Below are 229831 nucleotides of genomic sequence, written 5' to 3'. Positions count from 1 at the left end.
CATCATGCGCGAGTCCTCGGGCAACCCGCTGGCCATCAACAACTGGGACTCCAACGCCGCGGCCGGAACCCCGTCCAAGGGTCTGCTCCAGGTCATCCAGCCGACGTTCCTGGCCTACCACGTGCCCGGCACGGCGATGGACAGCTACGACCCCGTCGCCAACATCACCGCCGCGTGCAACTACGCCGCGGACCGGTACGGCTCGATCGACAACGTGAACGGTCCCTACTGAGCCGCTGCCCACTGAGCCAGGGCCTGACACAGCACGGCCCAACAGCGCCGAGGCGCCGGTCCCACCTGACGGGGGACCGGCGCCTCGGCGCTTTCGCGAACCTCAGAGTTTCTCGAGGGGATTCGCCAGGGGTTTCTCGAGTGACCGCCGGCGTCGGGCGGAGCCCCGCACGGGCCCCCTCGCCGCGGTCGCCGCGGAGTGCAGGGCCCGCAGTGCCAGCAGGAGCACTCCTATGTCGTCGAGATAGACCGGGTCGGGAAGCAGGTCGACCGGGCTGACGGCGTAGACGAGCGAGCCCCAGAAGAGCGCCTTGTCCTTGAGCGGCACCCCGGCCTCGCGCAGTACGGCGCGCGCCTTCACCACCCTGACCGCGAGCACCACGGTCACCACCAGCATGGCCAGAACCGCAGTCGCTGCGACGATCAGAGTGACCGTCAGTTCGGTACTCATCGTGCGGTCTCCTCGGAGTGGAGGTCGGTCCGTCTCTCCCCGTGTTCCCTCCACAGAGGTGTCCAAGGGCATACGGAGCCAGTTGTCCCTCGAACCGGTGACCCCCACCTCTCAGGAGCCTTGATCTCCTGCGCGACCTCAGTCTCAGGTCCCCGATACCACGACCCCACCCCATCGGGTTCGCCGACCGACGTCGGCGGTCCGTCAGAAACCGAAGGTCACCGCGACGGCAGCACATCATGGGTGCGGACGTACGGTGGGGGGATGAACGCAGACCCGCTGCCGCCGATCGTGGTGGTTCTCCCGGACGGACAGGAGGTCCGCGGTCTGGTGCACTCCCGGCTCCAGACCTCACGCGGATGGATGTACCAGGTCGGTGTGCCCATGTGGCAGACGACGGCCGAGGAGTGGGTGGAACCGGCCGAGTTGGTGCTGTGGGTGCCCGCCGAATACGTCCGGCCGATGCAGGGTGTCCCGTACGAGGACATCCCCACCCAGCAGGTGGAACCTGTGCCCGCACCCGCACCCGCAACTGCCGCTGCGGTTGCGCCCGCTGCCGCGGCACCCGCACCCGAGCCGGACGATGTGCTCGTCCCCGCGGCAACCCCCGCCGTGGAGGCGGGTGAGTCGCGACGGGCCTGGCGCATCGAGCGGTTGCCGCGGGAGCGCGGCCGCCCCGGCTGGAACGTGGTGCACGTGCACGACTGCGAGGACGCGGACGACGGCGATGTACTCGACCTCGACCAGACCCTGATGGTGCTCCGGCGCCCGGGCACCAGGGCGTGCGCGAAATGCGGCGCCGCCGAAACACTCACCCCGTTGCAGTGAGACCGGCACAGTGACCGAGGCGCGTCGAAACTGCCCGAAGTCTTCGAACATCATGTCTCGTTGTGAGTGTGAGCAGCGTCGATACCTGCCCGGACGTTCAGTGGAGCGTTGTTTGTAGGTAGCATCCCGCACCACAACTGGTATGCGAGGAAAGTGAGCTGTCATGCCGGAGCACAACCCCAACCACCTCCAGTCCCACTACGCCCAGCAGGTTGCCGCCGACCTGGAGAGCAACGCCTCCGAGCAGGAGCGCATCAGGTCCGAGGCGGCAGCGTTGCAGGCACAGTTGGAGACATTGCAGAAGGACCACGAACTGCTGGTGAGCATGCAGGCCGCCCTGGGCGGCACACCGGCGAAGAGCACCAAGGCGACCAAGGACGCCAAGCCGGCGAAGACCGCCACGGCCGCCAAGGGCGCGACCGTCCCGAAGGCGCGCCGTGCGAGCGGATCCGCAACCACCGCCGCCGCAACCACCGCCAAGGGCAAGAGCAAGGCCGCCAAGAAGCCGGCTGCGACCACCACAGCGCCCAAGACCACCACCGCGCCCAAGGCCACCTCCACGCCCCTGCGGGAGCTCGCGGTCGGCATCCTGGGACGGCGCCAGGAGCCCTGGTCCGCGGCCGAGGTCACCCAGGAGCTGGCACGGCTCCACCCCGACCGCCCGCTGACCGTGCAGTTGGTGCGCAACGCCCTCGAAGCGTCCGTCGCCAAGAACCAGAGCGAGCGCTCCAAGCAGCAGAACTCGGTGTACTACACGGCTGTCGACAAGAAGGCCGCCGCGGACGAGCCGGCGGTTGCGGCGAGCACGCCGGACGCCTGACACCGGCTGCGCGACACCCCTCGGACACTCCCCGGGCGGGTCCGAAGGACACACCCCCTCCCGGGGGTCAGGAGACTTCCTTGATGACGGCGTTTCCCGCGGCCGCGGCTCGCGCGTAGAAGCCACGCACGATGTCCACGCCGGCGGCCAGGGAACCGTCCTCGACGACGCTCTCCGTCCGAAGGGTGCCGTCAGGCTGCCGGATGTCCGTGCTGAACGAGTAGAAGGTGGCCTTCTCCAGGAGATCGCCACGACAGGCGATCAGCGTCGGGGCATCGAGGCCCCGAAGGAAGGAGTGGACGGCTCTCACCTGGTCCGGCATGAGCAACAACGGGTTGTAGAGCCGCCCTTGGTTGCCTCCACGCTCCGCGAGGACGAGTCCGCCCATCACCACGTCACGGGCGGGCGCCGGTGCCGAGGTGAGCAGCTCACCGTCCTCGTCGAAGCTCTCGGCGCCGGTGAGCAGTACATGGAGGGCGTCCCAGTTGCGGCGGACCTCGCTGGTCTCCTCGATCACCCTCGGGTAGGCCGTCCCGTCCTCGTCGTCCTCGAACACGACGTCGTTCCAGGCGAGCCGCAGCCTCTCCCGTCCGGCCGACGGGCCCTCCGGGTGCTCCAGGAGCTCTTCGATCTGCGCTGCGTCGTGCCGTGTGAGCGTCAGCCATAGGGACATCCCGCCACCCTACGGAGTGCGGCCCGCCCGCACGATCACCGGCCGTCGGTGTTCTGTGCGGCGGCGAGCTCGCGCACCGTTGCCATGTCGCTGAACGGCACCAACTGCTCGCCGACGATCTGGTACGGCTCGCTGCCCTTGCCCGCGACGAGAACGATGTCGTGCGGTCCGGCGGCGGCGAGAGCGATGTCGATGGCCTGACGGCGGTCCGCGCATCGTTTGAACCGGCCGTCCGCGGCCAGCAGACCGGGAGTGATCTGGTCGAGGATGGCCTCGGGATCCTCGTTGCGCGGGTTGTCGGAGGTGAGGACGACCAGATCGGAGAGTTCCCCGGCGATCTCGCCCATCTGTGCGCGCTTGGTGGTGTCCCTGTCGCCGCCGCAGCCGAAGACGGTGATGACGTCTCCTTCGGCGAACTCCCGGATGGCGGTGAGGACTTTCTCGAGCGAGTCGGGGGAGTGTGCGTAGTCCACGATCACGGCGGTGCCGGACGGGGTCTGGTACCGCTCGAAGCGGCCGGGGACCGGTGGCATCAGGCCGAGCGCGGCGATGAGCCCTGGCAGGTCGTGCCCCAACAGGTGGCAGGCCGCGACGGTGGCCAGTGCGTTCGACACCGAGAACCGACCCGGTACCGGAACGGCCGCCGGGTAGTGGCGTCCGGCGTGATGCAGGGTGAAGCGTGTGCCGAACGCGTCCATGCTGAGATCGCTCGCCCGGTAATCGGCCTCGCTGTCGATGGCGTAGGTCGTCACCGCATCCGGCATCATCGCGCTGATGCCCGCGCCCACCGGGTCGCCCGCGTTCACCACGGCGCGCCGGCACAGCCCCTGGAACAGGCGCAGTTTGGCGTCCCGGTAGTTCTCCATCGTGCCGTGGTCGTCCAGGTGGTCCTGGGTGAGGTTGGTGAAGATGCCGACGTCGATGAAGGCGTTGTCGACGCGGTGGTTCAGCAGGCCCATCGAGGTGGCCTCCAGGACGACCGTGCTCACCGAGCGGTCGCGCATATGGCCCAGCAGGTACTGGAAGTCGGGGGACTCCGGGGTGGTGAGGACGGATCTGGGCATGGGGATCAGCTCGTCGCCGATCCGGCTGCCGGCGGTTCCGATGACACCCACCCGGGCCTCTTCGGAGATCCGCAGCACGGACTCGACCATGTACGACACCGAGGTCTTCCCGTTGGTGCCGGTCACGGCGATCATGTCCATCTGCCGTCCGGGCTCGCCGTAGAACCGGGAGGTGACGACCGCGGCGGCCGTGCGCGCGTCAGGGACCCGCACCACGCACACGGCGGCTCCCGCCCGCGCCGTCGGCGGGAGCGCGGGGGAGGAGGCGTCGACGAGTACGGCGACGGCGCCGCGCGCCAGGGCTGGGACGACGGCCTCGGGACCGCCCTCGCGATGACCGGGAACCGCGATGAACAGGGATCCGGGAGACACGCGATCGGCGTCGAAGCACGTTCCGGCGGTGATCACCGTGTCGGGATCGCCCGCGAGGACCTCGTGCTCGTGCCCGGCCAGCAGTTCGCTCAACTTCACAGGGATCCTCTCGGAGGTGCGGACAGTCCGGGGTGTGCCGTCGCCGACTGGGGCGACGGCACGTCGAACGGCCGCGGGAGTGGTGCAGGGGAGTGCGCGGTGGAGAGGTGCGGGCCGCGGAGGCGGGACCGTCACCGGTCGAGCGGGGAGCACGAGGGCAGGCGCCCGTTCCGCGCCCCACAGGGGTCGGGCCGCAGGCGGGGGCCGGTGCCCGGACGAAGCCCGGTCAGGACATGGCTAGCCGTGGCCGTGCAGCGCGCGGCAATGGATCCGCGGCGCGAAGGGGCGCATCGCGGACGGGGCCCTTCGCAGGCACTCCCTCATCGCGTCTGTGCAACCCATGGGGGGAGTGTACGTGGCACAGAGCACACCGGAATCCACTCGGCGGCGTCCTGGCAGCGGACCGCGGTCACACCTCGGTGGTCACACGCGGGTGGTCACACGCCGGCAGTCACACCTCGGCGGTCACACGCGGGCAGTCACACCTCGGTGGTCGCACGTGGTCGATCACACGCAGGCGGTCTCATACCCGGCGCCGTTCCCCGGCGCATGCATCGCGAGCAGAGCCCGATGCCGCCGGCGGGCCCTGCTCTCACCCTGATGTCACCGTCCTACCGCGAAGACACTCCCTCGGCCATCGCCAGCAGTTCCTGGAGCCGCAAGCCGCGCGCCGCGTTCAAGGGGTGATCGGTACCCGAGCGGACAGCGGCCGCGAACTCGCGGCGCAGCACCGGCCAGCACTCGTCGTGGTCCATGTCCGCCGTGTCGTAGACGAGTTCGTCGCCCGGCCCGAACAACTCGATCCGCGTCCGGGCGCGTTCCAGCTTCACCGAACCGGACAGCGATGCCTGGCTGACGGCTCCGTCGGCGTGCTCACAGGTCAGCTCGATCCAGCGGCGGGGGTCACCGCTGCTGCGGATCGAGGTGATGGGGCCGACGGCGACGTCGAGCAGGTCGAGCAGATGCGGACCGAGGTCGAGCAGGGCGCCGTGTTCGAGGCGCCAGGAGGTGGCGAAGTCCCCGCCGAGGAACGCGCCGTGGAGGTAGCAGGACCGCGCTCCGCTCACCGTCAGGCCTGCCGCGCGGGCGAGGAAGTCCCGGGTGCGGGGGTGGTAGCGCTTGGTCAGGACGAGCTGGGTCACGACCCGGTGTTCGGCGACGGCGTCGGCGACCCTGCGGGCGGATGCGAGGTCCGGGCCGAGCGGCTTCTCCAGCAGCATCGGCCGGCCCGCCTTCGCGGCCCGTACGGCGAGTTCCGCCTGCACCGCCGGGGGGACGGCGAAGGCGACCGCCTCACACTGCTCCAGCAGTTCGTCGAAGGACGCGGCGACCTTGGCGCCGTAAGGAGCCGCCGTCTCCTGGGCCGCCTCCGGGCGCCGTGCCCAGACCGCTGTCAGTGTCGTCTCGGGTCCGGCGGCGAGCATCCGGGCATGCATCGCCCTGGCCCAGGGCCCGGCGCCGACCAGTCCGACCCGCACGGGAGCCGGGAGGGAGTCGTCCGAAGGTGAGGCGTGCTGCACGGGTGCTCCTGGGAGGAAAGCGCGAAAAGCGTGGGGGAGGTGGTCAGGAGGGCGAGCCGGTCGCTGCCTGGAGGCGCGCGTCGGCCAGTTCGGGGGCGTACAGGTGCTCCACCACCATCGCGGCCGCTCCGCTGAGGGCCGCGTATTCGCCGAGCCGGGAGGTGACCACGTTGAGGTGGGCGGTGGTGCGGGGCATGGCCCGCTGGTAGAGGAGTTCCCTGACGCCGGTGAGGAACGGGGTGCTGGCCAGGTCCCCGGCGAGTACGAGGACGCCCGGGTTGAGGAGGGTCACAACGGTCACCAGCACCTCACCGACGCGTTGCCCCGCCTCACGCGCCAGCCGTACGGCATCGGGCTGCCCGGCGGCGAGATGGGTGCGCACGTCGGACCCGGAGGAGGTGGGGACACCCGCCGCGGCCAGTTGCCCGGCGATGGCCCGGCCGCTGGCCACGGCGGCGAGGCAGCCGTAGGACCCGCACATGCACAGCGCGTCGGAGCGGTCGTGCAGCCGGATGTGGCCGATGTCGCCCGCGCCGCCGTCGATGCCCCGGTAGGGCTCACCGCCGACGACGACTCCGGCACCGATACCGGTGGAGACCTTGACGAGGACGAACGCCGAGCAGTCCGGGTAGTGGTGGCGCTGTTCGGCGTACGCCATGAGGTTGGCGTCGTTGTCGACGAGGACCGGGACGGGTGCCGCCGCCGAATTCACCTGCCGGGCGTACGCCTCCTGCATCCGTGACCGGATCGGGTACTCGTCCCACCCCGGCATGATCGGGGGCTGTACGACCCGCCCGGTGTCCCAGTCGACCGGACCGGGTACCGACAGCCCGATCCCGCACACCGCACTCGCCTCGACGGCAGCCCGGGCGAGCAGGTCAGGGAACCAGGAGGCGACGGTGTCCAGGACCAGATCGGGGCCGTCGGCGATGAGCAGTTGCGCGGTGTGCTCGGCCAGGATCCGCCCCGAGAGGTCGATGACGGCGGCCCGCCCGTGCCGGGTCTCCAGGTCGACGGCGAGCACCACGGCGTGCGTGGAGTCGAACTCCAGCCGTACCGAGGGGCGTCCGCCGGTCGATGTCCCTGTGGTGTTCGACAGCCAGCCCGCGTCGAAGAGCTGGTCGAGGCGGTGGCCCACGGTGGAACGGGAGAGCCCCGTGGCGAGTTGGAGCTCGCCCCGTGTGGTGGCCTGTCCGCTGCGGATCAGTTGCAGCAGATGGCCTGCACTCGCCTGGTTCGCCGGCATGGTTCTCGACTCCTAGCTCTTGTCCGCGCCGCTGGTCAGACCCTCGGTCAGCAAACGTTCCGCGGCGAAGAACAACAGCACCACGGGAATGGTCAACACGACGGAGCCTGCCATGAGGACGGTCTTCGGGACCTCGATTCCGTTGGCGAGCTGCTGAAGACCGAGGGAAACCGTCCAGGCGTCGGGGTCCGCGGCCAGGAAGAGGAGCGCGAAGAGGAACTCGTTCCACGCGATCATGAAGACATACAGCCCGGTCGCCATCAGCGACGGCAGCGCCAGCGGAAGGATCACCTTGCGCAGTGCCTGGAAGCGGGTGCAGCCGTCGAGCGCCGCAGCCTCCTCGATGCTGTACGGGATGGTGACGAAGTAGTTCTTCATCATGTAGATCGACACGGGCACCGTCTGGGCGATGTAGACGATGGCGAGGCCCAGCAGGCTCCCGGACAGCCCGACCTTGGCGAACATCACGAAGAGCGGTACGGCCAGCAGGGTCGCCGGGAAGAGGTAGACGGCGAGGAAGATCGCGCCGACCTGCCTGCTGCCGAAGAACTTCAGCCGGCTGATCGCATAGGCGCCGGGCACGGCGGCGGCGAGGGTGAGCAGCACCGTTCCGAGGGAGACCGCCGCCGAGTTCCCGAGCAGGCGCAGGAACCCCTGGCCACCCTCCGAGGTCGGCCGCAGCACCGCGCGGTAGGTGTCGAGTGTGAAGTCCGTCGCCGACACCCACAGGGAGCCGGGGTCCAGCAGCAGTGCGTCGATCGGCTTCACCGACAGCAGGAGCATGTAGTAGAAGGGCACGATGGTGATGACGGCCAGGAAGGCGATGGTCACCCACCGCAGCACTCCGAACAGTCTCTCCTCGAACTGGGTACGGGTCATGACCCCTCCTCCTGGACCCTCTTGGCGAAGAACATGAAGTAGATGCCGAGCAGGACGACCAGCACGCCGGCCAGGATCAGGGCCTGTGCGGCGGCCGCGCCGACGTCGTAGCGGGCGGTGAGAAAGTCGTAGACACGCACGGCCACGACATCGGTGCCGGAGCCGCCGCCGGTGAGCAGGTAGACGTCGTCGAACTTGTTGAACGTCATGATGAAGCGCAGGACGCACAGCAGTGCCATGACGGGCATCAGCTGCGGCAGCAGTATGTGGCGGAACCGCTGTGTCGGGGTGGCGCCGTCCACCCGGGCGGCTTCCTCGAGGCTCTCCGGGACGGCTTGCAGCCTGGCCAGGAGGAACAGGAAGGCGAAGGGGAAGTACCGCCATATCTCGAAGACGATGACGGTCAGCAGCGCGAGGGGGATGTCGAAGTGCGCGCCGAGGACGTTCACCTCGTACGAGCGGGTGGACAGGAACGCGATCGGGTCGTCCCAGCCGAGGAGCTTCGAGCCCCACTCGTTGACGATGCCGTACTGCGGGCTGAGCGCCACCTCCCAGGCGAAGGCGACGGCGACGACGGGTGCGACGTACGGCAGCAGCATCGAGCCGCGCAGCACGCCTCGGCCGCGGAAGGGCTTGCGCAGGGCCAGCGCCGCGATCAGGCCGAGCAGGACGGATCCGGCGGTGGCTCCCACGGTGTAGATCAGTGTGGTGCTGAGGCTGGACCAGAATCCGGTGGAGCCGAAGACCTTGCTGAAGTTGTCCAGGGACCAGTTCCCGAACAGGCTCATGCCCTGGATGTCGACGAGCCTGGCGTTCTGGAAGGCCAGCAGGACGGTCCACAGGATCGGGATGATGACGACGACCAGGACGACCAGGAAGGTCGGGGTGACGAAGGCCAGTCCGGCCCGGTTCTGGCGTTGTCCGGAGGTCAGATGGCGGCGCTTCGGTGCGCCGGGTGGTGCAGTGGTCATGGCAATCCTCGACGGGGCGGCAGGGGCCGCGGTTACTGGAGGGACTTCTGCAGGGCGGAGACTTCCTCGTCCGCCTCGCGGGCGGCCTCGCCCGGCGAGATCTGGCCGCTCGTCATGGCGCCGAGCGCCTTGGGAACGGGCAGTTCGCCGTTGGTGGCGCCGACCAGGGCGCCCTGGCCCTCGGTGATGCCCCAGCGCTTCATGTTGCCGACGCCCTGGGTCAGTTGGTCCAGCAGCGCCGCGGAGTACACCTCGTTCATGGGCTTGCGGGTGTCGACGCCGACCTCGCTGTCACGCCAGGCGCGCTCGTAGCGGTCCGGGTCGTCGGCGGTGCCCGGGCGGACGGGGATCTTGCCCTCGGGCGCCATGCCGATCCAGTCCTCGTAGCCGCTGTTCATCATGTACTCGACGAACTTCTTGGACGCCGCTGTCTCCGCGGTCCGGGTGACCGCCCAGGACGTGACCTCGCCGAACTGGGCGGGCTCGGCGCCGTCGGGCCCCTTGAGCGCCGTGACGATGCCGCTGTTGCCGGAAAGGAAGTCCTTGTCCTTCTTGCACGCGGAGCAGCTGGGCAGTGCGTCGTTGCGCAGTCCCGCCAGCTCGTCGAGCAGGAAGGAGGACCAGACGATCATCGATGAGGTGCCCGAGAAGTAGCTGGCCCGGGTGGAGTCGACGGACTGGGTGCCGGGGGCTCCGTAGGTGCGGCCGAGCTTGTCGTACAGATCGAAGGAGGTCTTGCAGGCCGGTGAGTCGAGCCGCACCTCTCCCTGCTCGTCGACGAGACGGCAGCCGTTGGCGAGGGCGAGGTTCTCGAAGCTCTGCTGGGTGAAGACATCGCCCGGGTCGGTGGCGACCGAGATGCCGTCACGGCCCTTGGTGTCGAGTCCCTTGGCGGCCTGGAGCAGCTTCGCGTACGTGTCGGGGACCGGCAGTCCGGCCTGGGCGAGCAGGTCCTTGCGGTAGACGAGGAGCTGCAGCCAGGCGTCGGAGGGGACGGCCAGTTGCGTGCTGCCCTCCGAGGTGAGCCGCAGGGCGTTCGCGTTGAACGTCTTCGTGCCGAGGCTGTCGACGATCTCGCGGCTGACCTGCGTGTTCAGCAGTTTGTTGCTGTACATCTGCCAGACCTGGCCCATGGGGACCGCGCCGATGACATCGGGCAGCTTGCCGGCGGCGGCCGCCGACATGATCAGCTGGGGCAGCTGGCCCTCGTCCACACCGACGAGGTCGACCTTGATGCCGGTCTGCTTCTCGAACCGGTCGATGATCTTGTTGGTCGCCGCCATCCGCGGAGGAAGGTTCTCCTGGGACCACACGGTGATCCTGTTGTCCGGCCGGGCCGCGCCGCCGGGGTCGGCGCAGCCGGCCAGGCCGCCGAGGCCCACGATCGCGGCCAGGCCCGCCGCCGTCGCCTTTGACCGACGGATCCACTTGAGCATGTGATGTCCTCACCGTGCTTATGTCGAGTTCGAAAGCATCTCAGCATCACTTTTGCGTGTTGACAAGACATAAGCCTGGGATATCTTCGACCTAAGTGGAGAGTCCAACCCCCTCGGAGCCCCTCGTGGAACGTGTTGTCCAGTTCACCGGCCCCCGCCAGGTCGACGTCGCCGAGCACGCCAGTGCCGCGCTGCCGCCCGGCCATCTACGGGTCCGCACCCGCTACTCCGGCATCTCGGCCGGCACCGAACTCACGGCCTACCGGGGCACGAACCCCTACCTCACCCGCACCTGGGACCCCGAGGCGCGCCTCTTCCGCGACGGCGCGGCCGGGATCGAATACCCCGTCGCGGGCTGGGGCTACTCCGAGGTCGGCGAGGTCACCGAGGTCTCGCCCGAGCTCGTCGGCACTCCCGGCATGCCCGTCGCCGGTGACCTGGTCTGGGGCATCTGGGGCCACCGCAGCGAAGGCATCGTCCCCGCCGAGCGCATGCGCGGCCACACCCTGCCCGACGGGCTGGACCCCCTGGCCGGCGCGTTCGCCCGCGTCGGTGCCATCGCCTACAACGCGGTCCTCTCCAGCGACATCCACCTCGGCGAGGACGTCGCCGTCTTCGGCCAGGGCGTCATCGGACTGCTCGCCACCCGCCTCGCGCATCTGAACGGCGCACGCGTCACCGCGGTCGACGCGCTCGACAGCCGGCTCGCCACCGCCAAGGAGTACGGAGCGGTCCACACGCTCAACGCCCGTACCGACGCCGTCGCCGAGCGCATCCGCGAAGCCACCGGCGGCCGCGGCGCCGACACCGCGATCGAGATCAGTGGCGTCTACCCCGCCCTCCACGAGGCCCTGCGGTCCGTCGCCGTCGACGGCCGTGTCGTCGCCTCCGGCTTCTACCAGGGAGACGGTGCGGGACTGAGGCTCGGCGACGAGTTCCACCACAACCGCGTCCAGCTGATCTGCTCCCAGATCGGCGGCGTACCACCGCAGTTGTCCGCCCGCTGGAGCGTCGAGCGCCTGCAGCAGACCTTCCTCGCCCTGGTCGCCTCCGGGCAGGTCGACGTCCGGTCCCTCGTCAGCCATGTCGTGCCCGTCGAGGAAGCCGCCGACGCCTATCACCTGCTCGACGAGCGACCCGCCGAAGCGCTCCAGGTCGTCCTGGCATTCTGAAAGGCCATCCACCCATGCTCAAGACCGCTTGCCAGGAACAACTGCTGCCCGGCGACACCCTCCAGGAGAAGTGGGACGTCGCCCAGGCCGCGGGCTACGACGCGATCGAACTGCGCGGCAAGGGGGACCGCCACTTCGAGGGCCGGCTCCCCGAACTGCGCGCCGCCCTCAAGGACGGCGTCGTGATGCCCACGGTGTGCGTCGACATGCTGCACTTCTTCGGGGCGTTCGACGCGGACCTTCGCCGCGACGCGATCGACCAGATGAAGTCCCAGCTGTCCGTCATCGGCGAACTGGGCGGCACGGGAGCCCAGACGCCCGCCTCGTACGGCATGTTCTCCCGCCGGCTGCCCCCCTTCGAACCGCCCCGCGGCGAGGACGAGGAGCGCACCGTCCTGCTCGAAGGCCTCACCGAACTGGGCGAGCACGCCCGGCGCGAGGGCGTGAGCCTCTACCTCGAACCCCTCAACCGGTACGAGGACCACATGGTCAACCGCCTCGAGCAGGCCGTGGAACTGATCCGCACCGTCGGCCTGGACTCGGTGAAGATCGGCATCGACAGCTACCACATGAACATCGAGGAGGCGGACCCCGCCGCCTCGATCCTCGCGGCCGCGCCGTACATCGGACACGCCCAGGTCAGCGACTCCAACCGGTTCCAGCCCGGCGCCGGACACCTCGACTGGCCGGCCTGGCTCTCCGCGCTGCACGCCATCGGCTACGGCGGGTACCTCGCCGCCGAATGCCGTCTCACCGGCGACCCGGTCGCCGCGGTCCGTTCCATTCCCGGCTTCCTGCGCAGGTCGGGAGCATGACGATCACCCTCCCCGACGCCCCGAGCGCCGTCCGCGACCACCGAAGCGTGGAGAGGGCGGCCGCCCGGGTGCTGCTGACCAACTGGACCGGCGCGTCCACCGTGCCGTCCCACACCCTCTATCCGCACCAGTGGAGCTGGGACTCCGCCTTCATCGCCATCGGGCTGCGCCACCTCTCACCGCGCCGCGCACAGCGCGAACTGGAGACCCTGCTCGGCGGCCAGTGGGCCGACGGACGCATTCCCCACATCGTGTTCAACCCGGCGGTGCCGCTCGACGCCTACTTCCCGAGCCCCGACTTCTGGCAGTCGACCTCCGCGGGCAGGGCAGCGGGTGCACCGGCCGGCATCGAGACCTCCGGGATCGTCCAGCCGCCCGTCCACGCACTCGCGGCCGCGCTCGTCCATGAGAGCGATCCCGAGACCTCCCGGCGGCGCGGCTTCCTCGAACGGCTCTACCCACGGCTCGTCGCCTGGCACCACTACCTCACCCGCCACCGGGACTTCGGCGGCCGGGGACTGGCTGCCGTCCTGCACCCGTGGGAGCCGGGCATGGACAACAGCCCCTGCTGGGACGAGCCCCTGGCCCGCGTCGAGCCCGCCCCCGCCGCCTCGTTCCGCCGCGCCGACCTCACCCACGGCGACGCCGCCGACCGGCCCACCGACCTGGACTACGGACGCTATGTCCGCCTGGCCGGCGACTACCGCGACCACGGATACCGCGACGCCGGCACCGAGCACTCCTTCGTCGTCGAGGACCCCGGGTTCAACGCCCTGCTGATCCTGTCCGAGTACGCGCTCGCCGACATCGCCCAGGCCCTGGGACACGACGCCGAGTCCCACCGGGCCCAGGCCCGCCGTCTGACGGACGCCCTGGTGGACCGGTTGTGGGACGACGACGCCGGCCTCTTCCTCTGCCACGACGTACGAGCCGGGCGGGCCATCGAGGAGAAGAGCGTCACGGGCCTCCTGCCGCTCGCCGTTCCCGGCCTCCCCGACGGCATCGCCCGGACCCTGCTGCGTACCGCGGCCGGTGAGCACTTCGGACTGGGCTCGACCACCGCCCTCACCCCCAGCTACGACCTGCGCGGCCACTCCTTCGATCCCTCGCGTTACTGGCGCGGGCCCGCCTGGTTCAACATCAACTGGGTGCTGGAACGCGGACTCCGTCACTACGGCACAGCGGACTGTGCCGACACCCTGCGGCAGTCCGTCCTCGCGGCCGGTGCGGAGTCCGGCTTCGCCGAGTACGTCGACCCGTACACCGGCCAGGCGCGGGGGACCACCGACTTCAGCTGGACCGCCGCCGTCGTCCTCGACCTGCTGGCCGACGTCCATCGCGGGGGAGGGACACGATGACGGCACCTCAGCTGCTCGTGCACGCCGGCACGTTCGCCGCACTCAGCGGCGGCGGGGACATCTCCGGCACCCGCGGCACCTCACCCGACGGACTGTTCGTCCGCGACGCCCGCCATCTCAGCCACTGGCGCCTCACGGTGGACGGCACCGAGCCGACCGTCCTCGTGCCGGCGTACGGTGACGGGGGAGCCGCCGCCGTGCTCACCGCGGCCGCGACCCGCGACGAACCGTCGCCGTGGACACTGCACCGCCGACAGGCCCTGTTCCACGGCCGGCTGACCGAGAACCTGCGGCTCGGCAACAACACCGCACGCGAGATCACGGTCATCGTCGCCATCGATGCCGACGCGGACTTCGCCGACCAGTTCGAACTGCGCAGCGACCGCCGGATCTACGACAAGGCCGGCGCCCACATCACCGTTTCGGACTCGGTGGACGGCACCCGCTTCGCCTACCACCGCGAGGAGTGGCAGGCGGACACCACGGTCACCGCCGACCCGGAGCCCGCGGTGACCCCGGCATCCCGGGGAACGCTCAGAACCCTTGCCTGGCGCGTCCGGCTCTCCCCGCACGGCACTGCGGAGATCACCGTCAGGGTCACCGCCCTTGCGGGTGGAGCCGACCCGAGCCCCGTCGGGCCGCCCGACGTCCGCTCGGTCCTGGCGCTGATCCGGCGCGAGAGGGACGACTTCACCGACGAGCCCCCGCTTCCGGTACGGGACGTCTCCGACGAGCTCGTCCGTGCCTGCGAGCAGGGCCTGCGCGACCTCGCCCGGCTGCGCGTCCCAGCCGTCGGACCGGACGGCGAGGACCTGCTGGTACCCGGCGCCGGCGTGCCGTGGTTCCTCACCCTCTTCGGCCGCGACTCGCTGCTGACCTCGCACTTCGCGCTGCCCTACCGGCCGGAGCTCGCGGAGGCCACCCTGGGCGCCCTCGCGGCCACCCAGGCGACCGCATACGACCCGGCACGCATCGCCCAGCCAGGGAAGATCGTGCACGAGATCCGCCACGGCGAACTGGCCCACTTCCGTCAGGTGCCCTACGGCCGCTACTACGGATCGGTCGACAGCACCCCCCTGTTCCTCACCCTGCTCGGCGCCCACGCCGAACAGACCGGCGACCCCTCCCTCGCCCGACGGCTCGAGTCCCACGCCCGCGCCGCCATCGGCTGGATGTTCGCCGACGGCGGCCTCGACGAGCGCGGCTACCTCACCTACGAGGCCGACACCCACGGTCTGCTCAACCAGAACTGGAAGGACTCCGAGGGAGCGGTCTGCTTCACCGACGGCACCCAGGCGACGGGCAGCATCGCCGTGGCCGAGGCGCAGGGCTACGCCTACGACGCACTGCGCCGATCGGCACAGCTCGCCCGTACCGTCTGGGACGACCCCGCGTGGGCGGACGAGCTCGACGCCCACGCCAAAGCCCTGCGCGAGCGCTTCCACACCGACTTCTGGATGCCGGAGCAGCACTTCTACGCCCTCGCCCTCGACGGCGCGGGACGCCAGGTCGACGCGCTCGCCTCGGACGCCGGCCATCTGCTGTGGTCCGGCATCCTCGACGACGTCCACGCACAAGCCGTAGGCCGACGGCTGCTGGAGCCCGACTTCTTCACCGGCTGGGGCATCCGTACGCTCGCCGCGGGCCAGGCCCCCCACCACCCGCTGTCGTACCACCGCGGCAGCATCTGGCCGCACGACAACGCCGTGATCACCCTCGGCCTGGCCCGCCACGGCCTGCACGCCGAGGCCGCCACCCTGACCGCCGCGCTCGTCGAGGCCGCGGCCCGCCACGGCGACCGACTGCCGGAAGTGATCGCCGGCAACACCCGGCAGGAGGACGAGGGACCCGTCCCCTACCCCCATGCGTGCTCCCCCCAGGCGTGGGCGGCGGCGACCCCCCTCGCCCTGCTCACGGCGGCGGGAGCACGGGCGGAAACCTGACCTTCCGCCCCGCGTCTGCCGGAGCCCCACCGGGCTCCGGCAGACGTGTTTCCCACGCCGCCAAAGGGGCGAACGTCCCACGATTTCTCCGCCGAACGGGCAGAGATCACCGCATCCGAACCCGGTCTCCCGACCGAAGAGTGGATGTCCGGTGACAACTCCCCGTTGAACAAAGGCGGCGTGCATGCTCGGTACGCAGGTGATGCAGAACGGCACGGGCATCCTCACCGGCCGCCCGCAGACCGGCACCCCACCGACAGCAGGCCCGCACGTCGACCGGGACGTCACCGCCGCCGTCGAGCAGGTCCTCGGCCGGTACGTACGCGAGCGGGTGCACGAGGCTTCCCGCGTCGACGCACGGTTCGCCGCCGATGTCGCCGAGCAGCTCGCCCAGTTCGTCATACGCGGTGGCAAACGGCTGCGGGCGGGCTTCCTGTGGTGGGGCCTGCGGGCCGCCGGAGGCACCACCGACGGCGAGGAGGCGGACGCGGCACTACGGCTCGGAGCCGCCATCGAACTGATCCAGGGCTGCGCCCTCGTCCATGACGACGTCATGGACGAGTCACCCGTGCGCCGTGGAGCACCCGCCGTGCACGCCGCCTTCGCCCAGGCCCACACCACGCAGGGAATGCGCGGATCGAGCGCCGCCTTCGGGACCGCTGCCGCGATCCTCGCCGGAGACCTGGCGCTGTCCTGGGCCGACGATCTGATGACCTCCACCGCGCTGATGTCCCCTCAGGGCGCGCGCGTCCACCGGGAGTGGCAGGCGATGCGCACGGAGCTCGTCGCCGGCCAGTACCTCGACATGCACGCCCAGGCCACTGGATCCTCCTCGGTGGTGGAAGCCGTACGCATCGCGGGCCTCAAGAGCGCGCTGTACACGGTCGAGCGTCCGCTGGCGCTCGGCGCCGCCCTGGCAGGGGCCGACGAACGCACCACCGACGCGCTGCGGTCCGCCGGCCGCTGCGCGGGCATCGCCTTCCAGCTCCGCGACGACCTCGTCGGCGCCTTCGGTGACCCCACGAGCTCCGGCAAACCCTCGGGCGACGACCTGCGCGAGGGCAAGGCCACCTACCTCCGCGCCGTGGCCGTGCATCTGGCCGCCGCCGGCGGCTGCCAGGACGTCACCGACGCGCTGAAACCCGTGGACGAGGGGCGCTCACTCACCGACGACGAGGTGGACCGGCTGCGGCAGGCCATCGAATCGACCGGCGCCCCCGCCGTCGTCGAGGAGAAGATCGACCGCCTCGTGGAGCTGAGTGTCCGCCACCTCGAGTCCCTGGACAGCGAGGCGTACATCGTCGGCGAACTCACCCGCCTCGTGTGCAGGGCCGCGGGCGTACAGCCGAACCGGACCGGAGAGCGGCCATGAAGACCGTACCCGGGCCCACGGACCATGTGGTTGTCGTCGGAGCCGGTCTGGCGGGGCTGGCGGCGTCGCTGCATCTGCTCGGCGCGGGCCGCAACGTGACCGTGGTGGAACGGGCGCCCGAGCCGGGCGGCCGGGCGGGACGGGCCGACATGGGCGGCTATGCGATCGACACCGGCCCGACCGTGCTCACCATGCCGCACCTCGCCGACGAAGCCTTCGCCGCCGTGGGGGACTCGCTCGCCCGCCGGGTCGAGCTGATCGAGCTGCACCCCGCCTACCGGGCGCAGTTCGCCGACGGCTCCGCGCTCGACGTGCACACCGGCGCCGAGGCGATGGAGGAAGAGATCCGCCGCTTCGCCGGGCCCGTCGAGGCAGAGGGTTACCGGCGGCTGCGGACCTGGCTCCAGGCCCTCTACCGGGCCCAGATGCGCCGCTTCATCGACACCAACTTCGACTCGCCCCTGCAACTGCTCCACCCCGACCTGGCCCGGCTCGCCGCACTGGGCGGCTTCGGTCGGCTGGACGCCCGGATCGGCCGCTTCATCTCCGACCCGCGCCTGCGCCGGGTGTTCTCCTTCCAGGCCCTGTACGCGGGCGTACCACCGGCCCGCGCCCTCGCCGCGTACGCCGTGATCGCCTACATGGACACCGTGGCGGGTGTCTACTTCCCCCGAGGCGGGATGCACGCACTGCCGCGTGCCATGGCCGACAGCGCCCGCGACGCGGGGGCGGAGTTCCGGTACGGCACCGAGGTGACCGCCCTGCACAGGTTCGGCGGGCGCATCCGCACCGTCGAGCTCTCCACCGGCGAACAGCTCGCCTGCGACGCCGTCGTCCTCACCCCCGACCTGCCCGTCACCTACCGGCTGCTCGGCCGCGAGCCACAGCGGGCCGTGCCCCTCCGGCACTCGCCCTCCGCCGTCGTCCTGCACGCCGGCACCGACCGCACCTGGTCCCAACTGGGCCACCACACCCTGTCGTTCGGCGGCGCGTGGGAGCGCACCTTCGACGAGATCACCCGCACCGGCCGTCTGATGTCGGACCCCTCCCTGCTGATCACCCGGCCGACGGCACACGATCCGCTGCTCGCCCCCGAGGGAAAACACCTGCACTACGTGCTCGCTCCCTGCCCCAACACCCGGACGGGACCGGGCGTCCGGGAATGGCACGACCTCGCCCCCCGCTACCGCGACAGCCTGGTCGCCGAGCTGGAGCGGCGCGGACTGCACGGATTCGGCGAATCGATCGAACACGAACGCCTGGTCACCCCGGTCGACTGGACCGAGCAGGGGCACGCGGCCGGAACGCCCTTCTCCGCGGCCCACACCTTCGCCCAGACCGGCCCGTTCCGGCCGCGGAACCTCGTCCGCGGCATCGACAACGCCGTGCTCGCCGGCTGTGGCACCACACCGGGCGTCGGCGTCCCCACCGTCCTCATCTCCGGCAAGCTGGCCGCCGCCCGCATCACCGGACAGGGCCGCCCGCCGCGGCGAGCCACCCACATCTCCCCGCACATGTCCGACGTCCCCCTGCCCAGCCGGTGAAAGGCACAGCCGATGACCGCACGTGAACTCGACGCGGCAGGCATCACCGACGCCCGCCTGCGCTCCGCCTACACCCGGTGCCGCCACCTCAACGCCCGGCACGGCAAGACCTACTTCCTGGCCACCCGGCTCCTTCCGGTGGACCGGCGCAGTGCCGTGCACGCGCTGTACGGCTTCGCCCGCTGGGCCGACGACATCGTCGACGACCTCGCCGCAGAGCTCACGCCCGAGGAGCGCGACCGCGCCCTCACCCGTCTCGACCGGCAGCTGGACGAAGGGCTGAGAGACGGTCGCAGCGACGAGCCGGTGGTGCAGGCGGTGGCGGACACCGCTCGCCGCTACGCCATTGATCCCGTGCTCTTCCACGACTTCATGGCATCCATGCGCAGTGACCTCCATGTCACCCGCTACCCCACCTACGCCGACCTCCGCACCTATATGCACGGCTCGGCGGCCGTGATCGGTCTGCAGATGCTGCCCGTCCTCGGGACCGTCGTACCGCGCGCGGAGGCCGAGCCGCACGCGGCCGCCCTCGGCGTCGCCTTCCAGCTCACCAACTTCCTGCGGGACGTGGGGGAGGACCTGGACCGCGGCCGGGTGTATCTCCCCGAGGATCTGCTCGCCGCGCACGGCGTGGACCGCCAACTCCTTCGGTGGAGCCGCGACTGTGGGGCCACGGATCCGCGGATCAGGGCGGCGTTCGAGGAGGCCGCACAGCTCACCCGCGGCGTCTACCGGGAAGCGGAACCGGGACTCGACATGCTGGACCGGCGGGTACGCCCCTGTATGCGCACGGCCTTCACGCTGTACGGCGGAATCCTCGACGCGATCGCCGAGGACGACTACCGCGTGCTGCACGGCCGCTCCGTGGTGCCCCGCAGGCGCCGGGCGGCCGTGGCACTGACCGCCCTCGCCGGGATCGCCGGCGCCCGGGCCCGCGCGCGGGTCACCCGGACACCCGCGGGTGTGCGGCCCCGCGCCGCCGCCCCTGTCACGGCGTCGGGCCCCGGCACGGACGCCGGACGAGAGGTGCGTCCCCGGTGAAGGACCACACCGGCCGGCGGCGCCGGTCCCTTCCGCTGCGGATGCGGCCCCGCGTCTCGTGGGCGAAACAACAGCCGACCTGGCAGGCGGCCCGCCCCGCGCTGATCGCGGGCGCACTCAAACGCGCCGCGGCGCGGCCCTCCGGCAACTGGTACGTCATCGGTGCTTCGCGCGACATCGGCTCCGGCCCCCGGCCGTTCGGACGGACCGTGGGCGGCGTGGAGATCGTCGCGTGGCGCACCGAGACCGGCGAACTCAGGGCGGGCCCGGGCGCCTGCCCGCACCTCGGTGCTCCGCTGCGCGACAGCCGGGTCGTCTGCGGCACGGTGGTCTGCCACTGGCACGGTCTGTCCCTGGACGGGGGCCCGTTCGCCGGCTGGGAGCCGTTTCCGGCGCACGACGACGGAGTGCTGGCCTGGGTCCGCCTCGACGCGCTCGGCGGGGAGACGCCGCTCGACCGGCCCGTCGTACCGCGGCGGCCGGAACGGGGGGCCGTGGACGCGGTGTTCACCACGGTGGGGCGCTGCGAGCCCGAGGACATCGTCGCCAACAGGCTCGACCCCTGGCACGGCTCGTGGTTCCACCCGTACTCGTTCGTCGATCTGATGGTGGTGAGCGTCCCGGAAGGGCCGCAGGGCGACGACGAGGCGGACACGGACGATGGCTTCGTCGTCGATGTGTCCTTCAAGGTGGCCGGACGCCTGGTGGTGCCGGTGCGGGCCGCGTTCACCGCGCCCGAACCCCGGACCGTGGTCATGCACATCACCGGCGGCGAGGGAGTCGGGTCCGTCGTCGAGACGCACGCCACCCCGCTGGGGACCGACGGCCGCGGCGTACCCCGGACGGCCGTGGTCGAGGCCGTCGTCGCCACCTCGGACCGTCCCGGATTCGTCGGCGCACGCGCTGTAGCTCCCGCACTGCGGCCGCTGATGCGCTGGGCTGCCGGGCGGTTGTGGCGTGACGATCTCGCCTACGCGGAGCGGCGCCGGCAGTTGCGCAGCTCCGGCCGCTTCCCCGGCTGACCCTGCGATGCAGGACTCACAACAGCCCCGCGGACTCCTGGCCGCCGGCGGTTCGCGGCGGTCAGGAGAACGGGTCAGGAACGGCTCAGGGACGCCAGCGTCCGCAAGGCCCGGGACCGGCCCTCGCGCGGCACCGTCCACAGCGGATGACCCCGTACGCCCCACCGCCTCAACAGGGCGTTGGCCGCGAGGAAGCCGGTGGTGGCTGCCCGTTCCATCAGGGCCACCGGCAGATCCGTACGCACGATGTCTCCCGCCATCACCAGGGAGGGATGGGGTGTACGCACGGCCGGGCGTGTGAGATACCCGCCGACCGGGAACATCGGACAGTCCGCCCGCCACTCGTGGCGGGCGTCGACGAGCTCGGCCTCGCGCGTCTCCGGGTAGACCTCGTACAGCTGACGGAGCAACCGCTCCTGCATCCGCAGCCGGTCCGTCCCCTCGTCGACGGCGTATCCGTGCAACTCCACCACGCTGCCGCCGGTGCGACCGGCCCAGCGGGCGGCTTCGCCCTCCCAGCGGTCGAGCACACTCACGTTGTCGAGCCCGTCGAAGCCGCTGGTGCCCAGGAACCCCGCCCGGTCCGCGGCGACGGGCCGGTCGAGCCAGAGGCGCGAGACGACGAAGGGCGGGGCGCTGCGCAGCCGTTCGACGTTCTCCCGCCAGGCGGTGTCGCACAGGTGCGGCGATTCGGAGACGACTGTCCGCAGACCGCGCACGTCCAGCGCGAGGACGACCGCGTCGTACCGTTCGATGGGCCCGTCGGTGTCGAGGAGGAAGGTGTCGTCGGTGTCCGGTCGCAGCGACCGCACGGCCGTGCCCGTCCGCACCTCGGCCCCGAGACCCCCGAGATAGCGCTCCAGAGGGTTCCACAGCGCCTGCGGGAACGGTTCCCGGGGGACGTCGAAGAGCAGCCCCTCCGCGGAACCGAGGAAGTAGATGTGGAACATCACCAGCAGCTCGGCGGCGGAGAGTTCGCGCGGATCGGCGAAGAAGCTCCGGGAGAAGACCTCGAACGCAAGATGGCGCGCGGCCTCGGGGAACCGGATGGAGCCGAGGAAGTCCGATGCGCTGACCTCGTCGTAGCGCTCATAGACGTCCGGAACCCGCACATCCAGCAGGGGCAGGGCCGCGACCGGGTCCATGCCGGCCAGATCCCGCCAGCCGAAGGTCGGACTCAGGGCGACGAAACCCAGTGCGCTCCACGGCGGGGTGCGTGGGACCCGGGCGAAGCTGTCGGTGGTTCCGCTGCGGTGGCGCAGCGGGTAGTCCGGCAGGGGTGAGAGTTCCGAGAGACCGGGGTCCGCACGGCGCAACAGTCCGCGCAGGTTGTAGTACTGACGGAAGAACGCATGGAAGCCGCGGCTCATCGTCGCCGTGGACCCGTCGGCCAGTTCCACCGGCCAGCCGGCGAGCCGTCCGCCCAGAACGGCCTCCCGCTCGAACAGCGTCACCCGCACCCCGCGCTCGGCGAGAGCCGTCGCCGCCGCGAGGCCCGCGATGCCACCCCCGACCACCGCCGTGCGCGGTGCGTCCGTCGCACATCGCTCCCGTCCCTGGGCGGGCATGAGGACGTGCGCCCTGCGGTCCCTGCCCCGGCGGGCGGGACGGACGTCCGCCGCGCTCACGACGTGGACCGCCGCTCACCCGATGCGCCGCGCCGGGCGAGGAACGTCTGGAGGATCCCGGTCTGCCAGCCCGGCATCGGGAGAGCCCGCGCCTCGTGGAAGCCCCCGCGGACCAGCCGGTCGACGAACTGCGGTGCCCGGTCGAAGGCGAGCACGCTCCGCCACAGATAGCGGTAGAGATCGCGGTCGCCCATGAGGGTTCCCGCGGGAACGATGACGCCGCGGCACACCGCCGTCCACAGGGCGTGGTGCACCGGCGAGCCGCTGAGGCTGTATTCGTGCACGGCCAGTCGTCCGCCCGGCCTCAGCAGTGCGTGCACCCGGTCCAGTACGGCGTCCGGGCGTGCCACATTGCGGAAGAGATAGGCGGCGAAGACGGCGTCGAACGGCCCCTGGACTCCCGCACGCGCGACCTCTTCCACCGGTGCGTGCACCCATCGCACGTGCCCGGCCCACGACTTCGCGGCGGCTCGTTCCAGCATCCCCGCGGAGGCGTCGATGGCCGTGATCTCGGCCCCCGGCGCCACCCGCAGGAGCGCCGCGGTCGATGCGCCCGTGCCGCAGCCGATGTCGAGCACGCGCAGGCCCTCGCCGCCGTCGGGCAGGCGGAGACGGCGTGCGGAGCGCCTCAGGTCGGCGTGGTAGCCCGGGTTCATCGAGACGAGTCGGTCGTAGCCGGCCGCGGCATGGTCGAAGGCCCGGGTGAGATCCCGGTCCCGCAGAAGGGTCATCAGCTGCTCATTTCACGGGGGAGGAGGGTCATCGGGGAGAAGCGCGGGCCGCCGGGGGAGGAACGGCAGCTCCAGCGCGGTGCGCAGCATGGGCCACATGGGTACGGCGAAGCCGATCCGGAGATCCTCGAAGAGGCCGGTGCGGCCGTCGAGGAAGCGCAGCAGCCGTTCGGGTGGGGTGCGGCGAAAGAGCGTGGAGAAGAACTGCGACCCGTCGAGACGACCGGTGTCGAGCGCTCGGAGCATCACCGCGTCCATGGCCATCGCCCTGCGGGACCACGGGGCGGGCACGGCGTCTCCCCGCCCCGCGCGCAGCGCGGCCGCGATGCCCCGTGTCTGCCGCCGTGAAGCCGAGAAGGTGTATCCGGTCGCCGGCCGGGTGGCGCCTGAGGCGGCTCCGATACGGAAGACACCTGCCCCGGCCTGCCGGGGGAAGCGGGCGTCGGTCATCGGGATCACCCCCTGTTCGGCATCCCTGATCTCCAGCTCGCCGAGCTTCAGCACGTCGGCCGTGTAGTGCCGCAGAGCCCGGTCGTACGACTCACGCGACAGCGGGGCGCGCGAGAACCGGGTGTACTCCACCAGGGCGTCGCGGGGGCCGAGGGGCAGCACATAGCCGAAGGCGAGCCCATGGGGTGGCTGGGGCACGCGGAAGTCCATCAGGTCGGCGACCTCGGGATCGAACACCGGCTGCCGGGTCCGCACGAACCAGCCGCGGAAGTGCTGGAGCAGGGTGGTGCGCGCCGGCGGCAGCGAGGGCAGAGGCCGGGAGTCGTAGACGATGCGGCCGCGCACGTGCGCGGGCCGTCCGTCGGCGGTGGTGCACCGGACCTCGGAGCCGTCCGCGGTGGCACGTACCTCGTGTGCGGTGGCCCGCAGCAGACGGACGTGCTCCAGGCCGGAGAGCCGTGTGTGCACGAGACGTTCGAAGCCGGCGGACCGGATCATCTTGTAGCGCAGGGGGCCGAGGTCGCCGTCGAACACGTGTCCGTCGGATCCGTGTACGCGCAGGCGGCGCCACGACGCGGTCACCGCGTCGTCGAACTCACCGGCCGCCTCCTCCCAGAAGCACCACGTGCGCTCGGCGGGGCGCAGCCGGCCTTCGGGTGCCTCCACGAGCGCGACGGACAACCGGTCCGAGCCGCCTGAAAGGCAGCCCGCGTCGTCCGAGGCCGCGAGGGCGTGGGCCAGCGACAGGCCCGAGGCGCCACCACCGATGATCACGACATCGGCGTCCGTCTCCCGCACGCTCAAGCCCGCTCCTTCACTGCCCTCTCCTGCACGAATCGCCGCACAACCGCCCGGCGGTGTCGGCCTCCGGGACCATCAGAGCAACCGCGGCGCCGAATTCCACACGACACCCCGCATGGGGGCTTCCGCGCATGAGAGGGATTCCCGTGGGGAGGTGCTCTTGGATGCACCCGTTCGGATGGGGGCTCCTCCACGGGCGGCGACAGCGCAGCAGGCCGCCGAAGCATGAGCCTCGTACGGCAGTGCCGGAGCGGCTCCGGACAGCTGCCCGGTCGAGTGGGCCGCGTATCAGGCCGTGGGCACCTTGATGACTCCGAGGGGCGCGGAAGTGGGCTGCGGGGAGCCGCCGGCCGGCTCGACGGTGATCGCCACAGCCGTCGCCCCGGCCACCGGCCCGTCGAGAAGCACCAGTTGCTGACCCTCGGTACCGCCGATCAGCCCGGCCGACCTCGTGGCTCCCGTCCCGGCGAACCATGCCTCGTACACCTTGCTCGCGGGCAGCTCGGCCAGACCCGCCACGATCAGAGCCGCGCGGTCCTTGCTGGGGGCGTACGCGACCGTTCCCGTGGACCCGTCGTCCCATTCCCGTGTCTGGAGCCTGACGTCGGGTGCGGCGAGCACATCCGCCACGCCCGCTTCCCGCTGCTCGGTCCGGCTGACCGACGCTCTGGCGTCCTCGGCCTCCTGGTACTGCCACAGGGCGATCCCGCCGCCTGCCACAGCGAGTGCCAGGCACGCCGCGAGAACGAGCCGGGACACCTGCACGGTCCGCCTGACGCGCAACGTCGGGGGGAGCAGTCCCTCCTGACGGGTGTCCGCCACCCGGCGCATGACCCGGTCGCGCATCTCGGCCGGAGGGGTGACGGTCAGCGCCGACCCGAGGCGCGCCGCCGTCGCCTTCAGTTCGGCGACTTCCTCCCGGCACGCCTCGCAGGCCGCCACATGGGCCTCGAATGCCGCGCGCTCGTCGGGGGAAAGCGCGTGCAGGACGTAGGCGCCGGAAGCCATGTGCAGATCGGCGCCGGTCATCTCGACACCCCGAGGCAGTCCCTGAGGCGGATCAGCCCGTCGCGAAGGCGTGTCTTGACGGTGCCCAGCGGGAGGGACAGCGCTTCCGCCACTTCCTTGTGCGTCAGGCCCTGGTAGTAGGCGAGTGTCACCGCCTGTCGTTGCATGTCCGTGAGCAGGCGTACGCACCTGCGGACCTGCTGCCATTCCAGCTGTGTCTCGACACGCTCGGTCACCTCGTCGAACGGCCGGGTCCGCTCCAGCAGCGCAGCCTTCTGCTCGCGCTCGTTCCTGGCCTCGGCGGACCGGATCCGGTCCACCGCCCGGTGATGGGCGAGTGTCATGATCCATGTCTTTGCGCTGCCCTCCTCGGGCCGGAAGCGAGCCGCCGTGGCCCACACTTCGACCAGTACGTCCTGGGCCACTTCCTCGGACTGCGCCGTGTCGCGCAGGATGCGGCGCACCAGCCCCAGGACGGGGCCACTGGCCGCGTCGTACACGCCCGTGAAGGCGTCCTCGTCGCCCTGCGCGGTCCTGAGCAGCAGTTTGTCCAGGTCGTCCTCGCTGTGCGGAGGTCCGATCTCGGGTCCATGACTGACGGAAGGCACCAGGATCCCTCGCTGCCGGGTCAGGGGCACTGCGCGCGCGTGACGGGTGGTCGCGCACGTGCGGAGCCACTTATCCATCTCAACATCGCTCGGCGCCCGCCGCACGTCACGCCCGGCCCGGTCACGCGGCCACGGGCCGGCAGGCCTCCCCGCACCGGGCCTTTCGCGCCGACCCGGCCCGAAAAGTACATTGGTGCTGTCCTCGGCGGACCCCGCCGGGGGCGGACGCGGCCAGGGAGCAGGACATGAACAGTGTCGACGCACTGGTGGATGCCTTCGGACGGGTCCAGGAGGCGGTGCACGGAGCGGTGGACGGTCTGTCCGCCGAGCAGCTCAACGCACGGATCGACCAGGATGCGAACTCCATCGCCTGGCTGGTGTGGCACCTGACACGCGTTCAGGACGATCATGTCGCCGACGCCGCCGACCTCGAACAGGTGTGGCACACCGGATGGGCGGACCGGTTCGAGCTGCCCTTCGGCCCGGGCGCGACGGGGTACGGCCACAGCAGCAAGCAGGTGGCGGCCGTCCGCGTGGACTCTCCCGACCTGCTGCTCGGGTACCACGATGCCGTCGTCGAGCAGACGCTGCGTTACGTCAAGGGACTCGACGACGAGGCGCTCGACCGCGTGGTGGACGAGGCCTGGAGTCCGCCGGTCACGCTGGGGGTCCGCCTGGTCAGCGTCATCGCCGACGACCTCCAGCACGCAGGCCAGGCCGCTTTCGTACGGGGCGTGGTCCGACGGCGGTGAGCCGCGCAGGCCCGGCACCGGGCCCGCCCGTCCGGCATGGCCGCCGTCGCCCCGGACACACGGTCAGGGACATCGGCGGCGACGGAGGGGCGTAGACCGTGTTCGAAGGATTCACACTGGCGCACCGCGAGGGAGAGGGCGTTCGTCTGCGAGTGCGCCACGGCGGCGACGGCCCGGCCGTCCTGCTGCTGCACGGCCACCCCCGGACGCACGCCACATGGCACCGGGTCGCGCCGATGCTGGCAGCGGCGGGCCATACGGTCGTCTGCCCGGACCTGCGGGGCTACGGCGGGTCCTCGAAACCGGTCACGGACCCGGAGCATCTGCCGTACGCGAAGCGGGCCATGGCGAGCGACTGTCTGAAACTGATGCGCTCGCTCGGTCACGAACAGTTCGCTGTTGTCGGTCACGACCGCGGGGCCTACGTCGCCACCCGCCTCGCGCTGGACCACCCCGAGGCGGTCCGTTCGCTGACCGTGCTGGACGCCGTCCCGATCGGGGAGGCACTGAACCGCTGTGACGCCCGCTTCGCGGCGAGCTGGTGGCACTGGTTCTTCCTCGGACAGACCGACAAGCCGGCCGAACGGATCATCAACGCCGATCCCGACGCCTGGTACCGGGCCGATCCGCAGACTATGGGGGCGGAGGCCTACGAGGACTACCGGCGGGCGATCCACGACCCGGCCACGGTGCACGCCATGTGCGAGGACTACCGCGCGGGCCTGGGCGTGGACCGGCGCCACGACGAGGAGGACCGGCGCGCGGGCCGCCGCATCCGCTGCCCGCTCCAGGTCCTCTGGGCCACGGGCGACGACATGGTCGATCTGTACGGCGATGTGCTCTCCGTGTGGCAGGACTGGGCGGGTGCCGGGCTGGAGGGTGCCCCCCTCACGTCCGGCCATCACATCGCCGAGGAGGCGCCCGGTGAACTCGTGGCCGCCTTGCGGGACTTCTGGAACGGCGGACGCCCCGAGTTCCGCCAGGGCGGCAAGCGGTAGGGCCCAGCGGTCGGAGCCGGTCGGGCACAGCGATCGGGGCAGGGTTCCGCACCGGATCCGGTGCGGAACCCTGCCCCGATCGCGGGCCGTGGGCCCGGTGTTGCCGGTCAGTGCCGGCCGGAGCCTCCGGTCGTCTTGCGCCACCCGAAGGGACCCGGCAGGTTCATGGACGTCGTACGACGACCGGTGCTGCTGCGGGTGTGGCGCGGGCCGTTCTTGCCGCCCGTGGTGATCGACCAGGACTTGCGGTTGATGTTCAGCGTCACGCCCGGCAGGATCCTGAAACTCTTGCGGAAGGTGAGCGGCATGGTGCCTCCTCGGTTCGGAAGGCCGGTTGCCTTGTGGCTGCGACCAGTTGGCCATCGTGTTGCCCGCGAAGGGAATTCCATGTCCTGAGGTTTTCTGCTCCTGCCGTGCGCGCCCGCGGCACGGCGGTCCGGGCGGCCACTACGCTCCGCGGCATGTCCTTGGAGTGGGAGCAGCTGGTGGTGGACGCCGTCGACCCGGTCGCACTGGGTAACTGGTGGGCCGGTGCGCTCGGATGGGTCGTGCTCAACGACGCTCACGACGAGTTCGAGATCCGCCCGGCGCCGGACCGTCTGCCCGGACTGATCTTCGAGCCCGTGCGGGAATTGAAGGCGGGGAAGAACCGGCTGCATCTCGACTTCCGGCCGGACGACCAGGACGCCGAGGTCGCGCGACTGCTGGCGCTCGGGGCGCGCCATGCCGACGTCGGCCAGGGAGACGTGCCCTGGGTCGTCATGGCGGACCCCGAGGGCAACGAGTTCTGCGTCCTCGCCCCGCGTCGCACTCCATGACCGCGCCTTCCGGCAGGGGCAGGCGGCGCCAGGGGGCATCCTCCGGCCGACGGGCCGCGGGCGCTTCGTCGCCGCCCGGCGCTCTCCCCACACGACTTACCCACGGAAACACCTTTCCCTGCTGATCCGCCTGCATCACTATGGGCTCTTGTTTCCTGCAGGTAACACCGACGCGTTTCTCCGTGACTGCGGACCAGTCGGTGGTGCGTACTGAACGAGGAGTCAACAGGGTGCCAGAGCTCCACCAGGTCGGTCCCGACCCCGCCGACCACATGCCGGCCTACGCCGCCCTGTCGGACGCGGAGCTGACCGAACGCATACGCGCCGGCGCCCCGCCCGCCTTTCCGGCCACCCAGGAACTCAAGCGCCGCCACCTTCCGGCCGTGCTCGCCTACGCCCGGCTCTGCGGGCGCGACCAGGTCGCCGGCAACCAACTGGCCGTCCAGGCCTTCGACCTCGCGGCCCAGGAGGCGATCCGAGGCATCGAGCCACGCGGGAACTGGCGTCACCACCTGCTGATGCTTGTTCAGCGAGTGGGCCGGACCTGGGCCGAGGGCAACCGCCGCGACCGGCTCGAACCCGACTTCGCCGCATGGGCCGACGAGTCCGCCGATCGCGCCGAGTGGAGTCTGCCGGAGTCCCAGCGACTCCCGTTCGAGATGTCGTCCGCGATGCTCGCCGGCTTCTACGGGCTGCCCGAGCTGACGCGGGGCATCCTCTGGTACACCGTGGTCGACCGCGAACCGGACGACACCGCAGCGACCTACCTCGGCGTCCGGCCCGACATCGTGTCCGAGCAGCGGACCAAGGCACAGGACGCCATGCGCCAGGCCTACATCAAGGCCTACCTGGCACGGGCCGACGACAAGAGGTGCGCCGGCTTCCAGCGCATCATCGAGGCCTCGGTGCGGCCGGGGGACCGGCGGCGCAGCGACGACCTGACGAACCACCTGGCCGAATGCACCGGTTGCACCCGGCTGATGGCGAACCTCGCCCGTATGACCGCCAACCCCCGCGGTGTGTTCGCCGAAGGACTGCTCCAGTGGGGCGGGGCGGCGTACGCGGCTCGCCGCCCTGTGCGGGCGCTGCTCGACGCCGTGCCCGCCCAGCCGGAGCGGTCGCCGGCGGCGAGCCACCGGTCGGCGCCCGCCGCCTCGGAACCCCGGAAGGGCGCTCGGCTGCCAACCCGGCCCGTCGTTCTCGCCGCCGTGGCGGTGGCGGCCGCCGTGATCGCCGGCACCGTGCTGGCGACCACCTCGGGGGACACCTCGGGACCTGTGGCGAGCGACCGCCCGACACAGCCGCCGCAGCCTGCCTGGCCCCCCGCGTCGGCGTCCGCGCCCGCACCGTCTCCGTCACCGAGCCCCACCCGGGAGGCGTCGAAGCCGCCCACACCCCGGCCGACGCCCACGGCGTCCGCTCCCAAGCCCCCGGCGCCCCCGCCCTCCAAGGCGGTTCCGCCTCCGCCTGCGCCGATCGTGCCGGGCGGTGGCTACACCCGGGTCGTCAACGCCGGTTCGGGGCTCTGCCTGGACATCGAGGACGGCGTGATGGAGAACCGGACCGATGTCATCACGGCCCGCTGCAACGGCGCCGAGACCCAGCAGTGGAGTCTGGAACCGGGTGGCCTGCTGCGCAGCAACGCCGACCCCGACTTCTGTCTGGACTCACGCGGCGACACCGACCGCGGCGTGGGCATCTGGTCCTGTTCGTCCGCCGACGGCAAGAACGGCAGGAACCTCCGGTTCACCGTCGACGCGTCCGGAGCCGTACGGCCCTACATCGCCCTGGACTTCGCGCTCGAACCGTCGGGCGGGTCGGAGGGCAGTTCACTCGGCTTCGACCCGGCGGACGGGGACAGCGACCAGCGCTGGACCGCCGGTACCTGACTCGTCGCCGGTGCAGCCGGCGCCGAACCGGGTCAGGGCACGACGTCGCGATCTGCCGACGACCGTGACCGGAGTCGGTGGACCGGCCGCGTCAGGACGCCCCCTCGCTCGTTGAACGAGGTGGCGGACAGCATCCTCGGCGTGAGCACCCGGCATGCGCTGTTGCTGTCGGAAATGAGGCAGCATGACTGACCAGGCGTTGTCGGTGTTCGGCCGGATCAGGCAACGGCTCACCGGGGCCGTCCCGGGGCCGCGACGCCCGCGTGGCCGGCTGGTGTTCACCGCCGACTTCTCGTCGACGGACCAGTGGGTCGCGGGCCGCTCCTGGGCCTATCCGAACGGCGGCCCCACCAACCCCGGAGACCACAAACTCGACCACCTGGTGTCCGACCCCGCCTACTCCCGCCGCGGCGTGTTCCGTGCGACGCCGGGCCCCGACGGGACGTGGTACGCGGGACTGCTCACCACCGAGGGCAGCCGGGACGACTTCATGGTGCGTACGGGCGATGTGCTCGAAGCCCGGGTACGCCTGCCCCGCGAGGTGGGGGCGTGGCCCGCGATCTGGACCTGGTGGGAGGGCGGCAACGAGATCGATGCCTTCGAGTACCACCCCGACAACCCCGACCTGCTGGAACTCTCCAACCACATGAGCGGCGCGGGCCATTACCACCGGGATCCCGCCATCCGTCCCGGCGCATGGGTGAACCTCCGCGTCGAACTCGGCGCCCGGTCCGTCGTCTGGTGGGTGAACGGCGTCCGGGCCTTCACCGACGACGCCGGCCTCGACAGTGACTGGCGCGCGCACCTCATCGTGAACCTCTCCGTCGCCGACGGCACCTACCACCCCGCGCCGGAACCCGGCCGGACGTCCCTGTCGTACGAGGTGCGGCGGCTGCGCGTCCACCGCCCCTGAAGCCCCCGGGCACGGCCACCATGCGGGCCCGGCCACGCGGGCCCGGCCCGCACCGAGTACCGACAGCCCCGTCGCGCCTGCGGACTCAGCTGTTCCGCAGGCTGCGGCGATAGGACGCGAGCGCCGTCAGGACGAAGATCAACGGCAGGCCGACACCCATGACCGCCCATGGGCTCAGCACGGATTCCAGCCCTTCCGGCAGGTCGGCGAAGAGGGGCACCAGCATGATGACGACGAGCGGGAGGAATCCCAGCATGGCCCACGACATACCGGACAGGAGCGCGGCCTGCCGGGCGTTGCGGCGGTCGATGCGTACGGCGGCCTGCGGGTCGGGTGCCCAGTCGTCCCCGCGCAGTTCCGTCCAGATGTCCAGCAGCAGCGCCATCTCCCGCTCCATGGACACGTGCTGGTCGTCGACGTAGGGCAGTTGGAGTTTCCTGCCGTCCCGTCCGTAGACGAAGGTGATGTAGTTCGGAGCGGCGCTCTGCATGGCCGCGGCAGGGTTGAGTTCCGCGCGGATGTCCTGGATGTCCTCCCAGGCCACCCTGCGGCGCCGGAAGAATCCCCGGACCCCGATGGCCTTGATGTCGGCTGTCGTGGCACTGCGCCGGGAGCCGTACACCAGCCAGCCGAACAGGGCCACGACGGCCAGCGAGACGACGGTCCTGATGCCCGTCGGTATCTCCTCGATCGTCAGCAGGGGCAGCAGCGCCGCCGGTGTCGCGAGCAGGATCATGGTGATCAACAAGCGCAGACGTCCGGAGCTCATCCGGTATTCGAGCGGCAGTCTCTCGTAGCTCACGCCCTACCCCCGCAGTCGCATTCGTGCCGCATTGGGACTGGCAGTGTAGGGATGCAGGACCGGCGCGGCCAGAGCGTCAACGAGCAGGCGAGGCAGGTGAGTTGGGAGTGGCTGCCGATTCCCGCGGCGGCCGGAGGGCCGGTCGCGCGGGCGGCTTCATCGCCCATCGGATGGCCGAGGTGAGGGCGTGTCCGGCGGGCCGGACGAAGGCCGTCTCGATGTTGGGCAGATGGGGAAGTCCCAGCAGCTCGCGCGCCCACGGGGGAAGGGTGGAGACCGCGTTGGCGGCCAGGACGGCGTACGGACCGCGGGCGACCCACGGCAGGGGCGGGTGCCGCAGGACGAACCGCGCCGCTTCGCGGGCCTCCCGGGTCGCGCGGAGCTCCGGCCGGGACGCGGCCAGTTGTTCGGCGAGACCGGCACGGTCCAGCGGCGGGTCGGGAATGCCGAGGGCGCGGGCCACGCGTGCGGTGTCGGCCACGTAGGCGTCGCACCCCGCTCCGTCCAGGGGCCGTCGCCCGTACCGCTGATGGGCACGCAGGAAACTGTCGACCTCGGCGACGTGCACCCAGGCGAGCAGATGCGGATCGGCGGCGTGGTACGGCTCACCGGCGGCCGTCGTCCCCGTCACGCGGCTGTGCACCGCCCGTACGCGGTCGACAGCGCTCTGGGCGTCGTCGGCCGTGCCGTAGGTCGTCACCGCGAGGAAGGTGCTGGTGCGCTGGAGTCGGCCCCAGGGATCGCCGCGGTAGCCGGAGTGGGCTGCCACCGCGGCCATGGCCAGCGGATGCAGGGACTGGAGCAACAGCGCCCTGAGTCCGCCGATGAACATCGACGCGTCGCCGTGGACGATCCGGATGGGCCGCTCCGGACCGAACCAGCGGGGTCCCGGCGCGCCGTGGATACGCGCACGGTTGTCGGGACCCGCGGGGCCTGCGACGCGGGTGAACAGGCTGCTGCCCAGGCGCTCGCGCAGGCCGGAGACCCGGGGCACGGGGATGTTCACCCCTCAAGTATCCACCCGGACAGCCGGACGCCCGGATCCGCGCGATCCGGTCCGTCCGTGGGGGCGCCGGCCGCAGAAGGATGACATGACTGCAACCGCCCAGGGGTATGGCTGTTCTCGGCTCCCCCGAAGGAGCTGAGGCGGTCCGTGACCCGGTCCGCCTCGGGCATGGACACAGAAGGACACACACCAGTATGGCCAGTGGCACAGTGAAGTGGTTCAACTCCGAGAAGGGCTTCGGCTTCATCTCCCAGGAGGGCGGTGGACCGGACGTCTTCGCGCACTACTCCGAGATCCAGGGGAACGGCTACCGCGAACTGACCGAGGGCGAGCAGGTCACCTTCGACATCGGGCAGGGCCAGAAGGGTCCGCAGGCGCAGAACATCGTCCGGGGCTGAGCGGCACCTCTCGCCGCGGGGCTGCATCCGTACGGTTCGCAGCCCCGCATCCCGTCCCCCCGCCTGTATCCCGTCGACCCCGCATCCCGTCGGTCCGGGCGCCGCGGTGGCCCGACGAGGTGGCGGCCGAAGACTTGCGGGCGTCACGGGCGTCGGAAGGATGGGGTGTGCAAGACCGCCGAGGCTGGGCAGCCGACGATAAGACCTGCCGGGCGGAGAAAGGACGGGCATCGTGGCACGATCGCGGATTCTTGTGGTGGGGGCCGGCTTCGCCGGTGTCGAGTGCGTACGTCGGCTGGAACGCAAGCTCTCCCCGGCGGACGTCGAGATCTCCCTGGTCACGCCGTTCTCCTACCAGCTCTACCTTCCGCTGCTGCCCCAGGTGGCCGCGGGTGTGCTGACGCCCCAGTCCGTCGCCGTCTCTCTGCGCCGCAGCGCCAAGCACCGGACGCCGATCATCCCGGGCGGCGCCGTCGGTGTGGACACCAAGGCGAAGGTCTGCGTGATCCGCAAGATCACGGACGAGATCGTGAATCAGCCGTACGACCACATCGTGCTGGCTCCCGGCAGCATCACCCGGACGTTCGACATCCCCGGACTCGTGGAACACGGGCGCGGGATGAAGACGCTCGCCGAAGCCGCCTACATCCGTGACCATGTGATCGCCCAGCTCGACCTGGCCGATGCCAGCCACGACGAGGCGGAGCGCGCCTCCCGGCTCCAGTTCGTCGTCGTCGGCGGCGGATACGCCGGCACCGAGACGGCCGCGTGCCTTCAGCGGCTCACCGAGAACGCCGTGAAACGGTATCCGCGTCTGAACCCGGAACAGATCAAGTGGCACCTGATCGACATCGCCCCCAAGCTGATGCCCGAACTCGGCGACAAGCTCGGCCTCGCGGCGCTGGAGATCCTGCGCAAGCGCGGCATCGAGGTGTCGCTCGGGGTGTCGGTCGCCGACGTCGGTCCGGAGAAGGTGACGCTCACCGACGGACGCGTGCTGCCGTGCCGCACGCTCATCTGGACGGCCGGGGTCGCCGCCAGCCCGCTCGTCGGCACCCTGGACGCGGAGACCGCCCGGGGACGGCTCGTGGTGCGCCCCGACATGACCGTCCCGAACGCCGACGGCGTCTTCGCGCTCGGCGACGCCGCCGCGGTGCCGGACCTCGCCAAGGGCGACGACGCGGTCTGCCCGCCCACCGCCCAACACGCCCTGCGGCAGGGCCGCAAGGTCGCCGACAACCTCATCGCCCAGCTCCAGGGCCGGCCTCTGGAGCCCTACGTCCACAAGGACCTGGGCCTCGTCGTGGACCTCGGCGGCAAGGACGCCGTCTCGAAGCCGTTCGGCATCGAGCTGCGGGGACTGCCCGCGCAGATCGTGGCGCGCGGCTATCACTGGTCGGCCCTGAGGACGCAGGTAGCCAAGACCCGGGTGATGACCAACTGGCTCCTCAACGCCGTCGCCGGCGACGACTTCGTCCGTACCGGCTTCCAGATGCGCAGCCCGTCCACCCTGCGGGACTTCGAGCACACGGACGCCTATCTGACGCCCGAGCAGGTGCGGGAGCACACGGCCTCGCTGCGCGCGCGAGCCTGAGACGAGCGGGGTCAGGGCCTGACCGCGGGCCGGACGGCCGGTCCCGCGGCGGTCCGGCCCGCGGCCGTGCGCGCGCAGCCTCAGGTGACCAACTGCCCGATGCCCAGCATGTTCCCCTCGCTGTCGCGGAACCACGCGCCCCGTTCGCCGCGGGCCCCCTTGCTCGGGTAGTTCCCCTCGATGTCGGCGATGGCGCCCCGCGTGCGCAGCCCCGGCAGGTCGACCTCCTCGAACACCACGCCGCGCCGCTGCAGTTCGGCGACGACGGACTCGATGTCGTCGACCTCCCAGCCCATCTGGGTGAAGGTCCCCGGCGACCCGCCGGCGGAGAGGAACAGGGCGAAATCCACGCCCCCGCACCGGTACAGCAGGCCGCCCGGACGCTCGTCGACCGGCTCCAGGCCGAGCTTCTGCGCGTAGAACAGCCGCGCTCGGTCCAGATCCTGGGCGGGCAGCCGGGTGGCCACGCGCGAGCGGCCCAGCATGCTCGTGTCGTCTGCGTTCATGTCTCCACTGTGCACGCCGAGCAGGCCCGGCGCCGGGATGAGCGAGGGCAACGCGGGTACCCGGTCGTCATGGATACGAGGATGCACACGAGCAGGCAGGACGTTCCCGGCACCTGGGCGCTGATGACCGCGGTCGCTGTCGCCACGATCATCACGGCACTCCTCATCGTGATCATCTAGGGCCTGTCGTCGGATCGGGCCCTGAGGACGCGCCCGGCCATTCCTCCGTCCGCACGCGCCGCTCGACGTCTGCGCAGACCGGCAGGGACGGCCGGCGGCGCACGGGCCTGCCGACCCGACGTGCCTCACCGGATGACGCCAGAACTTCGGGCTCCCGGCCATGAGGAAAACTGTCGTGGCGACGGTAGACATGCTCTTGGTCGAGGACTACAGTCTCCCCTGAGACCACAAAGTGAGTGAGGCGCGGCAGACACGAACTGCCGCGCAGCAAGACTCATGCAGGAGTGGCACGGCAGTGGAGTGATGGGGCCGGACGCAGGAGTGGGTCCCATGGCTGACTGCCGGACCAGGTGGCCCGAGGGGCCATGCAGTACCCCAGTACCGAAGAAGGATCAGAAAGAGGCAAGGAGGCAGACGCCATCAGGATCCCCCGGGCGGACTTCGAAGCGCCCGGGTACCGCAGGCCCCGGATTGGAAGGTGGTCCCCGGTCACGCATATGCGATCCCCGCAGGCCCGTCCTGAAGGACTGGTACGCGGAAACAGAGAGCCGGTGCTGTAACAGACCGGCAGATGGTGTTGAAAACCCCTCGGGGCCTGGGTGCCACTCGGTACCCGGGCCCCTCGACGCGTTCCGATGGATGAGGTGTCAGTGACCGCAGAAAACATTCCCAGCACGCACGACCGTCTCGACGACGATGACTATCCCGCGTACACCATGGGCCGAGCCGCCGAAATGATCGGGACGACTCCCGCCTTCCTCCGGGCCATCGGTGAGGCCCGTCTCATCACGCCCCTGCGTTCCGAGGGCGGCCACCGGCGGTACTCCCGCTACCAGTTGCGTATTGCCGCGCGGGCGCGCGAGCTCGTGGACCAGGGGACGCCGGTCGAGGCAGCCTGCCGCATCATCATCCTCGAGGATCAGCTCGAAGAAGCCATGCGTATCAACGAAGAACTGCGCCGCCCCGCTGCCGGATCCCATCCGAAGGCCGACGCCTGACCGGTGGCCTGCCGCTGTTCCGTTGTGCCGGGGAGCAGGCGCGCCTTCGCGCGCCTGACCCGTCGGCCGTCGGCCGACGAGGCAGGCCCGGACCGGTCAGCCGTCCCGTCCGCGGCCACTGTCACCAGGACGCTTCCGGGACCGCCGGGACCGGTGGCGGTAGGCGAGTACGACGAGCACGATCACGCCGGCGAGCAGCAGAAACTTCACTTGTGTCGTCTCCCGGTTCGTGTCGCTGTCAGAACGGCATCTTGCGACGCGCGCGACGGCCGGCGGAGCCGCTCTTTCCGACAGCCCGCGAGCTGCTGTGGAACGGCTTGCTGAAGAGCCGCCCGAGCGGACCGGGAGCCTTGCCGCCCGCGCGTGCCCCCATACCGAGCGAACGCTGCGTACCGCGCTCGGGGTGCCGTGAGAGGCGCGGCAGGAGGAAGGCGAGTACGGCGAGTACGACGCACAGGGCGATGACGCCTGCGATGATCATGACGGATTCCTTTCGAAGGTGCGGTGTCTGCCGCGTGCCCGTCATGCATGCATCTACGCCCGTCGGCGTGTGTGGGGTCTGTCGCCCTGGCCTGCGGACTTGCGTCCGTCTCCGCCGCGTGGCCCTCGGATGACTTCCGCACCGGCCCATGCCGGAATCCCGTGATCGGTGCGGTGTGCCCTCGGTCCGCCCCTGTGCCCGGACACCGCCGGGCACAGGGGTGCTGTCAGTTGTCCGAGTAGCTGAAGTCCCCGACCGTCCAGGCACTGACGTCCTTGATGGCGATGCGGTACATGCCACCGGTTTCCGGAATTCCGAGCGTGCCCTGAAGGATCCGGGCGACGTGGAAGTGCAGATGCGTCGGCGGCTGCCCCTCCTCGCGACGGTGGGCGGCGACGTCGGTCTTCATGAAGATGCTGGAGAACGGCCCCAGCCGGTCCGAGTCCTTGAGGACCTCGGCGACTCGCTGCCTCCACACGGATTCAGGAGCCAGGCGACCGGTGATGACAGCGCCGTGCACGACCACGGTCAGGGACATCTGATTGGTTTGCTCCGACTCCACCATCGCGGCGACATCGACGAGCAGATCATCAGGCTTCGACATGGGCAGCGATTCTACTGTGCGGGAGTGCCGAGAAGCGCTGAGGCGTTCTCGACCGGAGTCAGCGCGACGGCCGGCTCTTCAACGGGGACGGCGCGGCAGGTGAAGCCCAGGCGGACCAGGGCCCGGGTCACTTCGGCGGCGGTGAAGTCGCGGCGGTCCTGCCGGGTGATGACTTCACCGACCTGCTTGACGGGGTAGTGCCGTCGGCCGATGATCACGGACTCTCCCGTGATGGGTTCGGGCTTGATGCCCTTCATCGCGTCCTGGACTTCGTTCTTGAAGAGGTCGAACGGGAAACGGGCGATGACGCAGCGCATGATGCCTCACAGGTCGAGGGGAAGGCAGGGCCGGGGTGCGGTCCGCGGGATGGAGTACACGGTACGGGCGATGGCCGGTGGCCGGGTGCGACTGTGCACCGGCAGGCGCCGTGGAGACGGTGACTTCGCGTGAAGCCGCGTCGACGGAGCCTGCCGGTACGGGTGGTTCATGAACCGGACAGGTCCTCGTGAACCGGAGTCGTGTCCCTGGGGCGTGTCCGCAAAGACACTGCCTAGGCGGCCGCGCCGCGGACCGGCCGCTGCGAACTGCCGGACGCCGTCCGGGAAGTGCTGCCCGCACGGCGTGCCTGGGCGGGCCGGCTGCGCCTGCCGCGCGAGGAGGAGGACGCACCGCGCTTGGCACGCTCCGCCGCCGGTGCGGCGATGGTGACCGGGACACCCGACGGGGCCTGCGCGCCGGTGATACGGCTCAGCTCGGCCTCACCGGAGCGGACCTGCGCGGTCTGCGGGGTGATGCCGGCGTCCGCCATCAGCCGCATCATGTCGCGCCGTTGGTTGGGCAGAACCAGCGTGACGACACTGCCGGACTCACCCGCTCGGGCGGTGCGCCCACCGCGGTGGAGGTAGTCCTTGTGGTCACTCGGCGGGTCCACGTTGACGACCAGGTCGAGATTGTCGACGTGGATGCCGCGCGCCGCCACGTTCGTGGCGACGAGCACCGTGACGTGCCCCTCCTTGAACTGGGCGAGGGTGCGCGTGCGTTGCGGCTGGGACTTGCCGCCGTGCAGGGCCGCCGCCCGGACACCGCTGTTCAGTAGATGCTTCGTGAGCCCGTCCACGGCGTGCTTGGTGTCCAGGAACATGATCACCCGGCCGTCGCGCGCGGCGATCTCGGTGGTCGTCGCGTACTTGTCGGTGACGTGGACGTGCAGCACGTGGTGCTCCATCGTCGTCACCGCGCCCGCCGAGGGGTCGACCGAATGGACGACCGGGTCGTGCAGGTAGCGGCGCACCAGACGGTCCACATTGCGGTCCAGGGTGGCCGAGAACAGCATCCGCTGGCCCTCGGGGCGCACCTGGTCGAGCAGTGCGGTGACCTGCGGCATGAAGCCCATGTCGGCCATCTGGTCCGCCTCGTCGAGAACGGTGATGCCGACCCGCTCCAGCGAGCAGTCGCCGCGGTCGATCAGGTCCTTGAGACGTCCGGGGGTCGCGACGACCACCTCGGCACCGCCGCGCAGCGCGCCGGCCTGACGGCCGATCGACATCCCGCCGACCACGGTCGCCAGCCGCAGCTTCAGCGACCGGGCGTAGGGGGTGAGTGCGTCGGTGACCTGCTGGGCGAGTTCCCGCGTGGGAACGAGGACCAGAGCCAGCGGCCGGCGCGGCTCGGCGCGCTGACCTTCGGTACGGGCCAGCAGGGCCAGGCCGAAGGCCAGCGTCTTACCGGAGCCGGTGCGCCCGCGGCCCAGTACGTCGCGTCCGGCAAGGGAGTTGGGCAGGGTGGCGGCCTGGATCGGGAACGGCACGCTCATGCCTTCCGCGGTCAGCGCGGCCATCAGGGGAGCCGGCATGTCCAGGTCGGAGAAGGCCGCGGCCGGGGGCAGCGCCGGGGTGATGGTCACCGGGAGAGCGAACTCGCCCTGGAGTGCGGCCGGTCGGCGTCCGTAGCCGCCGGAGCGGTTGGGGGCGCCGGAGCGGTTGGGAGCACCCGAGCGGCCGCCGGGCTGGGAGCGGTAGCCGCCCCTGCCGGAGCCGCCGCTGGTGCGGGAGTAGCGGTCGTTCGTGCGAGTCGTGCGGTTCATGAAGAACCTTCCTCGATGCGGTACGTATCGAGGAATTCCGGCAGCGGCATGCCGCACGGAGATTCGCAGGAACGGACCGGAAAAAGATGGAGCGAAACAGGGGGAATACGGCTGCCTCGTCTGTCTGCGGGAGGCGAGAATTCGCCTGAAGGCAGGGAAAGTGCGGGCTGAACGGACCCGGTCGGGCCTTATCGCCATGGAGGGGCGCGTTCACCCGTTGCGGGCTGCCGGGGGCCGGATCGGCCCCGCATGGCGCCCGCGTGCAGATGCTGCGAAAAGCAACGAGCTGGGGCCCGCACCCCAAGGTGCGGGCCCCAGCTGCGTCGTACGTGTCAGCGTCAGGCGGGAACGATGTTCTCGGCCTGCGGGCCCTTCTGGCCCTGCGTGACGTCGAAGTTCACCTTCTGGCCTTCCTGAAGCTCACGGAAGCCCTGGGTGGCGATGTTCGAGTAGTGGGCGAAGACGTCAGCGCCGCCACCGTCCTGCTCGATGAAACCGAAACCCTTTTCCGCGTTGAACCACTTCACGGTGCCACTGGCCATGTCATATCTCCTTCGGGGCGTTGCCCAGAGGGCCGCACTGTGCGGACCTCGAGTCGCCGTGATGATTGCCCCGTTCCGGAGGACCGGAAATGCAAAAGTGCTCTCGCCGGTTCAGAAAACCGCTGAGGGCACTTGAAGTCTTTGGGAACCACAACTGCAACTGAGATCAACATTAGCACGGTGGCGCCGACGGTGCTCGTGACGTTGCTTGTCGCCGGGAAATGGCGGCCAAAATTATTGCGGCCGTGGAGGCTAATTCTCCAGTTGCCGTAGGAGAAATATTTCCAGGGCCTGGACAGGCGCCGGCCGGCCGGGGGCGTGGGCTCGCTCCTCGGAGCCCCGGTACGGCCCGGCCCGCGGCGAAGACCACCCGAAGTGCCGAACATACGGCGATGGCGGCAGGGGACACGTGAGGGGTGAGTGACGAACGGAACGACGGCCCCGACGCGGCGCACCGGCGCCCGATGGGCGTGAGTGACAAGACGGTCGAGGCGCTGGGTGCCTTGTCCAAGGCCCTGGAGACCACGGAGCGGGCGCGCGGGCATCTGTACGGATTCCATCAGCTGACCGGCTCGGCGGACCTGCAGCTCGACGACGCCGTCCGTCTCCTGCGCGAAGCCGGCCACGATCGCCTGGCCGACCTCGTCGAGCGGGAGATCCTGGGCCGCAACGTCATCCCCGGCCAGTGGACCTTCCAGATCGTGGAGGCCTACAACGAGACCTACTACCGGCCGTTCCAGGACGTCGAGCGTCAGGTGTGCGATCAGCTCGCCGAGGGCCGTGACCATCTGTACGAGGCCGAGATGAAGGAGGCCCGCCGGACCCGGCGGCACCCTGATCACACGGCGCTGCCGCCCGGTGTCTGACGGGAGCCGGGCCGAACGGGAATCAGCGCGGGCGCCGGGGGAGGAGGTCCGGGCGGGCGCTTGAAGGGCAGCTCGGGCGGCGCAGGGCCGGGCCCCCGTCGAGGCGCCCGACGGGGGCCGGTCCCCGACGAGGCTCAGCCCCGGACGAGACGGCGTACGTTCTCGATGTCACCGCAGTCCGACGCCAGCCGGTCGGCCCTCGCCTTCAGGAACGCCCTGCCGAGTTCGGTGCGGCGCTCGTCGGCCACGTTCTCCCGGGCGTCGTTCAGCAGCGTGCGCTCCTCCTCGTCGAGGTGGTGCGCGACGGCCTCGGACAGCTCCTCCAGCTTCTCGTCCCACTCCTCGCCGCCCGTGTCCTCGACCTCCATCAGGTGCAGCAGCGCCTCATGGCCCTCGTCGTGCTCCTCCGAGCCGTGCTCGACCTCGTCGTTGTCGATGTCCTTGTACCGCTTCAGTGCCGGGTAGACCTCGGACTCCTCCGCCTCGGCATGCGCGACGAGGAGTGCGGAGAACTCCCGCAGCGCCTTCGCGCGGTCCTCGTCGACACTGCGCATCCGGCGGAACAGGTCCTCCATGCTCCGGTGGTCCTCGAGGATCAGTTCCACCACGTCGTCAGAAGCCATGACGGCCACTCCTCTCCTGCGCGCCGTCGGCCCGGACTCGTGGCCGGGCCCGGCGCCACCATCGATGTGCCGACCGTGTTCCCCGCGACGGGACTGGCACTCCGGGTGATCGGGCCGACCATCCGTTCGGCGAGGGCTCCGGCTCCGGCTCCGGCTCCGGCGTCAGGCCTCGTGGCCCGCCATGACGCGTACGGTCCGCAGCCGGGTGTCGGCGGCGTCGGGCACGTTCATGCCCGCGTCGATGCCGGTGCGCAGGTAGCGCAGCACGGGCCGGGTGAGCCGCTCGCCCGGCAGTACAGCAGGGATGCCCGGCGGGTACGGCGTGAGCATCTCCGCCGCCACCCGGCCCTCCGCCGCGTCGAGGGCGACGTCCTCGGTGCGGGCGAAGAAGGCATCACGGGGCAGACGCGCCTGCTCCATGCGCAGCTCACCGGGCTCGGGAACGGCCACGCGGGGCGCGGGCCGCAACGCCGGTGCGTGCCGGACGAGATCGGCCAGTGCGTCCAGCAGGGACCGGGCGGTGGACTCGTCGTCCGCGTGGGTGAGCTGGGCACTGATGCGGCGGTGATCGACCACGTGCATGTCCAGGTGGTGGTGCTCACGAAGCCAGTCGGCGGCCCGGTATCCGGTGGTGTCCAATGCCTGGAGGTCGATGACCACCGGCAGGGGATCGAACTCGACGGCCAGGCCGGGGCCGCAGAAGTCACGCTCGTCGTTGACGTGGAGTCCGTCGATGCGCTCGATCGCCCCCCGGACCTCCGCGGTGAGGTCCAGCGCCTTCGACAGCAGAGCCGTGCCGTGCAGGGCCATCTGGCGCCGCCAGCCGTCGATGCCCGCGTAGAGCAGCACCGACGGGCTCGTGGTGCCCAGCAGATCGGCCCGGGAAGCGAGGTCGGCCGGATCGATCAGGTCGCCCTGAAGATGGAACACCGAACCCTGTTCCAGCCCGCTGCCCATCTTGTGGATGCTGGTGACGCAGATGTCCGCGCCGGCGTCCATCGCCCACGACGGCAGGTCGTGGTGGAAGGGAAGATGCGCTCCCCACGCCTCGTCGACGACGAGCGGCCGGGACCTGCGGTGACACACCTCCGCGATGGCGCGCAGGTCGCCCGCGGCGCCGTACGGCGTGGGGCTGGTGACCAGGGCTCCGCGGGCATCGGGATGCTCCTGGAACGCCTTCTCGAAGGCCTCCGCGGACGGGGGATGGGCGAGGTGCCGCACCGGGTCCCACTGGGGCTCCACCCAGACGGGCTCGATACCGCACAGGATCAGGCCGGAGACGACGGACTTGTGGGCGTCGCGTCCGACGAGGAGCTTCTCGTGCGGCGAGGCGACCGTCAGCATGGCGGCCTTCACGGAGAGGGAGCTGCCGCAGGTGGAGAAGAACGTGTGGTCCGCGTGCACGGCGTCGGCCATCAGCCACTCGGCCCGCTGGAGGACGGAGCCCCGCATCCGCCGGTCGTCCAGGCCGCCGCTGGCCAGCACGTCGCCGAAGAAGACCGCGTCGCCCAGGACGCGGCGCACCTCGGGGTCCGCGCCGCGGGCCTGCTTGTGACCGGGTGGCGTGAACGCCAGCTCATCGGTCTCGTGGTACCTCGCCAGTGCTTCCAGGACCGGTGCCTGCCGGTGATCTACAGCCATACCTCGACCTGTTCCCGCAGCGGCAACGAGCACGCGCACGACCCCTGCATGATCATGACGGAAGTGGAACCATGGGCACCATGACCACCACGGAGCGCCTGGGTAACCGTGCCGTCATCGTGATCGACATGATCAACACCTACGATCACCGCGATGCCGATCTGCTCATCCCGTCCGCCGAGCAGGCGGTCCCCGCGGTGGTGCGACTGATCGAACGCGCCCGGGAGCACAAGGTCCCGGTCATCTACGTCAACGACAACTTCGGGCAGTGGCGCTCCCACCACGGCGAGCTCCTCGAAACGGCTCTGTCGGGCCCCCACGCGGACCTGGTCGAACCACTGAAACCCGATGCCGAGTCGCTGTTCGTCGTCAAAGCACGTCACTCGATCTTCTTCGAGACTCCGCTGTCCTACCTGCTCGGTCAGCTCGGCGTCGACCACATCGTCCTGTGCGGTCAGGTCACCGAGCAGTGCGTGCTGTACTCGGCCCTGGACGCCCACATCCGGCATCTGCGGGTGACGGTGCCGGACGACGCCGTCGCGCACATCCATGCCGATCTGGCCGAAGCGGCGCTGCGGATGATGGACCGCAATATGAACGTGGAGATCTGCGGTACGGACAGCATCGAGTTCTGAGGGGGCGTGGGCGCCTCAGCCGACGACGAGCGACTCGCCCTCGGGGCAGGCGCCGGGGAGTTGGCGGCGGGCCGCGATGAGCGCGGCCGTCACATCGCGGGTGCCGGTGGACACGCACAGGGTGTAGGCGATGTCGTCCATCCGCTGCCGGACCCGGGCGCTGCCGGTCTCGGCGTGCAGCTTCCTCAGCGTTTCGTACCGGTCGATCAGGTTCTTCAGAACCGCAGGGTGAGCCATCAGCACGGCAGGTCTCCTTGTCCGCCACAAACGCCCAATTGCCCCTGATAGTGGACCGGCTGCCCGATACCTGCATCTCCATGCCCCGTACACCTATGGGGGTGCGGCGGTCTGGGTGGATTCCCTTGGGCTCGGTGGCCCGGAACGTCAGGGCGAGCCGGGCACGAGCGGCACCCGGACCTTGATCCTCTTGCCGAAAGGTTCCCGCTGCACCTGAAAGCCCTCGGACAGCGCCATGACGATCTCGAGGCCGTGCTGCCCGACACGGGTGGGCTCGGGGCCTCGCACGAGCGGCAGTGCGGGGCTGGAGTCCGACACGGTGATCTCCAGTATCCGTCCGGCGAACTCCAGGCTCAGCGAGGACGGGCCGGGCGCGTACTTGCAGGCGTTGGTGATCAGCTCGCTGACGACCAGCTGGACGGCGCCGACGGCGTCACGCGCGACGGCGATGCCGTGCCGGACCTGGAGCCGGGTCAGGAAGTGAGCCGCGAAGTGCCGGGCTGCTGCGATGGAGCCCGGTGCGCCGTCGTACGCGGCGCCGGCCCAGGCGGCGGGTTTGTGGGCGACGGCGTCCGTCGCGCTGCCATCGGCCCCCGTATCCATCATTCACGGCCCCTGTGTCCCACACCATGTCCCACAACATTCACGCCACACATACCTGTGGCGGCCTCTACCCGCCTTCCACTGTCGCACTCCCCGCAGGGCTGTGAGATCTGGTTGCGCAATCCCGTGAGCCCGCCGGGCCGCGTGGCCGCGGTGCCCGCTAGCGCGTGGTGGCCTCGTCCACCGACGGCCGGAGATGGAGGACCCCGTCGGCGCCGGTCAGGTCGAGAAGGCGCTCCAGTTGCGGGCCCGGGGCCGCGATGCGCAGGTCGGTGGCCTGGTGGATGCGCAGGAGCAGGTTGAGGAAGGTGGAGTCGGCGAAGGTGATGCCGGAGGCGTCCAGGACGACCGTGGCGTGCGTTTCGGCTGCCTGGGTGAGGGCTTTCGTGAGCGGCGGGAGATTGTTGAGATCGACCTCGCCCCGGGCGGCGACGACCCAGACGTCGCCGACGGCGTACTGCTTGGCGAGGGGTCCCGTGGAGGCCCATCTGTTGCCGGACGGCAACTCTTCACTTGTCATGGCGCCCATCGAAGCGAATATGCCAGTCGATCCGCAAGGACATGAGGGGACGAGATCACCGAATGACAGAACACGACGGAAGGAAGCCCGTTCCGGCCGGCCCCCGGTCTCCTACCCATCGCAGTTGAGTACGCGTACTCATCAAGGGCACCTCGTTCACGGACAGACTGACCGGACCGACGAGAAAGGCTCTTGAGGATGCAGAAGTACCGACGACTCCGTTACTCCTCCCTTGCCGCGGCGGGGGTGGCCGCGGCCTTCCTGGTCAGCGGCTGCACGATGGAGGACGCCATCTGCAGCAACGGCGAGTACCCGGTCAAGGCCGTCGGGGGCACCACCGGCAGCGCCTGCGTCCCCGACGACGAGGAACCGCCCAAGGGATACGTCCGCTACCCGAAGGGCAAGGTCCCCGAGCACGTCGACGACAAGTGGGACAAGTACTGGAGCACGGTCGTCGTCGACGAGAACGGGAACGTCACCAAGGACTGACGGCGCCCCCGCCGCTTCAGCTGACCGGCTGCGCCTCGGCCGCGCCGGGGCGGTCGAACTGGGTCCGGTACAGCTGCTCGTAGCGGCCGCCCTCAGCCAGCAGCTCGCTGTGGGTGCCCCGTTCGACGACCCTGCCCTCCTCGACGACGAGGATCAGATCGGCCGCCCGTACGGTGGAGAGCCGGTGGGCGATCACGACGGCGGTACGCCCCTCCAGCGCCTCCGCCAGCGCTTCCTGGACGGCTGCTTCCGAGGTGGAGTCGAGATGCGCGGTCGCCTCGTCGAGGATGACGACCCGCTGACGGGCCAGCAGGAGCCGGGCGATCGTGAGCCGTTGACGTTCTCCGCCGGAGAGGCGGTAGCCACGCTCGCCCACGACGGTGTCCAGACCGTCGGGCAGTGAGGCCACGAGTCCGTCGAGACGCGAACGCCGCAGCGCGTCCCAGATGTCGTCCTCGGTGGCGTCCGGCCGGGCGAGCAGCAGGTTGGCCCGGACGGACTCGTGGAAGAGGTGGCCGTCCTGGGTGACCATGCCGATCGTGTCGCGGATCGAGTCCGCGGTCAGGTCGCGCACATCGACGCCGTTCAGCCGCACCGAGCCCGCGTCCGCGTCGTAGAGCCTCGGCAGGAGCTGAGCGATCGTCGACTTGCCCGCGCCGGACGAGCCGACCAGCGCAATCATTCGTCCGGGCTCCGCACGGAACGAGATGTCGTGCAGCACCTCCGTGCCACCGCGGGAGTCGAGCGTGGCCACCTCTTCGAGCGAGGCGAGGGAGACCTTGTCCGCGGAGGGGTAGCCGAAGCGCACGCCGTCGAACTCCACCGACACGGGCCCGTCCGGTACGCGGCGGGCGTCCGGCTTCTCGGCGATCAGCGGTTTCAGATCGAGGACCTCGAAGACCCGCTCGAAGCTGACCAGGGCGCTCATCACCTCCACCCGGGCGCCGGCCAGTGCGGTCAGCGGGGCGTAGAGGCGGGTGAGGAGCAGTGCGAGGGCGACCACGGCGCCCGGCTCCAGGGTGCCGCGGAGCGCGTAGTAGCCGCCGAGGCCGTAGACCAGGGCGAGCGCCAGGGCGGACACCAGGGTGAGTGCGGTGATGAAGACGGACTGGGACATGGCGGTACGGATGCCGATGTCCCGCACCCGGCGGGCGCGGGCGGCGAACTCGGCCGACTCGTCGGCGGGCCGGCCGAACAGCTTGACCAGCGTCGCGCCGGGGGCGGAGAAACGCTCGGTCATCTGGGTCCCCATGGCGGCGTTGTGCTGCGCGGCCTCACGCTGGAGCCGGGCCATCCGGGCACCCATACGGCGGGCGGGGACGACGAACACCGGCAGCAGAACGAGCGCGAGGAGGGTGATCTGCCAGGAGATGCTCACCATCACGGCGAGGGTGAGCAACAGGGTCACGAGGTTGGAGACCACACCGGAAAGCGTGTTGCTGAACGCCCGCTGCGCCCCGATGACGTCGTTGTTGAGTCTGCTGACGAGTGCGCCGGTGCGGGTCCGGGTGAAGAACGCGACCGGCATCCGCTGGACGTGGTCGAAGACCGCCGTACGGAGATCGAGGATCAGGCCTTCGCCGAGCGTGGCCGACAGACGGCGGGTGAGCAGACCGAGTCCCGCCTCCGCGACCGCGATGACGGCGATGAGCAGCGCGAGGCGGGTCACCGTGCCCGAGTCACGGCCCTTGACGATCGCGTCCACGACCCGCCCCGCGAGCACCGGCGTGGCGACGGCGAGCAGGGCGGTGATCACGCTCAGCAGCAGGAACCGGTAGAGCTCGCCGCGATGGGGCCGGGCGAATGCGCCGATGCGGCGCAGGGTGGCCCGGGAGAAGGGCCTCCTGTCCTCCTGGGCGTTCATCGCGCTGTGCAGCGATGTCCACGCGGTGACTTCCATGTCCATGGGTGGTGCCTCCGGAGAGTGTGGGCCGGCGCTCGGATCCCGTCGGCCGGCATGGCCCGGGGCGCACAGACAAAGCTAGAACCTCAACCAAACTTGAGGTCAACTGCATCGAGAGTCGGGTGCTCGGGCCGCGGTCGGGGTGCGGTGGAACGCGTCGGGTGCACGGTGGCCACCGTAGGGGTCGGCGCGACACCTCGTGGTGCGTTCCGGCCCGGCCGCCGCCGACCGCGTCGGGTGCCCGGGGGAGGGCTACAGTCGTGAAGAGGGCGACCGCGATCTCCCTCATGACGAGTCACTCCGAGGAGCACACGATGCCGGATGACATTCTTCAGACGATCGACGCCCTAGTCGCGGAGGAGCACCAGCTCCGCTCCCAGGCGCCCGGCTCGGGTCTGGACGCCGCCGAGCGGGCCAGGCTGGAGCAGCTGGAACAGCGCCTCGATCAGTGCTGGGACCTGCTCCGCCAGCGCCGTGCGCGCGTCGAGGCGGGCGAGGACCCGGCGGACGCCCAGGCCCGCCCGATCGACGAGGTCGAGTCGTACCAGCAGTAGCGAGGACATGGCGAGCCGGCCCGGCGGCAGTGGGTCCCGGACTGCATCTGCTCCCACGTGCCGCACGCGGGAGCAGATGCGATCGCCTACTGCGCGGGGCGGATTCGATACGTCGTGCCCGTCTCCGCCGTGAAGGCCGTGACACCGGACTCCGGACGTGTGACCGGCACCTGTACGCCCGTGGACGTCGTCACCGTCACGGCGCGCGCTGTACGCAGTCGCGCGGGCCCGCTCGTCCGCGCATGCAGCACCGCCTCGGTCAGTACGCCGCCCGCCCAGGTCACATCGGCCTCGAAGCCGCCGCGCGCCAACAGTCCCCGGACACTGCCGTTCGGCAGGCCGGGCGGCAGCGCGGGCAGCAGATGCAGCTCGTCGTGCTGGCTCTGCACGAGCCATTCCGTGATCCCGGCCGTGGCACCGAAGTTGCCGTCGATCTGGAACGGCGGATGGAGATCGAACAGGTTGGGTGCCGTCCGCTCGGGTGTGAGCAGGTCGGACAGCAACTGGTGGGAACGCTCGCCCTCCTGGAGTCGTGCCCAGAAGTTGATCTTCCAGGCGAGCGACCAGCCGGTGCCCGCGTCCCCGCGCTGCACCAGGGTCGTCCGGGCGGCGGCGAACAGGTCGGGCGTACGGGTGCGGCTGATCTGGTTGCTCGGATGCAGCCCGTACAGATGGGAGATGTGCCGGTGCTGCCGCTCGGGGGCGCCGTCGTCCCAGTCCTGCTGCCACTCCTGGAGCTGTCCCTGTGCGCCGATCCTCATCGTGGCGAGCCGGGCCCGCGCCGACCGGACCCGGGTGCGGAAGTCGGCGTCGACACCGAGGACTTCGGCGGCACCGGTGACGGCGTCGAACAGGTCGCGCAGAATCTGGTTGTCCATCGTCGGCCCGGCGCACAGCGATCCGCCGGCTCCGCTGTGGTGTGCGTTCTCGGGTGACACGGACGGGCAGGTGACCAGCGCGCCCGTCGTCGGATCGGTGACCAGCGCGCCCAGGAAGAACTGCGCCGCGCCTTTGAGTACGGGGTAACGACGCCCCAGCGCTGCCGCGTCGCGGGTGTAGCGGTAGTGCTCCCAGATCGCGAGGGACATCCAGGCGCCGCCGGTCGGCCACATGCCCCAGAAGGCACCGTCCACCGGAGCCGTGCCACGCCAGGCATCGGTGTTGTGGTGGGTGACCCAGCCGTCCACGCCGTAGTGCGTCCGCGCGGTGGACCGCCCGGCCACGGCCAGCTCGTCGAGCATCGCGAAGACGGGGTCCCAGCACTCCAGGAGGTTGGCCGGACCCGCGGGCCAGTAGTTCATCTCGGTGTTGATGTTGATCGTGTACTTGGATCCCCAGGGCGGACCGACCAGGTTGTTCCACAAGCCCTGCAGATTGGCGGGCTGAGTGCCGGGCCGGGAGCACGCGATCAGCAGGTAGCGGCCGAACTGGAAGTGGAGCTCGACCAGTTGGGGATCATCTCCGGCGGCGAAGCGGGCGACGCGCTCGTCCGTGGGCAGGTTCGCCGCCTCACTCGTCCCCACGTCCAGCGAGGTGCGGCGGAACAGGGTGCGGTGATCCTCGACGTGCCGGGTCCGCAGCTCCGCGTACGGGCGGTTCGCCGCCGCGTTCAGACGGGACGCGGCGACGGCCGCGGCGTCACCGCCGGCGTTCTCCCACGAGACGTACGACGTTCCCACCGACACGAGGACCGTGGCGGCGTTCGCTCCGCGTACCGTGACCGTTCCGCCGACGCTGGACGCGGTCCCGCCCTCGGCCAGAACCCGTACGAGGGCGCGGAACCGCACCGTGCCGCTCACTCCGCCCGCGTCGTCACCCGTCCCGTCCAGCGCGGCGGTCAGCGGGTCCGGAGAGGACAGGGCGAAGCGCATGGGGCTCTCGAAACCCGCCGTGAAGGTCAGCGAGCCGGGGCGTGAGGCGGTCAGCCGGACGGCGATCACCTGGTCGGGGTGGCTGGCGAATGCCTCACGGGTCCAGGTGACACCGTCACGGACGTACGAGGTCGTGGTGACCGCCGAGTCCAGGTCCAGCGCGCGGCGGTAGCCGGACACGATCCCTGCCACCGGCAGCCCCAACCGCAGGCTGCCGACCGTCTGGTAGTGCAACTGGCTGCCGGGCAGGCCGAGGAAGTCGGAGTTGACGAGCCGTTCGGCCTCCGCCCAGTTGCCGTCGAAGACCAGCTGTTTGATGCGGGGGAGCGCGGCGAACGCCTTGGGATTGTCGTACTCGTGCGGGCCTCCGGCCCAGACGGTGTCGTCGCTCAGCTGAAGTTCTTCGTTGTCGGTGCCGCCGTACACCATGGCGCCCAGTCGGCCGTTGCCGATCGGCAACGCTTGCAGCCACTCGGTGGCCGGGGTGGGGTACCAGAGCGTCAACGGCCGTGCGTATGGGGCCGGTTGCGGGGTGAGAGGTGCTGACTGCGCGGAGGCGCTCTGTTCCGTGAGGCCCGTCGCGGCGACGCCCGCGGTGGCGGAGGCGGTGAGGGCCATGAACGTTCTGCGTCCGATGTCGGAGGTCACTACGGCTCCAGAAGTGGGGGTGTGGAGAGCCGTCGATGGCAGGTCGCGTCGCTGATTGCCCGGGCGTGTTGTTCGCTCGGGGGAGGGGCACGAGCATCCCCAGAAGGGGGAACGGCCCACCGGCTTCGGCTCGGGCGCGCGCCGTCGCGCCCACGGACACGGGACGGGAGAAGGGCGCGCGGGCCCCGGGAACTCATGTCCCGTACATGCCATGGACGGTACCGGCGGGCCGGGGATTTGCACAGTGGGCTGACAAATCCCGGGGCGGGTGGCGTTGTCCTCTACGCGGGGTCGGGTCGGCGCGTGTCTCAGGGCGCCTTACTGCCCTGTCGGCCTGCCGACGGGTGCTTCCGGGCGTAGTGCCGGCGTGCGCGGTCCCTGTTCCCGCAGTCGCCGGAGCTGCACCAGCGGCGTGTGCCCGCGCGGCTGCGGTCCAGGAAGAACCAGCCGCAGCCGGGGCCCGCGCAGCGGTGGATGCGGTGCAGATCGTCGCTTGCCAGTAGTTGTTCGGCTTGCAGGGCCAGCGTGCCCCGGAGTGTGGCGAGGCCGGGCGGGGCGGGTTGCCAGCGCAGTGGAAGGGTGGGGGGCAGCGCGGCCTTGGCTCTGGCCTCGACCAGGGCGCGGCGTACGGAATCCCATGCGGGCTGTGGCAGCGGCCGGTCATCGACGAGGGCGTCGAGGACGGCCCACAGGGCCTCGCGCAGCTCGACCAGGGCGAGCCGCGCCGGCTCGTCCGCGTCCCGCCCGGAGGCCGCTCCGGACCGGAGCGCTCCGGCCGCGACACCCCAACGGGCCCAGGCGTCCGCACTGTTCACACGATCCGCTCGGCGTGCCTCGTCGTGGCGCCAGGAGACCGTGTTGACGAAATCGAGCACCGGGTGTCCGCCGATCATGGCGACGTCGGCAGTGGCCGCAGGATCTTCCTCACTCACAGGACCAGCCTACCTCTCTAACGGCCGTAGGTGCCTTATGGGTGTTAGTCTGAAGGTATGATCGCTGCACGGTTCAGGGAAGGCATGGCCGTCGGATCAGGGCTCGCCATGGCGGCGTTCGCGCTCGCCGTGAGCTTCGGCGCCCTGTCGCAGACCCAGGACTGGGGCACGGTCGCCCCGATCGTGTGCTCGGTGATCGTCTTCTCCGGCTCGGCGCAGTTCGCCCTGCTCGCGACGCTGGGTGCGGGCGGCGGAGTCGTGACGGCCGTTGCCGCCGCGGCCCTCATCAACAGCAGGTTCCTGCCCATGGGCATCGCCGTGGCCGGTGATCTGCGGGGCGGGCCGGTGCGCCGATCGCTGGAGGGCCAGACCGTGGTCGACGGTTCCTGGGTCGCCGCGCACCGCGGCGGCGGCCGATTCGACCGTGACCTGCTCCTCGGCGCGACCGCGGTCCAGTGGCCGGCGTGGATCGGCGGAACCGTGGTGGGTGTCGTACTGGCGCCGGACGCGGATCTCCTCCACACGCTCGGTCTGGACGTGCTCACCCCGGCGTTCTTCGTCGCGCTCCTGCTCGACGAGGTGCGCAAGGAGCGAGCGAACCGTGCCGCGGCCGTGCTCGGGGCCGTCGTCGCCGGTGTTCTGGTGATCTTCCTGCCGACAGGACCCGCCTTGATCGGGTCGGCGTCGGCCGCTCTGATCGCCCTGTTCGTACCGCGGAAGCAGTCGGGGAGCGGGGCCGGCACACCGGCCGAGGCTGAGCCTGAGGATGTCGCGGAAGCCGAGGCCGAGACAGGGTCCGCCGAGACGGACTCGGCCGAGACGGAGGACGCAGCGCGATGACCATGACCACCCTCTGGATCGCCATAGCCGCGACAGCCCTGGTGAGCTTCGCCTTCAAGGCCGTCGGCCCCGTCGTCCTGGGTGGCCGGGAGCTGCCCGACCGTGCGCGGTCCGTCATCGCGCTGCTCGCGCCCGCATTGCTGGCGGGCTTCGTTCTGGTGGAGACGGTCGGCCCCGGCTGGCGCGACCTGGATCTCACGCTGCTCGCGGGTCTCGGGGTCGCGCTCGGGCTGCGACTGCTGCGCGTGCCGCTCGTCGCCTCACTGCTCGCAGCGGTCGTGGTGACGGCACTGCTCAGGCTGTGGGTCTGAGCCGCTGCCGCTGTTGTTCGGCGGAGACGGCTCGCGGTCGCCGACATCGCCGGGCTTCTGCAACAGTCGTTCGCGCCACGGCTGTTGCACAGCAAGGGCGCACGCGACGCCCGGTCGAGAGAGATGGTGTCACGGCCGTACCGGCCCGGGGGGCAGGGGGCGCTACGCCCCCTGCCCTGGACCTGTGCCGGGCGAAGGTCAGAGCGTCCCGGACTCGGTGATGGCGATGCTCGCGGAGGTCCGCCCGTTCTGCGAACCGAGGCCCTCGATCTTCGTCACGAGGTCCTGGCCCGAGGTGACCTCGCCGAACACGACGTGCTTGCCGTCCAGCCACGGGGTGGGGATCGTCGTGATGAAGAACTGCGAGCCGTTGCTGTTCGGACCCGAGTTCGCCATCGACAGCAGGAACGGCCTGTCGTGCTTGAGCTGGAAGTTCTCGTCCTCGAACTTCGCGCCGTAGATGCTGCGGCCGCCCGTGCCGTTGCCCGCGGTGAAGTCGCCACCCTGGAGCATGAACTGAGGAATGACCCGGTGGAAGGGTGCGCCCTTGTAGCCGTAGCCGTGCTCACCGGTGGCGAGCGCGCGGAAGTTCTCCGCGGTCCTGGGCACCACGTCGTCGAACAGATCGAACTCGATCCGGCCGGCGGGTGCGTCATTGATGCTGATGTCGAAGTACACCTTGATCGTCATAGTCCTCATCCTGACATCTCGACCGCGCCGGTCGACAATTCATCGACACAGGGTGGCGCGGCGGCTGCGGTGTGTGCCCGGCCGGGCGCCGATCCAGCCTACGCGCGGGCTCGCGCCCCCGCGCGTAGGCTGAAAAGTATGGACCCACGACAGCACAGCATCGGTTCGGGGTTCGGAGCACTCAGCACCACGGATGACGTCCTGGCCGGCATCGACCTCACCGGGAAACTGGCCGTCGTGACCGGCGGCTATTCGGGAATCGGTCTGGAGACCGTGCGTGCCCTGACCGGCGCCGGCGCCCATGCGGTGGTACCCGCACGACGTGTCGCCCGCGCGGAGGAGGCGCTCGAGGGAATCGCCGGCGTGGAAGTGGGCGAACTGGACCTCGCCGACCAGGAGAGCGTACGGACGTACGCCGAGCGCTTCATCGCCACCGGCCGCAGCATCGACCTGATGATCAACAACGCCGGAATCATGGCGGCCCCCGAGGCGCGTGTCGGCCCCGGCTGGGAGTCCCAGTTCGCGACCAACCACCTGGGCCACTTCGCCCTGGTCAACCGACTGTGGCCGGCCATCGCGCAGGGCGGCGGTCGCGTGGTCTCGGTGTCCTCCAGGGGCCACCAGTTCTCCGGAATCCGCTGGGACGACATCCCGTTCGAGCGGGGCTACGACAAGTGGCAGGCGTACGGGCAGGCGAAGACGGCCAACGTGCTGTTCGCCGTGCAGCTCGACGCCCTGGGCCAGGGTTCCGGAGTGCGGGCGTTCTCCGTGCATCCGGGCGGCATCTTGACCTCCCTCGTCCGCCACATCCCGCGGGAGGAGATGATCGCCGCCGGCTGGGTGGACACCGAGGGCAACGTCACGATGGAGGGCCTCAAGACCCCGACGCAGGGCGCCGCGACGCAGGTGTGGGCGGCGACGTCTGCGCAACTGGACGGGATGGGCGGCCTCTACTGCGAGGACTGCGATGTCGCCGAACCGGCCGCGGACGACGCCGTGATGACCAGTGGGGTCAAGGCGTATGCGACCGATCCCGAGGAAGCGGCGCGGCTGTGGGTGCTGTCGGCCGAACTCACGGGCGTCGATGCGTTCGCGGCCACCGCCTGACACGGTCGACCCCGACGAATGGCGCCCGCCCGGCACGGCCGAGCCCGACGAACAGAGAGAGCCCTCAGCCGTCGGCGTCGCTGACGCGTACGAGGAACGAGTCGGTGTCGAGGTCCATCACACGGTGGCGGCGACGCCCCGCTGCTGTTGCTCGGCGGCGAACTCCTCGGCGTCCCACGACCCGCGGGGAGACCCGGCGGGGAAGATTTCGAGAACTGTCTCGCTCATGACGTGTCCCTCCGCCATCCGACTGCGTTCGCATCCCGTTCCCTTCGCTTGTTGCCTGTCGTCGGACATCCATGCCACCGGCCGCACCCGGCAACGACCGAGGCCCCGACCCGGTGGTGCCGGGGCCCGTCCTGCGGACCCTGGCTCCTCGGATCGGGGCCTGGAGGCCCTGCTCCCGGCCTGCCCTATCCGGCGGCGTCGAGGTGGGCGAAGACGACCACGTTCTCCGTGTAGTCCTTGACCTTGTGGTCGTAGTCGCCGCCGCAGGTGATCAGCCGCAACTGGGCGTCCGGAGCGTCGGCGTAGACACGGTCGTTGGGGAAGTTGGCCTTGCTGAAGCTCTCCACCGAGTCGACAAGGAAGTACGCGGTGGTGCCGTCCTTGCGCTTGATGTCGATCTTCGTGCCCGGAAGCACCGTACTGAGCTGCGCGAACACGGCGGGGCCCGTCTTGGTGTCCACATGACCGGCGACGATCGCCGTCCCGCGCGCCCCGGGGGCGACGCCGTCCTTGAACCAGCCGACCAGATTGTCGTCGGCGGCAGGGGGAGCGTCGAGCTGGCCGGACTTCCCGATGGCCAGCCCGGTGAAGGGCGCGTCGACGCCGATCGCGGGGATCGACAGCCGCGTCGGCGCGGACGGTGGCATCGCCGGCTTCTCTTCCGCAGCGGCGTCCTGTTCGGGAGCCTGTGCGACCACGGGCGGGACGGCACTTGTCGTGCCCTGTGTCATGCCCTGGGCGGTGGTCTGCGCCGAGGTGTCGAAGGAGCCGGTGATCAGGACCAGGCCGAGCCCGATCGCGGCAGCCGGCCACATCAGCCGGCGGACGACGCTGCGTGACGCGCGATCGGACCAGGACGAACCCTCAACCGGGGACAACTGACCGGCCATGACGGAGCGCCTTTCCTTGTGCGGCGGACGTTCTGAACGCTGATACGAAGACGAGCGGGTGATGCGGGAGACGGTGGTACGAGAGAGGTGACGGTGAAACGGGATACGGCGCTGCCGTGACCGCCTTTCCAGCCGGCCACGGCAGCGCAGTACTTCATGTGCGAGTCATACCATCAGGCGGCGTTGGCGCCGATCGAGCCACGGCGACGCAGCATGTACGCGCCGGCACCGAGACCACCGAGGAGCAGGACCGTGCCCGCGGCCGCGGCACTGCCGGAGACCGCGAGGCCGCCACCGCCGGTGTGCACGCCACCCTGCGGCTTGTCGTGCTTCCACGACTTGTCCTCGTCGCTCTTGCTGTAGCCGCTGTCCTTGTCCTCGTCCTTGTCCTTGTCCTTCTCCCAGTCGTCGTTCGACACCGTGGCGAGTGCGCCGCCGCCGGTGTGGACGCCGCCCTTCGGCTTGTCGTGCTTGCCGGAGTCGTCGTCGTCGTGCTTGGAGGAGGAGTCGTAGTCCTTGTCCTTGTCCTTGTCCTTCTCCTCGTCCTTGTTCTTGTCCTTGTCCTTCTCCCAGTCGTCGTTCGACACCGTGGCGAGTGCGCCGCCGCCGGTGTGGACGCCGCCCTTCGGCTTGTCGTGCTTGCCGGAGTCGTCGTCGTGCTTGGAGGAGGAGTCGTAGTCCTTGTCCTTGTCCTTGTCCTTCTCCTCGTCCTTGTTCTTGTCCTTGTCCTTCTCCCAGTCGTCGTTCGACACCGTGGCGAGTGCGCCGCCGCCGGTGTGGACGCCGCCCTTCGGCTTGTCGTGCTTGCCGGAGTCCTCGTCGTCGTGCTTGGACGAGTCGTCGTGGTGGTCGCTGCTCGAGGAGGAGCCCTTGTCCTTCTCCCAGTCGTCGCCGAACGTCATGGCGTACGCGGACGGCGCCGAGATCGAGAGGGCCGCTGTGACAGCGGCCGAGGCGAGCAGAATGCGGGCAGAGCGCATGAGAGGGTCCTTCCGCCGCAACTACGTAGGCTGACACAGCGTCCGCTCAGGGGTCCGCAGTAGCGACATGATCTACCGTCAGACGAATGCGGCATTCCCACCACTGGAGAGGTCGGTTCGGGAGCCGCTTCTTGACCCCTTCGAGTGGAGTGGGCCGGATCTTCACCCGGTGGGCGGCACGCCACGCCGAGGGCATGTTTCGCCGTTCGTGACGTCCTACGGGGCGCTGCCCCCATTTCGGTGCCCTTCAGCGGCGAGCTCCCGCCCCGAACCCCGTCCTCAGTCGCGCAGCAGGCGCCGCGCCGTGAGGGCCAGCGTGAACTCGACGACATCGGCAGGGCGGGTGAGGGACCGTCCGGTGAGCTGCTCGCAGCGGCGGAGCCGGTTGAGCACGGTGTTGCGGTGGCAGTAGAGCCGGGCGCCCGCCCGCTGGGCCGACCCCTCGCAGTCGAGCCAGACGGCGAGTGTGTCCAGCAGCAGGTCGCGGTCGGACGGGTCGAGCCGCAGCAGGGGACCGAGGACACGGTCGGCGAGCGCCGTGCCGAGCGCCGGGCTCGAGACGACCAGAGCCGCCGGCAGATGTTCGTCGAGCAGTACGGTGCCGCCGCTCGCGGGACAGGCGCGCAACGCGGTCTGAGCGAGACGGCGGGCGTCACCAACGGCGGCCAGGCCGTCGACGGCCGAACTGATACCGATGCGGGCGCCGGGCGGGCCGGTCATGTCCTCTGCCAGCCGTGCGAGACCGTCGTCGCCGATGAGCACGATCCCGTGCTCGGCGTCCGCGCCGGTGTGCCACACCATCCGCGTGCCAGGAGCCCGGGCCGCCGGCCGCGCCCCCGCGTAGGCGGCGCTCTGCCCGCCGTCGATCAGGACGACCGCGTATCTGCCGTCCTCCGGGAGACCGAGGGCGTCGGCCACCTCCGGCAGGTCGCCGATGCGGGTGGTGCCGTCGAGCAGCGCCGCCGTCATCACCCGCAAGCGGTTCTCACGCCGCCAGGTCAGCCGGCGCTCCACCTGCCGGTAGGCCTCGGCGACCAGGGCGCAGTGTTCATCGACGAAGTTCCAGACGTCGGCCGCCACATGCACGAGCAGCCGGACGTCGTCGGGACAGTGACGGGTCGTCTCGTCGACGAGTCCCTGCCAGACCATGCCGCCGCCGAGCCGGAAGGCGTGCAGCAACGCGTCCAGGGGCAGGCCCTGTTCTGCACGGGCCGCGCCGATCTTCCGGGAGCAGCGGTGGGCCGCTTCCCGGTTCTCCCGCGGGTCGAGCAGTGAATGGACACTGTGCCGCAGCGACCGGTGGGTCTCCTGCCACACGTCGGCGGCGTCCGCCTCGATCGCCGCCCGGTAGGCGGGCTCCTGCTCCCGCAGCGCGGCCAGCAACTGGTCGGTGAGTTCCGGCAGGCCGTCCAGCAGCACCCGGGCGGCGCGGTGGAGCACGTCGCGTGCCTCCTTGTCGACCTGCGATCGGACCCGGACCGTGCCTCGCGCGGCCGCGGTCGGAACTGCCGTGGGTACCTGGATCCGGGTTCGTACGATGTGCTGCATCGCGGCCCTCCGCCAAGGTCGACTCCGCCCGGTACACGCAGCGGAACCGCTCCGCGGCCGGGACGTTCGTTGAGTCCGAAGAATGGCATACCGTCCGGTCGGTCCCTAGGGGTCCGGACGATTCTTTTCCGCCTGGTCCACGAGCCGGGACAGCTCGACACGGGATCGGACCCCCAGGAGAGCGAAGACATTGCGCAGATGGTGGTCCACCGTGCGCGGGCTGAGCGAGAGCTGGAGGGCCACCTCACGGTTGGTCGCGCCGTCCGCGACACACCGGGCGATCCGCAGCTGCTGCGGTGTCAGACACGCCAGGGGGCCGGGCCGCTGTTCCCGCGCCCCCGCGCCGCCGGTCGCCCGCAGCTCCGCCCGCGTCTGCTCGGCCCAGACCAGGGCACCGGACCGTTCGAAGGCGAACAGCGCGTCCCTGAGCCGGCCCCTGGCCTCCCGCAGCCGTCGCCGTCGCCGCAGCCACTTCCCGTACAGCAGCAGGGTGCGGGCGCGTTCGAAGTCGCCGCCCGCCAGTTCGTGCCGGACCAGGGCGTGCTCGTACAGAGCCTCGGTCTCCTGCGCCGAAGCCAGCAGGGCGCGGCAGCGCGAGAGTTGGGCGGGTGCCTGCGGATCCGCTCCCTGGGCCGCCCACACGGCGAACTCCTCGACCGCCGTGGCGGTGTCCTCCGGCTCTCCGGCGAGCACGGCGGCCTCGACGTAGCAGGGCACCGCGAGCATGCGTACGGCGAAATGACCGCGCCGGTGGCCCGGCCGCACCAGCGGACCCAGCCGGGCGGCCGCGTCGGCGGCCCTGCCGCGTCCCAGGTCGGCTCGCGCGCGAGCCCATTCGGCGAGCGTGGCGGCCTGAGCGAGTCCGTGCGGGCCGGCGATGGCCAGGGCAGCTTCGGCATGTGCGGTGACCGCTTCGCCGGCCCCCTCGACCGATGCGGCCAGGGCCAGGATGGCGTGGTGATGGGCGACGGAGTTGCGCCGGCCGGTGCGGTGGGCGGCGCGCAGCCCCTCCTCGGCATGGGCCCGCGCGCGGGCGTGCCGCCCGGCACGCAGCTCGGCGTAGGCAAGATGTTCGAGGATCTGCGGCACCAGAGGCACGAGGTTGCGTGCCCGCGCCGCCGCCAGAGCGCGGGCGTTGACATGGCACGCCGCGGCGATGTTGCCGAGGACGAGGGCCGCGACACCGGCCCGTACGAGTCGGGCCGGGTCGTGATCGGTGGCGGCCCGGTCGAGTACGCGCCGCAGAGGCCGACGCGCTTCGTCGAGCCGTGCGCCGAGCGCGTGCAGCATGCCCGCGCGGTAGTCGTGGAACAGGTCGCCGTCGCCCCCGGGCCTTGCCGCCCCGTCGCCGGGCGGCCAGGCTGCCGGCGTGCGGAACTCCGTCGGCGAGCGCTCCCCGGTGGAGCTCTCCTCGCCGGGTGCGGACGCCGTCCGAGCGGCGCCGCCCAGCGCGACGAGGCAGGCCGGGACGTCACCCGCCGACCACGCCGCCTCGGTCGCGCCGAGCCTCGCCGTCAGCATGCGTTCCTGGTCGTACGGGCCGAGCAGAGCGGCGGCCAGCATCAGGATCTCGTATGCGTCCCCCACCGGACCGTCGTGCAATGCCAGGGTGCCGCGCACCAGTTCGGCGCAGCCCCGCACGGCGTCGTGCGCCGACTCCTGCCGGCCCGCCGCGAGCAGATCGCGGGCTCTGCCCGGATCTCCGGCGAACCACGCATGCTCGGCGGCGGCGGTCAGCCGGGACGTCCGGGCACTGCCAGGAGGCGTGAGGCGGGCCGCGCGGCCGAAGGCGACGGACCGTTCGAGGGGCGTCGCCCGTACATCGGGGGAGTCGGCGGCGGCCGCGAGACAGGCCGCGAGAGCGGGGTCGGGCCCGTCGGCGGCCAGGGCCCGGTGCAGCAGACGCGACAGCCGGTGGCGTTCGCCGCCGAGCACGGCCGCCAGCAGGCGATGTGCGGCGCGCCGCCGGGAGAGGGCCGCACCGCTGAGCACGGCACGAAGCAGCAGGGGGTCGTCGAACCGGATCCGGTTCCCGGCGCTGCGTGTCACACCGGCCGCCTCGGCGGCATCCAGGGCCGCGGGGTCGAACCCGGCAGCCCGGGCCGCTCGCATCAGCAGCGTCGCATCCGCCCCGGCGCCGTCCGGATTCTGCTCCTGCGCGGCGGCGACCAGAAGAAGCAACTGCCGTGTCGCAACCGGCAGTTCCTCCAGTCTGCTGCCGACAACGCGCAGAAGCGCGGCCCCGTCGGCGAGCGGCCTCGGTAACGGCGCGTGCCCCGCGAGCTGAGCAGCGGAGAGTCGCCGGACGACGGCGATGAGCAGGGCCGGGTTGCCGATCGCCTCGTGCAGTACCGCCTCCCGTACGTTCGGGTCGGCAGGATCGCCGGTCAGTTCCTCCGCCAGCTCGTCCACCAGGGTCGCCGCTGGGTCCTCCGCCAGGGGACCGAGGCGTACGACCGGCAGACCCGCGAAGTCCGCGGCGTCCGCCCGGTGTGCGGCCACCGACATCAGCAGCCCGACGCCCGGGAGCGAACCGGCGCGCCGGGCGGTATATCCCAGAGCCGCGCGCGACGCGGCGTCCCACAGATGTGCGTCGTCGACGCAGACGAGGAGGGTTTCACGGGCGTGTCCGCGCCGCAGGGCCTCGAGGAGCCCGGTGGGCGAGGTGCACGCGGGCGGGACCTCGCCCGGTGGGTCCGGTACCGGGGGAGCGCCGGTCAGGAGCGAGTTCACCCCGCTGTACGGGAGGTCGCGCTCGGCCCGCGCCGCCCGGACGTGCAGTACCGTCCCGGCATCACTGTCGCGAACAGCCTGCTCCAGCAGGGCAGTTCGCCCGAGACCCGGTTCCGCGGCAAGCACCAGCGCGGCGCCTCGCCCGGACCGGACCCGGTCCGCCAGTGCGGCCAGGGCCGCCAGTTCGGTGGTGCGGCCGTAGAGCCGCAGAGAGTGTCGTGCGGGCGTCCTTCCGGTCACACGGTCACGTTACGGCCGTGTCTCCACGGGCGGAAACCGCGGGTCCGCGGGCCACTCGCCCCCACTTCGGCCCTCTGAGCTGCAAGAACAGTACGCCGGGACGATATCGGCCGGCTCCATCGGTGGGGCGGCTCCCAAGGATGTCGCGCCACGGCTGTGCGGCGGCACAGGCCGGTGGCGGCCGAGGAACGCGGCCGCCACCGGTGGTGTCCGTCAGGAGGTGTGCGGGCAGTTGCCGCGGTACTCCTCGATGGTCAGGCTCGGACGGGGGAGCGGGCACAGGAACTGCTCGAAGCGGGTGTCATTGTCGATGAAGCGCTTGAGCCACGAAATGCTGTACTTCGCGATCGTCGTGTTCGACGAGTTCGGCGTGAAGTGAGAGGCGTTGTTCAGCTCCAGGTACGCCTTGTCGAGCGAGGACGGCAGGGACGTGTAGAACGGCTCGGAGTGCGAGGAGACCGGGGCGATCGTGTCGCCGTCCGCTCCCACGACGAGCGTGGGCGTCCTGAGCTCGGGCCAGGACTTGTCGAGGTTCCAGCCGGTGAGCGGTATCGCGGCCTGGAGCGACGGCCGGCTCTTGGCCGCCTCCAGCGTGCCGCCGCCGCCCATCGAGTGGCCCATGACGCCGAGTCTGCTGCTGTCGATCCGGGTGCGCACGGTGCTGCGCTGGGTCAGGTGGTCGAGGGCCGCGAGGAGTTGCCGGCCGCGGCTGTCGGGCTGGTCGAGGGTCGTCAGGGTGTCGATGGTGAAGACGACGAAGCCCTGGGAGGCAAGGCGCGGGCCCAGCCAGGCGATGGACGACTGGCTTGCGGTGTAGCCGGGCGAGATGGCGATGGCGCCGAACGTCCCGTCGGCGGTGGACGTCGGGTAGTAGATGGTGCCGCCGCCGAATCCGCTGACGCTCAGCGACGACACGGTGGTCTGCGACACGGCGTACGAACCGCGTGATGCCTCGATGCTCGCCGTGGTGGGGGCGGGACCGCGTTCGTAGGGGTTGTCGGCGGCCTGCGCGCCCGGGGTCAGGGCGGTGCCGATTCCTACGGCGACCAGGGCGGCCAGGGCGGCCGTCCACCGACGGGAGCGGGGCCTGCCGTCCTGGTGGGGCGCCCCGGACGGGGCGCGGTCGAGGTGCGGGTGGGGGGTGGCGCGGTTGCTCTGCTGCACGACGGAGTCGTCCTCTCGGTCGTGGCGACCGCTCAGACGGACCTCTCCGGCACCCGGCGCCGGGCCGGGTGCGGCTGCCGGTGGGTCCGCGTGGCATCGCCGTATTCGCTGGCGGTGCCACTGTCACGGCGCCTCCACCCGTGCGGCATCGGTGTAATCACCGGTCTTGGCATCCTCGGACGCGTGCCGCTCCGGGACCTGCCGGGAGGCGGACGCGCCCACCGCATGCGGCGCCGTGCCGCCGGAGACGAGGGACGGCGCGCAGCAGACTCGCGCCGGAGCGGAAACGACCGGGGGATCAGCCGCCGGGGCGCGGCTGATCCCGCACGGACGTCAGCTGTTCAGGGCCGCGGACACCACCGAACGGGCCTCCTCCTGGACACGGGCGAGGTGGTCCGGGCCGAGGAACGACTCGGCGTACACCTTGTAGACGTCCTCCGTGCCCGAAGGGCGGGCGGCGAACCAGGCGTTCTCCGTGGTCACCTTGATGCCGCCGATCGCAGCGCCGTTGCCGGGCGCCTCGGTCAGCACGGCGGTGATCGGCTCGCCGGCGAGCGAGTCCGCGGTCACCTGCTCGGGCGACAGACGGCCCAGCACCGCCTTCTCCTCCCGGGTCGCGGGTGCGTCCACCCGCGCGTAGGCCGGTTCACCGAACCGCTCCGTCAGCGCGGCGTAGTGCTCGCTCGGCGAACGGCCCGTCACGGCCAGGATCTCGGACGCCAGCAGGGCCAGGATGATGCCGTCCTTGTCGGTGGTCCACACCGACCCGTCGCGGCGCAGGAAGGAAGCGCCCGCGGATTCCTCGCCGCCGAAGCCGATGGTGCCGTCGGCCAGTCCGTCGACGAACCACTTGAATCCGACGGGTACTTCGACCAGTTCGCGGCCGAGTTCGGCGGCCACGCGGTCGATCATGCTCGACGACACCAGCGTCTTGCCCACGCCCGCGCCGGCCGGCCACTGCTCGCGATGGGCGTAGAGGTACGAGATCGCCGTGGCGAGGTAGTGGTTGGGGTTCATCAGCCCGCCGTCCGGGGTGACGATGCCGTGCCGGTCGGCATCGGCGTCGTTGCCCGTCGCGATCCCGAACCGGTCGCGTTCCTCGATCAGCGACGCCATCGCGTACGGCGACGAGCAGTCCATCCGGATCTTGCCGTCCCAGTCCAGCGTCATGAACCGCCAGGTGGGATCCGTCCGCGGATTGATGACCGTCAGATCGAGTCGGTGCTCCTCGGCGATGCGGCCCCAGTAGGCGACCGACGCGCCGCCGAGGGGGTCGGCACCGATGTGCACCCCCGCGGCGCGGACGGCGTCCAGATCGACCACCGACGGAAGATCGCGCACATAGGACCCGAGGAAGTCGTACCGTCCCGTCGTCCGGGCCGCCAGCGCCCGGGCGTAGGGAATCCTGCGGACGTCCTTCAGGCCTCCCGTGATGATCTCGTTGGCGCGCTCCTGGATCCATCCGGTCGCCTCGGAGCCGGCCGGACCACCGTTGGGCGGGTTGTACTTGAAGCCGCCGTCCGCCGGCGGATTGTGCGAGGGCGTGACCACCACACCGTCGGCGATCTTGGAGGTGCGTCCCGCGTTGTGCGCCAGAATCGCGTGCGACACCGCGGGGGTGGGGGTGTAGCCGTCCGCGGTGTCGATGAGCACGGTCACGTCGTTGGCCGCGAAGACCTCGATCGCGGTCACCCGCGCCGGTTCCGACAGCGCGTGGGTGTCCGTGCCGAGGAACAGCGGCCCGTCGATCCCCTGCCGGGCCCGGTACTCGCAGATCGCCTGGCTCGTCGCGGCGATGTGGTCCTCGTTGAACGCGGTCGCCAGGGAGGACCCGCGGTGCCCCGACGTCCCGAAGGCGACCCGCTGCGCCGGATCGGCCGGATCGGGATGCAGGGCGTAATAGGCGGTCACCAGCCGGGCCACGTCGATGAGATCCTCCGGCCGCGCCGGCTGTCCCGCGCGCTCGTTCGGCATTCGCCCACTCCTCCATGTCGACCGGTGTCCTACCGGGCCATGATCGCGCGCGGAGGGCGATTCCTCCGGCTGCGGCTCGGCCCGGTCCTTCATGTGGGGCATGCCCAGCGCGGGCCCGGACATCCGTTCCGCACGACGATTCCGGCGCACGGGCAGGCCCGTCGCACCGTCCGTCGCCGGTGGAAGATGTGCGAGCGCCGTGTGAGGCCGCGGCCCCACGCGGTATGCACCTTCTATGCAGACCTTCCTGCCCCATCCCGGATTCCCGGAATCCGCCGAGGCTCTCGACCAGCGGCGCCTCGGCAAACAGCGCGTCGAGGCGCTCCAGGTCCTGCGCGGGCTCACCGTGCCGGGCTACGGATGGCGGCACCACCCTGCCGTGCGCATGTGGAGGGGGTACGAGGAGGCGCTCGTCCGCTACGGACTTCAGGTGTGCCGTGTGTGGACCGACGGGGGACGTGACGACACCTGTGCCGTCACCATGGTCGACGACTTCCACGCCCTGCGCCCGGATGCCGCCGTACGCTCCCAGGAGCAGCTCGCCTCGGACGGCGATCTCCCGCCCTGGCTGGGGGATGCGGCGTTCCACCGCAGCCATCGGTCGGCGCTGGTGCGCAAGGACCCCGACTTCTACCGTGCACTGTTCCCCGACGTGCCGGACGACCTCCCGTACGTATGGCCGCGCTCGGACCGCGACCCGGAAGCGGACGGCCGGGCTTCGCGCTGAGGGCCGGCCCGTCCCCCCGCGACGGCGTCAGAGCGCCGGGAAGTCCGGGCCCGTCCCGAGTACAGAGGCGGCCGCTCCCCAGATCGTCGCCTGTGCGCTGTCCAGATCGACCTTCGGGTCCCCCAGCATCAGCCGGATGCCGAAACCGTCGCACAGCGCGAGCAACAGGGTGCTCGTCGCATCGATGTCGCAGTCGGTGAACTCTCCGGAGTCGATACCGCGCTTGATCGCCTGGCCGACCCAGGTGTGCAGCTGGTCGTAGAGATCGACGGCGAGGTGCTGCGCCGTCTCGTCCCGCAGCGCCCTCACCCACAGCTCCTGCCACAGCCGCCAGTCCTGCCGCAGCTCGGGATCCGTCGGGAGCAGGCTGTGCAGAATCCGCGCCAGCACGACCGAGGCGGGCACCGAATCGGCGTCCCGCTCCAGCTCGGTGCCCGTCTGGGCGAAGGAGTGCGTCATCGCTTCCGTGAACAGCTTCTCGCGGTTCTCGAAGTGGTAGTGCAGCAGTGCCGTCGAGACACCCGCGTGCTCGGCGACCATGCGCATCCGGATCTTCTCGAAACCGACCTCGGCGATCACTTCGCACGCCGCGGCGAGGATCCGCTCACGTGTTTCCCGCGTGCGTTCTGCCATGGCCACGTTGCTGCTCCCCGCGTCGTCCGGTGCCGGTCCCGGCGGGCCGCCCGACGGCCGCGCCGGCTTCCATCTTCGCGTACGGCCGGGCACGACCGCCCGGGGCCGGGCCGTCATGGACGGTACGTGTGGAAGCCCCTGCCCGACTTACGGCCGAGCAGGCCCGCCTCGACCATCCGGGCCAGCAGCGGGGGCGGTGCGTACAGCGGCTCCCGGAACTCGTCGTACATCGACTCCGCGATGGCCTGCGTGGTGTCCAGCCCGATGAGGTCGGTCAACGCGAGCGGGCCGAGGGGATGGGCGCAGCCCAGCGTCATGCCCCGGTCGATGTCCTCGGCCGACGCCGTGCCCGACTCCACCATGCGCACGGCGGCCAGCAGATACGGGACGAGCAGGGCGTTGACGATGAATCCGGCCCGGTCCCTCGCCCGGACGACCTGTTTGCCGAGCACCTCCGAGACGAATTCCTGCGCACGCAGCGCGGTGCTCTCGGCCGTCAGGAGGGACGGCACCAGCTCCACCAGCGGCAGCACCGGAACCGGGTTGAAGAAGTGCAGGCCGACCACGTGCTCCGGGCGTTCGGTGGCCGCGGCGAGCCGGATGACCGGGATGGAGGACGTGTTGGTCGCCAGGATCGCGTCCTTGCGCAGCACGGTCGCGTCGAGCCGTGCGAACACCGCCAGCTTGGCGGCCTCGTCCTCGGCCACCGCTTCCACCACCAGGTCCCGGTCCGCCAGCCGGTCCAGGTCCGCGGTCGTGGTGATGTGCGCCAGCGCCGTGTCCCGGCCCTCGGCGTCGATCTTTCCGGCGGCCAGGGCCCGGTCCAGCGAGGCGGTGATGCGCCGTCGCCCGGCGTCGGCGGCCGCATCGTCCGACTCGACCACGACGACGTCCCGCCCGGCGCGTGCGCACACCTCGGCGATACCGGAGCCCATCAGACCGCAGCCGACGATCCCGACCCGCTCGATGCCGTCCATCTGTCCTCACTTCTCTCGGGGTGCGGAGGGAGGTCCCGAGCCGGCGGCCACGGGACCTCCCCGGGCCGTCAGGCGGACGGGATCTGGAGAACGCCCGTGCCGCGCTTGATGAGTTCGCCCGCGATGATCAGGCGCTGGATCTCGGAGGTGCCTTCCCAGATGCGGTCGACGCGCAGTTCGCGGTAGAGGCGTTCGACGGGGTAGGAGCGGTCGTAGCCGCGTCCGCCGAAGATCTGGACGCACCGGTCGATGACGCGTCCCGCCGCCTCACTCGCCGACAGCTTGGCGATGGCCGCCTTGGCGTGCAGGGTCTTGCGGTCCGCCAGCCCCTGGTCCACCTCCCAGGCCACCTGGTGCGTGTAGGCGCGATTGACGGCGATGTCGACGGCGCAGTCGGCGAGCATGCCCTGGATGAGCTGGAAGTCGGCGATGCGGGAGCCGAACTGGCGGCGTTCGACGGCCCAGTCCCGGGCCAGTTCGAGCGCACGTTCCGCCGCTCCCGTCGTCCGCGCCGCGATCATCAGCCGCTCCTCGGTGAACCAGGACCGGGTGATGTCGTACCCCTCGCCGATGCCACCGAGCACGGCGTCCTCGGGGACCCGGACATCGGTGAAGGTGAACTCGGGGTGCTCGTAGACGAAGGTGTGCATGAAGCGCGGTACCCGCGTCATCTCGACGCCCGGAGTCTCCTTGTCGACGAGGAAGAGCGTCGGAGCGCCGTCCTCGCCGGCCGCGGCCAGCACGATGATGAAGTCGGCGTGGTCGCCCACCGTGACGAACCACTTCTCGCCGTTCAGCACCCAGCCGTCCGCGGTGCGCGTCGCCGTCGTCTTGAGGTTCTGCGGATCCGACCCGGCCTCCGGCTCCGTCACCGCGTAGCAGTCGCGGCGCTGTCCCCGGATGACCGGCACGAGGTAGCGCTCGCGCTGCTCGGGCGTGCAGAAACGCAGCGCGTTGGCAGGGCGCCACACCATGTCCCACAAAGCGCCGGTGAGCCGGCCGAGCTCCTCCTGCACGGTGGCCTGCTCCAGGATCGAGAGCCCGGCCCCGCCCCACTGGGTCGGCATGTTGACCGCCTGAAGCCCGCAGTCCAGCACGGCGTCGCGGATCTCCGCGTGGGCCTGCGCGGGCAGGCCGTTGTTCTCCTCGCAGTCGAGCTCGTACGTCATGATGAACTCGGTGAGCCCTCGTGCGGAGCTCCTGAGCTCCTCCTGACGGGCGGTGAGACGGAAGTCCATGGTGTTCCTCTGTGTTCGGCGGTCGGTGCGTACGCGGGCAGAAGCAGGGGGCGTCAGTGCAGGGGCAGGGCGAGTGCCTGGGTACCGCGCTTGATCAGCTCGTTGGCGATGATGAGGCGCTGGATCTCGGAGGTGCCTTCCCAGATGCGGTCGACGCGCAGTTCGCGGTAGAGGCGTTCGACGGGGTAGGAGCGGTCGTAGCCGCGTCCGCCGAAGATCTGGACGCACCGGTCGATGACGCGTCCCGCCGCCTCGCTCGCCGCGAGTTTCGCCGTCGACGCCTTCGCGTGCAGCGTCTTGCGGTCGGTGAGCGGCTGGTCGGCCTCCCAGGCCACCTGGTGGGTGTACGCACGGCAGACCGCGATGTCGACGGCGCAGTCGGCGAGCATGCCTTGGATCAGCTGGAAGTCGGCGATGCGGGAGCCGAACTGGCGGCGTTCGACGGCCCAGTCCCGGGCCAGTTCGAGCGCACGCTCCGCCGCGCCCGTCGTACGCGCCGCGATCATCAGCCGCTCGTCGGTGAACCACTCCTTGGTCAGGTCGTAGCCGTTGCCCACCCCGCCGAGCACGTCCTCGTCCGGGACGAACACATCGGTGAAGACGAACTCGGGGTGCCCGTTGACCGCGGAGTGCATGAAGCGGGGCACCCGTGTCATCTTCACCCCCGGCGCCTGCTTGTCCACGAAGAAGAGGGTGGGCGCACGGTCGGGGCCCGCGTCCGCCTGCACCAACAGGAAGTCCGCGATGTCGCCGCAGGTCACGAACCACTTCTCACCGTTGAGCAACCAGCCGCCGTCGGTGCGGTCGGCGGTGCTGGTGCCCGAGCCCGGGTCCGACCCGGCTCCCGGTTCGGTCACCGCGAACGCGTCGAAGCGCTCACCACGGATCACGGGGAGCAGATACTTCTCCCGCTGTGCCTCGGTGCCGTACGCGAGGACGTTGGCGGGCCGCCAGGGAATGTCCCAGAGGCAGTTGGTGACCTTTCCGAACTCCTCCTCGACGATGACCTGATCGAGCAGGGACAGTCCCGCACCGCCCCATTCGGCGGGCATGTTGATCGCGTAGACGCCGGCGTCGATGGCGGCACGGGTCAGTTCGCGGACGGTCTCGGCGGGCAGCGGCCCGCCGGCCCGCTCGGACTGGTCCTCGTACCGCATCAGCAGCCGAGAGTAGGCGGCGGACCGGGCCTTGAGGTCGGCCTGCTCGGGGGTGTAGCGGAACTCCATGGTGGTGTCCTCCGGGAGGGGTGGGGTGCGGGAGGTCAGGCGAGTACGGCTCGCGCGTCGAGGGCGAGTACGCCGTCCGGGCGGACCAACAAGGGGTTGACCTCGAGTTCGGCGATCTCGGGGTGGGCGGCGGCGACGGTGGTGATCCGCTCGATGACGGTTGCGGCCGCGGCGATGTCGACGGCCGGCCGGCCGCGGACTCCCGAGAGCAGCGCGGCCGTCCTGAGGCTGCGCAGCAGCGCGGTGGCGCGTTCCGCGGGCACCGGTGCCAGGGAGAAGGCGACGTCATGGAAGGTCTCGGTGAGGATGCCGCCGAGCCCCACCATCGCGACGGGACCGAACCGGGGGTCGCGGTTGACGCCCACGATCAGTTCGACGCCGTCCGAGAGATCGGCCATCGCCTCGACCGAGTAGGCGGCGGCGCCCAGCCTGGCGTCCATCTCCCGGAACGCGGCGAGCAGCGCGGCCTTGTCGGGGAGCCGCAGTGCCACACCGCCCGCGTCGGACTTGTGCAGGACGTGCAACGCCTTCAGGACGTACGGACCCGGGAACGCGTCGGCCGCCGCGAGGAGCTGGTGCTCGTCCGTGATCTCGCGCGATGCGGGGAACGGCACCCCGGCTGCACCGAGAAGGGACCGGATGCCGTAATACCCGGCATCCGCCAGGGGCGGCGCGGCCGGCGGCAGCGGTGCCACACCGGGTGGGCCGCCGGCGGGGCGCACGGTCGTCGCCGCCAGCGCGCGGGCGGCGTCCTCCGTGGCGGCGAAGACCGGTATCCCGGCCTCGGCCAGTGTCCGGCAGCTTGGTGACTGCGGATACATCGACTGGACGACCAGGGGCTTGGGGTTCGTCCGCCAGCGGCTGACGATCTCGTGCGCCGCCTGGGCCTCACCGGCCCCGAGCGCGGCGCCCCCGCCACCGAGTCCGCCGCCGGAGGCCGCATAGCCGCCGAAGTACCCGGTCAGCAGGACGGTGTCGACCTCGTCGGCAGCGAGGAGCCCGCCGACGGTCGTGGCGTACGAGAGAGGGTTCTGCTCGCCCATTCCGGCCAGGTCGACCGGGTTGCCCACGGCCGACTGCTCCCACAGCAGCTCCTTGAGCTGTTCCTGTGTGGTGTCGGTCAGCTCGGGGACGTCGAGTCCCGATGCCTCGGCGGCGTCGGCGGCGATGACACCGTGGCCGCCACCGTCGGTGAGGACGGCGGTGCGCACACCCCTGCCGCGGGAGTTGGAGTGCAGCGCTGCCAGGACCACGGTCATCTCCCGTGGTGTGGTGACCAGTTGGACCCCGGCGTCCCGGCAGGCGGCGGCCACCACGTCCGACGACGAGGTCAGGGCGCCGGTGTGCGACTGCGCGCTGCGGGCGGACGCGGTGCCGCGGCCCGCGGTGAGCAGGACGACGGGCTTGCCCGCCGCCGCTGCCGCCCGGGCGAAGGCGCGGCCGTCGCCGAAGTCCTCCGCGTACACGCCGATGGCCGATGTGGCGTCGTGCCGTGCGCAGTCCTCGACCAGGTCGACCAGCGTGACATCGGCCTGGTTGCCCAGCGAGACGAAGCGGGAGAAGCCCAGTCCGTGCGGGGCGCACCGGATCTGGAGCTCCAGTGCGAGGTTGCCGCTCTGGCTCAGCAGGGCGATCCCGCCGGTGGCGAAGCTGTCGGAGGCCAGGTACAGCTCGGTCGTGTTGTCCGCGATCCCCAGGCAGTTGGGCCCGACGAGCACGGCTCCCGCTTCGCGCACACGGGCGGCGACGGCCTGTTGGCGCGCGAGGCCGGCGGGGCCGGTTTCGGCGAATCCCGCGGTGATGCCGACGATGGCGCGGGCCCCGCAGGCGAGTGCGTCGTCGACGGCGGCCTCGAAGCCTGGGCCGGGTACGGAGATCACCACCAGGTCGACGGGTTCGCCGATCTCGAACAGGCTGGTAGCCGCCTTGCGGCCGAGGACGGTGCCGCCGCGGCGGTTGACGAGATGGACCGGTCGCCTGTCGGCGGCGCGCAGTGCCTGTGCGGCGACCGAGTGGCCGTATTTCGCCGGATCGTCGCTGGCGCCGACGACTGCGACGGACTTGGGGTCGAAGAGTGCGCTCAGATCACGTGCCATGTCACTTCTCCAGGCGAAGGGCGGCGTTGGGACAGGCCTCGGCGCAGACGCGGGCGGCATCTTCGCGACCGGAGGGCACCGGGACGGCGATGACCGCGGCGTAGCCCCACTCGTCGAGCTCGACGAGGTCGGCGGCTTCTTCCTGGCAGAGCCCGTAGCCCTGGCAGAGCGTGGAGTCGAGGAGGAGTTTCACGGTGTTCCTTTCAGTGCGGGCACGGGCGTGGCGGGGGAGGGGGAGATCTCCGGTACGGGCACCGAGAGACCGCGGCCGCGGGGGGCGGCGGCGCAGGACGGGCAGGGGGAGTCGAGATGGGCCCGCGTGATGTCGGGGAAGGTGCGCAGGAGGCTGCCCGCGTTACCGGCGGCCGCGTCGAGCAGGCCGCACGCTCCGCGTCCCGGCAGTCCCTCCGACCAGCGGAGCAGCTTGGCGAGGGCGTCGGGAGCCGCCGTGCCGAGGTGCAGCGTGTGCAGGGTGTCGCGGATCGAGCCGGTACCGGCCACGCAGACGCCGCACTGCCGGGCGCTCTCGGCCGCGAGGTGGTCCACGGCATCGGAAGCGACGGACACCGGGCACTCACCGGCGCCGAGGAAGCGGATCGCGCCGCAGCCCACTGCGGTCCGCGCGGCGCTGAGTGCTTCGGGTTCCAGGGGCAGATCGAGGCAAGCGGCGCCGATCAGGCCGCCGAAGAGTCCGCCCATCAGTGCCCCCGGCGGCTCGTGCGTGCCCTGGAGGGTGGCGAGGCTGCGGAGGCTGACGCCGTAGGGGACCTCGGCGAGCACGCCGTCGCCGCCGCCGGAGAGCGTCACGAGGGTGGAGCCTGCCGTGCGGCGTCGCACGTCGGGCCGTGAGGCGATGAGCGCGATCCGGGCGAGGGTCTCGACATTGGAGACCAGGGTCGGCCGGTCGTCGACGCCCCGCTCGAAGGGGCGCGGCGGCTTCGCGGTGGGCAGGGCGGGGCCGCCGTTGATCCTGCGGACGACCGCGCTCTCCTCGCCGGCGACATAGGTGTGCGGGGTCTCGACGATCTCGATGGGCAGGGGCTGCTCATGCTCGGCGAGGGCACGCCGCACGGCGTTCCCTGCCGCGGGGTCGGAGAGGTAGACGCAGCCGCGGGTGGCCCCGGTGATGGCGGCGGCGTGGGCCAGACCGTCCAGTACGAGATGGGGCCGGGCGCGCAGCAGCCAGCGGTCCTTGACCGAGCCGGGTTCACCTTCTTCGCCGTTGGCGACCACGACCGGGGTCGCGCCGCCGTCCCGGACAGCGCGGAGCTTCACGGCGGCCGGAAAGCCGGCGCCGCCGCGGCCGCGGAGACCCGAGTCGGCGATGTGCTCCAGCAGCCGCTCCGGGTGGGCGAGCTCCCGATAGCCGCCCGCGGACAGGTAGTCGTGGACGCCCTCGGCGGTATGGGGCTCTGTTCCGAGCACGGTGCCCGAAAGCTCCGCCATCAGGGAGAGGATGGTCGTCGCTGTCATGCGCGTCCCCTTGCTGTGCCGTGCGTGGTCTCCGCGCCGGCGACGGACGCCGGTATGCCGGTGCCGGGGCGGTCGGTCCCGGCCGTGGTGCCGGTCCGCAGGGCCCGTACCGCTTCCTCGAGCGCATGGCGGTCCGCGGCCGTGCTGTCGTAGCCGGGACCGGGGAGACCGATGAGCATGTGGTGGTGGTCGAGTACGACCTCGCCCGCGAGCAGTGCCGCACGCCGGTCGCCCGGCCGGGAGCCGTCGGCGACGGCGGTCACCAGATGGGTGACTTCGGCCAGGTAGCGCAGCCAGCTGCGGCGGGTACCGCGCAGGATCAGGCGCTGCACCCTGCGGTGCTCGGCGTCCGCCAGCTCCGGCGGTACGGCGGCCGTATCGCGCCGGGGAGCGCGCAGGGCAGCCACGCTGCGGGGCAGTTCCCGTTCGGGTTCGGGGGTGAGCCCGAGCCAGACCAGACTCCGACGACCGCTCATGCGTGCCTCCGGGGGAGAGGGAAGGGAAGCCGGCCCGGCGTGACCGGGCGGCGGGGAGCCTCGGGGACGAGGTGCTGTCCGTGAGGCTCGGTGCAGGGCGAGAACGCCGTGCGACTCCGGTGGTAGGGGCCCGGTGTGCCACCGGGCGGTCGCTGCGAGGGCCGGTGACATGCCGGACCCGGCGACACCGACTAAACTAACTAATCAATTAGTCAGTCCGCAAGCCTTGACTTTGCGGAAACCCGCCAGCAACCTGACTGACCAATTAGTTAGTGCGGTTCCGGCGTCCCCCGCCCCGGCCCACTGACCGCCTGTGGGCCGCCTCAACACCGATCGCCGCACCTGTGGCATGGAGGAGACAGCCGATGCAGCCCGATATTCCCGTCACCATGGCACCGCCGACCCGCCCGACTCAGGAAAGCCCGGGTCAGGCGTTGTCGGCCCGCTACTACACCGATCCCGACACGGCAGCCGCCGAGACCCGGAACATCTTCGCCAGGTCCTGGCAGCTGGCGTGTCATGAATCCGATCTGCCCGGCCCGGGCGCCCGTCTCGCCGCGTCCGTCGCCGGACGCGAAGTCCTCGTGGTGAGGACCGAGGACGGCTCTCTCGCCGCCCATCTCAACGTGTGCAGGCACCGCGGAACGCGGCTGGTCACGGCCCCCGAGCCCAGTGGCAAGGCCATCCGCTGCCCGTACCACGGCTGGACCTACAAGCTCGACGGACGCCTCGTCGGAGCCCCCGAGGCACGGCAGATCCCGTGCCTGGACAAGCCGAAACTCGGCCTCCACTCCGTGGCTGTCGAGTCCTTCCTCGGGTTCGTCTTCGTCAACCTCGACCGGGACGCCGTACCGCTGGCCAAACAGTGCGCCGGACTTGCCGAAGCGGTCGGCCACTACGCCGGCACCGATCTGGTGCCCGTGGGCCGCAGCCGGATCCATGATCTGGAAGGCGCCGAGGTCCAGAACGCCAACTGGAAGGTGGCCGTCGACAACTACCTGGAGGGCTACCACGTACCCGTGGCCCACCCGGGCCTGATGCGCCTCCTCGACTACCAGGGCTACACCTGCGAGATCGAGGACTCGTACGCACTCTTTGCCTCACCGCTGCGCGACAAGCCGTCCTCGAACTGGGCGGAACGCCTCTACCAGCGGATCGCCGCCCCGATGCCCGGTCTCGCCGAGGCCGACCGCAGGGTGTGGCGGTACGCCGTGATCTACCCCAACACACTCATCGACTTCTACCCCGACCATGTGCTTGCCTGGACCGCGATCCCCACGGCGGTGGACCAGGTGGCCGTGCCCGGCGCCTTCTACACCCGCCGGGGCACCGGACTGCGCACCCGCCTCGCCCGGCGGCTCAACATCCACATCGGCTGGATCACCAACGACGAGGACGCCGAGCTGGTGGCCAGGGTGCAGAAGGGACTGACCACGCCGGGCTTCGAGCCCGGACCGCTGTCCCGCCGCGAGGCGGCGGTCGGCTGGTTCGCCGGGCGCGTCCGCGAAGACCTCGACGGCAGCACCGACGACCGGGTCGACGGCGCCGCCGGCCCGGACACCCCCCGCAGCGCTCCGACGCCCTGAGCCGACACCGGCGGCCAGGCTGGAGAAACCGGAACCGCGGCGGCGGTGCACCCCACACCGTCCGGCGGCTCCCAGGTCGAGCACGGAGTCAGGCATCCGTGCGTCCGTGACCGCGCCCTGAGCACTGTTCGTCCGTCCACGGACCCCCACGGAGAGGACCGTAGATGTCCCCCGAGGCACTCCCACCGTCCCGCCGCTCCTTCCTCCGCACCAGCACCGGCGCGGCTCTCGGTCTGGGACTCGGTGCAGCGACAGCCGGCTGCGGCTTCCTGCCCGAGGATCCGAACGCCCACGGCGATCCCGACGCCCCGATCGATGTGCGCGTCGACGGGAACCTGATCTATTTCAACTGGGCCGACTTCGTCGATCCGGCCGTCTTCAAAGGGTTCGAGAAGGAGTACGGCGTCAAGGTCATCCAGTCGAACTTCGACTCGATGGAGGGCATGGCCGCCAAGCTCAACGCGGGAAACCGCTACGACCTGATCTTCCCGACGGCCAAGTGGGCCCAGCGTTTGACCGAGGGCCGCCGGCTGCGCCGGATCGACCACACCCGGCTCAAGAACGCCGAGTCCGTCTTCGGCACGTACGACTACTTCGCCGACCCCTGGTACGACGCGCGCTCGGCCCACACCGTCCCCTTCACCATGTACAAGACCGGGATCGGCTGGCGGAAGGACCGTGTCGGCGAGCTCACCGGCTCCTGGGACGACCTGTGGCACCGGCGCGCCAAAGGCAAGGTCTTCGTGCTGGACGACCGTGACGAGGTCCTCGGCCTGGGCGCGCTCAAGCTCGGGCTCGACGTCAGCACCGCCGACGAGAAGGACCTGGACCGCATCACGGACACCCTTCAATCGCTCCGGCCCCATCTGCGCGGCTTCTCCAGCGACAGCTACAACAACCTGCTCAACGGCAACGCGGTGATGACCCAGGCGTGGAGCGGCGACATGGCGGCCATGCTCGGGCAGGCCAAGGACCCGTCCGTCCTGGGCTTCGAGGTCGCGAAGGAAGGCGCCCCCGTCAACTCCGACTGTTACGCCATCCCCTCCGACGCACGGCACCCCGGCACGGCGATGCTCTTCATCGACTACATGCTCCGCCCGGAGAACGTGAAGAGAAACATCGAGTACATCGGCTACCCGATGCCGGTCGGCGGCAGCGAGGACACCTACGCCGCCCTGGTGGAGCCCTTCCCGCAGTGCCTGGTCGGCGCAGACGACCTCAAGGACGAACTCTTCTTCCGCAACGGCAGCTCGAAGGGCGAACGCGCCCGCGACACCGCCTGGACCCATGTGAAGGCCGGCTGACATGGCACTACGCACCCGTCCCGACGGCGGGAAACCCCTGGACCCCCCCGACCACGGGAAGCCCGCTTCCCCTGTCGACGGCGCGGAGCCCCGGTCCCGTCCCGACCGCGGGAAGTCCCGGTCCCGCCCCGGTCCCTCCGCCGCCGGCGCCCGGCTGTGGACCTGGCTGATGATTCCCGGCACCCTCTGGATGACCGGCTTCCTCATCGCCTCGCTCGTGCTGGTCGCCGCGCTCGCGTTCGGCACCACCGATCCGCTCGGCAACCCGCAGTTCGGTCTCAACTTCGACAACATCGCGGCGATGGCCGACCCTGCCTACCGTGCCGTGCTGCTCCGCTCCCTCGGCTACGCACTGCTCACCTGCGCGATCTGCCTCCTGGTGGCCTACCCCGTCGCCTACGCCATCGCCCTGCACGGAGGCCGGTACAAGAACCTCCTGATCGCCGCCATCGTCGTGCCCTTCTTCGCCAACTACCTGGTGCGGATGTACGGCTGGTCCGTGGTCCTGTCCGACGACGGACCGCTGCTGCGGACACTGCGCGCCATGGGCCTTGCGGACGGGGACACCAAGATCCTCCAGACGGGCCCCGGAGTCGTCGCCGGACTCGTTTACGGATTCATCGTCTTCATGATCATTCCGCTGTACGCGGCGCTGGAGCGCATGGACGTCTCCCTCATCGAAGCGGGACGCGACCTGTACGGCGGGCCCTTGAGGACCTTCTTCTTCGTCACCCTGCCCGCCACCCGGCAAGGGGCGGCAGCCGGCTGCGTCCTTGTCTTCCTGCCCGCCATGGGCGACTTCGTGAGCGCCCAACTGATGGGAGGGCCCGACCAGATCATGATCGGCAACCTGATCCAGGACAAGTTCTTCCAGGGCCAGAACTGGCCGCTCGGCTCGGCACTCACCATGCTGATGATGGCGGTCCTGTTCGTCGGGATGATCGGCTACCTGCGCCGCACCCGCAAGGACGAGGCGGAGGCAGTCCGATGACGTTGCGTCCCGCCCTCCACCCCGTGCGCCGGCCGGGCCCCCGCACCGGGGCCGACACCACGCCGCGCGGCGCAGGCAAGTCCGCCGGCTCCCGTCAGGGCCATGCTTCCCGTACCCGACACCGCCGAGGCACCGACCGCAGGCCCCGCTTCGCGATCGCCGTCACGGCGCTGTTCTTCCTCCTCCTCTACCTCCCCATCGGCGTCGTCGTCCTCTTCTCCTTCAACTCCCAGAAGTCCCTGACCGTCTTCGAGGACTTCAGCCTCCGCTGGTACTCGGCCTTCTTCCGGGACGACGTCCTGCTGTCGTCGCTCGGGATGAGCCTTCAGGTGGCCCTGGTCGCGATGGTGGGATCGCTGATCCTCGGCGTCGCCCTGGCCCTCGGTCTGGTCCGCTGCCGCAGCCGGCTCGGCTCCCTCGCCGGACTGGTCATGCTCGTCCCGCTGATCACCCCGGAGATCGTGACCGGTGTCGCGGCCATGCTGCTCTTCAAGGGCATGGGCATCACCCTCTCCACCGGCACCGTGATGCTCGCGGAGATCACCTTCTCCATCTCCTATGTGACGGTGATCCTCCGCTCCCGGATCGCGGCACTCAACCCGGAGGTGGAGGAAGCCGCGATGGACCTCGGAGCCACCCGCTGGCAGTCGCTCCGGCTGGTCACACTGCCCGCCCTGCTCCCCAGCATCCTGGCCTCGGCGGTCCTCATCTTCGCCCTCGTCTTCGACGACTTCGTCCTCGCCTACTTCACCACCGGCGTGGAGCCGCAGCCGCTGTCCGTACGCATCTACTCGGCGATCCGGTTCGGTGTGCAGCCCACCATCAACGCCGTCGGGACCCTGATGCTGGCCGGCTCCGTCGGCCTCATCGTCCTGGCGCTGACGATCCCGCGCCTGTTCGGCCGCCGCGGCGGCCTCGATCTGCTCTCCGGGAAGTGACAGCCGTGACCACCACGACCTCCGCGGACACCTCGCCCGCAGTCCGCCTCGACGGCGTCAGCAAGAGCTACGCAGGCTCCTTCGCCGTACACGAACTCTCCCTCGACATCGGGGCCGGCGAGTTCTTCTCGCTCCTCGGACCCTCCGGCTGCGGCAAGACCACCTCGCTGCGGATGATCGGCGGCTTCACCGATCCCACCGACGGCACCATCCTGCTCGGCGGTGAGGACGTCACCTGCCTCCCGCCCAACCAGCGCAACGTCAACACCGTCTTCCAGAGCTACGCGCTCTTCGACCATCTCTCGGTCGCCGACAACGTGGCCTTCGGCCTCAAGCGCAAGGGCGTCGGCCGGAAGGAGATCCGCGAGCGCGTCGGCAACATGCTCGACCGTGTGCAGCTCGGCTCCCTCGCCGACCGCAAACCCCGCACCCTCTCCGGCGGTCAGCGCCAGCGCGTCGCCCTGGCCCGTGCCCTCGTCAACCGCCCCCAGGTGCTGCTGCTCGACGAGCCGCTGGCGGCGCTCGACCTCAAACTCCGCCGCCGGATGCAGGTCGAGCTCAAGCAGATCCAGCGCGAGATCGGCATCACCTTCGTCTTCGTCACCCACGACCAGGACGAGGCGCTGACCATGTCCGACCGGGTGGCCGTGATGAACGAAGGCCATGTCGAGCAGTGCGGCACCCCCGAGGACGTCTACGAACACCCGGCCAGCACCTTCGTCGCCTCCTTCATGGGCACGTCCAACCTGGTGCCCGGCACCTACCGTTCCGGATCCGTGGTCGTGGCCGACGGCCCGTCGCTGCCCGTCGGCAGCCGCAGCGGAGTCACCGAGGGCAGCAACGTCAGCCTCTCCATCCGGCCCGAGAAGATCTGGCTCTCCGACTTCACCCCCGACATGGCCATGGTGAACGGCGTCATCCGGGAAACCGTGTACTCCGGCCCCACCACCACCTACCTCATCGAACTCGCCCCCGGCATCACCGTCTCCGTCCTGGAGCAGAACACCGACCGCTCCCGTATGGAGGACCGCTGGAGCGGCGGCGAGAGCGTCGAGATCGGCTGGAAGCCCGAGCACTGTCTTGTGCTGGACGGGCACGCCGGACGCGAGAACACCGCCCCGAGGGAGCGCGTATGAACCCCGACGTCATCGTCCTGGGCGCCGGGCTCTCCGGACTCGCCGCGGCTCGTGACCTGGCGGCCGGCGGAGCGGACGTCCTCGTCGTCGAGGCACGCGACCGCGTCGGCGGCCGGGTGGAACAGACCCGCCTTCCCGACGGCCGGCTGGTCCAGCTCGGCGGCGAAGTGGTCGGCCGCGCCCACACCGCGTACCTCGCCCTCGCCGCGGAACTCGGTCTCACCCTCACCCCCAGCTATGTCGCCGAGCCGGGGGCGATGGCCCGCGCCACACCGGAAGGCATCTCCGCGGGCGACCCGCCGCACTGGTTCACCGGCGGGGACGACGCCTGCCACCGCCGGGTCACCGCCGCCTTCACCGCCCTCGCCCGCACCGTCGACCCCGACGACCCGTGGTCCCACCCCGAAGCCGCCGCGCTGGACCGGCTGTCCGTCGCGGACTGGCTGCGCGGCGAAGGGGCCTCCCCGGGAGTCGTACGTCTGTGGGAGATCGGCCAACTCGCCCTCGCCAGCGGCTCCTACGAAAGGACCTCGCTGCTCGCCGCGCTGCGCAAGAACGCCGCGGTTCCCGGCAGCGGGGACGGCGACCACTACGACTACGAGGACTGGGAAGGACTGCGCGTCGCCGAAGGGTCGGCGACGGTGGCGCTGCGCATGGCGGAGGCACTGGGGGAGCGGGTACGGCTCGGTGCTCCGGTCGCGTCCGTCACCGTGGAACCGGGCAGGGTCGAGGTCGGTCTCGCCGGCGGGGAAACCCTCACCGCCGGAGCCGTCGTCAGCGCACTCCCTGTCGGTCCGCTCCGATCGGTCGCTGTCTCGGGTGTCTCCGACGAACGCCTGGCCTCGCTCCATCGTCAGCGTCAGGCGGTGGCCGCCAAGTTCACCGCCGCGTACGACAAGCCCTTCTGGCGCAGCCGCCACCTCAACGGGCTGTCCGAGTGCGAAGGAGTCCTCGGCAGCACCTGGCCGCAGAGCGAGGGAATCCTCTCCGCCCTGATTCCCCCGGAGCGCTACGGCGTCCTGCTCGGCATGCCCTCGCACACCCGCGAGCGTGAACTGCTCGGCGACATCGCACGCCTCTACGGCGACGACGCCCACCAGCCCGTCGCCGCGTACCTGCGGCTGTGGGGCACCGACCCGTGGACCCAGGGCTATGTCACGCAGTGGACACCCGGCGATGTCACGGGCGTCGGCCCCCTGCACGCGACCCACGAACCGCCGTTCTACGTCTGCGGCTCCGACCAGTGGGTCGCCGGCTACATGGAAGGCGCGGTCCGCACCGGCCGTGCGGCGGCGAAGGAGGCACTGCGGCGTGGCTGAGACCGAGAAGGACTCCGTGATCCTCAACCACATCGGGGGCGCCGACCTGCCTGCCGCGTCCGGCGAGGTGACACATCTCGTCGACCCCGCCAGTGGCGAGACACATCGCAGCGCCCCGCGCTCCGGACCGGCCGATGTCCAGGCGGCCTGTGCCGCGGCGGCAGCGGCGTACGAGACCTGGTCACTGACCACCCCGGGTGAACGGCAGCGGGCCCTGTTGCGCATCGCCGACGAGGTGGAGGCACACGCGGACGACCTGGTGGCGGCCGAAGTGGGGGACACGGGCAAGCCAGCCGGGCTGTTCCGCGACGACGAACTCCCGGCGATCGTCGATGCGTTCCGCTTCTTCGCCGGAGCCGCGCGCGCTCTGCCGGGCGCCGCGGCGGGGGAGTACACCGAGGGCCGCACCTCGCTGCTGCGCCGCGAACCGATCGGTGTCTGCGCCCAGATCACTCCGTGGAACTACCCCCTGATGATGGCCGCGTGGAAGATCGCCCCGGCTCTGGCGGCGGGCAACACCACCGTGCTCAAGCCCGCCGACACCACGCCCTCGTCCGTCGCGCTGCTGGCACGGATCGCCGCCGGACACCTGCCGCCGGGCGCGCTGAACGTCCTGTGCGGCGACCGGGACACCGGCCGGGCCCTCGTCTCCCATCCCGAGGTCCGGATGATCGCGGTCACGGGCAGCGTCCGCGCGGGGCAGGAGATCGCCGCGGCTGCCGCCGCCGACCTCAAACGCGTCCACCTGGAGCTCGGCGGCAACGCCCCCGTCATCGTGCACGACGACGTGGACATCGAGTCCACCGCCGCGGAGCTCGCCACGGTCGCGTACTACAACGCGGGCCAGGACTGCACGGCACCGACACGGCTCCTCGTGCACACGCGGGTGTACGACGCGTTCGTGGCCGCCCTCGCGGCGCACGCCGCGAAGCAGCGCCCGGGAGCCGACTTCGGACCGCTCAACAGCGCCGGTCAACTCGCCTCCGTGCAACGGCTGCTGAACGCACTCCCTGCCGACGCCGAGATCGTCACCGGCGGCTCACGCCTCCGGCGCCCCGGCCACTTCCTCGAAGCCACCGTGATCGCCGGGGTCCGCCAGAGCGACGAGATCGTGCAGGAGGAGATCTTCGGGCCGGTCGTCACCGTGCAGCGCTTCACCGACGAGGACGAGGCACTTCGCCTGGCCAACGACGTACGGTTCGGACTCGCCGCCAGTGTCTGGACCGCCGACCACGAGCGCGCCATGCGGGCAACCCGGGCCCTGCACACGGGGATCGTATGGGTGAACACCCATGGCACGACGGTCTCCGAGATGCCGCACGGCGGAGTCAAGCACTCCGGGTACGGCAGCGATCTGTCGATGTCCGGCCTGCTGGACTACACCCAGGGCAAGCACGTGATGCTGTGACGGGGCTCGGGCCGGGGCACTCAGCCCGTGCTCCGGGCCTGCGCTGAGCGGGCGCCGACATCGCGGTGCTTGCGTTGCGGTGCTTGCGCAGCAGTGCTGACGTCGCGGTGCTCAGGCCCGGCCGAAGAACTGCTCGAGCACGACGGCCACCCCGTCGTCCGCGTTCGACGCGGTGCGCCGCCCCACGGCCGCCAGCACCGCCGGGTGGGCATTGGCCATCGCGTAGCCGGTGCCCGCCCACTGGAGGATCGCCAGGTCGTTCGGCATGTCACCGAAGGCGATGACGTCGCTCGCGTCGATACCACGGACGGCACACAGCGCGGACAGGGTGCTCGCCTTGCTCACGCCGGGTGCGCTGATCTCCAGCAGACCGCGGCCGCCCGAGTGCGTGAACTGCGCCACCCCGCCCGCCGACTCCTCCGCCGCGGCCAGCAGAAAGTCGGCGTCGAGCTGCGCCGACCAGGCGAGCAGCTTGGTGACGGGCATCTCGGTCAGCCACAGGTCCACCAGGGACGCCACCGCCACCTCGAACTCCGCGGCCCCTTCGAAGCGCAGCCCGAACCCCGGCTCGTACAGCATCTGGTGTCCGGTCTCCAGGGCGAAGCCCAGCCCGGGAGCGGCCGCCGCCAGAGCCGTGGCCACCTGGCGGGCGGTGGGCAGCGGCAGGGCCCGCGTCTCCACGACGATCCGTGAGGCGACGTCGTAGACGAGCGCTCCATTGCTGCACACCGCTGTGCCGACCAGGCCGGTCGCGGCCGTGAGCATGTCGACGAAACGGGGCGGCCGGGCCGTGACGAAGACGACCTCCGTACCGGCGGAGACGGCGGCCCGCAGGGCGCTCAGCGTGCGCGGCGACAGGACGCCGCCGGGGCCCAGCAGCGTGCCGTCGAGGTCGGTGGCGATCAGCCGAGGACGGTTCATCGCCCGATGCTACCGAGCCGCCCGTCCTGGCTCACCCTCTTACACTCCGTGACCGGTCACCTCTGCGGACAGGGGAACTCCTTGCCTTTCGGGCCCCACGTCCGGCGTTCGTCGCCGCGCGTCACCGTGCCGCACAGCAGCTCCGTCGCCGGCTGCCCGTTGCTGCCCCGCAGCACCGCGAGCAGCTTGTCCTCCGTCACCCGTCCGCCGCCCGCCGCGCCGTGGGCGTCTATCCGGCCGGTCGCGCCGTCGAAACCGCCGCCGCCCAGGCCCTGGTAGAGCACGCCTTGCAGCAGTCCGCGGTCGAGGCGGTCGTCGTGACTGCCGGTGGTGCGCCACGCCTGGTCGATGCCTTCGGCGAGATAGCGCAGCGCGTCCCAGGCGAGCGCGACATGGCCGTCCTCGCGCATCGCCTTGGTGCTGGGCGTGCGGTCGGTGCTGTACGCGCGGTCGTACGCGGTGAGGAAGGTCGCGGCCTCCGGGCTCTGCTTCGCCAGCGTGGGTGCGTAGCCGTGCGATGCGTAGAAGAGGGTGAGGCCTGTGAAGTCGTCCCAGGGGCGCTGCTGTTCGGTGAGGGCATTGGTGACGTCGTCACCGCCGAGCACGCTGATCTTCGGGCAGTCGCCGGAGAAGCGGGAGATCTCCGCGAGGAACAGCTGGAACTGACTGGCGCGCGCCGACCACACCACCGCCGTCCGCGGTTCCTTCTGGACCGCGCGGCAGACCTCGCGGGCCAGGTCCTCCACGGTGGGCACCGGCCGGCCGCTCACCGCGCCCGGTACGGGCTCCGGTTCCGGAGCGTCGTTCGGTGTGTAGAGGAGCACGTCGGTGCGCGCCGGGCCGTAGGAGGAACGGAAGGAGGCGGCGAGGCTGTTGCTGTACGCGTCGGTCGCGTCCGCGACGAGGCTGACCCTCAGAGCCGTCTGTCCGCCCGTCATGGCGGCGCTCGTCGCGAAGACGGCCATCAGTTCCGCCGCCCGGGAATCGGTGGGAGCCGTCTGGTAGTAGTGCTCGCCCTGGCGCAGGAGTTCGTCGGCCGTGCCCGACGTGCCGACCATCGGGATGCCGGCCTTGTCGAGAACGCGTATCGCGTCGTACGTCTTGCGACGGCTCTGCCCGAAGCCGACGACGCCCGCGATCGAGGGGTCTCGCGCCGCGAGTTCCGCGATCCGCTCGGCGACGGCAGGCGCGTCCTTGAACCGGTCACCGGCGTTGGCGGCGAGCACCCGCAGCGGTACGCGTTCGCCCGACCGCAACGCCTGGGCGTTGATGTGCTGTTGTGCCAGCGCGATTCCGCGCAGCTCGGCCAGGGTGCCGCCGCGCACGGGGTCCTCGGCGTCCTTGCCGCCGGTGAGCGGACCGAAGTAGACGACGGTACGGCGGCCGGGACGGCGGTCGTCGGCCCGCCTGCCCGCGAGCTCGGTGTCGACCTCCCCGTTCTGCCGCTCGATCTGCTGCAGCACGGCCCGTACGGCCTGCTCGCTGGGCCCCCTGCCGAAGCCCGCCGCCCCCTCGGCGACACCGACGCACTGCCCGTCCGTGCCGAGGAACGTGGAGCCCTGGCACGGATCGTCGTTGTTGCCGCCCCGTACGTCCGGTACGAGGATCAGAGCCGCCGCGACCGCGAGCGCCACGGTGCCGACTCCGAGTACGCCGACCACCTCCGCTCCCGGGCCCCAGCGCGGCGACGGTGTCACCAGCGTCGGCCAGCGGCCCAGCCAGTAGACCGCCGCCTGATCGTGCTCGGGGACCTCCGTCACCGGGACGACGATGCCCGTCGGCTGTCCCGGCGTCATCCCGCGGCGCTCGATGTTGATCAGCTCCGCGCCGGCGTGCGCGAGACCTGTGGCGTCGATGTCCGGGATCCGCGACGCGAGCGAGCGCACGCCGCCCGCGACGGCGAACACCGAGGTGCAGCGCAGGTCCTCCATCGCGGAGCGCAGCTCCCGCAGGAAACGCTGGACGCGTGAGTCGGCGGGTCCCGCCTCGTCGAAGAGCAGCACGAAACGGGTGGTACGCCTGCGCCGCCAGGGGTTGAGCATCCGGGACCGGCACGCCTGGTCGAGATCGGCGAGCAGGGCGTGCATCAGCACCCGGTCCATCCGCTCGGGATCCGTGGCCGGTTCACCGTGCACGAGGTCGAGGGCGGAGCGGAAGAAGTCGGTGGGCGGGCTGCCGTGCTGGCGCCGTACCCACTCCGCGTACCAGCTGCGGCTGCGGGCCCGGCCGAGCATGCGGCGGTTGGCGCGCCAGCTGTAGAGGGCGCGCGGCAGCCGCTGGAAGAGCGGGCCGGCGATGAAGTTCCACAGGAGTTCGAGGAGGGTGCCGCCACTCGCCTGGTCACGGCCGCCGAGCCACCACAGAGTCTGCGCGGTGCGGGACCAGTTGCGGTGCTCCGCGTAGCAGTGGTTGCGCAGTTCGGCGTGGCGCCGCTCCATCAGGCCCTCGATGGCCGGGGCGGTCACCACGGAACGGAGCAACCGGTAGCTGTGCAGCCGCAGTTCGCCGGTGCCGGGCGGCATCGTCTCGGCGAGCTGAAGGGTCAGATGCTCGAAGAGTTCGAGCGGCGGCGGGTCGGCCCCGTCCGGGATCTGCGGAATGTACGCGTGCGGTGCGAGGACTTCGCTGCGGCCCCGCATCCGGGACCGCAGCCCGGCGACGATCCGTCGCCCGGCACTTCCGTCGCCCGGCTCGCTGAGCAGGACGACCGGTACTCTGCTGCGGCTGCGCCGCGGCTGCACCACCAGCTTGTCGAAGGCGTCGATGAAGCGTTCGACGCCCGGATAGGCCGGAATGCGGTTCTGTGGATCCCCCGTCGACATGAGCAGGCCCCTCTCCCGTTCCCCTGAGGAACATGAGTCATTCCCGCTGACTGCCGTATGAAAGCACGGAGTTGGATCACAGCGTGGGACAACTCCGAGCCAAGTCCGAACCCATTCCTGGGCACGGCCGGGAGGTTTGCCTCAGAGCGTCTCGGCCAGGGAGTCCGCCAGTCGCCGGCGCGCCGCCCTGGTGGCGGGGAGCGCCGCTGCCGCGACGGCACCGAGCACCGCCCCGGCGGCCACCGAGGCGATCAGCAGTGCGGGCGGGGTATGGGCGATACCCGCACCCATACCGCTGGAGCGCCCCTGGATGTCGACCAGCCAGCTGCCCGACAGCACCCCGAGCCCGGTACCCAGCGCGGCAGCCAGCAGCGCGGTGAATCCGGCGGCCGTCACGATGGCGGCGCTGATCTGGCGCGGAGTGAGCCCGATCGCCTTGAGCGCCAGCAGATCGCGGCCGCGGTCGCGTACACCCGTGCCGATGACCGTCAGCAGCTCGGTGAGGCCGATCAGCGCCAGCACACCGATCAGCGTTGCGATCACCCCCCGCGCCGGCTCCAGCCGGTCCGCCGGATTCGGTGTCTCGCGGATCTCCAGGGCCCCGCCGGCCGCTGCGGCGAGCGCGTCGCTCACGGCACGCGGGTCGGCGCCGGGGCGCAGAACGAGATGGTAGAAGTCGGGCCGCAGTGCGGGATCGCGTTCCGCCAGGGTGTCCACCGTCGTCGAGATCACCCGGCCGCCCGCCTCGGGTTCGATGCTCCGCCCGACGATGTGCAGAATCTGCGGCCGCCCCTCGACGGTCATGCGTACCCAGTCACCGACCCGGACGTCCAGCAGATCGAGCAGTCCCTGTCCGGCGACGGCCTCGTCGGGCCCGTCGGCAGCCCGTCCCTCGACCACCGTGAAGGGATAGGGCGACGTGGCGGTGCCGAGACCGCGCAGGGTGATGGTGCCGGTCTGCCCAGGTACGAGGGCCGCGACCTCCACTCCGGGATGGACGGCGGCGACGGCCGGCGGCGCGGTCAGCGCCCGGTCGAGCTGCTGCCCGGACGGGCTGCCGGGCTGCTCGGCCCGTACGGTCAGCGCCGCGGGAACGCCCATGTCGGCGGGGCGGCTGCGGAACACGTCCAGCGTGGACCAGGCGACCAGGGCCACCGTGATCAGCAGCAGCGGGAGCGCGAGGCGGGCCACCGTCAGCAGCGTGCGCGCTCGCCGGGGGAACGCGGCCCGCCACCCGAGCACCAGCGCGGGCGGTACCCGCAGGCCGAGAGCCCGTCGGCCGAGACCGGTCATGGGCGAGGCGGACGGAAGCGCGGACCGTGCCATCGGTACCGGCGGGACCCGTCCCGCCCGCCAGGCGGCGAGCGTCGTGGCGGCGGCGATCAGCAGGACCGCGCCGCTCGGGACCCCGATCATCAGGGCCGTGTGCCCGGGCAGGTCCTGCCAGACCCCGGCCGCCTCACCGATGCGGCCGGGTATCCGGGAGCCCAGGACGGCGATCGCGGCGGTGCCCAGAGCGACACCGAGCAGGGCGAACGCGAGGTGCTGGAGGAGGAAGCCGCGGACCACCTGGCCCGGGGTGAAACCGATCGCCTTGAGGATGGAGATGTCCCGCAGCTGCCCCCGGATCCGTGCGCCGATCGCTCCGGACGCGGCGAGAGCGGCGGCCAGCAGAGCGCCCAGGCCGAACACCGCGAACAACTGCCCGAGCAGCCGGTCGTCGCTGCCGGCCTCGGCCCGTGCCTGCTGCCACTTCGTCACTTCGGCGACCCGGTCCGCGCCGAGCAGCGTCACCGCCTGCTGGACGGTGAAGTCGAGATCGGCGGGGTCGTTCAGCCGCAGTCCCACGCTCTGCGAGGAGCTGCGCGGGGCGACCTGGTCGAGCGTGCCGGGCAGCACCCAGCCGATGCCGGGCTCGCCGCCGGGCCGGTAGTGAGGCTCCGCGGCCTCGGCCACGCCGGCGACCCGCAGGGTGTGCGAAGCGCCGTCCGGTCCCTTCACGGTCAGGCTGTCACCCGGCTCCGCCCACAGGACACGGGCGACGGAACTCTCCAGCACCACACCGCCCGCGCCGGCGTCCAGCCAGTTGCCTTCGGTGACCAGCGGCCGGGCGACGTCGGGCGGCCGGGTCCCGGTCGCGCGCAGGGACACACTCGCCCGTACGCCTCGGGACTCCAGCGTCGCCTTCCCGGTGCGGTACGGGCCCGAGACGCCGGCGACCCCTTCGAGATCGGACAGTCCGGACAGCGCGTCGGTGTCCGCCGCGGCCCGGGTGTGGAGCCAGACATGGGCTCCGTCGGACTGGGTGAAGATCCGCTGCCAGGGGTTGGCCGCATAGCTGAAGAGGGCCACGGCGAGCAGGAGCGAACCGATGATCCCGGCGCTGGCGAGCACGACGAAGACCGACTGCCCGCGATGGGCCCGCAGATCGGCGTGCGCCCAGCGAAGTGTGGCCCGCACGCTCACTCCTTCAGTTCGAGCACACCGGAGACTCCGGCTCCCGTGGCGCGGGACCCCGCCCCGAGTGCCGCGTCGTCGGCTATTCGCCCGTCGAAGAAGCTGATGACGCGGTCGGCCGCGCTGGCCATCCGGGCGTCATGGGTGACCAGCAGAATCGTCTGGCCACGCTGGTGGAAGCGGGAGAGCAGCCGCAGCACCTCGCGGGTGCCCTTGCTGTCCAGGCTGCCCGCCGGTTCGTCGGCGAGCAGCAGTGCCGGATGGTTCACCAGTGCCCGGGCCAGCGCCACACGCTGCTGCTCACCGCCGGACAGTTCGCCGGGCATGGAGCGTTCCCGGCCTTCGAGGCCGAGTTCGCTGAGCAGTTCCGCCCGGCTCTCCCGGGCCGCCCTGGGCGAGGCGCCCGCGAGAAGCGCGGGCAGTTCCACGTTGTCGGCGACCGTGAGATCGGAGACCAGATTGAAGAACTGGAAGACGATGCCGATGCTGCGCCGGCGCAGCATCGCCCAGCGGGCCTCGCGATAGCCGTCGACCTGGCGTCCGTCGAGCCAGAGACTTCCGCTGTCGGGCCGCTGAAGTCCGCCGAGGAGATGGAGCAGCGTGGACTTGCCGGCGCCGGAGGGCCCGGTGACGGCGACGAACTCTCCGGGCTGGACCACCAGATCCACCCCGCGCACGGCCGGCACCGGGGCGCCTTCGCCGTGGTGGGTCTTGGTCAGGCCCTCGGCGCGCACGATCGGTACGACGCCCCGCTCGCCGGGCGTTGTGCCCGGCTCGGCGGGAGTGGCGTCGTCGCTCATTCCAGCTCCTCCTGACAGCGTTCGAGCCAGTCGAGGTCGGCCTGCAGATGCAGCATCGCGCCTTCGATCAGCAGCTGGGAGATCCGGTTGTCCCGGTCCTCGGCCGCCGCGAGCTTCGACAGGTCCCGCATGGTGTTCAGATACTGCCGACGCTGTTTGTTGATCAGCACGACCGGGTCGGCCAGTCCGGACTCCGGGGCGAGGGCGACCTTCATGAAGAACTCGTCCCGGACCCTCGGCTCGTCGGTGGTCTCCTCGAACCAGGCCAGTACGGCCTCGTGCCCGGCGTCGGTGAGCCGGTAGGTGCGCTTGTTGGGCCTGCCGGCCTGTTCGACGTCCTCGCCGGCGATCAGACCGGCCTTTTCCAGCCGCCCCAGAGTGACATAGATCTGGCCGACATTCGGCTGAGGGTACGCGGCGCCCAGGAGCTTCTCAAGGTCCTGCTTGAGCTCGTAACCGTGCGCAGGTCCACGGGTGAGGAGAGCCAGGAGCGGCAGCCGCACGCGCTCCCTCCCTCCGAGGTCCGTAGTCTCTTGTTGCTCGGACGCGGGGTGTGGTTCGTGCCACCCGCCTTCTCTGCCTGGACGTCTAGTATCGCCCATGCCTAACGGGTATACATAGGCCACATTGAACGGCGTCGTGGCCGGATCGGTGTACCGGGAGGAACCTATGCGGTGGATGCATGCCGCGGGTAGGGGGCTCCTCGTACTCGCGGTACTGCTCGCGGGCTACGCGGGCTTCGGCAGCCGGGCGGGCCCGCCCGGTGACGGCCGCGGTCCCATGACGCTCGTGACGGCCGGCGATCTGACCGAGTACCTCGGTCCGCTGCTCGACGACTGGAACAGCGGACATCCGCAGGAACAGGTGACTCTGGTCGAGCTGCCGGACTCGGCGGACGAGACCCGGGCACAGATGACGAGCGAACTGCGCTCCGGCAGTGACCGTTTCGACGTGCTGAACATCGATGTCGCGTGGACCTCGGAGTTCGCCGCGGCGGGCTGGATCTCCCCGCTGGAGCGCGACCGGTTCCCCCTGGACAGTTTCCTGGCGCCGGTCGTGGACACGGCCACCTTCGACAGCCGCCTGTACGCGGTGCCCTATGTCACCAATGCCGGATTGCTGTACTACCGCAAGGACATCCTGGAGAAGGCGGGCGAACAGCCGCCCCGCACCTGGGCGGAGCTCGCCCGGCAGGCCAGGACCCTCGCCCCCCGCTACGGCCTGGACGGCTATGCGGGCCAGTTCCTGCCGTACGAGGGGCTGACGGTGAACGCCACCGAGGCGGTCCACTCGGCGGGCGGTTCGATCCTCCGTGACGACGGTGCCCGGGTCACGGTGGACTCGGCGGCGGCCCGGGACGGGCTGGAGTTCCTGGCGAGCGGGGTGCGGGAGGGGTGGATCTCCCCCGAGGCCCGCGACTACAAGGAGGAGGAGTCCCGGCAGGCCTTCCAGGACGGCCGGCTGCTCTTCCTGCGGAACTGGCCGTATGTCCATTCGGAGGCCAACGCCCCCGGGTCGAAGGTCGCGGGCAAGTTCGGTGCGGTGCCTCTGCCGGGTCCGGACGGTCCCGGTACCAGCGTGCTCGGCGGCTCCAATCTGGCCGTGAGCAGTCACTCGCGCCATCCGGAGTCCGCCGCCGATCTGATCGCCTATCTGACCAGCGAGCGTGTGCAGCGGCAGGTGCTGACGGAGGGCTCGCTGCCGCCGGTGCGCGCGGACCTGTACGAGGATCCCGGGCTGATCCGGGCGTACCCGTATCTGCCCACGCTGCGGCAGAGCGTGCTGGCGGCCGAGCCGCGTCCCAAGAGTCCGCGGTACGACCAGGTGAGCCTGGCGGTGCAGGCCGTCGTGCAGGACGTCATGGCGCTGCGGCAGACGCCCGGGCAGGCCACGGTGCGGCTGTCCCGCGAACTGGGTTCCATCGCCCGCAGACAGTGACCCCTTCTGCTCCCTCTGAACGGCTTGCTACTTACATGTTAAGTAGCAAGCCGTTCTTTGTAATGTGGAGATAGTCGGGCATACCCGGGCTGGTTTAGGCGACTTCGTTGACACCCTGCCGTCATCGCTACTTAACATGCAGGCATCACAGCGCACCCGATCCGGGGCGCACTCGCATCCAGCAGGAACAGGTCGACGCGAGATGCTCACAACCCTTACGGCCGCCCCAGGCCGCTCCTCCCGCACGACCGCCGCATGGTGGCGCGACGCGGTGATCTACCAGGTCTACGTCCGCAGCTTCCTCGACAGCACCGGGGACGGCATCGGCGACCTCGCCGGCGTCCGCGCCGGACTGCCGTACCTGCGCAAGCTCGGCGTCGACGGCATCTGGCTCAGCCCGTTCTACCCCTCACCGCAGCACGACCACGGATACGACGTTGCCGACTACCGCGAGGTCGACCCGGTCTACGGCGACCTCGCCGAATTCGACCTGCTGATGGGCGACGCCCGCAGGCTCGGGCTCAAGCTCCTGCTCGACATCGTCCCCAACCACTGCTCCAGCGAGCACCCGTGGTTCCGCGAAGCCCTCGCCGCCGGACCCGGCAGCCCGGCCCGCAGTCGCTTCCACTTCGCTGACGGGCGCGGTCCCCGGGGCGAGGAGCCCCCCAACAACTGGCGCGCGATGTTCGGCGGCCCCGCCTGGAGCCGGATCACCGAGCCCGACGGCACCCCGGGACAGTGGTACCTGCACCTGTTCACTCCGCAGCAGCCCGATCTGAACTGGCGCAACCCCGAAGTCGGCGACTCCTTCGAGGACGTACTCCGCTTCTGGCTCGACCGGGGCGTCGACGGCTTCCGGATCGACGTCGCCGCCGGCCTGTACAAGCACCCCGAACTCCCCGACTCCGCCGACCCCGAGGCGGACGAACGCTCTCGCGACTCGGTCAACCCGCTCGCCTGGAACCAGCCCGAGGTCCACCAGGTGTGGCGCCGCTGGCGATCGGTGTGCGAGGAGTACGCAGCCCGCGACGGCAACGAGCGGCTGCTCGTCGGCGAGGTCTCCGTGCCGACGGCACGCGAACACGCCGAGTACGTACGGCCCGACGAACTCCACCAGGCGTTCTTCTTCGACCTCCTCAGCGCCCCGTGGGACGCCCGCGCGTTCCGGGAGACCATCACCGAGGCGATACGCGACATCGCCGGCACCGGTTCCACCGTCACCTGGGTCCTCAACAACCACGACCAGGTGCGCACGGTCACCCGGTACGCCGGTGAGCCCGGAGTCGAGGGCAGCGGACTCGGCGCCGCCCGCGCCCGCGCCGCCGCCCTGCTGATGCTGGCACTGCCCGGAGCCGCGTACGTCTACCAGGGCGAGGAGCTCGGCCTCCCCGAAGTCCTGGACCTGCCGGACGAAGTGCTCACCGACCCGATCTTCCACCGCACCGGCAGCCGGGCACGCATCCGCGACGGCTGCCGCGTCCCGCTGCCCTGGTCGGGCCACGCCTCCCCGTTCGGCTTCAGCCAGGGCGAGGCCGGTGCCCGGCCGTGGCTGCCGCAGCCCGAGTGGTTCGCGGCGCATGCCACCGACCGGGCACTGGCCGACACCCGCTCCTTCTGGCACCTCTACCGCGAAGGGCTCCAACTGAGGCGGAGCCTGCCCCAGTTGGGCGAAGGCTCGCTTCGCTGGCTGGACACGCCGCCGCAGGTGCTGGCCATGGTCCGCGGCGACGGACTGATCTGCGCCGTCAACTTCGGCACCGACCCCGTGCCCGCGCCGGTGCCCGGCACTCCGCTCCTGTCGAGCGGCCCCTGCCCCGACGGCATGCTCCCCGGGGCGACCGCCGCCTGGTGGACGGGCGACTGCCCCACCGCCTGAAGTCTCTCTTCCTCACCCACCCTCGGAAGGAACCACCATGCGACGACCCTCGATCAACCGGCGTACAGCGGCGGCCGCTTCGGCCGCACTCACCCTCGCCGTCGGCGCCACGGCCTGCGGCGGCACCACCGGACCGGCGAGCGGCGGCAAGCCCCTCGACGGCCAGACCGTGACGGTCGCCGGTGTGTGGACCGGCAGCGAGCAGAAGAACTTCCGCAAGGTGCTCGACGCCTTCACCGAGGAGACCGGCGCCAAGACGGTCTTCGAGCCCACCGGTGACAACGTCTCCACCTACGTCGGCAGCAAGATCGAGGGCGGCAGGGCCCCGGACGTCGCCATGGTCCCGCAGGTGGGCGTGCTCCAGCAGTTCGCGAAGGAGGGCTGGCTCGCACCGCTGTCGAAGAAGGCGACGACGACCGCCTCCGCCAACCTCGCCTCGGTCTGGAAGGAGTACGGGACCGTCGACAAGACCTACTACGGCCTCTACTTCAAGGCCGCGCACAAGTCGACCGTCTGGTACAGCCCGAGCGCCTTCGAGCAGGCCGGCGTCGCGGAGCCCAAGAGCTACACGGAGATGGTGAAGACCGGTCGCACGATCGCCGACTCCGGACTCCCCGGCTTCTCCGTCGCCGGCGAGGACGGCTGGACCCTCACCGACTGGTTCGAGAACATCTACCTCTCCCAGGCCGGACCCGAGAAGTACGACCAGCTCGCCGCCCACACCCTGCCCTGGACCGACGCCAGTGTCGTCAAGGCACTCACCACGCTCGGCGAGGTGTTCAAGGACAAGCAGCTCGTCGCCGGAGGCGCGGCCGGCGCGCTGCGCACCGACTTCCCCGGCTCCGTCGAGCAGGTCTTCGGCCCCGAGCCGAAGGCGGGCATGGTCTACGAGGGCGACTTCGTCGGCGGCATGGCCAAGGACGACTTCGGCAAGAAGCTCGGCGAAGACGCCAAGTTCTTCCCGTTTCCCGCCGTCGACAGCGGCAAAGCGCCCGTGGTCAGTGGCGGTGACGCCGCCGTCGTGCTCAAGGACGGCAAGAACCAGAAGGCGGCGCACCAGCTGCTGGAGTTCCTGGCGACTCCCGAAGCGGCTTCCGTGTGGGCCGGCGCCGGCGGCTTCCTGTCGCCCAACAAGGACGTCGACTTCGCCTCGTACGGAGACGACACGACACGCGCCACGGCCAAGTCGCTTATCCAGGCCGGTGACTCGGTCCGCTTCGACATGTCCGACCAGGCCCCGGCCGCATTCGGCGGGACCAAGGGAACAGGGGAGTGGAAGCTCCTCCAGGACTTCCTGCGCGACCCCTCCGACCCCAAGGCCACCGCGGCCCGGCTCGAAGCCGCGGCCGCCAAGGCGTACAAGGGCTGAGGCAGCGATCATGGCTGTTCTCGCATCCGCCCGCGCCGCGAACCCGCGGCGCCGCGCCCAGCTCAAGAAGCGCAACATCGCGGTGGTGTTCGTCCTCCCCGCCCTGCTGCTGCTCGGTGCCCTCGTCGTCTACCCGGTGCTGTTCTCCGCCGGCCGCAGCCTCTTCGACGCCAGTGGTGACCGCTTCGTCGGCGGTCAGAACTACGCCGAGATATTCAGCGACCCGGCCACCCTCAAGGCCATCCGCAACAGCACCATCTGGGTCGTCGTCGCCCCGGTGCTGCTGACCGGCCTCGGACTCGTCCTCGCCGTGCTCACCGAGAAGGTGCGCTGGGCAACCGCCTTCAAGCTCGTCCTCTTCCTGCCGATGGCGGTGTCGTTCCTCGCGGCCGGCATCATCTTCCGCCTCGCCTACGAGGAGGACCCGAACAAGGGCGTGCTCAACGCCGTCGCCGTCGGCGTCCACGATGCCTTCGACGACCGGTCCGCCTATCCGACGGCCCGGGCCCGGCAAGGGTTCGGCCTCGCCGCCGACAAGGGCGGCTCGTACCGTACGGCTGACGCGGTCGCCCCCGGCACGTCCGTCAGCCTCGGCTTCGTCGGTGTCGCACCCGACAAGATGCCCGCCGAGGCGCAGCCCGCACGGGCCGCCGGCTCCGCGGCACCGGCCGCGGACGCACTCAGCGGTGTGGTCTACCACGACTTCACGCCCGGAGGCGGCGGGAGTCCCGGCAAGGTGGACCCGGCCGAGAAGGGCCTGCCGGGCATGACGGTCGAGGCCGTACGGGACGGAAAGGTGGCCGCGAAGTCCACCACCGCCGCCGACGGGTCCTTCACCTTCACGGGCCTGAAGGACGGTGCGTACACCGTCCGTCTCCCGGCGGAGAACTTCGCCGCCCCCTACCAGGGCATCTCCTGGCTCGGGCCCGCACTGGTCACCCCGGCGATCATCGGCGCCTATCTGTGGATCTGGACCGGCTTCTCGATGGTGCTGATCGGCGCGGGACTTGCCGCGCTTCCACGGGACGCCCTGGAGGCGGCCCGGATGGACGGCGCCAACGAGTGGCAGATCTTCCGCAGGATCACGGTCCCGCTGCTCGCCCCGGTTCTCACGGTCGTCTTCGTGACCCTGGTCATCAACGTGATGAAGGTCTTCGACCTCGTCTACATCATCGCGCCGGGACCCGTGCAGGAAGAGGCCAACGTGCTGGCGACCCGGATGTGGCTGGTGTCCTTCGGCGGCGGCAACAACCAGGGACTCGGCAGCGCCATCAGCGTCCTCCTTCTGCTGCTGGTCGTCCCCGCCATGATCTTCAACGTCCGGCGCTTCCGAAGGAGCGGAGCATGAGCGGCCACAGCACCATCGAGCGCCGGCCGTCCCCGCCGCCGGCCAAGACCCCGGCCCCCGAGCCCACTCGGGCCCCAGCCCCTCGCCGGCGCCGTATCGGCAGGCTCACCGGGCTGCTGGGCAACGGAGCCGTCCAGGCGATCCTGATCGTCGTCGCACTCGTGTGGATCACCCCGCTGGCCGGGCTGTTCCTGTCGTCGATGCGATCCGACGGTGACAACGCGGCGAAGGGCTGGTGGACGGCGCTGACCGACCCCGGTCAGCTGTCCCTGGACAACTACACCGCCCTGTTCGCGGACTCCGGGATCACACAGGCCTTCTGGAACACCGTGCTGATCTCGGTGCCGACCACCGTACTGGTCGTCGTCATCGCCGCACTGGCCGGATACGCCTTCGCCTGGCTGGAGTTCCCCGGCCGCAACGCGATCTTCCTGGTCGTCGTCGGGCTCCTCGTCGTGCCGGTCCAGATCGGACTGCTGCCGGTCGCCAAGCTGTTCGGCACGATCGGACTCTTCGGCACGATCCCGGGCGTGATCCTCTTCCACGTCGCCTACGGTCTCCCGTTCGCCATCTTCCTGCTGCGCAACTACTTCGCGGAGATCCCCCGCGAAATGCTGGAAGCGGCGCGAATGGACGGCGGCAGCGAGTGGCGGATCTTCACCCGCCTGATCCTGCCGCTCGGCCGGCCGGCCCTGGCCAGTCTGGCCATCTTCCAGTTCCTCTGGGTCTGGAACGACATGCTGGTGGCGCTGCTCTTCGCGGACAGCGAGTCCCAGCCGCTGACGGTCGCCCTCCAGTCCGAGATGCGGCAGTTCGGCAGCAACATCGGCGTCCTGGCCCCGGGAGCCTTCCTCTCGCTCGTGGTCCCGCTGGTGGTGTTCTTCGCCTTCCAGCGGCACTTCGTCCAGGGCGTGATGGCGGGCTCGGTCAAGTAGCAGAAAGCGGCCCCACCGGCAGGGGGGGAGCCGGTGGGGCCGCGGAGCCCGAGCGGCCAGGGGGGAGAGGCCGCGAGCTCGGGTCGACAGTCCGTCTGCCCCCTCTTCGGTACCTGATACCTCTCGGGCGCGATTTTTCTGAAGAAGTTTCTGCGGGCTCGGGCTCGGGGCCGGTCCGGGGCCGAGATTGTCCCCTGCGCCCCGACGCCGCGTTCGTGTGACCACCGATGGAGACCACCCGATCTTTGTGGCTTCTGCCAGTACGGGCCCGCTGTCGCGTATGGAGAGACTGCCGGGTGTCCGGGGCGCGGACATCACAACGGGAGGAGTGCGCGGTGAGTGCACAGCAGACGTACGACGAGATCGGTGAGGCGTTCGAGGGCTTCAAGGCTCTGCCGCTGGCCCAGTATGTGGAAGCGCCCAGCTTCCTCGGCATGGTCGGGGACGTCACCGGACAGAAGGTGATCGACCTGGCCTGCGGTACCGGCTTCTACAGCCGTGAGCTGAAGCGGCGCGGCGCGGCCGACGTCCTCGGCGTCGACATCTCCGGCGAGATGATCCGTGCCGCGGAAGGGATCGAGCAGGCCCACCCGCTGGGTGTGCGCTACGAGGTCGGAGATGTGGCCGACCTGTCGCCGGCGGGGGAGCGGTTCGATCTGGCGACCGCGGTGATGCTGCTCAACTACGCGGAGACCGTCGACGCATTCGAGCACCTGTGCCGCACGGTGCACGAGAGCCTGCGGAGCGGCGGCGAGTTCCTCATGCTCCACCAGACGCCGGACTACGACTTTTCCGGGCCGTCGCCGCGCCCGTACGGGTTCCTCACCGAGCTGACGGGCGAAGAGACCGGCATCGGACCCCGGGTGAAGATCACCGCGTTGCTGGAGGAGGCGCCGATCTCGTTCACCGCAGGGCTGGCGCGCCGCGAGGTGTTCGAGACGTGCCTGGCCAAGGTGGGGTTCAGCGAGATCACGTGGGTCCCGACCACGGTGTCGGCGGCCGGGATCGCCGCGTACGGTGACGCGTTCTGGGCTGACTACCGGGCCAATCCCGCGTTCGAGATGCTGCGCTGCCGCGCCTGAGGGCCGATCGGACGCCGCGGTGGCCCGGCCTCTGGAGTCTGCCCCCTCTCAGGGTCAGGCCGCCGAGGGGCCGGAGCCTGTGGCGAGCGGTGCAAGGGCGGCCCGGGCGGCGCACCCACAGTGAGCTGCGGCGGCGGCCTCCGACGGACCGATAGTTGCCTTCCCGGATCGTCACCTGTCAGAATGGTGACATGTTGCACGCCTTCCCCGCCGAAAGCCCGGCACTCGACTTCGCCGGGACGCTGCGGGTTCGCCGGGGCCCGCATACGCGGGAGATGTTCGATTCACCGAAGAGTCTTGCCCTGTGGTTCCTCGAATGCGGCATCACGGACAGTGAGCTCGCCTGCGAACCGTCCGACCTTGTCGAGGCGGTGGAACTGCGGGAGGCGATCTACCCACTGGTGCGGGCGAAGATCGCCGGTGAGAGCTATGACGAGAAGGCCCTGTCCCTCGTCAATGACGTGGCGAGTCGACCCGCACCCGTCCCCCAGCTCACGGCGACCGGCCGGCGGATCGAAGCCACCGTCCAGCAGGCGCTGTCGCACGTCGCCCGCGACGCGGTCACTGTCCTGAGCGGGCCGGAAGTGCCATTGCTCAAGGAATGTGCGAACCCTGAGTGCACCCAGTTCTACATCGACCGGTCGCGAGGGGCGCGCCGCGCCTGGTGCAAGATGGACCCCTGCGGCAACAAGATCAAGGCGGCTGCCTACCGGGCGCGCAAGCGTGCCGTCCAGGCCTAGTCGCAGTCCGGACATGATGATGGGGCGGTCGCGAGGCGACCGCCCCTCTGTGCGGTCCGGGCGGCGGGCGGGCTGAACCCACTCGGCAACCGGGCGCCGCCTGAGCCACGCACGATCTCCTGCGCGTCCGAGCCGGCCCGCGATGGATTGGCGCGCCCTTCGGTCGAAGGTGCGTCCGCCGCCGAGGGGTCCGGTCGCCCGCGACCTGAAACCCCAGGCGATCTGCCTCTCGTGTCGTCGGCGGCGCTTGCCGTCCCCGGATCGGCGCCTCTTTGCGTCCGTTTCCCCACCTCTCATCACCTCCTTGACGGGTGACGCTTAACGATGCAACTATGTCGTCACCGCTTGAACGGGTGACGCGCTACTGGGTGCCCCCGCCAGGCAGGTCCGCCGAAGTGCGGGTTCCGCTACACCCCACCCCCATGGAGAAGGACAGTCATGTCTCACAGCTACACCGCCCACGTAAAGGTCACCGGCGAGGGTCGCAACGGAGGACGCGCGCAGTCCGACGACGGTCTCCTGTCGACCGACCTGTCGCTGCCCAAGGAGCTCGGTGGGGCCGGCACGGCCACGAACCCCGAGCAGCTCTTCGCTGCCGGCTGGGCGGCCTGCTTCCTCGGTGCCGTCCGGATCGCCGCGGGGGAGCGCAAGATCCGGCTCACCAGCACGGAGATCGACACCGACATGAGCCTGAACGGTGGCGCCGACGGCTTCTCCCTCTCGGCCGTCCTCAACCTCCAGGTCGGAGGCGTCAGCCAGAACGAGGCGGACGAGCTCGCCCACGCAGCACACCAGATCTGCCCCTACTCCAAGGCGATCCGCGGCAACATCCCCGTCACCATCAACGCCCGCGCCGTCTGACCCACTTCGGCCGGCTCCCTTGCCGTCCCGCGGGCCGCAGGTCCCGAGCCCTGACGCCAACCAGGGCACGGGACCAGTGCCCTGCTTGGCCGGTGAACGGCCGACCGCGCCGGCGGGGTCAGGGTGGGGCGCCCGGAATTTGTCACCATCGTCATCCGTTGAGCGGGTGACTCACCAAGAGGCATGCGCTTCTACCCCTCTTGCAGAGGGCGGAACGACTGCCAAGGAGTGCGGCGTGAAAACCGTGCTGAGGAGGCGTTGAAATGGATCAGGGACGCAAGCCTGTCGACGCGGCGCAGGTACAGCGCAGCCTCCGGTTCTCGAAGCTGCCGGAGCCCATTCGGCTGGAGGACACCGTCGAAGAGCGCCCGGCCGGCACGCACGACTCGGTGAGCGGCGCGTACAACGCCGACTGGTGGCTCATACGCATGGGCGGCATCTGAGTCGTACCCCCCTGGTTGGCCGTGGGCTCACGTGATGGGCGCTCGCGACGACGCCGTGGCGCTCCGGCCGGCCCGACACTTCCCTCAGAGAGGCCCCTGTGAAGCCAAGGAAGATCCTCATCCGACTGACGTCTATCGCTGCTGCCGGTGCGGTCGCGGTGGGGTGTTTTCTCCACGTGTTCTAGCCGGGGCGACCGCGCGCGCTCCCCCGTCGATGGGGGAGAGACTGGAGAGGGGAGAGGGGGCCGCGTTCCCGCACCACGAAGGAGTCTGCGCGATGGCTGCCGAGAACCTCGTCCTCATCACAGGCGCCGGAGGCGTGGGCCGCAACGTCCTCGAGAAGCTGCGCTCCCAGGACGTACCGGTGCGCGTGATGGTCCGCCGGGACGACGACCGCGCGGCCCAGTTGCGTGCGTCCGGGGCGGAAGTGGTTCTCGGTGACCTCACGAAACCCGAGACCGTCGCCGCCGCCCTCCAGGGCGCTCGGAGCATGTACTTCGCCATGCCCGTCTCGCCGGACCACCTTCTCGCGGCGACCATCGTGGCGAGCGTGGCGCTGGAGTACGGAGACCTGGACGCCCTCATCGGCATGTCGCAGATGACCGTCTCGCAGATGACCGCCACCAGCGCCGGGGAGTCGCACCAACAGCGGCTGCACTGGCTCGCCGAGCAGGTGATGAACTGGTCCGGCCTGCCGGTTGTGCACATCAGGCCGACGTCGTTCCTGGACAACCCGCTGTTCACCACCCTGCCCGCGCGCACCATCCGCGAGAACGGGACGATCGTGCTGCCGTTCGGCGCCGGACGCACCTCGCCGATCGCCGTGGACGACGTCGCCAGGGTGGTCGCGACGGTCCTCGCCAAACCGCTCCCGCACGTCGGGCACGTCTACGAGCTGACCGGGCCCCGGACGGTCGACATGACGGAGATGGCCGAGGCTTTCTCCACGTCCCTGGGCCGTCCGGTGGCGTACGTGGACATGCCGCTCGACCGGTGGCGCCGCGAGGTGCTCGCCACGGTCGGTCTGCCGCCGCACATCGAGGAGCACATCGTCACCATGTGCCGCCTGCACCAGCAGAACCGCTACGACCGCGCCTCGGGAGACGTCGAACGCCTGACGGGTGTCCCCGCCCGAACGGTCGAGGAGTTCGTGGCGGAACGCAAGGACTTCTACCTGGGCTGACCCGGCCCCTCCTGCGCGCCGGGCATGCCCGGCCCGCATGCCCCCAGCGTCGGGCCCCGTGCGCTCCGGCCCTTGTTGCCCACCCGTACATCCCCGCCTAGAGCCAGCCCCGACGGGCCGCGTGCCAGGCGAGCTGCATGCGCGTCCCGGCGCCGACGAGAGCCATCATGTGCTGGATCCGGCGTTGCACGGTGCGGCGGCTCAGGCCCATCTGACTGGCGATCGCCTTGTCGGCGATGCCGGCCACCAGGAGGGACAGCACCCTGCGGTCGGTCTCGCGCAGGACCTCCGTGTTCTCGGTGTCGTCCGGCCCGACGATGGTGCCCGATGCGCTGACGTGCAGGGGCACGGCGTCCTCCCAGTAGCGCTCGAAGAGTGCGGTGAGGGCTTCCAGCAGACTGCTGTCACGCAGCAGTGCGGTCGTGGGTTCACCGGGACTGCCGTACGGGCCGCCCGGCACCAACGGGCAGATGGCCGTCTCCCGGTCGGCGACGGCAAGTCGCAGGGGGAGATGTGGCACGGAACGGGCGAGTTCACCGGCACGCACCCCGGAGATAACGTTGTCGACGGCCCCGTCGTCGTCGAAGAAGGCCCGCTCGTACAGGACCCGGTAGCGGACCCCGCGCGCCAGTGCGTCGAACTCCGCGCGATTGCTTCCCGAGGGCATGGCCACGTACTGGGCCTTGCAGAACCAGAGCATCTCGTGACGTGCGTTGTCCTGCAGCCGGCGCAGATGCTGGCGCAGTGCCTCGGCCCCGGTGATGACCTCGATGACATGGCCGGCGTCCTGCCGCCGGGTGCTGCGATAGCTCTCCAGGAGGTCGGCGATGGCGGCCCGGCTCTGTTCGAGGGCGTCCGCACGGCGTTGCAGATGCGGCAGCAGTGCCACGTCCGGAGGCGCGGCGGTGAAGTGGGGAGGGCTCTCGTCACCGGAGATGACGAGCCCTTTGGCGGTGAGCGCCGCGAGGACGCCCTCGACCTGTTCCCGCCCGAGACCGGTCTTCGCGGCGATCTCGTCGGCCGAGGCCTTGGGGGTGATGACCAGAAGCCGGTAGACGGTCTCTTCGACCGACGTGAGGCCAGCCGCCTCCAGCATGCCGGGTCTCCAGGGCTGAGGGGTTCGCACACGACCGAGGGCGAACCAGAAGGTGAGCTTGAAATTTGGACTATAACCGAGTGAGGTGTCGCGCACCGATGACGACGACGATCTTTTCGTCTCCTCGCGGACGAGGCCGGCCCTGTCGTCATGCACGCGCCCGAGAGCGCCGAGCGGCGGACGCCGGGGCCCCACTCCCCGACATCCGCCGCGGTCCGCGAGGATGTGCTTACGTCACCGTCACCGAGCGGCGGGGTGCAGGTAGGCGCGGTCCACCGTCTGGCGGACGCTGTTGCCGGCCGCGTCCTTCGCGGTCACCCGCACCGTGACGTACGCGTCGGTGTGCACCCGGTCCGGCCGCTTCACCGTGGCCGTGAAGCCGTCGCCCTTGCGGGCAGTGGTGGCGGTGGTCCAGGTCCGGCCTCCGTCGTAGGACGTCTCGACCTTCACCGACGTACCCCGCGGCGCCTGCATGCCGTCCTGCATCCGGACGTTGATCCCGAGGGCGTGGGTACGGCCCGGAGCCACCGCGTTGAACAGGTCGGTCGCCACGGAGTAGTCGACCTGGAGCAGGGGCAGCCGCGTCGGACCGGCGGCCGTGCCCGAACGGAACGTCCACGACGTACGCGTGCCCGTGCCGAAACGCCAGTCGTCCGAGGTCCGGGCGGTCGTCAGGTCGAGCCGGTACTCGGCATCGCCCGCGGGCACCTCGATGTCGCCCCAGGCGCCGTTGTCGGACTCCTCGATCAGCTGCCCGTTGCGGTACAGGACCGCGTGCGACGTGTCGGCGAGGTCATTCGCCGCCCGTCCGCCACCCACACCGCCGCCGGGGAAGGCAGGAGCCTCGGCGAACCCGTAGTGACCGGCGGTGGAATCGGTGAACTCCGGGATGAAGACGGACAGGGTGTCACCTGTGCGCACCGAGGCCCGACCTGCTCCGCGGGGGATCGAGGGCCGGGCCGGAGCTCCGAACCAGCGCTCCGACACCTTCTCGCCGGGCCGGTAGGTACGCGGCAGGTTCATCATTCCGGCGGTCAGCGGGCGGTCGGGGGAGTCGATGACGTTGTGGTGGACGACCTGGTCCCAGAGGGTGTCGCCGCCGCTCACGTACTCGACGCGCTCGCGGCCGACCGGCGTGTACCGGTTGGAGACGTCCCAGGCGGTGTTCTGGTACGGACGCCATCCGAACCGCTGCTCGCTCGTCCAGGACGAGGCACCCGTCTGCGTGTAGGCACTGCGGATGACGGCGCTCTCCCGCTCGGAGACGGTGTGAACGAGCTTGTCGGGCACGTGTCCCTTGGACACCTGCATGACGTCGTAGAGGTAGGGGCTGTGCACCGTGCCCGAGAACGCCACCGCGGCGCCCTTCTTCGCACGCTCCAGCAGCTCCGAACCCTGCGCGAAGGAGACCCGCATGGTGGGTACGGCCATGCGCTCGGTGCCGGGGCGCCAGCGCGTCCAGTGGAGTATCCCCTCGGGCCAGGAGACCATCAGCGCCTTGGCACCTGCGGACTTCGCGGCACGAGCCAGCGCCCAGGTGTCGTCCGAGGGATCCACGCGGACGACAGCCAGCTTCCCGCGGACATGGCGGAAGTCGGGGGCGGTCCCGGTGCCGGCGCTCACGGCACTCAGCCGTGCACCCCGGTCGCCGAAGACGGGCGAGTCCTGCTCGTAGTACGGGACGAGCGGCCGGGACATGCCGGGAACCCTGGCCTCCAGCTGAGGCGCGGTCAACTGCCAGCGGGAGCTGAACTCGAACGCGCCCTCGGTGACCGGGGCGGTGCGGCTGACGTAGACGCGCTTGACCGAGTCGAACATCTGGAGGCCCCAGCTCCTCCTCTCACCCTCGACCTCTCGGTAGTACTGGGTGCTCAGGAAGCCGCGCTGCTCGGCGGGGCGCGGGGTCCGGATCGTCACCTCGGTGACGTCGGAGGCGTCGAACGCCACCGTCGTGTCCTTGGTGACCTTGACCTCGGGGACGATGAGTTCGCCCGCCTCACCACCGTTCTCGTTCTCCGAGAAGAAGCCGCCCTGGAGGAGGTACGTGCCCTCCTCGACGACGGCGACACCCTTCTCCAGATCCGTGTAACTCACGTACCCGGTGGGGCCCCAGATGTTCGGAAGGCCGTTGCTGCCCGAGGGCCGGCCCTGGCGGTCGCGCGGGACCACGGTGAGCACGTGCTGCCGGCCGCTGACCTGGAGGGAGACAGTGGTGTGGGCCTGGACAACGCCGTCCGAGGACTTCGCCGTGACATAGCCGTAGTACTTCCCGCGGCTCACGCCGGCCGCGTCGAGGTGCAGCGGCACCTCCGCCTCGGCGCCGGGGGCGAGCGTCAGCGAGGTCGAACCGAGGCGCACCGCGCCCGCGGCGGGGACCTGACCGCCATCGGTGGCCAGGCTGACGCCGAGGTCGAGCGTGAGGGGGCGACTGCCATTGTTGGCATAGCGCACACCGAGCGTCTGCGTCTGCCCCTTCCTCTCGCCGGCCCGGACCGGGGCGAAGGCGAGGGAACCGGAGGCCGTCAGCGGCCCCATGGCCGTCGCGAGGTCGATGCGTCCGCCGCCCTGCTGGGTCACCTTGGTGCCCGACACCGTCTTCGAGGTGCTGATGAGGGCGTCCTTGAGCTGCTGGGCACTCCAGTTGGGGTGCTGCTGCGCCAGGATCGCCGCGGCACCGGCGACGTGCGGAGTGGCCATCGATGTGCCGGACGCCGCGACGTAGTTGGCATTGACCGGTGTGCCCATGGTGGTGCCGGCCGCACGGGCGGCCACGATGCCGACGCCCGGCGCGGTGACGTCGGGTTTGACCGCCCCGTCGCCGAGCCGGGGTCCGCGGCTGGAGAAGCCGGCGAGGGAGTCGTCGCGGTCGACGGCGCCCACGGTCAGTGCGGCGTCGGCCGTACCCGGGGAGCCGATGGTGGACTGGCCGTTGGCGCCGTCGTTGCCGGCGGCGATGACGAACAGTGAGTCCGTCGACGCCGTCAGCGCGTTGACGGCCTGGCTCATGGGGTCGGTGCCGTCGGTCGGCCCGCCCCCGAGGCTCATGTTGATCACCTTGGCGTCCTGGGCGGCCGCCCATTCCATGCCCTCGATGACCGAGGACTCGGTCCCGTACCCGTTGTCGTCGAGCACCTTGCCGACGAGCAGCTCGGCCTCTGCCGCGACACCGCGCATGGACCCGCCGGACGCGGCACCCGTACCGCCGACGGTCGCGGCGACATGCGTGCCGTGGCCGAAGCGGTCGCCGGTGCTGCCGCTGTTGGAGAAGTCCTTGGCCTGCGCGATGCGTCCGGACAGGTCCGGGTGCTTGTCATCGACGCCGGTGTCGAGGACCGCCACCTTGACGCCCTTGCCGTGGTAGCCGGCCTTCCATGCGGCGGGCGCGTTGATCTGACCGGTGCTGCGGTCCAGTACGGCCCTGACCTTGCCGTCCAGCGAGATGCGCGGAGTGACGGCGGCGCGGGCGGCGTCGGAGCCCGCGGCGGACGCCAGGGTGTCCCAGAAGCGGCCGAGTTCGCCCGCCGCGACCCTCATGGACCGGGCGTTGATGCTGTCCAGGTCGTAGACGGGCGTCTTGGTGGCCCGGAAGGTCATCAGCCGGTCGGCGGCGACCGCGGTGCCCCGTGTCCGCCGCGCGTCCTTGGCCGCGGCCGGTGACGACTCAGACGAGACGATCAGCGGAAGCGAGGAGGAGTGCTTCTCGTCGAGGCCGGCCGCGATCAGCGCCGTGACGTCGAACAGGCGGCGGTCCAGCGTGCCGGCGGTCACCAACGACTGGGCGTCGGAGGGGATGACGGTCAGGGCCTTGTCGTCGCCCTCCTCCGTACGGAAGGAGATGCGCTCGCGCCCCGGTCCGGGCCGGACCGACGCGACGTGTCTGCCTCCCGGCACCGACGTCACGATCACCCGGTCACCGGTGATCAGCCGCACGGTGGCGGAGGCCTCGCGGTCGGCGATCGGCGAGGGACCGTCCGGCGGCGTTCCGGCGGAGGCGGTCGTCACGCCTCCGACGGTGACCATCAGTACGGTCGATATCGCCGCTGATCGACGAATCCATCTCATCAGGCAAACACCTTTCGAGCGGGTGGTGGTCAGGTGATGAACGTCAGAATCCGCCGAGGTCACGGGGCATGTCACTGACATCACGTGGCACAGATGCGACATGTCACAAAGGCGACGACCGCGTGCCCCTCAGGCGTGGCCGTCCCATCGGCGCGCCGCGGTGGCCGTCCGGCCGGCTCTGCTTCGCCCGGACCGGTCGCGCCGCGCCGACCGTCACGAAGTCGTGCGGGGGATCGGCGAACTGCGGGTGGCGCGAGGGCTGTCGCCGCAGGTCCGCCAAGATCGCCCGGAGAGGCGCAGAGGTTCCTATGCTTCCGGAATGGAACAGAGCGAGGTCCTCAAGCGTGTGATCGGCATCCTCACCCAGATGACCGACTGGCGGCGCATCCTCGAGGAGGACGAGGAGCGCGACATCGGGAGCGACCCGAGTGTCATCACCGCACTGCTCAGCGAAACGCTGCCCAGGATCCGCATCCCGGAGGACGCGACGCACGAGGAGATCGCGAACATCGTGGCCGAGAAGGTCGGTGGAGCGATCCACCAACTCGTCGGAGCCTTCACCCTGGCCTTCGTGGAACTGGCCCAGGTACACGATTCCGGACGGGACAACATGACGACGAACGACGTCCTGCGCGAACTGGCGCTCCGCGCCGAGCACCTCAACTCCAACGGGAACTCCGACGCCGACGGAGACTCAGGCCGGGACTCCGACTCAGATCCGGATTCCTAGGGACACGACCCAGGAACATGGCCCAGGTGCGCGACCTGGCTCGGCCGCTGATACGCGAACTGGAACGTACGTTCCTCCGGACGGAGGAAAATGCTGCACAATGCAACCTCATGAGGGGGAGCAGCGGGCCCGAACCGCCGTACGGCGACAGCGGCAGGCCGTCGCCCGAGGGCGACGAGCGGCCTCGCTGGCGTCTGGTGCTGATGACCGCGGTGCTGGTACCGGCCGTCGGAGCCGCGGGAGGAGCCGCGGGGCCGCTGTTCCAGAGCAGCGCACCCGCCTTTCAGTGGCTGCCGCTCCTCATGGTGGCCTGCCTCTTCGTCGTCCCGTTCATCCTGCTGGCGCTCGGGTTCATCTGGGCGGTCAACAAATTCTCGGACGCCCTGTACCGGGCCAGGGAACGACGCTTCGACCGTGTCTCGTCCGACAGGGCCCACGAGCGGTTCCGATAGCCGGTGGCTTCGTGCCCGACGCGGGAGCGTGTGACGGCCGGACGGGCGCAGGGCTGCGGGGACCAGGTCCCCGCAGCTTCACCCGCGCCCGTCCGGCCCGCTCCGGTCGGCTTCAGTCGTCTTCCGGCATGGGCGCCGGCCGGGCGTCCTTCATCCGTTCCGGCGTCCAGTAGTCCCGTACCTCGTCCACCTCGTCCACCTCATCCGGGTTCGGGAGCACATCGCTACGGGTGCTCCCGGAGTCCGGCTCGGTGCCGGGAGGCGGGGCCCCGGCGGCGGAGCGCCACGCGGCCACCGCCACGACAGCGGCGAGCAGGACGGCTGCGGTTGCCCATCGGCTGACGGTCCTGCGACGCATGGAAACGCTCCTTGCCCGGCCGAGCCCTGTCGGGGTGTCAGGTGACGCTGCCCTGGGCGTCGAACATGGCCTTGACCGAGTCGTCGAAGTACGAGCTCCGGTTCCAGCCTCCGGTGGCGAGCGTACTCATCGCCCCGTTGACCTGTCCCAGCCCGTTGGCGTCGTTGAACCCCCGCAGCCAGGGCCCTCCGCTCGACCCGCCGCCGAAGTCGCACCGGAGCTCGAGCCGGCCGTCGCCGACCGCTCGCGTGGTGCCGGTACAGGCCCACTGGAGCTGGCCGTTGTCGCGGTTGCCCGGGTATCCCATGACCGTCATGGCCTGCTCGCGCGAGTAGTTCCAGCTCAGACCGTGACCGCCGGTGACGTTGACGATCTTGCTGCCGTTGAGGGGCCATGTGGTCACCATGGCCACGTCACGGCCCTTGTCGCTGCTGCTGATCCAGGAGTTGAAGGTACGGAACTGCTTGGCCGCGAAGGTACCGAAGGGGCGGGCGCCCGAACGGAAGCGCGGTGCGTAGGTCCAGTTGGTCATCCAGGTACCGCCGCTGCCGCCGTGCACGCAGTGCCCGGCCGTGATGAGCATCTGCTTGGAGCTGCTGTTGAGGGCACTGGCCGAGCAGGTGTAGTTGAGTCCGTTGCCGGGGTTGGTGAAGAACACCTTGCCGACCGCCGCCGATTCGGTCACCAGCGGCCCGAGGGTGTCCGTGCGCCCAGCGGCCGACGGCGTGGACCCCGGACGTCCGGTGGGTCCGGGCTTGCTCTGTGCCGTAGCGGGCGATGACTGCGGTCCGTCGAGCGGGATGGCCGTTCTCATCCGCTCGGGTGTCCAGTAGCGGGCCAGCGCCGCGGCGTCGGCCGTGGAGTCGACCGCCGCACCACCGGCGAGGCGGGGTGTGTGCCCGGTGGTGGCCGCGGTCGCGCCGGGAACGGCTGCTTCGGATCGGGGCCCGGCCTGGGCGGCGGGTCCCGCGACGGCGGGGCCCGCCCCGACCAAGGCCAGCATCGCTGCGGTGGCCAGCGGCAGGAGTGCGTGTCCGAGACTGCGCACGAGAGGTACCCCTCACGGTCGATGGGCGCACGCAGTACGGCAGTTCGCCGCGGTGGGTGCAGTGGAAGCGACCGTAGGTGTGGCATGTGCCGCCGTGACAGTCCGAAATGAGTCCCTCCGCTCGCCATCGGGCGGGAAGCGTGTTTTCGCATGAGAAGAGCAGTCGTACCCCCTACGCCCCCGGTCGATTCAGCCGGCGTACGCCGGAGCGGGGTAGGCGCGGGTGTGTGCGCTCCCCGGCCCGGGCCATCGGTCCTGTCCTCGTACAGGCCTCGTACGGGCGTATGGCCCGGCCGGGCCGGTCCTCCTCGACCCGGCCGTCCGGCCCCATCCCCACCCGGTTCCGTTTCCTCCCCGTCGGGAACCCGTCCACCGGCCCGACGGCACCCGTCCGGCAGACTGAAGCCCTATGGCCGATCACCCCGCGATTCAGCACGCCGTTCCGTACCACGCCCAATGGGCCTCACCCGACCTGGTGCCCGCCATCATTTCCGGGGCCATGGACGCCACCGATGATCCGCTGTGGCCCAAGTACGGGGCGGAGAGCGCGGAGGAGTACGCCTGGTGGTCCTGGCGGCTGTGCGGAGTGGCCTGCCTGCGTATGGCACTCGAATTCTGGCAGGGCACCGCGCCCACTCCGATGGCCCTCGCCGCCGAATGTGTCGAAGCCGGCGCGTACGTCCGGCGCGATGACGGCCTGGACGGGCTGATCTACGCACCCTTCGCCGCCTACGCCGAACGCCGGTGGGGCCTCTACGCGGAGTCCCGCCCCGGCCTGCCCGCCACCGACATCCCTGAGCTGGTCGCCGCCGGACGGCTGCTGATGCTGTCCGTGCACCCGTCGATCCGCGAGCTGGACGCGTCGCCCCCGCGCCGAGGCGGCCATCTGGTACTCGCCGTCGGCGTCACCGGTGAGCACCTTCTCATCCACAATCCGTCGGGCTTCCCCGGCGGGTCCCAGCAGTTCGCCCGAGTGCCGTGGGCGGTGCTGGACCGGTACTACGCCGGGCGTGGCGTGGTGCTGGGCCGCGAACCGTGAGCGGGTGGGACTGGGGGCTCCCTGCCCTCTGCTGCGCGCCGACTCGCCGGTCCCCCTGAGCCGTATGCCCGTCCGTAGATAGGATTCGCAGTGCGGATATACGGGGCGATTGCGGGAGGTTACGGTGTCGGAGAGCGAGCGGACCGGGAGCGTGCGGGAGTGGCTGCGCGGCCTGGAGGTCTTTGCCGGACCACTGCCGGAGTTCGACCCCGCGAACGCGCCGGGTGAGCCGGTGGAACTGTTCCTGTGGTGGCTGGCGGAGGCGGTCGAGGCCGGCGTACCGGAACCCCACGCCATGACCCTGTCCACGGTCGACGCGCTCGGGGAGCCCAACGCCCGGATGCTGATCCTGAAGAACGTGGACGCGGTGGAGGGGTGGCAGTTCGCCGCACATGCCGAGAGCCCCAAGGGGCGACAGCTGACGGACCGTCCTTCCGCCGCGCTGACGTTCTACTGGCCGGGGCAGGGGCGCCAGGTCCGGGTGAGGGGTGCGGTCGCCCCCGAGTCGGCCGACCGCAGCGCCGCCGACTGTCTCGCCCGGTCGGACACGGCGCGGGCGGAGGCCCTGCTCGGCTGCCAGAGCAGGCACCTCAGCAGCCTCGAAGAACGGGACCTGGCCGTGAAGGAGTCGCTGGCCCGTATCGAGAGGGAACCGGGGCTGGTCGCCGAGTCGTGGACCCTCTACACGCTCGTGCCCACCGAGATCGAGTTCTGGCAGGCCGACGCGAGCCGGATCCATACGCGTGTGCGTTACGAACGGGACGAGCCGGACAGCATCTGGCAGCAGCATCTGCTCTGGCCGTAACTGGCACCTACAGGACGCAGCAGTCGCTGCAGTCGTAGCAGGACGTGCCAGGCCGTCGAAGGGGCGCGCCGTGCCTGTGCGGGCGGCCGCGCCGTGTCGTACGGCGTCGGCCGGGCAGGGCGAGGGGGCCGGAGCGAGGAGTGACCCGTCACCTCACCGGGTGAGGGCCCTCCCGCCGCTCCGCCACAGCCCCGGGGCCGGTCGTCCGGCCCCTGACGGGCAGACGGCAGGCCCTAGTGGGCGGCCGCCGCCGATCGACGCCTGGCGTTCCGGCGCTTGAGTGCCCGGCGCTCGTCCTCGCCGAGCCCGCCCCACACTCCGGAGTCCTGGCCGTGTTCCATGGCCCACTCCAGGCACTGCTGCTGTACGGGGCACCGGTTGCAGACCGCCTTGGCCTCGGCTACCTGAAGCAGGGCCGGGCCGGTGTTGCCGACGGGGAAGAACAGGTCGGGGTCTTCGTCGAGGCATGCCGCTGTCTGACGCCAGTTCTCGTACTCCACGGAGAGTGCCTCCTCCATTCGCAGACGTGATGTTGCCGGGCTCTCCTTCGGGTCACCGACGATCGGCCGCTGAAACTACCGATGCGTCTGCGATTCGGGCCGATGCCCATCTGCCCCGCCCGGCGTCGGGGGGCGGTCGCCATCATGGGCCGACAAGCGGAGGCCGGCCAACCACCTGTCCGACAAGGGTACTTGTGTGATCGAACTCTTCCCATGCAGGTCCGAGATCTGACATGTTTCGTTCACCTTTCCCGACCCGCCCGGCCGACGCCACCAGCGTCCCGGGCCCACGGAGGATGTCTTGCTTACCCTCATATCCAGCCGCCTGAGACGCTCGGTCGTGGCCGTGGCCGCTCTCGGTGCGACCGCAGCGTTCATGCACCCCGCCGGCGCGGCTCCCGTAGCCGCGAACGCGTCAGGGAGCACCGCGGCTCTCTCGGCCCCCTCCTCGACGGCCGTATGGGCCGCCGGTACCCGGGCGTACCTGGTCATCGGCGCGCCGGGCGACACCTCGGCCCTGCGGACCGCGGTCACGAACAACGGCGGCACGGTCTTCGCGTACTACGACGCGATCGGTGTCGTCGTGGCGCACTCGACGTCCACCTCCTTCGCCGCCACCATGCGCGGCGTGAGCGGCGTCCAGCAGGTGGGTGCCACCCGGACCTCGGACGTTCCCGCGGACGCGTACAGCCCCGCGCTGCCGGCCACTCCGGCGCAGACCCCGACCACGCTCACCGAGTCGAACCGCTGGGACATGACCCAGATCAAGGCCGACAAGGCCTGGGCCGTCAGCACCGGTTCCGCCGGCGTCAAGGTCGGCGTCCTCGACACGGGCGTCGACGACCTGCACCAGGACATCGCGCCCAACTTCAACGCCGCCGACTCCGCCTCCTGTGCCTACGGCAAGGCGGACACCCGGACCGGCGCCTGGCGCGACGTCGGCACGCACGGTACGCACGTGGCGGGCACGATCGCGGCCGCGAAGAACGGCAAGGGCGTCATCGGCGTGGCCCCGGGCGTGAAGATCTCCTCCGTCCGGATCGCCGAGCCGAGCACCAGCATGTTCTTCGCCGAGAACACCATCTGCGGATTCGTGTGGGCCGGTGACCACGGCTTCAAGGTCACCAACAACAGCTACTACACCGATCCGTGGATGTTCAACTGCCCGGACAACGCCGACCAGGCGGCGATCATCGAGGGCGTCAGGCGCGCGCAGGAGTACGCGGAGAACAAGGGCTCACTTCAGGTCGCGGCCGCGGGCAACTCCAACTACGACCTCGCCAACAAGCGGACCGACACGTCGAGCCCGAACGACTCGACCCCGGTCACCCGCACCATCACCAACGCGTGCATCGACATCCCCACCGAACTGCCCGGTGTGGTGACGGTGGCGGCCATGGGCAACGGCAGCGTCAAGGCGTCGTACTCCAACCTCGGCCGGAACATCATCGATGTCGCGGCCCCCGGTGGCGACGGCGCCTCCGGCGTCTACTCGACGCTGCCCGGCGGCAAGTACGGCAACATGAACGGCACGTCGATGGCCTCGCCCCACGTGGCGGGCGTCGCGGCGCTGCTGGCGAGCTCCGCCCCCGGCTCCACCCCGGCGGATCTGCGCGCCAGGCTGGCCACGCAGGCGACGGACATCGCCTGCCCGTCCGACAGCCGCTGCACGGGCACGACCGCCAACAACGCCTTCTTCGGTGAGGGGCAGGTCGACGCCCTGAAGGCCGTCGGCGGCACGCCGCCGCCCGGGAAGCACTTCGAGAACACCACGGACGTAGCCATCGCCGACAACGGCACGGTGGACTCCTCGCTGCCGGTGACCGGCGTCAGCGGGAACGCCCCGGCCACGCTGCAGGTCGGTGTGGACATCAAGCACACCTACCGCGGCGACCTCGTGCTGTCCCTCGTGGCGCCCGACGGCACCGTCTACACGCTGGAGGACTTCCCGAACAGCGACAGCGCCGACAACGTCGCCAAGACCTACACGGTGAACGCGTCGTCGGAGGTGGCCGCCGGTACCTGGAAGCTGCGCGTTCGTGACGTGGCCTCGCAGGACACCGGAAAGATCGACGCCTGGAACCTGACCTTCTAGCACGCGGAGCCGTCCCGGCACGGCAAAAGGTCCCGGGCAGAGGCTGTTCGCCACTGCCCGGGACCCACGGCAAAGCCGGCCCGGTGGTACGCACGGGGGGAACGGACCACCGGGCCGGACATCATCAGTATAGCGTTCAACTACCACTGCTCGCACACTGCGGTTCGAGCCCTCAGCCACCCGTGATCCACCGCAGAACCGTGCTGAAGGCGGAGTCCTCCAGAGCGCACAGCGCGTCGATGGCGGCGAAGTCGCCGGGGCAGGGTGCGACCCCCGCCGTGGTGAGAGCCGTCTGCACGTCCAGCCGCCGCTGGTCGCCGACCGGCAGGGTGTACGGGATGCGTTCCCTCGGGTCCGGGGCCGGCAGGAGGTAGTCGCCGGCCGAGTCCGTGAGGGTGTCCACCGTCCGCCCACCGAGGTACCAGGCGCCGGGGAAGCGGTACGGGTCGATCTCCTGCGACGTCTGCGGCGCTGCCGTCTCCGTGGTGTGCCAGCTGTGCATGAGAGCCTCCTGTGATGTGCGTGTCACTGAGTGTCAGGAGGCGTAACTCCCGCAGCGGGTTGCAGGGGCCGGGCTTTATCAGCCGGACGCCCTAATCGGCATCTCGTCATAGGTCAGGGCCATTTGTGTGACCCCGAGGTATGTGGAAGTGAAACATTCCGCACCGCCGACCGCGTCTTCCCCAACAGGAGTCACATGTCTCTCATGTGCTCAGCGTTCTCTGAGGGGGAGAGTTGCACAGAAGACACAGCGGACCGAGTACCGTCGTCGCGGCCGTGGCGCTTGCGTGTGTCGCCGGGCTGGTCACCGCCGTACCGGCCGCCGCCGGCCCGGCCTCCGGACCGCCGGCGCCGGGCAGTTCGGGCGCCCGCGCGGACACCGCCGTGGCACGGTGGATCACCTTGGTCACGGGCGACTCGGTGGGTGTCGACGCGGCGGGCGAACCCGTACGGATCGTGCCCGGCAAGGGGCGGGACGGCATACCGATCAGGATCGAACGGACGAAGGGTCGCACCCTTGTGCTGCCGCAGGACGCACGGCAGTTGGTCCGTTCGGGGCGCGTCGACGAGCGGCTCTTCGACGTCGGCGAACTCAACACGTCGCAGTACCGGGGGAGTGAGCGGTCCGGGCTGCCGCTGATCCTCACCTACGGAGGCCAGGGCACCACGTCAGGGGAGCGGACGGCCAAGGGGCTGAAGAGCGCACTGCGCGAGGACGGCGCGGCCACGGTCCGCCGTACCTTCCCGCGGATCGACGCGGACGCGGTCACCGTCCCCGCACCGTCCGCGGGCAGCGTGTGGAAGACCCTGACCCGGGCGTCCGCGACCGGCGCCGGCCAACGCAGCGCAGCACCCGGCCTCGAACGGATCTGGCTCGACGGCGTCCGGAAGGCCGACCTGGACCGGAGCGTTCCGCAGATCGGCGCCCCCGCCGCATGGGCAGCGGGCTACGACGGCGAGGGTGTCCGGATAGCCGTCCTGGACAGCGGAGTCGACGAAACGCATCCCGATCTCCAGGGCCGGCAGGTGGCCGAGGCGAACTTCTCCTGGGCCGCGGACACCAAGGACCGCCTCGGGCACGGCACCCATGTGGCCTCCATCGCCTCCGGCACGGGCGCCAAGTCCGCGGAGAAGTTCCGGGGTGTGGCACCGGGTTCGCGCATTCTCGACGCCAAGGTGCTCGACGACGACGGCTACGGCAGCGACTCCGCCGTCATCGCCGGTATGGAATGGGCCGCCTCCCGGAACGCCGACATCGTGAACCTCAGCCTCGGCGGCCCGGACCGCCCCGGCGTCGACCCCGTGGAGGAGACCGTCAACCGGCTCTCCGCCGAACGCGGCGTCCTCTTCGTGGCCGCCGCGGGCAACTCCGGCCCGGGCGTGGGCACTCTGGAATCCCCGGGCAGCGCGGACGCCGCGCTCGCCGTGGGGTCGGTCGACACGAGCGAGGTGATCGCGCCGTCGTCCGGCCGCGGGCCGCGCGCCGGCGGCGGAGCCGTCAAGCCCGACGTCACCGCGCCCGGAGTGGAGATCACCGCCGCCTCCGCGCCGGGCAGCAGGATCGCGGGCGAGGTCGGGGAGCAGCCGCCCGGCTACGTCACCATCTCGGGGACGTCCATGGCCACCCCGCACGTCGCGGGAGCCGCCGCGCTCCTCAAGCAGCAGCATCCGCAGTGGACGAACACGGAACTCAAGGCCGCGCTGGTCGCCGGTGCGCGGCCCGGTGGCGCGGGGGCCTTCGCGGAGGGCAGCGGCCGTGTCGATGTGGCGGCGGCCATGGCGGTGTCGGTCGTCGCCGAGCCGACATCCGTCGGCTTCGCCCGCCAGGTCTACCCGCACGCCGACGACAAGCCGGAGACCAGAAAGCTCACCTACCGCAACCTGGGCGGCGAGCCGATGACGCTCGACCTCTCGGTGACCGCCGTCGGACCCGACGGGAAGCCGGGGCCCGCGGGCATGTTCACTCTCGGCGCGGAGCGGCTGACCGTGCCGGCGGGCGGCACGGCCGCGGTCGACCTGACGGCCGACACCCGGCCGGGCGGCGAGGTGAACGGCATGTACAGCGCGACGGTGACGGCTCAGGGCGCGGGCCGGACCGTACGCACCGTGGCGGCCCTCGAGCGCGAGGTGGAGACCTACGACGTGACGGTCCGCCACCTCGACCGCGCGGGGGAGCCGGCGAAGGAGTACTGGCCCTCGCTGAACCGGCTCTCCGGGCTCGGCGCACCGGGAACGGACTACGCGTCCGCAGGCGCGGGCGGCACCTACACGGCGCGGCTGCCGAAAGGCGTCTACTACCTCGACGCGCTGATCTTCGAGGAGGACGAGGGCAGGAGCCGGATCTCGGCACCCCACTTCGAGGTCACCAAGGACACGACGGTCACCCTGGACGCCCGTACCGCGAAGCCGATCAGCATCACCGGTCCGGACCCCGCTGCCGAGCGGGTGTTCGCCGAGACCTTCATCGAACTCGACACCCCTGACTACGGATTCTCGGCCGGTATGACCGGACCCTCGTTCGAGACCATGCGGACGGCACAGCTGGGACCGGACTTCTCGACGGACGGCACCCTGTTCCAGCAGTTCAACGCATTCGACCGGCGGGGCACGAACGAGTACCGCCTCGCCTACGGCAGCAAGGTGACACGGCTGGCCACCGGCTTCGAACGGCAGGCCGAACGGGAGGAGCTCGCCAGGGTCGGCCTGCGGCTCGGTGCCACGGTCGGCGGCAAGCAGGGAGCCCTTGTGGCGACGCCGTTCATCGACGGCAGCTTCGGCTCCATCTTCAGCCCGTCCGTGACCCGGCCGCTTCCGGCGGCGGCCACGTTGTTCCTCAGCGCCGCGGCCGGCACCACCTGGTCCATCGGGCTGGACCAGTGGGACGACACCGGTTCCTCTCCGGAGATCTCGCACGGGACGGGGATCAAGCGGTACGAGGCGGGACGGGCGTACCGCAACGACCTCGGCATCGGCGTGTTCGGCCCCGGCCTCGGCACGTCGCAGGGGGTGGTCCGCCACGGTGACACCATCACGGGCTGCCTGGACCTGTTCCGGGACGGCACGGGCAACTGGAGCTTCTCGGACACCGACACCCTCTCGACGGCGCTGTATCGGGGCGGCGTCGAGGTCGACGGTTCCGGGGACATGCTGAACTGCTGGCAGGGCGTCACCGTCCCGGCGGACACGGGCACGTTCCGGCTGACCGCAACGGCCGTACGAGGTGGCGGCTCCAGCGCCGCGACCGAGGTCAGCGCCGCATGGACGTTCACCTCCGGGCACACCGCCACCGAGCAGTCCCTGCCGGTCTCCGTCGTCCGTTTCACGCCGCGCCTCGCGGCGGACTCCACCGCCCCGGCAGGAGCCCTGATGCGGGTACCGGTGAGCGTCCAGGGCGCCGCCGCGGGCAAGAACCTCGCCTCGCTCGTCGTGCACGTCAGTCACGACGGCAAGACCTGGAAGAAGGCCGCGGTCGTGGGCGGCGGGGTGATCGTGCGCAACCCGCAGGCGGGACAGGCGATTTCGTTCCGCGCGGTTGTCGCCGACAAGCAGGGCAACACCCTCACCCAGACGATCCGGGACGCCTACCGGGGGAAGTAGCCGCGATCGGCACGTTCCCCCGACACGGGGAGGAGGCCGGCCTCACGGCCCAGGGAACACAGAGGAGCGGCCCGGCGGACATCCGCCGGGCCGCTCTCCTCTGTGCGGGACGCGCCCGTGACAGGCTTCAGGCCTGCGAAGGAAGCCGGCCGGGGAGCGCATCGTCTTCCTCCAGCTCCGGAAGTTCGATGAGGTAATGCGGCTCACGGAACAGATCCGTGTAACCCGCGGCAGCTGTGGTGCTGCGCGTCGGCTCGTCGCCGTCGCGCCGGGGCGCATCAGTGGTCATGCAGGCCTTCCGAGGATGATTGCGACGCGGCGTGGTCGTTCCGCCGACGCTTGTGGGTGCCGGCCCGCACCACCACCGCCGTGACGAGGCGCTGTGAGTACGAAGCCCGACGAATCATATGCCCGTTCGACGGGAGGAACTGACGCGCAACGCGTGCACCGCAGCAGGATCTTGTGCCCCTGTGCGGCCCCCGTGGCCGATCGGTCTGGCGAAGCCTGTCGCGGATGTCAGCCGGACGTCTTCTCCAGGAGAGCGATGATGTCATGGGTGGTCCCGGTCTCGCCCAGGAGCGGGAAGATGCGCTCGACGCTGTTGCGGTGCGCGTCGGCATCGGTGTCCGACATGGCGTCCGTGGCGAGGGTGACGTGGTAGCCGTGCTCGTAGGCGGCTCGGGCGGTGGTCTCCACGCCGATGCTGGTGGAGATGCCCGCCAGCACGATCTGCGTGACACCGCGGCGCCGCAGCTGCACATCGAGGTCGGTGCCGTGGAAGGCACCCCAGTTGTGCTTGGTCACGGGAATTTGGCTGCCGCCCGCGAGTTCCTCCACGATCACGTCCCACCCCTCGGGCATGGCGCCGCGCGGGCCGGCTTCGGTGCGGCCGGGCAGGGCGTCCGCCCCGTCGGCGGCGAAGCTGACGCGGACCAGGACCACGGGGGAGCGGTGGGCACGGAAGGCGTCCGCGAGCCGCGCGGCGCGCGCGACCACGTCGGCACCGGAGTGCGGGGCGACGGGCCTGCCGACGATGCCCTGCTGAAGGTCGATCACCACCAGCGCGGTGGTGGGGTCCAGGGTGGTGAGGGCCATGAGCGTGCTCTTTCTGGGCGGGGGGGAAGGGGCGCGGTCCCGGTGCGGGCGGGAAGGCCGGGGCGCCGGGCCCGGGGCGGTCAGGCGGCGAATTCCGTGAGGTCGATGGCGTAGACGGTCAGTGCATGGCCGTACACCGGGTGGGTCGTCTCACGTTCCGGTTCCATGCCGAGCTTGCGCATCACGTTCTGCGACGCTTCGTTCCCGGGCCGGGTGATGCTGATGACCCGGTCCAGACCGCGGTCCTGCAGCGCGAACTCCAAGGTGGCGTGGGCGGCTTCGGACGCATAACCCTGGCCCCAGAACTGCTGACCGAGCCGCCAGCCGATCTCCACGGCCGGCAGCACCTCCGGCAGGAACTCGGGCACGGACAGCCCGACGAAGCCGATCAGCTCGCCCGAGGCCAGCAGTTCGACGGCGAAGAGACCGAAGCCCTCCTCGTCCCACTCCTCCTCCCACCGCTCGATGTCGTCCGCGGTGGCCTCCAGATCACGGACCGAACCGTCGCGGATCCATTCCATGACGCGTGGATCCGCGTTGATGTCCGCCATGGGCACGAGGTCGTCGTCGTGCCAGCGGCGGAGGATGAGGCGGGGTGTGCGGATCTCGATCATGGGGCCCATCCTGGCCGAAGCCGTGCGTTCAGTGGTAACCGGAGTACGTCCGGCATGCATACCACCCGGTGGTCGACGGACGTGGAGGCGTCAGAGCGTCGTGATCAGACCGCCGTCGATCGTGAAGTCGGCGCCGGTGACATTGGCCGTACGGTCGCTGGCCAGCAGCAGCACCAGATCGGCCACTTCCTGCGGGCGGGTGAAGCGCCCGGTGGCCGACTGCGCCGCCGCCTGCCGTGTCACGTCGTCGGGCGTGGCGCCGCTGGACTCCGCGACGGTCGCCGCGACGCCGTCCTCGCCGAGCCACAGTGCCGTCTCCACGGGGCCGGGACTGACCGTGTTGACGCGAACCCCGCGGGACGCGACCTCCTTGGACAGGGCTTTGCAGAAGTTGGACAGCGCCGCCTTGCTCGCGCAGTAGTCGACGATGGCCGGATCCGGCAGGAAGGCGTTGACCGAACTGACGGTCACGACGGAACCGCCACCGCGGTCGATCAGATGCGGCAGAGCCGCCCGCGTGGTGCGCACCGCGCTCAGGAAGTTGATCGTCAGCGACTCCGTCCAGTCCTCGTCGGTCACGGAGACGAAGCCGCCGGACCGCGGGCGCACCGCACCGACGTTGTTGACGACGATGTCCACCCCGCCGAAGTAGTCGACCGCCTCGCCCACCAGCCCGCCGGGTCCCTCCGTCGTCGTGAGGTCCACAAGTACCGGCCGGACCTGAGGGCCGGCCGCGAGGTCGGCGAGGGAGTCCGTGAGGGTACGGGCGCCTGCGACCACTTTCACGCCCTCGGCCACCAGCCCCTGGGTCACCGCCAGCCCGATGCCCTTGCTCGCGCCGGTGACCACGGCGACTTTGCCTGCCAGATGCAGCTCCATGGGGACTCCCTGGATCGCGGGTACCGGGCGGCCCGGGGCGCGGACGTCCGGTACCACCGATTTTCCCTCATCGGAGGGCCGTCGGCAGATGCGCAGGTCCGCGGTACCCGGTGGGAGCCACCCGCGGCGCCGCAGCGTCCCCCGCCACTGCGTTCCTGCGGCAACTGCCGACAGTCGACTCTGCGAGCAGGTAATCTGATCTTGTAAATGTCGAGACGGCGGCTGGAAAATGCTGTGCGTTCTCCACCCCACGTCCAGAGATCGGGCTCGCCTCCGTTCCCAGCCAGGAGGGCGTCGTATGGGGCGCGCCGAGAATCCCATCGCGCCGTGCACCACATCGCTGCACGCCCTTGCCAGCTGGCTGCGACAGCGCCGGGCGGACGCCCAGGTGAGCTACACGGAACTGGCCCAGCGCACGCACTTCAGCAAGGCCACGCTCAGCCGGGCCGTATCGGGCCGGACGGTGCCCCGGCTCGTGGTCGTCAAAGCACTCGCCGAGGTCTGCGGGGCGGACCCGGCGGAGGCGGAACGCCTGTGGAAGGGCGCGCGTTACGACGCCCGCAACACCTGGCCCGGCCACGGCGCGAGCCGCCTCCGGATCGACTACGTCACCACGTTCGCCGGACTGCACCTCGCCCTGCTGGAGCTGTACCGCAGAGACGGCAGCCGCCCCTACCGGGAGTTGGAGAGACAGGCCGGCCGCCACGGCCAGCTGCCGCACGCCACGATCGGCCGGGTCCTCACCCAACGGGCCCACCCGCGACGCGAGTTCGTCCTGGCCTTCATCCAGACCTGCGGCGTCACGGACGAGGACGACCTCGAGGTGTGGGGACGGGCGTGGGACCGGGCGCAGGCCGCGCACATCCTGTCGTCCCCGCCCCCTCGGCGGAAGAGCAGACCGGGCCACCGGCCGACGCGGGACCAGCGCAACGCCTGCCGCCATCCCTGACGGGGGAGGGCCGGCGACCCGGCGACCCGGCGGGCACTCGGCCCGGCCCTGTCCGAACGACGCCTCCTAGACGTCGATGCCCGTCACCGCGGCCGGGCCGAGCGGTGCGTCGTCCTCGGTGAAGCCGGCGCGGCTGAGCGCTGCCGCGGCGGCCTCCTTGGCCTGCGCCTCCGCGCTGCCGCTGTCGTCGGCCTCCACCTCGAGACGGATGCTGAACGTGCTGTTCTCGTTGACCGTCAGAATGTCGAGATCCTCCAGGCGTCCCAGCGACGTCTGCTGCGGATCGGCGGGACGCAGCGTCTCCTCGACCTCGGCCCTGGCCCCGTCGCTCAGCTCGCGCAGGAATGTGCCCGGGATGGTGATGACGTACGTGGTCATGCAATCCTCCTCGCTCGAACGGACTGGCGTACCAACACGATGTGCGCTGCGGCCTTGCACAAGGACCTGCCCTCGATCCGGATCTTCGAACGCGGTCCGGGGGATCTGCGGGCACCGGCTCAGTGACCCGCGAGGAGCTTCACGCCCACGACTCCCACCCCGATCGCGGTGTCCAGGAGCCCCGAGACGAGGGCGCTCAGCGGGCCGTTGCCCATCCGCAGTCCCGTCCGCCAGCCCCACAGGAACAGGGTCGCGATCTCCACGCCGGCGCTGATCAGCAGGGCGGTGTCCAGCTCCATGACGCCCAGGGCCGACATGCCGATCAGCACCAGCGGCCCCACCGCGCAGAGCAGCAGCGGGCTCGAGATGTGCAGCGCCGTCCGGATCTCCGTCCAGGTCGCCCCGCGACCGCTCATGGCGCGGTGCGACTGCTCGTCGGCGACCAGGGTGGCCAGCCAGATCCCGAGCGCGGTCACCGCGACGGTGATCGCGGACTCGCTGTGGCCGGGTGTGTCCGCCGCGGCGAGGGTCACGATCACGGCGGCCAGGGTGATGGTGGCGTAGATCCGTTCCTTGAGCCGTGCGGCCGCGGGGTCGCCCGCGCGGGCGGCGGTGATGCCGGTGGCGCCGGTGATGCGATCGCCCGCGGACGGGTGCGGGGGGTCGCTGGACATGCGGGCGCCCTTCCGTCGTGGTCCCTGGATGCCCGTTTCGGGCGGGTACGCACCAGAAGGTAGCCGACCGGACATACGGAACCGGGCAGCGTGCCGCGGACTGTCGCGGAGGACCGCAGCACACTGCCCGGGCCACCGGGCCGTACCCGCTAGGACGTCGTGATCTGGTACGCCTTGCGCAGCGTCTCGTGCACGGTCCACGTCGTCCGGTCGCCCTCACGCAGGACGCAGGCGTCGCCCGGCCCCACGTCGAACGTGGGTCCGTCCTGGACGGCGATGGTGGCGCGGCCGCTGACGACCACGAACAGTTCGTCCGCCTCGGTGTCCGTGACGACGCCGGGCGTGATCTGCCAGATCCCGCGGGTGTTCCTGCCGTCCTCCGACTCCCACAGAACCTTCCCCGACACCTCAGGCGTGCCCTGCACGATCTGCGAGGGATCCAGGGGGTCGGGCTCCAGGTCGGCGTCGGGGATGTGCACGGCGAAACTGCTGAACGTGGTCATGGAGGTGACGCTAGGCAGGACGAGGTGCTGTGCGGCAGAGACACACTGCCGCACGCTCCGACCGGCGGAAAGACAGGGTGACGAGGGCACCGGTCATAAAGGGGCGGCGAGGCTCCGGGGCTACCGACGACAATGGGCGGGCAAGGACGTTCGATCAACGGGAGGACCGCAGCGGATGCCGGGGCACCCGGAGGACATGAGGAGATTCCGACTGGCCGTCGTCGAGTGTGCGGCCGGGGGCGACCGGGCCTCCGAGGCCGAAGCCGTCGCCCAGCGGCTCGCCGTCGGTGTGCGGACCGTCGTCCTGGTCGAGGGGGACAGCGACCGGATCGCGCTCGAAGTCCTGGCCGCCCGGTACGGCAGACGGCTCGACGCGGAGGGGATCTCCGTCGTGCCGCTCGGAGGTGCCACCAGCATCGGGCGGTTCCTGAAGATGTTCGGCCCGCAGGGGATCGACGTCCGGCTGGCCGGTCTCTGCGACGCCGGCGAGGAGGACTTCTTCCAGCAGCGGCTGGAGGCTGCGGGCGTCGGCACGGCCCGCAGCCGTGACGAGATGGAGCAACTGGGCTTCTACGTCTGCGTGGCCGACCTGGAGGACGAGCTGATCCGCGCCCTCGGAGCGGACGAGGTGCAGGAAGTGGTCGAGGCCCAGGGTGAGTTGCGCTCGTTCCGCATCTTTCAGAAACAGCCCGCGCAGCGTGAGCGGACCGTGGAGCGGCAACTGCTGCGGTTCATGGGGACGCACGCCGGCCGCAAGGCGCACTACGCACGCTCGCTCGTCGAGGTGCTCGAGCCCGGACAGGTGCCGCGGCCACTGGACCGGCTCCTGGCAGCCATCTGACCTCACCCGCCCCGCCGCGCCGCCGCGCACGGCGGGCGTCGTCGGGAGGCTCAGCCCTCCTGGGCCGTGACCCGCTTGCTCTTGATCGCGTCGAGAAGTGCCTGGTGATCGCGTTCGTTCTGATCCGCGTACGCCTCGGCGAAGAGCGCCAGCGAGCGGTCGAAGATGTCGCTGCTGCCCAGGTAGGCGGCGATGGCGATCCGGTCGCCCGAGCGCGCGTGCGCGCGGGCGAGGGTCCCCCCGCACAGTTCGGCGAACAGATTCATGCCACGGGGCACCATCAACGACGGTTCGGGAACGCCCTTCCAGTCCCGCAGTTGGCGAACGTAGAAGTCCCGCTCCCAGCCGTCGATTCCGTGCACCCGCTCCCAGCCCAGGAAGATGTCGCTCGCCGCCTGCATCAGACGCTGGCCCGCCACCACCCGCTCTCCCTCCGTGGAGAGCCTGTTGCTGCCGAGGTGCGGGGCCAGTGCGGACGTATCGGCCTCCTTGGCCTGGAGGATCAGGGGGTCCTGCCCGTCCCGTCCGAGCAGCAGCACGATCCAGCAACGGGTACCGACGCTGCCGACCCCCACGACCTTGCGCGCCACATCAACCGGAGTGAACCCTTCCAGCAGGTGCCGGCGGTCCGACTGAAGACTCTTCGCGTAGCGGTTGATCAGACCGGCGAGCTTCTCTTCCAGGTCCACCCGTTCCAAGTCCGGCAGGAGGTGGGCCGCGGGAGTGATGACCGGCGGATTCGCGACGATCCGCCGCTCGCCGTCGATGATCCGCGTGAGCTTGTTGAAGGCCTGGAGGCTGTCGCGGCCGCGGGCCTTCGTCAGCGCGCGGGTCAGCTGCTTGCGGCCCCGCTTGTGCAGCCGGCCCGATGCCATGACAGACATCTGGTCGGCGTCGGACTTGGCGTACCAGACGTCGAGGGTGCGCATCTTCGCGAAACCCTGCATGTGCTCGCGGTAGGACCGCGCCGCGGACCGGACGATCATGGCGCGCTCCGCGTCCGAGAACCCGTTCTCCCGGCCCGCGATCGCGAGACTGGCGCCGAGACGCTTCACGTCCCACTCCCACGGTCCGGGCAGGGTCTCGTCGAAGTCATTGATGTCGAACAGCAGATTGCGTTCGGGAGAGGCGAGCAGACGGAAATTCATCATGTGGGCGTCGCCGCACAGCTGGGCGCGCAGACCCGAGTCGATGGTCGTCGCCAGATCGCCCGCCATGACCGCGGCGGCACCCCGGTAGAAGCGGAAGGGTGATTCCGACATCCGTCCGTAGCGGATCGGGACGAGTTCCGGCACGCGCCGTGCGGACTGCTTGTCGATGACGCTGATCGGGTCGGGCCGATGCCGCGACGGCATGAACTCGGCGTGGCCGGACCGGGGAGCCCGCGCCCGTGCGGCGCGCCCGCGGGCCGCTCGCTCGCTGGGCGACAGCTGTAGTTCCTGCAAGGCCGTCAACGGCTTCCGCTTCATCGCGCAACCTCCTGAACAGAGCACGCACACGGCACAGCCTTCTGTGGGCGGGCTCCGCGCCGTGCCCGGGCGCAAGCGGTGCGTGCGGCCCGCGCACACGGAGCGACGGCCCACGGCCGACCGGGGCACCTCTCCAGCAAACCGCACATCAGCACGAAGGGCACCTGGGCCACGGAGCCGCGCACCGGCCGGGGCGGTACGGGCGTCCGACCGCACGCGCACCGGCCCGGGCGGCACCGGTGACCGATGGCCCGGGCACCCGTCCGGCCCAACCCGGCGCGCGCCCCGCGTCACCGGCGACGAGGGTGAGCTCATGGCAGACACACGTGAGCGGCGTACGAAGTCGTCGTCCGCGGCCGGTTCCTCCAAGGACCGGTCGGTACGAGGCGCGGAGGATGCCGCCCGGAGCGCCTGCCGGACGCTGACCGGGCTGATCGACCACCCCTCGGAAGGTGTGTCGGCCGTGAGCCGCACCGACGACGGCTGGGTGGTCAACGTCGATGTGCTGGAGGTGGCGCGGATCCCCGACACCACCAGCCTGCTCGCCACCTACGAGGTGGAACTCGACAACGAGGGCGGACTGGTCTCGTACCGCCGCATCAGCCGGTACCGCAGGGGATCAGCCGACAGCTGACCTTCGGCTGCCCGGATCACCCGAGAGGATCGCCCGTCCATGACCACTTACAGCGACGAGGTCGTGTGCGCACCGCGCGCCGGCACGCTCTACGACGTCCTGGAACTCATCCTCGACCGCGGCATGGTCATCGACATCTTCGTCCGCGTCTCGCTGGTCGGCATCGAGATCCTGAAGATCGACGCCCGGATCGTCGTGGCGAGCGTCGACACCTACCTGCGATTCGCCGAAGCCTGCAACCGCCTGGACCTGGAGCACGACTCCCGCAGCACGACAGTGCCCGAGCTCTTCGGCGGGGGCATGGCCGGCCGGGTCGGCAAGGCCGGCGCGAAGCGGACCGCGCGGTCCCTCGGCGAGAAGGTCAAGGGCGCCCTCGGTCACGGCGACGACGATGACGATGACGACGACTACGAGCAGGAAGAGGAGCGCGAGTCGCGCGCACCGCGCCAGCGCCCCTCCTCGCGTACGCGGGAGAGCGGCTCCCGCGAACGCAGCACTTCGTCCCGCACCCGGCGCCGTACCGAGGAGGACTGATCGTGGCCGTCGACCCCCGACCGGAACACGGCATCTACGTGTACGCGTTCGTACGTGACGGCATGCCGTCCCCCGCGGCCGACGGCGTGGGCGGAGCGGCTGTGCGGCTCGTACCGGCGGGCGACCTCGCCGCCGCCGTCTCCGACGCGCCCGCCGGTCTGCGCGCCCGGCGCCGCGACCTGATGGCCCACCAGAATGTCCTGGGCGAGCTGGCAGCCGCCGGGCCGGTCCTGCCGATGAGGTTCGGCGTGATCGCGGCCGACGAACCCGCCGTGCACGAAGGCCTCATGACACGGCACGCCGAGTGCGTCGAGCAACTGGCCGCACTCGAAGGCCGGACGGAGATGAACGTGAAGGGCGGTGTGGTGCCCGACTCGTTCGACGATCTCGTACGCAGCGACACCCGGCTCCGCGCACTCGCCCTCAAGGCGCGGCGCAGCCCCGACTACCAGACGAACGTGGAGCTCGGTGAGGCCATTGCCGCGGGTGTGCGGCGGCGCGCGGAGCGGGCGGCCGAGGACGTACTCGCGCGGCTCGGCGCCCTGGCCGAGAGGACGGCGGGCGCGGACCTGGCCGGCGACACGGTCCTCAACATGTCGTACCTGATTCCGGCGGACGCCGTTCCGGAGTTCAGCGCGGCGGTCACCGAAGCGGCGCGGCGCCACCAGGGCCACCTCGCACTGAGCCTCACCGGCCCGCTGCCCTGCTACAGCTTCGTGACCGACGACGCCGTCCCGGCGAGGGCCTGAGGGATGGGACTGCTGACCGAAGTACTGCTGCTGCCCCTGGCACCCGTACGCGGGGTGCTGTGGGTGGCGCAGTGCGTCTCGGACGAGGCCGAGCGCCAGCTCCACTCACCCGACGCCGTTCGCCGGCAACTCGTCGAACTCAACCGCGCCCTGACCGAGGGCGAGATCGACGAGGCGACATTCGAGCGCGAGGAGGAACGTCTCCTCGATCTTCTGGAGCGACGTCAGGCCGATCGCCCCATGAGGCCCGCCCACCCCACGACGCACCCCCTGGCTTTCGGCCATCCACCGTCCGCAGCCCAGCACAGCCCGGGAGCGAGCCGATGAACGAGAGCAGCGAGCGTATGACGAGGACTGCCGCCCCCGGAACGACGACGAGGGGCATGAGGACGCGGAAGACACGGCGGACGAGGCCCGCCGCCCGAGGCGGCGCGTGATGGCGACAGGCATGGAGACATGGGACGCGGCCCCGCGGTCCGTCCAACAGGGCACGACCACCACCAACCTCGCCGACCTCCTGGAGAGGGTGCTCGACAAGGGCATCGTCATCGCCGGAGACATCAAGATCGATCTGTTGGACATCGAACTCCTGACGATCCGCCTGCGGCTTTTCGTCGCCTCCGTCGACACCGCGAAGAAGGCCGGCATCGACTGGTGGGAGACGGACCCCGCGCTCTCCTCCAAAGCGGCCAGGAGCGCCCTGGCCGAGGAGAACGAACAACTGCGGGCGAGACTCCGGGAACTGGAACCGGCCGACGACGCCGACGAGCGTCCCGCGCTGAGAAGGACGGGCCGATGAGCGACCTGTGGGGCCCGGGCACCGCCGCGTCGCCCGGACTCCGAGCGGACGGACCCGCTCCGGAGACTGCTCCGGAGGCCGCTCCGGAGACCGGGCAGGCGACCTACGTCTTCGCGGTGTGCCGGCCCGCCGCGGGAGACGTCCCCGCCGCCCGCGGCCACGCCGAGGGCGGCCCCCTGCGGACCCTGGGACTCGGGCGCCTCGCGCTCCTCGTCCAGAGCGTGCCCGCGGACGCCTTCTCCGAGGACGAACTGCGCCGCCGCCTCGGTGACCGTGCCGAGCTGGAACGCTGCGCCCGGGATCATCACGCCGCTGTCGAGGCGGCCCGTGCGTCGGGCCCGGTCATTCCGTTCCCCCTCGCGACGCTCTACCGCAGCGACCGCAGGGCCGTCGAAGCGCTCCGCGCCGGCGAACCGCGTTTCAGCGCCCTGCTCGACCGCCTGACCGGGCATGTCGAGTGGGCGGTGAAGGTCCACCTCGCGCGGCCCACCGCCGATCCGGAGCCCGCCGAAGCGACAGCCCGGCCGGCCCCGACCGGTCAGGGATCGCCGGGGCCGGGATCGTCGCGTGAGGGAACCGGCCGGGCCTACCTCAGTCGCGTGAGCGGACGCAGGAGGCAGGCGGACGAGGAGCGCCAGGCCGCATTCCGCGCGGCCGCACAGGTCGACGAAGCCGTTCGGCGGCATGCCACGGCCGCCGTACGCCACCGCCTGCACAGCGCCGAACTCACCGGCAGCAACAAGGCGCAGGTTCTCAACGCCGCCTACCTCATTGCCGAAGAGGCCTACCCCGCTTTCGTACGGACGGTGGCGGATCTGCGGGGGACTCCCGCCCTGTCGGGCATCGAGATCGACGTGACAGGCCCATGGGCCCCGTACTCCTTTGCCGAACTCGGGGACTACGCGCCGGGGCAGCCGGGCGCGGGGGCGACGGATCCGGCCGAACGCGCTTCCGCGTCGCGATCGGAGGGGAACGCGCGATGACGGAACGAGTCCTGCCGACGGTCGGCTACGCCGACCAGCCGCACCCCGTCCCCTGGGAAGGCCCGGAGACGCTCAGCCCTATCGGCGTCCCTCTGGTCGACCTTCTCGACCGCGTACTGGCCACCGGTGTCGTCGTGAGCGGCGACCTCGTTCTCGCTCTCGCCGACGTGCCGCTGGTCCGTATCTCGCTCCATGCCCTGCTCTCGTCGGTCAACGACCGTGTGCCGGCGCCCTGGCCCGACAGCGGCCCCCTGTGACGGCGGAGCGAGGGTCGGGCGTCCGGACGGCATCACTGGGGCCGGAACCGCGGCTCGACCTCGATCCCGAGCATGCGGCACGCGACCTGGCCGGCCTCGTCCTCACCGTGGTCGAACTCCTGCGCCAGCTCATGGAGCGCCAGGCCGTGCGTCGCTTCGACGACCAGAGCCTCACGCCGGAGCAGGAGGAACGTATGGGCACCGCGCTGATGCTGCTCGACGAACGCATGGACGACCTCTGTGCGCGCCACGGCCTCAAGCGATCGGACCTCAACCTCGACCTCGGTCCGCTGGGGTCTCTGCTGCCCGACGCGGGTCATCCGTAGGGCGACCGGGACGGCCGCGTCGTCTGCCCTGGCCGGGTCACAGCCAGTGGCTCTTCTGCATCACATCCCGGCCGGGCAGTTCGTTGACCTCTCGCCACGCCTGTATCTGGAGGGGCTCGATACGGAAGTACTGGTAGGGCGTGGCCAGTTCCCTGGGGTCGAACCCGGTCTTCGCGGCGAACGCGTCGCCGAGATCCCCGCCCGGCGTCCCCGTCTCCTCCCCGACCTCGATCGGTACGGCAGATCCTTCGACGAGCACCACATCGCGTGTGCCGCCCAACGCGAGCCGCACCTTGCCGCCGGCCAGCAGGTTGCGGCTGGTCGGGGAGGTACGGACGGTGGAAATGACCAAGGCGGCGCCGTCCCAGAGGAACGACAGGGGCACCAGGTAGGGGTTGCCGTCCCCGTCCGCGGTCGACACCCAGGCGTCGACATCGGCTTCGAATCGTGTGCGCACATCGTGCTGGCGCTCGGCGAGGCTGCGCGGCGGCGGGAGGGTCATGAGAGCAGACTCCTTCGTTGATCGACGAACGTTGGTGGGGCTACAAGCGGTTCGGGGACGAGCTGCCGACGACGAGGTCGTCATACGGATCAACAGACTGTGCCACGCGTTGAGTTGGCCCTCTCGACCGGGCCCCGGGAGCAACGCGGCGCTGAGGGTTCAGTCGCTGCCGCCACCACCGCCTCCGCACGAGTGGTGCCCGCCCGAAGCAGCGCTGCCGCCCGTGTCGTGGTCCGAGTCCGGTCCGGTGTCGTCAAGTGCCCTGCCCATCCGGACCAGTCGCTTGCCGAGCCCGGACGGCTGGGACGACGCTTCCCCGACGGCCCGTCGCACTCGCCTGTCCGGTACGACGGCGGGCCCGTCGAACACACAGTGGGGGAGCACTCCTTCATGACGTGCCTCCTCCAGGCTCCGCCGCCCGGTCCCGGTGGGGCGACGCCCCGACCGCGCGAGCAGACCGTACGCAACGAGTCGCGAACCGATCTCCTCCACCTCGGGCGCGGCTCTCAGCGCCGCGAACACGGCTGCCGTGCTCCTGCCACGGGGGCAGAGAGCAAGCAGTGCCCGCTCGACCCGGTGACCGCCCGCCTGTTCGTCGACGGCACGCACCCGCGTTGCCCGCAGGGTGACGGCGCCCCGTTCGCTGAGTGCGACGAGCGCGACCTCGACCACCCGCCGCGGCCCGCCGGCCAGGTAGGCGATGTCGTACACATCGAGTGTCTGCGGCGCCGTCGTGGCGGGTCGCCGAAAGAGAGTCCGCATGGCAATGCCCCCTGCCCTGCCCGGAAGTTTCCCGTTTCCGCTGTGATGTCCTGCGAGGGATCGGCCAACCCTCAAGGGCACAGGTTCAGAGGAAAACTTGAGCTCTCGGTTCGGTGGCGTGGCCCTGACCCCGCCGGTCCGCGGAATGGCCCACACCGGGGCAGTTGTCAGACCCTCGCATTACGTTGGCCCCATGGCTGACTTCGTATTGGTGCCGGGCGCATGGCTCGGATCGTGGGCGTGGGACGACGTGGTGCCGGAGCTGCGTACGGCGGGGCATGGCGCCCACCCGCTGACGCTCTCCGGACTCGCCGAGAAGCAGGGTGTGCGGGCGGGGCAGCAAGCCCATGTCCAGGACATCGTCGATGAGGTGGACCGCCTGGATCTGCGCGACGTGATTCTTGTGGGCCACAGTTACTCGGGCATTCCGGTCGGTCAGGCGGCCGAGCGCATCGGTGACCGCCTGAGGCGTGTGGTCTTCGTCGACTCGAACGTCCCGGCCGACGGCGGATCCTTCGCCTCCAGCTGGTGGCAGGGACAATCGGCGTTCGAGGCATCGATCGCGGAGCACGGAGGGTTCTGGGCCCTGCCGACCGCGGCCGACTGCGAAGGCCAAGGGCTCACGGACGAACAGATCGCCCGGTTCGTGGACCGCGCCACACCACACCCCGGCGCCACGCTGACCGAGCCCGCGGTACTCACGCGTCCGCTCGGTGAGCTTCCGGCGACCTACATCAAATGCCTGCTCGACGGTCCCGAGCCGAGCGACGACGTGGCCAAGCTGCTCACCGGTGAGCGGTGGCGGCTGGTCGAGATGAACACCGGCCACTGGCCGATGTTCTCCCAGCCGCACGAGCTGGCGGAGATCCTGCTCGGAGCGGCCGAGGGGGCCTGACGCAGAGGGGGCGGCGCACCCGATCGGCTCCACCCGCCCCCACGTCCCGCGCTACGGCCGTCCGTTCCGGCGGAACAGCGCCGTCCAGAGGAAGGGTTCGCCGAAGCAGGGGGACTGCGCCGGTTCGTCGTGCATCCGGCGCAGTTCGACCTCCTCCAGGTCGGAGAAGACCCACCGGAGGGACTCCGGTGTATAGGCGAGACCGCCGTGGAGGCGGGTCTGGCGGTAGAACTCCTGATCGCCGAGCTCGGACCCCATCCCACCGGCCGCGAAACAGGTCAGGGCGAAGTGTCCGCCGGGAGCCAGGCATCGGTCGAGGAGTGCGAGGTAGCTGATGCGTCGGTGCGGTGGCAGATGGTGGAAGCAGCCGGAGTCGTGGATCAGGTCGTAGGGACCGTTCAGTGCGGTGCCGGTGAGGGCGAAGGCGTCACCGCGGTGGAAGCGGATCCCGGCGCCCGCCTCGCGGGCGCGGTCCTGGGCCCAGGCGATGGCCGCGGGGGAGAGGTCCACGGCATCCACCTCGAAGCCCAGCGAGGCAAGATGCAGCGCATTACGCCCCGGCCCGCACCCCAGATCGAGGGCGCGCCCGGGAGTGATCAGACCGCGGTCGAGATACGAGACGAGATTCTCGTCCGGCTTGTCCACGAAGAACGGCACCGGCTTGGAGCGGTCGGCGTAGAAAGCGTCCCACCACGACCCTGCGTCGGCAGTCCACCGGTCGGCGTCCGGCGCGAAGAGGCCGTCCAGAAGCCTCAGTACGTCCTCGGTCGTGCGGATGTTCCGGTCCATCCGGCCCCCTTTCGCCCGATGGAAAGCGTAGGCTTCGAAGAAGCAAAACCCCAGCTCAGATGGCGTGCGCGGATGCCGCCACCGGCTCCGTCAGGGACTCCCGGTCGTACGAGAAGGCCGCCACCCGCGAGGGGTGTCGATGCGTCACCCAGGCCCCGGCTGAGGGCCACGCAGGGCCGTTCCCCGGCGGCCGCGACATGCCCGCTTCCAGCGCGACGGGGTTGCGCCTCTGGCCCGCAGCGACACCCGGCAAACGGGGCCGTCGCCCACGGCGCGGCGAGCCGTCGGACTTCGCGTCCGACAGGCCCACCGTGCCGGGGAGACCGGAAACCCGACGCCTCAGAGAGTCGCGCTCGCGTGGTCGTGCGGGGCGTGCATCTCTTCCTTCCAAGCCGTCGAGTTGGTCGGCGGTGTCACCGTCCAGTCCGGATGGCCGGGCATGCGCGGCGTCTTCGTGCCGTACAGCCACTCATGGAGGAAGCCGGACAGGTCCTGGCCCGACACCTGGGAGGCCACGGCGATGTAGTCGGCCGTGGAGGCGCTGGAGTTGCGGTACTTGTGGAGGAAGCTGTGCTCGATCCGGCGGAAGGTGTCGTCGCCGACGAGGGTCCACAGGGCGTAGAGAACGAGCACGCCGCCCGTGTACCGCTGACTGTGGAAGAGGTTCGCGGCGGTCGGTGCCGCGACGGGGCCGGCGTCCTTGCGCCACTGGTCACCGCGGGAGTAGACGTCCTTCATCCGGGCTTCCATGCTGGTCAGTCCCAGTGAGTCGGGCCAGCCGCGCTCGTACCGGTAGAGCAGACCGTAGTAGTCGGCATGCCCTTCGTTGATCCACAGATCGGACCAGGTGGCGGGTGCCACCAGGTTGCCGAACCAGGAGTGGACCAGTTCGTGCATCATGTGCGAGCCGATCAGCTTCTCCTCCTGGAGGAGGTAGTTCGGCTTGTAGATGGTGAGCGTCTGGGTCTCCAGACCGGTGAAGTCGAACGCGTCGGGTGCGTCCGTGTTGGCCGGCAGGATGCCGTACGCCTCGAAGGGGTATCGGCCCAGTCGCTGCTCGACCCAAGTCAGTTGAGCCGGTGTGAGAGCGAGAGCCGGTTCGAGGGCGGCGGCGCGAGCGGTCGGGACGACGTCCCGCAGACGCATGCCGCTCGGTCCCTGCCGCTCGACTATTCGGTAGTCGCCCACCGTGACCTGCACGACTTCGGTGGCTATCGGGTCGCGCGAGCGGTAGGCAAACGTTGTCATGCCGTCGACGGTTCTGGTGGAGACGAGCGAACCGGTTGCGACGCCCTGCAGGCCTTCGGGGACCGTCACCTTGAAGGTGAAGTTCGCCTTGTCGCTCGGATGGTCGTTGCACGGGAAGACCGTGCGCGCCAGATCCGGCTGACAGGCGACGGCGAATCCGTCTGGCGTCGGCACCCAGCCGTTGTAGGGAGGCTTGATCTTGCGCGGGTCGGCGACATAGTCGACACGTATGACGAACTTCCTGTGCTTGCGTACGCAGGCCGCCGGTGTGACGACCAGCTTCTCGGCCGCCTGCTCGAACGTCGCCTTGCGGTGGTCCAGCCATACGCCCTGGACGACCGGACCGAGCAGATCCAGCGAGAAGCGCGAGAGATCCTGTGTGGCGCGGGCCGTGATGGTCACGGACGCATCGACCAACTGGGTGTCGGCACGGTAGGTGAAGTCGAGCAGGTAGTCCGAGACCCGGTATCCGGTGTTGCCGAGTACGGGGTAGACCGGGTCGCCCAGGCTGTCGCCGCCGGGCGTCCCACCACCGTGGGAGCCCTGCGCTCGCGCGGTCGGGGAGAGAGTTAAGGCAGCAGCTGTGCCGAGAAGCGCGGCCGCCGGGGCCGTCACTCGGGTGCGGTTTCGCATGCGTCTCTTTCGTTGTGGTCCGTGGGGCCAGAGGTGTCGGGCATGAGAGGGGACGCGGTCGGTCGCGCCACGGTTCTCGGCACCGGTGTTGGTTGTACGGCGACTGGCCGATGCACCGCATACCACCGTGAGGCCGGTGGGTTGGGAGCATGATCGGCACGGAGGCGGGTGAGCGCAACCCGGGCGGGGTGCGGGTGGCCTGGCGACCGGTCATGTATCGCCCGTGGGCGGACGTGTGGCCGCCCGGTCACGGCACCGGTCGACGTACGCGGCCCGTGCCGGCCCTCCCCGGATGCTCAATCGACAAGCAGTGCCGCGAGACGCTGCGCCGTCTTCTGTCCGGCGCGCTGCTTGATCAGACCCTCCTTGGCGGCGGCTCGCAGCTTCACGGCGCAGCCCTCGCCCCCCGGCAGTGCGTCGACGAAGACCGTGACCACGACAGGGTTCATGCCGCCGAACCCGCCACCCGTGACCACCCGTACCGCCATGGCGTCCGCGCGGAGTTCCGTGCCGGGGACCGCGTGGTCGAATCTCGGGCCCGCCTGGTCCAGGACGCGGACGACTCTTCCCAGGGCTTCCGCGAACGGCAGAGGCAGGATCAGGTCGATCTCGTGGACGTTCTTCTTCATCCGGCGGGCGATGCGCCCCGTCATTCCTCCTGCCGCGCCCACGGAGGACGCCACGGCGGCGAGTTGGCGGGCGAGGATCTCGTCCTCGCCCAGGTCCATGCCGTCCATGCTGCCCTCCCGTACGGCACGATCGTGCCCCGCCCGTGTGATCTCTCGTCGAGCCCGAACACTACGAGCGGTCAACCGGGTCCGCAACGCTCTCCTAGGGCGGCGGCCGCCGCGGCCCGTTCGTCGTACCCCCGGGGCGCCGACTTCGCCCGGACGCCGGGATGAGCGGTGCGCACTAGTCCCGCGGCGCGCATTCCCCCCGCCGTGTGCGATGAGTTTCGCGACTGCCGTCGGTCTGCCTCTCGAACACCGGAGATCATCATCTGACGGAGGCACAGACCATGGCGAAGTTCGAGACTGTCGAGGCATACGTGGAGTCCCTCGACGCGCCGCTGCGAGACATCGCCGAGCACGCACGGAAGACCGTCGATGCGGCCCTCATCGGCGTCTAAGCCGCCATGTGGCACGGACATCCCGTGTGGAGCCTGGGCGAAGCACCGGGAAAGCAGCCGGTCGCGCTGATCAAGGCGTACGGCTCGTACGTGACCTTCGCCCTGTGGCGCGGGCAGTCCGTGACGGACCCTTCCGGCCGGCTGGAGGCGGCATCGCGGGAGATGGCTCAGGTCAAGCTCCGCTCGGTGGCAGACATCGACGCCGACCTGTTCACCGGTTGGCTTCACCAGGCGCGCGACCTGGAGGCCTGATCCCGGCCCGGCCCGGCTCCGCACCGCGCACCGGGGAGCCTGCGGTGCGGCGGCGCCGCAGGCCCTCGCAACCAGGTGAACGGTTGCAGACGACTCAGGTGTGTTCACCCGTGACCGGGTAGATGGCATGCATGACCTTCCAGCACCCCTCCGACCGGGACGGCGACCGCCGGGGCTGGTTCTCCCGTCTCGCGGAGAACGCCTCGAACTTCACCAGTTCTCCGGCGTTCTTCGGCTTCTGCCTGGTCCTCGTGGCCGTGGTCATCACCACCCATGCCCTCAAGCTGCCGCTCGAATGGCTGATGCTCACCGGCGAGACGATGACCGCCGTCACGCTGCTCCTCCTCGCTCTGCTCAAGAACTCCGAACGACGAGCCGAGCACGCGATCCAGCGGAAGCTGGACGCCATCGCGGCGGCGTTGCTGGAGGTCCAGGAGCGCGAGCCGGGCGAAGCGGTCCGGAGCCTGCAGGAGGCCATCCGGATGGAAGAGGAGACCTGAGGAGCGCGGTCGCCGGCACGGGTCCCCGTGAGGCAGCCCCGGCAGGTGCCACATCCACAGGCCTGTCGACCTTCGTTGCGCAGCCCCTCCTGCTACTCCTTTTCGACCGCCGTGACGTAGTGGTCCCGGTGCCCCTTCGCATCCAGAAGTTCCTTGAGTTGATGCACGGTGCTTGCATTCAGGGTCTCGATTTCCGCCCTGTGGTCCGCGAGCTCCTCGGCGACCTCGTCGAGCGTGATGGCCACCTTCTCGTCCTTTTCGTGAGCCTCCCAATCGGTGAGCCTGATGCGCGTCACCTCGCCCTTGAGACCCAGCGTGTCCTCCACACCCGAGATGATCAGGTAGTAGTTCTTCTGGAGGATCGTGTGCTCTGCGATCATCTGGACGGCGCTCTGGGGCGACAGGATTGCTGTGATCGAATTGGCGGCGAAGTTGAAGAACTTCAGCCTCCTCTTGCCCTTCGGATTGGGCCGGGCGAACGACGGATTGAGCGTTCCCTGAGCCCACCCCATGTCGAGGGGGTTGAGGGCGCTCTTGACCTTGGGTGAGCCGTGATCGCCGCGGAGGTGCAGATACTGCCCGTACTGCAGATGAATGGGCTTGTCCGCGTACATGTTCACGAGTTTGTGGTTCTTGTGCCGCATGAGGTACACGATGAACCGGTCGAACGGCTTGTGACTGTGCAGGATGAAGCGGTTGCTTGCTCCCGATCCCTCGTCCTGTCCGCTGACCGTGTGCAACAGCGGGGCGTCGTCCTTGTCGACGTCGATGACTTGCACCTGATTGGCGGGCTCGGGACTGGTGGCCATGGCGAGGGCTCCCTTCGGACGATCGTGAGTGCGCGGCTCTGTCGCTGAGGCACGCATATGTGTGGAATCGAGAATTCGAGGATTGCACGTGCCCAAAGGGTGGGCAACGGTCCGAACAGCCCACAAAACATGGCGTGTTCATCGAGCCGGCAACTGACGTCCGGCCCTTCACTCGCGCATCGCTTTCCTCGTGGCGAAGCGTCACCGCAGCGCTCACGCAGGCCGAGCCGATCGGTGTCGCGGCCGAGAGCGTCCAGGGCGACGCCCTCGCGGCACCACGACCACAAGGGGACCGGCCGCGTCGCAACTGTGCCATGTCACAAGTGCGTCGGCGCCGGCCCATTGAGCATGGCCGGAGGCGGCCGGACGATCAGGTCTTCCACCTCGCAGATTCTGAGGAGTCGCCTTGCGCATGGTTCCCTTCCCCAGACCCGGGCTGATCGCGCTCGGCGTGGTCACCGCCCTGGCGGTCGGGGGCATACCGGCCGCCACCGCCGTATCCGCGCACCCGGCCGGTGTCGCGTCGTCCGCCGGGGCCGCACAACGGTCACCCGGCAAGGACAGCACGCACACGGTCACGCTGATCACGGGCGACAAGGTCACGATCGGTACCGCCGCCGACGGCACCGTCATCCGGTCCTTCGAGGGCGCGGGCCCGGCCACCACCGGGTACCACCGCGCCGTCATCGACGGTGCGACGTACGTCTATCCCGACTCGGTCCTGCCGTACATCAGCGCCGGCAACCTCGACAAGCGGCTGTTCAACGTGACGCAGCTGATCGCCGACGGCTTCGACGACGCGCACGCCGACCGGCTGCCGCTCATCGTGAACTACACCGACGCCGCGGCCAAGACCCGGACCCTGCCCAAGGTTGCCGGTTCGAGCGTCGTCCGCCGGCTGGACAGCGTGCAGGGCGCCTCCGTCGCACAGAATCGCGACAAGGCCACGGCCTTCTGGTCTGCCCTCACCGGCAACGCGGCCTCGGTGTCCGCTCGTTCGGCGAAGCCGGCGTTCGCCAGCGGCATCGCCCGGGTGTGGCTGGACGGCAAGGTGAAGGCCGACCTGTCCGAATCGACCGCGCAGATCGGCGCGCAGCAGGTCTGGGAGGAGGGCAACACCGGCAAGGCCGTCAAGGTGGCGGTCCTCGACACCGGCGTGGACCCCGAACACCCTGACCTTGCCGAACAGATCGACGCCGGCGTCAACTTCGTCCCGTACGAGCAGGACTTCCTCGACTACCACGGTCATGGCACGCACGTCGCCTCGACCATCGCCGGCACCGGAAGCGCCTCCGAAGGCAAGGAGCGGGGAGTCGCCCCCGGCGCCCGGCTGCGGATCGGCAAGGTGCTCGACAACGAGGGCCGTGGCCAGGAATCCTGGATCATCGCGGGTATGGAATGGGCCGCCCGCGACCAGCAGGCCAAGATCATCAACATGAGCCTGGGCGGCGCGGGAGACCACACCGACCCGATGAGCGCGGCTGTCGACCGGCTCAGCCGTGAGACGGGCGCACTGTTCGTCGTCGCGTCGGGCAACGGCGGCCCGCGGACCATCAGCAGCCCCGGTGCCGCGGACTCCGCGCTGACCGTGGGCGCCGTCGACTCCGCGGACCGGCTCGCCGAGTTCTCCAGCCAGGGGCCGCGTGACGGCGACGCCGGTGTGAAGCCGGAAATCACCGCTCCCGGTGTGGACATCCTCGCGGCCCGCACCCACTACAAGCGCGGCGGCTCGGGCCACTACACCACGATGACCGGTACGTCGATGGCGACACCGCACGTCGCCGGTGCCGCCGCGCTGTTGGCCGCCGCGCACCCGGACTGGACCGGGGCGCGGCTCAAGGAGGCACTGGTCAGCAGCGCGAAGGCCACCCCCTCCTACTCGCCGTACGAGGCGGGCGCCGGGCGGCTCGACGCCGCCGCGGCGGTGCACGCCACGGTCTTCGCGACCGTCAGCGCACACTCCGGTTTCCACACCTGGCCTCCGAAGCCAGGAGAGACCGACGTCCGGAAGGTGACGTACACCAACGTCGGCGACGCCCCGGTCGCCCTCGATCTGGCGGTCGATGCCGGCACCACCCCGGCGGGGATGTACCGCCTCTCCGACAGCCGGGTCACCGTTCCTGCCCACGGCATCACCACGGTCTCCGTGACCGCGGACCTGGAACGGCTGCCGGCCGACCAGCCGGTCAGCGGCATGGTCACCGCCACGGACAGCGCAGGAAAGGTCCGTGCCCGCACCCTGATCGGTGGAGCGAGAGAGGGAGTGCGGCGCACTCTGACCGTCGTCGCCAAGGACCGGGCGGGCAAGCCGCTGACCGGCCGAGTCCACGTCATCTCCGAGCGCCTCGTCACGACCATGGACGTCGCGAACGGCACCGGCACGATGCGGCTGCCCGAAGGCAGTTACAGCGGATGGATCCACGCCGACGTCCAGGGGGCGAACGGGCCCCACTCACTGGGCATGGCGGTACTCGGCTTCAACGACGTGCAGCTCGATCAGGACCGTACCGTCACCCTGGACGGCCGCAAGGCGCGTCAGATCCTCGCGCGCGCACCGAAGCAGACCACGGCCGTCGCACCGCGCCTGGACGTCGAACGCTCCTTCGCCCGCACTCTGTTCGCGTCGTCCATGCTGCCCAACCCGTCCTACGACAGCATCTGGGCTCTGCCGACCGGCAAGAAGGTCACGGAGGGCAGGTTCGAGTTCGGTGCCCGCTTCCGCCTCGAGCAGCCTGCGCTGACCGTGGGCACCGGGGCGCAGACCTACGCCGACCCGCTGGTCAAGCGTGCGGCCAAGCCGCTCCCGGCCGGCACCAGGACACTCAAGGCTGTCTTCGCCGGCGAGGGTTCTGCGGGGCAGTTGGCCCGGCACGACGTGCGCGGACTGGCCGTCGTGGTGCGGCGCAGCGACACCGTCGCCATCCGGGAGCAGGCGGAAGCCGCCGCCGCGGCGGGCGCGAGCCTTCTCCTGGTCGTCAACGACGGCATCGGCCGCCTTCAGCCCTGGGACGAGCATGCGTACAGCCCCGAGAGCCCGGCCCCACTGACCGTGGCGACGCTCGACGCCGACCAGGGCGCAGACCTGATCAACCGGCTGCGACGCGGCGGAGCCGTACTGAAGGTCGCCTCGCACCCCACCACCGAGTACCTCTACGACGTGGTGCACCACTGGTCCGCAGCCGTGCCGGCGGAGCCGACCTGGCGTGTGCAGCCGGGCGGACTGGCCCGGGCGGACGTCTCCTTCCGCAACCACCGGCCCGGCAAGGCGAACGAGTTCCGGTACGACGCCTGGCAGGGCTGGACCGCCGGTAACCAGCTCATCGCTCCCGCCCAGGGCGAGCGGACCGACTGGGTCACCGCCGACGCCGACTGGGTGGAGGCGGCGAACATCGCCGGTGAGACCGGGCAGCGGTCGATCGACCTTCTGCGCTACGCACCCGGGAAGACCGGCAAGGTCAGCTGGTTCGGTCCGATCCAGCGGCCCCGGATGGCTCCGGGCACCTTCCAGCCGGTTCGCTACCTCGACACGATGTACGTGCCCGCGCCGGGCTGGGGCGACTCCGGTGCCGGCCATGTCGGAGACGCCTACGCGAACTTCGGCGTGGCCAACCGGGTGTCGCTCCATCAGGGCGACCGCGAGCTCACCTGGAGCAACGCCGAGCGGCTGACCTCTCCGCAACTCGCCGCAGAGCGCCTGCCCTACCGGCTGGTGGTCGACAACAACCGCGGCGCCTGGGAACACCCCTACTCGACACGCACGCTGACCGAGTGGAACTTCACCTCGGCGGCGACCGGCCCCGAGTCGACCGCGTCACTGCCGCTGATCCAGCTCGACTACGGCGTGGACACCGACAAGGCCGGCCGTGCGGACCGGCGTGCCGGGCTGACGGTGACCGCATCTCATCTGCCGGGCACGACGGCCGCCATCTCAAAGCCCGTCGTCGAGGTCTCCTACGACGACGGGGCGACCTGGCACCGGTCCGATCTCGGCCGTGACGGTGACGGATGGCGGACGAGCCTCAAGGCCCCGACGAAGGCCGGCTTCGTGAGCCTGCGGGTCACCGGACGGGACAGCGCCGACAACACCGTGTCGCAGACGATCACCCGGGCTTTCGGCCTGCGCTGATACCTCACGACAACGCGCACACGGGCGGGACCGCAGCCGGCGGCCCCGCCCGCCGCCGTCGGCACGGCGGCGATCCGGTCCTCACGTCCCACCGGAGAACCCGGTCCACTGCGCGACCGGCGCACCACGGGTCCAGCCGCCGGGGAGGGCACGCTGCGCCGGCCGATCGGCTGCCGCTCCCGCGCTGCGGGGAACCGTCCGAGGCCGGCCTACGCGGGTAGGGATTTCTCTCCCTGGTACAGCTCGGTGTGCTCGAAGTGCGGGAGTGTGGCGGGGCGGCCGCGCTGGAAGCCGGTACTGACGAAATCGTCTCCGGTGGTGGCGTTCAGTGCCCAGTTCGCCGCCACGCGGGCTCGGGCAGTGAGGGTGGGCAGAGCGAACAGGTGGTAGCCGCGAGCGACCGCCTGCGCCGGCAGGCCGGACAGCTCGATGCCGAGCGGCCGCGAGACCGCGTAGGCGTCACCGAGGTCGACGACAAGGCCCAAGTCCCGGTGGTAGTAGGGCTTCATGGGGCGGCCGCGCAGGGTGGCCGCGATGTTCCGGGCCACGGCCTTGCCCTGGCGCTGCGAGTGCTGGGCGGTCGGTGGCGTGATGAAGCCCTCGCCCCGGGCCAGGTCCGGCACCGCCGCGGCATCCCCGACGGCGAAGACACCGGGTGCTCCCGGTACGTCCATCTGCGGCGTGGTGGCGAGCCGACCTCCGACCAGGTCCGCTTCGACGGTCTTCACGAGCGGACTCGCGGCGACTCCCGCTGTCCACACCAGCGTCCTGGTGGGCAGGGTGCGTCCGTCCGTGAGTTCGACGGAACGCGGGGTCAGCCGGGTGACGCTGGTCTCCAGGGAGATCTCGATGCCGCGCTTGCGCAGCGCCTGGATCGCCTTGTCGCCGAGGTGCTCGCCGATCTCCGGGAGGAGCCGCGGGGCGATGTCCACCAGGTGCCAGCTGAGCTGCGAGGGATCGAGTCGCGGGAACCTGTTCACCGCCGCCTGGGTGAGCAGGTGCAGGGCGGCGGCCGTCTCGGTGCCGGCATAGCCGCCGCCGACCACGACGAACCGCAGCCGTTCGGCACGCTCCTGGGGGTCGGTGGCGATCGCCGCGGCATCGAGCTGCCCGATCACGTGGTCGCGCAGGTAGGCCGCCTGGGCCAGCGTCTTCATCCCGAGGGCGTACTCGCTCACGCCGGGGATGCCGAGGAGCCGGGTCGTGCTGCCGGCGGCGAGCAGCAGGATGTCGTAGTGCAGATCGCGCTGCGGCCCCTCGGCTGTGAGCACGCTCACGCGCCGTTGCCCGGGGTCCACTCCGACGGCGATACCGGGGATGTACCGGCTCCGGCGCAGTCGCCGGCGCAGGGAGACCGCGACGGACTGCGGGGTCAGCAGTCCCGAGGCCACGTGCGGCAGGAGCGGCAGATAGAGCTGGTAGTCGTCCGGTGAGACCAGGACCAGTTCCGCTTCTCCAGGGCGCAGGATCTTCTCCAGACGGCGCAGGCATTCCACGCCCGCGAACCCACCTCCGACCACCAGGACGCGGGGAAGGGGCATGACGGACCTCCTGTCCGTACGTGAGGAGACGCCCTTTCATGGTCACCCCGCGAGCACGTGCCCGCACGATCTGCGGTGTGTGCCCGCGCCGCCACGGTCGTGCGAGTGGCAGCGGCCGTACAGGACCGCCGTCGCACACTCCCTCCGCAGGCTGGTTCGCCGAAATTGGTCATCGAATGACTGTGAGTCACCCGGCAGACACCTGGGGTGATTGGCATACTCCGTGTCGATAGGACCACATGTGCCGCATTTGTGTGGCGACGTCTACCGGATGGATGAAGACGGAACTATGGACACTGGGGCGCCGGCGAGCCGGGGGCGTGCACATCGTGGAGAGAAGCTCGCCGACTGGGCTGACGGGCGGGTGGGTGTTTTCGGCCTGGCGAAGGCCAATATGCGCAAGATCTTTCCCGACCACTGGTCCTTCATGCTGGGGGAGATCTGCCTCTACAGCTTTGTCGTCATCATCCTCACCGGGATCTATCTGACGATGTTCTTCCACCCGTCGATGAACGAGGTGGAGTACCACGGCAGCTACATCCCCATGCAGGGCATCCTGATGAGCGAGGCGTACGCCTCCACACTTGCCATCAGTTTCGACGTCCGCGGTGGTCTGCTCATCCGTCAGATCCACCATTGGGCCGCGGTCATCTTCATCGCCGGCATGTTCGTGCACATGATGCGCGTCTTCTTCAACGGCGCGTTCCGCAAACCGCGCGAGATCAACTGGCTGCTCGGCTTCCTGCTGCTCGTCCTTGGAATGTTCACCGGCTTCACCGGCTACTCGCTGCCGGACGACCTGCTCTCGGGCACCGGTGTGCGCCTCACCCAGGGCCTGATCCTGGCGGTACCGCTGGTCGGCACGTACCTGTCGATGTTCCTGTTCGGCGGTGAATACCCCGGGACGGACATCGTGTCGAGGTTCTACTCCATTCACATCCTCCTGCTGCCCGGCATCATGGTGGGCCTGCTGGTGGGGCACCTGATCCTGCTCTTCTTCCATAAGCACACGCAGTACGCGGGGGCCGGCAGGAAGAACCAGAACATCGTGGGCATGCCGTTCTTCCCGATCTATCTGGCCAAAGCAGGAGGCTTCTTCTTCCTGGTCTTCGGTGTCATCGCGATTCTCGCCGCCATCGCGACCATCAACCCGATCTGGACCATCGGCCCGTACCGGCCGGATCAGGCGGGGGCGGGTGCTCAGCCCGACTGGTACATGGGCTTCGCCGAGGGTCTCGTGCGGGCGATGCCCGGCTGGGAGATCGACTTCTGGGGTCACACCCTGGCTCTGGGAGTCCTCATTCCGCTGGTGGTGTTCGGTCTGTACCTCGCCGTGATCGCGGTCTATCCGTTCATCGAATCCTGGATCACCGGTGACGATCGCGAGCACCACATCCTCGACCGGCCGCGCAATGTCCCGACCCGCACCGCCCTCGGAGTCGCCTGGTCCGTCGGCTACATCGTGATGCTCATCGGAGGGGGCAACGACATCGTCGCGACCCACTTCGATCTGTCGATCAACCACGTCACCTGGTTCGTCCGCTTCGCTCTCTTCGCCGGCCCCGTCGTCGCATTCATCGTCACCAAGCGGATCTGCCTCGGCCTTCAGCGACGTGACAGGGACAAGGTGCTGCACGGACGGGAATCAGGTGTCATCACACGTCTTCCGCACGGCGAGTTCGTCGAGATTCACGAGCCGGTTTCCCAGGGCCAGTTGTACCTGCTCACCGCGCATGAGCAGTACGAGTCCGGGGAGGTCGCGCCGAGCGTCGGAACCGGCCAGGAGGGACGCGAACCCACGCGTGCCGAGAGGCTGCGTGCCATGCTCAGAAGGGGCTATTTCGGCAAGAACAACCAGGTCCCGAAGGTGACCGTCGAGGAGTTCGAGGACAGCAACCGTAGCCATTCCTAGCGTGGAGGTGTGCGGGCCCACTCCTGGCGTGGAGCAGTTGCAGGCCCGCCCGCGGAAGCGCTTCCTGGAGATGGGCCCGAATCCGGGGTGGACCAGAGAGGTGGAGAGATGAAGATCGCCGTCATCGGAGGAACCGGCCTGATCGGGTCGCAGGTCGTGAAGAACCTGAATGCCCAAGGCCACGAGGCGACACCGTGCTCCCCGTCGACGGGAGTCGACATCATCACCGGTGAGGGCCTGGACGATGCCGTCGCCGGCACCGATGTGGTCGTGAACCTGGCGAACTCTCCCACGTTCGACGCCGCCTCGCTCGACTTCTTCCGTACCTCCATGGGCAACCTCCTCGCGGCGAGCGACAAGGCGCACGTCCGGCACTTCGTCATCCTCTCCATCATCGGCGTCGACCACGTACCGGACATGGACTACTACCGGGCGAAGGTGCTTCAGGAAGACCTGCTCAAGGACGGGCCCATTCCGTACTCCATCGTGCGCGCCACCCAGTTCATGGAGTTCATGGACACGGTCATCTCGGCCTCGACCGAGGGGGACACGGTCCGCCTCTCCCGCACGCCCATTCAGCCCATCGCGGCCGCGGACGTCGCCGCGGCCGTCAGCGAGGTCGCTGTCGGTGACCCTCTGAACGGCGTCCTCAAGATCGCAGGACCCGACATCTACGCCCTCGACGAGCTCGGCCGGCTCACCCTCACCACCAAAGGGGACGCGCGCTCCGTCGTCACCGACGACGGTGCGGGCATGTTCGTCGCCATCCCGGGAGATGTCCTCACGGATCGCAGCGCCCGCCTCGCGCCCACCCACTACACCGACTGGCTCGCCTGACCGGGAACGCGGCGTCATGAACGTCCTGGCTTACCCGTCTCCGCTGTGGGCCGGTTCCAGGAGCGGAGCTTGTCCGGGTTGAGGGTGACCCATGCTTGTACGACATGCGGGCCGGCGATGTCGAGAATGATCACGGCGGCGACTCGGTGGTCGTAGCGCGCGACGATGCCGGTACTGCCGTTGACGGAGTGGGTGTGGAGCGTGGTGCCCGGGCGCGGGGCGAGCAGGGTCAGCAGGCTGTGGGCGACCTCCAGGTGGCCGTGGACGGGCTCGGTCAGAGCGCGGACCTTGCCGCCGCCGTCGAAGACCGCTGTGACGTCGTGTGCCAGCAGGGATGCCAGCAGAGGTGCGTCCCCCGTGGCACAGGCCAGTCGGACCGTACGGACCACGGCGTCGTGCTGTTGCGGTGTGGCGGGACGCGAGCGCCGAGCCCGCAGACTGCGGCGTGCGTGGCCTGCGAGTTCGGTGCAGTCCGGATCCGCCTGTCCCTCGGCGACCGCGACGGGAGCCGTCCGGAACGGGTCATCGAGCACGAACGCCGACGCATCGGCCGAGCAGATACTGCCCACGAGCCGCGCGAGCCAGGACCGTGGGGTGGCGATCCGTGCCCGCGCCGGATCGGGCAGCTCGTACCACTGCCGGTAGGTCTCGGCGATGACACTCTCCGCCTCGGCGCCGGTGCCGGTGCCCAGAATCGAACAGGCGACCTTCAGGAGATGCCGCCGCTCGTCGAGCAGCTCTGCGATCGAGGCCGAATCACTGGCCTTGTCCATACGGCGACCTCCCACTCATATGGCACCGCACAGAACGGACGATCGCCTCGATCGTCCTGCGCCCTTGCTCATGAAGACCGGACAGACGCAGTTGTTGTGACACGGGGCAGTGGCGATGTCGCAGCAGTCACCGGTGGCGACCGCGGGCGCGGACCCGCGGTCGCCGGACCGGACGGTGCAGGGCGGCAGCCGGCGCGCTACTCCACGAGCTTTCCCTCGCTGGAGACCTCCTGCATGTACGCGGAGATCTCTTCCGGAACAGGGGCGATGCTCTCGTGAGTGATTCCCGTCGTCGGCGACCAGACGAGATTGACCTGCAAGGCCTGATCCATGTCCGGATAGTCGCTGCGGTTGTGGCAGCCGCGGGACTCGCGGCGCTCGATCGCCGCTTCGAGCGTCGCTCGGGCGGCAAGGGCGGCGGACTTGAGGTCGAAGGCGTGCGCGAGGTCCTGGAAGCCGGCGATGTCGGGGTGGACCCCGACGGTCTTCATGCGGTCCTCGATGCCGGCGAGCTCCGCCAGACCGGCGCGCAGCCCTTCCTCGTCGCGGACGACGCCCGCGTGCTCGGTCATGGTGTTGCGGATGGCGCGCTGCAGGGCACGGACGTTCTCCGGGCCGTCCGCGGCGAGCAGGTCGTCGATCTCGCGACGGGCCTCGGCCACCGCGGCCGCCGAGCGCGGCTGTGCGGTCAGTGCCTGGGAGTAGGCGGCTGCGGCCTGCCCCGTGATGCGACCGAAGACCAGCAGCTCGATGAGGCTGTTGCCGCCGAGGCGATTGGCGCCGTGCAGGCCGCTGGAGGCCTCGCCGATGGCGTAGAGCCCGCGCACGTCGGTGCTGTGGTCCTCGGGCCTGACCCACACCCCGCCCATCGAGTAGTGCGCGGTCGGCGCTATCTCGATCGGATCGCGGGTGATGTCGAGCATCTGGAGATCCAGAAGCGTCTGGTAGACCCGTGGCAGACGGTTCATGATCGTCTGTCGCGGCAGATGGGACACGTCGAGCCACACACCACCCTTGGGCGTGCCGCGGCCTTCCTTGATCTCCGTGTAGGAGGCGAGGGCCACACGGTCGCGCGTGGACAGCTCCATGCGCTCGGGGTCGTAGCGGGCCATGAAACGCTCACCGAGGGCGTTGCGCAGGATGCCGCCCTCACCGCGGGCCGCCTCGCTGACCAGGGTGCCGGCCGCGTTCTCGGGCTCGATGATTCCCGAGGGGTGGAACTGCACCAGCTCCGGGTCGCGCAGACGCGCGCCGGCCTCCACCGCCAGCCGGAACGAGTCGCCGGTGTTCTCGTCGCGCCGTGATGACGTCCGTCGCCAGATACGGGTATGGCCGCCCGCCGCCAGAATGACGGCGTCGGCGTGGATGAGGTAGCGCGTCCCGTCGTTGAGGTCGAAGCCGTAGGCCCCGAACACCGCACCGTCGTGCACCAGGAGCCGGGTGATGTAGACGCTGTCGAGCACAGGTATGTTCAACTGGCCGGCGCGCCTGACGAGCGTGCGCTGGATTTCCAGGCCGGTGTAGTCACCGGCGAAGGCGGTACGCCGGAATGTGTGCGCGCCGAAGAAGCGCTGGGAAATACGGCCGTCGTCCTCCCTGGCGAAGGCCATGCCGTAGCGCTCCAGGTCGTCGATGCCCAGAGCGGCGCCCTGAGTGACGATCTCGACGGTGTGGGGATCGGCGAGCAGATAACTCTCCTTGAGAGTGTCCGCGGCATGCTGTTGCCAGCTGTCCCCGGGGTCCATGGTGGCGAGGGCGGCATTGATACCGCCCGCCGCCAGGGCCGTGTGCGCGTCCTCCTTGGGGCGCTTTCCGACGGCGAGCACGTCCATTCCTGCTTCGGCCAGCTCGATGGCCGCCCGTAGTCCCGCGCCGCCCGTTCCGATCACCAACACCATGGTCGCAAGACGTTGTTCGGTGATAGCCACGTTCGCTCCGATCATTGGGTACGTCACTGAGTACGACCGGTTGATCCCGCTGTTTGTGACACCGTGCCGATGACTCAGTGCCTCAGGGCGCCCACGAGCAGGCAGGGGCTGTGTGGTCGCGGCCGGTCGCGGCACGGTGTGCCGGCGTCGCGTGACGGACAGCGCGCACGGCCCCACGCCCATGCCTACTGCTGCTGGGCGGCCCAGTCGGCGAAGCGGATCTCGCCGATACGGGCGTCGGCGCCGGGGAGCAGCGTGGTCTCCTGGAGCTGCGCCCCGTAGTACGGGGCCTCGGGGTCCGACACGACCGTGCGGGGATCGTTCGTGGCTGCCAGACGCATGCGGATCAGCTCGTCCAGCTGGAACGTCTCGGCGCCGGCCACCTCGACCACACCGTTGAGCGGTTCGCCGACCGCGGAGCGCCCCACGGCGGCCGCGACGTCGTCGGAGCAGATGGGCTGGATCTTGACCGGCGCCAGGTGCACGGTGTTGTCGTCCTTGGTCGCCGCTGCCGTGATGCCCTTCATGAACTCGAAGAACTGCGTGGAATGGACGATGGAGTAAGGAACTCCGGAATCCTTGATCAGCTCCTCCTGCGCCTGCTTGGCACGGAAGTAGCCGCTCTGCTGGAGACGGTCGGTGCCCACGACGGACAGCGCGACATGATGGCTGACGCCGGCCTCCTTCTCGGCCGCGAGGAGGTTCGTGGTGGAGGTGCGGAAGAACGTCATCACGTCGTCGTCCGCGAAGGAGGGGGAGTTGGAGACGTCCACGACGACGGCGGCGTCTTCGAGGACCTCGGCCACGCCCTCGCCCGTCAGTGTGTTCACACCACTGTCGGGGGAGGCCGGTACCGCCTCGTGGCCGTGTTCGGCGAGCCTGCTCACCAGCTTCGAACCGATGAGGCCGGTTCCTCCTATGACGACAACCTTCATGATGGGGATCCTCTCGGGGTCACGTCGGCGCTGGAGCGTGGTAGCTGCGCCGATCGATGGTGTCTGTACTGACAAGGACAAGGCGGCGACGGAGTGTGTGACGCACCGCTCCGGATCCCGTCCACCTGGACGGGGTGGCCAGGTCTCTCGTACTGCGCGACCGCACGGCGACCTCCCGGGCGCGAGCCGGCTCGGTCCTGTCAGGGCAGGAAGCTGTCCAAGGGCACGTCGGGATCGGCGAGAGCGGCGTCGTCGACGTCGGCCCGGGACTGGATCAGGGCGCGGATCGGGCCGATGACGTCCCACACGTTGACCGCCATCCCGGCGAGCACCTGGTGTCGTGACATCCAGAAGGCGACGAACTTCCGGTTCTCCTTGTCGCCGCGGAAGACGACCCGGTCGTAGCCGCCTTGGTGGACGTAGCCGGTGTACTCCATGCCCAGGTCGTACTGATCGGTGTAGAAGTACGGCAGCCGCTCGTACGCGACGTCCTCGCCGAGCATGTTCCGCGCGGCCGTGGCCGGTTGGTTCTGTGCGTTGGCCCAGTGCTCGACGCGGATGTGGCGTTGCAGCCACGGGTGGAAGGCGTTGGCCACATCGCCGGCGGCCCACACGTCGGGTGCCGACGTCCGAAGGTGCCGGTCGGTGAGGATGCCGTTGTCGACCTCGATGTCGGCCTGCTGGGCGAGCTCGACGTTGGGGGTGATGCCCACGCCGACGACCACGGCATCGGCGGGCAGCAGCCGGCCGTCGGCGAGCTGCACACCGCTGACCCGGCCCTCGGTCCCGACCAGGCGCTCGACCTCGACCCCGGGAAGCAGGGAGACCCCGCGTTCGGTGTGGAGACCTGCGAACACCTCGGCCGCCTCCCGCCCGAGTACCTTGATCAGGGGCAGCTCCCCGTGCCCGAGTACGGTCACCTCCGCTCCGGCGATGCGTGCGGCGGCGGCGGTCTCCAGGCCGATCCAGCCGTCGCCGATCACCACGATCCTGGAACCTGCGGTGAAGGCGGCCTTGAGGCGCTCGCTGTCCCCCACGCGACGCAGGTAGTGCACATGGCCCAGGTCCGCCCCGGGAATGGTCAGGCGGCGGGGGGAGGAGCCGGTGGCCAGCAGAAGCTTGGCGTACGGCATCCGGCGGCCGCCGTCGAGCACCACTTCCTTCGATTCCAGGTCCAGGGAGATCACGGTCGTGCTCAGCAGCAGTTCGACGTCGTGCTCGGGGTACCAGTCCGCGGAGTGCACGAAGATCGAGTCACGCTCCTCCTTGCCGAGCAGATAGCCCTTGGACAGCGGCGGCCGGATGTAGGGCCGTTCATCCTCGGATCCGATGATGAGGACGGGGCCGTCGTGGCCGTGCTTGCGCAGGGCGGCCGCTGCTTTGCCCGCGGCCAGACCGCCGCCGACGATCACGCAACCGGTCGCAGGAGACACGATGTTCCTCGCCTTTCGATCGGGGTTCAGGCGGCGAGCGACGTGACGTAGGGCGCCAGCTTGGCCGGACTCATCACCCACATGATCCGCTCGACGCCGTGGGCCGACACGTCGATGGACAGCAGTGCGACCGCCTTGCCGCCGGAGGTGACCAGGACGGCGGGTCGGCCGTTGGCCTCGACCCACCTGCTGTCCGACCCCGGCCAGAAGCGCGGGGCGAATGCCTTGAGGTACTTGGAGACGTGCTCACGCCCCACGACCGGGATCTTCGACGCTCCTCGCGCGCCGCCTCCGTCGGCGTAGCTGACGACGTCCTCGGAGAGGATGTGCTCGAGCGTGGCCAGATCACCCGTCTGTGCCGCGGTGAGGAACCCCTCGAGCAGGCGGCGGTGTTCGGCCGGGTCGACCGGCTCTCTGCGTTCGGTGGCCAGGTGTTTGCGTGCCCGGCTCACCAGCTGGCGGGTGTTGGCCTCGCTGGTGTCCAGGATGTCCGCGATCTGCGCATAGGGGTAGTCGAACGCTTCCCGCAGGACATAGGCGGCCCGCTCCACCGGGTTCAGTTTCTCGAGGACGAGGAGGACCGCCATCTCGACCGCCTCGGCGCGTTCCGCGCCGACTGTCGGGTCCCGGCTGGTGTCGACCGGCTCGGGGAGCCATGGGCCTATGTACGCTTCCCGTCGCACTCGGGCGGACTGGGCCACGTTGATCGCGAGCCGAGTGGTGACGGTCGTCAGGAAGGCCTTCGGTTCCACGATGTCCCGACGGTCGGTGTTCTGCCACCGCAGCCAGGCTTCCTGGAGGATGTCTTCGGCCTCCACGGAACTGCCGAGTACGCGGTAGGCGACACCGAACAACTGGGGACGGGCCTCCATGAACTCCCGGGTCGCTCTCTCGAGCGAATCGGTGTCGTTTTCCGGGTGCATGGCGGCCCCTTTCCGCAGGCTCATCCTACAACTGTTGGTGGCAGCACGCTTCTCGGCCCGGGGGCATTCGCACTGCCTCTGACCTGGGTCTATTGCCTCTCGGACACCTGCTGCGGGACACGTCCGACGCTGCTGCGCCGGGTGTGCGTACCTACCCGCGGCCCCTGAATCCGCGGGAAGCCACCCGAGGAGACGCACGTCACATCGTGGGGTTGTCACGGTTGCCGGGAGAGCCCGGTCAGTTCGGTGTAACTGCCTCTGCATCGAAGGGATCCCACCATGGAATCGCGCGTCAACTACTTCGGTAACGCCCTTGCGGGCAAGGTCATGAAGCACCTCAACTCGGCCAACAAGGTGGTGGCCGACTCGACCCTGCCGGTCACCACCCAGGAACTGGTGAAGATCCGGGCCAGTCAGATCAACGGCTGCGGTTTCTGCACGGACATGCACACCAAGGACGCCATCGAGGCCGGTGAGACGCAGCAGCGTCTGAACCTGGTGGCGGCCTGGCGCGAGGCCAAGGTCTTCACCGACGCCGAGCGCGCCGCCCTGGAGATCGCCGAGCAGGGCACCCGCATCGCGGACGCCGCGGGCGGTGTTCCGGACGAGGTCTGGGAGAAGGCCGCCAAGCACTTCGACGAGGACGAACTCGCCGCGCTGATCTCGCTGATCGCGATCATCAACGCCTACAACCGCATCAACGTCATCAACCAGCAGCCTGCCGGGGACTACAGGCCCGGCATGTTCGGCTGAGGCGATCCGGCCGAGCCGGACCCCACCGCCCGTCTCCCCGTCGCCCCCTGCGACGGGAGACGGGCTATCGGCGTCCACCAGCGTCCATCGAACTAGGCCCTGGGCTCGTCGAAAAGGACGTCGACGGCGCGGGCCAGCAACGTCATCAGTTCCTCGAAGTCGAGCGAGGCGAGAGGTTCCATCGGGCAGACGTACCGCAGCATGACGAGGCCGGCCAGATGCGCGGACACCAGGGACGGGAACTCCGGTGTCCGTTCGGTCATTTCGGGGGCGAGCCGGGCGAGACATGATGCGAGGGCCGCCTCGATGCGGTCGTGGAACTCCTTGGCGACCGGCTCGTTTGCCAAGCCGGACCGGAAGACGGCGACCAGCGCCGTGCGGGTCGACTCGTTCTCCCAGTAGGAGAGGAACGTCCGGGCGATCCACTCACCCCGGTTCGTCAGTTCTGCCGCTTCCTTGTCCGTCAGAGAGCCGAAGAGGGTGGACAGATCGATCCGCGAGGAAACGGCGTGCTGGAAGAGGCCGCCCTTGTTGTCGAAGAAGTGGTGGATCAACGCCGGGTCCACGTCTGCCTGTTCGGCGATCCCGCGCAGTGTGGCGCCCGAATAGCCCTTGGCGGCGAAGAGTTCGAGCGCGGCCGTGAGGATCAGGGCCCGGGTGTTGCTGCGTCCCGGACGGCGGCCTCCGCCCGGGCGCCCTGCATCGCGCACTCCGGTCGAGGCGTTCATGACGACGAGCGCTCCATGGCCGGGCTCGCGCCGTCGCGGGCGCGGATGATCGCGATCACGGTGTCGGCCGTGCGGTCGAGGTGGCTGCGGCCGTCGGGCAACCGGGCCGTCGTGCTGATGTAGCTGCGCGGCCCGACGTGTGTGGCGGGGTCGAGGCGGTGCAGGGTGATCTTCCCGGCGCGGCGGGCCCGGTTCCATGCGCTCCAACGGAACAGCCGCCAGCGCTGAGGAAAGATCCAGGTACCGACCCGAGCGATCCGGTCGCTCGCACTGCCGAGCTGATGCAGATGCTCGGCACCGCTGAGGTCGTTGGCGCCGTTGTGGAACCCGCCGAGCGTGATCAGCAGGAGCGGGCAGCGCAGCCGGCTGTGCAGTTCGTCGACCGCGCCGCCGGCGACCTGGGCACCGCCGCTGTAACTGAGCAGCACGACGGGGACACCGCTGTCGGGGCGGTAGCCGGCGAGCGTGAGCTGCGCGGAGATCTGGCCGCCGACGGCCCGGTTGTACAACGGGCGGTACCGCTGGTCGGCGGCGACGAAGATCTGCATGACGTTGTGCAGGAACAGCAGCAGCTGGATACGGCGGCGCAGCCACGCCCACACCGGTCGGTCGGCCAGCGGGTCGGCCAGTGGCGAGTAGGGCTGTACCTGTCCCAGAACCCGCAGTTCCGGGGCTCTGGAGAGGAGGGCTTTGACCAGCTGGCCGCCGTCCCGGCTGTCGCGAACGCGGCGTTTGCCGATGCCGTCCAGGTAGACGAGGTAGGCGCGCGGGGGACTGTCGGGGGCCGCGCCGCGGGCGTACGGCATGCCCTCCGGGAGCTGGGTGGTGGGAGCCCGCCAGCCGGCGCCGTAGGCCAGTACCTCGTAGCGGGCCAGCAGTGCTTCGGCGAGGAGCGCGGGCCCGATCGCGAAGACCCAGAGCAGGAAACCGTTCATGCGACCGGCTCCCGTGCCTCGGCGGCGCTGATCCTCACGACGAGACGCCGGACGGCCTCGACGGCGACACCGAGCCCCGTGCCGGCGAGGGCCACGCATCCGGCGGCGCCCCACCAGCCCACGTCGGTGGCCGCGGCGAGCGGGCCGACCAGCCCGGCTCCGACTCCGACGAAGAGCAGCAGGTGGAGGAGGGGGCCGAGCAACGGGAAGGCAAGGACGGCGGCGAGCATCAGCGGGGCGACGAGCTCCGGTGTCCAGACCAGCCCGGCACCTGTCGGCGGCGAGGGCAGCACCAGCCCGGCCAGGGTCCACGTGGTCAGCGGCCACAACGCGAACACGGCGCCCTCGACGAGGCCGCCGGCACAGAGCAGCCCGGCCACCCGGGTCCGCGACATGCCCGGTCGGCGCACCGCCAGAGGCAGGATGCGCCCGGCGGCCTCCGACATCCCGGCGAGCAGCAACAGAACGACGAGTGCCATGGCTCAGCCTCGCTGTGACGGTTCGACGGGATCCGGGTGACCTGCCGCGCCGGCCGCGCGCAGATACTCTTCGAGCTCGTCGGCGGCGCGCCGGTAGCCACCCGCCTGGTGCTGGGCGCCCCGCAGCGTGGCTGCCGCCGCCCGGAACCGGGGGGAGTGGAGCAAACGCTCGGCCAGAGCGTGGACAGACTGCTCGGTCACGTCCTGGGTGCGGATCGACAGGCCGGCGCCGAGTTCTTCGACGCGCCGGGCCACCATCGGCTGGTCGGCACCTTGGGGGACCACCAGCATGGGAACACCGGCGTACATGGCCTCGTTGACGCTGTTCATCCCGCCATGGGTGACGAACAGCGCTGCGTTGGCCAGCACTTCCGGCTGGGGGACGAAGCGGCGGGCGAGCACATTGCCCGGCAACGGACCCAGCGCGGTGGGATCGGTCTGCCCGGTGGAGACGATGACACTGGCGCCCAGTGAGGCGAGTCCGGCGGCGAAGCTGCGCAGCAGGTGGGGGTCGGCGTTGAACACCGTGCCGAGGGACGCGTACAGCACCGGTTTCCGCAGTCGGTCGGCCGGGAACGACGGGTCGGCCGGGCGGGCGCCGATGCTCGGTCCCACGAACCGGTAGGACTGGTCGAATTCCTCGGCGGCGGGCTGGAACGCCCGCGAGGTGTAGACCAGGTTGAGCGGCTGGCGGATGTTCCCCATGTCCAGCAGGGGGAGCCCGCTCGTGTCGTACCGGCGGTGCAGCCCCCAGCGCGACCTCAGGTAGCCCCGGAGGCTGCCCGGTCGCCTCGCCGCCGCGGCCATCAGCTCCCACGAGCCACCGGTCGGGCTGGGCACATGGCGGTTGAACGCGAAGGTGGTGAACGACGATGCCGCAGGCACCTCGAGCTCGCGGGCGGCGACCGCTCCCCAGGGACAGGCGCTGTCGTGAACGATCAGGTCGGGCCGAATGCGGCGCAGGTCGGTGAGCACCGCAGGCAGCAAGTGAGCGGCCGTGCCCGCAAGCCCTTCCATCAACGTGATCGGTGTCGGCGGATCGGGGAGCGGCTGGTCGCCCCCGGGGTAGAGGTACACCGTCGCGCCGAGAGCCTCGATCTCCTCACGGAACGCGGGCGAGGTGTGATAGGTGACGGTGTGGCCGCGCCGGACAAGTTCGGCCACCACCGGCAACGTCGGGTTGACGCGCCCGTGCATGGCGATGTTGAGGAACGCGATGGTACTCACAGGGCAACTCCCGACAGTGAGGATGTCGATGCCTCGCCCAAGCCGGCAGTTGCCGCAGGGGCGTCGGCTCGATACAGGCCCGGCCCGGTGACGCGCAGCTCGTCGAGGAAGCGTCCCGCCGTACGGGAAGCAGTGCTGATCAGCCGCTGAGAATGGCCGAAGTCCCACGGCGCGGGCCAGGCCTCGATGCCGGTCGGCAGCACGACGGTCGGGATGTGCCGGGCCACTTCGTGCAGATCACGCTCGACCTGATGGCGCATCAGCAGCAGCCCGGCCCTGGAGGCGATCGCTCCCGCTCGCCGGCGCGGGACCGTAGGGCTCAAGGGTGAGCTCTCCGGTCCGGTCGACACCACCACGACGCTGGCAGCCCCGGCCTGCAGCGCGGCCAGGACGGGGACGTAGGCGATGACTCCTCCGTCGACGAGCGTCCTGCCCTCCCGGTCGACCGGGGGCAGAATCCCGGGAATGGCGGCGCTGGCCAGCAACGCGGACTCGAGGTCTCCGTGGTCGAGCAACACCTGAGCACCGGTGACCAGATCCATGGCCACCGCGGTGAACGGGACCGCCAGCTCCTCGATCCGGGACGGCAGCCCTGACCGGGCGATCAGTCGGCGCAGGCCGCGATCGGTGAAGAGGCTGGCCCGTGAGGTCGGGTTGCCGAGGGGATACACCTCACGGCGGCACAACCGGGTCCAGACGTGGTCGAGCCACGGTGCGGCCCTGTCGGGCCGGGCAGCCGCGATGGCGCCGTTGAGGGCGCCCACCGAAGTGCCGACGATCATGTCCGGAACGAATCCGCGCTCCTCCAGCGCGCGTCCGATACCGACGTGCGCCGCCCCGAGGACCCCACCCGCGCCCACTGCCACGGCTACCGGACGGGGAAGGGTGCGCAAGCCGGCCGATGTGGGGTCGTCGGGCGGCTCACTCGACGGCGGGGGATCCGTCCCCTTCTCGCCCGTCATGGTTCGGCGCCTCTCGCGGCCACGACCACTCGTCGAGTCGCCCCCGCCGGAGCCCGAGCGAGCCCACGCGGCCGGCTTCCGGCCACCAGCAATCTTCATGATCAACTTTCTCACCACCGCGGAATCGGATGTGGTCTCTCAACCAGGTCCGGGCGGCAACCCGATCTGTGACACCAGCCTGTCCATGCGTCGGGTGAAGCCGCCCCTGAGCCTTGCGGCAAGACGCGGCAACGGTCGGCCGCGAGGTGTGTGCGGCGTCGCGGGATCCGTGATGTCGGTCGCCGGACCGCGAACCACCGGGCCCGAGCCGGTCGCCGCCGCCCTCGCGGGGGTGTGAACGGGCCCTGCTGCGTCCATGGCGTCGACGAACGTCACCGTCTCGCCGAGCGGCGCCCTGCCCGTACGGGGGTGGTCGACCGCCGCGTCTTCGAACCCGATCGACATGCCGCAGAAGAGCATCAGGTCGTCCGGGGGTGAGATGACCTTCGCGACGGTCGCGTGGTACTTCGCCCATGCCATCTGCGCACAACTGTGCAGTCCTTCGGCGCGGAGCAGCACCATGACGGTCTGCAGAAACATGCCGACGTCGGACCACTGCGGGCGGCCCAGGCTGCGGTCGATGTAGCAGAACAGGGCAGCAGGCGCGCCGAAACACTTCCAATTCGCCGCAGCGGCCCGCTGGCGCGTCTCCAGGTCCTCGCGCTGAACACCGAGTGCGCCGTAACGCTGCTCGCCGAATGCGGATCGGCGTTCGCGGTACGGGGACTTCAGTGTCGGCGGGTACTGCTCGTACTCCGGCTCGTCCCAGGGGTCGCCCCCCTTCATGCGCTCGTCCACGAGGTTCTTCAGCTCGGACAGCGGCTCGTCGGTCAGGACGTAGGCGCGCCACGGCTGGATGTTCGATGCGGACGGCGCCGAGGCCGCGGCCGTCAGTACGCGTTCGAGCGTCTCTCTCGGGACATGCCGGTCGGTGAATGCACGAACAGCGCGTCGGCTCGTCACCGCTTCATAGACGTCCAAACCAGGCGCCTCCGATCTTGTTCTACGTCTCCGGCTTCGTTGCAGTCGCGATGGTATCATTCGATACCATCGCGAGTGCAACCACTCCCGATGCCTGTTCAAGCCCCTGGTTCACTGCCCCGGGGCCGCTCTTTGGAGGAAACCCATGGCCACGCTGCTGCACATCGATTCGTCCGTGCTCCCCGGCAAGGCGTCCGCCTCTCGTGCCGTCGCGGACGCCTTCCGCGCGGCATGGGAGGAGCAGCACCCGCAGGGCACGGTGATCTACCGCGACGTCGCCGCCAACCCCGTGCCGCACATCACGGCCGACGCCCACACCGCCGGCTTCACCGACCCGTCCGACCGCACCCCGGAGCAGTCCGCCGCGTTCGCCGCGCGCGTGAAGCTCATCGAGGAGCTGGAGCAGGCGGACGCCGTTCTGATCGGCGCCCCGATGTACAACTTCTCGATCCCGTCGACCCTCAAGGCGTGGCTGGACAACGTGATCCTGCCCGGCCGCACCGCGGGCGAGAACCCTTCCGCCAAGGGCACCCCGGTCACCGTGGTCGCCAGCCGGGGCGGCTCCTACGCGCCCGGCACCCCCCGCGAGGGCTGCGAGTTCGTCCAGACCTACCTGGGGGTCCTCCTCAGGGAAAGCCTCGGCCTGGAGCCGGAATTCATCGTCCCGGAACTCACCATGGCTCCCCGGAACCCGGCCATGTCGGACCTGATCCCCCTCTACCGTGCCTCTCGCGAGCGCTCCTTCGCGGACGCGACCACCAAGGCCAAGGAGCTCGCCGAGCGCTTCGCCGTGTGAACCCGGGCGGTGGGCGCCGTGTGACGTTCTGCCTCAGGGCGTCACACGGCGTCCGACGCAATGTTTGCGTGAGTTCCGGCGCTTACGCCTCGCCGTCGGCGGGATGGGCGAAACGGGTCAGTAGATCCATCAGCTTCTCGGGCTCGCCGGGCTCCAGGTCGGCAATGAGGCGCTCCCGCAACGGGGCCGCCGCCGCATGAGCTGCATCGAAGAGCTCGACACCCTGAGGCGTGATCTCCACCGCCCGCGCCCGCCGGTCGCCGGGAACGGCCTTGCGTACGGCCAGACCTCGGCGCTCCAGATCGTCCACCACTCGCATGATGCCCGCCTTGTCCGTCCCCGTCGCCACCGCCAAGTCCCGCTGTACGGTGGCACCGCGGTCGACGAGCACGATCAGTACGGCGAAGTGACGCAGCTCGATGCCGAGCGGGCGGAGCGCCTCCGTCATGACCGTGGCCGCGCGCCAGTGTGCCCGGCGCAACAGCAGGCCCAGAGCAAAGGGAGAGGCATCGCCGGGGCGGTCGGTTGCACGCGAGGCGGTGGTTTCGTCAGGAGCGTCGGCGGACATGAGGGCATTTTAGCAGATATCGTTTCATGTGAAACGGTATCGATCGAAATGAAGTACCCCGGCCGTCCCCGCCTGCCGACCACGCAGTGAGCGGGCCGCGCAGGAACGCGGCGAGCGCCCCGGGACAGGCGTACACATTCAACCAACCAGGTCCTGTTCCGCCCAGACGACCTTGCCGTCCGGTATCGAGCGGAAGCCCCATCTGCGGGACAGCTGGGTGACCATGCAGAGGCCGCGGCCGTTCTCGTCGCCGGTGCGCGCGCGACGCAGGCGCGGGGAGCAGAGGTCGTTGTCGGACACTTCGCAGGTCAGCACCTGGTGTCGGATCAGGCGCAGTCGGACCGGACCGTCGCTGTGACGGACGGCGTTGGTGACCAGTTCACTGACGATGACCGTCGTGGAGTCCTCAAGGCCCTCCAGTCCCCATTCGGTCAGCTGACGGGCAGCCATGTGCCGGGCGGTGCGGACAGCGGTTCGGTCGTTCGGCAGCGTCCAGGACGCGACGTGGGCCGGGCTGAGTGAACGGGTCCTCACGACGAGCAGGGTGGCGTCGTCGCGCGGTCCCTGGCACGGGAGGGTGTCCATCGCGCCGGTGCACAGGTCCTCCAGGGATCGGCCTGGCTCTGCCAAGGCCTGTCCCAGGCGCTGCATTCCCACGTCGATGTCGTCGTCACGGGTCTCGATCAGGCCGTCGGTGTAGAGGGCGAGGAGACTCCCCTCGGGAAGTTCGAGCTCCACGGCCTCGAAAGGGACGCCGAACCCCGTGCCGAGTGGGGTTCCGGTGGGAAGTTCGAGGAAGGTGGCGCGGCCCTGCGGGTCGACGATCGCGGGGGGAGGGTGCCCGGCCCCTGCGACGGTGCACTTCCGGGTGACGGGGTCGTACACGGCATAGACGCATGTGGCGCCCACGACCGCGGGGGTCGCGTCCAAGGCATCCGCGTCCTCCTCCGCCAGTCGCTGGACCGTGTCATCGAGGTGGGTCAGCAGTTCGTCGGGTGGAAGGTCCATGTCGGCCAGTGTGTGGACGGCGGTGCGGAGCCTGCCCATGGTCGCGGCGGCCTTGATGCCGTGCCCCACCACATCACCCACGACGAGGGCCACCCTGGCGCCGGACAGGGGGATCACGTCGAACCAGTCCCCTCCGACGCCGTGGTCGATGTCGGCGGGCAGGTAGCGCGAGGCCGCCTCGACCGCGAGACCGGTTCCCAGACTGTGCGGAAGCAGGTGGCGTTGGAGCGCGAGGGCCACGGACTGTTCGCGCGCGTACTGGCGTGCGATGTCCAACGACATCGCGGCACGGCTGACGAGTTCTTCGGCAAGGAGCAGGTCGACCTCCTGGAACGGCGCGGGGTTCCCGGTACGGACGAACAACGCCACGCCCAGCAGGGCGTGCCGGACGCGGATGGGTACGACCATCAGGGAATGCATGCCGCTCTCATGGATCTTCTGCGCCCGGACCGGGTCCTGGTCGATCCACGTACCGGGACCGGTGTCCACGATCGGCTCCAGGTGGGAGGTGCCGGTGTGCAGGACGTAGGCGAGGGGGGAAGCGGACGGCACAGGGACGGCCTCACCACGCCCCCACGAGGATTCAGGGGCCCCCTGATGGATCGAGGCCACACCGGCGCGCCGGAACGCGGGGAGGCGCTCGCCCACCGGTCCGAAGTGGATCGGGGGCCCTTCGCCGAACGGGACGGACTGCTCCAGATCGACGGCGGCGTAGTCGGCGAACAGCGTCACGGCAAGGTCCGCCAGTTCCTGGCTGGTCTGCATCACGTCCAGGGTTCTGCCGAGGCGCGTACCGGCCTGGCCGAGGACGGCGAGGCGCTCGCGCACCCGTCGGGTCTCGGTGAGATCAACGGTGATGGTGCACACCCCGACCGCTTGGCCGTCGGCGCCCTGGAGGCAGAACGACGAAGCAGTGAAGGTGTGATCCTCAAGCGGACCTGCCGTGAGCCACGTCCGGTACTCGTGGACCTTGGTCGTACCGCTCTCGAGTACGTGCCGCATCACGGCCTCGAGCGCTTCGGGCTTGTCACCGGGCAGCGCGTCGGTGAAGCGACGCCCGAGCCGTCGGTCACGGGAAATGCCGTCGTGGCTTTCCATCGTGTCGTTCACCCAGGTGCAGCGCAGCTGCACGTCGCGAACGGAGATGCCGATCGGAGCGCGGATGAGAAGCGACTCCCGTGCAGATCCGCTCATGGCTCGGCCGGCGAGCGGGCCGACGTCGCTCACGGACAGGAGCCACCGGACCGATCCGCCGTACCCGCACACTTTCGACATCCGTAGGTTGATGTCGAGCATGTGGCCGTTTCGGTGGCGCACCGCGGTCGTGCCCGGCCAGCCGTTCTGCGTACGGCACCGCTCGACGAACGCCGATATCGTCGGCGCTTCCTCGGCGTCCGGCAGCACGAGCGAGGCAGACCCGCCCACAGCGTCCCCGGCGGAGTAGCCGAGCAGCAGCTCGGCGACCTGCGTCCACGCGACCACCTTCCCCCGCTCGTCGACCATCGCGATCGCCGACTCGGAGGTCTCGCGCGGGTGCGCCTCTCTGTGGCCGAGTGTCACCTCGTCAGTCATGGTCATCGAGCTGTTGTCCTCAGATCGGTGGGGAGGGGGTCGTACGGGTGCCGAGATCCGATGCGTGGAGGGTTGCGGCTCCCAGGAACCACGGCAGGGTGGATGTCTGGAGCAACCCTCGTCGCTGGTCTCGAACCCGACGCGGACGCGGACGCGGCCGTCGGGCCGATGCGATGCGAACTTTCGTGGCATTGACCGGATGGCGCTCTGACCTGTGACACCGCTCGTCGAGCCGGAGGCGTGTTCGAGACCGGCCTGCCGACCCGCTCGGATTTTTTGTTCCTGTGGTGTCACACCCCGGTGGCCGGCTCGGTCGTAGTGACGAAACGGCCTTTCCGGCTGTACCACTGCTGAAGATGTCCATGAGGCAGATTCCCGTGGTTTCTCGCGTGGGTGAGCTGAGAAACGGCACGGAATTCCGCCGACCGGATCGCATGCGGCGGTGAGTCAACTGCCGGACGTGGGCGCCGAGATGGCGCAGGCCTGGAAACCCGCTGGTGCGCCCCGTTGTGCGCGCACTCTCTCATGCATGTGAAGGGATCAACCATGAACGAACAAACGCCGACCGTTGTTCTTGTGCACGGCGCATTCGCAGAATCCTCCAGCTGGAACGGCGTCGTGGAGAGGCTCCAGTCGCACGACTACTCGGTCGTGGCCGCCGCCAACCCCCTGCGCGGACTGGCGAGCGACGCCGAGTACGTGAGGCAGGTCGTCGCCTCCATCGAAGGCCCCGTGGTCCTCGTCGGCCACTCGTACGGCGGCGCCGTCATCAGCAGCGCCGCGCAGGGCCTCGACAACGTCAAGGCGCTCGTGTTCGTCGCGGCGTTCATGCCCGAGAAGGGCGAGAGCGCCCTGGACATCGCGGGCATGTTCCCCGGCAGCACCCTGGGTGAGGCGCTCCGACCGGTGCCGATCACGCTTCCCGACGGCAGCCGGACCGTGGACCTCTACATCGAGAAGAGCCGGTTTCCCCACCAGTTCGCCGCCGACGTTCCCAAGGAGACGGCGGCGATCATGGCCGCCACCCAGCGTCCCGTGACCAACGCGGCCCTGGCCGAGGCCGCCTCCGCCGCGGCGTGGAAGGAGATACCGTCCTGGGTCCTCGTGGCCACGGAGGACCTGAACATCCCGCCGCAGGTGCAGACCTTCATGGCCGAGCGCGCCGACGCGACGTCGGTCTCCGTGGCCGCCTCCCACGCCGTGTGCGTGTCGCGCCCGGTAGACGTTGCGCGCCTGATCAACGAGGCGGCGCAGGCGATCACCTGAGCGCTGGTCAGCCAGGGGGCCGGTCACCGACCACGGCCCCGCGGGAGGAGCGGCCGATTGCCGACGCGATCGGCCGCTCCGGACGTCTGGGGAGACGGGACGGGCGGCATGGACGGCCCAACGATGTGATCCGACGTCGGAGCTCCGACCGCCCCGAAGCGACAGCTCCGCCGCCGCAGGCTGCCTCCGACGGCGACGCACCGGACGCCCGCACCGCGCCGTGGCCGTGCTTGACCTTGTCACGATGACAAGGTCTTCACTGGGGCCAAGGAGGTGGTTCCGGTGGCCATACCGAAACAGGACACGAACACGTCGCGAGGTCTCCAGGCGCTGGAGAACAGCAACTCGTCGGTACGGCTGCGGGCCGTGATGGCGGTGGGCACGAGTCCGGACGACGAGTTCATCGACGTACTCATCGCACGGTGCGCGGTCGAGCCCGAGTTCTCTGTGCGTGAAATGCTCACGTGGGCCCTGACCCGCCACCCGTCATCAACGACTGTCCCGAAGCTCATCGATGCACTCGGCTCGGAGCGTGCGCAGGCGCGCAGTCAGGCATTGCACACGTTGTCCAAGGTGGGGGACCGGCAGGCGTACTCCGCGATCACACGGGCGCTCCTGACCGACGCCGACGACGAGGTGGCGCGCAGTGCATGGCGGGCAGCCATCGCGCTCGTCCCCGAGGGTGAAGGACCGTCTCTGGCCGAGGTGCTGGCCACACAGCTCGGGCGCGGTGAGCGGGAGACGCAGCTCAGTCTCAGCCGGGCGATGATCGCGCTCGGTGAGACGGCCGAGCCGGCGCTGCGCACAGCGATGATGGATGCCGACCCCCATGTGCGTCAGCACGCGATCGCCACGGAACGGCTGTTGCGCAACCCGGATGCCGGATTCGAGTTCGCGATCGAGGAGGCGAAGCGCATCGTAGCTCTGGGAACGAACAGCCAGGACGGGTGACAGGCAGTGTTGATCGGTGATGTGGCACGACGGTCCGGGGTCAGCGCCCGCATGCTCAGGCACTACGACTCTCTCGGTCTGGTGCGGCCCACGGAGCGTACCGAGGCCGGCTACCGGGAGTACTCCGGCGAGGACATCCGGCGGATCTTCCACATCGAGAGCCTGCGGTCACTGGGACTGTCACTGCGCGAAGTCCGCAGCGCACTGGATGATCCCGGCTTCCAGCCCGCGGAGCTCGTCGACGACCTCATCCGCCAGACGCGGGAACGCATTGCCGGTGAGACGGCGTTGCTCACGCGGCTGTGTCGGATCGGTGCCGCGGAACCCGCCGAATGGGAGGACGTCCTGCAGACCGTCGCACTGCTTCAGGCCCTGGGGTCGGAAAGCGCGGGGAAGCGTCAGCGCGCGGCCCTGTCCTCGGTGGACGAGGTATCCGTGCCGGTGGAGGCGCTGGTCGAGGCGGTGTTGAGCGAGACGGACCCGAACGTCGCCGGAGCCCTTCGATGGGCTCTGGCGCAATCGGGGGACAGCGTTGTGGCCCTCCTGGCGGAGGGCCTGGACTCACCGGTCGCCGACGTACGAAAGCGTGCCGTGCAGTCCATCGCCGAGTTTCCGGACGATGACGCGAGCGCAACGCTGCGGGAGGCCCTCATGAACTCCGACATCGTGGTCCGCAGGTATGCCGCTCTGGCGCTCGGAGCACGAGGGGTGGCCGAGGCGGTCCCGACGCTCATCGACATGATCATCGCGGGGGTGCACGACGTCGAAGCCGCCGATGCACTCAGCACGTTGGCGAGTCGCCCTGCGTCGGCCGAGCAGATCGCTTCCGGGCTCGTCGGCCGTCTCGCCCCAGGGGCCCTGGAACCGGCTGCACGCCGACGCCTGACACAGGCGCTCGCGGACATCCCGGGGACCACGACGTCACGTGCCCTCGTCGATCTGTCCCAGGACGAGGACCGTGCCGTGGCGCTCACCGCCACCTATCTGCTCACGCTGCGCAGCGCCCCGTAGCGGTCCGGCCCCGCGGGTCAGAAGACCGAGAGCCCGGTCAGGGTCGTGAAGCGGTCCAGCGCCGCGACACCCGCGACCGAGTTGCCGCGTGCGTCCAGGCCGGGGCTCCACACACAGAGTGTGCAGTGCCCCGGTACGACGGCGACGATCCCGCCGCCGACTCCGCTCTTGCCCGGCAGCCCCACCCGGTACGCGAACTCACCGGCTGCGTCGTAGGTGCCGCACGTGAGCATCACCGCGTTGATCTGCTTGGCCTCGCTGCGGGTGAGCAGCCGGGTGTTGTCGGCGCGCAGGCCGTGCCGGGCGAGGAAACGGCAGGCGAGCGCCAGATCGCCGCAGCTCATCTCGATCGAGCACTGCCGGAAGTAGTGTTCGAGGAGCGTGGGGACGGGGTTGGCGATGTTGCCGTAACTGGCCATGAAGTGGGCCAGCGCGGCGTTGCGGTCGCCGAATTCCGACTCGGACCGGGCGACCTGTGCGTCGAACCCCAGCCGCGGGTTGCCGCTCTCCTGTCGCAGGAAGCCGAGGAGTTCGTTGCTCGCGTCCCCGTTCAGGGTCAGCAACTGATCGGTGACCACGAGGGCGCCGGCGTTGATGAACGGATTGCGCGGGATGCCGTTCTCGTACTCCAGCTGGACCAGTGAGTTGAACGGGTTGCCCGAGGGCTCGCGGCCGACGCGCGCCCAGAGACCGTCCCCGCCCTGGGCGAGTGCCAGCGCCAGGGTGAAGACCTTGGTGATCGACTGGGTGGAGAAGGGCCGCTGCCAGTCCCCGATGCCGTGCACGGTGCCGTCCACCTCGGCGATGGCCATACCGAACAGGCTCGGGTCGACACTGGCCAGAACCGGGATGTACTCGGCGGGCCGCCCGCCGCCGACCTGCGGTGCGATGTCCTGAACGATCTGCTCCAGGACGGCTTGATAGTCCATGCGGGGCGCCCTATCGCGGCCTGGCGGCCCGGTGGGGCGCCGCCGCTCTGGGCATGCCGGTGACGCGGGGGAGGGGTTCGGTTTCGCTGAGGAGAGGCACGCGCACATTGTGCACCGCGGGGGTGCGACGGGGCGCAGACGCCCGGCAGGGACGAGAGCCTGTGCCGTTGTGCGCCGGGGCCGGTCGCCGCAGCCGGCGACCCGTACTGCCGGCCCTATGCCTCGGCGTAGCGCTGTGTCTCCCTGCTCCAGGCGTTGTTGCCGCTGATCCAGGACCGGAGGGTCGAGAGGTGGCGAGCGAGGTGCGGTGCTTGTTCGGGGAGTCCGTAGCACTGGCCTCGCACAGGGCGGCATTGATCGACTTCCAGGCTGTCGCCGGCACGGGGCGGTGACCCTTCGCCCACATGTGCTCATGGGAGCGGGGGCACACCCCGTCCTACAGTGATGTGCAGTCCGCCACCCTCCGGGGCGGTTGCCGACAGTTCATGGTCCGGTTCGCCGTGGGGAAGGGGCTGCACATGGCCAGCGCGTTTCAGGAGCGCAAGCTCAAGGGGATGTTCGCTGCATTCGACGCGGACGGCGACGGCTTTCTGCGCGAGGAGGACTTCACGGCCCTCGTCGCCCGTTGGAGCAGGCTGCCGGGCGTGGACCCCGGGACGGACCTGCAAGCAAGGGTGACGACGCTGCTCATGGGATGGTGGGCGGCGCTGCGGGAAACGGGCGACAGGAACGGGGACGGCGCGGTCGACATGGACGACCTGCTCTCGCTCGTCGACCAACTGCCCGCCATGGCCGGGGACGTCACCGCGACCGCCGACACCGTCTTCGACGCGGTGGACGCCGATGGCGACGGTCGGATCTGCGCCGAAGAACATCGCCGGCTCGTCGAGACCTGGACCGGTCGGCCTCTGGACGCAAGCGGTGTCTTCGAGTTGCTCGACCTGAACCGTGACGGCCACCTCAGCCGCGAGGAGTTCGCGCTGTTGTGGCGCCAGTACTGGATGAGCGACGACCCGGGGGAGCCGGGCAACTGGCTCTGTGGCCGCTTCGCGACCGGGTAGTCGGCAGGTCTCGCGGCGGAGCGGCTGCGACGGCGTCGTCCGTTCCACCATCCGCCCGGCACGGGGTCAGTGCTCGGTCATGACCCGGGAGACGTGGTACTGGCGGATCCGCCAGGTCCCGCCGTCCCGCTGGAGGGTCAGCGACATGTGCACCGGGGCCTCCCAGCCGTCGTCACCGCGGAAGGTGACATCCGCGAACCCTCCGGCCACCTGATCGCCGATCTCGTAGGTGTGGAGGATCGTCACGTCAGCGCTGCGGTCGCGCGCGACGGCCTCGTAGTAGCCCCGTACGGACTCGCGGCCGGAGAGGACTTCAGGTCCGAAACCCTGGAAGAGGGCGTCGGAGGTGAACAGGTCGGCCATGGCGGCCGGCTGGTGGCCGTCAAAGGCCGACTTCCACCGCTTCAGCACCTCGTGCATCGGGTTGCTCATCGTGGTGGCTCCTGTCTCTCGTGGGGCGGGTGATTCACGTGCTATCGGGTGACGACTCTCCGCAGCCGAAAGGGCTCTCTGCGTTAATAGTCGACCGGTCTATTAAAACTAGACGAGCGGTCGTATACTTGCAAGCATGGGACGCACGAGCGACGCCAAAGAGAAGATCATCAGTGCCGCGCAGACACTCATCGAGCTGCGTGGATACTCGGCGTTGGGCGTGGCCGAGATCTGCAAGACGGCCGGAGTGCCCAAGGGCAGCTTCTACTACTTCTTCGAGTCCAAAGAGGCTCTCGCGCTGGCGGTCATCGACGAGCACTGGGCCGCTCAGCAGCGCGACTGGACCCGCATCCTGAACAGTGATGCGGAACCCCTTCAGCGGCTGCGCCGGCTCTTCCAGGAGACCGAGGCCGCTCAGCTCGCCGGTCAGCAGACCTGCGGCACCGTCTCGGGATGCCTCTTCGGGAACCTCACCCTCGAGATGAGCAACCAGACCGAGGCCATTCGCAAGCGTCTGCAGGAGATCTTCGACGCCCAGGTCGACATGGTCGAGACGGTTGTCGCCGAGGCTCTTGAGAGGGGAGAGGTCGCCGTCGCCGACTCCCGTGACGCTGCGCGGTCCGTTGTCGCGCAGCTCGAGGGGCAGGTGCTGTTCGCGAAGCTCTACAACAACACCTCCCAGCTGAGTGTCCTCTGGGCGAACTGCCTGGCGCTGCTGGGTGCTCGGGTCCCGCAGGAGGAAGCAGCCCGCGCGTGATCCCTGCGGGCTCGGCGCCGATCGGAGCCGAACCGCAGCGCTTCCCTGCCCTGCCCCTGGCTCAGTGCCCGGCGCTCTGGCCGCCGTCGACGTGCAGGATCTCGCCGGTGACGAACGGAGCGTTCTCCAGGTAGACCACGGCGTCGGCGATGTCGCTGACTTCGCCCATGCGCCCCACGGGGTGCATGGCGGCGAGTGTCTCGTGGGTGCTCTCGGGGTGCATGGGAGTCTTGATGGTGCCCAGAGCGACCGCGTTGGACCGGATGCCGCGGCCGGCGTACTCGATGGCGAGCGACTTGGTCGCGGACTGCAGGCCGCCCTTGGTCAGTGAGGCGAGTACGGAGGGCACGTTCGAGTTCGCGTGGTCGACGAGGCTGGTCGTGATCTGCACGATGTGGCCGCCCCCCTGCTGGAGCATGTGCGGGATCGCGAGCTGGCTGATCCGGAAGAACCCCGCCAGGTTCAGCCCGAGCACCGTGTCGTAGTCCTCCTCGGTGTAGTCGGTGAAGGGCTTGGCTATGAAGACGCCGGCGTTGTTGATCAGGGTGTCGATGCGGCGGAACCGGGCCACGCCCTCGGTGATGACGCGCTCGGCCGTGGCGCGATCGGAGATGTCGCCCTGGACGGTGACAACACCCGGATCGTCGGACTCGGCGATGCTGCGTGAGGTGGCCACGACCGAGTAGCCGAGCTTGCGGTACGCGGTCACCAGACCGGCTCCGATGCCCTGCGATGCGCCGGTGATGACGGCGACCTTCTGAGGCTGTGCGCTCATGATCAGTTTCTCCGATGTGGTTGTTGTCTTCCGGTCCAGAGGTATTGTCGACCGGTCGTCTATGCGAAAGTAGATGACCGGTCGACAAAAGTCAAAGAGTAGGATGGTGGCCTTGGGACGGCGGTGTCGGTCAGATCGGTCCCGTGCGCATTCCGGTGGGCGGTGATGCCCGTCAGTACGTCTCGCGAGTGCAGCCACTGGCACCGGCGGGCGGCCCGTTCGACGGGTCGCACCGCGGAAACACCGGGATGCCGCTCCCTGCGACGGTCGGGTCGGGCGGCCGTCCTCGCAGTGGTGGAGCCCGTTCCTCACACCGCTCGATCGCGCCACGGTCGTCCCAGGTGTACGCGGAATCCCGCGACGCCTCCCGCAGAGCAGGAGAAGAAGACATGAACGAGTTCCTGGTCGAGCTCACCACCCGTATCCCCGAGGGCACAGCCCCGGCCGAGGTCGATCGTCGGCGCGCCGAGGAATCCGTGCGTGCCCGGGAGCTTGCCGCCGCCGGACACCTGGTACGGCTGTGGCGCCCGGTCGGTGAGCTGCGCAGCGTCGGCCTGTGGCGAGCCGCCGACGAGGCCGAGCTGCGCGAGAAGGTTCTCGGCTCCTTGCCGCTCTGGCCGTGGATGACTCCGGTGATCACTGCGGTGATGTCCCACCCGAACGACCCGGGCACGTCCGATCCTGCGCCGTAGAACGCACCTGCTCTACGCGCTGAGGTGAGCCTTGCGCTTCCGTCCGCATCAGCCGGGTGATGAGGGCCGTGCGGAACGGGCGAACCGGCGAGCCTTCTCGGTACGCGTGGTGGGGCCCAGCCGTAGGTCAGGTGGGGCCGAAAAGGGCCTTGGACGGTCGACCGACCGTCCAAGGCCCTCCCTGTGAGCACTTGTTGCGGCAATGCCCCCGTCAGCCGGCGGGGTGGGTGAGAGGGGTGGCGGGCTGGGTGTGCTGGGGGGTGTTGAAGGCTTGCGTGAGGGTGGGGAGGTGGGGGACGAGTGCCGTGTGGAGGGCGTTGAGGGTGTGGGGGAGTTGGTCGAGGTGTTCGGGGGTGAGGTGGTTGTGCGCCAGGAGGTCGCCGGTGTGGGGGCGGAGCTGGTTGAGGATGAACAGCTGGTGGAGGGTGGTGAGGAGGTGGTGGGTGGTCGGGTGGGTGGTGCGGGTGGCGGCGGCGTGGAGGGCTTCTCCGGCGTGGCGTTGGGTGTGGGTTTCGATCATCGTCAGCGCGGGTGTGCTGGTGGTGTTCCAGCGGGCAAGGGGGTTGCCGCGGGGGCTCGTGCGGGCGGCGGTACGGGCGCGCTGGGTCCAGAGGATCTGTGCGTGGGCGAGAAGGTTGTGGAGGAAGGTGGGGTCGGTGAGCTGTTGGTGGGCGACGGTGGGGTCGGTCGCCTGAGTGGGGTCGATGGCGGGGGTGACGGCGGTGGGCTGCGGTGTGGGGTGGAAGAGGGTCTCGGCGGCGGCCTTGGTCCAGATGACGAGGTTGTCGCCTTCGGCGGTGATGGTGCCTTCGATATTGGTGTGCAAGTCGGCGAGGCGGTTGTGGGCGAAGAGGCCCTGGGCGCCGCAGCGTTCACGGGCCTCGGTGATGATGTCGCGGGCCTGCCAGGTGGCCCAGGCCTTGGTGAGGGCGACGAGCCGTTCGGTGTCGGGGTCGTCAGGGGTGCGGGTGTGGGCGGTGAGTGACTCACGGTGAAGAAAAGTCATCGCATAGGTGGTGGCGAGGGCATCGGTGAGGCGGCCGCTGTGCGTGCGGTGGGCGGCCAGGGGAACGCGTTCGCCGGCTTTCGGGCCGCTGATGTGGCGGGTGTGGGCGTGGCGGACGGCGATGTCGAGGGCGGTGCGCGCGGCACCGATGGCGGCGGCGCTCATGCAGAGTTTGCCGGTGGTGACGCGCGCGATGGAGTGGAGGAGACGCTTGCGTCGGCTCGTGACGTTGCTGCTGAGGGTGTTGTCGGGCGTCAGGTGGCCGTGGGGGGCCTGGAGAAGGGCGGTACGGGGGAGCGGGACATGGTCGAAGGAGGTGATGCAGTGGTCGACCGGGCTGCCGAGGCGTTCGGGAAGGAGGGCGACGGTAATGCCGGGGAGGTGGCCGGCGGCATCGCTGAGGGGGACGAGAAAGAGATAGACACCATGGTCGGTCTCGCCGGTGATGAGGCGGGCAGCGACAAGGGCGGTCTTGGGGCCGCCGGTGGTGCTGGTGTTGGGCATGAACTTGCGGGCACCGGGGGTGGGGGTGTGGAGGTCGAAGCCGCCGGTTGCCGCGTCGAGGGTGGCAGTGGTCTCGAGTGCCGTGACGTCGTTGCCGTGATCGAGCTCCGTGCACAGGAAGGTGCCGGTGTGCTGGAGTGAGGTGTAAGGGGTGAGGTCGCGGGTGTGACCGTCGTGGTCGAGGATGCTGCCCAGGAACAAGTTGTAGTGGATGCCGCTGATGGTGCACAGGCCGCTGTCGGTGAAGCCGGTCCACTCGTGCAGGGCGGCCAGGCGGCGGGGGTCGTGGGCAAGGGCCTCGGGGTCGCCGGCGACCTCGTTGACCAACCGCAGTCGCTGATAGGACAGTTCGGTGCGTTCCTGGGGGGTGAGGCCGGTGCGGTAGGCGAAGGCCTCACTGTCCACCAGGGCGCGCCACGGTTCGTGGACGGTGTCACCGTCCTTCTCGTCGAAGAGGAGGTGGGCCAGTTCACCGGCGGCCAGTGCGGCCGCCACCGACCCGGCCGGATCCTCCCCGCTTTCCGACCCCCGCTCCCGCACACCGGTCGGGACCGCCGCTCGTGCCGCCTCCTGCACCGACGGCTCGTGCACCCCCCGGTCCTGTGCGGTGCCTGTCTGTGTGGAGCTCTGTGCGGTGCGGCTTTGCGCGGTGCGGGGCGACTCCTGTACCAGGCCCGGTTCCTGTGCGGTGGCTCTCTTCGCCGCCCGAATCAACTCCTTTGCCCTGCAAGGCTCCTGCGTGCGGTTCTGGGCTGTCGGGTTCTTCCCGACAGCGGTCGGCTGCTGCACCGATGCGGGTTCCTGAGAGGCGCGAGCGCGCTGCTGGACCTTGCGCGTGGGCTCCTGGATCGCACGGTCATGGACGGCGCGGTCCTGCACGGTGAAGGTCAGCTCCGGCACTGCCCGCTCCCCCCGCTCCTGTACGGCGGGGCGGGTGGGCGTGGTGGCGGGCTTGACGGGTGCGGGCTGAGCCGTGGCGGCTACGGCCGTGGATGAGGCGGTGGTGGCTGTTTTGGCGTCTTGGTCGGTGGTGGGCTTTTCCTTGTGGAACGTGAGCACTGTCATGCTCAGCACCTTCTCCCCCGTGAATGGCCCTATAAGGGTGGGCCTCAGGCCACACAAGATACGTACCAACCGGTTTCTAATTCAAGGCCCGTTGACGGGTTCTTGACGCCCCGCCAGGTCGGGTGGAGGCGGAGCGCGATCGTCCGGCGGAGGGCGGTGGATGGTGGACCCAAGGGCTCTGACGTGCAATTTTGATGAGTAGAGCAGGGTCCGCTGTGGGGGACAGAGGGGTCGACTGGGTCTCTAAAAATACCGATGCCCCGGTTTTATGTGGAGGCGGAACCGTCGGTTTCTGAGGCCCTCAAGGGCCTGCTCGCGTGCTTCCGGGTACGGAGAGCATCGGTTGTTCGCCCTCTTGCCTACGGAGCGTCACTGGGTGGTAGCATACGAACCCTACGGTTTCTTTTCTGGTAGGGGGTACGGGAGGTGTGTGGTGGCGCAGCAGGAGCGAGCGATCCGGACGCGGGAGAAGATTCTTGTCGCCGCGGCTGAGGTGTTCGACGAGGTGGGGTACGACGGCGCGACCATCTCGGAGATTCTGAAGCGGTCGGGCGTGACGAAGGGGGCCCTGTACTTCCACTTCACGTCGAAGGACGAGCTGGCGCAGGCGGTGCTGACGAATCAGTTGGCGTCGGTTCCGCCGGTGCCACGGCAGGAGTTGACGCTGCAAGAAGGGCTGGACGAGGCCCTGCTGCTGGCGTACATGCTCGGCAAGGGCGATCCGATGGTGCGGGGCAGCGTACGGCTGACGGTTGATCAGGGTGCCCCGCAGGACGGACTGGACCGGCGGGTGCCGATGCAGGGATGGATCGATCACAATGCGGAGCTGCTCCAACGGGCGAAGGACGGTGGAGAGTTGCTGCCGCATGTGGATGTGGCGGCGGCGGCCCGGATGTTCGTGGGAGCGTTCACCGGCGTGCAGATCCTGTCGAAGATCATGACCGGCCATGCGGACATGTCGGAGCGGGTGACCGACCTGCAGCAGCACCTGATGGCGGCGATCGCGGTGCCGGGGGTGCTGGTGCGGCTGGACTTCGCACCGGACCGGGGGGCACGGGTGTATGAGGCGGCGATGCGGCAGCGGTGGGCGCAGCCCGCGTCGGCCTGACCTTACTGGTTGTTCTCCGACCCCATACGTGGTCAGGCCCTTTGTCGGCCCTGGCGTCTGCGGCTGCCCGGTCTCACCGGGCGGGGCGACGCCAGGGCCGCCCCCTTTTCTTCTACGGCGCTGTGGCACTGTGGCCCCTGAGGTCGTCGACCAGCACCTTCATCCCGTACCGGCTGGGTGCTTCGCCGAGTACGCGACCTTTGGTCTTCCTGCGCGGCGAGGGCCGCGCTTCTGCGCATTGCTGTGAGGTTGCGGGCTGGGGAGCGGTTCGTGGCGGAAATGTCGGGCCGAGTTCTGCCTTGCGCCGCCGATTGTAGGAAGGGGTCGGCCTGCCGCAACCTCCGGCCGTATGCGGAAGGTGGCATCTCTGTTTCGCGTGAGGGTTTGTAGCGGGGTGTGAGGGGCTTGTGGGGCGGGGCTTGTGCGGGGAAGCTGGATCGGACGCGTGTGCGGACCGAGTGAACTCGGTTACTGCTCAAGGGCGTTGACCCACACGCGGGAAACGGGGTCGACAGGGGGATGGGAGTGGGGCGGGCGGGGGCTCGGCCCTGGTGAATCCGTGATCTCGGCGCGGCAATGCGGCAGGACCATGCGCTGTCGTGCGGGGACCGGCACGGGCCGGGATGGTTTCGGAGGCTGGGAGCGAGATCGCAGCGCTGATGCGCGGTGGCCTGGGGCGGCGGGGTTGCGGCGTCGACCGGCGGGCCGGAAGTGCGGTCCGTAGCCCTGGTCGTGCAGGGTGCGCCGGTCGGACGGGAGCCGTGTCGTGGGCGCGGCAGGGCGACAAGCGTCGGAGTCCTGGGCGGGAACGGGGACTATGCGCCGGTGAGGCGGTGGCGCGGTACTCGGTACAGGGACTCGTGGTCGGGCTGCACGAGGGTCCGCACGAGCAGGGCGCGGCGTTTGCAGGCCGGGGCCGGCGGTCAGGGCTGCGTGCCCGCGACGGCGCACGAATTGTGTGCGTTCGGTAGGTCCGGCTGTATCTGACGAATTCTGACGAACGAGGGAGAGCGTTGATGGAAGCGACTTCTTGCCCATATGCGTTGGATGTTTCGGGGCGTGATCTGAACGGTGAAGCCGCGCGGTTGCGGGAGCAGGGCCCGGCCGTCCAGGTGGAGCTGCCGGGTGGTGTCGTGGCGTGGGCGGTGGTGCGTCAGGACTGTGTGGAACGGTTGTTGATCGATCCGCGGGTGTCGAAGGATGCGCGGCAGCACTGGCCGGCGTTCCGGGAGGGGCGGATCACGGCGGAGTGGCCGTTGTATCCGTGGGTCGCGAACGAGAACATGCTGTTCGCCTACGGGGAGCAGCACACGCGCTTGCGGCGGTTGGTGGCGGGGGCGTTCACACTTCGGCGCAGTGAGGCATTGCGGCCGCGGGTGGAAGCGATCACTGCCGAACTGGTGGACGATCTCGCGGCGGTACCGGCGGGTGAGGTGGTGGATCTGCGGGCGTCGTTCGCGGAGTTGCTGCCGATGCGAGTGATCTGTGAGCTGTTCGGGGTGGAGCAGGGTGAGGCGACGAGCGCCCTGTGCGCGGCGATGCACACCGTCTTCAGCACCACGGTCAGTGCGCAAGAAATGGAGGCCGCCAGTTTGCAGTCGTTCGGGCTGCTGTCGGACCTGGTCGCGGCGAAGCGGAAGCAGCCGGGCGACGATCTGACGTCGTCGCTGATCGAGGTGCACGACCAGGGCGGCGGCTTGTCCGAGCAGGAGCTGCTGGGCACGTTGTATCTGATGCTGGCCGGTGGGCAGGACACCACCTGCACCCTGATCACCAACGCGGTCGGTGCGCTGCTGGCCAACCCGGACCAGCTGACTCATGTGCGGGAGGGCCGGGCCGGCTGGGAGGACGTGGTCGACGAGACGATGCGGATGCACACCCCCGGCGCCTACTCACCTATGCGGTTCGCGGTGGAAGATATTGATCTTGATGGTGTTCTGATTCCCCAGGGTGACCCCATTCTGGTCAACTTCGCCGCCGGCGGGCGCGACCCGGGACGGCACGGTGAGCAGGCAGGGGAGTTCGACCTGCTGCGCACCGGCCGTGACCTGTTGGGCTTCGGGCATGGTGTGCACCGCTGTATGGGGGTGCCGTTGGCGACCATCGAGGCGACGACTGCTTTTGCGGCGCTGTTCGACCGATTCCCTGACGTGGCGCTCGCCGTCCCGGTCGGTGAGCTGCGGCCGATGGAGACGTTCCTGATGAATGGTTACGGTTCGCTGCCTGTTGTGCTGCGGCCTGTTGTGGCCTGATCTGCCGCCCGGCCGGGCTGGGTGCCGTTGAACTCCGCAAGCCTGCTCCAGGCTTGCGGAGTTCGTCGTTCCGGATGCGGGACGGATCTGCCTCGCGTGTGGGGTGTTGTGGGTCTCGCGCGCCCTGTACTAGAAACCGCCTTAGCGGTTTGTTATTGTATGAGGCATGGAGAATGGTCTGTGGGGTGCGCGTTCGTGCCCGTGCCTGGGTGTGTGCTCGTCGCTGGTCGGGTCTTGTGGCCGATGGGGAAGCGGGTGCGGGGTGCTTGTGGCTGTGCCGGTCGCCGGCGTGGCCCGTTGCCCGTCCCTTAGTTCCTGTCGCGTTGCCGGGGTGCGTTGATGGTTGTGCAGGAGCGCGCGGTGCGTACGCGCAACGCCTTGATCGTGTCTGCTGCGGAGTTGTTCGACCGTGACGGTTTCGAGGTGGCGTCGTTGTCCATGATCAGCGCTCGGGCGGGGGTGAGCAGTGGGGCGTTGCACTTCCATTTCTCCAGCAAAGCGGCGTTGGCGGATGCGGTGGGTCAGGAGGCGGCGCAACGCCTGGAGATGATCATCCGTCAGCGAGGGGACGGTGGGTTGCAGGTGCTGATCGATGCCACTCATGCGCTGGTGCGGGCCCTGGATCGTGATGCGGTGCTGCGGGCGGGGTTCGGTCTGAGTGACCGTGCGGAGCACGACCAGGTGGGTGCGGGCCTGCGTCGTGTCTGGCAGGAGTGGGTGGAGGGCGTTCTGGTGCGGGCCGAGGGGGAGGGTGTGCTGGCCGGCGGGCCGTCGGTGCGCGACGCGGTCACGGCGGTGGTGGCGGTCACCGCGGGCCTGGAGACCCTGGGCCGTCAGGATGCGAGCTGGCTCTCGCAGACCCCTCTCACCCGGTTCTGGGGACTGCTGCTGCCCCGTCTCGCCGCCGCTTCGTGCCTCGAGACCCTGGTGGCCTCCGGCACCTGCACCCCCGCGGTCACCGCGACGGCCTCCGCCCAGCAGTGAGCGCGGCCGCCGCGTGCGGACAGTGGCCCGAACTCCCGTCGCCCGGCGGCCTTGCCTGTTGCCGGTCGTCCGGAGGCTGTGACGGCGACGCTGCTATGACGGGCCGCGGGCCGCACGCCTGCTGACGCTTGTCGGACCCGTACTGGACACCTTGCGCGTGCCAGTCTGTGCCCCGCTGTGCTGGTCGCCGTGCCCCCGGCCGGCTCCCTTGCACGTATCGCCCGCCCCGCCATCGCGCACGGCCTCATCCTCCGGTGGTGTCCCCTCGCGGCCCACCGGCGCCGGTGGGCCGCGAGGGGCGTCGCGCACGTCCGGCGTGGCATGGCCTGCGGCGATCGACACGTCTGCGGGCGGCGTCTGTTCACTGCGGGTGGGGTGGGCGCGGGGTGTGGGTGCCGGCGGGTTGGAGAGTGGGGAGGGTGGTGGGGGTGGCCAGGCAGCGCAGGGCGAGTTCCCACCAGTTGGTGAGGGTTTCGTGGGACAGCCAGGTGGCGTCGTGTCGGGCGAGGGTTTCGAGGCCGGTGGTGGCTGCGACGATGGAGGCAGCCGTCTCGTGGGGGATTGCCGCTTCGGTGAGCAGGTCGGCGCGGGCTGCTTCGGTGAGCTGTTGCTGGACGTACGTCTGCCACTGGCCGCAGAGGTCCTGCCCGCCGCGGTGGGCGATGGTGCGCGTCTGTTCGCAGCTGAGCCGGTAGCCGGCGCGGGCGACGACATCGGTGCGCAGCTGCTCGGCGAGGGCGTGCGAGGCATCGGTGAGCCGCTGCAGTGCGTTCACGCCGGGCCGGCGGGCGGCCGCTCCGGCCGCCCGCCGCAGCCGCATGCCCGCCGATGCCTGTACTGCGCGGGCCAGGGCTGCCTTGTTCTCGAAGTGGAAGTGCAGCGCGCCGGGGCTGACCCCGGCATCCGCGCTGATCTGCGCCAGGCGTGCCTGGACGTACCCGTGCTGCTGGAAGGCCTCCGCCGCGGAGTGGACCAGTGCCCGACGGGTGCGCACGGCGCGTTCCTGTTGCTTCACCGCTGACTCCTCGCGACTCGGGACGCCTATATTAAACCATCCCAGCGGTTTGCTTCTAGGGCTGCCACGGATCGCCTGACGAGCCTTCGTCTGCCCCGCCACGCTCCGCCGGCCGGCCCATTTCCCTTCCCTGCGCTGCTGTTCGGGCGGGGTGTCGCCATCCGCAGGGGTGCTCGGCGGATGCAGGGGTGCTCGAGAGCGGCCGGGAGATGAATGGAAACAGCACGAACGGTCGGGGATTGACAAACCGCCCGTCCCGTTTTTTACTCGTGGTGCCGAGAGACAGGCTCTGCCGCAGCCCTCGGACGACCGGCGTGGCTACTCATGCGCGACATACACGGACAGGGGATACGGCGTGGATATCGAGGTATTGGGCGGGCTGGCCGTCACGGAGAACGGGGTCCCGGTGACGCCGACGGCCCCGAAACCGCGTCAGGTGCTGGCTCTGCTGGCCCTGCACGCCGACCAGGTGGTGCCGGTGGCGATGCTGATCGAGGAACTGTGGGGCGAGCGGCCGCCGCGCAGCGCACGGACCACGTTGCAGACCTACATCCTGCAGTTGCGAGAGCTGATCGCCGGCGCGCTGGCACACGATCCGCAGGGGAGTGTGCCGCGGACGGCGAAGGATGTGCTGCGCACCCTGCCCGGCGGCTACTTCCTGCAGACCTCGGGGGGTGCCAGTGATGTCCGTGAGTTCGAGCGGCTGGCCGGGATGGGCTACCGGGCCATGGATGCCGACGACTTCGCGGGCGCGGCGCGTCGGCTGCGGGAGGCGCTGACGCTGTGGAGCGGTGCCGCGCTGGTCGACATCCAGCCCGGCCCTCAGCTGGAGATGGAGATCCGCCGGCTCGAGGAGAGCCGGCTGTGCGCGCTCTATCAGCGCATCGAGGCGGACCTGCGGCTCGGCCGGCACCGTGAACTCGTGGGCGAACTCACCGTCCTCGTCAGCCGATACCGCACCCACGAGAACCTGCACGGCCAGTTCATGCTCGCCCTGCACCGCTCCGGACGCCGCGGTGAGGCGCTCGATGTCTACCAGCGGCTGCGCACCAGCCTGGTCCGCGACCTCGGCCTGGAACCCTCCGTGGCCCTGCGTCGGCTCCAGCGTTCCATCCTCATGACCGGCCCCGACACCCTCCTTGCGGAGACGTCCGCACCCGCCGCCCAGCGCCTCACCCGCACCGGGTGACCCCCGGGCCCGGCCAGGTCCCTTCCTGCCCAGGCCCCGGCCGGCCCCGGCACCCCTGCCGCGCCTTCCGTCCTCACGTCGTGCACCCCCCACGGGCCCCAACCCGGCCCGCTCTCCAGGGCCCTGCACCCCCGGGCCACACACCGGCAGCTCCCATCCCACGGGCTGCACCGGCCGACCAGCGCACCCGCCACGGCACGCTTCGGGCCCGCCGCGAAGAGACCCTTCGCGGCGGGCCCGCTGCATTCCCCGGTCCGGCCTCGGAGGAGCCTGCCGCACGGCACGGGCCCCACGGCGGTCCCCGGTCCACCGGGCGACCGCCGGGGGTCTGCGGCCTGATGGACGGCCTGATGGAAGGCGTCGACACCCTCGGCAGGTCCGGCGTGGCGGTCCGCGGCCCCGGGATGTGGCAACCGGCGGAATGGGCCCGCGGCCGCACCCTAGCTCTGTTGGTGCCTCAACTCCTGCATCCGGGGGAGCTGTTGCATCACACATCGCGGACCGGCCCGCGGAACACCGCAACCGACACCGGTTCATGCCCGCCGGGGTGCGGACGCCCGCCGCCTCCTGTGCGGCTGCCCGGTCACGCGCGCTCAGCGCCCTCGTACGGGTGGTCCCGGCCACAACCGTGTCGGCGCGCGGCGAGGGCGCTGGATACAGCTCACCCGGTTCCTGCCGCGCCTCGCGGTGGTGGTTCCTGCCAGGTCCCTGCCGGTGCCGGTCGCCGGCTCTTCTCACCCGGCCCATGGGGCGGTGCTCGGGTGTCGGCTCGCCCGGTCGTGCAGGCGATCGGGCGACCCTGACTGCCCCCGCTCTTGGGTGACGGTGTGGGCCGGAGGTCAGGAGGCGCGGTGCTGGTGGGCGGTGAGGGTTTCGAAGCGGTCGAGCAGGGCGCGTTGTTGGCGGTCGAGATCGTCGATGCGCTGCTGGAGGCGGGCGATCTCGCCGTCCAGGTGCGGCTGTTGAGGCCCGGCACCCGCACTGGTGCCGGTGCCGTGGGGGGTGGACAGGCCGGGGGACTGGTGGAGGATGGCCTGCATCCGGGCGTGGAGTGCGGGGCCGGGTTCGATGCCCAGGCCGCTCACCAGGCAGCGGCGTGCGCGTTCGTAGACGCCCAGGGCTTCGGCCTGCCGGCCGCTGCGGTAGAGGGCGACCATCAGCAGGTCGTAGAAGCGTTCCCGCAGGGGGTGGCCGGCCGTGAGCCGTTCCAGCTCGCCGGTGATCTCGCTGTGCCGGGCGCAGCGCAGCCGCAACTCGTACAGGGCTTCCAAGGTGGCGAGTCGTTGCTCCTCCAGCCGGTCGGCCTCCATGCTGCCGATCGGCCCGTACCGGCTGTCCTGCAGGGCGGGGCCGCGCCACAGGGACAGCGCCTGGTGCAGGAGGTCCCCGGCGCGGTGCGGGTCGCCGGCCGCCGACCGGCTCTGTGCGCAGAGCAGGTCGAAGTGCTGGACGTCGGTGGTGGCCCGGCCCAGGCTCAGCAGATACCCGGCCGGCAGGGTCGTGATCCTTGCTCGCCTCTCCTCGCCGGGGACGCGGTCCGTACTGGGCGGTCCGGGCAGTAGCCGGCGTAGGCGGGCAACATGGGCCTGTAGGGCGTTGGGGGCGTTCGCGGGGGGCTCGGTGCCCCACAGTTCTTCCACGAGCCTGTCCGTGCAGAGCAGTTCACCGGCGTGCGAGACGAACGCGCACAGCAGGGCCCGCTGTTTGGAGCCCGCGGGTACGACGCTGGTGCCCGTGGGCCCGTCGTGGATGTCCACCGGCCCCAGCAGCCGGAACACCACCCCCGCAGCCCGCTCCGCACCGCGGGTCTCCGCTCCCGGCCAGGTCTGCGGCTCCGCTCCTGTCTCCCCGGCGGTGGCGCGGGCCGGGCGGGTCATCGCAGGATCCCGGGTGCGGGCGGGGCGGGGAGGCTGAGGGCGTGGCGGAGGTCCCGGGTGATCTGTGCGGTCAGTGCGGTGGGGTCGTTCTGGAAGTAGAAGTGGCCGCCGTCGAACAGGTGCAGGCCGAGGAAGTGCCGGGACCGGGCGGCCCAGCCGGTGAGCCGCTCGGGCGGTGAGGTCGTGTCGCGGGTGCCGCCGTACACCGAGAGCGGTACCGGCAGCGGTGCGGCGGCCGGGTCGGGGCGCCAGGTTTCCGCCACCCGCAGGTCGGCGCGGATGGCGGGGGCGAACAGGGCCCACAGTTCGGCGTCGTCGAGGACGGCGGGCGGCGTGCCGCCCATGGAGAGCAGTTCGCGGCGCAGTGCCTCATCGTCGAGGAGGTGGCGGCCGGCGGCCTCGCCGCCGGGGTGGGGCGCGGCGCGCGCCGACAGGCCCACCCAACGGGGCAGGGTGCGGCCCTCGGCGAGCAGCCGACGGGTCAGCTCATAGGCGACGACGCCGCCCATGCTGTGCCCGAACAGGGCGAAGGGGCTGGTGAGTTCGGGCCCCAGCTCGTCCAGGAAGTGGTCCACCAGCGCCGCGGTGTCGGCGACCGGCGGGCGCGCGTCGAGCGGTCCGCGGCCGGGTGCGTCGGGGATGCGGACCTGCCAGCCGGCCGGGAAGTGGGCCGGCCAGTCGCGGTACATCAGATGCGAACCACCCGCGTGGTGGAACACGAACAGGCGCAGGCGCATGTCTCACTCCGTCGACGCTGTGGGTCAGGGCAGTTGGACGATAGCCGCTGCCCGCACGCAGTGCCGACCTGCGCGAGTCGCTTTCGAGGGGCCGTGAACCCATTCTCCAGCCCGCCGCGCCAGGCCTCCATGAGGCCCCTGTTCTCGCCTTCTGCGGGCGCGGCGCAATCCGGCCGTGGTGATCTCCGCAGTCTCTGGAGGGCCGCTCGAATGCGGGTCCAGAGACCGGGGGACAGGGCCCGCTGCGAGCTAGCGTCGTATCGGCCGAAGGATTCGAGCCACCCAGGAACTCGACCGGTAGGGGGAGAAACCGTGGAGATTCAGGTTCTGGGTCCGTTGCGCGTCGACGTCAACGGGCTCTCGATCGTTCCGACCGCGGGCAAGCCGCGGCAGCTGCTCGCCCTGTTCGCCTTCAATCCGGGCCGGATCGTGCCCGTGCACACGCTGATGGAAGAGCTCTGGAGAACGGAGCTGCCCCAGAGCGCCCTGACCACCCTGCAGACCTATGTCCTGCAACTGCGCCGCCGGCTGGGGACCGCGATGGGTCCCGATGCCCCCGGAGCGGCCAAGGAGGTCCTGGCCACCCGGCACGGCGGCTATCTGCTGCAGATCCCGCCGCAGGCGGTCGACGTGCACCGCTACGAGCATCTGGTGACCGGAGGCCAACAGGCCTTCGAACTGGGCGAGGACGACCGTGCGGCGAGCCTCCTGCGCGCCGCGCTCGACCTGTGGCAGGGCCCGGCTCTGGTGGATGTGCGGGCAGGTTCGGTCCTCGCGATCGAGGTCATGCGGCTGGAGGAGAGCCGGCTGGTGACCGTCGAACGGAGGATCGACGCCGACCTGCGCCTGGGCCGGCACGGTGAACTCATCGCCGAGCTACGTGACCTGATCACCCGTCACCCACGGCACGAGGGACTGCACTCCCAGGCCATGGTGGCGCTGTACCGGTCGGGCCGGCAGGCCACCGCACTGGACGTGTACCGCAGCCTGCGCGCCCGCTTGATCGAGGAACTGGGCGTCGAGCCCTCTCCGCAGCTCCAGCGGCTGCACCAGGCGATGCTCACGGTCGACCCGGCACTCGACCAGGTCAGCTCACCGCGGCGCACCTCCACCTACGGCCTCTACGCCGCCTGATCCCCGCGTCCGGCCTCTGCCGGCCACGGACCGGCCGCCCGCCTGCCGGAGCGCCCGGCCGGCGCCCGGAGGCCAGGGGGACCGGGCGGGGCGCGTCAGGTGTGGTCGTCGTCGCGGGTCAGGAGCCGGTGCCGGATGCGCCAGGTGTTGCCGGAGCGGACCAGGACGTCCTGCATCGCGCACACGTGCAGCCTGCCCGCCCTGTAGGCGAGCGCGCTGCAGCGGGTGGACAGGGTCCCGTCCGGCTGCGGATGGACCTCGAGCATGCCGATCCAGCGCCGGGTGCGGGCACCGGCCGTATCCCGGCCCGCCGGACCGGACGCCCGGGCGGCGAGGCGGGATCGACCGCGTACCGGCCGGCCGGGCAGCGGGGCCACCAGGACGGCGTCCTCGGTGAACGTCTGCGCCCAGCGTTCGCCGTCCTGGGCGTCGGCGAGCTGCAACTGGTGCGCGTAGAACTGCTGGACCTGCGCATACAGCAGGCCGAACTCCGCCGTCCGCGCGGCGGGTCGGGTACGGATCTCGGTGGGCATGGTGCCTGCCTTTCCTCTTCCCCTCCCGGGGTGTTCACGGAGACAGGGCGAGTGTGCGGCGCCCGGGTCGAGCACTCTTCGAGGACTCCTCGAGCGCACCGGTCGACGGTGAAAGGCGCCGGGCGGGACCGCGGTCGCCGGCCCAACAGCCGTGAGGAGAACGTGATGTCAGGTGAGCGCGTGCACCGTGCAGGGCATTCGGTCGAGGTGGCGTCACCGGCCGAAGCCGTCTACCAGTTGATCGCCGACGCGGTGCAGTGGCCGCTGCTGTTCCCCGCCACCGTCCACGTCGAGCCGCTGGACGCCGACGGACGCTCCCAGCGGCTGCGCCTGTGGGAACGGGCCGACGGCCGCGTCGGCTGCCGGCTGTCCCACCGGGTGCTGGACCCCCACCGGCGCCGGATCACCTTCCGCCGTCTCGACCCGCCTGCCCCGGCCGGCAGCATGACCGGGATCTGGGGCGTGCAGGAACGGGACGGCGGCGGCAGCCTGCTGACCCTGCTGCACGAGTTCACCCTCCCCGGCGACCGGCCCGACGAAGCCGCCCGCATCGCCCGCGCCACCGGTGAGGCCACCCGCACCGCCCTGGCCCGCCTGAAGCACCTCGCCGAACACGCAGGCACCCGCAGTGCGCTGCAGCTGGCCTTCGAGGACTCGTTGCGCGTCAACGGCCCCCCGGAGCTGGTGTACGACTTCCTGTACCGGGTCGGCGACTGGCCTGGTCTGGTTCCCCATGTGGAACGACTGGAGTGGGTGGAACAGGCGCCGGGCGTACAGGTGATGTCGATGGACACCCGCGCCGCGGGCGGAACGGTGTCCACCACCGAGTCGGTACGGATGTGCTTCCCGCACGCCGGCCGGATCGTGCACAAACAGACCGCCCCCGCGGCCCTGGTCGCCGCCCACACGGGGGAGTGGTCGGTCCTGCCCGACGAGCGGGGGGTCACGGTCGTCGCCGAACAGCGGATGCTGCTGTGCGAACAGGCCGTACGCGACCTGCCGGGCGACGGCCCGGCCGCGAGTATCGCCCTCGCCCGCCGCCGGGTCCGCGAAGCAGTCGGCCGCCGGTCCACCGCCACCCTGCAACTCGCCAAACGGCACGCGGAGTCCGCAGTCCGCATGCTGTGACCCTCCCAGGCCGCGGGCCCCGGCCCCCGGGCATCAGCAGCGTCCTGGGGGTGGGGTGCGGCGGCCCGCCCCGGTATGTCCTGCCCCCGGCGGGCGGGCGGACCGGCGCGGGACCGGGACCGGCGGCTAGTGGGCGGGTTCGGGTTCGGGTTCGATGCCGGCGCGCAGCAGGCCGTAGCTGTAGGCGTCCTGAAGTGCCTGCAGGGAGGCGGCGATGATGTTGTCGGCGACGCCGACGGTGGTCCAGGCGCTGGTGCTGTCGGCGGTGGAGATCAGGACCCGGGTCCGGGATTCGGTGGTGTGCTCGCCGGCCAGAATGCGGACCGTGTAGTCGACGAGCTCCATCTTGGCGAGTTCGGGGTACGGGCCTTCCAGGGCCCGGCGCAGGGCCCGGTCCAGGGCGTTGACGGGGCCGTTGCCGTCGGCGGTGGCGACGATCCGCTCGCCCTTGGCCCACAGTTTCACGGTCGTCTCGTTGGCGTGGGTGCCGTCGGGGCGGTCCTCGGTGATGGCCCGCCAGGACTCGATGCGGAGGTAGCGGCGCGGGCGGCCCTCGGCCTCGGCGCGCAGCAGCAGTTCGAAGGAGGCGTCGGCGGCCTCGTAGGTGTAGCCGGCCAGTTCGCGTTCCTTGACCCGCTCCACGACTCGGCCGATCAGCGCGCGGTCGCCGCCGAGCTCGACACCGAGCTCCTTGCCCTTCAGCTCGATGGAGGCACGGCCCGCCATGTCGGAGACGAGCATCCGCATGGTGTTGCCGACCTGCTCCGGGGCGATGTGCTGGTACAGGTCCGGATCGACCTTGATCGCGGAGGCGTGCAGACCGGCCTTGTGCGCGAACGCGGACACTCCCACGTAGGGCTGATGTGTGGAGGGCGTGAGGTTGACGACCTCCGCGATCGCGTGCGAGATCCGGGTCATCTCCGCCAGCGCACCCTCGGGCAGCACGCTCTTGCCGTACTTGAGTTCCAGCGCGGCGACGACGGGGAACAGGTTGGCGTTGCCGACCCGCTCGCCGTAGCCGTTGGCGGTGCACTGGACGTGGGTCGCACCGGCGTCGACGGCGGCGAGGGTGTTCGCCACGGCACACCCGGTGTCGTCCTGGGCGTGGATGCCGAGCCGGGCGCCGGTGTCGGCGACGACGGTGGAGACGACGGCCTGGATCTGGGCGGGCAGCATGCCGCCGTTGGTGTCGCACAGGACCACCACATCGGCGCCCGCCTTTGACGCGGTCCGCACGACGGACTTCGCATAAGCGGGGTTCGCGCGATAACCGTCGAAGAAGTGCTCACAGTCCACGAACACCCGCCGGCCCTGCCCGCGCAGGAAGGAGACGGTGTCGCGGACCATCTCCAGGTTCTCCTCCAGGGTGGTGCGCAGGGCCAGTTCCACATGCCGGTCGTGCGCCTTCGCGACCAGGCACACCACCGGCGCGCCGGAGTCGACAAGTGCCTTGACCTGCACGTCGGTTGCGGCTTGCGTGCCGGGGCGGCGAGTGGCACCGAACGCGACCAGCTGCGCGTGCCGGAAGGTGATCTCCTGCTGCGCGCGGGCGAAGAACTCGGTGTCACGGGGGTTGGCACCCGGCCAGCCGCCCTCGATGAAGCCCACGCCGAACTCGTCCAGGTGCCGGGCGATCGTCAGCTTGTCCGTGACGGTGAGGTTGATGCCCTCACGCTGCGCGCCGTCGCGCAGGGTCGTGTCGAAGACATGGAAGGCGTCATCGACGGAAGCGGCGTCGGCCTGCTTCCCCAATCTGGGTACTTCCATGGCGAGCTCCTCGTGCTCGTGTCCACTTCTGCCTCTTGGCACGCTACGCAGACACAGGGCATGGGCCCCGCTCCCTCCACCCGCCGTGGACGGGACCTCCAAGGGACCTGATGACACCTTCGAGCCCGCGCCGCCTGGCTTGAACCGCCGCCCACGTGGCTCGAACACCCTCCCACCTGGCCGGAAGGCAGGGGCTCCCTGGCCGGAATCCCCCGCTCCCTTCAGACCGTCGGCCCGTCGGCCCGTCGGCCGCCCGGCCTGTCGGCCCGCCTCGGCCGGCGGAACGCGTTCCCGCGGGGCCCGGCCCGCCGCGTCCACCCACCGCCCCTTGTGCTCCTGACCCGGTCCCGTCCGCTCCTGCCCGTCGGTTCGGTCGGGGCACGAGTGCCGTGTCGGCCCGGTGTCAGGGCTGTGTCGGCGAGTCCGCACATACTCGTTCAGCGCTTCCACCGAGGGAGGAGGGCGGGGTCTTCTCCGGCGCGTCCCCGAAGAGACGATGAGCAACAGCCCCTTCGCACGCGGAACGCGGAACGAACCGACGGCCGTCGTCGTGGACTTCGGCCCGGCCCCCAACCCCGGGCTGCCCGCCCTGGAGGTGTACGGCGCGGTGGACGGCGCCCGTGTCCAGGACGCCCTGGACGGCATCGCGCTGCGCGATCCGGCCGCCGCGGCCTGGTGCCCGGTGCTCACCGCCCACGGCCCGGAGCACCACAGCCTGCGTTTCACTTCCGGTGCGGGCGCCGCACCCCGTGACTTCCCGCTCGGTCTGCTGGCCGATCTGCTCACCCGCCCCGCCACGGTCGGCGTGCCGCCGGCCCGCCGTATCGCCTCCACACCGCTCCAGCGCGAGCTGCTCGCCGACGCCGATGCCCACCCCGGCACCGGACGCCAGGTGGAGCAACTCGCCTGGGACTGGCACGGGCCGCTGGATTCCGAACGGTTCACGTCCGCCTGGCAGTCCGTCGTGGCCCGTGAGAGCGTGCTGCGCACCGCCTTCGACGACGGCCCCGAGCCCGCCACCGTGATCCACGACCGTATCGATGCCGAGGTTCAGCGGCTGCCCTGCACCCCCGCCGCCTGGCCCGCACTTCTCGAAAGCGACCGACGCCGCGGCCTGGACCCGCGCCGTCCTGGACCGCTGCGCATCACCGTCCTGGACACGCAGGCGACTCCGGCCGCCATCGGGCCCAGCCGGCTGCTCCTCACCTACCATCACGCCCTGCTCGACGCGTTCAGCGTGCGCCTGCTGCTGCGCGAGATCTGCCGGGCCTATCTCGCCGACGGCCGACTGCCGGGCGGGCAACGCCGCCCCGACATGGGCGACTACCTGCGTTGGCTCACCGGCCAGGACACCGCCCCCGCTGACGAGTTCTTCACCCGCAGCCTGCCCGGCGGCGATGGTCCCGTGGACGGGCGGGAGCTCATCCCCCATGCCCCACAACCTGCTGCCGGTGCAGACGGGTTCACCGGCGATGTGGCCGAACCGGCCGCCGAAGCCAAGGGGTTCACCGGACGGCCGGTCGCCGGACCGGGCACGCAGCCACTGGCCGTCGGGCTGAGCACGCCGGCAGGGGAAGCGGACGTGCCCGCCGGGGAGATGAGCGCCGTCGGAGGGGAGGCGTGGGACGACTGCGGCTGTGTCCGGTTCGGGCTCACCCTGAGTGAAAGCGGAGCGCTGGCCGCCTGGGCCGGCATCTGGGGGGTCACCGAGAGCACGGTGCTGCAGGCCGTGTGGGCGCTGCTGCTGTACCGCGCGGGCGGAGAGGCAGGCGCTGCGCCGGTACGGTTCAGCACCACCGTATCGGGCCGCGGTATCGGCCTGGAGGGAGTGGAACGCCTGCCCGGTGCGCTGAGCGGCCCGCAGCCGCTGTCGGTGAGGGTCGACCCGCGGGCCACTGTGCCCGCGCTGCTGGCCGAACTGCGCGACCGCGCACTGGACATGGCCGGGTACGAATGGGTGTCGGCGGGCCAGATCCACGCATGGACCGGGCAGCCGCCGGCGGCCGGGAGCCTCCTCACCTTCGAGACCCACCCGCCGCTCGGGAGCACGCTGGAGAGCGAACTCGCCGCCCTGGGAATCCGGGTGGAGCCCGTACCGCCGCCGGCCGGCCACCGCGGCTTCCCGCTTGCGCTGACCGCCCACCACGACGCAGCACGGCGCCTGGTGATGACCGCCTCCTACAGCCGGGCACCGCTCGCCGCCGCCGAGACCCTCGCCCGGCACACCCGTCTGCTCCTGTGCGAACTTCCCCACCGGGCGGGGGAGTCCACCACCGTCGCCCAGGTTCTCCAACTGCTTCCCAACGCCGGCACTCCATCCGGAGCCCTGCCGGCGGAGACCGGCAGCAGCACGCACACCCCCGCCGCCGGGCCGGCGCTGGTGGTGCTCCGGCGTGCCCGGCACCCCGGTGCGGGCACCGTTGCCCTGATGCAGGCGCAGGGCAGGCCGGAGGTGTTCCACGACCGGCTCGCGCACGCCTACCCCGGACCCGAGGAACTCATCCTGCTGGCCCCCGCGTCCGGCGGGCCGCCTGCCTGGGCGACCGCCCTCGCCGCACGGACCCGGGCCGGCACCCCGCTCGTCCTGGGCGCCCTGTCCGGGCAGGGAATCGTCGCCTGCGAGACCGCCCGCCTGGCCGCCGCGCACGGGGCGCGGCCCCGTGTCGTGATCCTGACCGACGACACCGGCGACACCGTCCGGCTCGCCCGCAGCCTCCACACCGCCACCCGACACCGCATCTGACCCGCCACCACCCGCCCGCCCGTGGACCTTTGGCGGGCGGGCGCATGAGTGGGAGTCGAGAAGGCCTCGAGTGTCGGGCGCGATCGTGGGGACATGCCCGAGGCGACGACTCAGCAGCGCACGGCACGACTCCTCGCCCTGGCCCGGGCGGAGGCCCTGCGGATGTCCGGCTCCGGCCCGGCGGGCGATGCGGGAGCGGTGACCGCCGCCGCGCTGCGTACGCACGCCGCCCTGTGCGCACGGCTGGGCCACAGCGTGCCCGTCACCGCTCTCTCCGCACGCCACGGGACGCGGGGCCTGGCCACCTTCCTGGCCGTCTACGCCGCCGCCGGCCAACAGGCGGCCACACCGGAGCGGCCCGGCCATCAGGCGGCCACACCGGACCGGCACACCGCGTCGGACGGGACCATCCGGGTGGAAGGAGGGCCTGTCGCCTCGGCTCACCTCCCGGTCCCACGGTGACGACCTGACGGCGGGCGACTCCTGGGGCCGATGACCGCCACCGGTCGGGAGGGTGCTCGAGCCGCGCTCGGCCACCGGTCGGGTCCGTCCGCCGCGGCCTACGCTGACCGCACCCTTTCCAGCAGCGCCCGTTCGGCGTCCCACCGCCGGGTGCCGAGCGATCCGCCCCCGCGGACCACTCCGGCTCCTTTCCCGCACCGGGCGCCGGGGGTCAGCGGCGGGCCGCGGTGATGCGGACGTTGCAGAGGATCCGGTCCTCCAGCGCGTGCGCGAGGATCCCCAGCCCTCGTTCGTAGCGGGTCACCACGTCCTCGCCCGCCAGGACCACGGCCACGTCCCGGCAGCGGGCCAGACGCTGGAGCCAGGCCCGGCAGGCCCGCGCGTACGACGCGTGCTCGTCCACGATCTCGAGGACGTCGAACGATCCGCCGGCGCCCTGCACCACTTCGCACAGGCGGGGGATGTGGCCTGTGGGGAAGGGAGATCCGGCGCTGCGCAGGAACGCGAGATCCGCCACTGGCCGGAGGCCGTCCGCCCGTGGCACCTGTGCGGTGAGGATGTGCAGGACCAGCCGTGCCCCGGGCCGCAGCGCCGCGCCCAATGAAGTGAAGAACGCGCGGTAGCGGGCAGCGCGTTCGTCTCGTGCCGACCCGGCGGGAACCACCTGTTCGAGCGTGTTGATGCCGAACGCCGCGTCGTAGGGACCGTCGGGGACGTGGTCCTGCCAGGTCTCGACCCGTGCCGAGATCCGCGGGTTGCCGAAGCCGGTGACGAACCGCTCCTGGATACGGCTGTGCGTCAGGCCCACGGCGTGTTCGACACCGTGGACGACGGTGAGCCGGTTGAGCAGGGTGCCCCAGCCGCAGCCGAGGTCCAGTACGCGCCGGGCTCCGGTGGCGCCGGCGAGTTCGACGAACCGGTCGAGCTTGCGTTCCTGCGCCTCGTCCAGCGTCTCGGCCAGGTCCTCGCCGTCCTCCCAGTAGCCGCCCGAGCTCACCATCGTCTCGCCCAGGAGCAGCCGGTGGAAGGCATCACCGGCCCCGGGAGGGTGCTCCGCGGTGTGGCCGCGGCGCACCGGCCTGCCGGGCACCGTCGTCATGTCCGTCCCCCAACTCTCCTGAGCGGTCTGTCGGGAGTCAACGAAACCGCGCCGCTCGCAACAGCGGCGCAACACGCGCCCCGGCCACGGCCGCCCGCGGGGCGGCGCACGCCCCGCCCCCGGCGGACGGGGCGAGGAGGCTCGGGACGCGCGCAGGTGGCTCGGGGCTGCCGGCTGCACGGCGCGGATGTGGCCCGTGGCGAGTGTCCCCGGCCTTCCGCGCTGGTGGGCCGCGGGCTGTCAGGCCGCCCGCCGGGGCGGGCTGCCCGGCGGGCGGGGCAGTGCCTCGAACGCGCCCAGCAGGACCGGGTCCAGCACCGTACTGCCTGCCCGGCAGGCTGTGGGCCGCCGCCGTGGCACGGCCGGCCGGCCGGAGCGCAGCAACTCCAGGTACGCGGCTTGCGTTTCGGCCGCGGGGTCGATGCCCAGTTCTTCGGCCAGGACCTCCCGCAGGCGGTGGTAGGCGCGCAGGGCGTCCGCCCGGTTGCCCGCAGCGGCGTGTGCCGTCATCCGGCAGCGGTGGGCACTCTCCCGCAGCGGCGCATGGCGCACTGCCTCCTCGGCGTACCGCAGCGCGGGATGCTCCTCGCCCAGCCCGACGGCCGACAGGCTCGCCAACTCCAGTGCGCGCAGCCGCAGATCCTCCAGTCGCTCGCGCACCCCGCCCGCCCATTCGCCCTCCTGTGCGGGCAGGAACGACCCGCGCAACTGGGCAACGGCGCCCGCCGAGAGCCGCTGCGCCATCGCATGCCCGCCGGCCGCCAGCGCCGCCTCCGCCTGCGCGACCGCCTGTTCGGCGGCCTCCACGTCGACGGCCGCGCCCTCCGGCAGCCGCAGCAGGTAGCGGCCGCTCTGCGACACCAATGGCGTTTCGCCCGGTCGCTGCAGCGGGCTCGCCAGATGCGCACGCACCCGGCTGACCACCCCCCGCAGCGCCGAGGCCCAGGTGTCGGGCAGGCCCTCGGGCCACAGGGTGTCGGCGAGATGCTCGCGCACGGTGCCCGACTCCCGCTCCAGAACCAGCCGCGCCAGTACCGCCTGCGCCTGGCCTCCGGACACGTGCAGCGGGGCAAGACCCTCGTGCTCGATGGTGACGAGACCTATGAGTCTGATCAGCAACTCCGACTCCCCCTGTCAGCCGCGGCGAGGGGATCCGCCCCCACCGCAGTCCCGGGACGCGCTCTTGCGTCCCTTGTCATTGAAATGACGACGGCTCGGACGCGGCTTGAGAACCGGATGAGGCGCCCGTACCGCCCTCTCCCCGCGCCCCACCCCCGACCCCGCACGCCCTGAGGACCCCCGTACCACCGGGTGTCGCGCCACCCCGCGGGCGTACTGCCGGCGCCGTACCGCCCTGCGGCCGCATCCCCAGAGGTGCCCGGCTCGAGATGTGCTCGAGGACCCGCCCACGCCCGCCTCAGGAACCGCGAACGGCCCTGATCCGCCAGCTACGTTGCCGGAGCACCGACCCCCACTCCGACGGGCTCGTGGAGGCTCACCCCATGACGGCAACGACGCGGACCACCGCCCTGATCACCGGCGCGACGGGCGGCATCGGCCTGAGCGTCGCCCGCGATCTGGGCCACCGAGGCCACCGCGTCTTCATCTGCGCGCGCACCGGAGAGCAGGTCGACCAGGCGGTCGAGGACCTGCGCGGCGAAGGCATCGACGCCCACGGCACCGACGCCGACGTCCGCTCGCGGCAGTCGGTCACCGAACTGGTGGCCGCCGCGGCGGCGTTCGGCCCGCTCGGGATCCTGGTGAACAACGCCGGCCGCAGCGGCGGCGGCCCGACCGCCGACCTCGCCGACGAACTCTGGTACGACGTCGTCGACACCAACCTCAACGGTGTCTTCCTGGTGACCAGCGAAGTTCTCAGAAACGGCGGCATGACCGGAACCGGGCACGGGCGGATCATCAACATCGCCTCCACCGCCGGTAAACAGGGCGTCCTGCTCGGTGCCCCGTACTCCGCCTCCAAACACGGCGTCGTCGGCTTCACCAAGGCCCTGGGCAAGGAACTGGCCCCGCACGGCATCACCGTCAACGCGGTCTGCCCCGGCTACGTCGAGACCCCGATGGCCGAACGGGTCCGTCAGGGCTACGCCGCGGCCTGGGAGACGACCGAGGAGTTCGTCCAGCAGCAGTTCGAGGCCCGCATCCCGCTCGGCCGCTACGCCACCCCGCAGGAAGTCGCGGGCCTGGTCGGCTATCTGACCACGGACAGCGCCGCGTCGATCACCGCCCAGGCACTGAACGTCTGCGGCGGACTCGGCGCCTTCTGACCCCCACCACCCCACCACGGTTGTCGACCACCCGACGACCGGTCACCCCTGTTGACCACCTGCCGTCACAGCGGCCGGCCCAGAGCACCCGTCCCAACGGCGGGGGCGAGAAACCAGACTGAGGATGGGAAAGCATGCCTACCTTCGAGACCCCGAAGCCGATCACCGCCACCGTCCACCTGGAGTCCGGCACTGTCCGGATCATCGCCTCGCAGCGCACCGACACGGTGGTGGAGGTCCACCCCGCCTCTGCCGCCGAGGCCGATGTGCAGGCGGCGCAGCAGACCCGGGCAGGCTGCACGAGCGGCAAGCTGATGGTCAAGACGCCCAAGGGGCGGGTGCTGAACGGCGCTCCGGGCAGGGTGCGGGTGGAGATCGCGCTCCCGCAGGGCTCCCGGCTCAACGCGACCGCCGCGCGCGGCTCCGTCACCTGCGCGGGGGCGATGGGGGAGTGCGGTGTGACGGTCCAGGACGGCGACATTCGCATCGAGCAGGCCGGCGCGGTGCAACTGCGCACCCACAACGGCGACATCACCGTGGTCCGCACCGGGGACGCCGAGATCGCCACCGGCAGCGGCGAACTGCGGATCGGTGCCGTCGTCGGCACCGCCGTGATCAAGAATTCCGACGGCCTCACCCAGCTGGACGAGATCACCGGCGAGGCGCAGCTGAAGACCGGCGAGGGCACCGTCTCCATCGGCATCGCCCGCGCCGCCGTCACCGCCACCTGCGCGACCGGGGACATCTGCATCGACGAGGCCCACGGCCGGGTCGACCTGCGCACCCGGGTCGGGAACATCCAGGTCGGCATCCCCGAGGGCACCGCCGCCTGGCTCGACGCCGACGCGCAGGCCGGCACGATCCACCGGATGCTGGACACCGCCGACGGGACGGGGGAGAGCGGCGCGAGCGTCGACGTCCGTGTCCGCACCAGCAGCGGCGACATCGTGGTCCACCGCGCCCAGCGCGCTCCCCTCGCCCGGCCCGGCCTCTGACCGGCCGTCACCCGGGCCGGAAGGCTGGGGCCGAGCAGCCGCAGCCGCACATCGCGACTGCGGACGGCCACCACACGGCGACCCGCAGGGGCCGTCCGGGCACCCGCCCGGACGGCCCTCGCGCCGTTTCCGCCCCGTGCAGTCACCATGCGGCCCGCCTCAGCTCGAAAGCGGCTCGAAAGACACTCGAAAACAACTCGGACCGGACTCGGACCGGACTCGGAAAACATCGGTGGCCATCACCGAAATTCTCCGGCAATCGGACACATCGAGCATCCCCACAGGTCAGCAACCGGGTCACGAACGAAAAGCAGCCCAGTGCCGCCGCGAGAATGTTCCTTGCCTCCCCGGACACTCGCTCATAACATCGGGAAGCCATTCCTGTGCACCGTGCCCCTGCGGCACGCACGGCACCACGGAAATCGTCCGAACGGCGAATTCCGCTTTCCCGTCCGCGCATTTCGCCGGACGTTTTCCCGATTCTGTCGAGGGGTCATGACGACACACATACGCCAGCGCTCCGGCCTGGTTCTCGAAAGCCCGTTCATCTGGCGTGCGCGCCGCCCCGGCAGCCGGCACCGGCTGTTCTGCTTCCCGCACGCCGGCGGCGGCGCGAGCGCGTTCGCCGACTGGGTGCCCGCCCTGCCCGCCGACATCGAGGTGGTGGCCGTGCAGCTGCCCGGCCGCCAGAACCGCATCCTGGAGGACCCGGCCACCGAGGTCGGCCCGCTGGTCCGGGACGTGACCGAGGCCCTCGGCCCGCTCCTCACCGGCTCGTTCTCCTTCTTCGGCCACTCCTGCGGTGCCCTGCTGGCATACGAGGTGGCCCAGCTCCTCCAGGCCCAGGGCGGCCCCCGCCCGGACCGCCTGTTCCTGTCCGCGCAGCCCTCACCCGCCGCGGCCGCGCTCCGCCCCAAGATCCACAACCTGTCGGAGGAGGAGTTCCGCGCCGAGGTCATGCGCCTCGGCGGCTTCGACGAGGAGGTCGCCGTGGACGAGGACGCCATGGACGCCCTCATCCCGACCGTGCTTGCCGACTTCGCCCTGTGGGAGCAGCACACCATGACGATGGGGCCGCTGCTGCAGAGCCCCATCACCGTGATGGTCGGCGAGACGGACGTCCGCGCTCCGCTGGAGACCATCGAAGGCTGGGGCGACCACACCGCCGCCGGGTTCGAGCAACGCATCTTCCCCGGCGGCCACTTCTACCTCTTCGACGCCGGCACGGACGCGGAGGTCTTCGCGTTCCTCGCCGAGGCGGTACTGGCTCACTAGGCCGTGTCCGCACCCCTCCCGTCCGGCCCGCCCGTCGCATCCGCGGCGGGCGCCGCCGTATCCGCCGCAGCTCAGCCGCCGCGCCCGGCTGCACCTGCGCCGGCTGCACTCGCCGCGGCTCCTGCGCCGCCCGCCACGCCGCACCCGCCCATCGGTCGCCGCCGACCCGCGGGCGCCGTCATTTCCCGGCAGTCCGGGAAATCTGCCATCCCGCCTTCCGCAGCAGGCTCCAGGGAGCCTCCAGAGGTTTTGTATCAGCCATCTCCCGGGCTGGTTTAGGCTTCGGTCAGGCTTACGAATTACGGGGAGAGGGCCCTTTGTCCGGCCCTTCGTCCGAGCGGTTCTGCCGCATGTTCTTCGACAGCATGGCTCCGCTGAATGATCCATGCCCTTTTCGCTGACGTCTCACCATTCTGGGGGAAGTGCCTTGTGTTCTTTTGGGCAGATGTTGTGGCCGGGTGAGCTCAATGACACGGAGGTTCCGGTGACGGTTGAGACGTTCACCGCATTGTTCGGGCGGCAGGTCGCCGCCGCCCCGGACGCAGTCGCGGTGGTGTTCGGCGACGAGCAGCTGACGTACCGGGAGCTGGACGCCCGCGCCGACGCGCTGGCGGCCTCGCTCACGGCACGCGGGGTGGGCCCCGAGTCGGTGGTGGGCGTCGCGCTGCGCCGCTCGTCCGCCTGGTGCGTGACGGTGCTGGCGGTGCTGAAGACGGGTGGCGCGTACCTGCCGATGGACGCGGCCTACCCGGCCGAGCGGCTCGCCTACATGGTGCAGGACTCGGCCGCGGCCCTGGTCCTCGCCGACGCGGCGACCGCGGACCGACTGCCCGACCTGCCGGCCCCCGTGCTGCGTCCGGAGGACCTGCCCGCCGGCCCGGACGCCCCGGCCGCCGGGCCGGCGGCGGGCCCGGTGTCGCCGCTCAACACCGCCTACGTCATCTACACCTCGGGCTCCACCGGCCGGCCCAAGGGGGTGGCGGTCACCCACACCGGGTTCGCGTCCCTGCTGGCCACGCAGACCGAGCGCCTGAAGGTCACGGCCGGCAGCCGGGTGCTGCAGTTCGCCTCGCCCAGCTTCGACGCCTCCGTATGGGAACTGTGCATGGCGCTGCTGTCGGGCGCCACGCTGGTCATCGCCGACAAGGACCGCCTCGCACCGGGCAGCCCGGTGGCCGAGACGATCGCCGAGTACGGCGTCACCCATGCGACGCTGCCGCCGCCGGTCCTCACGGCGATACGGCCCGGCTCCCTCACGAGCGTCGAGACCCTCGTCGTCGCCGGTGACGCCACCTCGCCGGAGCTGGCGGCCACCTGGTCACCCGGCCGCCGCATGATCAACGCGTACGGGCCCACCGAGACCACCGTCTGCGCCACCATGAGCGGCCCGCTGCCCGGCGACGGACACGTCCCGCCGATCGGCACCGCCATCGACGGCGCCCGCGTCCATGTCCTGGACAACGCGCTGCGGCCGGTGGAGACCGGGGTGACAGGCGAACTGTATGTGTCGGGCGCCGCGCTGGCGCGTGGCTATCTGGGCCGCCCGGACCTGACCTCGGTGCGGTTCGTGGCCTGCCCGTTCGGCCGGGACGGCGAGCGGATGTACCGCACCGGCGACCTCGCCGAGTGGACCCCCGACGGCGACCTGATCTTCCACGGGCGGGCCGACACCCAGGTCAAGATCCGCGGCTTCCGCATCGAACCCCATGAGATCGAGGCCGCCCTGGAGACGCACCCCGGCGTCGCGCACGCCGCGGTCCTGCCGCACACCGGCCGCGGCGGCCAGAAGCAACTCGTCGGCTACGTCGTCCCCGTCACCACCACCGGCACCCACACCGGCAGCGACAAGGGCGCGTACGGGGCCATCGCGCTGAGTGCCGGATTCTCGGTGGGGGAGCTGCGCCCCTTCCTCGCGCAGCGCCTGCCGGACCACATGATCCCCGCGACGTTCACCGTCCTGGACGCCCTGCCGCTGACCCCCAACGGCAAACTCGACAAGAAGGCGCTGCCGGAGCCGGAGTTCCGGGGCGCCGCCTACCGGGCGCCGCGCACCGGGCCCGAGGAGATCCTCGCCGCCCTGTTCGCCGAACTCCTGGGCCTGGACCGGGTCGGCATCGACGACGACTTCTTCGCCATCGGCGGCGACAGCATCCAGTCGATCCAGGTGGTCACCCGCGCCCGGGCACACGGCCTCGAACTCAGCTCGCGGGAAATCTTCGAGCGGCGCACGGTCGCCGAACTGGCCGCGGCCGCCGCAGCCAAGGAGCAGGCCGGCACCGCACCCGCCGTCCTGGAGGAACTCGACGGTGGCGGCTGCGGCTGGATGCCGCTGCTGCCGGTCGCTCAGTGGATCCGCGACTGGGGGCCGGGCTTCGACCGGTTCCTCCAGGCGATGGTGCTCGACCTGCCCGCCGGCATCGATCACGACGGCCTGGCCGCGACACTGGCCGCCGTCGTCGACCGTCATGACCTGCTGCGCTGCCGCCTGACCGGCGGTGACGAGCCGGGCCTGCACGTCGCCGAGCCGGGCTCGGTGGACATCTCCGCGCTGATCCACCGCGTGGACCGGGACGGCGACATCGACCAGGACGCCTGGCGCAGCACCCTGTTGGCCGAACTGGACGCCGCCGCCGCACGGCTCGACCCGGCAGCCGGGGTGGTGGCCCAGTTCGTGTGGTTCGACGCCGGCCCCACCCGGCCGGGGCGGCTCCTGGTGGCCCTGCACCACCTCGTCGTCGACGGAGTGTCGTGGCGGATCCTGATGCCCGACCTCGCCGCCGCGTGGCAACAGGTCCGCGCCGGGCACTCGCCGCGGTTGCCCGTGGCCGGCACCTCGGTGCGGCGCTGGGCGCACGCCTTGGCCGAGGAGGCCGCAGCACCCGCCCGGGTGGCCGAACTGGCGTTGTGGCGCTCGATCGTGGAGGGCCCCGACCCCGTCCTCGGCGTACGGCACCTCGATCCGGCGCTCGACGTGGTCGCCACCGTCCACACCACCCACCTGGAACTGCCCGTCCCGGTCACCGAGGCCCTGCTGACCGCGGTGCCGGCAGCCTTCCGCGGCGGCGTCAACGACGGACTGCTCGCCGGCCTCGCCCTCGCGCTGGCCCGCTGGCGCGAGCGCCGCGGTGTCGCGGAGTCCTCCGCCCTGATCCGTCTCGAAGGACACGGCCGGGAGGAGAGCGCCGCACCCGGCGCCGACCTGTCGGCCACGGTGGGCTGGTTCACCAGCGTCTTCCCGGTCCGGCTCGACGTCGCCGGCGCCGACCTCGACGACGCGTTCGCCGGCGGCCCGACCGCCGGCGCCGTCCTCAAGGCCGTCAAGGAACAGCTCCTGGCTGTGCCCGACAAGGGCATCGGCTACGGCCTGCTGCGGCATCTGAACCCGGAGACCGCCGAGATCCTGCGCCACCACGGGCCGGGGCAGGTCGGTTTCAACTACCTGGGCCGCTTCTCCGCGGCCGCCGACATGCCCGAGCACCTGCGCGGCCTCGGTTTCACCCAGGCGCCGGTGGCGGAACTCGCCGAACTCGACGCCGGACAGGACCCGCGGATGCCCGCCCCGGCCGCCCTCGACATCAACGCCACCGTCACCGACACCCCGGGCGGCCCCCGGCTGAACGCCGCCTTCGCCGCCCCCGCCGGCATCCTGACCCCCGCCGAGGTACAGGAACTGGCGGACCTGTGGGCCGCCGCCCTGACGGCACTGGCAGCGCACGCCACCCGAGCGGGTGCAGGTGGCCTGACCCCCTCCGACGTGCCGCTGGTCCGTGTCGCCCAGAGCGACATCGACGCCTGGGAGCAGCGGTATGAGGGCCTGGCGGACATCTGGCCGGCCACGCCCCTGCAGTCCGGCCTGCTCTTCCACTCGCAGCTCAACGACTCCGCCTTCGACGCCTACCAGGTGCAGTACGCGCTGCACCTCTCCGGCCCCGTGGACGCGGACCGGATGCGCGCCGCCGGCCAGGCCCTGCTGGAGCGGCACCCCAGCCTGCGGGCCGCGTTCGTGCCCGACTCCGACGGCACCCTGACCCAGCTCATCGTGGACGGCATCACACTGCCCTGGCAGCACCTCGACCTCAGCACCCTGGGGGAGGAGGAACGCGACCAGGCGTTCGAGGACTTCCTCGCCGGCGACCTGCGCGCCCACTTCGACGCCAGTGCCCCGCCCATGCTGCGGCTGACCCTGGTCACCATGGGCCCGCAGAGGTACGAACTCGTCCTGACCGCCCATCACGTCCTGTTCGACGGCTGGTCGGTGCCGGTGCTGATGCAGGACCTCCTCAAGCTCTACGGCTCCGCGGGCGACCCCTCCGTCCTGCCGCCGGCACCCAGCTACCGCGACTTCGTCCAGTGGCTGTCCCACCAGGACGCCGACGCCTCCGCCCGGGTGTGGTCCGCCGAACTCGACGGTGTCGACGAGCGCACCCTCCTCGCCCCCGCCGGCCACGACAGTCCGGGCCCCGAAGGGGGCACTGGGATCGGACAGATCGACGTCACCCTCAGCGCCGGCGAGGCACGCGAACTGGCCCGCCGCGCCGCCGACCTCGGCGTCACCCTCAACACCGTCGTCCAGAGCGCCTGGGCGATCCTGCTGAACCAACTGACCGGCCGCACCGACGTCGTCTTCGCGTCCACCGTGTCGGGCCGCCCGCCGGCCGTCCCGGGCGTCGACTCGATCGTCGGCATGTTCCTGAACACCCTGCCCGTGCGGGTGACCACCGCCCCCGGCCACACCCTCGCCGACCTCCTGACCACCGTGCAGGACCGGCAGGCCGCGCTGATGGACCACCACCACTACGGGCTCACCGAGATCTACGAAGCGACGGGCCTGGACGCCCTGTTCGACACCATCATCGGGTTCGAGTCCTTCCCCCTGGACCGGGCCGGCATCGCCGAGGCGTGCGAGGCGGCCGGCATCTCCGTCACCGGCATCCGCTCCTTCACCGCCAGCCACTACCCGGTGACCCTGCTGGTCTTCATCGAGTCCGACGGCCTGCGGCTGACCGTGCAGTACCAGCGGCACGCCCTCGAGGAGAGCACGGCCCGGGCGATCGCCACCCGCTACGGGCGCATCGTGCGCCGGCTGGCGGCCGATCCCGCCCAGCGGGTCGGCACCGTCGATGTCCTGGACGACGCCGAACGCCACCGGCTGCTCGTCGAGTTCAACGACACCGCCGCAGCCGTCCCCGAAGCCACCCTCACCGATCTGTTCGAGCACCAGGCCGTCACCACCCCTGACCGGCCGGCCCTCGTCGTCGGCGACGTGACCCTCACCTACCGGGACCTGAACAGCCGGGCGAACCGGCTCGCCGCCGAACTGATCCGCCACCACGTCGGCCCCGAGACGGTGGTGGCAGCCGCCCTGACGCACCCGGCGGACCAGGTGGCCGCGCTCCTCGCGGTCCTGAAGGCCGGCGGCGGACATCTGCCGCTGGATCCCACCACCCCCTCCCACCACCACAGCGCCCTGATCGCCGACGCCGCCCCCCACCTCCTGCTCACCGACAGCGACACCGGCACCGTCGTGCCGGACAGCGCTGTAGCCGGTCTCGACGCCACCCCTCACCTCACCGGCCCGGACGACACCGCAGGCCCGGGCGATCCGGGCGACGGGGACCGGACACGGCCGCTGCACCCCGACCACCTGGCCTGGCTGACCTACACCGTCGGATATCCGGGCGGGCCACGGGGCGTGAGCCTCACCCACCGCAATCTCGCCGACCGCATTCCCGCACTGGCCGCGCACCTGACCGGCGCCCCGGGCACACCGGTGCGCATCCCCGTGGCCGGCACCCTGCCGGTGCCGGTGCTGCTGACCGTGCTCTGCACCGGCGGCACCGCCGAACTCCTGCCGCAGTCGCAGGACCTCGCCGGCCCCGCTACCCGCGGCGGTGGTGTCATCAGCACGGTCCCGTCCCACTTCGCCGCTCTCCTCGACCAGTTGGAGGGCGACCTCCACGCCGAGACGGTGCTCTTCGACGGCGAACCGCTGCCGCCGGCCCTCCTTCAGCGGGTCCACAAGACGATCCCCGGCGTGCAGGTGGTGAGCACCTACCGTCCCGCCGAGACCGGCTACGCCGTCGCCTCCGCGGCCCCTGAGGCAGCCGCCACCGGCGCCGGCCCGGTTCTCGGCCGGCCGCTGGCGAACGTGCGCACCTACGTCCTGGGCAGCGGACTGACCCCGGTGCCGCCCGGCGCGGTCGGCGAACTGTACGTCGCCGGCAGCGCACCGGCCCGCGGTTACCATCGCCGCCCCGGCCTGACCGCCGGCCACTTCGTCGCCGACCCGTTCGGCCCGCCCGGCACGCGGATGTACCGCACCGGCGACCTCGCCCGCATCGGCGCCGACGGCCGGCTCGAGTACGCCGGACGCGCCGACACCCAGGTCATCATCGGCGGGCAGCGCATCGAACCCGCCGAAGCCGCGGCCGCACTGGCCGAACACCCCGCTGTCGGCCAGGTGGTGGTCCTCGCCCGCGACACCGACGACGGGGTCGGCCGGCAACTGGTGGGCTATGTCGTGCCCGCCGGGAGCGCCGGCGCCGACACCGGCGACCTGGCCGACTTCGCCGCCGGCCGGCTGCCCGCCGAGCTGGTGCCCGCCGCCTTCGTCGTCCTCGACGACCTGCCGCTGACCCCCGGCGGACGGCTCGACACCGCCGCCCTGCCCGAACCCGGCCACACCGGCCCCGCCTACCAGGCTCCCCGCGACCCGCAGGAAGAGAGCCTGTGCGAGCTGTTCGCCGACGTCCTGGGCGTCGAACGGGTCGGCATCACCGACGACTTCTTCGAACTGGGCGGCAACTCCCTCTCGGCGACCCGCCTGACCAGCCGTATCCGTAAGACGCTCGGTGTCAGCGTGACCATCCGGGCCATTTTCGAACACCGCACCATCGCGGAACTGTCGCGCACGGTGAAGGACGCGAACACCTCGAGTCGCCCCCGTCTGCGCAAGATGAACAGGAGTGGACAGTAAATGATCCCGTTGTCTTTCGCGCAGCGCCGACTGTGGTTCATCGAGCAGTTCGAGGGCCCCTCGGCCACCTACAACGTGCCGTTCCTGGTCCGCCTGACCGGCCCGCTGGACGTGCACGCACTACAGGCGGCGGTACGTGACATCGTGGTGCGGCACGAGAGCCTGCGCAGCCTGATCGTCGCGGACGCCGACGGCGTACCCGCCCAGCAGGTGGTGCCCGCCGACGACCTGGCCCTGGACATCCCGCTGGTCGACGTCGACCCCGGCGAGCTGGACGACGCAGTGGACCGGGCCGGCCGGCACCCCATCGACCTCGCCACCCGGATCCCGGTCCGCGCCACCCTCTTCCGCGCCGGCGAAGAGGACCACGTCCTGGTCCTGCTGATCCACCACATCGCCAGCGACGGCGAGTCGGTCGTGCCCCTCGCCCGCGACCTCGACCTCGCCTACCGGGCCCGGATCGCCGGACGCGCCCCCGGCTACGACGAACTGCCGGTTCAGTACATCGACTACACCCTGTGGCAGCGCGAGGTCCTCGGCGACGAGGATGACCCGGACAGCGTCCTGTCGAAGCAGATCCGCTACTGGAGCCAGGAACTGGCCGGCACCCCGCAGCCGCTGCGGCTGCCCACCGACCGGCCCCGCCCGCCCGTCGCCGGCCACCGCGGCGACATCGTCGAATTCCCCATCACCCCCGACCTGCTCGCCGCCGTCGAACACCTCGCCCTGGAGCGGGACGTGTCGGTGCCGATGGTGATGCAGACCGCGCTGGCCGTCCTGCTCCAGCAGCTCGGCGCCGGCGACGACATCCCGATGGGCAACACGATCGCCGGCCGCACCGACGACGAACTCCAGGACCTGATCGGCTTCTTCGTCAACACCTGGGTGCTGCGCACCGACCTGTCCGGCAACCCCACCTTCGACGACCTCATCCGGCAGGTGCAGCACAAGGCGCTGGCCGCGTACGACAACCAGGACGCCCCCTTCGACCGGCTGGTGGAGGAGCTCAACCCGGAGCGCTCCACCGCCTACCACTCCCTGTTCCAGGTGATGTTCACCTGGGAGAACGAACGCTGGATCGACCTCGACCTGCCCGGCGGCCTGCACGCCCGCCTGGAGGTGGAGGCCACCTCGTCCGCCAAGTTCGACCTGGAGTTCAACTACTTCGCCGACCCCACCAAGCCCGGCATGCTCGTCTACATCGAGTACGCCACCGACCTGTTCGACCACGCCACCGTCGAGGCCATCGCCGCCCGCTATCTGCGCGTCGTCGAGCAACTGGTCGCCGACCCGGCCATGCCGGTCGCCCAGGTCGACGTGCTGGAGCCGGCCGAACGGCACCAGGTGCTGCACCACGTCAACGACACCACCCGCCCCACCCCCGACGTGACGATCCCCGGCCTGGTCGAGCAGCAGACGGCGCTGACCCCCGACGCCGTCGCCGTCGTCTTCGACAACACCTCGCTGACCTACCGCGAACTCGACGCCCGCGCCAACCGGCTCGCCCGCGACCTGGTGGCCCGCGGGGTGGGCCCGGAGACGGTGGTCGCCCTGTCGCTGCCGCGCTCCGCCGACCTCGTCATCGCCCTCCTCGCGGTCCTCAAAGCCGGCGGCGCCTACCTGCCCATCGACCCCAAGTACCCCAGCAGCCGTCTGGACTTCATCTTCTCCGACGCCCGCCCCACCCTGCTGCTCACCGACCACGCCACGGTCGCCATCCTGCCCGCCGGCGACACACCCACCCTGTTCCTCGACGACCTCGACCTCACCGCACCCGACACCGGCGGGGACGGTGCGCCGCTGACCGACCGCGACCGGATCGCCCCGCTGCGCCCCGACCACCTCGCCTACGTGATGTACACCTCCGGCTCCACCGGCACCCCCAAGGGGGTGGCCATCACCCACCACACCGTCGTCAACGGCGTGATGCGCCTGGCGTCCGCCGTGGGCGTCACCTCGCAGACCTGGCTGCTGGCCGGCACCTCCATCAACTTCGACGTGTCCGTGTTCGAACTGTTCACCGCCCTGTCCACCGGCGGCACCCTCGAAGTCGCCCGCGACGTCCTGGTCATCGGCGAACGCGGCGGCTGGAGCGGCGGCGTCATCAGCACCGTCCCGTCGGTGTTCGTCGAGCTCCTGGACCAGGTCGGCAGCGAGATCCACGCCGAGACGGTCGTGTTCGCCGGCGAGGCGCTGCCCGCCGCCCTGGTGCAGCGGGTCCGCGACACCATCCCCGGCATCCGGGTCGTCAACGCCTACGGACAGACCGAATCCTTCTACGCCACGACCTACGCCCTGCCCGGCGAGGCGCCCTGGCCGCACACCGGCAGCGCCCCGATCGGCAGCCCGCTGGGCAACATGCGCACCTACGTCCTGGGCCCCGGTCTCCAGCCCCTCGCCCCCGGCGTGGTGGGTGAACTGTATGTCGCGGGACTCGTCGCCCGCGGATACCACCACCGCCCCGGCCTGACCGCCGAGCGGTTCGTCGCCGACCCCTACGGCCCGCCCGGTGCCCGCATGTACCGCACCGGCGACCTGGCGCGCTGGAACAGCGCCGGGCAGCTGGAGTACGCCGGCCGTGACGACGCCCAGGTCAAGATCCGCGGCTTCCGTATCGAACCCGGCGAGATCGAAGCCGCGCTGACCGCGCACCCCAAGGTCACCCAGGCAGTGGTGACCATCCACGAGGGCCGTGGCGGCGGCAAACAGCTCATCGGCTACATCGTCCCCGTCCCGGACCCGGACAGCGGCCCCGTCAGCGTGGAGAGCCTCGGCGACCTCGACATCGACATCACCGCCGGCGTCTCCTCCCGCGACCTGCGCAAGTTCGTCGCAGGCCGGCTGCCGGAGTTCATGGTCCCCTCGGTGTTCGTCATGCTCGACAAGCTGCCGCTGACCCCCAACGGCAAGCTCGACCGCAAGGCGCTGCCCGAGCCGGAGTTCACCGGCGGCGCCTACCGCGCGCCGCGCACCGACCACGAGCACGCCCTTGCCGCCATCTACGCCGAGGTCCTGGGCCTGGACCAGGTCGGCATCGACGACGACTTCTTCGCCATCGGCGGCGACAGCATCCGCTCCATCCAGGTCGTCTCCCGCGCCAAGGCGCAGGGCATCGAGGTGAGCGCCCGTCAGATCTTCGAAAGCCGCACCGTCGCCGAGCTCGCCGAACTGGCCCGCGGCGGCCCGGCGAGCGCCCCGGTGGTGCTGGACGAACTCGACGGCGGCGGCGTCGGCTTCATGCCGCTGCTGCCGGTCGGCCACTGGCTGAGGGAACTGGGCGGTGGCATCAACCGGTTCTCCATGTCCCTGGTGGCCGACCTGCCGACCGGCATCGACGCATCGCAGCTCGCCGCGACCATCGGCGCGGTCTGGGACCGGCACGACATCCTGCGCTCCCGCCTGGTGACCGGCGACGAAACCGGGCTGCGCGTCGCCGAGCCGGGCACGCTGGACGTGCCGGCACTCATCCACCGCGTCGCCTGCGACGGCCCCTTCGGCGAGGAGTGGCAGCAGCAGGCCGCCGCCGAACTGGACGCCGCCACCGGCCGCCTGGACCCGGCGGCCGGAACCATGGCCCAGTTCGTCTGGTTCGATGCCGGCCCCACCACGCCGGGACGGCTGCTGCTGGTCCTGCACCACTTCGTCATCGACGGCGTGTCCTGGCGCATCCTGCTCCCGGACCTCGCCGCCGCCTTCGAACAGGTCAAGGCCGGCCGCACCCCGCAGCTGCCCCCCACCACCACCACCTCCGCACGGCGCTGGGCCCATGCCCTCACCGAGGTGGCCGGCTCACCCGAGCGGACGGCCGAACTCGACCTGTGGCGCAGCACTGTGGCCGGCGGCGACCCGCTCCTCGGCAGCCGCCCGCTGGACCCCCGTACCGACGTCGTCTCCCGCTCCGGACATCTGTGGGTACGGCTGCCGGAGACGGTCACCGAAGCCCTCCTCAACACCCTGCCCGCGACCTTCCGCGCCGGCGTCAACGACGGTCTGCTCACCGCGCTGGCCATGGCCGTCACCCGCTGGCGCGCCGCCCGCGGCACCGATGAGCCGTCCACCCTGATCCGCCTGGAGGGACACGGCCGCGAGGAGGACACCGTCCCCGGCGCCGACCTGTCGGACACCGTGGGCTGGTTCACCACCATGTTCCCCGTCCGCCTCGACCTGGCCGGCATCGACCTCGACGACGCTTTCGCCGGCGGACCCGCCGCCGGCGCCGCGCTGAAGGCCGTCAAGGAACAGCTCCTCGCCGTCCCCGACAAGGGCATCGGCTACGGCCTGCTGCGCTATCTCAACCCTGAGACCGCCGCCGAACTGGCCGCGTATCCCACCGGCCAGATCGGCTTCAACTACCTGGGCCGCTACTCCGCCACCGATATGCCCGACCACCTGCACGGCCTGGGCTTCACCCAGGCCGAGGGCACCACCGAACTGGTCGCCGACCCGGACGCGGACATGCCCGCCCTGTCCACCCTGGACCTGAACGCCCTGGTCACCGACGGCCCGGACGGCCCCCGGCTCAACGCCCGCCTCGGTTACGCCACCGGCGTCCTCGACGAGGACGACGCCCGCGCCATCGCCGAGCACTGGCAGGACGCCCTCGAAGCGCTCGCCCACCACGTCACCCGTTCCGGCGCCGGTGGCCTGACGCCCTCCGACGTGCCGCTGGTGAAGGTCACCCAGCACGAGATCGACCAGTGGGAGCAGCACTATCCCGCCCTGGCCGACGTATGGCCGCTGACCGCGACCCAGTCCGGACTGCTGTTCCACACCCTCCTCGTGGACACCGCGTTCGACGCCTACCAGATGCAGATGGTCTTCCACCTCTCCGGCCGCGTCGACGCCACCCGTATGCGCACCGCCGGACAGGCGCTCCTGGACCGTCACGCCGGCCTGCGGACCGCGTTCGTCACCGACACCGCCGGCGACTCGGTACAGATCGTCCTGGACCACGTCGACCTGCCTTTCCGCCACGTCGACTTCAGCCGCCTGGACGACGACGCACGCATGGCGGCCCTCACGTCACTGCTCGCCGAGGACCACGCCACCCACTTCGACCCCCGCACATCCCCCATGCTGCGGATGACGCTGGTCACCATGGGCGCTGACCGGGCCGAGCTGGTGTTCACCGCCAACCATGTCCTGTTCGACGGCTGGTCGGTACCGCTGCTGCTGGAGGACCTGCTGCGGCTGTACGCCTCCGCCGGCGACGCCTCCGTCCTGCCCCGGGTCCGCGGCTACCGCGACTTCCTGGTGTGGCTCGACCAGCAGGACCGCGAGGAGGCAGCCCGCACCTGGGCCGCCGAACTCGCCGGCATCGACGAGCCCACCCTGATCGTGCCGCACCCCCGGGCCGGGGCGGCGCCGACCGGCATCGGCCAGGTCGACGTCCCCCTGAGCGCCGAGACGGCTGCCGACCTCGCACGCCGCGCCTCCGAACTGGGCGTTACCCTCAACACCGTCGTCCAGGCGGCCTGGGGACTGGCGCTGAGCAGCCTGACCGGCCGCCGCGACGTGGTGTTCGGCACCACCGTCTCCGGCCGCCCGCCGCAGGTGCCGGGCGTCGACGCCATGGTCGGACTGTTCATCAACACCTTGCCCGTCCGGGTCGACTGCACCCCCGCCGACACTCTGCGGGAGGTCCTCACCGGCCTGCAGAACCGGCAGGGCGCCCTGCTGGACCACCAGCACTACGGCCTGGCCGAGATCCACCACGCCACCGGCCTGAAGGCCCTCTTCGACACCATCGTCGTCTTCGACTCCTACCCGGTCGACCGGGCCGGCATCACCGACGCCTACGCGGCGGCGGGTATCGCCGTCACCGGCATCAGCCCGATGAGCGGCACCCACTACCCGATGATCGTGACCGCCACCGCCGAACCGCGGCTGCGGGTGGCCCTGGAGTACCAGCACCACCTCTTCGACGCCCCCACCGTCGAGACCATCGCCGCCCGCCTGCAGCGGATCCTTCAGCACCTCGCCGACGACCCGCAGACCCGCGTCGCCCAGGTCGACGTCCTCACTCCGGCCGAACGCCACCACCTGCTGACCGAACTGAGCGACACCACCGCCCCGGCGCCCGACCTGACGCTGCCCGCCCTGTTCGCCGAGCAGGCGGCCCGCACCCCGGACGCTGTCGCCGTCCACTGCGACGGGCAGGACCTGACGTACCGCGCGCTCGACGCCCGCGCCGAGCGCCTGGCCCGCGAACTCACCCGCCGCGGCGCCGGCCCCGAATCCGTCATCGGCCTGGCGCTGCCCCGCACCGCCGACCTGGTCGTGGCCATGCTCGGCATTCTCAAGTCCGGCGCCGGCTACCTGCCCATCGACCCCAAGTACCCCAGCCACCGACTCCAGTTCATCCTCTCCCAGGCCCGACCGCAGCTCATCGTCACCGACGCCGCGACGGCCGGTGTCCTGGCGGCCGGTGACGTCCCGCACCTGTACCTCGACGACCTCGACCTCGACCATGACTCCGGGCCGGACAGCGCCGGCCGGCCGGCGCCCCACCCGCAGAACCTGGCGTACGTCATGTACACCTCCGGCTCGACGGGCACCCCCAAGGGTGTCGTGATCAGCCACGCCACCGTCGTCAACGGGATCACCCAGCTCGCCGCCCGCGTCGGCGCCGGCGAAGGTTCCCGGATCCTGGCCGGCACCTCCGTCAACTTCGACGTGTCGGTGTTCGAGATCTTCACCGCGCTGACCTGCGGCGGCAGCATCGACATGGTCCGCGACGCCCTTGTCCTCGGCGAACGTGCCACCTGGTCGGGCGGTGTGATCAGTACCGTCCCGTCGGTCTTCGCCGAACTCGTCGACCAGCTCGGCGACACCATCCACGCCGACACCCTGGTCTTCGCCGGTGAGGCACTGCCCGCCGCCCTGGTGCATCGCATCCGCCAGGCCCTGCCCGGCGTGCGCGTGGTCAACGCCTACGGGCAGACCGAATCGTTCTACGCCACCACCTCCACCGGCTCCGACACCGTGCCCGGCAGCACTCCGATCGGCAGCCCGCTGGGCAACATGCGCACCTACGTCCTGGGCCCCGGTCTCCAGCCGCTGCCGCCGGGCGTGGTGGGGGAGCTCTATGTCGCAGGCCACCTCGCCCGCGGCTACCACGACCAGCCCGCCCTGACCGCCGGACGCTTCGTCGCCGACCCCTACGGACCGCCGGGCGCACGGATGTACCGCACCGGCGATCTGGCCCGCTGGAACGACGACGGGCAGCTGGAGTACGCCGGCCGCGGGGACACCCAGGTCAAGATCCGCGGCTTCCGTATCGAACCCGGTGAGATCGAAGCGGCTCTGACCGCGCACCCCGGCGTCGCCCGGGCGGCGGTCGTCGCCCGCGAGGCCGGCACCACCACCGGCCGGCAGCTGGTGGGCTATGCCGTTCCCGCCGACACCGCGGCCGGGGGGCTCGACATCGACGAACTGCGCAAGTTCGTCGCCGCCCAGCTGCCCGAATTCATGGTCCCCGCCGCGTTCATGGTCCTCGAGCGTCTCCCGCTGTCCCCGAACGGCAAACTGGACCGGCAGGCCCTGCCCGCCCCGGAGTTCGCCGGCCACACCTACCGGGCACCGCGCACCGCGCAGGAGGAGTTCCTGTGCACCCTGTTCGCGGATGTCCTCGGCCTGGAACGGGTCGGCATCGACGACAACTTCTTCACCCTCGGCGGCCACTCCCTGCTCGCGACCCGGCTGGTCAGCCGGATCCGTACCGGGCTGGACATCGAGGTCCCCATCCGGGCGGTGTTCGACTCGCCGACCGTCGTGGAACTGACCGGCCGTCTGTCCCCGGGAACACGGGTGCGCCCGCAGCTGACCAGGGCGGCCCAACGGCCGGAGCGGATACCGCTGTCGTTCGCGCAGCGCCGGCTGTGGTTCATCGACCGCTTCGAAGGCCCCTCCGCCACCTACAACGCCCCCTTCCCGCTGCGGCTGACCGGCACCCTGGACATCCCCGCGCTCGAGGCGGCCGTCGGCGACGTCGTCGCCCGGCACGAGAGCCTGCGCACCCTGATCGTCGAGGACAGCGACGGCGTACCGCACCAGCACGTCCTCGCCGCCGGCCGAGCAGCCGCCATGCTGGACCTGCCGGTCGTCACCACCGACGAAGCGGGCCTGCCCGACGCCCTCGCCGAGGCCGTGGCGCATCCCTTCGCCCTGGCCACCGACCTGCCGGTGCGGGCGACGCTGCTGCGGACCGGCGAGCAGGACCACGTCCTGGTGCTGCTGATCCACCACATCGCCAGCGACGGCGAGTCGATGGCCCCCCTCGCCCGGGACCTCGGCGCCGCCTACACCGCCCGCCTCGAGAACCAGGGCCCGCAGTGGGACGAACTGGCCGTCCAGTACGTCGACTACACCCTGTGGCAGCGCGAGGTCCTCGGTGACGAGGACGACCCGGACAGTGCTCTGTCCGCGCAGGTCCGCTACTGGCGCGAGGAGCTCACCGGGGTGCCGCAGCCGCTGCAGCTGCCCACCGACCGCCCTCGCCCGCCGGCGGCCAGCCACCGCGGCGACACGGTCGAGTTCGCCCTCGCCCCCGAGGTGGCCGCCGCCGTCGAGGACGTCGCCCGCGCCCACGGCGTCACCGTGTCGATGGTGCTGCAGTCCGCTCTTGCGGTGCTTCTGCACGGCCTCGGCGGAGGCGACGACGTGACCATCGGATCCCCGATCGCCAACCGCACCGACGACGGCCTCGCCGACCTGATCGGCTTCTTCGTCAACACCTGGGTGCTGCGCGCCGACCTGTCCGGCAACCCGGCCTTCGACACCCTGCTCGACCAGGTCCGCAACAAGTCCCTGGCTGCCTACGACAACCAGGACGTGCCGTTCGAGCGCCTGGTGGAGGAGCTCAACCCGGAGCGCTCCACCGCCTACTCGCCGCTGTTCCAGGTGATGTTCGCCTGGCAGAACTTCGCCCGCAAGGACTTCGCCCTGCCCGGCCTGCGGGTGGAGTTCGAACGGGTACGCAACGAGTCCGCCAAGTTCGACCTGTTCTTCAACATGGCCGACCTGCCCGGCATGGGCGTCGTGGGCCATCTCGAGTACGCCACGGACCTGTTCGACCGGCAGACCGCCGAGGCCATAGCCGACCGCTTCACCCGCCTGGTGGGGCAGCTGACCGCCGACCCGCGGACGCGCGTCAGCACCGTCGAACTGGCCTGCCCGGCCGAGCGGGAGCAGGTCCTGCACCACTTCAACGACACCACCCGCCCCACCACCGACCTCACCGTCCCCGCCCTGGTGGAGCAGCAGGCCGCGCAGAGGCCCGACGCCGTCGCCGTCGTCTTCGACGACACCTCGCTGACCTATCGCGACCTCGACACCCGCGCGAACCGTCTCGCCCGCGACCTGGTGGCCCGCGGGGTCGGACCCGAGTCGCTGGTCGCCGTCTGCCTGCCGCGCTCCGCGGACCTCGTCGTCGCCCTGCTCGCGGTCCTGAAAGCCGGAGCCGCCTATCTGCCCATCGACCCCAAATACCCCAGCGCCCGCCTGGACTTCATCCTCGCCGACGCCCGCCCCACCCTGCTGCTCGCCGACACCGCGACCGTCGGCATCCTGCCCGCCGGGGACACACCGACCCTGCTCCTCGACGACCCCGCCCGCACCCCTGCCGATGGCGGTTCGCCGAACGGGCCGCGGCCCGACCAGGCGGCGTACGTGATGTACACCTCCGGCTCCACCGGCACCCCCAAGGGTGTCGTGATCAGTCACCGCACCGTCGTCAACGCGGTGACGAGCCTGGCGTCCGCGGCGGCCATCACCCGCGCCACCCGCACGCTCGCCGGCACCTCCGTCAACTTCGACGTGTCGGTGTTCGAACTGTTCACCACGCTGTCCGCCGGCGGCACCGTCGACATCGCCCGCGACGTCCTGGTCATCGGTGAACGCGGCGGCTGGAGCGGCGGCGTGATCAGCACCGTCCCGTCGGTGTTCGCCGAACTCCTCGACCAGACACCCGGCACCATCCACGCCGAGACGGTCGTCTTCGCCGGCGAGGCGCTGCCCGCCGCCCTGGTGCAGCGGGTCCGCGACACCATCCCCGGGGTGCGGGTGGTCAACGCCTACGGGCAGACCGAATCGTTCTACGCCAGCAGCTTCCCGCTGCCCGCCACCGCCGGCACCGCGCCCGGCAACGCCCCGATCGGCAGCCCGATCGGCAACATGCGCGCCTACGTCCTGGGCCCCGGCCTCCAGCCGCTGCCACCGGGCGTGGTGGGTGAGCTGTATGTCGCGGGTCATCTCGCCCGCGGCTATCACCGGCGTCCCGGCCTGACCGCCGAGCGCTTCGTGGCCGACCCCTACGGGCCGCCCGGCTCGCGGATGTACCGCACGGGCGACCTGGCGCGCTGGAACAGCGCCGGGCAGCTGGAGTACGTGGGCCGTGGCGACGCCCAGGTCAAGATCCGCGGGTTCCGTATCGAACCCGGCGAGGTCGAGGCCGCGCTGACCGCGCACCCCGAGGTGGTGCAGGCCGTCGCGGTCGTGCGTGACGGGCCGGGCGGCGGCAAGCAGCTCGTCGGCTACGTCGTGCCGGCCGGCGCCGCGTCCGAGCACAGCGTGGACGGCCTCGGCGACCTTGAGGTGGACATGACCGCCGGCCTGTCCGCGCGGGACCTGCGCCGCTTCGTCGCGGCCCGGCTGCCGGAGTTCATGGTGCCCTCCGCGTTCGTCGTCCTGGACCGCCTCCCGCTGGCCCCCAACGGCAAGCTCGACCACAAGGCGCTGCCCGCCCCGGAGTTCACCGCCACCACCTACCGGGCCCCGAGCACCGCTGTGGAGGAGACCCTCGCCGCCGTCTACGCCGACGTGCTGGGTCTGGAACGGGTCGGACTCGACGACGACTTCTTCGCCGTCGGCGGCGACAGCATCCGCTCCATCCAGGTCGTCACCCGCGCCCGCGCCCAGGGCATCGAGGTGACCCCGCGGCAGATCTTCGAGCAGCGCACCGTCGCTGACCTCGCCGGCGTCGCCACCAGCGGCATCGGTGACCGCCCGGTCCTCGAGGAGTTCGAGGGCGGCGGGGTGGGCCTCATGCCGCTGCTGCCGATCGGCCGCTACATGCTCGAACTCGGCGACAGCTTCGACCGGTTCTCCATGTCGGTGGCGCTGGAACTGCCCGAGCACATCGACGCGCAGCAGCTGACCGCGACCCTCACCGCTGCCCTGGACCGGCACGACATCCTGCGCTCGCGACTGCTGCGTGAGGACGGCGGCGCCCTGCACGTCGAGGCGCCCGGCACCCTCGACGCCGCGTCCCTGCTGCGCCGCGTGGTCTGCGACGGCACCTGGAGCGACTGGCCGGAGCGGGCCGCGGCCGAACTGGACGCCGCCACCGGCCGCCTGGACCCGGCCGCCGGAACGATGGCCCAGTTCGTCTGGTTCGACACCGGCACCACCGCCCCGGGCCGGCTGCTGATCGCCCTGCACCACCTCGCCGTCGACGGCGTGTCCTGGCGCATCCTGCTCCCGGACCTGGCCGCCGCCTGGCAGCAGATCCGTGACGGCCAGGCCCCCCGCCTGCCCGAGGTCGCCACCTCCCTGCGGCGCTGGACGCATGCCCTGGCCGAGGAGGCCACCAGCCCCGCCCGCGTCGCCGAGACGGAGCTGTGGCGCACCACGCTGGAAGGCCCGGACCCCCTCCTGGGGTCACGGCCGCTGGACCCGGCCGTCGATGTGCTCTCCACGGTCGAGCACCTGGAGCTCCAGCTGCCCGCGGAGGTGACCGAGGCACTGCTGACCTCTCTGCCCGCCGCCTTCCACGGCGGCGTCAACGACGGCCTGCTGGCCGCCCTCGCCCTCGCGCTCGCCGCATGGCGCCGCTCCCGGGGTGTGACCGAACCGTCCGCGCTGATCCGCCTGGAGGGACACGGCCGCGAACAGGACGTCGTGCCCGGCGCCGACCTGTCCCGCACCATGGGCTGGTTCACCAGCATGTTCCCCGTCCGCCTGGACACCGCCGGCTGCGACCTGGACGACGCACTCGCCGGCGGCCCGGCCGCCGGCCGGCTCCTGAAAGCGGTCAAGGAACAGCTGCGGGCCGTCCCCGACAAGGGCATCGGCTACGGCCTGCTGCGCTATCTCAACCCCGACACCGCCGCCGAACTGGACCGGTACCCCGCCGGCCAGATCGGCTTCAACTACCTCGGCCAGTTCTCCTCCGCGGACATGCCCGACGAACTGCGCGGGCTCGGCTTCACCCAACTGCCCGCCCTGGACGCGACCCTGGACGCCGACATGCCCGCCATGTCGACCGTGGAGATCAATGCCGCCGTCCTGGACAGCGGTGACGGCGCCCGCCTCGGCGCCGTGATCGGCTTCCCCACCGGCGTCCTCACCCGCCCCGACGTCCAGGAACTGGCCGACCTGTGGACCAGGGCGCTCACCGCGCTGGCCGGCCACGCCACCACCCCCGGCGCCGGCGGTCTGACCCCCAGTGATCTGCCGCTGGTCCGCGTCACCCAGAGCGACATCGAAGCCTGGGAACAGCGCTACCCCCAGCCGGCGGACGTCTGGCCGCTGACCCCGCTCCAGTCCGGGCTGCTGTTCCAGTCCACCTTCCTCGACGACACCGCGTTCGACGCCTACCAGATGCAGATCGTCTTCCACATCGCCGGACACGCGGACGCGGACCGGATGCACGCCGCCGGACAGGCCCTCCTGGAGCGCCACGCCGGCTTGCGTACGGCGGTCGTCACCGACTCCGACGGCCAGCAGGTCCAGCTCGTCCTGGACAACGTGGAGGTGCCCTGGCGCCACATCGATCTCAGCAGTCTCGGCGAGCAGGCCCGCGAGGAGGCCTTCGAGCAACTCCTCGAACAGGACCACCACGAGCACTTCGACCCGGGCACGGCGCCCCTGCTGCGCCTGACCCTGGTCACGATGGGGGAGGACCGCGCCGAACTGGTGCTGACCGCCCACCACATGCTCTTCGACGGCTGGTCGTTCCCGCTGCTGATGCAGGACCTGCTGCGCCTGTACGGCGCGGCGGGCGATGCCTCCGCCCTGCCGCGGGTCCGCGGCTTCCGCGACTTCCTGGTCTGGCTGGACCAGCAGGACCACGCGGAGACCGCCCGCGCCTGGGCGGCCGAGGTCGCCGGAGCCGAGCCCACCCTGCTGGCCCCCGGCGTCCGTGGCGCCGGTGACAGCGAGGGTGTCGGACAGATCGACATCCCGCTGCCGCTGGAGGACGCCCGGGCCCTGAACCGGCGCGCCTCCGAACTCGGCGTCACCGTCAACACCCTGCTGCAGGGCGCCTGGGGCGTTCTGCTCGGCGAACTCACCGGCCGCTCCGACGTGGTCTTCGGCGCCACCGTCTCCGGCCGTCCGCCTGCCCTGGGCGGCGTCGACTCGATCATCGGCCTGTTCATCAACACCCTCCCGGTCCGCGTCACCCACCGGCCCCAGGACTCGCTCGCCGACCTGGTGACGGGCCTGCAGAAGCGGCAGGCGGCCCTGCTCGACCACCACTACTACGGGCTGAGCGACATCCAGCAGGCCGCCGGACACCCCAGCCTGTTCGACACCCTGGTCGTCTTCGAGTCCTTCCCCGTCGACAAGGAAGGCCTCAGCGACGCCAACACCGCCGCGGGGATCGCCTTCACCGGCATCCGCCCCTACTCCGGCACGCACTACCCGCTGGCGCTGATGGCCGGCGCCGAACCGCACCTGATGATGGTCCTGCAGTACCAGCAGGGGGCCTTCGACCGCGGGGCGGCGGAAGGCATCGCGGCCCGCCTCAGCCGCATCCTGCGGCAGATCGCGGCCGACCCGACCGTCCCGGCCGGGCGCGTCGACATCCTGCACACGAGCGAACATGCCCGGCTGCGCGAGGTGAACGACACCGCCGCCGACACCCCCGACGCGCACCTTGCCGCCCTGGTGGAGAGCCAGAGCGCCCGTACCCCGGACGCGATCGCGGTGGAACACGAAGGCCGCACCCTGACCTACCGTCAGCTCAACGCGGACGCCAACCGCCTGGCGAGAGAACTCGTCGGCCGCGGCGTCGGCCCCGAGTCACTGGTCGCCGTCTGCCTGCCGCGTTCCGCGGATCTGGTCGTCGCCCTCCTCGCGGTCCTGAAGGCCGGCGGCGCCTACCTGCCCGTCGACCCCACCTACCCCGGCCACCGACTCGCGGCCGTCCTCGGCGAGGCCCGCCCCGCCCTGATCCTCACCGACACGGCCACCGAAGCGGTGCTGCCGCCCACCGACAGCCCCCGCCTCCACCTGGACACCCTCACCCTCACCGAGCGGTCCGGCACCGACCTCTCCGACCGCGACCGCACCGCCCCGCTGCACCCCGACCACCTCGCCTACGTGATGTACACCTCCGGCTCCACCGGCACCCCCAAGGGCGTGGCCCTGACCCACCGCACCGTCGTCAACGGCGTCCTGCGGCTGGCGCCCCAGGTGGACATGGGACCGGGCCGGCGGATGCCGGCCGGCACCTCCGTCAACTTCGACGTGTCGGTGTTCGAGATGTTCACCACCCTCACCAGCGGCGGCACCCTGGACGTGGTCCGCGACGTCCTGGTCCTCGGCGAGCGGGACGCCCTGCCCGGCCATGTGATCAGCACCGTGCCCTCCGCGTTCGCCGAACTCGCCGGGCAGCTCGCCCACCACACCACCCACCCCGACACCCTCGTCTTCGCGGGCGAGGCCCTGCCCACCGCCGTACTCCAGCAGGCCCGCGACACCTTCCCGGGCGTGCGCATCGTCAACGCCTACGGGCAGAGCGAATCGTTCTACGCCACCACCCACACGCTCACCGGCGACGCCCCGGCCCCGGACACCGGCAGCGCCCCGATCGGCGCCCCGATCGGCAACATGCGCACCCACGTCCTGGGTCCCGCCCTCCAGCCGGTCGCACCCGGCGTGGTCGGCGAACTGTACGTCGCAGGGCACCTGGCGCGCGGCTACCACCAGCGGCCCGCCCTGACCGCCGGACGCTTCGTCGCCGACCCGTTCGGCCCGCCCGGCTCGCGGATGTACCGCACCGGCGACCTGGCCCGCTGGAACGACGACGGGCAGCTGGAGTACGTGGGCCGCGACGACGCCCAGGTCAAGATCCGCGGCTTCCGTATCGAGCCCGGCGAGATCGAAGCGGCCCTGACCGCGCACCCCGACCTCGCCCAGGCGGTGGTGACCCTCCACGAGAGCCGCGGCGGCAAGCAGCTCGTCGCCTACGTGGTGCCCCGGCACGCCGACGGCCCCACCGCCGACGAGCTGCGCGACCACCTCACGGCGCAACTTCCGCCGTACATGCTGCCCGCGGCGTTCGTGACCCTCGAACGCCTCCCGCTGGCCCCCAACGGCAAACTCGACCACCGTGCCCTGCCCGACCCGCAGTTCAGCGCCGCCGCCCACCGCGCCCCGCGCACCCCCCGCGAAGAGGTCCTGTGCGGCCTGTTCGCCGAAGTGCTCGGCCTCCCGCGGGTCGGCATCGACGACGACTTCTTCACCCTGGGCGGCCACTCCCTGCTCGCCAGCCGGCTCCTCAACCGGATCCGCACCCTGCTCGGCGTCGCCATCCCCATCCGGGTCATGTTCCAGTCGCCCACCGTCGCCCAGCTCGACACCTACCTGACCTCCGGCACCGAGTCGTCCGAACACACCGACCCGTTCGGTGTCGTCCTGCCACTGAAGACCAGCGGCACGGCAGCCCCCCTGTGGTTCATCCACCCCGGAGTGGGTCTGTCCTGGGCCTACATGGGCTTCGCCGGCCACCTGGACGAGGACCGGCCCGGCTACGCCGTCCAGGCCCGCGGCTTCGACGGCAGTCCACTGCCGCAGTCCGTCGAGGAGATGATCACCGACTACGTCCAGCAGATCCTCAAGGTCCAGCCCGACGGCCCCTACCACCTGGCCGGCCTGTCCCTGGGCGGCACCCTCGCCCAGGCCATGGCCGCCGAACTCCAGCGCCAGGGCCACCAGGTGGCCACGCTCGCCCTGCTGGACTGCGTCCCCGCCTCCTGGTTCACCCACCACGACAGCGTCGACGCCTCCGAGGTACGGGAGTTCTTCGGCGAACGCCTCCCCGCGCTGGCCGAAGGCGCCGAGGGCGACCGGGAATCCCTCATCGACAACGCGTCCGCCATCATGCTCCACCACCTGAGCCTGATGAAGGACTTCACCTCACCCGTCTTCGACGGCGACGCCCTGTTCTTCAACGCGACGCTGAACCCGGACGACTCCTATCTCGCCCACTGGCGGCCCCACATCACCGGCGCCATCCAGGAGTGGAACATCCACTCCACCCACCTCGGGATGAACATGCCCGGGCCCGCGGCCGAGATATCCCAGGCCATCAACCGGCACCTCGACGACCACGGCAGCAACTTCTCGGGAGCATCTCTTGTATGACGTCATAGTGGTGGGAGCACGCGCCGCCGGAGCACCGGCCGCCATGCTGCTCGCACGCGCCGGATACCGGGTGCTCATCCTCGAGCGGGCCCGGTTCCCCAAGGACACCCTGTCCACCCTCTACATCCACCAGCCCGGGGTCGCCCGGCTCGCCGAGTGGGGCGTCCTGCCCGCCGTCGCCGGCACCGGCGCCCCCGCCCTGGACGCCGTCCAGTACACCATCGGCGACGTCCGCATGGAGGGCTGCTCCTGGCCCGCGGACGGCCACCACGCCGCCTACGCGCCCCGCCGTCACCTCCTGGACGCGATCCTCGCCGAAGCCGCCGTGCAGGCGGGCGCCGAGTTCCGCGACAACTGCTCGGTCAGCGACCTCGTCTTCGAGGACGACCGGGTGGTGGGCGTGCGGATCGGCTCCGCCCGCGGCGGCAACAGCACCGTCGAGCGCGCCCGCCTGGTCATCGGCGCCGACGGCATGCGCTCCACCGTGGCCGCCAAGGCAGATGCCCCGCTCCTGATCGAGAACCCTGCCCTCACCTGCGCCTACTACAGCTACTGGTCCGGCCTCCCGGCCCGCTTCCGGCTCTACGAGGCCCCCGGGAGCTGGGTCGGCACCGTGCCCACCAACGACGGTGCCACCCTGGTCGCGGGCTACTTTCCCCAGGACCGGTTCCACGACGTCCGCGGTGACGCACTGAACGCCCTGCTGGCCTGCGTGGAGTCGACCGCCCCCGAGGTCCGCGAGCAGATGGCCGCGGGCGAGCGCCTGGAGCGCGTCCATGGCACCGGCGACCAGCGCAACTTCTTCCGGCAGGCCACCGGACCCGGCTGGGTCCTCGTCGGCGACGCCGGCCACCACAAGGACTCGATCACCGCCCGCGGCATCACCGACGGCTTCTACCAGGCCCAGCTGCTCGCGGACTGCATCGGCGACGGGCTGCAGGACCCGGCCCGGCTGCAGGCGGCTCTCGAACAGTTCGCGACCGAACGCCTCGAAGAACTGATGCCGCACTACCGCAGCACCCTCAAGACCGGCCGTCTCGCCGCCCCCGACCACCAGATCGCCCTGCTGCGCGCGATATCCACCAGCCCGGAACTCAGCGCCCGCTACTTCTCCACGATGTCGGGCGTCTGCCCGCTCGACGAATTCCTCACCCCCGAACTCCTCGACCTCATGGCGGACCAGGTGGCCGCATAGCTTCCCTCGCCCCCGGAACGACCTCCACCCATCGACGAGAGCCACCCGAACCACGCGAAGGGAACGACGAGATGACCGACCTGACGACGGGCCCCGCCACCCTGCTCGACGACCAGCCGCACCCCCGCCCCGGCCCGCCCGAGGCGGCACCGGCCGTGCTGCCGATGTCGCTGGGCCAGGAGGAGCTGTACCGGCGGCCACCGCAGGCGGCCGAGCCGCCCGTGGTCCTCGGCTTGCGCCTCGACGGTGAGGTGCACCGCCCCGCGCTCATCCAGGCCGTGCGGCAGTTGGTGGCCCGGCACGAACCGCTGCGCACCACCTACCACACAGTGGACGGCGTTCCCGGACTGCAGGTGTGGCCCGCCGGCCTCGTCGCACCCGTCGAGCCGGAGTTCGCCGATCTCACCGGCTCCGACGCGACGGGGCTGGAGGAGCGGGTACGGGAGCTGGTCACGGCACCGTTCGACCTCGCGGCCGGCCCGGTGCTGCGGGTCCTGCACGCCCAGGTCGCCGCCGGTGAACATGTCCTCGTGCTGTGCCTGCACCCCCTTGCCGCGGACCGCGCGTCGAAGGACCTCCTCGCAGCCGACCTGGCCGAGCTGTACACGGCGGCGCTGACCGGCCGGACGGCCCGGCCCGCACCCACCGGCCGCTACCGTGACCACGCGGCCTGGCAGCGTAAACGCTTCACCGACGCCAAGATCTCTGCCCGGCTCGACTGCTGGCGCGGGAGGCTCGCCGACCTGCCCACGCTGCGCCTGCCCACCGACCGGCCCCGGCCGGCCGCCCGCACCACCCCCGGAGCCCGGCACGACTTCCGTGTGCCCGCCCCCATCGCCCACGCCCTGACAGGACTTGCCCGCGAGCAGGGCGGCACCCTGTTCGACGGCCTTCTCGCCGCATGCCAGGTCCTCTTCTCCCGCTACAGCCAGCAGCAGGACCTGGCGCTCGGCACCCTTGCCCCCGGCCGTCCCCACCCCCACCTGCACGACGTGGTCGGCCACTTCGCCAACCCCCTGGTCCTGCGGCAGACGGTGCACCCGGACACCCCCTTCGCCGACCTGGTCGCCGACAGCGCCCGCACCGTCCAGGACGCCCTCTCGCACCAGGACGTGCCCTACGGCCGTCTCGTCTCCGAACTCTCCGAAGGCCCTGAGACGGCGGGCCGCCCACTGGTGCAGGCCATGGTGCTGCTGCGCGAGACGCCCCCCGCGTACACCCTGCCCGGCGCGCGCGTCAGCGAGTTCCACCCCTCCTGGCCCGCCCCCGTCCACGACATCACCGTCGAGTTCACCCCCACCCCCGCCGGCGACCTGACCGGTGTCCTGGAGTACGACACCGCCCTGTTCGACGCCGCCACCGTCGAACGCTGGGCGGGGCACCTGGGCGTCCTGCTCGGCGCCGTGGTCGCCGACCCCGCACAGCCCGTCGGTGACCTGCCTCTGCTGGACGCCGAGGAGCACCGACTGGTGAGCAGCGACTGGGCGGTCAACGAGCGGGACTTCCCCGCCCACCGTGGCGTGCACGACCTCGTCGGCGACCAGGTACGCGCCCGGCCGGACGCGGTCGCCGTCGTCCACGGCACCGCCACCACCACGTACGCCGAACTCGACGAACGGGCCAACCGGCTGGCCCACCTGCTGCTGGACGGCGGGGTGCGGCCGGGATCCTTCGTCGCCGTGTGCCTGCCACGCGGCCCCGAACTGTTCGCCGCCCTCCTCGGCGTCCTGCGCGCCGGCTGCGCCTACCTGCCGCTGGACCCCGACTACCCCGGCGACCGGCTGAGCTTCATGCTCGAAGACGCCCGGGCGGCGGTGTGCCTGACCGAGCGGCACCTGACCGGCAAGCTCCCCGACACCGACATCACCACCATCTGCCTGGACGAACAGCACGAGGCGCTGGCCGCGCAGCCCGTGCACGCGCCGCACGTCAGCGTCTCGCCGCGGGATGCCGCCTACGTGATCTACACCTCCGGATCCACCGGCACCCCCAAGGGCACGGTGATCGAACACCGGTCGATCACCCGCCTGGTGTGCAACGCCGACTACGTCGCGCTGCGCGAGGACGACGTCGTCGCCCAGGGCGCGGACGCCACCTTCGACGCGGCGACCTTCGAGATCTGGGCACCGCTGGTCACCGGCGCCCGCCTGGTCGTCATCGACAAGCACACCCTGCTCGACCCGGGCGCTCTGATGCTCGCCCTGACCCGGCACGAGATCACCACTCTGTTCCTGACGACTGCCGTCTTCAACCAGGTCGTCGCGGCCGACCCGAGCGCCTTCGCCACCCTGCGGCACGTCCTGTTCGGCGGTGAGGCCGTCAACTCCGCCCGGGTCGCGCAGGTCCTGGCGGCCCGCCCGCCGCAGCGGCTGCTGCACGTATACGGCCCCACCGAGACCACCACGTTCGCCACCTGGCACGAGGTCCGCGAGGCCGACGGCACCACCCCCGTGCCGATCGGCGGCCCTCTCGCCAACACGGCCGTCCATGTCCTGGACGAACGGCTGAACCCGGTGCCCATCGGCGTCGTCGGCGAGCTGTACATCGCCGGCCCCGGCGTCGCCCGCGGCTATCTGGGCCGTCCGGAACTGACCGCCGAACGCTTCCTGGACAACCCGTTCGCCGCCGTACCGGGCGACCGCATGTACCGCTCCGGGGACCTGGTGCGCTGGACGGCGCAGGGCACCATCGAATACGTCGGCCGGGTGGACCACCAGGTCAAGGTCCGCGGGTACCGCATCGAACCCGGCGAGATCGAACTGGTCCTGGTCCAGCACCCGGACATCGAGGCCGCGTTCGTCATCGCCCTCCAGGACGGCGACCACAAGCGCCTCGTCGGCTACGTACGGCCCGCCGCCGGACGCCGGGTGGAGACCACCGAGCTGCGCCAGTTCGTCTCCGACCGGCTGCCGGAGTTCATGGTGCCGTCCGCCGTTGTCGCCCTCGACGCCTTTCCCCTCACCCCCAACGGCAAGATCGACCGCAAGGCGCTGCCGGCGCCCGTGCACACCGCGGACCCCGACAGCGGCCCCGCACCGCGCACCGACACCGAGCGGGTCCTCGCCGCGATCTGGGCCGACGTCCTGGGTGTCGAGCAGGTCGGCATCGGCGAGAACTTCTACGAACTGGGCGGCGACTCGATCCTGGGCATCACAGTGGTCGCACAGGCACGCAAGGCCGGACTGACGATCTCGGCCAAGGACGTCTTCCGGCGTCAGACGATCGCCGAACTCGCCGCCGCGGTCACCGAGTCCTAGCGCCCACACCCCCCCCAGAAGAGCCCTGCGGCCCGCCGGAACTCCCGGCGGGCCGCAGGGCACTGCCACGCGCCCCCGCAGCGCAGGGCACTGCCACGCCCCCACACCCGCAGGGAATTGCCACACCCCGCCCCCCTGGACGGCGGGGCAACGCGCAAGGGCCCGGCCGCAGTTGCGGCCGGGCCCTATCGCTTTCGCGTCCACGCCAGGTCAGATACGGCCCCGGCCCAGCTCCAGCAGCGTCAACGCCAGTGTGGTGCCGGGCTTGCCCAGGGCCTCGTTGTAGCGGGACAGGATCTGCGTCTCGCGCGAGAGGTTCACCCGGCGGCCGCCCGACGCGATCCGCGCCTCCTGGATCATGGCCGAGTAGGCGATCCGCTCACGGATCAGACCGATGATGCGGTTGTCGAGCGCGTCGATCCGCTCGCGGGCACCGCCGATGAGCGATGCCGCCTGCTCGGTGCGGGCGCCGGTCTTCTCCGTGGACGCCTGCGCATGGGTGATGGTCATCTTCGGGCCTCTTCTCGATGGCGGGGGAGCGGCACCCTGCACAGCCGCCCCGCAAGGGCCGGATGGCACGGTGCCCGACGGTCTGCCGCATGCACCCGGCGGATGCCCGCGGCGCCGGCGAGTGCGGCGAACCGTCACCCACGAGGAAACCCCTCCACCCGCAACACGTGCGCAACACGGCGCCCGCGCCGCCGTGTTGCGCCCCCCTTGCGCGGCTCGGTGTTCGATTCCTTACGTCAGTGAGGGATGCCCCCGCGCGCGAGCAACGCGCCCGGCGGGGGCGCCCCTTCCAGCCGGCCGGTGGCCGCCAGCACGTGGGAGGTTTTGTGGTCGAGGCGAACGGGGGGAGTGGTCGACGGGTGTGGACAGGACAGCCAGGCACCGCACGACGTGACGGTGACCGGCACCGCGCCGCATCCGACCACCGCTGCCGCACCTCTGAACAACCCCGCCCGTCCGGGAACGGACGGCGACGCCCGCACGCGTTCACGCTCCATCAGGAGGCACGATGACCACCCCCAGCACCCCGGGCCTCGACGTCGCGAACGTCGCCCCGTTCCGCCGCCGCCCGCAGGCGCTGCCCCCGCAGCGCCGCAGCGGCGAGGAGCCGCGCCGCGGTCAGGTCCTCACCACCAAGGTGGCCCTGCAGATACCGGCCGCCATGACCTACGAGGACTGGGAGCAGGCCGGCCGCCAGCTCTCCGGCATCGTCGACTCCTCCTCCTGGTGGCTCGGTGACTGGCTGGTCTACGGCAAGGACCACTACACCGACCGCTACCAGCGCGGCATCCGCACCGCCGGGCTGCAGTACCAGACCCTGCGCAACTACGCCTGGGTGGCCCGCCGGTTCCCCACCGGCCGGCGCCGGGCCGCCCTGACGTTCCAGCACCACGCCGAGATCGCGTCCCTGCCCGTCGACGAGCAGGAGATCTGGCTCGACCGCGCCGAGCAGAACACCTGGACCACCAAACAGCTCCGCACCGCCCTGCGCATCGCCCGCGGCGGCGACCAGCCCCGCAGCGTGCAGCCACTCGAGACGACCCGCCGTCTCGCCCTGCCCGGCAGCCGCATGCAGTGGTGGCACAAGGCGGCCGAACAGTCCGGACTGGGCCTGGAACAGTGGGTCCTGCAAACCCTCGACAGCGCCGCGGGGCGCGCCCTGGAAGCACCCGAGGACCGGGGCCGGCTGGCCCGGGAAGCCGGCCTCAGCGCCTGACCCCTCCTCACCCGGCCGCAGGGCCCGCACCCGTCCCCGGGTGCGGGCCCTGCCGCTACCTCCGCCTCCCGCCGCCGCGGCGGCGGGGCCGGCTCAGGTCCGTGCACACGGCAGCTCGCTCATCAGCTTCGCCGTTGCCTGGTGCCGGCCGCACTCCCGGTCCGCGAACGAGCGCTGCACCCGGTCCCGCACCTCACTCGCCTGCTCCTGGCTGAGCTTGAACATGCCGTCCGCACGCACCACCCGGACCCGGAACGCGCCCACCGCGGGCGCCAGTTTGTGGAAGTAGCCGATGGACTCCGACATGTCCCAGCCGTTACCGAAGTCGCCCTCGAAGGCCCGTACGGTGGACTGCACCACCTCGAGCGTCTCCTCCCGTGACTCCAGCTTCTCCATCACACCGTGCACATGCACCGAGGTGAAGTTCCACGTCGGCGCGGCCGGCGTCGTCCCGTACACGGTCGGCGAGACATAGGCGTGCGGACCGGTGAACACCAGCAGCACCGGACTTCCCGTGCCCAGCGCCGCCCAGTGCGGATTCGCCCGGTTCATATGGCCCAGCAGCGTCGTACCCGACAGGTCCTCCGGCCATTCCCCGCCGGTCTCCGGATTCGGAATGACCGGCAGATGCGTCGCGAACGGCGCACCGGGTGAATCCCCGTCGGCCACGCTGTTGCTCGTCATCAATGCCATCGGATTGTTGCGGATCACCTCGGTCATCCACGACCGGTGCGGTTCTCGGTATTGACGGGGAACGAACATCTGACATCCACCCTTTCGGTGATTCGTCGCGGATTCATCGCGAGGAGGGGTCAAGTCACCGACGCTACCGGTGCATTGAGCAGAACTGTCAATTGAATCCGCGACCCGGACACCGATGTACTGTCGACAGGACGGAAGAATCTGGCACGACGGCCGGAACTCTTGCACACCGTGTCCGGCCGCTCTACGTTGGATTCACGGTGTTCTTCTGCCCCATCGCGAACTCCCGGATCCACCGGTTGAGATTCCGAGACCACCGACCGTGAACTCGACGACAGTCGACGCCTTTCCTGATCAGGGGCCTTGTGGGTACAACAATCGACCCGCCGCAGAACGGCGGGGCCCTGTCACAGCTACACAAGCGGGAGAATTCTCTATGAGTACTCGTGCACACGAGGTATACGACGTGGTCGGCATCGGGTTCGGCCCGTCGAATCTGTCGCTCGCCATCTCCCTGGACGAACACCGGGAGAATGTGCCGGCGCACCCGGCCACCGCCGTGTTCTTCGAGCGGCAGCCCGCGTTCGGCTGGCACCGCAACATGCTGCTGCCGTCGGCGACCATGCAGATCTCGTTCCTGAAGGACCTGGCCACCTTCCGCAATCCGGTGTCCCGCTTCGGCTACGTGTCGTATCTGCACGAGTCGGGCCGGCTGGCCCGGTTCGTCAACAACATGGACTTCTTCCCGACCCGGCTGGAGTTCCACCAGTACCTGGAGTGGGCGGCGGCAGGCTTCACCGACCGCGTCCACTACGGCCACGACGTCACCTCGGTGCGCCTCGCGCCGGACGGCGCGGACGGCCGGCCCGGCCACCTCGTCGTCGAAGCCCGCGACACCACCACCGGCGCCGTGCGCCAGGTCCTCACCCGCAACGTCGCCATTTCCACCGGACTCGTCCCGCGCATGCCCGACGGTATGGAACGCGACGAACGCGTCTGGCACAGCTCGGAGTTCCTGGCGAAGTACCGCCGGATGAATCCCCGCGACCTCACCAGCGTCGCGGTCGTCGGCGCCGGCCAGAGCGCGGCCGAGATCACCCGCTTCCTCTACGACAGCCTCCCGCACGCCCAGGTGTCGGCGATCTTCCCGTCGTACGGATACTCCATCGCCGACGACACCCCGTTCGCGAACCAGATCTTCGACCCGGCCGCCGTCGACGACTACTACTACGGCACCGACCAGGCACGGGAGTCGTTCTGGCGCTACCACAAGAACACCAACTACTCCGTGGTCGACGCCGACGTCATCCGCGACCTGTACCGGCGCTCCTACGCCGAGGACGTCGACGGCACCCAGCGCCTGCACTTCCTCAACATGACCCGGGTCAGGGAGGTCAAGCGGGCCGGCGACGAGACACGCGTCCTGCTGGACACCCTGCTGGACGGCCACACCCAGGAACTCGACGTCGACGCGATCGTCTTCGCCACCGGCTACGACTCCATGGAACCCAGCCGCCTCCTGGGCGAGCTCGACCGCTACTGCCTGCGGGATGCGGCCGGCCGCCACCGCGTCGAACGCGACAACCGCCTTCTCGCCCCCGAACTGCCCTTCGGCATCTACATCCAGGGCGGCACCGAGCACACCCACGGACTGTCCTCCGCGCTGCTGTCGAACATCGCCGTGCGCAGCGGCGAGATCGCCGACTCCGTCCTCGCCACACGCCCCGCCCCGGAGCCTGCGGCCCGACGCGAGCACGCCGCGGCCGCCCGATGAGGCGCCGCAGACACACGAACGGCCCGCCAGCAGCGCTGACGAGCCGTTCGCCGGTCCTGTGGCCGAAGCCGGGCCGCCGCGGGCAGCCCCCTACCCGGCCATCGCCTCCCGCAGGCTCCTGGGCCGCAGATCGGTCCAGTTCTGCTCGATGAACTCCAGGCACTGCGCGTGACCGTCCTCACCGAACACCACCCGCCAGCCGGCGGGAACCTCGATGAACGACGGCCACAGGGAATGCTGTTCCTCCTCGTTCACGAGAACAAGGAACCGGCCGTCCGCGTCGTCGAACAGATTGCTGCTCATCGTCCACTCCAATTCAAGCCGTTCACGAGCGGCTTCCCGGTGGGAAGCCCGCCCCATGATCCGAGCACGGTGCGGGATGGACAGTCTCACCATCCCGCATTCCAAGGGTATTTCGGCCTGTCAGAGCCTTGGTTGAGATACCGTGGACTCCTCCAGGGCCGGTCGGTCCTTCCATCCTTGTCACCGGTTCGCCGGCGGTCAAAGGGCACGTGTTCCCCGGACCGGGACCCGCCCGCCGTCCTGCGGACAGGACGGCCGGCACCGAAGGACCAGAATGGCACGAAGTGTGTCTCCGGCCGCTGGACGGACGGTCAAGTTCCGGCTGAGAGCGGCCGCAACAGCGCCCGCCGGCAGCGGATGAGAGAAATGCGGAAAGCCTCTCCGGGCGGGCGGAAAGAAGAGCCCGCCGGTGTACGGCGGACCGTGCCGAGAGGCCCCGGCTCCCCCTTTTCGGGGAATAGCCGCCGCGTATCAGACGCGGCCGGCAACCCCCTTCTCGTTCCGGGGGAGTCGCTCTCGCCCCCCATGTCACCAACATCTTTTCCACCATAGGAGATTCGCCATGAGCGTCACGGCAGCGCAGGGCTTCTCGGCCGCAGGCGTCGCAGCCGGAATCAAACACAGCGGCAACCCGGACCTGGCCCTGGTGGTCAACAACGGTCCGCGCACGGCCGCCGCGGGCGTCTTCACGTCCAACCGGGTGCAGGCCGCGCCCGTGCAGTGGAGCAAACAGGTTCTCAGCCGCGGGGCGGTGAGCGCCGTCGTCCTCAACTCCGGTGGTGCCAACGCCTGCACCGGCCCCGAAGGTTTCGACGACACCCACGCCACCGCCGCGCACACCGCCCGCGTCCTCGGTCACCGCGCCGACGAGATCGCGGTCGCCTCCACCGGTCTCATCGGCGTGAGACTGCCGATGGACAAGCTGCTGCCGGGCATCGAGACGGCCGCCGCCGCGCTCGCCGCCGACGGCGGCGAACAGGCCGCCGTCGCCATCAAGACCACCGACACGGTGCACAAGACGGCCGTGTACGAGGGCGAGGGCTGGAGCGTCGGCGGGATGGCGAAGGGGGCGGGCATGCTCGCCCCGGGGCTCGCCACGATGCTCGTGGTGCTCACCACCGACGCCGACCTCGACAGCCCCGCCCTGGATGCGGCGCTGCGGGACGCGACCCGGCTCACCTTCGACCGGATCGACTCCGACGGCTGCATGTCCACCAACGACACCGTGCTGCTGCTGGCCTCCGGCGCCTCCACCGTCGTGCCCGCGGCCGGCGTGTTCGCCGACGCGGTCCGCACGGTCTGCGACGACCTCGCCCGCCAGCTCATCGGCGACGCCGAGGGCGCCTCCAAGGACATCCGCATCGAGGTCGTCGGTGCCGCCTCCGAGGACGACGCCGTCGAGGTGGCCCGCACCATCGCCCGCAACAACCTCCTCAAGTGCGCCCTGCACGGCGAGGACCCGAACTGGGGCCGTGTGCTCGCGGCGATCGGCACCACCCGCGCCGCATTCGAGCCGGACCGGCTGAACGTCGCCTTCAACGGCGTGTGGCTGTGCAAGGACGGCGCCATCGGCGCCGACCGCGCGGCGGTCGACCTGCGCGGCCGGGAGATCCGCATCACCGCCGACCTCGCCACCGGTCCCGCCTCGGCGGTCGTCTGGGCGAACGACCTGACCGCCGAGTACGTCCACGAGAACAGCGCGTACTCGTCATGAAGACTTTCCAGCACCCCGCCCTCGCCAAGGCCGAGTCCGTCCTGGAGATGCTGCCCTGGCTCATCCGCCACCGCGGGCAGATCGCCGTCATCAAGTTCGGCGGCAACGCCATGGTCGACGACGAGCTCAAGGCCGCCTTCGCCCACGACATCGTCTTCCTCCACCACGCCGGCCTCAAGCCCGTCGTCGTCCACGGCGGCGGCCCGCAGATCAGCGCCGAACTCGACCGGCGCGGCCTGGTCAGCGAATTCCGGGCCGGCCTGCGGGTGACCACCCCCGAGGCGATGGACGTCGTGCGCATGGTCCTCGCCGGCCAGGTCCAGCGTGAACTCGTGGGCCTGCTCAACCAGCACGGCCCGCTCGCCGTCGGTCTCACCGGCGAGGACGCCCACACCATCACCGCCTCCCGGCACTGGCCCGAGATCGACGGTGAGCTGGTCGACATCGGCCGCGTCGGCGAGATCACCGGCGTCGACACCGGCGCCATCGAGGCACTCCTCGCCGACGGCCGTATCCCGGTCATTTCCTCGATCGCCCACTCCCAGGACGACGGACATGTCTACAACGTCAATGCTGATACGGCGGCTGCGGCACTCGCTGCGGCGCTGGGCGCCCAGACCCTGATGTTCCTCACCGACGTCGAAGGGCTCTACGCCGACTGGCCCAACAGCCGCGAGGTCATCGGCCAGCTCACCGCCGGCCGGCTGGAGAAGATGCTGCCCGGCCTGGCCGGCGGCATGGTGCCCAAAATGGCCGGCTGCCTGCACGCGGTCCGCAACGGCGTCGATGACGCCCGTGTCATCGACGGCCGCATCCAGCACGCGGTGCTGCTGGAGATGTTCACCGACGAGGGATTCGGCACGGTCGTCGTGCCGGACGAGGAAGAGGGAACCCCATGAGCGAGCCCGGCAGTACGGAGCTCATCCAGCGCTGGCGGACATCGCTGATGGGCAACTACGGAACTCCGCGCCTGGCACTCGTCCGCGGCGAGGGCACCGCCGTGTGGGACGCGGACGGGAAGAAGTACCTCGACTTCGTCGGCGGCATCGCCGTCAACTCCCTGGGCACCGCGCACCCTGCCGTCGTCGGCGCCGTCCGCGACCAGATCGGCCGCCTCGGCCACGTCTCCAACCTGTTCATCGCCCGTGAACCGGTCCTGCTCGCCGAACGGCTCCTCGCCCTGACCGGACGGGAGGGCCGGGTCTTCTTCTGCAACTCAGGCACCGAGGCCAACGAAGCCGCCCTCAAGATCGGCCGCCTGACGGGCCGCCCGCACACGGTCGCCGCCGCCGGCGGCTTTCACGGCCGTACCCTGGGCGCCCTGTCGGTGACCGGCCAGCCTGCCAAACGGACCCCCTTCGGCCCCTATCCGGCCGACGTCACCTTCGTCCCCTACGGCGACCCCGACGCGTTACGACGGGCCGTCACCAAGGACACCGCCCTGCTGGTCATCGAACCGATCCAGGGCGAGAACGGCGTCGTCGTCCCACCGCCCGGCTACCTGGCCGCCGCCCGCGACATCACCCGCGCCACCGGCACGCTGCTCGTCCTCGACGAGGTCCAGACCGGCATCGGCCGCACCGGCCACTGGTTCGAGCACCAGGCCCACCACGGCGTCGAACCGGACATCATCACCCTCGCCAAGGGCCTCGGCGGCGG

General features: G+C 70.7%; 191 protein-coding genes and 1 pseudogene (2 of these 192 running past the window's edge). 94 read left to right on the top strand and 98 right to left on the bottom strand.

Annotated features, from left to right (window positions below):
* Positions 1 to 232: the 3' portion of a transglycosylase SLT domain-containing protein gene (locus ACQPWZ_RS02440; protein ID WP_340471451.1), read on the top strand. 584 nt of this gene lie to the left of the window's left edge; the window shows 232 of its 816 coding nt (coding positions 585-816); the start codon falls outside the window, past its left edge; it ends in the stop codon at positions 230 to 232.
* Positions 233 to 334: 102 nt separating this feature from the next.
* On the opposite strand, the gene ACQPWZ_RS02435 is transcribed toward ACQPWZ_RS02440, so the two are convergent.
* Entirely contained in the window at positions 335 to 682 is a 348-nt protein-coding gene (locus ACQPWZ_RS02435) for a YkvA family protein (RefSeq protein WP_433570468.1), read from the bottom strand.
* A gap of 264 nt (positions 683 to 946) precedes the next feature.
* On the opposite strand from ACQPWZ_RS02435, the gene ACQPWZ_RS02430 reads away from it, so the two are divergent.
* Together ACQPWZ_RS02430 and ACQPWZ_RS02425 are read left to right on the top strand one after the other, a co-directional pair.
* Complete coding sequence (locus tag ACQPWZ_RS02430) at positions 947 to 1510, top strand: DUF6233 domain-containing protein (RefSeq protein ID WP_433570467.1); 564 nt, start codon at positions 947 to 949, stop codon at positions 1508 to 1510.
* Positions 1511 to 1673: 163 nt separating this feature from the next.
* Positions 1674 to 2330 (top strand): hypothetical protein, encoded by a 657-nt coding sequence (locus ACQPWZ_RS02425; protein WP_405567544.1) that lies wholly within the window; start codon positions 1674 to 1676, stop codon positions 2328 to 2330.
* Positions 2331 to 2397: 67 nt separating this feature from the next.
* Here ACQPWZ_RS02425 and ACQPWZ_RS02420 read toward each other — a convergent pair whose 3' ends face one another.
* The 7 genes from ACQPWZ_RS02420 to ACQPWZ_RS02390 form a co-directional block, all read right to left on the bottom strand.
* Complete coding sequence (locus ACQPWZ_RS02420) at positions 2398 to 3003, bottom strand: DUF1877 family protein (RefSeq protein WP_405567542.1); 606 nt, start codon at positions 3001 to 3003, stop codon at positions 2398 to 2400.
* 35 nt (positions 3004 to 3038) lie between these two features.
* A complete protein-coding gene (locus ACQPWZ_RS02415; protein ID WP_405567541.1) occupies positions 3039 to 4538 on the bottom strand; it encodes a UDP-N-acetylmuramoyl-L-alanyl-D-glutamate--2,6-diaminopimelate ligase in 1500 nt (499 codons plus the stop codon).
* Positions 4539 to 5149: 611 nt separating this feature from the next.
* Positions 5150 to 6058 (bottom strand): Gfo/Idh/MocA family protein, encoded by a 909-nt coding sequence (locus tag ACQPWZ_RS02410; RefSeq protein WP_405567538.1) that lies wholly within the window; start codon positions 6056 to 6058, stop codon positions 5150 to 5152.
* A gap of 43 nt (positions 6059 to 6101) precedes the next feature.
* Positions 6102 to 7304, bottom strand: a complete 1203-nt coding sequence (locus ACQPWZ_RS02405; RefSeq protein WP_340471444.1) for an ROK family transcriptional regulator — start codon at positions 7302 to 7304, stop codon at positions 6102 to 6104.
* A 12-nt stretch (positions 7305 to 7316) separates the two neighbouring features.
* The gene (locus ACQPWZ_RS02400; protein ID WP_313948185.1) at positions 7317 to 8183 is read right to left on the bottom strand and encodes a carbohydrate ABC transporter permease; all 867 of its coding nucleotides are present in this window, start codon (positions 8181 to 8183) and stop codon (positions 7317 to 7319) included.
* Entirely contained in the window at positions 8180 to 9154 is a 975-nt protein-coding gene (locus ACQPWZ_RS02395; protein WP_433570466.1) for a carbohydrate ABC transporter permease, read from the bottom strand. The genes ACQPWZ_RS02400 and ACQPWZ_RS02395 overlap by 4 nt, the downstream gene beginning before the upstream one ends.
* Before the next feature lie 32 nt (positions 9155 to 9186).
* Positions 9187 to 10590 (bottom strand): ABC transporter substrate-binding protein, encoded by a 1404-nt coding sequence (locus tag ACQPWZ_RS02390; protein ID WP_356703513.1) that lies wholly within the window; start codon positions 10588 to 10590, stop codon positions 9187 to 9189.
* A gap of 125 nt (positions 10591 to 10715) precedes the next feature.
* Here ACQPWZ_RS02390 and ACQPWZ_RS02385 point away from each other — a divergent pair, with 125 nt between their 5' ends.
* The 8 genes from ACQPWZ_RS02385 (at position 10716) to ACQPWZ_RS02350 (ending at position 20860) form a co-directional block, all read left to right on the top strand.
* Entirely contained in the window at positions 10716 to 11762 is a 1047-nt protein-coding gene (locus tag ACQPWZ_RS02385; RefSeq protein WP_340471441.1) for a zinc-dependent alcohol dehydrogenase, read from the top strand.
* A 14-nt stretch (positions 11763 to 11776) separates the two neighbouring features.
* On the top strand, positions 11777 to 12577 hold the full coding sequence (locus tag ACQPWZ_RS02380) for a sugar phosphate isomerase/epimerase family protein (protein ID WP_340471440.1): 801 nt from the start codon (positions 11777 to 11779) through the stop codon (positions 12575 to 12577).
* Entirely contained in the window at positions 12574 to 13935 is a 1362-nt protein-coding gene (locus ACQPWZ_RS02375) for an MGH1-like glycoside hydrolase domain-containing protein (RefSeq protein ID WP_433570465.1), read from the top strand. Before ACQPWZ_RS02380 ends, ACQPWZ_RS02375 begins: the two co-directional genes overlap by 4 nt.
* Positions 13932 to 15878, top strand: coding sequence for a glycogen debranching N-terminal domain-containing protein (locus ACQPWZ_RS02370; protein WP_433570464.1), 1947 nt, complete (start codon positions 13932 to 13934; stop codon positions 15876 to 15878). The genes ACQPWZ_RS02375 and ACQPWZ_RS02370 overlap by 4 nt, the downstream gene beginning before the upstream one ends.
* A 184-nt stretch (positions 15879 to 16062) precedes the next feature.
* Complete coding sequence (locus tag ACQPWZ_RS02365; protein ID WP_433570463.1) at positions 16063 to 17250, top strand: polyprenyl synthetase family protein; 1188 nt, start codon at positions 16063 to 16065, stop codon at positions 17248 to 17250.
* Entirely contained in the window at positions 17247 to 18794 is a 1548-nt protein-coding gene (locus ACQPWZ_RS02360; RefSeq protein WP_433570462.1) for a phytoene desaturase, read from the top strand. The genes ACQPWZ_RS02365 and ACQPWZ_RS02360 overlap by 4 nt, the downstream gene beginning before the upstream one ends.
* Positions 18795 to 18806: 12 nt before the next feature.
* Positions 18807 to 19838, top strand: coding sequence for a phytoene/squalene synthase family protein (locus ACQPWZ_RS02355; protein ID WP_433570461.1), 1032 nt, complete (start codon positions 18807 to 18809; stop codon positions 19836 to 19838).
* Between the two features lie 41 nt (positions 19839 to 19879).
* Positions 19880 to 20860: a DUF5914 domain-containing protein gene (locus ACQPWZ_RS02350; RefSeq protein ID WP_433573756.1), complete on the top strand. Its 981-nt coding sequence runs from the start codon at positions 19880 to 19882 to the stop codon at positions 20858 to 20860.
* Positions 20861 to 20934: 74 nt separating this feature from the next.
* On the opposite strand, the gene ACQPWZ_RS02345 is transcribed toward ACQPWZ_RS02350, so the two are convergent.
* The 5 genes from ACQPWZ_RS02345 to sigK form a co-directional block, all read right to left on the bottom strand.
* A complete protein-coding gene (locus tag ACQPWZ_RS02345; protein ID WP_433573755.1) occupies positions 20935 to 22428 on the bottom strand; it encodes an FAD-dependent oxidoreductase in 1494 nt (497 codons plus the stop codon).
* A gap of 56 nt (positions 22429 to 22484) precedes the next feature.
* Positions 22485 to 23219, bottom strand: a complete 735-nt coding sequence (locus ACQPWZ_RS02340; RefSeq protein WP_356703519.1) for a methyltransferase domain-containing protein — start codon at positions 23217 to 23219, stop codon at positions 22485 to 22487.
* Positions 23220 to 23231: 12 nt separating this feature from the next.
* Entirely contained in the window at positions 23232 to 24473 is a 1242-nt protein-coding gene (locus ACQPWZ_RS02335; RefSeq protein ID WP_433570460.1) for a lycopene cyclase family protein, read from the bottom strand.
* A 285-nt stretch (positions 24474 to 24758) separates the two neighbouring features.
* Positions 24759 to 25499 (bottom strand): anti-sigma factor, encoded by a 741-nt coding sequence (locus tag ACQPWZ_RS02330; RefSeq protein ID WP_383239696.1) that lies wholly within the window; start codon positions 25497 to 25499, stop codon positions 24759 to 24761.
* Complete coding sequence (gene sigK, locus ACQPWZ_RS02325) at positions 25496 to 26059, bottom strand: ECF RNA polymerase sigma factor SigK (protein WP_383239709.1); 564 nt, start codon at positions 26057 to 26059, stop codon at positions 25496 to 25498. Before sigK ends, ACQPWZ_RS02330 begins: the two co-directional genes overlap by 4 nt.
* 272 nt (positions 26060 to 26331) lie before the next feature.
* Between sigK and ACQPWZ_RS02320 the strand changes: the two genes are divergently transcribed.
* Both ACQPWZ_RS02320 and ACQPWZ_RS02315 read left to right on the top strand, forming a co-directional pair.
* Positions 26332 to 26838, top strand: coding sequence for a mycothiol transferase (locus ACQPWZ_RS02320; RefSeq protein WP_383239699.1), 507 nt, complete (start codon positions 26332 to 26334; stop codon positions 26836 to 26838).
* 98 nt (positions 26839 to 26936) lie between these two features.
* A complete protein-coding gene (locus tag ACQPWZ_RS02315; protein ID WP_433570459.1) occupies positions 26937 to 27836 on the top strand; it encodes an alpha/beta fold hydrolase in 900 nt (299 codons plus the stop codon).
* Positions 27837 to 27943: 107 nt separating this feature from the next.
* Here ACQPWZ_RS02315 and ACQPWZ_RS02310 read toward each other — a convergent pair whose 3' ends face one another.
* Positions 27944 to 28144 (bottom strand): DUF4236 domain-containing protein, encoded by a 201-nt coding sequence (locus ACQPWZ_RS02310; protein WP_313948202.1) that lies wholly within the window; start codon positions 28142 to 28144, stop codon positions 27944 to 27946.
* Between the two features lie 153 nt (positions 28145 to 28297).
* Between ACQPWZ_RS02310 and ACQPWZ_RS02305 the strand changes: the two genes are divergently transcribed.
* The 3 genes from ACQPWZ_RS02305 (at position 28298) to ACQPWZ_RS02295 (ending at position 31456) form a co-directional block, all read left to right on the top strand.
* Complete coding sequence (locus tag ACQPWZ_RS02305) at positions 28298 to 28654, top strand: VOC family protein (protein ID WP_433570458.1); 357 nt, start codon at positions 28298 to 28300, stop codon at positions 28652 to 28654.
* A gap of 230 nt (positions 28655 to 28884) precedes the next feature.
* Complete coding sequence (locus tag ACQPWZ_RS02300; RefSeq protein WP_433570457.1) at positions 28885 to 30543, top strand: ricin-type beta-trefoil lectin domain protein; 1659 nt, start codon at positions 28885 to 28887, stop codon at positions 30541 to 30543.
* 184 nt (positions 30544 to 30727) lie between these two features.
* Positions 30728 to 31456: a beta-glucanase gene (locus ACQPWZ_RS02295; protein WP_340471424.1), complete on the top strand. Its 729-nt coding sequence runs from the start codon at positions 30728 to 30730 to the stop codon at positions 31454 to 31456.
* An 85-nt stretch (positions 31457 to 31541) separates the two neighbouring features.
* On the opposite strand, the gene ACQPWZ_RS02290 is transcribed toward ACQPWZ_RS02295, so the two are convergent.
* Positions 31542 to 32258 (bottom strand): PH domain-containing protein, encoded by a 717-nt coding sequence (locus tag ACQPWZ_RS02290; RefSeq protein WP_433570456.1) that lies wholly within the window; start codon positions 32256 to 32258, stop codon positions 31542 to 31544.
* Between the two features lie 76 nt (positions 32259 to 32334).
* A complete protein-coding gene (locus ACQPWZ_RS02285) occupies positions 32335 to 33264 on the bottom strand; it encodes an oxygenase MpaB family protein (protein ID WP_433570455.1) in 930 nt (309 codons plus the stop codon).
* A gap of 194 nt (positions 33265 to 33458) precedes the next feature.
* Between ACQPWZ_RS02285 and ACQPWZ_RS02280 the strand changes: the two genes are divergently transcribed.
* Both ACQPWZ_RS02280 and ACQPWZ_RS02275 read left to right on the top strand, forming a co-directional pair.
* A complete protein-coding gene (locus ACQPWZ_RS02280) occupies positions 33459 to 33662 on the top strand; it encodes a cold-shock protein (RefSeq protein WP_340471421.1) in 204 nt (67 codons plus the stop codon).
* A gap of 232 nt (positions 33663 to 33894) precedes the next feature.
* Positions 33895 to 35256, top strand: coding sequence for an NAD(P)/FAD-dependent oxidoreductase (locus tag ACQPWZ_RS02275; protein ID WP_433570454.1), 1362 nt, complete (start codon positions 33895 to 33897; stop codon positions 35254 to 35256).
* An 80-nt stretch (positions 35257 to 35336) separates the two neighbouring features.
* On the opposite strand, the gene ACQPWZ_RS02270 is transcribed toward ACQPWZ_RS02275, so the two are convergent.
* On the bottom strand, positions 35337 to 35762 hold the full coding sequence (locus tag ACQPWZ_RS02270; protein WP_433570453.1) for a VOC family protein: 426 nt from the start codon (positions 35760 to 35762) through the stop codon (positions 35337 to 35339).
* An 815-nt stretch (positions 35763 to 36577) separates the two neighbouring features.
* Between ACQPWZ_RS02270 and ACQPWZ_RS02265 the strand changes: the two genes are divergently transcribed.
* Entirely contained in the window at positions 36578 to 36940 is a 363-nt protein-coding gene (locus ACQPWZ_RS02265) for a MerR family transcriptional regulator (RefSeq protein ID WP_340471418.1), read from the top strand.
* 238 nt (positions 36941 to 37178) lie between these two features.
* Here the strand turns inward: ACQPWZ_RS02265 and ACQPWZ_RS02260 are convergent, their stop codons facing one another.
* The 5 genes from ACQPWZ_RS02260 to ACQPWZ_RS02240 all read right to left on the bottom strand — a co-directional run bounded on the left by ACQPWZ_RS02260 (position 37179) and on the right by ACQPWZ_RS02240 (position 40650).
* On the bottom strand, positions 37179 to 37421 hold the full coding sequence (locus tag ACQPWZ_RS02260; protein ID WP_340471417.1) for a DUF6411 family protein: 243 nt from the start codon (positions 37419 to 37421) through the stop codon (positions 37179 to 37181).
* Positions 37422 to 37647: 226 nt separating this feature from the next.
* On the bottom strand, positions 37648 to 38025 hold the full coding sequence (locus tag ACQPWZ_RS02255) for a hypothetical protein (protein WP_405567512.1): 378 nt from the start codon (positions 38023 to 38025) through the stop codon (positions 37648 to 37650).
* An 11-nt stretch (positions 38026 to 38036) separates the two neighbouring features.
* Positions 38037 to 38342, bottom strand: a complete 306-nt coding sequence (locus ACQPWZ_RS02250) for an SCO5918 family protein (protein ID WP_313948214.1) — start codon at positions 38340 to 38342, stop codon at positions 38037 to 38039.
* A 233-nt stretch (positions 38343 to 38575) separates the two neighbouring features.
* Positions 38576 to 40108, bottom strand: a complete 1533-nt coding sequence (locus ACQPWZ_RS02245; RefSeq protein ID WP_433570452.1) for a DEAD/DEAH box helicase — start codon at positions 40106 to 40108, stop codon at positions 38576 to 38578.
* Between the two features lie 338 nt (positions 40109 to 40446).
* A complete protein-coding gene (locus ACQPWZ_RS02240; RefSeq protein WP_030228921.1) occupies positions 40447 to 40650 on the bottom strand; it encodes a cold-shock protein in 204 nt (67 codons plus the stop codon).
* A gap of 464 nt (positions 40651 to 41114) precedes the next feature.
* Between ACQPWZ_RS02240 and ACQPWZ_RS02235 the strand changes: the two genes are divergently transcribed.
* Entirely contained in the window at positions 41115 to 41516 is a 402-nt protein-coding gene (locus ACQPWZ_RS02235; RefSeq protein ID WP_433573754.1) for a hypothetical protein, read from the top strand.
* A gap of 134 nt (positions 41517 to 41650) precedes the next feature.
* On the opposite strand, the gene ACQPWZ_RS02230 is transcribed toward ACQPWZ_RS02235, so the two are convergent.
* Positions 41651 to 42139, bottom strand: a complete 489-nt coding sequence (locus tag ACQPWZ_RS02230; protein ID WP_433570451.1) for a hemerythrin domain-containing protein — start codon at positions 42137 to 42139, stop codon at positions 41651 to 41653.
* A gap of 162 nt (positions 42140 to 42301) precedes the next feature.
* Positions 42302 to 43780, bottom strand: coding sequence for an aminotransferase class I/II-fold pyridoxal phosphate-dependent enzyme (locus ACQPWZ_RS02225; protein ID WP_433570450.1), 1479 nt, complete (start codon positions 43778 to 43780; stop codon positions 42302 to 42304).
* Between the two features lie 80 nt (positions 43781 to 43860).
* Here ACQPWZ_RS02225 and ACQPWZ_RS02220 point away from each other — a divergent pair, with 80 nt between their 5' ends.
* Positions 43861 to 44415 (top strand): cysteine hydrolase family protein, encoded by a 555-nt coding sequence (locus ACQPWZ_RS02220; RefSeq protein ID WP_433570449.1) that lies wholly within the window; start codon positions 43861 to 43863, stop codon positions 44413 to 44415.
* Between the two features lie 15 nt (positions 44416 to 44430).
* On the opposite strand, the gene ACQPWZ_RS02215 is transcribed toward ACQPWZ_RS02220, so the two are convergent.
* The 3 genes from ACQPWZ_RS02215 to ACQPWZ_RS02205 all read right to left on the bottom strand — a co-directional run bounded on the left by ACQPWZ_RS02215 (position 44431) and on the right by ACQPWZ_RS02205 (position 45775).
* Complete coding sequence (locus tag ACQPWZ_RS02215) at positions 44431 to 44658, bottom strand: DUF5133 domain-containing protein (protein WP_340471413.1); 228 nt, start codon at positions 44656 to 44658, stop codon at positions 44431 to 44433.
* A 141-nt stretch (positions 44659 to 44799) separates the two neighbouring features.
* Positions 44800 to 45258 (bottom strand): ATP-binding protein, encoded by a 459-nt coding sequence (locus ACQPWZ_RS02210; protein WP_340471412.1) that lies wholly within the window; start codon positions 45256 to 45258, stop codon positions 44800 to 44802.
* Positions 45259 to 45415: 157 nt separating this feature from the next.
* Complete coding sequence (locus ACQPWZ_RS02205) at positions 45416 to 45775, bottom strand: STAS domain-containing protein (RefSeq protein ID WP_433570448.1); 360 nt, start codon at positions 45773 to 45775, stop codon at positions 45416 to 45418.
* Positions 45776 to 45973: 198 nt separating this feature from the next.
* Here ACQPWZ_RS02205 and ACQPWZ_RS02200 point away from each other — a divergent pair, with 198 nt between their 5' ends.
* Positions 45974 to 46264 carry an SCO0607 family lipoprotein gene (locus tag ACQPWZ_RS02200; protein WP_340471410.1) on the top strand — a complete coding sequence of 97 codons (291 nt, stop codon included), beginning with the start codon at positions 45974 to 45976 and terminating at the stop codon, positions 46262 to 46264.
* Between the two features lie 16 nt (positions 46265 to 46280).
* Here the strand turns inward: ACQPWZ_RS02200 and ACQPWZ_RS02195 are convergent, their stop codons facing one another.
* Positions 46281 to 48170, bottom strand: coding sequence for an ABC transporter ATP-binding protein (locus tag ACQPWZ_RS02195; RefSeq protein ID WP_433570447.1), 1890 nt, complete (start codon positions 48168 to 48170; stop codon positions 46281 to 46283).
* Positions 48171 to 48481: 311 nt separating this feature from the next.
* Between ACQPWZ_RS02195 and ACQPWZ_RS02190 the strand changes: the two genes are divergently transcribed.
* Positions 48482 to 48721: a DUF2630 family protein gene (locus ACQPWZ_RS02190; RefSeq protein WP_340477700.1), complete on the top strand. Its 240-nt coding sequence runs from the start codon at positions 48482 to 48484 to the stop codon at positions 48719 to 48721.
* A gap of 86 nt (positions 48722 to 48807) precedes the next feature.
* On the opposite strand, the gene ACQPWZ_RS02185 is transcribed toward ACQPWZ_RS02190, so the two are convergent.
* Both ACQPWZ_RS02185 and ACQPWZ_RS02180 read right to left on the bottom strand, forming a co-directional pair.
* The gene (locus ACQPWZ_RS02185) at positions 48808 to 51240 is read right to left on the bottom strand and encodes a glycoside hydrolase family 95 protein (RefSeq protein ID WP_433570446.1); all 2433 of its coding nucleotides are present in this window, start codon (positions 51238 to 51240) and stop codon (positions 48808 to 48810) included.
* A 308-nt stretch (positions 51241 to 51548) separates the two neighbouring features.
* Positions 51549 to 52172, bottom strand: a complete 624-nt coding sequence (locus tag ACQPWZ_RS02180; protein WP_433570445.1) for a CGNR zinc finger domain-containing protein — start codon at positions 52170 to 52172, stop codon at positions 51549 to 51551.
* Between the two features lie 57 nt (positions 52173 to 52229).
* On the opposite strand from ACQPWZ_RS02180, the gene ACQPWZ_RS02175 reads away from it, so the two are divergent.
* Complete coding sequence (locus ACQPWZ_RS02175) at positions 52230 to 53012, top strand: AzlC family ABC transporter permease (protein WP_433570444.1); 783 nt, start codon at positions 52230 to 52232, stop codon at positions 53010 to 53012.
* Positions 53009 to 53323 (top strand): AzlD domain-containing protein, encoded by a 315-nt coding sequence (locus ACQPWZ_RS02170; RefSeq protein ID WP_383242569.1) that lies wholly within the window; start codon positions 53009 to 53011, stop codon positions 53321 to 53323. The genes ACQPWZ_RS02175 and ACQPWZ_RS02170 overlap by 4 nt, the downstream gene beginning before the upstream one ends.
* A 198-nt stretch (positions 53324 to 53521) precedes the next feature.
* Here ACQPWZ_RS02170 and ACQPWZ_RS02165 read toward each other — a convergent pair whose 3' ends face one another.
* The gene (locus tag ACQPWZ_RS02165; protein ID WP_340471404.1) at positions 53522 to 54013 is read right to left on the bottom strand and encodes a peptidylprolyl isomerase; all 492 of its coding nucleotides are present in this window, start codon (positions 54011 to 54013) and stop codon (positions 53522 to 53524) included.
* A gap of 138 nt (positions 54014 to 54151) precedes the next feature.
* On the opposite strand from ACQPWZ_RS02165, the gene ACQPWZ_RS02160 reads away from it, so the two are divergent.
* Positions 54152 to 55120 carry an SDR family NAD(P)-dependent oxidoreductase gene (locus tag ACQPWZ_RS02160; protein WP_433570443.1) on the top strand — a complete coding sequence of 323 codons (969 nt, stop codon included), beginning with the start codon at positions 54152 to 54154 and terminating at the stop codon, positions 55118 to 55120.
* 413 nt (positions 55121 to 55533) lie between these two features.
* Here ACQPWZ_RS02160 and ACQPWZ_RS02155 read toward each other — a convergent pair whose 3' ends face one another.
* From ACQPWZ_RS02155 to pgm, 6 genes are all read right to left on the bottom strand, one after another.
* Positions 55534 to 56238 (bottom strand): class F sortase, encoded by a 705-nt coding sequence (locus ACQPWZ_RS02155; protein ID WP_433570442.1) that lies wholly within the window; start codon positions 56236 to 56238, stop codon positions 55534 to 55536.
* Positions 56239 to 56411: 173 nt separating this feature from the next.
* Complete coding sequence (locus ACQPWZ_RS02150; RefSeq protein WP_433570441.1) at positions 56412 to 57218, bottom strand: hypothetical protein; 807 nt, start codon at positions 57216 to 57218, stop codon at positions 56412 to 56414.
* A 279-nt stretch (positions 57219 to 57497) separates the two neighbouring features.
* On the bottom strand, positions 57498 to 58766 hold the full coding sequence (locus ACQPWZ_RS02145; RefSeq protein ID WP_433570440.1) for a PucR family transcriptional regulator: 1269 nt from the start codon (positions 58764 to 58766) through the stop codon (positions 57498 to 57500).
* A 105-nt stretch (positions 58767 to 58871) separates the two neighbouring features.
* Positions 58872 to 61739: a LuxR C-terminal-related transcriptional regulator gene (locus tag ACQPWZ_RS02140; RefSeq protein WP_433570439.1), complete on the bottom strand. Its 2868-nt coding sequence runs from the start codon at positions 61737 to 61739 to the stop codon at positions 58872 to 58874.
* Between the two features lie 213 nt (positions 61740 to 61952).
* The gene (bdeA, locus tag ACQPWZ_RS02135; RefSeq protein WP_433570438.1) at positions 61953 to 62903 is read right to left on the bottom strand and encodes a bis(hydroxyethyl) terephthalate hydrolase; all 951 of its coding nucleotides are present in this window, start codon (positions 62901 to 62903) and stop codon (positions 61953 to 61955) included.
* A gap of 333 nt (positions 62904 to 63236) precedes the next feature.
* Complete coding sequence (pgm, locus tag ACQPWZ_RS02130; protein ID WP_433570437.1) at positions 63237 to 64877, bottom strand: phosphoglucomutase (alpha-D-glucose-1,6-bisphosphate-dependent); 1641 nt, start codon at positions 64875 to 64877, stop codon at positions 63237 to 63239.
* Between the two features lie 235 nt (positions 64878 to 65112).
* Between pgm and ACQPWZ_RS02125 the strand changes: the two genes are divergently transcribed.
* Positions 65113 to 65604 carry an MSMEG_6728 family protein gene (locus tag ACQPWZ_RS02125; RefSeq protein ID WP_433570436.1) on the top strand — a complete coding sequence of 164 codons (492 nt, stop codon included), beginning with the start codon at positions 65113 to 65115 and terminating at the stop codon, positions 65602 to 65604.
* Positions 65605 to 65631: 27 nt separating this feature from the next.
* On the opposite strand, the gene ACQPWZ_RS02120 is transcribed toward ACQPWZ_RS02125, so the two are convergent.
* From ACQPWZ_RS02120 to ACQPWZ_RS02085, 8 genes are all read right to left on the bottom strand, one after another.
* Complete coding sequence (locus tag ACQPWZ_RS02120; protein ID WP_433570435.1) at positions 65632 to 66237, bottom strand: TetR/AcrR family transcriptional regulator; 606 nt, start codon at positions 66235 to 66237, stop codon at positions 65632 to 65634.
* Positions 66238 to 66350: 113 nt separating this feature from the next.
* Positions 66351 to 67214 (bottom strand): 3-hydroxybutyryl-CoA dehydrogenase, encoded by an 864-nt coding sequence (locus tag ACQPWZ_RS02115; RefSeq protein ID WP_433570434.1) that lies wholly within the window; start codon positions 67212 to 67214, stop codon positions 66351 to 66353.
* Between the two features lie 68 nt (positions 67215 to 67282).
* Positions 67283 to 68452, bottom strand: coding sequence for an acyl-CoA dehydrogenase family protein (locus ACQPWZ_RS02110; protein ID WP_340471392.1), 1170 nt, complete (start codon positions 68450 to 68452; stop codon positions 67283 to 67285).
* A gap of 53 nt (positions 68453 to 68505) precedes the next feature.
* Positions 68506 to 69678 (bottom strand): acyl-CoA dehydrogenase family protein, encoded by a 1173-nt coding sequence (locus tag ACQPWZ_RS02105; protein ID WP_433570433.1) that lies wholly within the window; start codon positions 69676 to 69678, stop codon positions 68506 to 68508.
* A gap of 35 nt (positions 69679 to 69713) precedes the next feature.
* Positions 69714 to 71774, bottom strand: a complete 2061-nt coding sequence (locus ACQPWZ_RS02100) for an acetate--CoA ligase family protein (protein ID WP_433570432.1) — start codon at positions 71772 to 71774, stop codon at positions 69714 to 69716.
* A 1-nt stretch (position 71775) separates the two neighbouring features.
* Positions 71776 to 71967, bottom strand: coding sequence for a ferredoxin (locus ACQPWZ_RS02095; RefSeq protein WP_327685874.1), 192 nt, complete (start codon positions 71965 to 71967; stop codon positions 71776 to 71778).
* Entirely contained in the window at positions 71964 to 73247 is a 1284-nt protein-coding gene (locus ACQPWZ_RS02090; protein WP_433570431.1) for an NADH-ubiquinone oxidoreductase-F iron-sulfur binding region domain-containing protein, read from the bottom strand. The genes ACQPWZ_RS02095 and ACQPWZ_RS02090 overlap by 4 nt, the downstream gene beginning before the upstream one ends.
* Complete coding sequence (locus ACQPWZ_RS02085; RefSeq protein WP_383239341.1) at positions 73244 to 73723, bottom strand: hypothetical protein; 480 nt, start codon at positions 73721 to 73723, stop codon at positions 73244 to 73246. The genes ACQPWZ_RS02090 and ACQPWZ_RS02085 overlap by 4 nt, the downstream gene beginning before the upstream one ends.
* 365 nt (positions 73724 to 74088) lie before the next feature.
* Here ACQPWZ_RS02085 and ACQPWZ_RS02080 point away from each other — a divergent pair, with 365 nt between their 5' ends.
* The 7 genes from ACQPWZ_RS02080 (at position 74089) to ACQPWZ_RS02050 (ending at position 82405) form a co-directional block, all read left to right on the top strand.
* The gene (locus ACQPWZ_RS02080; RefSeq protein WP_433570430.1) at positions 74089 to 75309 is read left to right on the top strand and encodes an aromatic ring-hydroxylating oxygenase subunit alpha; all 1221 of its coding nucleotides are present in this window, start codon (positions 74089 to 74091) and stop codon (positions 75307 to 75309) included.
* A 164-nt stretch (positions 75310 to 75473) separates the two neighbouring features.
* Positions 75474 to 76613 (top strand): polyamine ABC transporter substrate-binding protein, encoded by a 1140-nt coding sequence (locus ACQPWZ_RS02075; RefSeq protein WP_433570429.1) that lies wholly within the window; start codon positions 75474 to 75476, stop codon positions 76611 to 76613.
* Between the two features lies 1 nt (position 76614).
* Positions 76615 to 77604 carry an ABC transporter permease gene (locus tag ACQPWZ_RS02070; RefSeq protein WP_433570428.1) on the top strand — a complete coding sequence of 330 codons (990 nt, stop codon included), beginning with the start codon at positions 76615 to 76617 and terminating at the stop codon, positions 77602 to 77604.
* Positions 77601 to 78542: an ABC transporter permease gene (locus tag ACQPWZ_RS02065; protein WP_356704984.1), complete on the top strand. Its 942-nt coding sequence runs from the start codon at positions 77601 to 77603 to the stop codon at positions 78540 to 78542. The genes ACQPWZ_RS02070 and ACQPWZ_RS02065 overlap by 4 nt, the downstream gene beginning before the upstream one ends.
* A gap of 5 nt (positions 78543 to 78547) precedes the next feature.
* Positions 78548 to 79678 carry an ABC transporter ATP-binding protein gene (locus ACQPWZ_RS02060; protein ID WP_340471382.1) on the top strand — a complete coding sequence of 377 codons (1131 nt, stop codon included), beginning with the start codon at positions 78548 to 78550 and terminating at the stop codon, positions 79676 to 79678.
* The gene (locus ACQPWZ_RS02055) at positions 79675 to 80997 is read left to right on the top strand and encodes a flavin monoamine oxidase family protein (RefSeq protein WP_433570427.1); all 1323 of its coding nucleotides are present in this window, start codon (positions 79675 to 79677) and stop codon (positions 80995 to 80997) included. Before ACQPWZ_RS02060 ends, ACQPWZ_RS02055 begins: the two co-directional genes overlap by 4 nt.
* On the top strand, positions 80990 to 82405 hold the full coding sequence (locus tag ACQPWZ_RS02050) for an aminobutyraldehyde dehydrogenase (RefSeq protein ID WP_433570426.1): 1416 nt from the start codon (positions 80990 to 80992) through the stop codon (positions 82403 to 82405). The genes ACQPWZ_RS02055 and ACQPWZ_RS02050 overlap by 8 nt, the downstream gene beginning before the upstream one ends.
* A 111-nt stretch (positions 82406 to 82516) precedes the next feature.
* On the opposite strand, the gene ACQPWZ_RS02045 is transcribed toward ACQPWZ_RS02050, so the two are convergent.
* The 5 genes from ACQPWZ_RS02045 to ACQPWZ_RS02025 all read right to left on the bottom strand — a co-directional run bounded on the left by ACQPWZ_RS02045 (position 82517) and on the right by ACQPWZ_RS02025 (position 89908).
* Positions 82517 to 83326 carry an HAD family hydrolase gene (locus ACQPWZ_RS02045; protein WP_433570425.1) on the bottom strand — a complete coding sequence of 270 codons (810 nt, stop codon included), beginning with the start codon at positions 83324 to 83326 and terminating at the stop codon, positions 82517 to 82519.
* Positions 83327 to 83382: 56 nt separating this feature from the next.
* Positions 83383 to 86148, bottom strand: a complete 2766-nt coding sequence (locus tag ACQPWZ_RS02040) for an ABC transporter substrate-binding protein (RefSeq protein WP_433570424.1) — start codon at positions 86146 to 86148, stop codon at positions 83383 to 83385.
* A 141-nt stretch (positions 86149 to 86289) separates the two neighbouring features.
* Positions 86290 to 88608 carry an FtsX-like permease family protein gene (locus ACQPWZ_RS02035; RefSeq protein ID WP_433570423.1) on the bottom strand — a complete coding sequence of 773 codons (2319 nt, stop codon included), beginning with the start codon at positions 88606 to 88608 and terminating at the stop codon, positions 86290 to 86292.
* 2 nt (positions 88609 to 88610) lie between these two features.
* The gene (locus ACQPWZ_RS02030) at positions 88611 to 89405 is read right to left on the bottom strand and encodes an ABC transporter ATP-binding protein (protein WP_433570422.1); all 795 of its coding nucleotides are present in this window, start codon (positions 89403 to 89405) and stop codon (positions 88611 to 88613) included.
* The gene (locus tag ACQPWZ_RS02025; RefSeq protein ID WP_356704989.1) at positions 89402 to 89908 is read right to left on the bottom strand and encodes a PadR family transcriptional regulator; all 507 of its coding nucleotides are present in this window, start codon (positions 89906 to 89908) and stop codon (positions 89402 to 89404) included. Before ACQPWZ_RS02025 ends, ACQPWZ_RS02030 begins: the two co-directional genes overlap by 4 nt.
* A gap of 166 nt (positions 89909 to 90074) precedes the next feature.
* On the opposite strand from ACQPWZ_RS02025, the gene ACQPWZ_RS02020 reads away from it, so the two are divergent.
* The 10 genes from ACQPWZ_RS02020 to ACQPWZ_RS01975 all read left to right on the top strand — a co-directional run bounded on the left by ACQPWZ_RS02020 (position 90075) and on the right by ACQPWZ_RS01975 (position 101180).
* Entirely contained in the window at positions 90075 to 91343 is a 1269-nt protein-coding gene (locus ACQPWZ_RS02020; protein WP_340471375.1) for an ABC transporter substrate-binding protein, read from the top strand.
* Positions 91344 to 91545: 202 nt separating this feature from the next.
* Positions 91546 to 93219 (top strand): glycoside hydrolase family 13 protein, encoded by a 1674-nt coding sequence (locus ACQPWZ_RS02015; protein WP_433570421.1) that lies wholly within the window; start codon positions 91546 to 91548, stop codon positions 93217 to 93219.
* 37 nt (positions 93220 to 93256) lie between these two features.
* Positions 93257 to 94588, top strand: coding sequence for an ABC transporter substrate-binding protein (locus tag ACQPWZ_RS02010; RefSeq protein ID WP_433570420.1), 1332 nt, complete (start codon positions 93257 to 93259; stop codon positions 94586 to 94588).
* A gap of 10 nt (positions 94589 to 94598) precedes the next feature.
* Entirely contained in the window at positions 94599 to 95936 is a 1338-nt protein-coding gene (locus ACQPWZ_RS02005) for an ABC transporter permease subunit (RefSeq protein ID WP_433570419.1), read from the top strand.
* Positions 95933 to 96871 (top strand): carbohydrate ABC transporter permease, encoded by a 939-nt coding sequence (locus ACQPWZ_RS02000; RefSeq protein ID WP_356704993.1) that lies wholly within the window; start codon positions 95933 to 95935, stop codon positions 96869 to 96871. Before ACQPWZ_RS02005 ends, ACQPWZ_RS02000 begins: the two co-directional genes overlap by 4 nt.
* A gap of 335 nt (positions 96872 to 97206) precedes the next feature.
* Positions 97207 to 97953 (top strand): class I SAM-dependent methyltransferase, encoded by a 747-nt coding sequence (locus ACQPWZ_RS01995; RefSeq protein ID WP_340471370.1) that lies wholly within the window; start codon positions 97207 to 97209, stop codon positions 97951 to 97953.
* A gap of 191 nt (positions 97954 to 98144) precedes the next feature.
* A complete protein-coding gene (locus tag ACQPWZ_RS01990; RefSeq protein WP_340471369.1) occupies positions 98145 to 98693 on the top strand; it encodes a CGNR zinc finger domain-containing protein in 549 nt (182 codons plus the stop codon).
* Between the two features lie 438 nt (positions 98694 to 99131).
* The gene (locus ACQPWZ_RS01985; protein ID WP_340471368.1) at positions 99132 to 99554 is read left to right on the top strand and encodes an organic hydroperoxide resistance protein; all 423 of its coding nucleotides are present in this window, start codon (positions 99132 to 99134) and stop codon (positions 99552 to 99554) included.
* Positions 99555 to 99817: 263 nt separating this feature from the next.
* Positions 99818 to 99997, top strand: coding sequence for a hypothetical protein (locus ACQPWZ_RS01980; protein ID WP_433570418.1), 180 nt, complete (start codon positions 99818 to 99820; stop codon positions 99995 to 99997).
* A gap of 277 nt (positions 99998 to 100274) precedes the next feature.
* Positions 100275 to 101180, top strand: coding sequence for an NAD(P)H-binding protein (locus ACQPWZ_RS01975; RefSeq protein ID WP_340471366.1), 906 nt, complete (start codon positions 100275 to 100277; stop codon positions 101178 to 101180).
* A gap of 97 nt (positions 101181 to 101277) precedes the next feature.
* On the opposite strand, the gene ACQPWZ_RS01970 is transcribed toward ACQPWZ_RS01975, so the two are convergent.
* Entirely contained in the window at positions 101278 to 102276 is a 999-nt protein-coding gene (locus tag ACQPWZ_RS01970) for a helix-turn-helix domain-containing protein (protein ID WP_433570417.1), read from the bottom strand.
* Between the two features lie 240 nt (positions 102277 to 102516).
* Positions 102517 to 106338: a S8 family peptidase gene (locus tag ACQPWZ_RS01965; protein WP_433570416.1), complete on the bottom strand. Its 3822-nt coding sequence runs from the start codon at positions 106336 to 106338 to the stop codon at positions 102517 to 102519.
* Between the two features lie 319 nt (positions 106339 to 106657).
* On the opposite strand from ACQPWZ_RS01965, the gene ACQPWZ_RS01960 reads away from it, so the two are divergent.
* Together ACQPWZ_RS01960 and ACQPWZ_RS01955 are read left to right on the top strand one after the other, a co-directional pair.
* Positions 106658 to 107068 (top strand): hypothetical protein, encoded by a 411-nt coding sequence (locus ACQPWZ_RS01960; protein WP_340471363.1) that lies wholly within the window; start codon positions 106658 to 106660, stop codon positions 107066 to 107068.
* A gap of 110 nt (positions 107069 to 107178) precedes the next feature.
* Complete coding sequence (locus tag ACQPWZ_RS01955; protein ID WP_340471362.1) at positions 107179 to 107520, top strand: hypothetical protein; 342 nt, start codon at positions 107179 to 107181, stop codon at positions 107518 to 107520.
* Positions 107521 to 107632: 112 nt separating this feature from the next.
* Here the strand turns inward: ACQPWZ_RS01955 and ACQPWZ_RS01950 are convergent, their stop codons facing one another.
* Entirely contained in the window at positions 107633 to 107878 is a 246-nt protein-coding gene (locus ACQPWZ_RS01950) for a hypothetical protein (RefSeq protein ID WP_433570415.1), read from the bottom strand.
* Between the two features lie 37 nt (positions 107879 to 107915).
* Positions 107916 to 108926 (bottom strand): trypsin-like serine peptidase, encoded by a 1011-nt coding sequence (locus ACQPWZ_RS01945; RefSeq protein WP_433570414.1) that lies wholly within the window; start codon positions 108924 to 108926, stop codon positions 107916 to 107918.
* Between the two features lie 409 nt (positions 108927 to 109335).
* Between ACQPWZ_RS01945 and ACQPWZ_RS01940 the strand changes: the two genes are divergently transcribed.
* Together ACQPWZ_RS01940 and ACQPWZ_RS01935 are read left to right on the top strand one after the other, a co-directional pair.
* Positions 109336 to 109965 (top strand): C39 family peptidase, encoded by a 630-nt coding sequence (locus ACQPWZ_RS01940; RefSeq protein ID WP_433570413.1) that lies wholly within the window; start codon positions 109336 to 109338, stop codon positions 109963 to 109965.
* Between the two features lie 124 nt (positions 109966 to 110089).
* On the top strand, positions 110090 to 110770 hold the full coding sequence (locus tag ACQPWZ_RS01935; RefSeq protein WP_433570412.1) for a pyridoxine/pyridoxamine 5'-phosphate oxidase: 681 nt from the start codon (positions 110090 to 110092) through the stop codon (positions 110768 to 110770).
* Positions 110771 to 111003: 233 nt separating this feature from the next.
* On the opposite strand, the gene ACQPWZ_RS01930 is transcribed toward ACQPWZ_RS01935, so the two are convergent.
* Positions 111004 to 111288, bottom strand: a complete 285-nt coding sequence (locus ACQPWZ_RS01930) for a WhiB family transcriptional regulator (protein WP_340471357.1) — start codon at positions 111286 to 111288, stop codon at positions 111004 to 111006.
* Positions 111289 to 111610: 322 nt separating this feature from the next.
* Here ACQPWZ_RS01930 and ACQPWZ_RS01925 point away from each other — a divergent pair, with 322 nt between their 5' ends.
* Entirely contained in the window at positions 111611 to 113365 is a 1755-nt protein-coding gene (locus ACQPWZ_RS01925; protein ID WP_433573753.1) for a S8 family peptidase, read from the top strand.
* Between the two features lie 172 nt (positions 113366 to 113537).
* Here the strand turns inward: ACQPWZ_RS01925 and ACQPWZ_RS01920 are convergent, their stop codons facing one another.
* The gene (locus tag ACQPWZ_RS01920) at positions 113538 to 113867 is read right to left on the bottom strand and encodes a hypothetical protein (RefSeq protein ID WP_340471356.1); all 330 of its coding nucleotides are present in this window, start codon (positions 113865 to 113867) and stop codon (positions 113538 to 113540) included.
* Between the two features lie 275 nt (positions 113868 to 114142).
* On the opposite strand from ACQPWZ_RS01920, the gene ACQPWZ_RS01915 reads away from it, so the two are divergent.
* Positions 114143 to 117463, top strand: a complete 3321-nt coding sequence (locus ACQPWZ_RS01915) for a S8 family peptidase (RefSeq protein ID WP_433570411.1) — start codon at positions 114143 to 114145, stop codon at positions 117461 to 117463.
* Positions 117464 to 117590: 127 nt separating this feature from the next.
* On the opposite strand, the gene ACQPWZ_RS01910 is transcribed toward ACQPWZ_RS01915, so the two are convergent.
* From ACQPWZ_RS01910 to ACQPWZ_RS01895, 4 genes are all read right to left on the bottom strand, one after another.
* Entirely contained in the window at positions 117591 to 117752 is a 162-nt protein-coding gene (locus ACQPWZ_RS01910; protein WP_340471354.1) for a hypothetical protein, read from the bottom strand.
* Between the two features lie 227 nt (positions 117753 to 117979).
* Positions 117980 to 118558, bottom strand: coding sequence for a hydrolase (locus tag ACQPWZ_RS01905; protein ID WP_433570410.1), 579 nt, complete (start codon positions 118556 to 118558; stop codon positions 117980 to 117982).
* 80 nt (positions 118559 to 118638) lie between these two features.
* A complete protein-coding gene (locus ACQPWZ_RS01900) occupies positions 118639 to 119172 on the bottom strand; it encodes a GNAT family N-acetyltransferase (RefSeq protein ID WP_340471352.1) in 534 nt (177 codons plus the stop codon).
* Positions 119173 to 119262: 90 nt separating this feature from the next.
* The gene (locus ACQPWZ_RS01895; protein ID WP_433570409.1) at positions 119263 to 120051 is read right to left on the bottom strand and encodes an oxidoreductase; all 789 of its coding nucleotides are present in this window, start codon (positions 120049 to 120051) and stop codon (positions 119263 to 119265) included.
* Between the two features lie 298 nt (positions 120052 to 120349).
* On the opposite strand from ACQPWZ_RS01895, the gene ACQPWZ_RS01890 reads away from it, so the two are divergent.
* Positions 120350 to 121000, top strand: coding sequence for a helix-turn-helix domain-containing protein (locus tag ACQPWZ_RS01890; protein ID WP_340471350.1), 651 nt, complete (start codon positions 120350 to 120352; stop codon positions 120998 to 121000).
* Positions 121001 to 121066: 66 nt separating this feature from the next.
* Here the strand turns inward: ACQPWZ_RS01890 and ACQPWZ_RS01885 are convergent, their stop codons facing one another.
* From ACQPWZ_RS01885 to ACQPWZ_RS01875, 3 genes are all read right to left on the bottom strand, one after another.
* Positions 121067 to 121378 (bottom strand): hypothetical protein, encoded by a 312-nt coding sequence (locus tag ACQPWZ_RS01885; RefSeq protein ID WP_340471349.1) that lies wholly within the window; start codon positions 121376 to 121378, stop codon positions 121067 to 121069.
* Positions 121379 to 121497: 119 nt separating this feature from the next.
* Complete coding sequence (locus ACQPWZ_RS01880) at positions 121498 to 122052, bottom strand: hypothetical protein (protein WP_340471348.1); 555 nt, start codon at positions 122050 to 122052, stop codon at positions 121498 to 121500.
* Positions 122053 to 122201: 149 nt separating this feature from the next.
* Positions 122202 to 122555 carry a cupin domain-containing protein gene (locus ACQPWZ_RS01875; protein WP_356705009.1) on the bottom strand — a complete coding sequence of 118 codons (354 nt, stop codon included), beginning with the start codon at positions 122553 to 122555 and terminating at the stop codon, positions 122202 to 122204.
* A 196-nt stretch (positions 122556 to 122751) separates the two neighbouring features.
* Between ACQPWZ_RS01875 and ACQPWZ_RS01870 the strand changes: the two genes are divergently transcribed.
* The gene (locus ACQPWZ_RS01870) at positions 122752 to 123396 is read left to right on the top strand and encodes a TOPRIM nucleotidyl transferase/hydrolase domain-containing protein (RefSeq protein WP_433570408.1); all 645 of its coding nucleotides are present in this window, start codon (positions 122752 to 122754) and stop codon (positions 123394 to 123396) included.
* 50 nt (positions 123397 to 123446) lie between these two features.
* Here the strand turns inward: ACQPWZ_RS01870 and ACQPWZ_RS01865 are convergent, their stop codons facing one another.
* Positions 123447 to 124865 (bottom strand): DUF2252 domain-containing protein, encoded by a 1419-nt coding sequence (locus ACQPWZ_RS01865; RefSeq protein ID WP_433570407.1) that lies wholly within the window; start codon positions 124863 to 124865, stop codon positions 123447 to 123449.
* Positions 124866 to 125178: 313 nt separating this feature from the next.
* On the opposite strand from ACQPWZ_RS01865, the gene ACQPWZ_RS01860 reads away from it, so the two are divergent.
* The 8 genes from ACQPWZ_RS01860 to ACQPWZ_RS01825 all read left to right on the top strand — a co-directional run bounded on the left by ACQPWZ_RS01860 (position 125179) and on the right by ACQPWZ_RS01825 (position 129147).
* Positions 125179 to 125499 carry a gas vesicle protein gene (locus ACQPWZ_RS01860; protein WP_340471344.1) on the top strand — a complete coding sequence of 107 codons (321 nt, stop codon included), beginning with the start codon at positions 125179 to 125181 and terminating at the stop codon, positions 125497 to 125499.
* Positions 125500 to 125538: 39 nt separating this feature from the next.
* Positions 125539 to 126033 (top strand): gas vesicle structural protein GvpA, encoded by a 495-nt coding sequence (locus ACQPWZ_RS01855; protein WP_433570406.1) that lies wholly within the window; start codon positions 125539 to 125541, stop codon positions 126031 to 126033.
* Positions 126034 to 126035: 2 nt separating this feature from the next.
* Positions 126036 to 126782, top strand: a complete 747-nt coding sequence (locus ACQPWZ_RS01850; protein WP_433570405.1) for a GvpL/GvpF family gas vesicle protein — start codon at positions 126036 to 126038, stop codon at positions 126780 to 126782.
* Between the two features lie 3 nt (positions 126783 to 126785).
* A complete protein-coding gene (locus ACQPWZ_RS01845) occupies positions 126786 to 127109 on the top strand; it encodes a gas vesicle protein GvpG (protein WP_340471341.1) in 324 nt (107 codons plus the stop codon).
* Between the two features lie 121 nt (positions 127110 to 127230).
* Complete coding sequence (locus ACQPWZ_RS01840; RefSeq protein WP_433573752.1) at positions 127231 to 127581, top strand: gas vesicle protein; 351 nt, start codon at positions 127231 to 127233, stop codon at positions 127579 to 127581.
* Positions 127578 to 128564: a GvpL/GvpF family gas vesicle protein gene (locus ACQPWZ_RS01835; protein WP_433570404.1), complete on the top strand. Its 987-nt coding sequence runs from the start codon at positions 127578 to 127580 to the stop codon at positions 128562 to 128564. The genes ACQPWZ_RS01840 and ACQPWZ_RS01835 overlap by 4 nt, the downstream gene beginning before the upstream one ends.
* Positions 128561 to 128821, top strand: coding sequence for a gas vesicle protein (locus tag ACQPWZ_RS01830; RefSeq protein ID WP_340471339.1), 261 nt, complete (start codon positions 128561 to 128563; stop codon positions 128819 to 128821). Before ACQPWZ_RS01835 ends, ACQPWZ_RS01830 begins: the two co-directional genes overlap by 4 nt.
* Positions 128818 to 129147 (top strand): gas vesicle protein K, encoded by a 330-nt coding sequence (locus tag ACQPWZ_RS01825; RefSeq protein WP_327685924.1) that lies wholly within the window; start codon positions 128818 to 128820, stop codon positions 129145 to 129147. The genes ACQPWZ_RS01830 and ACQPWZ_RS01825 overlap by 4 nt, the downstream gene beginning before the upstream one ends.
* Positions 129148 to 129184: 37 nt before the next feature.
* Here the strand turns inward: ACQPWZ_RS01825 and ACQPWZ_RS01820 are convergent, their stop codons facing one another.
* Both ACQPWZ_RS01820 and ACQPWZ_RS01815 read right to left on the bottom strand, forming a co-directional pair.
* Positions 129185 to 129649: a pyridoxamine 5'-phosphate oxidase family protein gene (locus ACQPWZ_RS01820; RefSeq protein WP_340471337.1), complete on the bottom strand. Its 465-nt coding sequence runs from the start codon at positions 129647 to 129649 to the stop codon at positions 129185 to 129187.
* 159 nt (positions 129650 to 129808) lie between these two features.
* The gene (locus ACQPWZ_RS01815) at positions 129809 to 130411 is read right to left on the bottom strand and encodes a TIGR04222 domain-containing membrane protein (RefSeq protein ID WP_433570403.1); all 603 of its coding nucleotides are present in this window, start codon (positions 130409 to 130411) and stop codon (positions 129809 to 129811) included.
* Positions 130412 to 130604: 193 nt separating this feature from the next.
* Here ACQPWZ_RS01815 and ACQPWZ_RS01810 point away from each other — a divergent pair, with 193 nt between their 5' ends.
* A complete protein-coding gene (locus ACQPWZ_RS01810) occupies positions 130605 to 131306 on the top strand; it encodes an alpha/beta fold hydrolase (RefSeq protein WP_433570402.1) in 702 nt (233 codons plus the stop codon).
* A 51-nt stretch (positions 131307 to 131357) separates the two neighbouring features.
* Here the strand turns inward: ACQPWZ_RS01810 and ACQPWZ_RS01805 are convergent, their stop codons facing one another.
* The 3 genes from ACQPWZ_RS01805 to ACQPWZ_RS01795 form a co-directional block, all read right to left on the bottom strand.
* The gene (locus tag ACQPWZ_RS01805) at positions 131358 to 132095 is read right to left on the bottom strand and encodes a class I SAM-dependent methyltransferase (protein WP_433570401.1); all 738 of its coding nucleotides are present in this window, start codon (positions 132093 to 132095) and stop codon (positions 131358 to 131360) included.
* A 339-nt stretch (positions 132096 to 132434) separates the two neighbouring features.
* Positions 132435 to 133976: a M1 family metallopeptidase gene (locus tag ACQPWZ_RS01800; RefSeq protein ID WP_433570400.1), complete on the bottom strand. Its 1542-nt coding sequence runs from the start codon at positions 133974 to 133976 to the stop codon at positions 132435 to 132437.
* 296 nt (positions 133977 to 134272) lie between these two features.
* Positions 134273 to 134713, bottom strand: a complete 441-nt coding sequence (locus ACQPWZ_RS01795) for a hypothetical protein (RefSeq protein ID WP_433570399.1) — start codon at positions 134711 to 134713, stop codon at positions 134273 to 134275.
* A 398-nt stretch (positions 134714 to 135111) separates the two neighbouring features.
* Between ACQPWZ_RS01795 and ACQPWZ_RS01790 the strand changes: the two genes are divergently transcribed.
* Positions 135112 to 135357, top strand: a complete 246-nt coding sequence (locus tag ACQPWZ_RS01790; protein WP_433570398.1) for a DUF1801 domain-containing protein — start codon at positions 135112 to 135114, stop codon at positions 135355 to 135357.
* Between the two features lie 131 nt (positions 135358 to 135488).
* Positions 135489 to 135857 (top strand): low affinity iron permease family protein, encoded by a 369-nt coding sequence (locus ACQPWZ_RS01785; RefSeq protein WP_340471331.1) that lies wholly within the window; start codon positions 135489 to 135491, stop codon positions 135855 to 135857.
* Positions 135858 to 135949: 92 nt separating this feature from the next.
* Here the strand turns inward: ACQPWZ_RS01785 and ACQPWZ_RS01780 are convergent, their stop codons facing one another.
* A complete protein-coding gene (locus ACQPWZ_RS01780; RefSeq protein WP_433570397.1) occupies positions 135950 to 136666 on the bottom strand; it encodes a hypothetical protein in 717 nt (238 codons plus the stop codon).
* A gap of 412 nt (positions 136667 to 137078) precedes the next feature.
* Between ACQPWZ_RS01780 and ACQPWZ_RS01775 the strand changes: the two genes are divergently transcribed.
* Positions 137079 to 140792: a S8 family serine peptidase gene (locus tag ACQPWZ_RS01775; protein ID WP_433570396.1), complete on the top strand. Its 3714-nt coding sequence runs from the start codon at positions 137079 to 137081 to the stop codon at positions 140790 to 140792.
* A 209-nt stretch (positions 140793 to 141001) separates the two neighbouring features.
* Here the strand turns inward: ACQPWZ_RS01775 and ACQPWZ_RS01770 are convergent, their stop codons facing one another.
* Complete coding sequence (locus ACQPWZ_RS01770) at positions 141002 to 142333, bottom strand: NAD(P)/FAD-dependent oxidoreductase (RefSeq protein ID WP_340471328.1); 1332 nt, start codon at positions 142331 to 142333, stop codon at positions 141002 to 141004.
* A 289-nt stretch (positions 142334 to 142622) separates the two neighbouring features.
* Between ACQPWZ_RS01770 and qcrB the strand changes: the two genes are divergently transcribed.
* A complete protein-coding gene (qcrB, locus tag ACQPWZ_RS01765) occupies positions 142623 to 144245 on the top strand; it encodes a cytochrome bc1 complex cytochrome b subunit (protein ID WP_340471327.1) in 1623 nt (540 codons plus the stop codon).
* A gap of 108 nt (positions 144246 to 144353) precedes the next feature.
* A complete protein-coding gene (locus ACQPWZ_RS01760; RefSeq protein ID WP_433570395.1) occupies positions 144354 to 145082 on the top strand; it encodes an SDR family oxidoreductase in 729 nt (242 codons plus the stop codon).
* A 14-nt stretch (positions 145083 to 145096) separates the two neighbouring features.
* Here ACQPWZ_RS01760 and ACQPWZ_RS01755 read toward each other — a convergent pair whose 3' ends face one another.
* The 5 genes from ACQPWZ_RS01755 to ACQPWZ_RS01735 all read right to left on the bottom strand — a co-directional run bounded on the left by ACQPWZ_RS01755 (position 145097) and on the right by ACQPWZ_RS01735 (position 151074).
* The gene (locus tag ACQPWZ_RS01755) at positions 145097 to 145855 is read right to left on the bottom strand and encodes an RNA polymerase subunit sigma (protein WP_433570394.1); all 759 of its coding nucleotides are present in this window, start codon (positions 145853 to 145855) and stop codon (positions 145097 to 145099) included.
* A gap of 197 nt (positions 145856 to 146052) precedes the next feature.
* Positions 146053 to 147753, bottom strand: coding sequence for an L-aspartate oxidase (locus tag ACQPWZ_RS01750; RefSeq protein ID WP_433573751.1), 1701 nt, complete (start codon positions 147751 to 147753; stop codon positions 146053 to 146055).
* A 215-nt stretch (positions 147754 to 147968) separates the two neighbouring features.
* Complete coding sequence (locus ACQPWZ_RS01745; RefSeq protein ID WP_433570393.1) at positions 147969 to 148718, bottom strand: SDR family oxidoreductase; 750 nt, start codon at positions 148716 to 148718, stop codon at positions 147969 to 147971.
* A 200-nt stretch (positions 148719 to 148918) separates the two neighbouring features.
* Positions 148919 to 150151: an NAD(P)/FAD-dependent oxidoreductase gene (locus ACQPWZ_RS01740; RefSeq protein ID WP_433570392.1), complete on the bottom strand. Its 1233-nt coding sequence runs from the start codon at positions 150149 to 150151 to the stop codon at positions 148919 to 148921.
* 26 nt (positions 150152 to 150177) lie between these two features.
* Positions 150178 to 151074, bottom strand: a complete 897-nt coding sequence (locus ACQPWZ_RS01735; RefSeq protein WP_433570391.1) for an RNA polymerase sigma-70 factor — start codon at positions 151072 to 151074, stop codon at positions 150178 to 150180.
* A gap of 279 nt (positions 151075 to 151353) precedes the next feature.
* On the opposite strand from ACQPWZ_RS01735, the gene ACQPWZ_RS01730 reads away from it, so the two are divergent.
* Positions 151354 to 151827 (top strand): carboxymuconolactone decarboxylase family protein, encoded by a 474-nt coding sequence (locus ACQPWZ_RS01730; protein WP_327685943.1) that lies wholly within the window; start codon positions 151354 to 151356, stop codon positions 151825 to 151827.
* A 92-nt stretch (positions 151828 to 151919) separates the two neighbouring features.
* Here ACQPWZ_RS01730 and ACQPWZ_RS01725 read toward each other — a convergent pair whose 3' ends face one another.
* The 6 genes and pseudogenes from ACQPWZ_RS01725 to ACQPWZ_RS01700 form a co-directional block, all read right to left on the bottom strand.
* Positions 151920 to 152555 (bottom strand): TetR family transcriptional regulator, encoded by a 636-nt coding sequence (locus ACQPWZ_RS01725; protein ID WP_433570390.1) that lies wholly within the window; start codon positions 152553 to 152555, stop codon positions 151920 to 151922.
* A complete protein-coding gene (locus ACQPWZ_RS01720) occupies positions 152552 to 153490 on the bottom strand; it encodes a hypothetical protein (protein ID WP_433570389.1) in 939 nt (312 codons plus the stop codon). Before ACQPWZ_RS01720 ends, ACQPWZ_RS01725 begins: the two co-directional genes overlap by 4 nt.
* Positions 153487 to 153969, bottom strand: a complete 483-nt coding sequence (locus ACQPWZ_RS01715; RefSeq protein ID WP_340471319.1) for a hypothetical protein — start codon at positions 153967 to 153969, stop codon at positions 153487 to 153489. Before ACQPWZ_RS01715 ends, ACQPWZ_RS01720 begins: the two co-directional genes overlap by 4 nt.
* 3 nt (positions 153970 to 153972) lie before the next feature.
* Positions 153973 to 155166 (bottom strand): macrolide family glycosyltransferase, encoded by a 1194-nt coding sequence (locus ACQPWZ_RS01710; protein WP_423247707.1) that lies wholly within the window; start codon positions 155164 to 155166, stop codon positions 153973 to 153975.
* A gap of 26 nt (positions 155167 to 155192) precedes the next feature.
* Positions 155193 to 156158: a patatin-like phospholipase family protein gene (locus ACQPWZ_RS01705; RefSeq protein ID WP_433570388.1), complete on the bottom strand. Its 966-nt coding sequence runs from the start codon at positions 156156 to 156158 to the stop codon at positions 155193 to 155195.
* A gap of 360 nt (positions 156159 to 156518) precedes the next feature.
* Positions 156519 to 157178, bottom strand: a pseudogene (locus ACQPWZ_RS01700) (nitroreductase); the annotation flags it as partial.
* A 145-nt stretch (positions 157179 to 157323) separates the two neighbouring features.
* On the opposite strand from ACQPWZ_RS01700, the gene ACQPWZ_RS01695 reads away from it, so the two are divergent.
* A complete protein-coding gene (locus tag ACQPWZ_RS01695; protein ID WP_433570387.1) occupies positions 157324 to 157974 on the top strand; it encodes an FMN-dependent NADH-azoreductase in 651 nt (216 codons plus the stop codon).
* 82 nt (positions 157975 to 158056) lie between these two features.
* Here the strand turns inward: ACQPWZ_RS01695 and ACQPWZ_RS01690 are convergent, their stop codons facing one another.
* Both ACQPWZ_RS01690 and ACQPWZ_RS01685 read right to left on the bottom strand, forming a co-directional pair.
* Positions 158057 to 158542: a MarR family winged helix-turn-helix transcriptional regulator gene (locus ACQPWZ_RS01690; protein WP_433570386.1), complete on the bottom strand. Its 486-nt coding sequence runs from the start codon at positions 158540 to 158542 to the stop codon at positions 158057 to 158059.
* Positions 158543 to 158680: 138 nt separating this feature from the next.
* A complete protein-coding gene (locus ACQPWZ_RS01685) occupies positions 158681 to 161128 on the bottom strand; it encodes a SpoIIE family protein phosphatase (protein WP_433570385.1) in 2448 nt (815 codons plus the stop codon).
* Between the two features lie 540 nt (positions 161129 to 161668).
* Between ACQPWZ_RS01685 and ACQPWZ_RS01680 the strand changes: the two genes are divergently transcribed.
* From ACQPWZ_RS01680 to ACQPWZ_RS01670, 3 genes are all read left to right on the top strand, one after another.
* Positions 161669 to 162388 (top strand): alpha/beta fold hydrolase, encoded by a 720-nt coding sequence (locus ACQPWZ_RS01680; RefSeq protein WP_433570384.1) that lies wholly within the window; start codon positions 161669 to 161671, stop codon positions 162386 to 162388.
* Positions 162389 to 162670: 282 nt separating this feature from the next.
* Positions 162671 to 163339: a HEAT repeat domain-containing protein gene (locus tag ACQPWZ_RS01675; protein WP_433570383.1), complete on the top strand. Its 669-nt coding sequence runs from the start codon at positions 162671 to 162673 to the stop codon at positions 163337 to 163339.
* Positions 163340 to 163345: 6 nt separating this feature from the next.
* Complete coding sequence (locus tag ACQPWZ_RS01670; protein WP_356705044.1) at positions 163346 to 164350, top strand: HEAT repeat domain-containing protein; 1005 nt, start codon at positions 163346 to 163348, stop codon at positions 164348 to 164350.
* A 17-nt stretch (positions 164351 to 164367) separates the two neighbouring features.
* Here the strand turns inward: ACQPWZ_RS01670 and ACQPWZ_RS01665 are convergent, their stop codons facing one another.
* Positions 164368 to 165279 (bottom strand): glutaminase, encoded by a 912-nt coding sequence (locus ACQPWZ_RS01665; protein WP_340471310.1) that lies wholly within the window; start codon positions 165277 to 165279, stop codon positions 164368 to 164370.
* Positions 165280 to 165797: 518 nt separating this feature from the next.
* Between ACQPWZ_RS01665 and ACQPWZ_RS01660 the strand changes: the two genes are divergently transcribed.
* Positions 165798 to 166340 carry an EF-hand domain-containing protein gene (locus ACQPWZ_RS01660; protein ID WP_433570382.1) on the top strand — a complete coding sequence of 181 codons (543 nt, stop codon included), beginning with the start codon at positions 165798 to 165800 and terminating at the stop codon, positions 166338 to 166340.
* A 66-nt stretch (positions 166341 to 166406) separates the two neighbouring features.
* Here ACQPWZ_RS01660 and ACQPWZ_RS01655 read toward each other — a convergent pair whose 3' ends face one another.
* The gene (locus ACQPWZ_RS01655) at positions 166407 to 166772 is read right to left on the bottom strand and encodes a YybH family protein (protein WP_433570381.1); all 366 of its coding nucleotides are present in this window, start codon (positions 166770 to 166772) and stop codon (positions 166407 to 166409) included.
* A gap of 136 nt (positions 166773 to 166908) precedes the next feature.
* Between ACQPWZ_RS01655 and ACQPWZ_RS01650 the strand changes: the two genes are divergently transcribed.
* On the top strand, positions 166909 to 167529 hold the full coding sequence (locus ACQPWZ_RS01650) for a TetR/AcrR family transcriptional regulator (protein WP_433570380.1): 621 nt from the start codon (positions 166909 to 166911) through the stop codon (positions 167527 to 167529).
* A gap of 61 nt (positions 167530 to 167590) precedes the next feature.
* Here ACQPWZ_RS01650 and ACQPWZ_RS01645 read toward each other — a convergent pair whose 3' ends face one another.
* Positions 167591 to 168304 (bottom strand): SDR family NAD(P)-dependent oxidoreductase, encoded by a 714-nt coding sequence (locus ACQPWZ_RS01645; protein WP_433570379.1) that lies wholly within the window; start codon positions 168302 to 168304, stop codon positions 167591 to 167593.
* A 389-nt stretch (positions 168305 to 168693) separates the two neighbouring features.
* Between ACQPWZ_RS01645 and ACQPWZ_RS01640 the strand changes: the two genes are divergently transcribed.
* Complete coding sequence (locus ACQPWZ_RS01640) at positions 168694 to 168996, top strand: muconolactone Delta-isomerase family protein (protein ID WP_433570378.1); 303 nt, start codon at positions 168694 to 168696, stop codon at positions 168994 to 168996.
* Between the two features lie 211 nt (positions 168997 to 169207).
* Here ACQPWZ_RS01640 and ACQPWZ_RS01635 read toward each other — a convergent pair whose 3' ends face one another.
* Positions 169208 to 171571, bottom strand: coding sequence for an acyl-CoA dehydrogenase family protein (locus ACQPWZ_RS01635; protein WP_433570377.1), 2364 nt, complete (start codon positions 171569 to 171571; stop codon positions 169208 to 169210).
* Positions 171572 to 172004: 433 nt separating this feature from the next.
* Here ACQPWZ_RS01635 and ACQPWZ_RS01630 point away from each other — a divergent pair, with 433 nt between their 5' ends.
* The 3 genes from ACQPWZ_RS01630 (at position 172005) to ACQPWZ_RS01620 (ending at position 175915) form a co-directional block, all read left to right on the top strand.
* Entirely contained in the window at positions 172005 to 172679 is a 675-nt protein-coding gene (locus tag ACQPWZ_RS01630) for a ScbR family autoregulator-binding transcription factor (protein ID WP_433570376.1), read from the top strand.
* Positions 172680 to 173695: 1016 nt separating this feature from the next.
* The gene (locus ACQPWZ_RS01625; protein WP_340471303.1) at positions 173696 to 174931 is read left to right on the top strand and encodes a cytochrome P450 family protein; all 1236 of its coding nucleotides are present in this window, start codon (positions 173696 to 173698) and stop codon (positions 174929 to 174931) included.
* Positions 174932 to 175270: 339 nt separating this feature from the next.
* Positions 175271 to 175915: a ScbR family autoregulator-binding transcription factor gene (locus tag ACQPWZ_RS01620; RefSeq protein ID WP_433570375.1), complete on the top strand. Its 645-nt coding sequence runs from the start codon at positions 175271 to 175273 to the stop codon at positions 175913 to 175915.
* A 361-nt stretch (positions 175916 to 176276) separates the two neighbouring features.
* Here the strand turns inward: ACQPWZ_RS01620 and ACQPWZ_RS01615 are convergent, their stop codons facing one another.
* On the bottom strand, positions 176277 to 176930 hold the full coding sequence (locus tag ACQPWZ_RS01615; RefSeq protein WP_433570374.1) for a ScbR family autoregulator-binding transcription factor: 654 nt from the start codon (positions 176928 to 176930) through the stop codon (positions 176277 to 176279).
* Between the two features lie 355 nt (positions 176931 to 177285).
* On the opposite strand from ACQPWZ_RS01615, the gene ACQPWZ_RS01610 reads away from it, so the two are divergent.
* Complete coding sequence (locus ACQPWZ_RS01610; RefSeq protein ID WP_383247724.1) at positions 177286 to 178119, top strand: AfsR/SARP family transcriptional regulator; 834 nt, start codon at positions 177286 to 177288, stop codon at positions 178117 to 178119.
* An 839-nt stretch (positions 178120 to 178958) separates the two neighbouring features.
* On the opposite strand, the gene ACQPWZ_RS01605 is transcribed toward ACQPWZ_RS01610, so the two are convergent.
* Complete coding sequence (locus tag ACQPWZ_RS01605) at positions 178959 to 179996, bottom strand: BTAD domain-containing putative transcriptional regulator (protein WP_433570373.1); 1038 nt, start codon at positions 179994 to 179996, stop codon at positions 178959 to 178961.
* Positions 179993 to 180733: a thioesterase II family protein gene (locus ACQPWZ_RS01600; RefSeq protein WP_433570372.1), complete on the bottom strand. Its 741-nt coding sequence runs from the start codon at positions 180731 to 180733 to the stop codon at positions 179993 to 179995. Before ACQPWZ_RS01600 ends, ACQPWZ_RS01605 begins: the two co-directional genes overlap by 4 nt.
* A gap of 312 nt (positions 180734 to 181045) precedes the next feature.
* On the opposite strand from ACQPWZ_RS01600, the gene ACQPWZ_RS01595 reads away from it, so the two are divergent.
* Complete coding sequence (locus tag ACQPWZ_RS01595) at positions 181046 to 181867, top strand: AfsR/SARP family transcriptional regulator (RefSeq protein ID WP_433570371.1); 822 nt, start codon at positions 181046 to 181048, stop codon at positions 181865 to 181867.
* Between the two features lie 95 nt (positions 181868 to 181962).
* On the opposite strand, the gene ACQPWZ_RS01590 is transcribed toward ACQPWZ_RS01595, so the two are convergent.
* A complete protein-coding gene (locus tag ACQPWZ_RS01590) occupies positions 181963 to 182400 on the bottom strand; it encodes a nuclear transport factor 2 family protein (RefSeq protein ID WP_340471296.1) in 438 nt (145 codons plus the stop codon).
* Between the two features lie 165 nt (positions 182401 to 182565).
* Between ACQPWZ_RS01590 and ACQPWZ_RS01585 the strand changes: the two genes are divergently transcribed.
* A complete protein-coding gene (locus ACQPWZ_RS01585) occupies positions 182566 to 183528 on the top strand; it encodes an aromatase/cyclase (protein WP_433570370.1) in 963 nt (320 codons plus the stop codon).
* 126 nt (positions 183529 to 183654) lie between these two features.
* On the opposite strand, the gene cimA is transcribed toward ACQPWZ_RS01585, so the two are convergent.
* Positions 183655 to 185295, bottom strand: a complete 1641-nt coding sequence (gene cimA, locus ACQPWZ_RS01580; protein ID WP_433570369.1) for a citramalate synthase — start codon at positions 185293 to 185295, stop codon at positions 183655 to 183657.
* Between the two features lie 496 nt (positions 185296 to 185791).
* On the opposite strand from cimA, the gene ACQPWZ_RS01575 reads away from it, so the two are divergent.
* Positions 185792 to 188038 carry a condensation domain-containing protein gene (locus ACQPWZ_RS01575; RefSeq protein WP_433570368.1) on the top strand — a complete coding sequence of 749 codons (2247 nt, stop codon included), beginning with the start codon at positions 185792 to 185794 and terminating at the stop codon, positions 188036 to 188038.
* Between the two features lie 93 nt (positions 188039 to 188131).
* Positions 188132 to 188500 carry a hypothetical protein gene (locus ACQPWZ_RS01570; protein WP_433570367.1) on the top strand — a complete coding sequence of 123 codons (369 nt, stop codon included), beginning with the start codon at positions 188132 to 188134 and terminating at the stop codon, positions 188498 to 188500.
* Positions 188501 to 188711: 211 nt separating this feature from the next.
* Here the strand turns inward: ACQPWZ_RS01570 and ACQPWZ_RS01565 are convergent, their stop codons facing one another.
* The gene (locus ACQPWZ_RS01565) at positions 188712 to 189599 is read right to left on the bottom strand and encodes an SAM-dependent methyltransferase (RefSeq protein WP_433570366.1); all 888 of its coding nucleotides are present in this window, start codon (positions 189597 to 189599) and stop codon (positions 188712 to 188714) included.
* Positions 189600 to 189839: 240 nt separating this feature from the next.
* Positions 189840 to 190718 carry an AfsR/SARP family transcriptional regulator gene (locus ACQPWZ_RS01560; RefSeq protein WP_433570365.1) on the bottom strand — a complete coding sequence of 293 codons (879 nt, stop codon included), beginning with the start codon at positions 190716 to 190718 and terminating at the stop codon, positions 189840 to 189842.
* 383 nt (positions 190719 to 191101) lie between these two features.
* On the opposite strand from ACQPWZ_RS01560, the gene ACQPWZ_RS01555 reads away from it, so the two are divergent.
* The 7 genes from ACQPWZ_RS01555 to ACQPWZ_RS01525 all read left to right on the top strand — a co-directional run bounded on the left by ACQPWZ_RS01555 (position 191102) and on the right by ACQPWZ_RS01525 (position 221953).
* Complete coding sequence (locus ACQPWZ_RS01555) at positions 191102 to 191884, top strand: SDR family NAD(P)-dependent oxidoreductase (RefSeq protein ID WP_340471289.1); 783 nt, start codon at positions 191102 to 191104, stop codon at positions 191882 to 191884.
* A gap of 134 nt (positions 191885 to 192018) precedes the next feature.
* Positions 192019 to 192879, top strand: a complete 861-nt coding sequence (locus tag ACQPWZ_RS01550) for a DUF4097 family beta strand repeat-containing protein (RefSeq protein ID WP_340471288.1) — start codon at positions 192019 to 192021, stop codon at positions 192877 to 192879.
* A gap of 495 nt (positions 192880 to 193374) precedes the next feature.
* Positions 193375 to 194154 carry a thioesterase II family protein gene (locus ACQPWZ_RS01545; protein WP_433570364.1) on the top strand — a complete coding sequence of 260 codons (780 nt, stop codon included), beginning with the start codon at positions 193375 to 193377 and terminating at the stop codon, positions 194152 to 194154.
* Between the two features lie 484 nt (positions 194155 to 194638).
* Positions 194639 to 201130 carry an amino acid adenylation domain-containing protein gene (locus ACQPWZ_RS01540; RefSeq protein ID WP_433570363.1) on the top strand — a complete coding sequence of 2164 codons (6492 nt, stop codon included), beginning with the start codon at positions 194639 to 194641 and terminating at the stop codon, positions 201128 to 201130.
* Positions 201131 to 217501, top strand: coding sequence for an amino acid adenylation domain-containing protein (locus tag ACQPWZ_RS01535; protein ID WP_433570362.1), 16371 nt, complete (start codon positions 201131 to 201133; stop codon positions 217499 to 217501).
* Positions 217494 to 218696: an NAD(P)/FAD-dependent oxidoreductase gene (locus ACQPWZ_RS01530; protein WP_433570361.1), complete on the top strand. Its 1203-nt coding sequence runs from the start codon at positions 217494 to 217496 to the stop codon at positions 218694 to 218696. Before ACQPWZ_RS01535 ends, ACQPWZ_RS01530 begins: the two co-directional genes overlap by 8 nt.
* Before the next feature lie 71 nt (positions 218697 to 218767).
* A complete protein-coding gene (locus ACQPWZ_RS01525) occupies positions 218768 to 221953 on the top strand; it encodes a non-ribosomal peptide synthetase (RefSeq protein ID WP_433570360.1) in 3186 nt (1061 codons plus the stop codon).
* A gap of 210 nt (positions 221954 to 222163) precedes the next feature.
* Here the strand turns inward: ACQPWZ_RS01525 and ACQPWZ_RS01520 are convergent, their stop codons facing one another.
* Entirely contained in the window at positions 222164 to 222463 is a 300-nt protein-coding gene (locus ACQPWZ_RS01520; protein ID WP_340471283.1) for a chorismate mutase, read from the bottom strand.
* Between the two features lie 508 nt (positions 222464 to 222971).
* Here ACQPWZ_RS01520 and ACQPWZ_RS01515 point away from each other — a divergent pair.
* Positions 222972 to 223679 carry an LmbU family transcriptional regulator gene (locus tag ACQPWZ_RS01515; protein WP_433570359.1) on the top strand — a complete coding sequence of 236 codons (708 nt, stop codon included), beginning with the start codon at positions 222972 to 222974 and terminating at the stop codon, positions 223677 to 223679.
* 93 nt (positions 223680 to 223772) lie between these two features.
* Here ACQPWZ_RS01515 and ACQPWZ_RS01510 read toward each other — a convergent pair whose 3' ends face one another.
* Positions 223773 to 224441 carry an FMN-binding negative transcriptional regulator gene (locus ACQPWZ_RS01510; RefSeq protein ID WP_383246864.1) on the bottom strand — a complete coding sequence of 223 codons (669 nt, stop codon included), beginning with the start codon at positions 224439 to 224441 and terminating at the stop codon, positions 223773 to 223775.
* A 376-nt stretch (positions 224442 to 224817) separates the two neighbouring features.
* Here ACQPWZ_RS01510 and ACQPWZ_RS01505 point away from each other — a divergent pair, with 376 nt between their 5' ends.
* Complete coding sequence (locus tag ACQPWZ_RS01505; protein ID WP_383246867.1) at positions 224818 to 226155, top strand: lysine N(6)-hydroxylase/L-ornithine N(5)-oxygenase family protein; 1338 nt, start codon at positions 224818 to 224820, stop codon at positions 226153 to 226155.
* A gap of 90 nt (positions 226156 to 226245) precedes the next feature.
* On the opposite strand, the gene ACQPWZ_RS01500 is transcribed toward ACQPWZ_RS01505, so the two are convergent.
* Positions 226246 to 226458 (bottom strand): MbtH family protein, encoded by a 213-nt coding sequence (locus ACQPWZ_RS01500; RefSeq protein WP_356704507.1) that lies wholly within the window; start codon positions 226456 to 226458, stop codon positions 226246 to 226248.
* A 562-nt stretch (positions 226459 to 227020) separates the two neighbouring features.
* Between ACQPWZ_RS01500 and argJ the strand changes: the two genes are divergently transcribed.
* The 3 genes in view from argJ to ACQPWZ_RS01485 are tightly spaced (each overlapping or abutting the next) and all read left to right on the top strand, a layout consistent with a single transcriptional unit that may run on beyond the window.
* Positions 227021 to 228172 carry a bifunctional glutamate N-acetyltransferase/amino-acid acetyltransferase ArgJ gene (argJ, locus tag ACQPWZ_RS01495; protein ID WP_433570358.1) on the top strand — a complete coding sequence of 384 codons (1152 nt, stop codon included), beginning with the start codon at positions 227021 to 227023 and terminating at the stop codon, positions 228170 to 228172.
* On the top strand, positions 228169 to 229071 hold the full coding sequence (gene argB, locus ACQPWZ_RS01490) for an acetylglutamate kinase (protein ID WP_340471278.1): 903 nt from the start codon (positions 228169 to 228171) through the stop codon (positions 229069 to 229071). Before argJ ends, argB begins: the two co-directional genes overlap by 4 nt.
* On the top strand, positions 229068 to 229831 hold the 5' portion of the coding sequence (locus tag ACQPWZ_RS01485; RefSeq protein ID WP_433570357.1) for an acetylornithine transaminase. The gene runs 481 nt beyond the window's last position; 764 of the gene's 1245 nt are visible here — the first part of the coding sequence; the start codon lies at positions 229068 to 229070; its stop codon lies beyond the right edge, outside the window. The genes argB and ACQPWZ_RS01485 overlap by 4 nt, the downstream gene beginning before the upstream one ends.

Origin of the sequence: Streptomyces sp. CA-251247, assembly GCF_050952975.1 — a bacterium.
Taxonomy (GTDB): Bacteria; Actinomycetota; Actinomycetes; order Streptomycetales; family Streptomycetaceae; genus Streptomyces; species Streptomyces achmelvichensis.
The sequence above is the reverse complement of the archived record's forward strand: the minus strand, read 5'-3'. Positions and strand labels throughout refer to the sequence as shown.

Coding starts and splice junctions, on each gene's coding strand:
- ACQPWZ_RS01500 (WP_356704507.1), bottom strand. CDS start 226,458: ATGAGCAGCAATCTGTTCGACGACGCGGACGGCCGGTTCCTTGTTCTC.
- ACQPWZ_RS02230 (WP_433570451.1), bottom strand. CDS start 42,139: ATGGCTTCTGACGACGTGGTGGAACTGATCCTCGAGGACCACCGGAGC.
- ACQPWZ_RS01960 (WP_340471363.1), top strand. CDS start 106,658: ATGGAACAGAGCGAGGTCCTCAAGCGTGTGATCGGCATCCTCACCCAG.
- ACQPWZ_RS01990 (WP_340471369.1), top strand. CDS start 98,145: ATGTTGCACGCCTTCCCCGCCGAAAGCCCGGCACTCGACTTCGCCGGG.
- ACQPWZ_RS02210 (WP_340471412.1), bottom strand. CDS start 45,258: ATGATGGATACGGGGGCCGATGGCAGCGCGACGGACGCCGTCGCCCAC.
- ACQPWZ_RS01575 (WP_433570368.1), top strand. CDS start 185,792: ATGAGCAACAGCCCCTTCGCACGCGGAACGCGGAACGAACCGACGGCC.
- ACQPWZ_RS02010 (WP_433570420.1), top strand. CDS start 93,257: ATGCGACGACCCTCGATCAACCGGCGTACAGCGGCGGCCGCTTCGGCC.
- ACQPWZ_RS02395 (WP_433570466.1), bottom strand. CDS start 9,154: ATGACCACTGCACCACCCGGCGCACCGAAGCGCCGCCATCTGACCTCC.
- ACQPWZ_RS02260 (WP_340471417.1), bottom strand. CDS start 37,421: ATGATCATCGCAGGCGTCATCGCCCTGTGCGTCGTACTCGCCGTACTC.
- ACQPWZ_RS01715 (WP_340471319.1), bottom strand. CDS start 153,969: ATGGCACTCGTCGTTCTGTTGCTGCTCGCCGGGATGTCGGAGGCCGCC.
- ACQPWZ_RS02125 (WP_433570436.1), top strand. CDS start 65,113: ATGCAGACCTTCCTGCCCCATCCCGGATTCCCGGAATCCGCCGAGGCT.
- ACQPWZ_RS01705 (WP_433570388.1), bottom strand. CDS start 156,158: ATGACGGGCGAGAAGGGGACGGATCCCCCGCCGTCGAGTGAGCCGCCC.
- ACQPWZ_RS02280 (WP_340471421.1), top strand. CDS start 33,459: ATGGCCAGTGGCACAGTGAAGTGGTTCAACTCCGAGAAGGGCTTCGGC.
- ACQPWZ_RS01890 (WP_340471350.1), top strand. CDS start 120,350: ATGGGGCGCGCCGAGAATCCCATCGCGCCGTGCACCACATCGCTGCAC.
- cimA (WP_433570369.1), bottom strand. CDS start 185,295: ATGGAAGTACCCAGATTGGGGAAGCAGGCCGACGCCGCTTCCGTCGAT.
- ACQPWZ_RS02295 (WP_340471424.1), top strand. CDS start 30,728: ATGACTGACCAGGCGTTGTCGGTGTTCGGCCGGATCAGGCAACGGCTC.
- ACQPWZ_RS01780 (WP_433570397.1), bottom strand. CDS start 136,666: ATGGCCACCAGTCCCGAGCCCGCCAATCAGGTGCAAGTCATCGACGTC.
- ACQPWZ_RS01660 (WP_433570382.1), top strand. CDS start 165,798: ATGGCCAGCGCGTTTCAGGAGCGCAAGCTCAAGGGGATGTTCGCTGCA.
- ACQPWZ_RS01665 (WP_340471310.1), bottom strand. CDS start 165,279: ATGGACTATCAAGCCGTCCTGGAGCAGATCGTTCAGGACATCGCACCG.
- ACQPWZ_RS02000 (WP_356704993.1), top strand. CDS start 95,933: ATGAGCGGCCACAGCACCATCGAGCGCCGGCCGTCCCCGCCGCCGGCC.
- ACQPWZ_RS01910 (WP_340471354.1), bottom strand. CDS start 117,752: ATGACCACTGATGCGCCCCGGCGCGACGGCGACGAGCCGACGCGCAGC.
- ACQPWZ_RS01830 (WP_340471339.1), top strand. CDS start 128,561: ATGACGGAACGAGTCCTGCCGACGGTCGGCTACGCCGACCAGCCGCAC.
- ACQPWZ_RS01565 (WP_433570366.1), bottom strand. CDS start 189,599: ATGACGACGGTGCCCGGCAGGCCGGTGCGCCGCGGCCACACCGCGGAG.
- ACQPWZ_RS01625 (WP_340471303.1), top strand. CDS start 173,696: ATGGAAGCGACTTCTTGCCCATATGCGTTGGATGTTTCGGGGCGTGAT.
- ACQPWZ_RS02425 (WP_405567544.1), top strand. CDS start 1,674: ATGCCGGAGCACAACCCCAACCACCTCCAGTCCCACTACGCCCAGCAG.
- ACQPWZ_RS01505 (WP_383246867.1), top strand. CDS start 224,818: ATGAGTACTCGTGCACACGAGGTATACGACGTGGTCGGCATCGGGTTC.
- ACQPWZ_RS01980 (WP_433570418.1), top strand. CDS start 99,818: ATGGATCAGGGACGCAAGCCTGTCGACGCGGCGCAGGTACAGCGCAGC.
- ACQPWZ_RS01870 (WP_433570408.1), top strand. CDS start 122,752: ATGAGGAGATTCCGACTGGCCGTCGTCGAGTGTGCGGCCGGGGGCGAC.
- ACQPWZ_RS01970 (WP_433570417.1), bottom strand. CDS start 102,276: ATGCTGGAGGCGGCTGGCCTCACGTCGGTCGAAGAGACCGTCTACCGG.
- ACQPWZ_RS02245 (WP_433570452.1), bottom strand. CDS start 40,108: ATGAACCGCACGACTCGCACGAACGACCGCTACTCCCGCACCAGCGGC.
- ACQPWZ_RS02105 (WP_433570433.1), bottom strand. CDS start 69,678: ATGGAGTTCCGCTACACCCCCGAGCAGGCCGACCTCAAGGCCCGGTCC.
- ACQPWZ_RS02170 (WP_383242569.1), top strand. CDS start 53,009: ATGACCATGACCACCCTCTGGATCGCCATAGCCGCGACAGCCCTGGTG.
- ACQPWZ_RS02195 (WP_433570447.1), bottom strand. CDS start 48,170: ATGGACATGGAAGTCACCGCGTGGACATCGCTGCACAGCGCGATGAAC.
- ACQPWZ_RS02005 (WP_433570419.1), top strand. CDS start 94,599: ATGGCTGTTCTCGCATCCGCCCGCGCCGCGAACCCGCGGCGCCGCGCC.
- ACQPWZ_RS01745 (WP_433570393.1), bottom strand. CDS start 148,718: ATGAAGGTTGTCGTCATAGGAGGAACCGGCCTCATCGGTTCGAAGCTG.
- ACQPWZ_RS01985 (WP_340471368.1), top strand. CDS start 99,132: ATGTCTCACAGCTACACCGCCCACGTAAAGGTCACCGGCGAGGGTCGC.
- ACQPWZ_RS01900 (WP_340471352.1), bottom strand. CDS start 119,172: ATGATCGAGATCCGCACACCCCGCCTCATCCTCCGCCGCTGGCACGAC.
- ACQPWZ_RS02360 (WP_433570462.1), top strand. CDS start 17,247: ATGAAGACCGTACCCGGGCCCACGGACCATGTGGTTGTCGTCGGAGCC.
- ACQPWZ_RS02435 (WP_433570468.1), bottom strand. CDS start 682: ATGAGTACCGAACTGACGGTCACTCTGATCGTCGCAGCGACTGCGGTT.
- ACQPWZ_RS01730 (WP_327685943.1), top strand. CDS start 151,354: ATGGAATCGCGCGTCAACTACTTCGGTAACGCCCTTGCGGGCAAGGTC.
- ACQPWZ_RS01885 (WP_340471349.1), bottom strand. CDS start 121,378: ATGACCACGTACGTCATCACCATCCCGGGCACATTCCTGCGCGAGCTG.
- ACQPWZ_RS01805 (WP_433570401.1), bottom strand. CDS start 132,095: ATGGACCGGAACATCCGCACGACCGAGGACGTACTGAGGCTTCTGGAC.
- ACQPWZ_RS01690 (WP_433570386.1), bottom strand. CDS start 158,542: ATGTCCGCCGACGCTCCTGACGAAACCACCGCCTCGCGTGCAACCGAC.
- qcrB (WP_340471327.1), top strand. CDS start 142,623: ATGGACACTGGGGCGCCGGCGAGCCGGGGGCGTGCACATCGTGGAGAG.
- ACQPWZ_RS02350 (WP_433573756.1), top strand. CDS start 19,880: ATGCGGCCCCGCGTCTCGTGGGCGAAACAACAGCCGACCTGGCAGGCG.
- ACQPWZ_RS01600 (WP_433570372.1), bottom strand. CDS start 180,733: ATGCGCCTGCGCCTGTTCGTGTTCCACCACGCGGGTGGTTCGCATCTG.
- ACQPWZ_RS01950 (WP_433570415.1), bottom strand. CDS start 107,878: ATGCGTCGCAGGACCGTCAGCCGATGGGCAACCGCAGCCGTCCTGCTC.
- ACQPWZ_RS02380 (WP_340471440.1), top strand. CDS start 11,777: ATGCTCAAGACCGCTTGCCAGGAACAACTGCTGCCCGGCGACACCCTC.
- ACQPWZ_RS01775 (WP_433570396.1), top strand. CDS start 137,079: ATGGTTCCCTTCCCCAGACCCGGGCTGATCGCGCTCGGCGTGGTCACC.
- ACQPWZ_RS02355 (WP_433570461.1), top strand. CDS start 18,807: ATGACCGCACGTGAACTCGACGCGGCAGGCATCACCGACGCCCGCCTG.
- ACQPWZ_RS01510 (WP_383246864.1), bottom strand. CDS start 224,441: ATGTTCGTTCCCCGTCAATACCGAGAACCGCACCGGTCGTGGATGACC.
- ACQPWZ_RS01570 (WP_433570367.1), top strand. CDS start 188,132: ATGCCCGAGGCGACGACTCAGCAGCGCACGGCACGACTCCTCGCCCTG.
- ACQPWZ_RS02365 (WP_433570463.1), top strand. CDS start 16,063: ATGCTCGGTACGCAGGTGATGCAGAACGGCACGGGCATCCTCACCGGC.
- ACQPWZ_RS02390 (WP_356703513.1), bottom strand. CDS start 10,590: ATGCTCAAGTGGATCCGTCGGTCAAAGGCGACGGCGGCGGGCCTGGCC.
- ACQPWZ_RS01895 (WP_433570409.1), bottom strand. CDS start 120,051: ATGGAGCTGCATCTGGCAGGCAAAGTCGCCGTGGTCACCGGCGCGAGC.
- ACQPWZ_RS01535 (WP_433570362.1), top strand. CDS start 201,131: ATGATCCCGTTGTCTTTCGCGCAGCGCCGACTGTGGTTCATCGAGCAG.
- ACQPWZ_RS01545 (WP_433570364.1), top strand. CDS start 193,375: ATGACGACACACATACGCCAGCGCTCCGGCCTGGTTCTCGAAAGCCCG.
- ACQPWZ_RS02205 (WP_433570448.1), bottom strand. CDS start 45,775: ATGACAAGTGAAGAGTTGCCGTCCGGCAACAGATGGGCCTCCACGGGA.
- ACQPWZ_RS02075 (WP_433570429.1), top strand. CDS start 75,474: ATGTCCCCCGAGGCACTCCCACCGTCCCGCCGCTCCTTCCTCCGCACC.
- ACQPWZ_RS01835 (WP_433570404.1), top strand. CDS start 127,578: ATGAGCGACCTGTGGGGCCCGGGCACCGCCGCGTCGCCCGGACTCCGA.
- ACQPWZ_RS02310 (WP_313948202.1), bottom strand. CDS start 28,144: ATGCCGCTCACCTTCCGCAAGAGTTTCAGGATCCTGCCGGGCGTGACG.
- ACQPWZ_RS01710 (WP_423247707.1), bottom strand. CDS start 155,166: ATGCACGGGCGCGTCAACCCGACGTTGCCGGTGGTGGCCGAACTTGTC.
- ACQPWZ_RS01520 (WP_340471283.1), bottom strand. CDS start 222,463: ATGACCATCACCCATGCGCAGGCGTCCACGGAGAAGACCGGCGCCCGC.
- ACQPWZ_RS02070 (WP_433570428.1), top strand. CDS start 76,615: ATGGCACTACGCACCCGTCCCGACGGCGGGAAACCCCTGGACCCCCCC.
- ACQPWZ_RS02165 (WP_340471404.1), bottom strand. CDS start 54,013: ATGACGATCAAGGTGTACTTCGACATCAGCATCAATGACGCACCCGCC.
- ACQPWZ_RS01725 (WP_433570390.1), bottom strand. CDS start 152,555: ATGAACGCCTCGACCGGAGTGCGCGATGCAGGGCGCCCGGGCGGAGGC.
- ACQPWZ_RS01975 (WP_340471366.1), top strand. CDS start 100,275: ATGGCTGCCGAGAACCTCGTCCTCATCACAGGCGCCGGAGGCGTGGGC.
- ACQPWZ_RS01875 (WP_356705009.1), bottom strand. CDS start 122,555: ATGACCACGTTCAGCAGTTTCGCCGTGCACATCCCCGACGCCGACCTG.
- ACQPWZ_RS01685 (WP_433570385.1), bottom strand. CDS start 161,128: ATGACCATGACTGACGAGGTGACACTCGGCCACAGAGAGGCGCACCCG.
- ACQPWZ_RS01590 (WP_340471296.1), bottom strand. CDS start 182,400: ATGCCCACCGAGATCCGTACCCGACCCGCCGCGCGGACGGCGGAGTTC.
- ACQPWZ_RS02190 (WP_340477700.1), top strand. CDS start 48,482: ATGCCGGATGACATTCTTCAGACGATCGACGCCCTAGTCGCGGAGGAG.
- ACQPWZ_RS02225 (WP_433570450.1), bottom strand. CDS start 43,780: ATGGCTGTAGATCACCGGCAGGCACCGGTCCTGGAAGCACTGGCGAGG.
- ACQPWZ_RS01525 (WP_433570360.1), top strand. CDS start 218,768: ATGACCGACCTGACGACGGGCCCCGCCACCCTGCTCGACGACCAGCCG.
- ACQPWZ_RS02145 (WP_433570440.1), bottom strand. CDS start 58,766: ATGCAGCACATCGTACGAACCCGGATCCAGGTACCCACGGCAGTTCCG.
- ACQPWZ_RS02305 (WP_433570458.1), top strand. CDS start 28,298: ATGTCCTTGGAGTGGGAGCAGCTGGTGGTGGACGCCGTCGACCCGGTC.
- ACQPWZ_RS01865 (WP_433570407.1), bottom strand. CDS start 124,865: ATGAAGCGGAAGCCGTTGACGGCCTTGCAGGAACTACAGCTGTCGCCC.
- ACQPWZ_RS01650 (WP_433570380.1), top strand. CDS start 166,909: ATGGGACGCACGAGCGACGCCAAAGAGAAGATCATCAGTGCCGCGCAG.
- ACQPWZ_RS01695 (WP_433570387.1), top strand. CDS start 157,324: ATGGCCACGCTGCTGCACATCGATTCGTCCGTGCTCCCCGGCAAGGCG.
- ACQPWZ_RS02090 (WP_433570431.1), bottom strand. CDS start 73,247: ATGACAGCGACGACCATCCTCTCCCTGATGGCGGAGCTTTCGGGCACC.
- ACQPWZ_RS02400 (WP_313948185.1), bottom strand. CDS start 8,183: ATGACCCGTACCCAGTTCGAGGAGAGACTGTTCGGAGTGCTGCGGTGG.
- ACQPWZ_RS01955 (WP_340471362.1), top strand. CDS start 107,179: ATGAGGGGGAGCAGCGGGCCCGAACCGCCGTACGGCGACAGCGGCAGG.
- ACQPWZ_RS02020 (WP_340471375.1), top strand. CDS start 90,075: ATGCGGTGGATGCATGCCGCGGGTAGGGGGCTCCTCGTACTCGCGGTA.
- ACQPWZ_RS02160 (WP_433570443.1), top strand. CDS start 54,152: ATGGACCCACGACAGCACAGCATCGGTTCGGGGTTCGGAGCACTCAGC.
- ACQPWZ_RS02040 (WP_433570424.1), bottom strand. CDS start 86,148: ATGTCGACGGGGGATCCACAGAACCGCATTCCGGCCTATCCGGGCGTC.
- ACQPWZ_RS01800 (WP_433570400.1), bottom strand. CDS start 133,976: ATGCGAAACCGCACCCGAGTGACGGCCCCGGCGGCCGCGCTTCTCGGC.
- ACQPWZ_RS01635 (WP_433570377.1), bottom strand. CDS start 171,571: ATGACAGTGCTCACGTTCCACAAGGAAAAGCCCACCACCGACCAAGAC.
- ACQPWZ_RS01645 (WP_433570379.1), bottom strand. CDS start 168,304: ATGAGCGCACAGCCTCAGAAGGTCGCCGTCATCACCGGCGCATCGCAG.
- ACQPWZ_RS01905 (WP_433570410.1), bottom strand. CDS start 118,558: ATGGCCCTCACCACCCTGGACCCCACCACCGCGCTGGTGGTGATCGAC.
- ACQPWZ_RS01815 (WP_433570403.1), bottom strand. CDS start 130,411: ATGCGGACTCTCTTTCGGCGACCCGCCACGACGGCGCCGCAGACACTC.
- argB (WP_340471278.1), top strand. CDS start 228,169: ATGAAGACTTTCCAGCACCCCGCCCTCGCCAAGGCCGAGTCCGTCCTG.
- ACQPWZ_RS02375 (WP_433570465.1), top strand. CDS start 12,574: ATGACGATCACCCTCCCCGACGCCCCGAGCGCCGTCCGCGACCACCGA.
- pgm (WP_433570437.1), bottom strand. CDS start 64,877: ATGCCGAACGAGCGCGCGGGACAGCCGGCGCGGCCGGAGGATCTCATC.
- ACQPWZ_RS02255 (WP_405567512.1), bottom strand. CDS start 38,025: ATGTCGAAGCCTGATGATCTGCTCGTCGATGTCGCCGCGATGGTGGAG.
- ACQPWZ_RS01755 (WP_433570394.1), bottom strand. CDS start 145,855: ATGGACAAGGCCAGTGATTCGGCCTCGATCGCAGAGCTGCTCGACGAG.
- ACQPWZ_RS01785 (WP_340471331.1), top strand. CDS start 135,489: ATGACCTTCCAGCACCCCTCCGACCGGGACGGCGACCGCCGGGGCTGG.
- ACQPWZ_RS01585 (WP_433570370.1), top strand. CDS start 182,566: ATGTCAGGTGAGCGCGTGCACCGTGCAGGGCATTCGGTCGAGGTGGCG.
- ACQPWZ_RS02265 (WP_340471418.1), top strand. CDS start 36,578: ATGGATGAGGTGTCAGTGACCGCAGAAAACATTCCCAGCACGCACGAC.
- ACQPWZ_RS01655 (WP_433570381.1), bottom strand. CDS start 166,772: ATGAGCAACCCGATGCACGAGGTGCTGAAGCGGTGGAAGTCGGCCTTT.
- ACQPWZ_RS01840 (WP_433573752.1), top strand. CDS start 127,231: ATGGAGACATGGGACGCGGCCCCGCGGTCCGTCCAACAGGGCACGACC.
- ACQPWZ_RS01810 (WP_433570402.1), top strand. CDS start 130,605: ATGGCTGACTTCGTATTGGTGCCGGGCGCATGGCTCGGATCGTGGGCG.
- ACQPWZ_RS02155 (WP_433570442.1), bottom strand. CDS start 56,238: ATGGCCGGTCAGTTGTCCCCGGTTGAGGGTTCGTCCTGGTCCGATCGC.
- ACQPWZ_RS02175 (WP_433570444.1), top strand. CDS start 52,230: ATGATCGCTGCACGGTTCAGGGAAGGCATGGCCGTCGGATCAGGGCTC.
- ACQPWZ_RS01820 (WP_340471337.1), bottom strand. CDS start 129,649: ATGACCCTCCCGCCGCCGCGCAGCCTCGCCGAGCGCCAGCACGATGTG.
- ACQPWZ_RS02420 (WP_405567542.1), bottom strand. CDS start 3,003: ATGTCCCTATGGCTGACGCTCACACGGCACGACGCAGCGCAGATCGAA.
- ACQPWZ_RS02345 (WP_433573755.1), bottom strand. CDS start 22,428: ATGCCCGCCCAGGGACGGGAGCGATGTGCGACGGACGCACCGCGCACG.
- ACQPWZ_RS01555 (WP_340471289.1), top strand. CDS start 191,102: ATGACGGCAACGACGCGGACCACCGCCCTGATCACCGGCGCGACGGGC.
- ACQPWZ_RS01735 (WP_433570391.1), bottom strand. CDS start 151,074: ATGCACCCGGAAAACGACACCGATTCGCTCGAGAGAGCGACCCGGGAG.
- ACQPWZ_RS02405 (WP_340471444.1), bottom strand. CDS start 7,304: ATGCCGGCGAACCAGGCGAGTGCAGGCCATCTGCTGCAACTGATCCGC.
- ACQPWZ_RS01640 (WP_433570378.1), top strand. CDS start 168,694: ATGAACGAGTTCCTGGTCGAGCTCACCACCCGTATCCCCGAGGGCACA.
- ACQPWZ_RS02080 (WP_433570430.1), top strand. CDS start 74,089: ATGCAGCCCGATATTCCCGTCACCATGGCACCGCCGACCCGCCCGACT.
- ACQPWZ_RS01940 (WP_433570413.1), top strand. CDS start 109,336: ATGGCCGATCACCCCGCGATTCAGCACGCCGTTCCGTACCACGCCCAA.
- ACQPWZ_RS02320 (WP_383239699.1), top strand. CDS start 26,332: ATGAACAGTGTCGACGCACTGGTGGATGCCTTCGGACGGGTCCAGGAG.
- ACQPWZ_RS02240 (WP_030228921.1), bottom strand. CDS start 40,650: ATGGCCAGTGGCACCGTGAAGTGGTTCAACGCGGAAAAGGGTTTCGGT.
- ACQPWZ_RS01930 (WP_340471357.1), bottom strand. CDS start 111,288: ATGGAGGAGGCACTCTCCGTGGAGTACGAGAACTGGCGTCAGACAGCG.
- ACQPWZ_RS02030 (WP_433570422.1), bottom strand. CDS start 89,405: ATGAGCGACGACGCCACTCCCGCCGAGCCGGGCACAACGCCCGGCGAG.
- ACQPWZ_RS02015 (WP_433570421.1), top strand. CDS start 91,546: ATGCTCACAACCCTTACGGCCGCCCCAGGCCGCTCCTCCCGCACGACC.
- ACQPWZ_RS01720 (WP_433570389.1), bottom strand. CDS start 153,490: ATGAACGGTTTCCTGCTCTGGGTCTTCGCGATCGGGCCCGCGCTCCTC.
- ACQPWZ_RS01620 (WP_433570375.1), top strand. CDS start 175,271: ATGGTTGTGCAGGAGCGCGCGGTGCGTACGCGCAACGCCTTGATCGTG.
- ACQPWZ_RS02045 (WP_433570425.1), bottom strand. CDS start 83,326: ATGAACCGTCCTCGGCTGATCGCCACCGACCTCGACGGCACGCTGCTG.
- ACQPWZ_RS02150 (WP_433570441.1), bottom strand. CDS start 57,218: ATGCGCTCTGCCCGCATTCTGCTCGCCTCGGCCGCTGTCACAGCGGCC.
- ACQPWZ_RS02065 (WP_356704984.1), top strand. CDS start 77,601: ATGACGTTGCGTCCCGCCCTCCACCCCGTGCGCCGGCCGGGCCCCCGC.
- ACQPWZ_RS02370 (WP_433570464.1), top strand. CDS start 13,932: ATGACGGCACCTCAGCTGCTCGTGCACGCCGGCACGTTCGCCGCACTC.
- ACQPWZ_RS02115 (WP_433570434.1), bottom strand. CDS start 67,214: ATGGACGGCATCGAGCGGGTCGGGATCGTCGGCTGCGGTCTGATGGGC.
- ACQPWZ_RS01750 (WP_433573751.1), bottom strand. CDS start 147,753: ATGGTGTTGGTGATCGGAACGGGCGGCGCGGGACTACGGGCGGCCATC.
- ACQPWZ_RS02110 (WP_340471392.1), bottom strand. CDS start 68,452: ATGGACTTCCGTCTCACCGCCCGTCAGGAGGAGCTCAGGAGCTCCGCA.
- ACQPWZ_RS01760 (WP_433570395.1), top strand. CDS start 144,354: ATGAAGATCGCCGTCATCGGAGGAACCGGCCTGATCGGGTCGCAGGTC.
- ACQPWZ_RS01880 (WP_340471348.1), bottom strand. CDS start 122,052: ATGTCCAGCGACCCCCCGCACCCGTCCGCGGGCGATCGCATCACCGGC.
- ACQPWZ_RS01845 (WP_340471341.1), top strand. CDS start 126,786: ATGGGACTGCTGACCGAAGTACTGCTGCTGCCCCTGGCACCCGTACGC.
- ACQPWZ_RS02250 (WP_313948214.1), bottom strand. CDS start 38,342: ATGCGCTGCGTCATCGCCCGTTTCCCGTTCGACCTCTTCAAGAACGAA.
- ACQPWZ_RS02085 (WP_383239341.1), bottom strand. CDS start 73,723: ATGAGCGGTCGTCGGAGTCTGGTCTGGCTCGGGCTCACCCCCGAACCC.
- ACQPWZ_RS01920 (WP_340471356.1), bottom strand. CDS start 113,867: ATGCACAGCTGGCACACCACGGAGACGGCAGCGCCGCAGACGTCGCAG.
- ACQPWZ_RS02340 (WP_356703519.1), bottom strand. CDS start 23,219: ATGACCCTTCTGCGGGACCGGGATCTCACCCGGGCCTTCGACCATGCC.
- ACQPWZ_RS01795 (WP_433570399.1), bottom strand. CDS start 134,713: ATGGACGGCATGGACCTGGGCGAGGACGAGATCCTCGCCCGCCAACTC.
- ACQPWZ_RS02100 (WP_433570432.1), bottom strand. CDS start 71,774: ATGGCACGTGATCTGAGCGCACTCTTCGACCCCAAGTCCGTCGCAGTC.
- ACQPWZ_RS01790 (WP_433570398.1), top strand. CDS start 135,112: ATGTGGCACGGACATCCCGTGTGGAGCCTGGGCGAAGCACCGGGAAAG.
- ACQPWZ_RS02120 (WP_433570435.1), bottom strand. CDS start 66,237: ATGGCAGAACGCACGCGGGAAACACGTGAGCGGATCCTCGCCGCGGCG.
- ACQPWZ_RS01605 (WP_433570373.1), bottom strand. CDS start 179,996: ATGACCCGCCCGGCCCGCGCCACCGCCGGGGAGACAGGAGCGGAGCCG.
- argJ (WP_433570358.1), top strand. CDS start 227,021: ATGAGCGTCACGGCAGCGCAGGGCTTCTCGGCCGCAGGCGTCGCAGCC.
- ACQPWZ_RS01965 (WP_433570416.1), bottom strand. CDS start 106,338: ATGAGATGGATTCGTCGATCAGCGGCGATATCGACCGTACTGATGGTC.
- ACQPWZ_RS02430 (WP_433570467.1), top strand. CDS start 947: ATGAACGCAGACCCGCTGCCGCCGATCGTGGTGGTTCTCCCGGACGGA.
- ACQPWZ_RS02330 (WP_383239696.1), bottom strand. CDS start 25,499: ATGACCGGCGCCGATCTGCACATGGCTTCCGGCGCCTACGTCCTGCAC.
- ACQPWZ_RS02055 (WP_433570427.1), top strand. CDS start 79,675: ATGAACCCCGACGTCATCGTCCTGGGCGCCGGGCTCTCCGGACTCGCC.
- ACQPWZ_RS02270 (WP_433570453.1), bottom strand. CDS start 35,762: ATGAACGCAGACGACACGAGCATGCTGGGCCGCTCGCGCGTGGCCACC.
- ACQPWZ_RS01770 (WP_340471328.1), bottom strand. CDS start 142,333: ATGCCCCTTCCCCGCGTCCTGGTGGTCGGAGGTGGGTTCGCGGGCGTG.
- ACQPWZ_RS02200 (WP_340471410.1), top strand. CDS start 45,974: ATGCAGAAGTACCGACGACTCCGTTACTCCTCCCTTGCCGCGGCGGGG.
- ACQPWZ_RS01550 (WP_340471288.1), top strand. CDS start 192,019: ATGCCTACCTTCGAGACCCCGAAGCCGATCACCGCCACCGTCCACCTG.
- ACQPWZ_RS01515 (WP_433570359.1), top strand. CDS start 222,972: ATGACCACCCCCAGCACCCCGGGCCTCGACGTCGCGAACGTCGCCCCG.
- ACQPWZ_RS01680 (WP_433570384.1), top strand. CDS start 161,669: ATGAACGAACAAACGCCGACCGTTGTTCTTGTGCACGGCGCATTCGCA.
- ACQPWZ_RS01860 (WP_340471344.1), top strand. CDS start 125,179: ATGGCAGACACACGTGAGCGGCGTACGAAGTCGTCGTCCGCGGCCGGT.
- ACQPWZ_RS01855 (WP_433570406.1), top strand. CDS start 125,539: ATGACCACTTACAGCGACGAGGTCGTGTGCGCACCGCGCGCCGGCACG.
- ACQPWZ_RS02235 (WP_433573754.1), top strand. CDS start 41,115: ATGGGCGTGAGTGACAAGACGGTCGAGGCGCTGGGTGCCTTGTCCAAG.
- ACQPWZ_RS02220 (WP_433570449.1), top strand. CDS start 43,861: ATGACCACCACGGAGCGCCTGGGTAACCGTGCCGTCATCGTGATCGAC.